The sequence below is a fragment of the Sphingomonas profundi genome (assembly GCF_009739515.1).
Lineage (GTDB): Bacteria > Pseudomonadota > Alphaproteobacteria > Sphingomonadales > Sphingomonadaceae > Alterirhizorhabdus > Alterirhizorhabdus profundi.
The window spans coordinates 3,083,164-3,305,305 of sequence record NZ_CP046535.1; the positions used below are offsets into that span (position 1 = coordinate 3,083,164).

Below are 222,142 nucleotides of genomic sequence, written 5' to 3' on the forward strand. Positions count from 1 at the left end.
GCATGGAGGACGATATCGCGCTGCTGCCGGTGACGCCCTTCTACCGGCTGAACTGGCCCGACGGCACCAATTTCGACTATTCGAACGACGACGCCGCCCTCACCCGCGAGATCGCGAAGCTGCGGCCCGAGGATGTCGGCGGCTACGCGAAGTTCCTCGACTACTCGGCCGGCGTCTACCGCGAGGGGTATGAGAAGCTCGGCCACGTCGCGTTCCTCGATTTCGCCTCGATGATAAAGGCCGCGCCGGCGCTGGCGCGCTATCAGGCGTGGCGATCGGTCTATTCGATCGTGTCGTCCTACGTGAAGGACGAGCATCTGCGGCAGGCGCTGTCGTTCCACACGCTGCTGGTGGGCGGCAATCCGATGACGACCAGCGCCATCTACGCGCTGATCCACAAGCTGGAGAAGGATGGCGGCGTGTGGTTCGCCGCCGGCGGCACCAACCGGCTGGTCGCGGCGATGGTGACGCAGTTCGAGCGGCTGGGCGGCACCTTGCGCCTGGCCGATCCGGCGGTGGAGATCGAGACGCTGGGCGACCGCGCCACGGGTGTGCGCACGGCGAGCGGCTGGCGTGCCACGTTCGACGCGGTGGCCAGCAACGGCGACATCGTCCACACCTATCGCGACCTGCTCTCCGGCTCCGCGCGCGGGCGGCGGGCGGCGGCCTCGCTCGACAAGAAGAAGTTCTCGCCGTCGCTGTTCGTCGTCCACTTCGGCATCAAGGGCGCGTGGCCCGGCATCCCGCACCACATGATCCTGTTCGGCCCGCGCTATAAGGGCCTGCTGACCGACATCTACGATCATGGCGTGCTGCCGGAGGATTTCTCGCTCTACCTGCACCACCCGACGATCACCGATCCCAGCCTGGCGCCGGAGGGCCATTCCACCTTCTACGCGCTGGCGCCCGTGCCGCACATGGGCAAGCTGCCGGTCGACTGGGCGGAGGTAGGCCCGGTCTACGCCGACCGCATCCTGGCGGAGATCGAGCGGCGGCTGATACCGGATCTGCGCGGCCGCATCGTCACCAGCTTCCATTATACGCCGGCCGACTTCGGGCGGGATCTGAACGCCCATCTGGGATCGGCCTTCAGCCTGGAGCCGGTGCTGACGCAGAGCGCCTGGTTCCGCGTCCACAATCGCGACGATGCAATCCCCAACCTCTATTTCGTCGGCGCCGGCACGCATCCGGGCGCGGGCATCCCGGGCGTCGTCGGATCGGCCAAGGCCACCGCCGCGCTGATGGTACAGGATCTGCGGGCATGAGGCGGCTGGCGGTCTATTGCGGATCGGCGACGCCGGCCGATCCCGCCTATATCGACAATGCGCGGGAGGTGGGCGCCACCTTCGCGGCGCGCGGCATCGGGCTGGTCTATGGCGGCGGGCGGCTGGGGCTGATGGGCGCCGTCGCCGATGCGGTGCTGGCGGCCGGCGGCGAGGCGATCGGGGTGATCCCGCAGGCGCTGGTCGATGCCGAGGTGGCGCATCGCGGGCTGACCGAGCTGCACGTCGTCGGCACGATGCACCAGCGCAAGGCGCTGTTCACCGATCTGGCGGACGGCTTCGTCACCCTGCCCGGCGGCACCGGCACGATGGACGAACTGTGGGAGGCGCTGAGCTGGGCGCAGCTGGGCTATCACGGCAAGCCGGTGGGGCTGCTGAACGTGAACGGCTATTATGACGGGCTGGTCGCCTTCGTCGCGACGATGGCCGAGACGGGCTTCCTGCGCCCGCAGCACCGCGACATCCTGATCGTCGAGGACCGGCTCGATCCGCTGCTCGCGCGGATGGAGGCGCATCTGCCGTCCACGCCGATCATCCACATGCGCCGCGACGAGCTCTGATGACGGAAAGGGCGCGGCTGGTCGCGGCGGCGCGCGACAGCATCGCCAGGGGCTCCAAGAGCTTCGCGATGGCGAGCCGCCTGTTCGACCGGCGCACGCGCGAGCGGGCGTGGCTGCTCTACGCCTGGTGCCGCGCCTGCGACGATCTGGCCGACGGGCAGGAGCATGGCCACGCCCTCGCCGCCGTCGCCGATCCCGCCGCACGGCTCGCCGAGATCCGCGCCAAGACCTCGGCCGCGCTCGACGGGCGGCCCACCGGCGATCCGGCGTTCGACGCGCTCGGCGTGGTGGCGGCCGAGTGCGCGATCCCGCACCATCTGGCGCACGATCTGATCGAGGGTTTCGCGCTGGACGCGGCCGGCTTCAGCCCGCGCGACGAGCAGGCGCTGCTGCGCTACTGCTACCATGTCGCGGGTGCCGTCGGCTGCATGATGGCGATCGTGATGGGCGTGCCGGCGGACGACGAGGCGGTGCTGGACCGGGCCTGCGACCTGGGCCTCGCCTTCCAGCTCGCCAACATCGCGCGCGACCTGTGCGAGGACGATGCCGGCGGCCGCTGCTACCTGCCGGCCGAGTGGCTGGCCGAGATGGACATCCCGCCCGGCGAGGCGATGCGGCCGATGTACCGCGATCGCATAGCGGTGCTGGCCGGGCGCCTGGCGACGCGCGCGGCGGCGTTCGAGGGCTCGGCGCGGCACGGCACGCCGGCGCTGCGGTTCCGCTCGGCCTGGGCGGTGCTGGCGGCGGCGGGCATCTACGGCGACATCGCGCGCGAGGTCGCGCGGCGCGGCAGCCGCGCCTGGGATGCGCGGGTCGTCACCAGCAAGGCGGCGAAGCTCGGCTGGGTGGCGAAGGCGGCGGCGCAGGCCCGCGGTCGCGGCCGCCACTGGCCGGTCGCGACGCCGCGCCCGCTCGCCTGGGTGCGCCCGCGCAGCGGCTGAGCGCGACGCCGCCGCCGGGTGTCGGGGCTGGCGCGCTTACGCGACCTGCGGCATAAGATGCATATGCATCCTGATCTCGCTCCCTGTGCCTGCACCGCTCTGCGCAAGGCGGCGCGCGCCGTGTCGCGCGTCTATGACGCGGCGCTCGGTGGGGCCGGCATGACGACCACGCAATTCGCCGTTCTGCGCACGCTCGATGGCGGCGGGGCGATGCCGCTGAGCCGGCTGGCCGATCTGCTGGTGATGGACCGCACCTCGCTCTATCGCACCATCGCCCCGCTCGCGCGGCAGGGCTGGGTGCGGATCGAGGCCGCGCCGCGCGGCCGCACCCGCATCGCCACGCTCACGACCGATGGCGCTGCGGCGATGACCGCCGCCGTGCCGGCGTGGGAGGGCGCGCAGGGGCGCATCGTCGCGGCGTTCGGCCCGGCGAACTGGGCGGCCCTCGCCGGCTCGCTGCGCGAGATCACCGGCGTGGCCGTGCGGGAGGGCGCCGCATGACGCCGCCGCTCGCCCGCCGCGCCGGCGCCCGCACCGTCTACGCCGTCGTCGCCGTCACCTTCGTCGCGCTGCTCGTGTCGGCGGGCCTGCGCTCGGCGCCCAGCGTGATGATGGTGCCGCTGGAACTGCATTTCGGCTGGGATCGGGCGACGATCTCGTTCGCCGCCGCCGTGGGCATCCTGCTCTACGGCCTGGTCGGCCCGTTCGCCGCGGCGCTGATGATGTCCATCGGCATTCGCCGGACGATGCTGGGCGGCCTGATGCTGATGGCCGCCGCCACCTTCGCCAGCCTGTGGATGCGGGTGCCGTGGCACTATGTGGCCAGCTGGGGGGTCGTCTCCGGCATCGGATCGGGCGCGGTCGCCTCGGTGCTCGGCGCGGCCGTGGTCAACCGCTGGTTCGCCACCCGGCAGGGGCTGGTGATGGGCATGCTGAGCGCCAGCACCGCCACCGGCGCGCTGGTGTTCCTGCCGCTGCTCGCTTGGGCAGCGCAGGGCGGCGCTTGGCGGCCGGTGGCGCTCGCCGTCAGCCTCGCCTGCCTCGCCCTCGTCCCCATTGTCTGGCTGCTGGTGCCGGAACATCCGGGCGACGTCGGCACCCGCCGCTTCGGCGAGACGGAGGGGACCGCCCCGCCCCCGCCGATGAAGCAGGCGGCGAGCCCGGCGCTCGCCTTCACCGCCCTGTTCCGCGCCGCGCGCGTACCGATATTCTGGCTGCTGGCCGGCACCTTCTTCGTCTGCGGGCTCACCACCAACGGGCTGGTCGGCACGCACATGATCGCCTTCTGCGGCGATCACGGCATCGCCCCCGTCGCCGCCGCCGGCCTGCTCTCGACGATGGGTTTCTTCGACCTGATCGGCACCACCGCCTCCGGCTGGCTCACCGACCGCTACGATCCGAGGAAGCTGCTGTTCGTCTATTACGGCCTGCGCGGCCTCTCGCTGCTGGCGCTGCCCTTCCTCGATTTCGGCGCGGCGAGCCTCGGCCTGTTCGCCATTTTCTACGGGCTCGACTGGATCGCCACAGTGCCGCCCACGGTGAAGCTCGCCAACATCAGCTTCGGCGAGCGGGACGCGCCGATCGTGTTCGGGTGGGTGATGGTGGCGCACCAGATGGGTGCCGCCACAGCGGCGTTCGGCGCCGGGCTGATCCGCAGCGAGACCGGCAGCTACGCCCCCGCCTTCCTGATCGCCGGCGCGTTCGGACTGGTCGCCGCTTTGGCGATCATCGGCTGGTGGCGGACGGGCGCACCCGCGCTGGCGACGGCGTAGGCCGTATCGACATTGAGCTTTTTGCATGTCCGCTCATCCTGAGGAGGGGCTGAGCGTAGGCGAAGACCCGTCTCGAAGGACTTCCCATGTCCTTCGAGACGCCATTTCGACAGGCTCAATGGCTCCTCAGGATGAGCGGTGTGGATAAAGGGCGAGTAAAATCGACTTGATCCGCTGAATGTCGATACGCCTTTGCCTCGCTGGCCGGCAGGAGCGTTCCCTGTCAGTCCTTCCAGGCCCAGTAGAGCTGGGCGGGCGGGATGTTGATCAGTTCGTAATCATGGTCGATGCGGGCGAAATGCGGCGCGATGAAATCTCGCACCTTGGGGCTGAACTGGTAGACCAGAAAGGCGCCGCCCTGCCGTAGCGCGCCGTGCGTCTCCGCCGCGATGCGGGGTCCGACGCCGGGCGGCAGGGTGGAGAAGGGCAGGCCGGAGAGGATGTAGTCGGCATGGTCGTGGCCGTGATCGGCCAGGATGCGCCGCACGTCCGCCGCCGATCCCTCCACCGGCACGAAGCGCGGATCGGGCAGGCGGGCGCGCAGATAGTGGATGAAATCGGGGTTGGTATCGATCGCGATCAGCATCGCATCGGGCGCCATGCGATCCAGGATCGGCCCGCAGAAGGTGCCGACCCCCGGACCGTATTCGACGAAGACCTTGGTGTTGGCCCAGTCGACGCGGGAGAGCATCTTCTCGATCAGCTTGCCCGACGAGGGGATGATCGATCCGACCATCACCGGATGCTTGATGAAGCCTTTGAAGAACATGCCCAGCGGGCCGACGCTCGCGGCCGCCCGACGGCGCTTCTGACTACGTGCGAGCGCCGATTCGGCGGGCGTTGCTGACATGGTTGCTCCAACTCGGGCTGACGTCGATCCGTTCCGTTCGCAAAAGCGTCACGCAAAGGCAAGCGCCGCTCTTCCCCGGCGCGGCCAGCCGAGCCTATGGTCGTCCGATCATGCCGCCAGTCCTGCCCCACCGGCCCGTCGACGCATTCGGGCCCGCCATCGCCGATCCGGCCCGCCGCGGCGAGTTCCGCCTGCTGTTCGCCGTCATGCTGGCGATCGCCGCCGGCAACACGGCGCTGCAATCGGTGCTGCCGGCAATCGGCCGATCGCTGGGCCTGGCCGACGCGGTGATCGCGATCACCTTCTCCTTCTCGGCGCTGGTCTGGTCGATCGCGGCGCCGTGGTGGGCGCGCCGATCCGATCGCACCGGCAGCAAGCGCATGGTGGCGATCGGCATCGCCGGCTTCACCGTCTCGCTGCTCGGCTGCGCGATGGCGCTGACGGCCGGGCTGCAGGGCTGGCTCAGCGGCATCGGCGCGCTCGTGGCGTTCGTGCTGGCGCGGCTCGTCTACGGCTTCTTCGGCGCGGCCGCCCCGCCGGCGGCGCAGGCGATGGTGGCCCGCCGCACTAGCCGGGCCGAGCGGACCAACGCGCTGACCCTGCTCGCCTCCGCCTTCGGGCTCGGCACCATCCTCGGCCCGGCGCTGGCGCCCTTCTTCGTGCTGCCGGTGGTGGGCCTCGCCGGGCCGGGCTACGTGTTCGCGATCGGCGGCATCCTGATGACGGCGGGCGTCCTCTACGGCCTGCCGCGCGACCGGCCGGAGGACCGGCCGATGCGCGGCGCCGCCAATGCCGAGCCCTCGATCGGCGGCGAGCCGAGCGGCGCTTCCGTGATCGCCGCTAGCCGCGCGCCCCGCGCCGGCCGGCTGCGCCTGCGCGATCCGCGGATCTGGCCGTGGATGCTCGCCGGCCTCGTCGCCGGCCACGCGCAGGCGATGGTGGGCCAGACGATGGCCTTCCTGACGATGGACCGGCTGCACCTGACGCCCGATCTCGCCCAGCCGATCATCGGCATCGTGCTGATGTCCGGCGCGGGGGCGGCGCTGCTGGTGCAGTGGGGGCTGATCCCGCGCCTGGGCTGGCCGCCACGGCTGATGCTGGTGTGGGGATCGCTGGCGGCGGCGGCGGGCTGCGTGGCGATCGCGCTGGCGGCCTCCATGCATGCGCTGGCGGTGTCGTTCGCCATCGCCTCGCTCGGCTTCGGCTTCGTCCGGCCGGGCTTCACCGCCGGCGCCTCGCTGGCCGTGGGATCGGAGGAGCAGGGGCTCGTCGCCGGCCGGGTCACGTCGGTGAACGGGATCGTGTTCGTCCTCGGCCCGTCGCTGGGCGTGGGGCTCTACGGGGTGGACGCCCACCTGCCCTATCTGGCGGCGGCCGGCGCGCTCGCCATGGTCGCGGTCTATTGCTGGCGGCGGCTGCCCGGCTGAGCCGCACCGGCGAAAAATCCCCAAATCTCCGATCGTTGGGAACGGCGCGTGGCGTGGCGGGTTCTCAAGGCTCGCAGCAGAACGGATGGTGCCATGACCGAGACGACCACCACCGCCGGGTCCGGCGGGCGGGACGATGCGCCACGCTCCGCCGCGCGATCGGCCGAACCCACGGCGGACCAGAAGGCGCGCGGCGAAACCGCGCTCACTGCAATCACCCTCACGATCAACCGGACGCCGGCCGACGTCTACGCCTTCTGGCGGAATTTCGCGAACCTGGCGCCGGCGATGGAGAATGTTGCGAGCATCGCCGTGAAGGACGATCGCACGTCCCACTGGATCGTGAACGCCCCCGGCGGCGGCACCGTGGAGTGGGACGCCATCGTCACCGAGGACGTGCCCGGTGCGCTGATCGCCTGGTCCTCCGCCGAGGGTGCCGACATCTCGAACAGCGGCCGCGTGGAGTTCCGCGACGCGGGCGAACGCGGCACCTTCGTCTCCGCCACGATCGCCTACGATCCGCCGGCCGGCATCATCGGCAAGCTAGTCGCCAAGCTGACCCAGAAGGAGCCGGCGATCCAGCAGCGTCGCGACCTGCGGCGGATCAAGCAGCTGCTGGAAACTGGCGAGATCGCCACTTCCAGCCCGCCCAATCCCGCGCCCAAGGCGTAATCCCGCCCCACCCGAAAGGACCGCCCATGCGTGCGCTCACCTGGCACGGCAAGCACGACGTCCGCGTCGATACCGTTCCCGATCCCGAGATCATCAACCCGCGCGATGCGATCATCCGGATCACCTCCACCGCGATCTGCGGATCCGACCTGCATCTGTACGACGGCTACATTCCGACGATGAAGGCCGGCGACATCCTGGGCCACGAGTTCATGGGCGAGGTGGTGGAGACCGGCGCCAGGAGCACGCTGAAGAAGGGCCAGCGCGTCGTCGTGCCCTTCGTGATCGCGTGCGGCAGCTGCTACTTCTGCGGCAAGCACCAATATTCCGCCTGCGACAATTCGAACCCGGCCGACAATCAGGACATATCCGAGGAATTGTGGGGCCACCCCGCCTCCGGCCTGTTCGGCTACAGCCACATGACCGGCGGCTATCCCGGCGGTCAGGCCGAATATGTCCGCGTGCCATTCTCCGACGTGGGGCCAATCGTGATCCCGGACGGGATCGACGACGAGAAGGTGCTGTTCCTCTCCGACATCCTGCCGACCGGCTGGATGGCCGCCGAGAATGCCGACATCGAGCCAGGCGACACGGTGGCGGTATGGGGCTGCGGCCCGGTGGGCCTGTTCGCCGTGCAGAGCGCCTTCCTGATGGGCGCCGCGCGGGTGATCGCGATCGATCATTTCCCGAACCGGCTGGCGCTGGCCAAGAAGTTCGGCGCCGAGATCCTCAACTATGAGGATTCGAAGGTCTACGATGCGTTGATGGAGATGACCGGCGGCATCGGCCCCGATGCGGTGATCGACGCGGTGGGCCTGGAGAGCCACGGCCTGTTCGCCGACAACGTGCTCGATCAGATCAAGGCCACCGCCTTCCTCGGCACCGAGCGGCCGCACGTGCTGCGTCAGGCGATCATCGCCTGCCGCAAGGGCGGGCGCGTCTCCGTGCCCGGAGTCTATGGCGGGTTCGTCGACAAGTTCCCGATGGGCGCCTTCATGGAGAAGGGGCTGACGATGAAGACCGGACAGACCCATGTGCAGCATTATCTGCCGGGCCTGCTGAACGCGATCGTGGAGGGGAAGATCGACACGACCTTCCTGATCTCCCACCGCATGGCGCTGGAAGACGCGCCGCACGGCTACGACATCTTCAAGAACAAGCAGGACGAGGTGACGAAGGTCGTCCTGAAACCCGGCCTGGCGAAGGCCGCCTGACAGGAGACGCATCATGGCAGACAGCAACGGCAAATTTGCGGTCATCACCGGCGCCTCGACCGGCATCGGCTTCGAGCTCGCCTCGATCGCGGCGGAGAATGGCTACGATATCCTCGTGGTGGCGGACGAGCCGCTGATCGAGGCCGCCGCCGCCGACTTCCGCACCCATGGCGGCAAGGTCGAGTCGGTCGAGGCGGACCTCTCCACCACCGAGGGCGTCGACAGCCTGCTCGCCGCGACGAACGGGCGGCGGATCGACCTGCTCTGCGCCAATGCCGGCCGCGGCCTCGGCCGCGACTTCTTGGGGCAGGATGTCGCGGACTGGCGGAAGGTGGTGGACACCAACATCACCGGCACGCTCTATCTGCTCCAGCACGTGCTAAAGGACATGGTCGCCCGCGACGACGGCAAGGTGCTCGTCACCGGATCCATCGCCGGCTTCATCCCCGGATCCTTCCAGGCCGTCTACAACGGCACCAAGGCGTTCGTGGACAGCTTCACCGACGCGATCCGCGACGAGATCAAGGAATCGAAGGGCGTTCAGCTCACCACGCTGATGCCGGGGCCGGTGGAGACCGAGTTCTTCGATCGCGCCGACATGATGGACACCAGCGTCGGCGCGTCCAAGAGCAAGAGCGACCCGGCCGACGTCGCGCGCGACGGCTGGGATGCGCTGATGGACGGCAAGGCCAGCGTCGTTTCCGGCTGGAAGAACAAGTTGCAGGTGGCGCTGGCGCATGTAACGCCGGCGGCGGTGCTGTCCGGCATGCACCGCAACATGGCGGAGCCCGGCACCGCCGACGAGTAAGCGAAGGAACGGGCGGCGGACGGCTGGGGCAATCTTCTCGCCGGCATCAGGCGCGATGCGGAGGAGGAGGAGTTTCGTACCCTCCTCGGTCGGCCGGGCCTGCGGATCGAGCGGATCGTCTCGACCGGGCAGGTCTCCCCCGACTGGTACGATCAGCCGCAGGATGAATGGGTGCTGCTGGTGGGAGGCGGCGCTCACCTGCTGATCGAGGGCGCGGGGGAGATGGTGCTCGGGCCGGGCGATCATCTGCTGATCCCGGCGCATGTGCGTCATCGCGTGACATGGACCGATCCCGCGCGGCCGACGATATGGCTCGCCATCCACTTCCCCGCAGGTGCGGAATCCGGCCCGGACGGCTGAACGGGCGCTGACAGGCGCATTCAGGGTCAGGTCAAGCCCGCGAATCGATAAGCGTCCCTGTCATTCCGGCATCCGCTTGATGCCGCAGCCAGGGAGATCCACGATGTTCAAGTCGCTCGTCACCGCCGCCGCCATCGCCCTTGCCGGCACCGCCACCGTCGCGCCGCTGCCGGCCGCCGCCCAGTCCTATGGATGGGACGATCGCGGCCAGGATGCCGGCTTCCAGAACGTCGGCTGGCGCGATGATCGCCGCTACCGCAACGATCGTCGCTATCGCGGCGGCAACTACCGCTATCGCAACCAGCGCTGCTACGACAAGGGCAATGGCGGCCTCGCCATCGGCGGCATCGCTGGCGGTCTGGCCGGCAACGCCATCGCCGGTCGCGGCGATCGCACGCTCGGCACGATCCTGGGCGCCGGCGTCGGCGCGCTCGCCGGCCGCGCGATCGACCGTTCGGACGGCCGCCGCTGCTGAGGCGTTCGACCTGTCCCCCTTGTGCCGAGCGTAGTCGAGACACCCGTTCGGACGTAGCCAGGCCTTCCGGCTACGTCCTTGGGCGTCCCTCGACTGCGCTCGGGACAAGCCTGCCGGGTGGTGCGCCGTCGATCGCCGCTATCGCACCCCAAGCCCCGCCTTCACCGCCGGCGTGATGCCGCGCACGATCACCGCCACGCCGGGGGCAGTCGGGTGCAGGCCGTCCGGCAGGGTCATGCCGCGGCGGGCGGCCACTCCGTTCAGGAAGAACGGATAGAGGCCGGCGCCATAGGCTTTCGCCAGCGCCGGATACATGCCCTCGAACGCCGTCACATAAGCGCGGCCCATGTTGGGGGCGGAGCGCATGCCGGCGATCAGCACCTTCAGCCGCCGCCGCCGCAACTCGCTGAGGATCGCCTCCAGATTGGCGCGGGCCTGCGCCACCGGCAGGCCGCGCAGCATGTCGTTGGCGCCCAGCTCCACGATCACGAGATCGGGCTTCGCCTTCAGCGCGTTCAGCACCCAGGCGAGCCGCGCCTTGCCCGCGGCCGTCGTGTCGCCGGAGACGCCGGCATTGTGGACGCGGGCGGCGATGCCCTGCCGCCTGAGCGATGCCTCCAGCTGCACCGGAAAGCTCTCGTTCGGCTTCAGCCCGTAGCCTGCCGTCAGGCTGTCACCGAAGGCCACTATCAGCCGCTCGGCCGCCGATGCCGGGGCGGCGCCCGCCAGTGCCAGCCATCCGGCGAGATGGACAATCCACCGCCGCCACCCATATGAGCCTGCCTGCCTGCGCAACGGAAGATCCTTTTCTGCCTCAGCCTGATCCCGATATCGTGATCGCCGCGCGCGATGTCACCCTCGCGCTCGGCCAGGGTTTGGCGCGCGTGCAGATCCTGCGCGGGATCGATCTGACGGTGCGCGCCGGCGAGACGGTGGCGCTGCTCGGCCCGTCAGGCTCGGGCAAGTCCTCGCTGATGGCGGTCCTGTCCGGGCTGGAGCAGGCGAGCGGCGGATCGATCCACGTCGCCGGCGCGGACTTCGGCGCGATGGGCGAGGATCAGCTGGCGCTCGCCCGGCGCGGGCGCATCGGCATCGTGCTGCAGGCCTTCCACCTGCTGCCGACGATGACGGCGCTGGAGAATGTCGCCGTGCCGCTGGAACTGGCTGGCGAGGGCGACGCGTTCGCGCGGGCGGAGGCGGAGCTCGCCTCCGTCGGCCTCGGCCACCGTACCGGCCATTATCCGGCGCAGCTCTCGGGCGGGGAGCAGCAGCGGACGGCCATCGCCCGCGCCACCGTCGCCCGGCCCGCTTTGCTGTTCGCCGACGAGCCGACCGGCAATCTGGACGCGGCGACCGGTGAGGCGATCATGGACCTGCTGTTCGCCCGCCAGCGGGAGACCGGCGCGACCCTGGTGATGATCACCCACGATCCGGCGCTCGGCCGGCGCTGCGGGCGCACGGTGGAACTGCGCGACGGCCGCATCGTCGCGGATACCGCTCCGGCCGGCGGCGGCGCCTGATGGCGACGCGCGGCGTGGCGCTGCGGCTGGCGCTGCGGGAGCTGCGCGGCGGCCTCTCCGGCCTGCGACTGCTGGCGCTCTGCCTGTTCCTGGGCGTCGCGGCGATCGCCGGCGTCGGTAGCCTCTCCGCCTCGATCCTGGGCGCGCTGGAGGAGCAGGGGCGCGTGCTGCTGGGCGGCGATCTGCAATTCCAGGTGGTGCAGCGCTTCGCCACACCGGCCGAGCGCGCCGCCTTCGACGCGGCCGGCCGCACGTCGGAGACGGTGCGGATGCGGGCGATGGCCTCCCGCCTGGACGGCGCGGAGAGCGTGCTGGCCGAACTGAAGGGCGTCGATGCCGCCTATCCGCTCTACGGCAAGCTCGCCCTTGCGCCCGGCGCGCTGGCGGCGCGGCCGCGCGGCACCGATGTGGCGATCGGACCGGCGCTGGCCGAGCGGCTGCGTGTGCGGGTGGGCGATCGCATCCGCATCGGCGAGGCGAGCCTGCGCGTGATCGGCCTGATCGCCAACGAGCCGGACCGGCTGAGCGAGGGGTTCACCCTCGGCCCGGTGGCGCTGGTCGACATAAGCGGCATCGCGGCGACCGGGCTGGTGCAGCCCGGCAGCCTGTTCAACGCGCGCTACCGCGTGCAGCTGCCGCCCGCGCGGGATTTCGGCCCGGTCGCCGATGCGGTACTCGCCCGCTTCCCGAACGGCGGCTGGCAGGTGCAGAACCGCACCAACGGCGCGCCGACCACCCGCCGCTACGTCGAGCGGCTGGGCCAGTTTCTCGGCCTCGTCGGGCTGACGGCGCTGGCGGTGGCGGGGATCGGCGTGGGCAACGGCGTCGCCTCCTACCTCGATGCGCGGCGCGCCGGCATCGCCACGCTAAAGGTGCTCGGCGCCTCGTCGGGCATGATCGCCACGCTCTACCTGATCCAGATCGGCATCGTCGCCATTGCCGGCATCGTGGCGGGCGGCGCGCTGGGCGCGGCGGTGCCGGCGATCGTCACGGCCGTGGCGGGCGACGCGCTGCCGGTGCCGCCGCGCCTGGACGTCTACCCGGCGCCGCTGCTGGTGGGCGCCGCCTACGGCGTGCTCGTCGCCGCGCTGTTCGCCGTCGCGCCGCTGGCGCGGGCGCGCGCCGTGGCGGCGGCCTCGCTGTTCCGCGGCGGCGTGGAGGCGGCGGCGCGGCCGCCGGCGGCGGTGCTGGCCGGCATGGCGGTGCTGCTCGGCGCGATCGTGGCGCTCGCCATCCTGACAGCACCCTATCCCGGCTTCGCGGCGATGTTCGTGGGCGCGGTGGCGGCGCTGCTGGCGCTGCTGGCGGCGGTGGGCCGGGGCGTGCGGCGGCTGGCGGCGCGGATGCCGCATGCCCGCCGGCCGCTGCTGCGGCTCGCCATCGCCAACCTGCACCGGCCCGGCGCGCAGACCGATCGGCTGGTGGTCGCGCTCGGCCTCGGCCTCACCCTGTTCGCCACCCTGGCGGTGATCCAGACGAACCTCTCCGGCCAGATCGCCCGCACCCTGCCGGCACGGGCGCCGAGCTTCTTCGTGCTGGACATCCCCAATGGCGAGATCGATCGCTTCCGCACGGTGGTGGCCGGCGTCTCGCCCGGCGCCGATGTCCGCACCGTGCCGTCGCTGCGCGGGCCGATCGTCTCCTACGCCGGCCGGCGCGTGGCGGATCTGAAGCGGATCCCGGACGAGGCGTGGATCCTGCGCGGCGACCGCGGCCTCACCTACGCCGCCGCCCTGCCAGAGGGCAGCCAGGTGACGGCCGGGCGCTGGTGGCCAGCCGATTATGCCGGCCCGCCGCTCGTCTCGATCGACGAGCGCGCGGCCGAGGTGCTGGGCCTGCGGATCGGCGATCCGTTGACCGTATCCGTGCTCGGCGTGGAGGTGACGGCGACGATCGCCTCGTTCCGCAAGATCGACTGGGACACGATGGGCTTCAACTTCGTGCTGGTCTACTCGCCCGGCGTGCTGGAGGGTGCGCCGCACAGCTACATGGCGACGGTGGCGATGCCGGTCGCGCGGGAGACGGCGCTCAACCGCGCGCTCGCCGCCGCCTTTCCGTCTGTCTCGCTGATCCGGGTGAAGGAGGTGCTGGGCCAGGTGAGCGACCTGCTCGGCCAGCTCGGCGTGGCGGTGCGGGCGGCCTCCTCGGTGGCGATGGCGGCGGGCATCGCGGTGCTGATCGGCGCGATCGCCGCGTCGCGCCAGGCACGGCTGCGCGATGCGGTGCTGCTGAAGCTGCTCGGCGGCACGCGCCGGCAGATCCTGTGGGCGCAGGCGATCGAATATGCGCTGCTCGCCGCGATCGTCTCGCTGCTGGCGCTGGGCTTCGGGGCGGCGGCGGGCTGGTACGTGATCGTCGAGCTGTTCGGCCTCGGCTGGGGGCCGGACTGGCCGACGGTGATCGCCACCCTGCTCGGCGGCGCGGCGCTGACCTTGGCGGTGGGCCTGCTCGGCGCGCTGCCGGCGCTGCGGGCGCGGCCGGCAAGGGCGCTGCGGGAACTGTAGGGCCTTCCCGCTCCGGGAATGGCGGATCTACCGCGTCGCCGATCCCTGCACGCAGGCGCGCAGCCAGCGGCCGACCGCGGCGATGCGGGCGAGGCGGCGGACGTCGCTCTGCGTGACGAGCCAGAAGCTGCGCCTGAGCGTCACCGCATCGTCCAGCAGCGGCCCCAGCGCCGGGTCGCGATCGCCGATGAAGGCCGGCAGCACGCCGATGCCGGCGCCGCTGGCGATCAGGCGGTGCTGCACGTTGATGCTGGTGCTGCGCAGGTTCGGCTCCAGCCCGGCGCCGATCTCGCCGAGATAATCCAGCTCCGGCGCGTAGATGAACTCCGGCACGTAGCCGATCAGGCTGTGGCGGCCGAGATCCTCCAGCCGCGCGGGCGCCGCCACCCCCGCCAGATAGGCGCGCGCGGCATAGAGCCGCAGGCGATAGTCGCCGAGCTTGGCCGCCATCAGCCGGCCCTTGCGCGGCCGGGCGAGCATCACCGCCATGTCCGCTTCCCGGCGGGAAGGGTTGAGGAAGCCGGATGCGGTGACGAGATCGAGCCGGATATCGGGGTGCCGGGCATGAAAGTCGGGCAGCGCGGGCGCCAGCACCCAGGTGGCGAAGCCCTCCGCCACGCTGAGCCGGACGTGGCCCGACAGGCTCGCCGGATCGCCGCCGGCCTGGCCCAGCGCCGCGAACGCCGCCGTCTCCATCGATTCGGCGTGGGCGAACAGCGCCTCGCCGCGCCCGGTCAGGCGGCGCTCGCCGCCGATCGTCTCGAACAGGGGTGCGCCCAGCGCCGCCTCCAGCCGGCCCAGCCGCCGGCCGATGGTGGTCGCGTCCAGCGCCAGGGTGCGGGCGGCGGGCGCCAGCCGGCGGGCGCGGGCCACGCCCAGGAAGATGCGCAGGTCGTCCCAGTCGAACATCGGCCCAGCCTACTGCAAAAGCGCAGCACATACCTGCGATTTTGCCCACTTGCGTGCATTTCCACGAAAGCCCAGATGCAGCCGATCAGCGCGCACCCCGATGCGCGAAAATCCCACGCGCGGCCGGCCGCGCGGCCGATGCAGGAGCAGGATGATGGCAGTGCAGGCCCGTACCTTCGCCAACGACCAGGAAAAAGCCGATCATGACGAGATCGCCGCGCTGGTCGCGCGCTCGCGCAAGGCCCAGCAGGCGATCGAGGGTTACACGCAGGAGCAGGTAGACGCGCTGATCCGCGCGATGGTGTGGTCCGTCGCGCGCGAGGACGTGGCGAAGAAGATCGCCCAGTTCACCGTCGAGGAGACTCAGCTCGGCAATTACGACGGCAAATATCTGAAGATCTTCCGCAAGACCCGCGCCACCCTGATGGACATCATCGACGATCGCTCGGTGGGCGTGCTGGAGGAGGATCATGAGCGCAACCTGATCAAGATCGCCAAGCCCGTCGGCGTGATCGGCGCGCTCTCGCCCTCGACCAATCCGGAGGCGACGCCGGTGATCAAGGCGATCTCGGCGGTGAAGGGCCGCAACTCGATCATCGTCGCGCCGCATCCGCGCGCGAAGCTGACGAACAAGATGATCTGCGACTATATGCGCGCGGCGCTGAAGGATCTGGGCGCGCCCGAGGATCTGGTCATCAGCATCGACATCCCGTCGGTCAACAAGACCAACGAGCTGATGAAGCAGTGCGATCGCGTGCTCGCCACGGGCGGCACGCCGATGGTGCAGGCGGCCTATTCCAGCGGCACGCCGGCGCTGGGCGTGGGTGTCGGCAACGCCGTGATCACGGTGGACGAGACCGCCGATCTGGACGACGCGGCCGAGAAGATCCGCATCTCCAAGACGCTCGATCTCGCCGCCTCCTGCTCGTCGGACAATTCGATCCTGCTGGTCGAGTCGATCTACGAGCCGATGCTGGAGAAGCTGAAGGCCAAGGGCGGCTACGTGCTGGGCGAGGCGGATAAGGCCAAGCTGCAGGCGGTGCTGTGGATCGACGGCGCGCTGAACGCCAAGGTGGTGGCGCAGCCGGCGGCGACGATCGCCGGCATGGCAGGGTTCGACATTCCGGAAGGCACGCAGTTCTTCCTGGTGCCGGAGACCGGCTACGGCGCCGACTATCCCTTCTCGGGCGAGAAGCTGACGGTGACGGCCACGCTCTACAAGGTGAAGGACATCGACGAGGCGATCGCGATGACCAACAACATCCAGGGCTATCAGGGCCAGGGCCACAGCTGCGGCATCTACTCGCAAAGCGACGAGAACATCCTGAAGCTGGCCGGCGCCACCAAGACCTCGCGCGTGATGGTCAACCAGCCGCAGTCCGCCTCCAATTCGGGCAATCTGTGGAACGGCATGCGCCAGACCTTCTCGCTGGGCTGCGGTTCGTGGGGCGGCAACGGCACCAACAACAACATCACCTGGCGCGACCTGATCAACGAGACGTGGGTCTCCAAGCCGCTCGCCCAGACCAAGGTGATCCCGTCCGATCGCGAGCTGTTCGGCGACGTGATGGACAAGGTGCACTGAGCGGTTCGGTAACTTTCCGCGCGGGCGGAGGAATGGTCGCGCGGAGACGCGGAGACGCAGGGGGATCGGGCGCGCCGCGGCCGATCCTTCTCTCCCTCCCGTGAATGACGGCTTGAGGGCGCGGGCGGTGGGCCGGACGATCGCCGTGTCGCCGCTCCTTTGCGCGCATCGTCGCTCGCCGATGCTTGCGTTCCTCGCCCGTCGCCGCCAGAGCCGAACCGAGAGACAGGAGCCGGGATGCAGTTCGACCTGACCGAGGACCAGCGCGCCATCCAGGAGATGGCGCAGCGGTTCACCGCCGACGCCATCACCCCGCACGCGGCCGAGTGGGACGAGAGCCACCATTTCCCGCGCGACGTGGTGAAGGCGGCGGCGGAGCTCGGCTTCGGCGCGATCTACGTGTCGGAGGAGAGCGGCGGGATCGGCCTCGGCCGCATGGAATCGGCCCTCATCATGGAGGCGATGGCCTATGGTTGCCCCTCCACCAGCGCGTTCATCTCGATCCACAACATGGCGGCGTGGATGATCGACGCCTATGGCGGCACGGACGTGAAGGCGCGATATCTGCCGTCGCTGGTCGCCTGCGACACGCTCGCCAGCTACTGCCTGACGGAGCCGGGCGCCGGCTCCGATGCCGCCAGCCTCAAGACGAAGGCCGTCCGCGACGGCGACGATTATGTCGTCACCGGCTCCAAGGCGTTCATATCGGGCGGCGGCGAGAACGACGTCTACGTCACGATGGTGCGCACCTCCGACGACGGCGCCAAGGGCATCACGTGCCTGGTGATCGAGAAGGACATGCCCGGCGTCAGCTTCGGCGCGCAGGAGAAGAAGCTCGGCTGGCACTCCCAGCCGACCTGCCAGGTGAATTTCGATGGCGTGCGCGTGCCCGCCGCCAACCGCGTCGGCGGTGAGGGCCAGGGCTTTCGCATCGCCATGTCCGGCCTGGACGGCGGGCGGCTGAACATCGGCGCGTGCAGCCTGGGCGGCGCGCAGCGCGCGCTGGACGAGGCGATCGGCTACACGAAGGATCGCCGGCAGTTCGGCCAGCCGATCGCGGACTTCCAGGCCACCCAGTTCACCCTGGCGGACATGGAGACGGAGCTGCAGGCCGCCCGCATGCTGCTCTACGCCGCCGCCGCCAAGGTGAGCGAGGGCGCGCCGGACAAGACCCGCTTCGCCGCGATGGCCAAGCGCCTGGCCACGGACACCGGCTGGTCGGTCGTCGATCGCGCGCTGCAGCTGCACGGCGGCTACGGCTTCCTCCAGGACTATCCGATCGAGCGGTTCCTGCGCGACCTGCGCGTCCACCGCATCCTGGAAGGCACCAACGAGATCATGCGCGTCATCGTCGCGCGCGAGATGCTGCGGCAGTGAGGGGTACGGCGTCTTGAGCGATATCGAGGACGAGCTGCTCGTCACCACCGAGGGCGGCGTCGGGCGGCTGACGCTGAACCGGCCGAAGGCGATCCACGCGCTCACCCGCGGCATGTGCCTGGCGATGACCGATGCGCTGCAGGCGTGGCGGGCCGATCCGGCGGTACATCTCGTCATGATCGATCATGGCGAAGGCCGCGGCTTCTGCGCCGGCGGCGACATCCGCGCGATCTGGGAGAGCGCCCGCGCCGACGGCGCCTACGCGCGCGGCTTCTTCCGCGACGAATATCAGACCAACCACCTGCTGTTCACCTATGCCAAGCCGATCGTCGCCTTCATGGACGGCATCACGATGGGCGGCGGCGTCGGCATCTCGCAGCCGGCGCGCTACCGCGTGGCGACGGAGCGGACGATGTTCGCCATGCCCGAGACCGGCATCGGCCTGTTCCCGGATGTGGGTGGCGGCTGGTATCTCTCCCGCCTGCCGGGCCGCATGGGCGAGTATCTGGCGCTGACCGGCGGCCGGCTCGACGGAGCGGACTGCCACCATCTGGGCCTGGCCACCCACTATATCCCGTCCGATGCGCTGGCAGACGTGAAGGCGAGGCTCATCGCCGCGCCGCAGGATGTCGCGGCCATCCTCGATGCCGCCGCCGTCGCGCCACCGCCGGCCAAGATCGCTGAGCAGCAGGCCGATATCGACCGGCTGTTCGCCGCCGACCGCTACGAGGACGTGCTCGCCGCGCTGGCGGCGGACGGTGGCGAGTGGGCGGCCAAGCAGCGCGCCATCCTCGCCACCAAGTCGCCGCAGGCGTGCAAGGTGTCGCTCCGCCTGGTCGTGCAGGGCCGCGACCATGTCGACTTCGCCGACGAGATGCGGGTGGAATATCGCGTCGGATCGCACGTGGTGCAGCGCAACGACTTCATCGAGGGCGTGCGCGCGCTGATCGTCGACAAGGACAATGCGCCGCGCTGGGATCCGGCGACGCCGGAGACGGTGAGCGACCACGTGATCGACACCATCTTCGGCCCCGTGGCCGAGGATGAGGAATGGCAGCCCCTTTCCGCCTGATACCCGCCGCTACGAGGACAGACGATGGCCGATTACGAGAATTTGCTGGTCGAGACGCACGACGCCGTCACGCTCGTCCGCCTGAACCGTCCGCAGGCGCTGAACGCGCTCGATACGGCGACCTTGCGGGATCTGATCGCCGCCTTCGCCGCTTACGATGCCGATGCCGGCCAGCGCTGCCTTGTTCTCACCGGCAGCGAGAAGGCGTTCGCGGCCGGCGCCGACATCAAGGAGATGGCCGATCAGGGCTTCGCCGCGATGTACGACAGCAACTTCTTCGGCGGCTACGAGCAGGTGACGGCCACGCGCAAGCCGTGGATCGCCGCCGTTTCCGGCTACGCGCTGGGCGGCGGCTGCGAGCTGGCGATGATGGCGGACTTCATCATCGCCGCCGACAGCGCGAAGTTCGGCCAGCCCGAGATCAAGCTGGGCGTGACCCCCGGCATGGGCGGATCGCAGCGCCTGGCGCGGCTGATCGGCCGCGCCAAGGCGATGGAGATGTGCCTGACCGGCCGGATGATGGACGCCGCCGAGGCCGAGCGTTCCGGGCTGGCCGCCCGCGTGGTGCCGGCCGCCGATCTGGTGGCGGAGGCGCTGAAGACGGCGGCGACGATCGCCGGCATGGGTCCGCTCGCGGCGATGGCGACCAAGGAGATGGTTCACGCCGCCGACGAGATGGGGCTGGCGCAGGGCATACGCTTCGAACGGCGCCTGTTCCACGGTCTGTTCGGCAGCGAGGACCAGAAGGAAGGCATGGCCGCCTTCGTCGCCAAGCGCCCGGCGAACTGGACGGGGCGGTAAAGGCAAGCGCGCCTCCGCTCATCCGAAGAAGGGCTGAGCGAAGGCGAAACCCGTCTCGAAGGATCGTTCGAGACGCCATTTCTATTTCGCGCAATGGCTCCTCAGGATGAGCGGGCAGGCGGGACAAGGACAAGCAACATGGCACGCATCGGTTTCATCGGGCTCGGCAACATGGGCGGCGGCATGGCCGCGAACCTGGCCAAGGCGGGGCATCAGGTGCGCGCCTTCGATCTCGCCGAACCCGCGCTCGCCCGCGCCGAGGAGGCGGGCTGCACCCGCGCCGCCACGGCGGCGGCGGCGGCGACCGACGCCGAGTTCGTGGTGACGATGCTGCCGGCCGGGCGCCACGTGCTCTCCGTCTATCAGGATCAGGTGTTCGGCGCGGTGCCGGCCGATGCGCTGCTGCTCGATTGCTCGACGATCGACGTCGCCTCCGCCAAGGCGGTGGGCGCGGCCGCCACCGCCAAGGGGCTGGCCATGGTCGACGCCCCCGTCTCCGGCGGCATCGCGGCGGCGAACGGCGGCACTCTCACCTTCATGGTCGGCGGCGAGGACGAGAATTTCGCGCGCGCCGAGCCGATCCTGAACGCGATGGGAAAGGCGGTGATCCACGCCGGCAAGCTCGGCTCCGGCCAGGCGGCCAAGATCTGCAATAACATGATCCTGGGCGCCACGATGGTCGCCACCTGCGAGGCGTTCGCCCTGGCCGAGAAGCTGGGCGTGGACGCGCAGACCTTCTTCGACATCTCCTCCAAGGCGAGCGGCCAGAGCTGGTCGATGACGAGCTACTGCCCGGTGCCGGGCGTCGGCCCGAAGACGCCGGCCGACAACGGCTATCAGGGCGGCTTCGCCGCGGCGCTGATGCTGAAGGATCTGAAGCTGGCGGTGGAGGCGGCGAACGTGGCCGGCGCCAGCGTGCCGATGGGGGCGGCGGCGGGCGCGCTCTACCAGGCCTTCGTCAACGGCGACGACCGGAACCTCGATTTCTCCGCGATCATCAAGATGCTGGACGGCACGCTGCACCGGGGGTGATCCCTCCCTCTTGGGTCGGGCGCAGTCTCGACACGAGATGCATGCGGCCGCCGGCGACCTCGGCTTCGCTCGATCGAGCCCCTCGACTTCGCTCGGGGGAAGGGATGCGGGCGCCGCACCTACTTCTTCTTCCGGTCGGATCGAGCCTGCTTCTCACGGGGATCAGGATCAGCTGTCATTGGCAGCGCCGTCCGCTATCTTGAAACGCGTGATATTCTGGCTCGCCGTCACGATCGTCCTGCTGATCTGGAACGCGCTCTACTGCGTGACCAAGATCGTCGCTGGCTTTGGTGGTACTCAAGCCGGCGAACGGCGTGTGGGGTCTGTTCGCGCTCGCAGGAGCGTTATCGACCATCGTCATCCTGCTGCTCGGACTTGGGGTCGCTGCCTCCGGCGTATAGCGGCCTACCGCCCCTCGCCTTCGAACAGCCCCGCCAGTTGCTCCACCATCGTGCCGCCCAGCTGTTCGGCGTCCATGATCGTCACCGCGCGGGCATAATAGCGGGTCACGTCGTGGCCGATGCCGATGGCGATCAGCTCGACCGGACTCTTGCCCTCGATCCAGCCGATCACCTGGCGCAGGTGCTTTTCCAGATAGCTGCCGCTGTTCACCGACAGCGTCGAATCGTCCACGGGCGCGCCGTCCGAGATCACCATCAGGATCTTTCGCTCCTCCGAGCGGCCGATCATGCGGTTGTGCGCCCACATCAGCGCCTCGCCGTCGATATTCTCCTTCAGCAGCCCCTCGCGCATCATCAGGCCCAGGTTGCGGCGGGCGCGGCGCCACGGCTCGTCGGCGCGCTTGTAGACGATGTGGCGCAGGTCGTTCAGGCGGCCCGGTGCCGGCAGGCGGCCGGCGGCCAGCCAGTTCTCGCGCGACTGGCCGCCCTTCCACGCGCGCGTGGTGAAGCCGAGGATCTCGGTCTTCACGCCGCACCGCTCCAGCGTGCGCGCCATGATGTCGGCGCTGATCGCGGCGATGGAGATCGGCCGGCCCCGCATCGATCCCGAATTGTCGATCAGCAGGGTCACGCAGGTGTCGCGAAAGTCCGTCTCGCGCTCGATCTTGTAGCTTAGCGAGTGGCCGGGGCTGACGACGACGCGGGCCAGCCGCGCGGCATCGAGCATGCCCTCCTCCTGATCGAAATCCCAGCTGCGATTCTGCTGCGCCATCAGCCGCCGCTGCAACCGGTTGGCCAGCTTCGTCACGGCGCCCTGCAGGTGGATCAGCTGCTGGTCGAGATAGGCGCGCAGGCGGGTCAGCTCCTCCTCGTCGCACAGCTCGGTCGCCTCGATCACCTCGTCATAGGCGCTGGTGAACGCCGTGTAGTCGAACGACGGGCCGAGATCGGCGAACGGGCGGTTCGGGCGCACGGGCATCATGCCCTCCTCGCCGTCGTCGCCCATGTCGGCGTCGCTCTCGGTGGTGCGATCCTCGTCCATCTGGCGGGTCTCGCCGTCGTCGCCGGTCTCGTCGTCGTCGGCCGCCTCCGCCCGCGCCTCCGACTCGGTTGCGGCGCCGCCGCTCTCGTCCTCGCCCTCCTCGCCTTCGTCGGACTGGTCCTGCTCCTCGCCCTCGCCTTCCTCGCCGGCGTCCTGCTCGTCGTCGGGCGACATTTCGCCCTCGACGAGCTGGAGGTCTTCCAGCAGCCGGGTGGTGAGCCTGGCGAACGCGCGCTGATCGTCTAGCACCAGCGGCAGGGCGTCGAGATCGGCGGCGGCCTTCTCCTCGATCCAGTCGCGCACCAACGCCAGCGCGGTCGCGGCGGAGGCGGGCGGCGCGTCGCCGGTCAGCCGCTCACGCACGATCAGGCCGAGCGCGGTCGAAAGCGGCACCTCGTCGCGCGAGCGGGCGCGGGTGAGCGGATCGGACTTCATCCGCAGATCAAGCGCGTGCGACAGGTTGGCGCGGACGCCCGCCATCGCCCGCGCGCCGATCGCCTCCACCCGCGCCTGCTCGACCGCGTCGAACACCGCGCGTGCCACCGCATCGGCCGGGGCGCCGCGATTGTGCAGGCCGGTGTCGTGATGGCGCAGCTTCAGCGCATAGCCGTCGGCGAAGCCGCGCGCCTCGGCCACCTGATCGGCGGGGAGACTGCGCGTGGGCATCGGCACGCGGATCGCCTTGCCCAGCAGCGACGGCGCCTCGGCGGTGTAGCTGAGCTCCACCTCCGGCTCCCGCGCCATCGCCCGGGCGGCGCCGCCGAGCACGGCCTTCAATGCATCGAGGGGGGTCTGCTCAGTCATTACCAGATCACCTCGCAGCCAAACCGCGCGATGGCCGTGTCGCGGGTGATTATCGTCAGTCCCTCGGTAAGGGCCTGCGCCGCCAGCAGACGGTCGAACGGATCACGATGTTCCCCCGCCATCAGACCGGCTCTGCGCGCGTGGTCGTAGCGAATGTCCAGAGTGCGGAAACCATCGGCGGCAAGCCCTTCTCCAAACGCGGCCAGCGGCTCGCTCATCCCCGCCAGCTTGCCGGAGCGAACCTTGATGGCGATCTCGACAGCGGTCACAGGGCTGACGAATATCCGGTTCGCGCGATCGACCATCAGGTCGCGGGCCGCGATCGACAAGGCGGGATCGCCGAGCCACCACCATATCAGCGCATGCGTATCCAGCAGGTAGGACATGGTCCCGATCTACAGGATATGCGAATATTTGCCGTCCCAAGCATCCAGATCATCGTCCGACATCGGTTCGAACAGGACGGCATTGTCGATCGTTCCGAGCAGATGCCGGAACCGACCGGGCTTGCGAGGCTCCTGCGTCGCCGCCTCCAAAGGCACCAGCCGGGCATATGGCTTGCCGGCCTTGGCCACGATGATCTCCTCCCCGCCATGCGCGCGTTCGAGCAGCTTCGACAGGTTGGTCTTGGCCTCGTGGACGTTGACGGTGGCTGACATAAGGGGTTCCTGCTAGGTTAGCTCACTTAGTCCGCTTGCCGGCCGACCTCAACCCTTCTTACCCGCCACGCTCTCCGGCAGGTCCTTGCCGAACACGCGCTGATAATATTCGGCCACCAGCGCGCGCTCCGCCTCGTCGCACTTGTTGAGGAAGCTGAGGCGGAAGGCGAAGCCGACATCGTTGAAGATCAGCGCATTCTGCGCCCACGAGATCACCGTGCGCGGGCTCATCACGGTGGAGATATCGCCGGCGATGAAGCCCTGGCGGGTCAGGTCCGCCACCTTCACCATGTTGTCGACCACCTTCTTGCCGTCCGGCTTGTCATACTCGCCGGACTTGGCGAGCACGATCTGTGCCTCCACCGCCGCCGGCAGGTAGTTGAGCGTGACGACGATGTTCCAGCGATCCATCTGGCCCTGATTGATCTGCTGGGTGCCGTGATAGAGGCCGGTCGTGTCGCCCAGCCCCACCGTGTTCGACGTGGCGAACAGACGGAACCAGGGCGAGGGGCGGATCACCCGGTTCTGGTCCAGCAGGGTCAGCTTGCCCTCCGTCTCCAGCACGCGCTGGATCACGAACATCACGTCCGGCCGGCCGGCGTCATATTCGTCGAACACCAGGGCGGTCGGCGTCTGCAGCGCCCAGGGCAGCAGCCCCTCGCGAAACTCCGTTACCTGCTGGCCGTCGCGCAGCACGATCGCGTCGCGGCCGACCAGATCGATGCGGCTGATATGGGCATCCAGGTTGATGCGGATGCACGGCCAGTTGAGCCGCGCCGCCACCTGCTCGACATGGGTGGACTTGCCGGTGCCGTGATAGCCCTGCACCATCACCCGGCGGTTGTGGGCGAAGCCGGCGGCGATCGCCAGGGTGGTGTCCGGATCGAACACATAGGCGGGATCGAGATCGGGCACCCGCTCGTCCGCCTCGGAGAAGGCCGGCACCTCCATGTCGCTGTCGATGCCGAACACCTCGCGCACCTTCACCATCCGGTCTGGGGCGGCGAGCACCGTCTCGGCGCGGCTGTCTGGCTGGACGTTCGAGAGGTCGGTCATGTCGGTCTTTCGATCAGGCGAAGGCTGGCGAGGATTTGAGAGCGGTATAGGCCGCGATCACGTCCCGCAATGCCTTCTCGTGGGCGCGATCGCCGCCGTTGCGATCGGGGTGGTAGCGGCGCAGCAGATCGGCATAACGCTGGCGCAAGGCCCTGCGATCCGCGTCCGGCGCAAGGCCGAGCACCTTCAGCGCGCGGCGCTCCGCCTCGCCGAACAGGTGGCCGTTGGCCGCCGCCGGCCGTTCGCGGGCGAACTTGGCGCCGATCGCGTCCAGCGGGTCGACGAAATCGGCCCAGCGCGGCGTGGCGCCGGCATTGGCGGCGAAGGCGCGCGTCTCCCGCTCCCAGCCCGCGAAGGGGCGCTGCTCGCGCTCGATCTCCTCCATGCTCATGCCTTCGAAGAAATTGTAGCCGCCGTTGAACTCGCGGACGTGATCCAGGCAGAACCAGCGCCACGCGCCCGGCCCGTCGCCGGGGCGGCGCCCCTCGCGCGGGGGCGCGCGGAACTCGCCCGCCTCGCCGCATGCGTCCCACTCGCATCGCCGGTCGCCGCCACCCACCCGGCCGTGGAAGCGGGGCGATCGCCGTGCCTGACCCTGTCCTTCGTCCGCCAAGACTGCCTCTTCGCTGCAAACCCGCTATATAGGCGGCATGAACGCACATCCTACCGGGCCAGTGGCCCAGGCGATCGAACAGCGGCTGCGCGCCGCCTTGTCCCCCACCCGCCTCGTCGTGACCGACGACAGCGAATCGCATCGCGGCCATGCCGGGCACGACGGCAGCGGCGAGAGCCACTTCACGGTGGAGATCGTGGCGCCCGCGTTCGAGGGGCAGGGCCGCGTCGCCCGGCAGCGGGCCGTGAACGCGGCGTTGGCCGATCTGCTGGCGGAGCGCGTTCATGCGCTGGCGATCAAGGCCAGGGCGCCTTCGGAGGCGCAGGGATCGGCGGAGGTGTGAGCATGGCATATGATCTGTGGTACTGGCCGACCATTCCGGGCCGCGGCGAGTTCGTGCGGCTGGCGCTGGAGGCGGGCGGCATCGCCTATCGCGACCTGGCGCGCGGCGAGGGCGGCATGCAGGCGTTGTCGGACGATCTGCAGGTGCCGCGCGAGGAGCCGCCGTTCGCCCCGCCCTATCTGATCGCCGACGGCATGACGATCGCGCAGGTGGCGACCATCCTGCTGTTCCTGGGCGACGCGCACGGGCTGGCGCCGGCCGATGCGAAGGGCAGGCTATGGGTGAACCAGCTGCAGCTGACGATCGCCGATGCCGTGGCCGAGGCGCACGACGTGCACCATCCGGTGGGCATCATGCTCTACTACGAGGACCAGAAGGCCGAGGCGCTACGCCGCGCGACCGAGTTCCGCGAGGAGCGGATCCCCAAATATCTGCGCTATTTCGAGCGGGCGCTGCTGCACCACGGCCCGTGGTTGGCGGGCGATCGCTGGAGCTACGCCGATCTCTCGCTGTTCCAGCTGGTGGAGGGGCTGAACTTCGCCTTCCCGCAGCGGATGGAGCGGTGCCTGCGCGACTGCCCGAAGCTGATCGATCTCCACGCGGCGGTGCGCGATCTGCCCGAGCTGGCCGGCTATCTGGCCAGCGACCGCCGCCTGCCGTTCGGCGATGGCATCTTCCGCCATTATCCGGAGCTGGACGAGGCATGAGGGCCAGGCGCCCCGCCGCCCGCATCCTGCTGGTGGACGGGCGCGGCCGCGTGCTGCTGTTCCGCTTCTCGCCCGCCGATCGCCCGCCTTTCTGGGTGACGCCCGGCGGCGCGCTGGAGCCCGGCGAGGACCATGCCGCCGCCGCCCGCCGCGAACTGCGCGAGGAGGTGGGCCTCGATCTCGATTGCGGGCCGGAGGTCGCCCGCCGCGAGGTGGAGTTCCTGACGATAGAGGGCGTGGAGGTGCGCGCCGACGAACGCTATTTCCGCGTGGACGTGGACGCCTGCGAGGTCGATCCGGCCGGCCATACCGAGCTGGAGCGGCAGGTGATGCAGACGTGGCGCTGGTTCGATCGCGCCGCGCTGGCCGGCCATGCCGAACCGATCTTCCCGGTCGATCTCGCCGATCTGCTCGCCGCCACGGAGCCTGCCGATGTCCGCCACGCCTGACGATCCTTTTCTCCAGACGATCCTGCCGACGACGCACGATCTCGGCGGGTTCAAGGTGCATCGCACCTTGCCGTCGCGCCCGCGCACGATGGTGGGGCCGTTCGTGTTCTTCGATCAGATGGGGCCGGCGCACCTGCCGCCCGGCGGCGGCATCGATGTGCGGCCGCACCCGCACATCAACCTGTCGACCGTGACCTACCTGTTCGATGGCGCGATCGATCATCGCGATTCGCTCGGCACCTTCGCCACGATCCGGCCGGGCGCGGTGAACCTGATGACGGCCGGCACCGGCATCGTCCATTCGGAGCGGAGCCCGGCCGGCGAGCGCCCGGGCGGCCCCGCCCTCTCCGGCATCCAGACTTGGCTGGCGCTGCCCGACGGCCGCGAGGAGATCGACCCCGCCTTCGAGCATGTGCCGGCCGAGGCCATGCCGGTGATCGCCGCCGGCGGGGCCACCGCGCGCGTGGTGATGGGTACGCTCTGGGGCGAAACCTCGCCGGTGACGGCGCATGCGCCGACGATCTACGCCGATATCGCGCTGGCGCCCGGCGGCGCCATTCCGATCGATGCCGAGGCGGACGAGCGCGCGCTCTACGTGGCGACCGGCGAGGCGAGCGTGGACGGGCTGCGGCTGGAGCCGGCCACGCTCTACGTGCTGCGCCCCGGCACGCGCGCCACGCTGCGCTCCACCACCGGCGGCCGGGTAATGCTGGCGGGCGGCGGCGCCTTCGCTACGCCGCGCCACGTCTGGTGGAACTTCGTCTCCTCCTCGCGCGGGCGGATCGACCAGGCCAAGGCCGACTGGAAGGCCGGCCGATTCCCGATCGTGCCCGGCGACGAGGGCGAATCCATCCCCCTCCCCGAGGTGCCGCTGACGGTGAGCTACCCGTAAGGTCCTCCCGCCACGGGGAGGAGGACCGCCCGTAGAGCGGTGGAGGGGGCGTGCGGCACCTGCAGCGCCTGCCTCAGACCATGCCCTCTCCGGATCCGGGCAGGAACCCGCCTTTTCTTGCGGTGGGGCGGCATACCCCCTAAGTCCCGCGCCACCATGGCCGCGCCGATCATCCTCGCAATCCCCAAGGGCCGCATCCTGAAGGAAGTGCTGCCGCTGCTCGCGGCCGTCGGTATCGAGCCGGAGCCCGCTTTCTCCGACGAGGGCAGCCGCGCGCTGCGCTTCGCCACCAACCGGCCCGGCATCGGCCTGATCCGCGTGCGCGCCTTCGACGTGGCGACGTTCGTGGCGCACGGCGCCGCGCAGCTTGGCATCGTCGGATCGGACGTGCTCGACGAGTTCGACTATTCCGAGCTCTACGCGCCGGTGGACCTCAACATCGGCCACTGCCGCCTTTCCGTGGCCGAGCCGGCCGAGATGGCCGCCGGCGACGATCCGCGCGAGTGGAGCCATGTGCGCGTCGCCACCAAATATCCGAACCTCACCGCCCGCCACTTCGCCGCGCGCGGCGTGCAGGCGGAGTGCGTCAAGCTGAACGGGGCGATGGAGATCGCGCCGGTGCTGGGGCTTTCCAGCCGCATCGTCGACCTGGTCTCGTCCGGCGGCACGCTGAAGGCCAACGGCCTCGTCGAGGTGGAGGTGATCGCCGAGGTGTCCGCCCGGCTGATCGTCAACCGCGCCGCCTTCAAGATGCGCGCCGGGGAGATCGTGCCGCTGGTCGACGCGTTCCGCCGCGCCGTCGCCGGCGCGCGCGCGGCATGAGCGGCCCGCTGCGCCTCGACAGCCGCGATCCGGCCTTCGCCCGTGATTTCGCCATGCTGGTGGACGCCCGGCGCGAGGCGGACGAGGATGTCTCGCGCGATGTCGCCGCGATCGTGGCGGCGGTGAAGCGGGACGGCGACGTGGCGCTGGCCGACTACACCCGCCGCTTCGATCGCCACGACCTCGACGCCACCGGCTGGCAGGTGCCGCCGGCCGAGCGGCGCGCGGCGCTGGCCGGGATCGACCGCGATCTGCGCGCGGCGCTGGAGCTCGCCGCCGATCGCATCCGCACCTATCATGCCGCGCAGACGCCCGCCGACAGCGACACGGTGGACGCGGCCGGCGTGCGGCTTGGCGCGCGCTGGCGCGCTGTGGACGCGGCCGGCCTCTACGTGCCGGGCGGACGGGCGGCCTATCCCTCCTCCGTGCTGATGAACGCGATCCCGGCGAAGGTGGCGGGCGCCGGGCGGCTGACGATGACGACGCCGACGCCGGGCGGAGAGATCAACCCCCTCGTCCTCGCCGCCGCCGAGATCGCCGGGGTGGACGAGGTCTGGCGCATCGGCGGCGCGCAGGCGATCGCGGCGCTGGCCTACGGCACCGGCCGCATCCGGACGGTGGACGTGGTGGTCGGTCCCGGCAACGCCTGGGTGGCGGAGGCCAAGCGACAGCTCTACGGTGTCGTCGGCATCGACATGGTGGCGGGGCCGTCCGAGATCGTGGTGGTGGCCGACGGCGACAACGACCCCGCCTGGATCGCCGCCGACCTGCTGAGCCAAGCCGAGCACGACCCGACCAGCCAGTCGATCCTGCTCACCGACGATGCCGCCTTCGCCGATGCCGTGGCCGGCGCGGTGCAAGCGCAGCTGGCGACGCTCGCCACCGCCACCACGGCCACCGCCAGCTGGCAGGCGAACGGCGCGATCATCGTTCTCGCCTCGCTGGACGAGGCGCCGGCGCTCACCGACCGGCTCGCGCCCGAGCATCTGGAGCTGGCCGTGGCCGATCCCGAAGCCCTGTTCGCGCGGGTGCGCCATGCCGGCTCCGTCTTCCTGGGCCGGCATACGCCGGAGGCGGTCGGCGATTATGTCGCCGGGCCGAACCACGTGCTGCCGACCGGCCGGCGCGCGCGCTTCGCCTCCGGCCTGTCGGTGCTCGATTTTATGAAGCGCACCAGCTTCCTCTCCTGCGACGAGGCGGCGATCGCCCGGATCGGCCCGGCGGCGGTGGCGCTGGCCCGCGCGGAGGGGTTGCCGGCGCACGGCCGATCGGTGGCGCTGCGGCTCGGGACACAGGCATGACCCAGAAATCCACGAAGAAGACCAACGAGCGTTCGCGCAGCCGATCGGCCGCGCGGCTGGCCGCCGTACAGGCGCTCTACCAGCAGGAGATGGAGGCGACGCCGCTGCCGAAACTGCTCGACGAGTTCCATCGTCACCGGCTGGGCGCCACGATCGAGGACGTGACCTATGCCGAGGCCGAGGTCGACTTCTTCGACGATCTGGTGCGCGGCGTGGATGCGCGTCGCGCCGAGATCGACGCGGCGATCGCCGCCAGGCTGGCGACGGGCTGGACGATGGACCGGCTCGACAAGCCGATGCGCCAGATATTGCGCGCCGGCACCTACGAGCTGATGGCCCGCATCGACGTGCCGACCGGCAGCGTTATCAGCGAATATGTCGACGTGGCCGACGCCTTCTACGCCAAGCGCGAGAAGGGGTTCGTCAACGGCCTGCTCGACGCGGTGGCGAAGGCCGTGCGGACATGAGGCGACGGCGGCCGGCTTGAGCCGCGAGGCCGATTTCATCGCCGCCCTGCGCGGCTTCGCGACCGACCCCGCCGCGCGTGGACTGCTAGACGATGCCGCGATCCTAACCGTCGCCGCGGGCGAGCTGGTGCTGACCCACGACATGCTGGTGGAGGGCGTGCACTTCCTTCCCCACGATCCGCCGGAGAGCGTGGCGTGGAAGCTGGTGGCGGTGAACCTCTCCGATCTCGCCGCCAAGGGCGCCGCGCCGCTGGGCGTGCTGGCCGGTTGCGGGCTCGGCGACGATGCCGCCTGGGACGCGGCCTTCGCCGCCGGGCTGGGCGCGGCGCTGGCTACGTTCGGCGTGCCCCTGCTCGGCGGCGATACCGTGCGCATGCCGGCCGGCGCGCCGCGCGCGCTGGGGCTGACGGCGATCGGCGCCGCCGCGCCGGGCGGGGCGCCGGCGCGAGGAGGCGCGCGCGCGGGCGATATGCTTTGGACCAGCGGCACGATCGGCGATGCCGGCGCCGGGTTGCGCATCGCGCGCGGCGCGGCCGGCCCTGCGGCGCTGCTCGATCGCTACCGCCGGCCGGCGCCGCGTCTGGCCGCCGGCCGCAGCCTCGCGCCGCACGTGCACGCCATGGCGGACATTTCGGACGGGCTGCTGATCGACGCGGGCCGCATGGCGGCGGCGAGCGGCCTGGCCGTGACGATCGACCTCGCGGCGGTGCCGCTCTCCGCCGCGCTGGTGGCGTTCGACGGAGACGATCGCGCCGCGCGGCTCGCGGCGGCCACCGCCGGCGACGATTACGAGCTGCTGTTCGCCGCGCCGCCCGCTGCCCGCCAGACGATCGCAACCCTTTCTCAACCACTCGGGCTCAGGCTCACGGCGATCGGGCGGTTCGCCGCCGGTGAGGGCCTGACCCTCCACGATCGCGACGGCGCGGTGCCGTTGCCGGCACGACTGGGGTATGAGCATGGCGCATGAGCGGAAGGGACGCGGGATCGGGCGGCGCGAGGCGATCGCCCTCGCCGGCCTCCTCGCCGGGATGCTCAGCGCCGCGCTGCTGACGGAGGCGGTGCGGCCGCCGGAGGCGCACCGGGCGATCTGACGCCGCTCAGCCGAGGCGGACGATGCGGGCGGCCAGGCGCTCCACCTCCGCCGCGTCGTGGGTGACGTAGAGGATCGGCAGGCGCAGCTCGTCGCGGATGCGCTCGATCACCCGCATGATCTCCTCGCGACGGTCGGCATCCAGCGAGGCGAGCGGCTCGTCCATCAGCAGGAAGCGCGGGCCGGAGAGCAGCGCCCGGCCGATCGCCACCCGCTTCGCCTCCCCCCCGGAGAGCGTGCGGGGCCAGCGATCGAGCAGCGGACCGATGCCGAGAAAGGCGACCGCCTCGTCCAAGGTCATCCACCGATCGGCGGGATCGGCGAGACGATGGCCGTAGAGCAGGTTGGCGCGCACCCGCTGATGCGGAAACAGTCGCGCCTCCTGAAAGATATAGCCGGCGCGGCGGCGATGCACCGGCACGTCGGTGCGGGCGGCCGCATCGAACAGCGTCTCGCCGCCCACCCGCACATGGCCGCGATCCGGCCGGATCAGGCCAGCGATCATGTTCAGCACGCTCGTCTTGCCGGCGCCGGACGGGCCGAACAGCGCCGTCAGCCCCGCGCCCGCCACGAACGCCACGGCGACCTCCGCCCCACCGAGCCGCCGGCGGACGTCCACGTCGAACGACGCGTCAGAGGACATGGCCGCCCCGCCCCGCGCCCGCCCGCCGCGCCAGCCACTCTGACGCGACGAGCGCCGCCAGCGACAGCAGCACCGCGATCAGCGAGAGGCGGGCCACCGCCACGTCGCCGCCGGGCTGCTGCAACGCCGCATAGATGGCGATCGGCAGGGTCCGCGTCTCGCCGGGAATGTTCGAGACGAAGGTGATCGTCGCGCCGAACTCACCGATCGACCGGGCGAAGCCCAGCACCAGCGCGGCCAGCACGCCGGGCAGGCACAAGGGCAGGGTGACGGTGGCGAAGCTGCGCCACGGGCCAGCCCCCAGCGTGCGCGCCGCCCCTTCCAGCCGCCGGTCCACCGCCTCGATCGAGAGGCGGATGGCGCGCACCATCAGCGGCAGCGCCATCACCGCCGCGGCCAGCGCCGCGCCCGTCCAGCGGAACATCACCGTCACACCGAACCAGTCGGCCAGCCAGCGACCCACCGGCCCGTTGGCGCCGAACGCCAGCAGCAGCAGCCAGCCCGTCACCACCGGCGGCAGCACCAGCGGCAGATGGACGATCGCATCGACCAGCAGCTTGCCCGGAAAGCGCCAGCGCGCCAGCACCCACGCCAGCGCGAACGCCGCCGGCAGCACCACCGCGACGCCGGCGACGCTCACCTTCAGCGAGAGGCGGACGACCTCCCACTCGTCGGGCGAGAGCAGGATCAGCGCGGCAGGAAGCCGAAGCGGGCGAAGATCGCCTTGCCGGCCTTGCTCACCAGAAAGCGCCGGAACGGCTCCGCATCGCCGCTGGTCGCCGCCGTCAGCCGCGCGATCGGGTAGGTGATCGGCGGATGGCTGGCGGCCGGGAACGTACCGACGATCCGCACCGCCGCCGAGGCGCGCGCGTCCGTCGCGTAGACGATGCCGAGCGGCGTCTCGCCGCGCTCGACCAGCAGCAGCGCCGCCCGGACATTCTCGGCCCGCGCCACGCGCGGCGCGACGGCGGACCACACGCCCAGCTTCGTCAGCGCCGCCTTGCCGTAGAGACCGGCGGGCACGGCATCCGGATCGGCCATCGCCAGCCGCCCGCCGCCGAGCGCGGCGGCGATCGGGAAGGCGGGCCGGATCGCCAGCCGGACCGTGCTGGCCTTCGGCGCGATCAGCACCAGCCGGTTGGCGAGGAAGTCGGCGCGGGTGGCGGGCACGATCAGCCCCTTGCGCGCCACATCGTCCATCCACTCTTCGTCCGCCGAGATGAACAGGTCGGCCGGCGCACCGGACGCGATCTGCCGCGCCAGCGCCGAGGAGCCGGCGAAGGAGAGGCGCGGCTTCGGATGGCCGCGCGCGCTCCACGCATCCGCGGCGGCGGTCAGCGATTCCTGGAGGCTGGCCGCCGCCAGCACCAGCGGCCCGGCAGGTTGCGCCGGCGATGCCGTCGCCGCGACCAGCAGCGCGAGCGCCGCCATCCATCGCCCGAAGGCGCGCACCGGCCACCGCATCATCGCATCGTCCTTCCCGATATCCGCGCGGATATATCGGGCTGACGCGTGCCCGGTCAATGGCGCGCGGGCGGCACCGGCGCGGCGCGGACCGCGGCCATCAGCGATGCCTCGTCCGCCGAGTCGGTGAGGCGGCCGACGAGCGCGGCATAGTCGGCGCGCACCTGCTCGCCCAGCGCCGTCACGCGCGCGCCGCCGCCCTTGCTGCCGCCGGTGGCGGTGGCGACCAGCGGCTCCGCCCAGCAGCGGTTCATCGCATCGACCAGCAGCCAGGTGCGGCGATAGCTCATGCCCAGCCGCCGGCCGGCGGCCGAGATCGATCCCGTCTCCGCGATCGCATCCAGCAGGGCCGCCTTGCCCGGCCCCATCGCGATCTCGTCGCCGCACATGATCTGCGCCTTGAGCTTCAGCCGAGCATCCATCACCATCTCCACGCACGCCCTACCACGACGCGCGCAAGGCGGACCAGCGCGGGAACGCCGACGCGTCTGCCGCCGGCCGCCAGACGCCGATGGAGGTGGCGCGGAAGGCGCGCCCGCCCGGCGCCGCTCGTCCCAAGAGGCGCTAGCATCGTCTTTACCGCTTGCCGTTATGCCTGGCTCCATGGAAGCGGCCGGCTGGTGGCGTTATGACGAGCGGGGACGACGGGTGGCGGAGATGATGACGTGATCGATGCTGCCCACGCCGCCGCCTGCCGCGTCGCGGTGATCCTGCCCTGCTACAATGAGGAGGCCGCGATCGCCGCCACCGTGGCGGGGTTCCGCGCCGCGCTGCCGCGCGCGGAGATCTACGTCTACGACAATAACAGCCGCGATCGCACGGCCGAGGTGGCGCGCGCCGCCGGCGCGATCGTGCGGACGGAGCGGATGCAGGGCAAGGGCCACGTCGTCCGCCGCATGTTCGCCGACGTCGAGGCGGACGTCTACGTGATGGCGGACGGCGATGCGACCTACGACGCCGCCGCCGCGCCCATGCTGGTGGCGCAGCTGCTCGACGAACAGCTCGACATGGTCGTCGGGGCGCGCCGCTCTGAGGTGGAGGAGGCGTATCGTCGCGGCCACCGCTTCGGCAATGCCATGCTCACCGGCATCCTCGCGCGCATCTTCGGCCGCAGCTTCAACGATATCCTCTCGGGCTATCGCGTCTTCTCGCGCCGCTTCGTCAAGAGCTTCCCGGTGCTGTCCGCCGGGTTCGAGATCGAGACCGAGATCAGCGTGCACGCGCTGGAGCTGCGCATGCCCGTCGCCGAGGTCGTCACCGCCTATGGCGCACGCCCGGAAGGGTCCGTCTCCAAGCTATCGACCTATCGCGACGGCTGGCGGATCCTCAACACGATCATGATGCTGTTCCGCATCGAGCGGCCGGTGCTGTTCTTCGGCGTGGTCGCCGGGCTGCTGGCGCTGCTGGCGCTGATTCTCGCCTTTCCGCTCGCCATCACCTACTCGCAGACCGGGCTGGTGCCGCGCCTGCCCACCGCGATCCTGGCGGTGGGGCTGGTGATCGTCGCGGTGCTCAACCTGTTCTGCGGGCTGATCCTGGATACCGTGGTGCGCGGACGGCGCGAGGTGCGGCGGCTCGCCTATCTGGGCCTGCCGGCACCGGGCCTGCCGCGGACGCCCGTCAGCCTCGTCTCACCGGGCGGCAAGGCCCAAGGTTCATCGCCGGCTTGACGTCCGCCCGCTCGCCTGGAGCCAGAGGCGGTACGCGGCGTAGCTCCAGTTGATGCCGACGCAGTAGGCGGCGACGCGGAGCCGTGTCGGCAGGGCGGTGTCCGCCATGCCGAGCGCGGCGCGGATGCGGGTGCGGGGCGGCACCGCATGCCGCGCGGCGAAGCGCAGCGCGTGGCCCCAGCCGGGCCGCCGGTCGCGTTCGCCGCCGACGGTGCGGCGCAGCTTGGTGAAGATCTCGCTCTGGCTGGCGCGGGCAGGATGATCGAGCACCGCGTCCGCCGCATAGACCTGCGCGTAGCCGGCGCGGTGCACGCGCTGGCCCCAGTCCGCGTCGCCGCCCGAGCGCAGCCGCGCGTCGAACGGGCCGACCTTGTCCATCACCGCGCGCCGGGTGAACATGTTGGCGGTGGCGGCATAATGGCCGTCGCGGATGTAGCGTTCCTGCGGGAAGGCGACGGCGACCTCGAACAGTTCCGCCATGTTGGGCCGCCCGCCCGACATTGCCTGGATGCGCACCCGCCCGCCGACCATGCCGATCTCCGGCGCGGCGACCAGCGCCGCGACCCCGGCGGAGAGCCAGCCGGGATGCGGCACGCAATCCGAATCGGTGAAGGCCAGCACTTCGCCGGTCGCCTCCGCCAGCGCGTGGTTGCGCGCGGCGTAGGAGCCGGGCGTCGCTTCCTGCAGCAGCCGCGCGCGGCCGGTGACGGCAGGCAGCACCTTCGATCCATTGTCGACGACGAGGATCTCGAAGGGACCGGGATAGTCCTGCGCCTCCAGCGCGGACAGGCACAGCGCCAGCCGATCGGCATCGTTGAAGACGGGAATGATGATCGAGACGGCGGGATGCGCGTTCACCGCGCCGTCTCCAGCTCGGTGGCGACCGCGCTCCACATGCTCTCCACCTGTGCGGCGAGCGCGGCGGCGCGGGCCGAGAGCGCGGCGGCGCGCGCCTCGCGCTCGGCGGCGATGCGGCGGACGAGTGCGATCACGGTCGCGGGATCGGCGTCGTTGGCGACCAGCGCCTCGGGACAGCCGAAATCGCCGAGCAACTCGGCATATTTGTGCGACCAGCCGAACGCCACCACCGGCGTGCCGTGCGACAGTGCGCCGACGAGCGCGTGGAAGCGGGAACCGATCACCAGCGAGGCATGGCCGAGGATCGCCTTCATCACCTGCGGCCGCAGCTCGCCCAGCCGCTCCACCCGGCCCAGCCGCTCGGCCAGCGCGTCGGCGATCGCGGCGTCCTGCACCGGATCGTGGAGCGCGAGGAACGGATCGCCGAAGCCCTGCGCGCCCGCCTCGCGCGCGCCGGCGGCGAGCAGGTCGACATAGCGGTCGCGCTCGGCCGGCGTGGCGTCGCGCACGACCATGTGGTTGGGCACCAGCGCCGGGCGGCCGGCATAGGCGGCGTAGCGCGGATCGGCGAGGCCGCTCAGCCCGATCGTGAAGTCGGGGCAGCGGCGAATGTTCGGCCGCTCGCCATAGGTCTCGGCCAGATAGCCGGCGGAGACCTCGTCGCGGACGAAGATCAGGCTCGCCTCATCCACCACGCGGCCGAACGCCTGGCGCAGGTCTGGCTTGGTGAACGGGCCGAGCGCCTGCGGCAGCAGGATCACCGGCGATCTGCTACGCCGGCGGCGGTCGAGCGCGGCGAACAGCCGCTCGCGCACCTTGGCGGCGCCCCACTGGTCGCCGTAGGCGAAGCCCGAGGCATCGAGCACGCCGCCGATCTCGCGCTCCGCGACGAGGCCGATGCGCTGGCGGATGCGGGCGGGCGTGGCGCGCACGAACGGGGCGAGGTTGAGCGGGCCGGCGCGACGCAGGATCTGCTTCATCCCGAACGGCGCGCGCAGGGCATAGTCGCCCTGCGCCGGCACCGCGAGATCGAACCGGGAGCCCAGCCGCTGCTGCACGGCGAGCAGCATCATGCCGGCGCCCTGATTGCTGAAGTTGATGCCCTTGACCTCGATCGTCATGCGGAGGCCCTTCGGTTCAGGTGCGCCGCGCGCGCTGGCGCGCCACGGCGAGGAGGAAAGCGGCGTTGCCGATCAGGTAGCGGCGGGCGAGCCGGCGCGGCTCCACCGCCAGCCGGTAGAGCCACTCGATCCGCGCCCTCCGTGCCCAGCCGGGCGCGCGGGGCACGCGACCCGCCGAGAAATCGAGAAAGGCGCCGATGCACATGATGGTCGCGCCGAGCGGAGCCACGTTCCGCGCCGCCCACAGCTCCTGATACGGATGGCCCATGCCGACGAGCACCAGCCGCGCGCCCGATGCCTGGATGCGCGCCAGCACGGCCGGCTCATCGTCAGGCGCGAGGAAACCGTGGTCGGCCCCGACGAAGCGACATTGCGGGAAGCGCGCGGCCAGGGCGGCCTGCGCCTCGGCCGCAACGCCAGGCGGGCTGCCGAGCAGATAGACCGGCGTGCCGGGCGGCAGCGCGGCGAGCACGGCGGGCGTCAGATCGGTGCCGTTGAGATTGTCGGGGAACGGCGCGCCGTAGAGCCAGCGGCTGGCGAGATCGACGCCGATGCCGTCGTTGAACAGCGTGGCGCGGGCGGCGGCGTTGGCGAAGGCCGGGTCGGCCGCCGCCATGTTCACGGTGTGCGCGTTGCAGAAGCCGAAGATCCGCGCCTCGCCGGCGCCGACGGACGCGACGATCTGCGCCACCGCCTCGCCCGCAGTCGCGACGCGAACGTCGAGCAGGCCGATGCGGCGGCTCGCCGCCGGCCGCGCCTGCGGGCGTTGGCGCGCCGTCGGGTCGTTGCCGGCCTGCGCCGTGCTACTCGACAAGGACGACGCCCAGCACGATCGTGCCGAAGCGACGCAGCCGCTCCACCGAGGCCTGAAGCTGGCGTGACTCCGATACGTCGCGGCGCACGACCATCACCGCCGCATCCAGCCCGAACGAGGCGGCGAAGGCGATCTCGTCGCCGCGCGCCGCGTCGATCAGCAGCAGGTCGTAGTCGTCGAGCACCTGGTCGACGCCGTGGGCCAGCTTCTGCCGGTCCAGCAGTTCGGACACGTTGGGCACGGCCGGCCCGGCGGTGACGACCGACAGGCCGCGGATGGCGGTGTCCTGCGCGGCGTGGCTGCTCGTCTCGCCGGTGGAAAGCATCGTCGAGAGGCCGACGCGGTTCGGCAGGCCGAACAGCTGGTGCTGCTGCGGGTTGGCGAAGTTGGCGTCGATCAGCAGCGTGCGATAGCCGGCCTGGGCGCAGGCGACCGCAAGGTTCGCGGCCAGCAGGTTGGTGTCGCCGGTCGCCTCCAGCCCGAGCAGCGCGATGCTCTGCACGTTGCCGCCATCGGCCCGCCGCGCGCCGCTGACGACGGCCCGCAGATCGCGCGCCGAGCGGGCGAGCGGATCGTCCGGATCGAAGGCGGCGACGACCAGCGGGTCGATCCGCGAATCGCCGGGGGTCAGCACCGAGAAGCCCTGCTGTTCCTCCACCGCGCGCTGCACCTCGCCGTTGGTCGCGACACCCATCTCGACCGCCGTCTCACCGAACAGGTGGCCGGTCTGCGCCTGCCGGCGCTGCACCTCGTCCGCCACGTCGGGCATCAGGTTCAGCCATTCGCCGATGCGCGTGCGGCTGCCCTGCGGCAGGCGCCGGTCGGCGGCGGTATCGGGCTCGCGGCCGGATCCGCTCGACCGCAGCCTCACAGGCCCGGCCTCGACTGGAGGAGGCCGGCGACACGGGACTGCTGGAAGTCGATCCGCGCGACCACGGGCACGCCGCCCAGCGCCTGGATGCCGGCGGCGGTGCGGACGCGCGGGCGCAGCAGCTCCAGCAACACCGCGGTGCCGATCGCCAGCAGCAGGCCGAGCACGGTGCCGAGCAGGAAGCGCAGCGGCATGTTGGGCGTGGCCGGGAACAGCGGCGGCGTGGCGGTATCGAGCTGACGCACGTTGGTGGTGGGCGCGGCGCTCTGCAGACGCATCGTGCCGAGCTTCTGCGTCACCGCGTCATAGGCGGCACGGGCCGAGTCGACGTCGCGCTGGAGCACGTCGAGCTGCGCCCGCTCCTGCGCCATGCCGAGCATCCGGCCGCGCTGCGCTTCCACCCGGCCGCGCAGATCCGATTCCTTGGCGGCCGCCGCGCCGCTGGCGACGCCGACCGAGTTGGCGGCGGCGCCCGTCTCCGACGCGAGCTTGCCGCGCAGCGCCGCAAGCTCCGCCTCGGCCGCCTGCCTGGCCGGATGGTTGGGACCGAACTCGGTGCTGAGCTGGCTGACCTGCGCCGTCTTGGCGGCGATCTGAGAGCGGAGGCCCTGCACCACGCCCGACGAGAGCACCTCCGGCGACTGCGCGGCGGAGCGGCCGGCGCGCGCGCCGATATCGGCGGCGGCGGCCTCCGCGCTCGTCAGCTGGCCGGCCAGCTCGGCTAGGCGCGCGCTGTCGGTATTGGCCGGACCGACATCGACGATGCCGGTCTTGCGCTGAAAGGCGGTGAGTCGCCCCTGCGCCTGCTCCAGCGCGAGGCGCACCTCGCGGGTACGATCCTCGAACCAGCGCGAATAGGTACGCGCCGGGTCCGTCTCCAGCCGCAACCGCGCATCGAGGTAGGACGAGGCGAAGGTGTTGGCGATGGCGGCGGCGCTGTTCGGATCGGCCGACTTGTAGCGGATCGTCAGCACGCGCGAACTGCGTTCCGGCACCACGTCCAGCGAGGGGAGAAGCTGGCGTCCCATCCACGCGTTGATGTCGCCCACGCCGCCGGTGCTGCGCCGCCAGCTCTCCGTCGCCTCCGGCGAGGCCGCCAGGTTGAGCGAGCGGGCGACGCCGGTGGCGATCGCCTCGCTCTGCAGCACGTCGGCCTGCGTGGCCAGAAGCGCCGTGATATTCTCCTGCGCGGCGGCGACATCCTCCACCGGATCGCGCCGATCCTCGAACAGCAGCGAGGCGCTGGCGACGTAGCTGCGGGGGGAAAGCGCGATCCAGACGAGGACCAGCAGCATCACCGCGGCGAGGATCGCCACTTCAAGGCGCCAGCGCACCCTGATCGCGGCAAGCAGATCGACTGGTAAGAGCATGCAAGCCTCTCGTTAAGCGGCGGCGGAGGCGCGTTCCGGCTCCGCGCCTTGGCTGAGGATGATGAGCGCGATCAGATATTGCGGAGCGAGGCTGTCGCGGAAGGCGAGCAAGTCGTCCCCGTCGCCGATCGGCACCAGCGCGCTCTCGACCGGGGCGAGCGCCGTGCGCGACCCGGCATCCACCGCGTCCTTGCGCGCGGCGGCGCCGGCGGCGCGCTCGATCGCGTCGGGCGAGCGGGAGGAGCGGAGGGCGGCAGCGAAGGTGGCGGCGTCGTCCTCGTTCATGCGGGCCCAGCCGTCGAACGCGGCCTGCAGGCCGGCCCGCACGTCGGCCGCGTCGATCGGGCCGCCGTGGCGCAGCGCCGCCAGCGCCGCGTGGTGGCAGAAGGTGCGCACATGATAGGGCGAGCCGCAGGCAGCGCGCGCGATCAGCGCCCGGGCGTCCGGAGAGAAAGCGAGGCCGGCGCTGCGCTCGCCCTGATCGATCAGTTCCTCGACGGCGGCATCGAGGATGCGGCCGATCGAGACCACGCGCATGTGCCGGCGCAGCGACGGGTGGCTGTCCACCACCTCGCCCACGTTGCGGGCTATGCCCACCAGCATGAACAGCACGTCGGCCAGCGCATCGGAGAGCAGCTTCATCGCCGCCGCGATGTCCGACTTGACGCCCGCGTCGGTGATCCGATCGAACTCGTCGAAGATCAGCACGACAGGCGAGCCGACGGACTCGGCGACCAGCTCGACGAAGGTGCGCGGGCCGAAATCGGCCGGCAGCGCATCCAGCCGGCGCCTGAACTGATCCTTCTGCCCGGGCAGGAAGGCCGCCGGCGGGATCGATTGCAGATAAGGGAGCAGCAGCTCGGCAAAGGAATTTTCCGGCTCGCACGCCATGTAGATGACGACCACGCCGCTCTGATCGGCGTGATCGCCGAACACGCGCACGAGCGAGGTCTTGCCCGAACCGCGCGCGCCGTGGATCACGGTGTGCTGGCGGAAATCGAGCGTCGCGGTGAGGAGATAGCCGAGCTCCTGATCGCGCCCGTGCAGCTCCGCGCGGGTCCGCACCGGGTGGGCGGCATCGAACACCCGGGCGAGCGTGCGGCGATCGATTGCCGCCCCCTCCTCGGCGGAGATGTGCGGCAGCACCGTGATCTCTTCCGAGGCGGCGAGCTCGAGCGGTTCGGTCAGCATCGTCGCGTGATCGATGCGGCGCGCCTTCGAACGCCCATCCAGCCAGCGTACCAGCGAGGCGAGCTTCATCTTTCCAGGGCTTTGCAAGCTACCATCCACCTCATCGGATTACGCGATCACGACGCACTGCACAACGCGCTTGGACGGTGAATAAGGCGAAGCGGTTCGCACCGGCACAAGCGACATGGTTGACGGCGCGGAAACCACTCAGCGGCCGCCGGCGGCGAGATGGCGGGCGAGCACGGCCATCTGCGGCTTCGCAGCACCGCCGGTCGGTTGCACGCTCATCGCGTAGGGGCCCCACATCGCGCCCCCGGCCCAGTAGGTCCAGCCGAGCCACACGTCCGGCGCGCGGTCCATAGCGGTCAGCAGCGCGTCGAGCGCCGCGAGACACGGCGGCGTCGGCCCGACGCCGAACTCGCCCAGGAAACCGCGCGCGCGGTTGCGCCGCAGCCACTCGGTCGCGTCGCCGAGGCGAGCGGCGGCCGCTTCGGGCGCTACGCAATCCTCATGCGTGCCGGACGAGTCGCTATCGAGATACTGGTGCATCTCGAACGCCATGTTGTTCGCCGGATCCCGCAGGCCGGCCAGCGCGTCCGCATTGGAGGGCGTGCCGTTCGTCCAGGAATGCGCGCCCGACCAGCGGGTGCCGGGCACCAGCACGAGGTTCTTCGCGCCGGTCGCCCGGACCGCCTTCAGCGCCTCGGCGGCGACCCCGGCCCATACCGCCGCGTCGATGCCGTTCGGCTCGTTCATCAGCCCGAAGGCGATACGGGGATCGGAGCGGTAGCGCGTCGCCAGCTTCGTCCACAGATCCGCCAGGATGGCGCCCGACGTCGCGGGCTGATCCAGCTTCTGGCCCGCGAACTTGCCGTAATCGTGGACGTCGAGGATCACCAGGCGGAACCCGCGCAGGCCCTGCAGTGCCGCATCCAGACGCTGCATCTCGACGGGGTCGAGCGGCGCGAACGGCGCGGGCTGAAGGCGCCGCCACTTCACCGGCACGCGCACCGCCGTCATCCCCGCGGCGAGGAACGGACGGGCCACGGCGGGGGTCGGGTAGACATAGTCGAAGCCGTAGCGGCCGGGAATGCGCTTGCCGCCGAACTCGCCCGAGGCGAGGTTCACGCCGGTGAAGCGCTGCGGCAGGGGCCGCCCCGGCTTCGCGACAGGAGGCGCCGGCGCGGCCAGCAGCAGCGCGCCCGCCAGCGCGGCGGCACCCAGCGCGCCGCAGAGCGCCAGCGCGCGCCGCTTTCCCATTGGCCGGCGGATCATCGCACCGCCTCCACCGGCATGGTGCCCGCCCGCTCTTCCCAGACGACGCGATGCATCCAGCCGGCGAAGAACCAGACGAGCGCGGCCGTCTTGATCGAGAAGATCGAGCTGCCGCTGACCAGCAGCGAGGCGAACAGGTAGATCGGCAGGGCCAGCGCGACCCGCCGCCCGCGCCGGCCGACGCCGGGAACCCGGGTGAGCGTATAGGCGATCAGCATGATGGCGCCGAACATTGTGGTGGAATTGATGAGGAAGGCGTAGCCGCTGTCATAATAGCGCCACGCCAAGCCCACGTCGGTGCCGAAATACTGGCCGATCGTCATGTCGAAGATGTTCTTGAGCGCCCAGTGCACGCGAAAGACGAGATCGTCGGTACGCTCGTCGGCGAAGGGGTAGATCGCTAGGCCGGCCGCGAGGATCGTCGGCAGCACGAGCAGGTTCGTCCAGCGCGGGAGCAACGGGAAGACGAAGAAGCCGACCAGGAAGATCGCACAGAGCGACGAGGAGGCACGCCCGTTGTTCGAGATTGCGATCAGCACGGGCAGCGCGATCAGCAGGATGCGCTGCCACCGCCGGAACAGGTCCGCGCCGCCCATCAGCACCAGCGCCACCACCGACGCGAAGGTGGACAGGCTGACCTGCTCGATGAAGATCGACGAGGTGCGCGGCACGTTGAGGAGGCCGAAGCTGAATCGCCCCTCGAAACCGAGCGCATTGTTGAACAGGCCCGATTCGTTGAACTCGGAATTGCGGAAGCCGCGCGTGGACTCGAGATAGTCGGCCGGACGGAACACCGTGACATAGCTGTCGAGCGACACGATCTCCAGCAGCAGCACGACGAAGACGATCGCGCAGAGAATGGTGATAGTGGTGGTCGCTGTGCGGTTGGTGGCTCGCGTACCCAGCAGGGTGAACACGCCCACGATGGCCATGTTGCGGATACCATCGGGGTAGAACGCGCCGTTGACGAGCGAGATGATGACGCCGAGCGTCAGGCTGACATAGAGGAAGCCGAGCGGCACCAGATCGGCCATCGACAAGCGCGGCAGGATGACGAGCATGGCGGAGGCGAGGATCAGAACCTCCGCCAGCACAGCCGCCGATCCGCTGAGATGGAAGGCGTGCGCGTTGACGATGGCAAGCAGGCCGTTGTAGCCGCAGCCGAGGATGACCAGGGCGGACAGCGCGACCTGTTCCCACATGCCTGCGCCGGCACGAGACGCAGGATCGGCGCGCGGCGACAATGTGCTGGAATAGGGTGCGACGCTTGCCATTTCGGCTCATTCGATGGCGGGCGACCCGCTTGACACGCACTGATACGCACAGTCGCCGGTGATCGGCAAGCCGGCAGGGAGCCCGCCGTACCGTAATGATGCTTAACGCCGCAGTGCAGCACTAGCCACGTCCGGACGATTCGGATACGTCCGGACCGGATCATAACCGGCAGGGTGGTTTGAATGGCGACGGCGTCTGGCGAGTTCCCCTACGCTAAGGTTCTGGTGACGGGGGGCGCCGGGTTCATCGGCTCCCGCGTCGTTCCCAGGCTGGAGGCATTGGGCGTCCGGCAGGTGGTCGTCGACAATCTCTACGTCAACCTGCCCCTGCCCGACGCCCGCGACGGCGTGGTGCCGATCGAGGCCGACATCCGCGACGGTGCGGCCATGCGCGCGATCATCGCCGAGCATAAGCCAGAGGCGATCCTGCATCTTGCTGCGGTGCACCATATTCCCACCTGCGAGCGCGAGCCGCACCTCGCCTTCGACGTCAACGTCATGGGCACGCAGACGCTGCTCGACGCGGCGAGCGAGGGTGGGATCAGGGATATCGTGTTCACCTCCTCGGGCGCCGTCTACCAGTGGAAGGATGGCCCGCTGACGGAGGCCGCCACGCCGATCGGGGCGACCGACGTCTATTCGATCACCAAGCTTTCGGGCGAGTATCAGGTGGCGGGCTGGGCCGGGCGGACGGGCGGGCGGGCGCATATCGGCCGGCTGTTCAACACGATCGGCACCGGCGACCCGAACGGGCATCTGATCCCCGACCTGCTCTCGCAGCTGACCGCCGGCGAGGGGCCGGTGACGGTGAAGCTTGGCAACACCAAGCCGAAGCGCGACTATATCCACACCGACGACGTGGCCGACGCCTTCGTGGCGCTGCTGGCCGGGCTGAAGCGCGGGCCCGACGTGGACTATTTCAACATCTGCACCGGCAAGGAGCTGTCGGTGGCCGAGCTGGTGCAGCTGATGGGCGATCTGCTGCGCGTGGACGTGACGATCGAGAGCGATCCGACCCGCTTCCGCAAGATCGACCGGCTGCAGCAGCTGGGCGCGCCGGAGAAGATCCTGGCGGAGCGCGGCTGGCAGGCGCAGATCCCGGTGCGGCAGGCGCTTGCCCGCATCATCCGCGATCTCGGGCATACGGTGCATGAGGATGATGTGCTGAAGGCGGCCTGAGCCCGATGCGCATCCTCCACCTCCACAAGGATTTCGAGCCGCTGCGCGGCGGCGGCGGCACGGCCCGGCACATCCATGGCCTGGCCAAGGCGCTGGTGGCGGACGGGCACGCGGTGCGCGTGATCGCGCCCGATGCCGAGGCGACCGGCGCATCCTACGAGTCCGTGGTGGCGACCGCGACCGGCTTCGCCCCGCATGTCGCCTGGGCGGACGTGGTGCACGTCCACGGCGCGCGATCGAAATATGCGGTGGCGGGGGCGATCCGCGCGAAGCTGGCGGGCAAGCCGTTCTTCTACACGCCGCACGCCTTCTACGAGCCGCACGGCCCCGCCAACGCCGCGTTCAAGGCGGTGTGGGACCGCACCGCCGAGAAATTCCTGCTGGAGAAGGGCGCGCAGACCATCCTGCTGACCGACTATTGGCGCGGGTGGCTGAAGGCGCGCGGCATCTCGGACGCGCGCACCACCATCATCCCCAACTGCATCATGGAAGCCGACCTGATCGTGCCGCCGCGCGGGGCCGACGTGCAGCGGCTGGCGGGGCGACCGGCGCTGCTAACCGTCGGCCGGCTCGATCCGGTCAAGCGCGTGGGCGACATCATCAAGGCACTGGCGCGGCCGGGGCTGGCGCAGGCGCAGCTCCACGTCGTGGGCAAGGGGCCGCAGCGCGAGGAGCTGGAGGCGCTGGCCGGATCGCTCGGCGTCACCGATCGCGTGACCTTCCACGGCTTCGTCGACGATGCCGGCGTCGCGGCGATGGTGGCGGGCGCCGACGCCTTCGTCCTCGCCTCCGAGCAGGAGGGGCTGCCGACCGTGCTGCTGGAGGCGCTGATCGCCCACCTGCCGGTGGTCTGCACCCGGATCCCCGGCAATCTCGCGATCACCAGTGTCGGCGGCGTGGAGACGACCTACCCGGTCGGCGACATCGACGCGCTTGCCGCCCTGCTCGCGCGGGTGGCGGACGAGCGGATCGGAGACGAGCAGGTGGCGGCGTTGAAGCGCCACTTCACCTGGGAGCATCGCGCGCGCGACATCGCGGCGCTCTACACGGCGGCGCTCGGAACGCCGAAACGATGAGCGCGACCAAGGGCCGGGTCGTCTTCCTCTCGGCCTATCACGACTATCGGACGCCCAAGAAGGCGAGCATCCAGCAGGTGGCCGACGGGCTGGTGCGGGCAGGCTACGACGTGTCGTTCGTCTCAACCCGCTTCAGCCACCTGTCGAAGCTGACCGGCGATTCGCGGCTGTTCCTGTGGGACAGGGCCAATCGCGTGGAGATGGTGGACGGGGTGCGCTGCTATCTCTGGCGCACGCTGGCGCACCCGTTCGCCTCCCGCAGCGGGCTGCTCAACCGCGTGATGGACGCGATCTATCCGCTCTACGCGCGCCTCTCCGACCGGACGGTGGACGGGCTGTTCAGGGCGGCCGACTTCATCATTATCGAATCGAGCGTGGCGGCCATATCGCTGCGCCGGATCAAGGCGCTCAACCCGCAGGCCAAGGTGATCTACTACGCAACCGACCGGCTCGACACGGTGGGCGCGCATCCGTTCATCCGCCGGCGGCTGGTGGAGGATGCGGCGCTGGTCGATCACGTATGCCTGCGCTCTCCGAAGATGGTCGAGGATTTCCTCTGGGCGGGCGACCGGCTGTTTCGCGCAGAGTTCGGCATCAATGCCGATGATTTCGCGAATGTCGGCCCGAGCCCCTACCCCGCCGGCCTCAGCGCGATCGCGGTCGGCTCGATGCTGTTCGATGCCGACTTCTTCCGGCTGGTGGCACCGCGCGTGCCCGAGGTGCAGTTCCACGTCATCGGCTGCGGGACGAGCTTCGACGCGCCCCCGAACGTGACGGTGCACGCCGAGATGAAGTTTCGCGACACGCTGCCCTACGTCAAGCATGCGACGATCGGCATCGCGCCTTACCGGCCCGCCCCGGGGGTGGAGTATCTCGCCGAATCGAGCCTGAAGCTGGCGCAGTACGAGCTGCTGGCACTGCCGGCGGTGTGCCCGGATTTCGCGGTGGGCGACAACCCCACCCGCTCCGGCTATACGCCGGGCGACGCGGCATTGATGGAGGCGGCGGTGCGGCGGGCGCTGGCGATGGCCGGCGCGGTGGCGCCGCGCCGCTTCCTCAGCTGGGACGAGGTGGCCGAGCGGGTGCTGCGGCCCCAGGATCATCCGGAGGCCAGGCTCTCGGCCTGACGGCGCTTTCCGTCGTATTATCCGACGGTAGAGCCCGCACCGCGTGGCGCCTGTGGCGTCGCGGTTAAACCTTCTGCGCGCTCGACAACCGGAACTTTCGACGGCGCCGTGTCAATCCCGCTGATGCATCCTCGCAACGTCTTCGGCCAATCGCGCAACGTGAGGCGACGGAAGCCAAGCGGCACGCTGGCGTAACCAGATAGGTTATTTCCATTTTCCTACCTTACCTGAAACGTGAGACGAGGCGGCTGCAACACGGCTGTTCGAGGAGATATTCTATGCCCGACATCGACGCGCAGGTTCTGGCTCCGGGCGGCTTCGTTCCGAGCGTCGCTGTGGCGTTCGGCGCGAAGGGCGCCGTCGCCACGCCGGTGGATGGCGATCATCCGCTGCCCGTGGCGTTCGGATCGCTGGCGGTGGACGTGCGCTCGGCACCGCCGGCCGCTGTCGCGACCGCCACGATCGCGGCCGGCACGTCGCTGTCGCCGGTGGTCGATCTCGCCGGCGAGCGGCTGCACCGCATCGTGGTGCCGGCCGGCTGGACCGCGGCGGCGATCAGCTTCCAGAGCTCGTCCAGCGGCACGACCTTCGCCGACCTGTTCGACGTCAGCGGCGAGGTGACGCTCTCCACCTCGATCGTGGCAGGCGGCCGGGCGATCGTGGTGGATCCGGCGGTGTTCCTCGGCGTGCGCTACCTGCGGCTACGCTCCGGCACGTCGGCCGGCGCGGTGAACCAGGCGGCCGACCGCGCGCTGACCCTCGTGACGGTGCCGCGCTGATGCTGCGCGGTCAACGCCGCCGCGCGGTGCTGGGCCGGCGCAAGCTGCCGCCGGCGCCCGCCCCCGCCCGCTTGCTGTTCGCCACGCACAACCAGCAGATCGGGCCGAAGCAATCGAGCAGCGTGCCGGCGGGCAAGACCCGCTTCGTCGGGCGTTCGGCGCATGTCGTGTCCCCGCTGTCGGCGATGAAGCGGCTGCGGATCGGCTTCAACCTGTGGTCGCTCGACGACAGCGCCCCCTATGAGGTGACGATCGCCGGCGGCTACACGCTGAGCGACGTGTTCCTGGAATATGGCGGCGCATCCGTGCGGCTCGGCTTCTCGGGCGCGAACGGGCGCACGATCGACGGCGCCGCCTACATGTACTTCACCGACGACATCCTGCCGTCCGCGTTCGGCGCCGCCGAGTTCGCCGCCGGCGCGACGATCTGGGTGCGCTATCAGGGAGACACGACGGCCGGGCAGGTGCTGCCCTCGGGCGCGCTGGTGGGCTCTGCCAGCGGGATCACCGTGCCGTCGGGCGCGAGCTTCCGCCTCTACGATCCGGCCAACCATATCGAGCAGGTCTCCGCCACCGGCGCGATGGCGACGCCGACCGGGGCGAGCACGCATCCGGCCGGCGCCTTCGGCCTGGTCAACGCGGTTATCGGCGAGTTCGCGAGCCCCAACACTCCGGCGACGATGCTGCACGGCGACAGCATCTTCTCGTTCGGCCAGGGCCCGCGCACGCTGGGCTGGGACGCGGCGGCGGCGAACCTCTCCACCCAGAGCTATCCCGGCCTGCTGTGCGCCAAGATCGGCGCGGGGCTGAAGGGCTATGCGGCCGCGCACGCCTATCGCGATCAGCTGTTCGCCCACGCGAATTGCGCGATCGTGGAGGACGGGACCAACGACATCAGCGCCTACAACCAGACCTTCGCACAGATCACGACGAACATGCAGGCGATGTTCGGCGCGATGCGCACGGCGGGCGTCAGGCAGATCCTGCGGCCGAGGCTGCTGACCAACGTGTTTCCCGGCATCGGCATTTCGGCACTGTCCTATGACGGCGGCACGGGCAAGGTGACGGCGACGGTCGACAGCACGGCGGGCCTGGTCAACGGCGCCAGCTACCGCGTCTCGGTGGTGGGCGGCAGCAACTGGGGCAGCGCCGGCGGTGCGGCGGGCACGCCGATCACCGTGCTGAGCGGCACGCAGGTGACCTATACGCCGGTGGGTACGCCCAGCGGCACACCCACCGTCAACAGCGCGCAGGTGACGTACCTGCACGACGACTTTCGCTCGAAGGCGGCGATGCGGCCGAAATCCGGCTGGGGCGCGGGCGAGTTGCGCGACCAGCTGCACACGCAGTTCGCCGCGTGGGCCGGCGACGGCACGGTAAGCGGCGTGCCCGATTCGCTGACCCCGGTGGCCGATGCCGGCGACAATCACTACTGGAAGACGGACGGCACCGGCGGCACCGCATCGGGCACGAGCAACCTGATGGTCTCAGACGGCGTCCACCCGAGCAGCAACGGCCTGAACCTTAGCGCGGCGCCAACTAAGGCGGCACTCGCCGCGCTGGTGACCGGGGGGGTCTCGTTCGTCTAAGACGGATCGACGATGGTCTGTATGAGGCCGGACCGAGAACGCGCCATACGGGCAGTCCTGCTCCGGTCTACAAAGAAGTATGGCAATCGAGTCGCGTTAGCCCTTGACGCCCGCGACTCGGTCGCCAGCGCCTCGCGGCGCAAGCCAATCGCCGATGCGCTCAAACAGCCAGATCAGCCACTTGCGCGTCGCTACTCGTGCGGGCTCCTCCAGCAAGCGGAACGACAGAGCACAGGCGCATAGGATCGTTCCCAGCAAAACCAACAATTTCAGCGGCAGCACTAGAGCGTCGAAAGCTGTACCTTTAACGAGCAGGTAGATTATCGGGACGTGAAGAAGATATATCGAGAAGCTATATTTTCCGATTATCTTCATAACGCGATTGGAGAAAATGACATTTGCGAGTTGGCTTTCAAACGTGAACGCAAAAACCACCCAGCCAAGCAGAAATAGTTTACCAAAATCCTGATAGTATTCGTTGTGCTTAAGATCAAATTTGGACGTTGGATAGATGATCGATCCGGCTATTTCTTGTGGAAGCAGCAGAAACATAAGAATTAATAGTGCACTCAGCTGCATCGCTATCAGTGGACCTCGTGCGATCTCGCCTTTGATGTGACGCCGCAGAGATGCCAAGCCGATCCCGACCAAGAATATGTGGAGCTTGCTGAGCACAAAAATGCCGGGCCACATCGATCGGAAAGTGACTGCTAGGATCGTAGTAAAGGCAGCAGACACAATCCAAGGCTCCGCGCGGGCGCGCGGTATGCTGACGATCCACCACAATAGCGGAAATAAGAAGTAGAATTGGAACTCCGGACCGATCGACCAGAAAACGGAGACGCTTCCACCGAATGTCAGATGCTTTGCCAATTGCGTTCCGTTCATCGCAAACGGGAATGCAGGATCAGCAAGGCGGCCTATGAGAAAACCCGCCATCACGGTTGCATAGTAGAGCGGAACGATCCGCGAGACACGGGCTGCAAAATATACGCGCACCCGACCGGCGTTGATCGGCTTTGCCATATACAAGTGGCCCATCAAAAAGCCGCTGAGCACGAAGAATAGGAAAACGCCGTAATTGCCCAGCGGTCCGGTGACAAACGTATTGATTCCAAACTCGTGCAGGTGCCCGATGACCACCATCAGCGCCGCCCAGCCCCGAAGCCCGTCCAGCGGCCCGATGTGGCTCTGCAGGGCATGTGGCAGCCCGCCCTGCCCCTCGCCGTCGGCCGGTGCCGTGTCGCGCGCGATGACCTCGCCCGTTTCCACCACCTGCATCTGCACCTCCGGTAATGTATGACCGATTCGCGGGTGACATGTCGCTCGAAGGCGGCATAAGCCTTCGCCTGCGATATTGCACCGCCGCATTGCGTCATGCGCCAGCGATCGTTTACAATTTGACGCGACATGTCAGGTACGCGAGAAAAGCACGAGAAGGGGCGACGTTCTTGCGGTACTTAGACGGACATCCGGCCACGGAGCGTGGGCAGGCGTGGCGACTCGGTCGGCCCGCGCGCCGCGAGGCGTGTGGCATAATCACCTTCGCCCTCGCCACGCTGGCATGCACTGCGCCGGCGGCGGCACAGACGCGATCGGCGCGATCGCCGCTCGTCACCGCGATCGCCGGCAATACCGAACGCTTCGTCCTGGCGCCCGACATCTCCGCGACCTACGACACCAACGTGTTGCGGGCGAGCGACGCGCGCCTCGCCGGATCCAAGGACAATATCCGCGTCGATCCCGGCGTGGCGGTGCGGCTGAACCGCATCTTCGGGCGCACGCGGGTGTCGCTTGCCGGGCGTGCGGGCTATGATTTCAACAGCCGTTTCAAGCAGTTGAACAACGCCCGGATCGATCTTGGCACCGGGATAGATACCGGCGTTGGTTCTCTCTGCCATATCGGCGGAGACGCGCGGGTGCAGATCCAGCAGTTCGAGCTCGACGAGCTCGACGTCAACCAGGGCGGCTCGCTCCACATCCAGACCTATGGGGTCGATGCCGGCTGCGATCGGCCGGCGGGCATATCGCCGCTCGGCAGCGTCGCCTATCGCAAGCTGAGCAGCGACCGGCGCGCGCTGTTCAACTACGACGTGCTGACCTACACGGCCGGCTTGGCCTATGCGCGGCCGAGCCTGGGCGAACTGACGCTGACGGGCAGCCGATCGAAGATCGACCGCTACAACATCGCGCAGGTGCTCGGCTTCGAGGACAATACGGTGACGGACCGGATCGAGCTGGCGCTCTCCCGATCGGTGTCGCCGCGGCTGCGCGGGCGGCTCGGCGGCGGCTACCTGCACGCCAACCCCCGCCGGCCGGGCGTGCCCTCGTTCGGCGGATTCTCGTTCGACGGCGAGATCACCTACCTGCCGATCCCGCGCTTCGCCGTGCTCGCATCCGCCTCGCGCGATGCGCAGAGCCAGGCCGGGTTCAACGCATCCTATACGATCGTCGACAGCTATCTGGCGCGGGTGAGCTACACGATCACGCAGCGCAGCGCGGTGGATGCGACGTTCACGCAGACCCGCCGTCGCTTCCGCGGCGAGGATCCGCGCCTCAGCATCGCGCGTGGCGGCGATCTTACGCGCAACATCTCCGCCGGCTACACGCTCGACATCCGCCAGACGCTGCGCGCCGGCGTGCGCGTGGGCCATCGCTGGCGGGACAGCCAGAATTCCCTGTTCGACTATGATTCGACGAGTGTCACCGTGTCACTCGGCGCGCGCTTCTGATCTGGGTGGACAAGATGATGCACTTCAATGTTCGCGTCGCGGTTTCGGCACTCATGCTGTGCGCCGGCACCGGCCAGGTGGCCGCCCAGGTCGCCTCCGCCCCGGCCATGCCCGCCCCGCCCGCCGCGATGCGACCCGGCGACGGCTACGTGCTGGGCGTGAACGACGAGGTGGAGGTGACGGTGTTCACCTCGCCGCAGAACCAGGTGGTGCGCACCCGCATCAAGGAGGACGGCACGATCAGCCTACCCTTCATCGGCACAATCACCGCGCGGGACCGTACCGCGCGGCAGCTCTCCGCCGATATCGCCACTGCGCTGCGGACCGGCGGCTTCTTCACCAAGCCTGTCGTCAGCGTCGATGTGACGCAATATGTCAGCAACTCCATCACCGTGTTCGGCGAGGTGAATGCGTCGGGCGTCTATCCGCTGGACCGGCCGATGTCGATCGGGATGATGATCGCCCGCGCAGGCGGCGTGCGCAACGGCGGAGCCGACTACGCGATCGTGCGGCGCGCGAACGACCCTGTCGAACATCGCGTGCAGCTTGCCGCGCTGAGCGGCGAGTGGAGCGGCAGCACGTCGCTTCTCGCCGGCGACGTCGTCTACGTGCCGGTCGCCCCGACGATCTACGTCTACGGGCAGGTGAACAGCCCCGGCTCGTTCCCGATTCTCACCGGCATGACGATCCGGCAGGCGCTGGCCCGCGCCGGCGGCCCGACCCTCGCCGGATCGGAGCGCAAGATCTCGATCTACCGCGCCGGCAAGACGATCAAGCAGAATCGATCTCGAGAGTGCGGTGCAGCCTGGCGACACGCTGTTCGTCCACGAACGGCTGTTTTAATAAGCGATCTTGTTACATTGGCGGTTTTCCGCGGTTTTTGATCTTGGCTAGCGCTGGCGTGTTTTGTGGTGGGACAGTTTTGTCAACAAAAATTGCCTCCATCCCGGTTGCGCTGCGGCACGAAAATGGATAGTTAGGTGTTTGTAAACGATGTGAACGCGCCCGGCACGCGGGAATGCGAGATCGTCAATGTTGGGGGTGCGTACGTATGTGGATCAAGGCAATCGGCATTAGCTTGGCAGCTTTCGTGGCGGCGGCGCAGCCTGCGTCCGCAGCGGTTCGTCTCGTTTCCGCGGCCGTAACGGGCGCCAGCGGCACGGTCTGGAATACCAACAACACCGACACGTTCTATACCCTGTTCCTGCAGAGCCCGGTCGGCACCTCGCTCAACCCGAACGACGATTATTCGCCGTTCAGCCTGAGCACGGGTTCCAACAACTTCCTGAGCGTCGGCGACGGCTTCCCGACCGGAGCGGCGACGAACCCGGCGATCAACTCCGATCTCGTCTACACGATGACGCTGAACCTCGACAACGGTATGGGCGGCGCCATCAAGACGCTGACCGGCGACTACAACACGGTCACCAACACCTTTACCTCGACCAGTGGGCCGGCTCGCTTCTTCGGTCGCGACTATACGCTCGATGGCTTCAACTATAACCGCGGCCGCTCCAACCTCGTCGGCGCCTACTCGGTCGCGTCGCGTGTGAACCCGGTGGGTCCGGGCTCGACGCAGGATTATCTCGGCGACTTCAACGTTGCGTCCGTGGCCGTCGTGCCGGAATCGAGCACGTGGGCGATGATGATCGGCGGCTTCGGCTTCATCGGTGGCGCGCTGCGTCGTCGTCGCGGCCTGGCCTCGCTCGCGACCGCCTGAACGATTGGTACAGGCGGACGCTTGGTCTGCCTGTCTTTCCGGGTGTGAAAGCAGCCCTCCGCGCGAGCGGGGGGCTGTTTTCTTTGTCGCCTCGGCGATGGCCGACATGTCCCCGGTGGCACCTAACCGCTTTACATTCGGCGAGCGGCCGAAGATGTTCACTCGATGAAGTCTTCGATATCGACTGGATCCGGGGCCGATGCTCCGGCGGATCGACGCAAGCGCGCCCGCCTCATAGTCCTGCTGGCCTGCGGCTGGGCCGCCTTCGTGGCGCTGCTGTTCCTGTGGCAGGCCGTCAGCTATCGCGGGCTGATCGTCTTTCTGGCCGAACAGCAGTTCAACCTGTTCGGGCGCTATTACCCTCTCCTCAGCTATCTGATCCTCACCCTGCTGTTCGGCTCGCCGATCTTCTTCTTCGTGCGCGGTCGGCTGTGGGAGCCGGAGGCGGTCGCCAGTCACGCCACCGCCGCCGTCAATCTGCTGATGGGCTTGCGTCGCTTCATGCGCGCCATGTTCATCGCCGCCGCCTTGTGCGTCCTGGGCGCGGCGGTCGCCGCCCTGTCGATGCTCACACTGCCGGACATGAGCGGACCGGTTCAGACCGTGGATGTCGCCGCGCAGCCGCTGGAGGTTCACGAGGGGGCGACGCTGCTGCGCGGCAACATCGTCTACATGCGGACGGCTGCCCTGACGGAGGATCTGTGGACCGCCCGGCGGGAGACGCGCTTCGCTCCGGTCGTCGCCGACGCGAGCGGACGCACGATCCGCTACTTCGTGGAACTGCGGCAGGACGAAATGGTCGTGGCCGGGCGCCCGCTGGAAACGCGGCGCGGCATACTCCGCCGCGACGGTCTGCCGGGCGAGCTGCGGCAATTGTTCCGCTATGCCGGCTACATAGTGCCGGAGCCGCACTATGTGCTCTATGCGAGCGAGGGGTCGCTGCGCTGGGGGCGTACGGTCGTGGCGTCCAATCTCGCGATCGCCGCATTATTCTTCGTGCTGCTCGGTCTCTGGCAGCTTTTCGTGCTGCATCGCACCACCCGCAGACTGGACGGCGACGCGCCGGCATCGGCGTAAGCGGAACGAACCGTCCCGATCCGCAGTGGGCGAGAACATTCGTTCGTCAAGGCCGGATTAAGCCTGCCTGCAAGGATGGCCTTCAGGCGGATCCGGCATAGCGGGGGCATGGCAAAGCTTCCCGTCCTCACATCCGCCTGCCTCGTCACGGCGTTCCTGTTCTCGGGCGATCCCGGCCTGGCGGATCTGCTGCCCGGCCAGCGCCGGGCGGTCGACACGACCGTCGCCGGCGAAATCCAGGCCGCCCCGCCCCGCCCCATCGCGGAGGTGAACCGCAGCGGGGACGGGCTGTTCTACGTCAACGCGCTCGTCAACGGCACGCCGGTGCGCTTCCTGATCGATACGGGCGCGAGCGTCACCATCCTCCGCCGGGCGGACGCCAGGCGCGCCGGCGTGGCGCTGCACGGCCCGCGCGGGCGCATCGGCACCGCGGCCGGCGCCACCGCCATGCGGTGGTCGCACGCGAGGAGCCTGCGGATCGGCCGACACGAGGTGCGGGATCTGGACACGCTGGTCGTCGATCGTGGATTGCCGGTCTCGTTGCTCGGCCAGAACATGCTCACGAAGCTCGGCTCCGTGACGATCAACGGCAACCAGCTCCACCTCAGCTAAGGGTGCAGGGTCTCTCGAGGGCTGCGCGTGGGCCTGCCCCGTCGACCGCGCCGCAGCGCGATCGCGAGCATGGCGAAGCCGCCGATCAGCATCGCCCAGGTTCCCGGCTCCGGCACGGGTGGAACCACCGTTCCGCCGCCGCCCGGATTGTTGCCGCCGCCGCCGGGAAGCGTACCGCCACCCCCCGGAAGCGTCCCGCCACCGCCCGGCCCCGCAGGCGCGTTCGGCGTGACGAGGCTGCCGCCGTTATTTCCCGCGACGAGGGGACCATTCGGCCCGCCGAACCCGCCCGGAAGCGGACCAACGGCGCCGATGGGATCGGCGAACGCCAGCAGCGGCCCGTCCGCGCCCGGCCCACCAACTCCCGGCACACCACCCACCGGACCACCCACGGGGCCCGGACCGCCAACACCACGGCCACCGCCCACGCCACCGCCACGTCCGCCGCGACCGGGGAAGCTGACGACGGACGGAAGCACCTGCGCCACGAACGCACCCGGCAGCGCACCCGGCCCTTGCGTCAGGAACAAAGCCCGCTCGTTCCGCGCTTCCAGCCCTACCCCAAGCGTGGCTGCCACCAGCAGGGCGACACCGGCCACCCGCCGGTTGCGCAGTACGGCCTGCAGGTCTGACGGAGTGGCACTCATGCAAGATAACCTTCATGAATTGCGGGCCAAGATCAAGCGCGTTATGCGATACACATGAGACACCGCTTCGGTTGCAAACCGCCTTTTTCCCGCGATTTTGCATGGCGTTGAACGTTAACGATCCGCGCCGGATCGTCGTCGCGGCGGGGCTGGCCGCCTTTGCCGCCGGATGCTCCTCCGCCCCGGCGCCGCTAGACGACTCGGACAAAATCGTGCGCGCGACGATCCGGCTGCTGGCATCGGAGGCAAATACCGTCTGCGTGGACCGGACGACGAGCGGCAAGCCGCTGGAGATCTTCGCCAACATGGCGAGCGGCCCGCCCGAGGTGCGGCACCTCGTTGGATGGAGCCCGCCGCGCCCGCTCGGCGCGCCGGTGCAGCAGGTGTCCCGCGGCGATGCGCTCACGCCGATGTCCACCCGCCTCGCGGAGCCCGGTGGCGACGGCGCGCGCCTGCCGCCGCTGGAACAGTTCCGCCTGAACGGCGCGGCGCGCGCGCTGATGCGCCAGCGCGTGCTGGATGCGGTCACGGTCCGTCCCGAATGGGCGCCGCGCGTCGTGGCCCGCCCGTGGCTGGTCAACCGTTTCGATCCCGGCTGCGCGCCGCGCTACGTGGTGTCGCCGCCGGTGCGCGCGCGCGAGTTCGCCTTCGTCACCGTGAAGGCGGATCATTGGGGCGTCACCTACGCGCTCTCGCCGGTGGCGGGGGACTGGCGCCCGGTGGCGGAATGGAGCCGCTGGCTCTACTAGCGACGGCATCGCCCGCATCCCGCACTGTTGGTTCGTTAACCCGCCCATGCTACAAAATGCCCGGGCGCTTCCGCCCTTGTTCGGGCGGCATGGCATGGCATCAGGTGCGCGAGATACCACGGTGGCGGGGCTGCCGCCTCCACCGCGAAGCGGCATGGTTCCCGGTGGTCTGCGTGAGACGCTGGCCGCCAACTGGCTGTTCGCGCTGGGCCTCGCCGCGCTCGTGCTGCCGACCTTCTACCGGCTAGCGAACTGGAGCTGGTCCGGCGACGCCGGCGGCCACGGCCCGATCGTGCTGGCGACGGGCATATGGCTGATCTGGCGCGAGCGCGCGGTGCTGAGCCGGGGGGTGGCGCAGCGCTTCCTGCCCGTCGGCCTCGCGCTCTTCGCCGCGCTGGCCGTCTACATGGCCGGGCGCATCACGAGCGTGCTCGCGCTGGAATGCGGTGCGCTCTACGTGATCCTGCTGACCCTGGCCTATCTGCGTTACGGGCCGGCGGTGTGCCGCCATTTCTGGTTCCCATGCATCTACTTCCTGTTCCTCATCACCCCGCCGGAAAATTGGCTGGTGGTGGGCACGCAGCCGCTGAAGCTGGCGATCTCCGATCTCGCGGTAAGCACGCTCTCCGCCCTGGGGCTGCCCGTCGGCAGCACCGGCGTGAACATCCAGGTGGACAATTACCAGCTCCTCGTCGCCACCGCCTGCTCGGGGGTCAATTCGCTGATCGGCATCAGCGCGCTCAGCCTGTTCTACGTCTACGTCCGCCACGGCAGCGCACCGCGCTACGCCCTGCTGCTGACGGCGCTGATCCTGCCGATCGCGATGGTGGCGAACTTCCTGCGGATCGTGCTGCTGATCCTCATCACCCTGCAGTTCGGCGAGGCGGCGGGGCAGGGCGTCACGCACGATGCCGCCGGTATCTTCGTGTTCATGCTGTCCATGGTGCTGCTGATCGGGCTGGATGCGGTTCTGCACCCGCTCGTCTCCCGCTGGGGGTTCCGGCGATGAGCGGCGATCTCACCGCCACGGGCCAGCCGATGCCGCCGGCGGCTTTGCACCGGCGCGGCATGCTGCTGGGCGGGCTGTTCCTGGCGACAGCGGCGGCCACGTTCGCACGGCTGCCACGGACGCGGATCGAGGCCGTGCCCGAAGGCACGTTCGACGCGGTGGTGCCCGGCCATGTCGGCGCGTGGCGGGTCGGTGCCGGCGACACGTTCGTGCTGCCGCCGGAAGACACGCGCGACACCAGCAAGATCTACCAGAACCAGCTCACCCGCACCTATGGCGACGGCGTGAACGCGCCGGTGATGCTGGTGATCGCCTATGATCGGGCGCAGAGCGGGATGCTGATGATCCACCGCCCCGAATCATGTTATCCGGGTTCCGGCTTCACGATCACCGCGACGCGCGATGTCGCGCTCACCCTTCGTCCCGGGCTGCAGGCCAACGCCAAGTTCCTCTCCACCGAGCGCGGCGATCGGGTGGAGCAGGTGCTCTACTGGACGCGCATCGGCAACAGCTTCCCCCGCGACTGGGACGAGCAGAGATGGACGCTGGCCATGCAGAATGTCGCGGGGCTGGTGCCGGATGGCGCGCTCGTCCGCATGTCGATGATCGAGGCCAACGCCCAGCTGGCGCTCGCCACATTGACGCGCTTCGCCCAGACGCTGTTCGCCGTCTCCGGCGGCGAGGGCCGCGCCCTGCTCGGCGGGCCGCTCAGCGCGGCGGGCTGAACGGGCGGAGGACGAAGTGAATATAGGCTAACGTACCGACGAGCGCGATGACGGCTGGAATGTGATAGCCGTGATTGCCCAGCCAGTTGCCGCCGGCGCATCCCAGTGCCGGCGGCAGATAGTGCCACATCGAATCAACCAGCGTATCGGCGGTCGACCGCTGGAGGAGCAGGACCACCAGACCGGCGAAAACCGCCAGCGACAGCCAGTCATATATGGTTTCCATTCCAGTCTCCGATACGCATGGCGTGACAATGGCCGCGCGACCCGCTTACCGCAGTTCATTCAGAAAGGTCTTGCCCATGTTGGTCCCCCTCCATACCCGCGCCCCGCTCCGCTGCGCGCTGATCCTGGCGCTGCTCGCCACCGCCGCCTGTGGCGAGCGGAAGCCCTCCGGCCAGACCGTGGCGACGGTCAACGGTGAGGACGTGACGCTGAGCGAGCTGAACCTGGAGGCCAAGGGCGCTGCGACCAAGGAGGGCCGCGCCGCCGCGCTGCAGGCCATCATCGATCGCAAGCTGTTCGCGGAGGATGCCCGCAAGCAGGGGCTGGAGAAGGAACCCGCCTACATCCTCGAACAGCGCCGCGCGGCCGAGCTGCTGCTGGCGCAGCGGAACGTTGCCGTGCTCGTGCGCAACGCGCAGCGGACGCCCAGCGAGAGCGACGTCAACGCCTATCTCGCGCGGTACGGCGGCGCCACCGGCGGCCAGCGGATCCTCATGGTGGATCAGCTGCGTTTCCCGGCGCCGAAGACGGAAGCCGAATATGACGCGCTCAAGCCCGTGAAGACGAATGACGCGCTGGCCGAGATGCTGCGCGGCCGTGGCGCGGCGGTGAACCGCGGCACGATCGACGTGGACAGCGCCACCCTGACCGACGACGTGCTGAAGGCGCTGCTCACGTCCGGCGAGCCGATCATCACGGTGCAGGGCGGCATGGCGATCTCCAGCCAGCTCGTCGGATCGCGGCCCAGCGAGCGGAGCGGCACGGACGTGGCCGAGATCGCGCGCAAGCGGCTGGTGCTGGAACGCGTCGACGCCGCGATCAAGCAGCGCGCCAAGGCGCTGCGGGACGAGGGGCAGATCACCTACGCGAACGACTACAAGCCGAACACCGCGGGCGGCCAGGCCCGCTAGGGGCTTCTCCCCGGCACCAAGCCATTATCTGCAATCCTGCGCGGCGGGGACGCTGCGCAGGATCGCAGCACCGGGAGCACGCCGCTTGTTAGGGCGCCCCGAAGCCACATCGATGGGCGTGCAGGCGGCCGCCGAATGTAAACGGCATGCGACATATATTAACCACTTCGAATTAATGCCCGGATCGCCCGCGCCGTGTGCGGGCCTTCGCGCGCGAGGTGGAACGTGGTTTTCGGCACAGGCAGGGCTTCTCCCCTGAAAGAGGCGCTGACGCAGTATCGCGCCACGTTCGGCACCGTCATCCTGCTCAGCGCGGTGCTCAACGTCCTGCTGCTCGGCGGCTCCATCTACATGATGCTCGTCTATGATTCGGTGCTGCCCAGCCACAGCCTGCCCACATTGTTCAGCCTGCTGGGCCTCGTCGCGCTGGTCTACGCCTTCCAGGCGCTGTTCGATACGATGCGGTCGCGGATCATGAACGACGTCGGCGGCGCGCTGAGCCGCAGCCTGGCGCTCCGCGTGCAGGATCTGATGAGCGAGGTGGCCCTGCGCGGCTCCCGCCTGGGCGGGGACGGGCTCACCCCGATGCGCGACCTCGATCTCGTTCGCGGGTTCCTCTCCGGCCCGGGGCCGGCGACGCTGATCGATCTGCCCTGGATGCTGCTGTTCCTCGCCATCCTCTCGCTGCTGCACATCTGGCTCGGCGTGGCCGCGACGGCGGGCGCGCTGGTGATGATCGCCCTGACAGTGGTGACGGATCGCGCGGTTCGCGCCCCGACGCAGGACATGGCCGTCATCACCGGCAGGCGGAACGCGCTGGCGGAAAGCAACCTGCGGCATGTCGAGATCCTCTCCGCGCTCGGCATGCGCAACCGGATGCGCGGCCGGTGGAACGAGGTGGATCACGCCCATCTCGAAGCGCAGAGCCGGCTGGCGCGCGCCGTCGGGCTGTATGGCGGGGCCAGCAAGGTCTTCCGCATGTTCCTCCAGTCCGCCATCCTCACCGTGGGTGCGCTGCTGGTGATCGACGGCAAGGCGAGCGGCGGGGTGATCTTCGCGTCGTCGCTCCTCTCCGGCCGGGCGCTCGCGCCGATCGACACCGCCATCGCCAACTGGCGCAGCTTTGCGGCCGCACGCGCGGCCTGGCGGCGGCTGGACGAGTTGCTGTCGCGCGCGCCCCGGCCCGCCGACCTGGCGGTGGAGCTGCCGGCACCGTCGCGCGACGTCACGGTGAGCCAGCTTGCCGTGGCACCGCCCGGCACGCAGCGCCTGACCGTGCGGAACGTGCAGTTCCAGCTTGCCGCAGGCGACGCGCTGGGCATCATCGGGCCAAGCGGCGCGGGCAAGACCAGCCTGGTGCGCGCCCTGCTGGGCGTGTGGCCGGCCGCGCGCGGCGCGATTCGGCTCGACGGCGCCACGCTGGACCAGCGCGATCCGGAGCGTCTGGGCGCGGCGACGGGCTACCTGCCGCAGATGGTCGAGCTGCTCGACGGCACCGTCGCCCAGAACATCGCCCGCTTCGATGCGGCAGCGGCGTCGGAAGACGTGATCGCCGCCGCCCGCGCGGCGGCGGTGCACGACCTCATCGTCGCGCTGCCGCAGGGCTATGACACGCCCGTCGGCAATGACGGCGCGGAACTGTCCGCCGGCCAGCGCCAGCGCATCGGCCTCGCGCGGGCGCTGTTCCGCGATCCGTTCCTGGTGGTTCTGGACGAGCCCAACTCGAACCTGGATGCGGTCGGCGAGGCGGCGCTCGAGAGCGCGGTCGCGGCGGTGCGGTCGCGCGGCGGCATCGTCGTCCTCGTCGCGCACCGGCAGTCCACGCTGTCCCATGTCAGCCATCTGCTCTTCATGCGCGACGGCGAGCAGGAGGCGTTCGGCACGCGTGACGAGGTGCTCGGCAAGGTTCTGGCCAAGCCCGCCGCGCGCAATCCCGCAGCAACGCCGCAGCGCGCGGCCGGAGGTGCCCGATGAGCGACAATCCTTCCCTCGCGATCGTCGGCCGTCAGCGGAGCGGTGGCTACGATCCCGAACTCGCCTTGCAGGGGCGTCGCCGCGCCGCGCTGATCGCCGTCGGCGCGCTGGTGCTCTCGTTCGTGCTGCTCGCCGTCCTCATCCCGATCGGCGGCGCGGTGGTCGGCAGCGGACAGGTCGGGGTCGAATCGCGGGTGAAGCGCGTCGCCCATCCGAACGGCGGCACGATCGCCGCGATCTACGTGCACGATGGCGACCATGTGAAGAAGGGCGACATCCTCATCCGCCTCGACGATGACGTCACCGGCGCCCAGTCGACGCTGTCGAGCCTGACGGTCGGGCAGCTGATGGCGCAGCGCGCCCGGCTGGAGGCCGAACGCCTCGGCACCGGATCGATCGTCTTTCCGGACGATCTGCGCACGCGGCAGGATGCGGGCGCACGGCAGGCGATGGCCGACGAGGAGAAGCTGTTCCGCATCCGCCGCGCCGAGCAGGCGGGCATGCGCGCGCAGCTGGCCGCGCGGATGGCGCAGTATCGCAAGCAGATCGGCGGCTACCAGGCGCAGATCGCCGCGCTGCGCAAGCAGACCACGCTGATCGAGCCCGAGCGCCGCGGCGTGAAGGAGCTGTGGGACCAGGGGCTCGTCACGATCAGCCGGCTGAACCAGCTCGAACGGACCAGCGCCGACATGGAAGGAAACATCGCCTCGCTGCAGGCCGAAATCGCGCAGACGCAGGCCCGCATCACCGAGGCGCAGGAGCAGTTGATCCAGCTGGGCGAGACACGGCGGGCCGATGCCGGCACCCAGCTCACCGCGATCAACGGCAACCTCAATCAGGAGCGCATCCGCAGCGTCAACGCGGCCGACGTGCAGGAGCGCAGCGTGATCCGCGCACCCTATTCCGGCACGGTCGACAAGCTGCAATTCGCGACGATCGGCGATGTCGTGCGACCGGCCGAGACCATCCTGGAGGTGGTGCCCGATCGTGACCGGCTGCTGGTGGAAGCCTCGATCAGTCCCGCCGACGTCGATCAGGTGAGCAAGGGCCAGCACGCCCGCATCCGCTTCACCGCGTTCAACTCCACCGCGACGCCCGAGATCACCGGCTCGGTCACGCTCGTGGCGCCGGACCGCACCACCGATCCGAACTCGCATCAGAGCTACTATGCGGTGCGGGTGGCTGTGGACCAGCGCGATCTTGCCCGCTGGCCCGAGCTGAAGCTGCTGCCCGGCATGCCGGCGGAGATCTTCATCGAGACGGGCAGCCGCTCCATGCTGAGCTATCTCACCAAGCCGCTGCGCGACCAGTTCGCCCGCGCCTTCCGCGACAATTGACGAGGGGCAACCGACGAAACACGCCGGCCTGCGCCCTCAGCCGGATCGACATTCGGCTTTCTGCACGTCCGCTCATCCTGAGGAGGGGCTGAGCGGAGGCGAAGACCCGTCTCGAAGGACTTCCCATGTCTTTCGAGACGCCATTTCGACAGGCTCAATGGCTCCTCAGGATGAGCGGTTTGGATAGATGCGAGTAAACCGACTTGATCCGCTGAATGTCGATCCGCCCTAGCCGCGCGCTATGCCCACCGCCTTGTGCCGCACGAACTCCTCGATGCCGGCCTTGCCGCCCTCCCGGCCGAAACCGCTGATCCCGGTGCCGCCGAACGGCATCGCCGGATCGAGCGTCTTGGCGGTGTTGACGAACACGTTGCCCGTCCGCATCGCCGCCGCCACCTGGTGCGCGCGCCTCAGGTCGTTGGTGTGGAGGTATCCGCCAAGCCCGTAGCGGGTGGCGTTGGCGATGGCGATCGCCTCCGCCTCGTCGCGGAAGCGATGGATCGTCAGCACCGGCCCGAAGATCTCGTTCTGCGCCAGCGGATCGGCCGGATCGACGTCGGCGAACAGGGTGGGCGCCACATAGGCGCCGCCCGCCAGCACGCCGCCCACCCGGCCGCCGCCGGTCAGCAGCCGCATCGCCCCGCCGGCCTTCGCCGTCTCGATCAGCCCCGTCACCCGCACCGCCGCCGCCTCGTTGATCAGCGGGCCGATGGCGGTGTCGCGCTCGAACGGGTCGCCCACCTTCATCGCCTCGGCCAGGGCCACCATCCGTTCGATCAGCGCGTCGTAGATGCCGTTCTGCACCACCACCCGCGTCGGGATGGCGCAACCCTGTCCGCTCAGCACGCCCAGGCTGTGATAGACGGCCTGCGCCGCCGCCGCGTCCGGATCGACATCGTCGAAGATGATGTTCGCCGCCTTGCCGCCCAGCTCCATCACCGTCGGCTTCAGCAGGTCGGCGCAGGCGTGCAGGATGCGCCGGGCCGTCGCCGGCCCGCCGGTGAAGCTGATCTTCTCCACCAGCGGATGCTCGATCAGCCGCGCGCCCGCCTCCGGCCCGCCCGGCACCACGTTCACCACCCCGTCGGGGAAGCCCGCCAGCTTCGCCAGCCGGCCGAACAGCGCCGGCACGAACGGCGCCATCTCCGAAGGCTTGATGACGACGCTGTTGCCCGCCGCCAGCGCCGCCGGCACCTTCATGCCCAGGGACACCAGCGGCCCGTTCCAGGTGATGATCAGGCCGATCACGCCATAGGGTTCCGGCGCCACATAGGCGAAGTCCTCCGCCGGGAAGGTGGAGAGCAGCTGCCCCTCCAGCTTGTCCGCCCAGCCGGCATAATAGCGGATCCAGTCCGCGCAGGCGCCCGGCGCATAGCCCTCGCCCACCGCCACCGGAATGCCGCACTCGATCGCCGCCAGGCGGCCGAACTCGGCGGCATGCTGCTCGATCAGGTCGGCCAGCTTCAGCAGGCAGCGCCGCCGCTCCGCCCCCGGCGTGGCCCGCCAGCCGGCAAAGGCGCGGTGCGCCGCGTCCACCGCCGCGTCGATCTCGGCCACGCCGGCCAGCGGGATCTCGGCCTGCGCCTCGCCCGTCATCGGGCTGATATGGGCGTGGTGCCCGCCGCTCGTCCGCGTCACCGCCTCGCCATCGATGATGAGCGCCAGCGCGGGGGGTCGCCGGTCGATCGGCTCCGCGTTCGTCGTCGTCTCCATCGTCCCGCTCCCGCCTGATTTATGATCCACCAGTCATCACCACGGGCTTGACTGTCAAGCGCCCCCGGCCGACCCTGCGCGCGAGAGAGGAACGCGATGCACGAGACGCGCCACGTCCACCTGATCGTCGCCGGCCGCTATCACGACATGGATTATGCCCGGCTGGAACTGTTGAAACTGCTGGCCGAGACGCCGTCGGTCCGCACCGTCGTGGATGGCGACTTCCACCGCGTCGGCCGCCTGCCGGCCTGCGACCTGCTCGTCACCTACACCTGCGACATCGCGCCGGCGGCGGCGGAGGTGCAGGCGCTGCACGGATTCCTCCAGGCCGGCGGCCGCTGGCTGGCGCTGCACGGCACGAACGCGATCCTGCGCTTCCTGGACGACGGCCGCATCGCCGCCAGCGACGCGCATGACGACTATATGGACGTGATCGGCACCAAGTTCCTCGGCCATCCGCCGATCGGCCCGTTCCGGGTGGAGAATGCCGCGCCGGATCACCCGCTGGTGGCCGGCATCGCGCCGTTCGACATCGTCGACGAACTCTATCTGTTCGAGCGGCGGGGTGCGTTGACCCCGCTCCTCACCGCCACCTTCAGCGGCAGCATCGCGCCCTTCGCCGCGGCCGACTGGCAGGACGAGGCCTCACCGATCTTCTACCATCGCGAGGTGGGCGCAGGCGGGATACTCTACCTCGCGCTCGGCCACTGCCGCAGCCACTACGATCCCTCGCCCAACGGCGCCTTCATCCCGCACCCGGTGCGCTGCGGCTGGGATTATCCGGTGTTCCACGAACTCCTCCGCCGCAGCCTGCGATGGGGCATGGGCCTGTAGTTAGTTCCTCCCCGGAACGGGGAGGGGGACCAGCCGCCGGCTGGTGGAGGGGGCGGGCGGCACAGGCCAGGGTAGAATGTCGCACGTCCCTTCCGCCACCAACCTGCGCCGGCCCCCGGCCGCGCCGGAAGGATCTACAACGCCACCGTCACCGCCTTGGTCTGGAGGTAGTTCTCCACGCCCTCGAAGCCGCTCTCGCGGCCCCAGCCGGATTGCTTGTAGCCGCCGAACGGCATCGCCATGTCGCTGGCGCCCCAGCAGTTCACCCACACGATGCCGGCCTGCACCCGCGCCGCCAGCCGGTGCGCCTTCGATACGTCGCGCGTCCAGATCGAGGCGGCGAGGCCGTATGTCGTGTCGTTGGCCTTGCGCGCGATCTCCTCGATATCGTCCACCGGCTGCGCCACCAGCACCGGGCCGAAGATCTCCTCGCGATAGATCCGCATGTGATCGGCGGCGTCGACGAGGATCGTCGGCTGGTGGAAATAGCCGCTCTCGCCGTGTCTTTGGCCGCCCGCCGCAAGGCTCGCTCCTTCGGCCAGGCCGGAGGCGACGTAGTTCGAGACGGTGTCGAAGTGCCGCTGGCTGACGAGCGGCCCCATCTCGGTCGCCGTGTCGGTGCCCGGCCCCACCTTCATCCCGCCGGCTATGGCGGCCACGCCCTCCACCACGCGATCGAAGATGCTGCGTGGCGCCAGCAGCCGCGTGCCGGAAACGCACACCTGCCCGGCATTGGCGAAGATGCCGGCCGCCGCCCCCGCGATCGCCTTGTCCAGATCGGCGTCGTCCAGGATGATCGTCGGCGCCTTGCCGCCCAGCTCCAACGTCACCTTCTTCAGGTTGCCGCCGGCCGCCGCCAATATCTGCTTGCCCACGCGGGTGGAGCCGGTGAAGGCGATCTTGTCGATGCCCTCATGCGCCGCCAGCGCCGCGCCGGCGATCGACCCCTCGCCGGGCAGGATGTTCACCACGCCGCGCGGGAAGCCCGCCTCGACGATCAGCTCGCCCAGCCGCAGCGCCGTCAGCGGCGTCTGCTCGGATGGTTTCAGCACGCAGGTGCAGCCCGCCGCCAGCGCCGGCGCCAGCTTCCACGCCGCCATCAGCAGCGGAAAGTTCCACGGCACGATCAGGCCGGCGACGCCCGCCGGCTCGCGCCGCGTATAGGCGTGATACTCGCCAGGCATCGATATGGTGGTCGTCTTGCCCTCGATCTTCGTCACCCAGCCGGCATAGTAGCGGAAGGCGTCGGCGGCGGCCGGCACGTCATAATAGTGCGCGTGGGTCACGGGCTTGCCGTTGTCCAGGCTCTCCAGCCGCGCCAGCTCCTCCACATTGTCCTCGATGAGGTCGGCGAGCTTCCACAGCAGCTTCGCCCGCGCGTTAGGGGCGAGCGCGCGCCACTCGGCGCCCTCGAAGGCGCGCCGCGCCGCCGCCACCGCCCTGTCCAGATCCGCCGTGCCGGCCGAGGCGAAGGTGCCCAGCCGCCCGCCGGTGGCCGGATCGATCGTGTCGAGCGTGGCGCCGTCGGCCGCCGCCACCCAGTCGCCGTCGATCAGCAGCGGCCGGGTCTCGCCCAGCCATGCGGTCACGGTCTCGGCTGCGCTCATCTTCGCTCTCCTTCTGCTCTCGGCTGTCCCGGCGATGGCCGGCGCGGCGGCTAATCGTTCGCGCGCAGGAAGTCGGCAATGCGCGCGTTCACCGCGTCGGCCGCCTCCATGTGCGCCATGTGGCCCACCCCGGCGATCACCGCCTCGTCCGGCGCGGCGGGGGTCGGGAACACCTGGTCCTCGGCGCCGAACAGCGCCAGCACCGGCACGCCCACATCCGCGTGCAGCGCGGCGAGGCTCTCTTCGGAGAGGGCCGCATCGGCGATCGTCCGCAGCGCCTCCGGCACGCCGTCCAGCCGCTTGTACGCGACGAGATCGTCCAGCATCTCGCGCGTGACGAGGCCCGGATCGGCGAACAGCAGTTCCACCACCGGCTTCATGTCCTTGCGCTTCTGCGCGGCGATGAAGCCCTCGATATAGTCGCGGTTCAGGGTGCCGCCGAAGCCAGCGCCGCACACCGCCGACACGGAGAGCACGCGCCCCGGCGCCAGCTGCGCCACCGTCAGCGCCACGCCCGCGCCCATCGAGTGACCGACCAGGTGCACGCGGGCGAGATCCTTGGCATCCAGGAAGGCGATCGCCCGCCGCGCCAGCGTGGCGAGGCTGCCGTCGCCGACCGCCTTTGACGAGCTGCCGTGGCCGGGCAGTTCCAGCGCATAGGCCGGCCGGTCCGCCGCCCACGCCGTCTGGTTGAACATCCAGTTGTGCAGGTCTCCGCCGAAACCGTGCAGCAGCAGCGCCGGCGCCGCCCCCGCGCCGCCGGTATCGTCCAGCAGCAGGAAGCGGCTGGTCTCCCCGTCGATCGCGATCGTCTCCGGCGTGGGTGCCGATGGGCCGGTCGCCTCCTCGACGGCGAAGCGCGATTCGAAGTCGGCGACGAATGCGTCGATCGCCGCGTCGTCCTCGTCGCCGTCGGTGATGACGCCGATCAGCGCGCCCACCTTCTTCACCGCGCCCTCGTCCGCCACGATGCGGCGCAGCGTGCCGGCCTCGGCCGCCTCCACCACGTTGGCGATCTTGCTCGTCTCGATCTCGACCAGCTCGGCGCCGCGCGCGATCGTGTCGCCCGGCCGCGCCTGCCAGCCGGTGATCGTGCCCTCCTCCATCGTCAGCCCCCAGCGGGGCACGGCGACCGCGTGGATCGTCATGCCGCGCGCGCCTTGCCCTTGGCGAGCTTGCGCACCGCCGCCGCGATGCGATCGATCGAGGGCATGTAGAGATCCTCCAGGGTCGGCGAGAAGGGGGAGGGCGTGTGCGGGCACGTGACCGTGCGGATCGGCGCGGTCAGGAAATCGAAGCCCTCGTCGGCCACCTGCGCCGCCACGTCCGCCGCCAGAGAGCAGCGCGGCGGGCTCTCGTCCACGATAACCAGCCGCCCGGTCTTCTCCACGCTCTCCAGGATGGTGTCGAGGTCGAGAGGGCTGGTGGTGCGCGGATCGATCACCTCCACGGAAAGGCCCTCCTTCGCCAGCAGGTCCGCCACCTCGTTGCAGCGCGTCGCCATCAGCGAGAAGCCGACGAGCGTCACGTCCGTGCCGTCGCGGGTGATCGCCGCCTCGCCGAACGGGATGGCATAGGCCTCGTCCGGCACCTCCCCGGAGCTGTCGTACAGCATCTTGTGCTCGAGGAAGATCACCGGGTCATTGTCGCGGATGGCCTGGATCAGCAGGCCCTTGGCGTCGTACGGCGTGCTCGGCATCACCACCTTCAGGCCGGGCACCATCGTGAACATCGGGTGCAGCGTCTGGCTGTGCTGGCCGCCGGCGCGGAAGCCGCCGCCGATCATCGCCCGCATCACCATCGGCGTCCTGATCTTGCCGCCGAACATGTAGCGGAACTTGGCCGCCTGGTTGAAGATCTGGTCGAAGCACACGCCCAGGAAGTCGACGAACATCAGGTCGGCGATGGGCCTGAGCCCGGCCAGCGCGGCGCCGGCGGCGGCGCCCATGATCGCGCTCTCGCTGATCGGCGTGTCGATCACGCGGGCGCGGCCGAACTCCCCGACCAGGCCCTTGGTGACGCCGAGCACGCCGCCATAGGCGTCGTCCTCGCCCTCGCAGCCGGCGCCGCCGGCCACGTCCTCGCCGAGCAGGATCACCGTGTCGTCGCGCCGCATCTCGTGGCGGATCGCCTCGTTCAGGGCCTGTCGGTAGCTTTTCTGGGGCATTGTGCTTCTCCGCTCAGTACGCGCCGGCGTAGACGTCGGTCTCCAGGTCGCGCGCCGTGGGGAAGTCCGCCGCCCCGGCCGATCGCGCCGCCTCGTCCACCTCGGCCAGCACGGCCGCGTCCACCGCATCCAGCTGATCGCCGTCCAGCAGGCCGGCCTCCGTCACCCTGCGGCGGAAGATCGTCAGCGGATCCTTGTTCAGCCTGGTATGCTCGCGCTCCTCGGCCGTGCGGTACAGCATCGGATCGCCGCAGAAATGGCCGCCGAAACGCCGGTTGACGGTCTCGATCGCCGATGGCCCGCCGCCGGCCCGCGCGCGTGTCACGGCCTCGCGCGTCGCCTCGTACACGGCGAAGAAGTCGGTGCCGTCCACCCGCGTCGCCGGCATGCCGAAGCCCTCGGCGCGTTTGGCGATATCCCGCGATCCCACCGCATAATCGTGGCCGGTGCCTTCGCCGAAGCCGTTATTCTCGAACACGAACAGCACCGGCAGCTGCAGCACCACGGCCAGGTTCATCGCCTCGAACACGGTGCCCTGGTTTGATCCGCCATCGCCGGTGAAGGATACCGCCACGCTGTCCTCGCCCTTCGTCTTGGCGGCCAGCGCCGCGCCCACAGCCAGCGGCGGCGCGCCGCCGACGATGGCGTTGGCGCCGATCATGCCCTTGTCGAAATCGGCGATGTGCATCGATCCGCCCTTGCCGCCGCACACCCCGTCCCGCCGGCCGTAGATCTCGTGCATCATGCCGCGCACCTCCACGCCCTTGGCGATGCAGTGGCCGTGGCCGCGATGGGTGCTGCCGATCTTGTCGGCGTCGGTCAGGGACATGCATACGCCCACCGCCGACGCCTCCTGCCCGGAATAGAGATGGACGAAGCCGGGGATGTTGCCGCTCTCGAACTCCACGAACACGCGCTCCTCGAAGGCGCGGATCGTGCGCATCAGCCGGTAGGCCTTCACCAGATCGTCTCGGCTCAGCTGCATCGCACCCGTCTCCCGATCGCGCCCGACGCGGCGCGCGTCCACTATTATGACCCATCAGTCACTACAAGCCCGGCCCACCGCGCGTCAATCGGCCGCCGTTCGCGCCCATCATGACAGGGCGGACGCTCCCGTCATCCTCTCCTTTTTGGGCGGCGGTCGACATCTCGGGCCCGGCGGCGGCGCACAGGGCGGCGCGGTCTTCGCGCTTGAAATCGCATCGGCGCGCGGGGATGACGGCTGCGATCCAGAAGGAAGCGCCAGTGCCCGAACCCGAAGCCGCGCCAGAAGCGCACGCCGCCGATATCGCGCCCGCTGAGGCGCCCGCGCCGCGCAAGCGCCGACGCTCCGCCACGCAGGTACAGCGCAACGAGGCGACGCGGCTGCAGCTGCTGGAGGCCGCCGGCAAGGTGATCGGCAAGCACGGCTATGCCGGCTGCACGATCGCCCGCGTGACGACCAGGACGAAGATCGCCCACGGCACCTTCTACCTGCACTTCGCCTCGCAGCAGGATCTGTTCGACGCCGTGCTGCCCACCCTGGGCGGCCGCATGCTCGCCTCAATCGGCCGGGCGATCCACGCTGCCACGGACGCGATGGAGCTGGAGCGCAGGGGATTCGAGGCGAACTTCGCCTATCTCTCGCGCCACCCCTACATGTACCGCGTGCTGTCGGAGGCGGAGCTGTTCGCCCCGGCCGCCTTCCACGGCTACATGGATCGCATGACGCGCGGCTACGTCCGCTCGCTCCAGCGCAGCAAGGCCGCCACGCAACTGGCCGACTACAGCGCCGACGAGCTGGAATCGATCGCCACGATGCTGATCGGCGCGCGCACCTACCTGCTGATGCGCTACGGGATCGAGAGCAATGCCGTGAAGCCGCTGCCGGCCGCGAAGCTGGATACCTATCTCAAGTTCGTGGCGCACGGCATCCTCGGCGATCGCGCCCTTCACGCCGGCTGAGCTTATCGTGATTGACTGGTCATTTTAGCCGGCCTAGTCCGGCTGCTCGGCCAACGGGACGGAACGACCGCATGGATCTGGGACTGAACGGCAAGCGCGCCATCGTCACGGGCTCCAGCCGGGGCATCGGCCGCGCCATCGCCGAGCATCTGCTGGCGGAAGGCGCCGCCGTGGCGATCTGCGCGCGCCGGCAGGACGAGGTGGACGAGGCGGTCGCCACCCTCTCCGCCACTGGCGGCCGGGTGATCGGCCGCGCCGTGGACGTGGGCGACGAGGCGGCCAACACGGCGTGGATCGAGGATGCGGCGGCCGAACTCGGCGGGCTCGACATCTTCGTGCCTAACGTCAGCGTCGGCGGCGGGCCGGAGAAGTGGCGCGAGGTGTTCGAGGTGGACGTGATGGCCACCGTGCGCGGCTGCGAGGCGGCGGTGCCGCACATCGCGGCGGCCGGCGGCGGCGCGATCGTGCTGATCTCCACCACCGCCGCGTTCGAGGTGTGGCGCGCGCCCCAGGCTTATGGCGTGATGAAGGCCGGCATGATCAATTATGCCAAGAACCTCAGCGACACCGTCGCGAAGGACAATGTCCGGGTGAACACGGTCGCCCCCGGCCCGGTCTACTTCGCCGGCGGCGCATGGCCGAACATCGAGACGCAACATCCCGATTTCTTCCGCGAGGTCAGCCGCTCGATCCCGCTCGGCCGCATGGGCGCGCCCGCGGACGTCGCCCGCGCCGTCACCTTCCTGGTCAGCGATGCGGCGGCCTACATCACCGGCGTCACCTTGACGGTGGATGGCGGCCGCACCCGCGGCGTCGATTTCTGATGGCAGCGGCCCCGCCCCGCGTCCCGCCGATCGAGCCCGGGGACTGGACGGACGAGACGCGCGCGGCGCTGGAGAAATGGCAGCCGCCGCTCAACTTCCACAAGACGATGGCGCACAATCCGCGCACGCTGGCGAACTGGATCGGCTTCGGCCAGGCGATCCTGTGGGACAATCTGCTCAGCCGGCGCGAGCGGGAACTCGCCATCCTGCGCGTCGCGGCCCAGATACGCTGCGACTATGAGTGGGGCGCCCACAAGCGCTTCACCCTCGCCGAGGGGCTCGCGAGCGAGGCGGAGGTGGCGCGTCTCGCCTCGCCGATCGATCCGGCGGAATGGTCGCCGTTCGAGGCCGCGCTGATCGCCGCCACCGACGATCTCTTGCGCGACGGCGGCATCGGCGACACGGCGTGGGCGGGTCTCGCCGAACGGTTCACGCCGGCCCACTATATCGACCTGATCTACCTCGTCGGCGAGTTCGTGATGGTCGGCATGATGATGAAGTCGTTCCGCATCGAACTGGACGAGGGGTTCGAGCGGCTGCCCGGCTGAGGAGAGGGTGCATGGAGCATGTTCCGCTGGGCGAGGCGCGCGCGCCCGTCGACCAGGTGCAGGATTATCTGGATCGCGAGACCCGGCCCGTGCCGGCCTATCTGCGCGACGACAGCTACGTCTATCTCGGATCGGCGGATCTGCCCGTCTCGCGCTGGCTGAGCCGCGACTTCTTCGAGCGGGAAATGCGGCACGTCTGGCCGCATGTCTGGCAACTGGCCTGCGTGGCGGATGACGTCGCCACCGTCGGCGACTATGTCACCTACGACATCGGCGATCACAGCTTCATCGTCGTGCGCGAGGCGGCGGACAGCATCCGCGCTTACTATAACAGCTGCCTCCACCGGGCGACCAAGCTCGCGACCGGCCAGGGCCATGCGCGGGCGTTCAAATGCCCGTTCCACGGCTGGGTCTACGGCCTCAACGGCCGCATCACGGGCCTGCCCTGCGCGTGGGACTTCGAGCATCTGACCGACCGCACCCTGCCGGAAATCCGCGTGGCGACGTGGCAGGGCCTCGTCTTCGTCTGCATGGATCCGGCCGCCCCGTCGCTCGCCGACTATATCGGCCCGATCGACGCCGCGTTCGAGCGGTATCCGCTCACCGCCAAGCACAAGTCCGCCCATGTCGAGAAGGTCGTGCCGGGCAACTGGAAGATCGGCCTGGAGCAGTTCATCGAGAGCTACCATGTCTTCGGCACCCATCCGGAGGCGCTGCCCTATATCGGCGATGCCAATACCGAATATTGCATCTGGCCGGACAACGATCATGTCAGCCGCATGCACGCGCTGCACAGCGTCTCCAGCCCGCATGTCGGCGATCGCTATAGCCAGCAGGACATGATGGACCTCATCACCGCCATCTCCGACAAGGCGGGCGCCGATGCCGAGCGGATCGTCGTGCCGGACGGCGTCACGACGCGGCAGATCCTCGGCGAGAAGCGGCGCCGGCTGCTCGCCGACCTCGGGCTGGACGTGTCGCACCTGACCGATGCCGAGATGATCGACACGATCCACTATTTCATCTTCCCGAACATCGTCGTGTGGACGGCCTACGGCTCGCCGATGATCTACCGCTTCCGGCCGAACGGCATGGATCATGAGAGCCACGTCATGGAGGTGATCTTCCTGACCCCCTATGACGCGCGCGCGCCGAAGCCGGCGCCCGCACCCGTCACGAAGCTCGGCTACGAGCAGAGCTGGACGGAGGCGCCGGAGCTGGGCAAGCTCGGCTGGGTGTTCGATCAGGACGTGGGCAACGCCCATCTCGTCCTCGCCGGGCTCAAGGCCAGCGGCAAGAAGACGGTGACGCTGGCGAACTATCAGGAAGTCCGCATCCGCCACTATCACCGCACGATCGACAAATATATCGAGCGGGGCGAAGCCGAATAGCTCCTCCCCGGTACGGGGAGAGGGACCATCCGCAGGATGGTGAAGGGGGAGTGCGGCGTAGCACGCGCGCCCCCACCCCAAACCGCCGCGCGGCGCCGTCCGCGCCGGCGAGGATTACTCCCCCGTCCAGTCCTTCGTGCCCGCCACCAGCGTGCTGAGGCCGCCCGCCTTCAGCACCGTCTGCGGCAGGCCGCGCGGATCGAGCACGCCGCCGAACTCCACCCGGTTGTGTGCGTGGCACAGCTGGTGGAACAGGAAGGCCTTGTCGATCGCATCCGTCTGCCCCTGCGAATCGATCGAGGCGTTGACCGATTCCTTCGCCATCTTCAGCGCGAAGCCCGGCTTCAGGGCGATCCGCTTGGCCAGATCCAGCGTGAAGCCTTCCAGCGCCTCCAGCGTCACGACATGGTTCACCATGCCCCATTCGTGCGCCTGCGCGGCCGTCCAGCTGTCGGCGGTGAACAGATGCTCCTTGGCCTTGCGTGCGCCCATCTCATAGGCGTGGGCGAAGAACTCCACGCCGTTGGCGCCGATGTTGATGACGGGGTCGGCGAACACCGCGTCGTCCGCCGCGATGATGATGTCGCTGATCCAGGCCAGCATCAGCCCGCCGCCCATGCAGGCGCCGCGCACCTCGGCGATCACCGGCTTGGGGATCGCCCGCCAGCGCCGGCAGCTGTCGAGATACACCTCGCGCTCCCACGCATAATAGCCGGCGACCGTGGCGGTATCGATGTCGCCATACACGCTGATGCGCGGATGCGCCCGCACCTCGCTGTCATGGCCATGATCCTTCAGGTCGTGCCCTACCGAGAAGTGCCGCCCCGCGCCGCCCAGGATGATCACCCTGATCGCATCGTCCAGCGCCGCGCGCATCAGCGCGTCGTTCAGCTCGTAGGTCATCCGCGTGTCCTGCGCGTTGCCCTGTTTCGGCCGATCGAGCACGATGCGGGCGATGCCCTCGGCCGGCTCGGTGTAGAGCACGCTGCCCGCCGCCGCTGCTTCGCTCATCGCCTTCATCCTCCCGTCAGAGTCCGCTGCACAGATGGCCGCCGTCCACCGCCAGCACCGATCCGGTCATGTAGGCCGAGGCGTCGGAAGCGAGCAGCAGCAGCGGCCCGTCCAGATCGTGCAGGCGGCCCAGCCGCCGCTGCGGGATGCGCTTCACCAGCGCCTCGCCCGCCGGCGTGGCGAAGAAATCGGCGTTGAGGTCCGTCGCGACATAGCCCGGCGCGATCGCGTTGACGCGGATGTCGAAGCGCGCCAGCTCCAGCGCCAGCTGCTTGGTCAGCTGGATCACGCCGGCCTTGGAGACGGCATAGGGCGTCACCGCGCCGCCCTGCCGCAGCCCCAGGATCGAGGCGATGTTGACGATCGATCCGCCCTTGCCCGCCGCCCGCAGCGCCCGCGCCGCCTCCGTCGCGACGAGGAAGGCGCCCTTCAGGTTGGTGTCGACCACATGGTCCCACTCGCTCTCGCCCTGCTCCAGCACGGGCATGGAGACGGTGACGCCGGAATTGTTGACCACCACGTCGGGCGCGCCCGCCGCTTCGAACGCGGCGCGCACCGATCCGGCGTCGCTCACGTCCAGCTGCACGGTCCGCGCCTGCCCGCCGGCGGCGACGATCTCGCCGGCCGCCTGCTCCAGCGCGTCCATGCGGCGGGCGGCCAGCACCACCGTGGCGCCCGCCGCCGCCAGCACGCCGGCGAAGTGACGGCCGAGACCGCCGGACGCGCCGGTCACGAATATCGTCTTGTCGGCCAGCACCATGCGCATCCCCTCCGCGCGGGTTTTCGTGACTGCTAAGTCACGCTTAGGGTCGTCGGCACGACCGCGTCAATCGTGGGCGAGGCGGCGCTGGGCCGGCTGACCCGCCCGCCCGCCGTTCGCCTTGCCCCGCAGGCATCGCGCGTGCGATCGGCCGCCATCCCGGCAGGATAGCGCGACTGCCCCACCTGACCGAACCGGGCCGCCCGCTCAGTCCAGCCGGCGCACCCAGCCGTGGGGATCGGGCGCGGTGCCGCGCTGGATCGCCGTCAGCGCCTCGCGCAGCCGCATCGTCTCCAGGCCCGGCCCGCCATTGCCGATCGTGAAATCATGCGCGACGCCCTTCACCTCGACGATCGGGGTGATCACGGCGGCGGTGCCGCAGGCGAAGGCCTCGCGCAGGCGGCCGCTGCGCGCGTCATCGCGCCACTGGTCCATCGCATAGGGCTCCTCGCGCACCGTCAGCCCCTCGTCGCGCGCCAGCCGGATCAGCGAATCGCGCGTGATGCCGGGCAGGATGGTGCCACCGATCGGCGGCGTCACCAGCGATCCGTCGTCCATCACGAAGAAGGTGTTCATGCCGCCGAGCTCCTCCACCCAGCGCCGCTCCGCCGCGTCGAGGAACACCACCTGGTCGCAGCCGTGGCCGATCGCCTCCTTCTGCGCGATCAGGCTGGCCGCATAATTGCCGCCGCACTTGGCCGCGCCCGTGCCGCCGGGCGCCGCCCGCGTGTAATTCTCCGAAACCCACACGGTGATGCCGGGCTTGCCCCCCTTGAAATAGGCGCCGACCGACGAAGCGATGACGATGAACAGATATTCGGCCGATGGCTTCACGCCGAGGAAATTCTCGCTGCCGAACATGAAGGGGCGCAGATAGAGGCTGCCGTCGCCCTCCGGTATCCAGTCCCGGTCGATGCGGATAAGCTCCTCCAGCGCGCGCAGGAAGGTGGCCTCGGGCAGCGCCGGCATCGCCATGCGCGCCGCGGAGTCGTTGAAGCGGCGGGCGTTGGCGTCCGGCCGGAACATCACGATGCCGCCGTCGGCCGCGCGGTACGCCTTCAGCCCCTCGAAGATCTCCTGCGCATAATGCAGCACCGAGCAGGCCGGATCGATCGAGAGCGGCGCCCGCGCTTCCACCCGCGCCTCGTGCCAGCCGCGATCCTCGGTCCACTTTACCACCACCATGTGATCGGTGAACACGCGGCCGAACCCCGGATCCTTCAGCATCGTGCCGCGCAGATCGGCGGCAACGGGCGCGGCGTTCGGGCGGATCGCAAAGTCGGGCATGTCTCGTCTCTCTAAGGGTCGATCGAATTGTCTCCGGTTGCCCGCCTTGAACATTCGGCGGCGGCGATGCCAGCGAAAAAGGGCGCGGCCGGCTCAGGCGACCGGCGGTGGCGCGGTCAGCGCGCTGATCCCTTCCGGCAGCGGATCGCAGCGGTCGGGCGCGCGCGCGGCGCTGCCCCGGCCGCCGGAAATCAGCCGGTTCAGGTCGAACAGTCCGCGCGCCAGGGCGATGTCGCCGCTGGCGGCGATGTAGCGCGGCGTCCAGTCCGGCTGGAACTTCTGCTTGTAGAAGCGCAGGCCCTCGAACCCGTACAGCCCCGCGCCGCGACGGTAGACGAGGTTGCCCGCCTGCGCCCACAGCGGCGCCAGCCGCCGCGCGTCCAGGCCGGAGAGCGGCGCCAGCCCCAGCGAGAAGCGCGCATAGCCGGCCGCCTTGCCCCACGCCATCAGCCGGGCGAACAGCAGGTCCATCGCCGAATAGCCGAGATCGTCGACATGGCGCATCAGGTCCACCGACAGCTCGGCCCGGTTCGGCATCGCCCAGATGTTGGCGAAGGCGGTGATCCGCTCGCCCTCCCGCACCACCGCGCAGTCGAACCGGGCGAGATAGTCGGGATCGAACCGGCCCAGGCTGAACGCCTTCTCCGCCCGCCCCTTCGCCGCCAGCCAGGCGTCGGATACGGCGCGCAGCTGCGGCAGCAGCGCCGGCACCCGCGCCGCCGGCACGATCTCGAACCGGGCGCCAGCCTTGTCCGCCCGCCGCTCGGCGTGGCGCAGCGCCTTGGCGGCAGGGCCCTCCATGGAGAAGCGATCGAGCGCCACGCGCGCCTCCTCGCCATATTTCACCAGCACCAGCCCCATGTCGATCGCCACGGGCAGCGCCTCCGCGCCGATCTGGTAGAAGATCAGCCGCCCCTGCGCCGCATCGGCCATCGCCCGCAGGCGCCACATCAGGTCGCCCCAGGCCGCGCGCGGGCCGATGGGATCGCCCATCGCGATCCAGCTGTGCCCCTGCACCTGATAGCAGAGGAAGGCGTCGCCCGCCTCCGCCACCAGGAAGCGCTTGTCGCCGGTGAAGGCCAGCATCGCGTCGCTGTGCCCGGCCGCCGCCAGCGCGGCGCCGGCCGTCGCCACCGTCAGCGTCGCCGACGGGCGCGACGCGGCCGGCGCCCCCAGCCGGCGCAGCAGCACCACCACGGCCGCCACCGCCGCCGCCAGGCTGGCGCGCAGGAAGCGGGAGGCGTCGCCCGACCACGCGAACTCCCACCACAGGCTGCTGCGATACTCGACATGCTTGAAGGCGAAGAAGCCGATCCACGTCGCGATCAGGATGGCGGTGCCCGATGCCGCGATCCAGCCGGGCGAGAGCAGATCGGCGGTGAAGGCGGTGCGGCGGTAGAAGGCCGGCCGCGCCCATTGCAGCAGCGCCAGCAGGCCCAGCAGGATCGCCGCCTCCTCATAGTCGATGCCCTTCACCAGCGAGAATATCGCCCCGGCCGCCAGCAGCGCGCGCGTGGCGATGAACGCCCCGTCCAGCCGCCGGTAGAGGCCGGGCGCCAGGAACAGCAGCAGCGTGCCGACCAGGCTGGCGGCGATGTGCGACGCCTCGATGAACGGCAGCGGCACCACCGTGGCGAGATCGCGCAGCCGCCCGGGGATCGCCGGCAGCGCGCCGGACACGAGCAGCATCGCCCCGCCGGTGAACACCAGCGCGCCGATCAGCGGCGGCGCCACCGCCTGCCCCACCGCCCGCGCGTCGGCGGCGAGGCGGTCGATCGGCGCGCGCAGCCGCCGCCCTCCCGCCAGGCCATGATCGTCGCCGCCAGCAGCAGCGGCAGCAGATAGTAGCACAGGCGGTAAAGCAGCAGCGCCGCCGCCAGCGCCGCCCGGTCAACCTGCGGCAGGGCGAGCAGGATCACCGCCTCGAACACGCCGATGCCGCCCGGCGCGTGGCTCAGCGCGGCGATCACGATCGCCAGGGCATAGCCGGTGAAGAAGGCGGGAAAGCCGCTCCACTCCAGCCCCGGCACCAGCACGAACAGGGCCGCGCTCGCCAGCCCGACGTCGCACATGGAGACCAGGATCATCGCCAGCGCCGTGCGCCGCCCCGGCAGCGGCAGCGTCCAGCCGAGCAGCGACAGGCGCCGCCACCGCCCCGCCGCCAGCACCACGCCGGCGATGGCCAGCAGCAGCGCGACGCCCAGCGCGCGCTGCGGCCCCGCGCCGATCGTCAGCCAGCCCAGCGTCAGCGGCATCGGCATCGCGACCATGCCGATGCCGGCCAGGGTCGCGATGCCGAACCAGAAGGTCAGCGTGGCATTGGCGATGATCCGCCCGACGTCGCCGCCGCTCAGGCCCGCCGCGGTGTAGACGCGATAGCGCGCCGATCCCCCGGTCAGCAGCGACAGCCCCAGATTGTGGCTGAGCGTGTAGCTGGTGAACGAGGCGAGCGCCGCCACCCGGTAGGGCAGCCGCCGGCCGATCACGCGCAGCGCCAGCACGTCGTAGCAGGTCAAAGCGGCGTAGCTGCCGGCGGTCAGCATCAGCGCGCCCGCGATCCGGCCGCGCGGAAAGCCGGCGAGCGCCACGCGGACATGGTGGAGCCCCACCTCCGCCAGCAGCCGGTGCACCGCCTCCAGCGCCAGCGCCGTCACGATCAGCAACGCCGCCGCCGTCAGCACCGCGCGGTGGCGGGCGGCGAAGCGGGTCAGCCGCTGGATCGGGGTCGGCGCCTCCATGTCAGCGGCGATGATGCCGGATCGCGTCGTAGGAAGCGGCGAACAGCGCGGCGCCGTCCCGGTTCAGCGTGTGGCCGCCGGGCAGCACCACCTGCCGCACGTTCGGGTTGCGCAGCAGCGGGCAGAGGCTCGTTCGCTCCGCCGCGCCGCGGATGCACGTCACCGGCACCCAGTCCAGCCGGCTGGCGGACGCGAGCGCGACCACGTCCGGCGGGCCGAGCTCGAAATATTCGCGGAAGCCGGCCGTCAGATACACCTTGTCGGTCGGCACCTCCAGGATCACCGCCGCCACCCGCGCGCGATCGGCCGGCGCCAGGCCGACCAGGCCGACATGCAGCAGGTCCGCGCCGAACGAGTGGCCGATCAGCACCACGCGGCGCACGCCGGGTGTGGCCAGCAGGCGGTGGATCGTCGTCGACAGCAGTGCACTTATCTCGTCCGGCGACCGCCCGTCGGCGGCGAACACCAGCGCGTTGATGGCGGCCACCGGATAGCCGGCCGCCACCAGCCGCTGCTTCATCTGGCCCGACAGCCCAGCGGTGAAGCCCATGTCGCCGGACAGCAGCACGACGCCCAGCCCGTCGCGCGGCGGCGTCTGCGGCCGCAGCAGCGTCATCACCGGCCCGCCGAAGAAGACGAAGCGATCGAGATGGTCGAACATCGCCGCCGCGACCGCCAACAGACCCAGCAGCGCGAATGCGATCGCCGGCAGTCGCGATCGCCGGGATGGTCGGGGGGCGGAAGACATGGCTGCGTGGCTCGATCCGCTGGCACGCCGCGCGTCACAGGCGGAGCGCCTCGCACGGGGCGCTCCGCTTAGACGCGGGGCAGACGGCGTGACAGTTAAACAGCGTCCATCTTGCTGTCATCCGCCAACGGCACGCAGACCTGCCGATCCGGGCGTTGTAGGCGGGATCGACATTCAGCGGATCAAGCCAGTTTGACTTGCATCGATTCAAACCGCGCATCCTGAGGAGCCATCGAGCCTGTCGAACTGGCGTCTCGAAGGATCCTTCGAGACGGGCCTTTGCCTCCGCTCAGCCCCTCCTCAGGATGAGCGGACATGCAAAAAGCCGAATGTCGATCCGGCCTAGACGCCGGCCGACGAAGCTCCGGGCGGAGCGGCTGCGCCGCTCACACCTTAACGGCTGCCGTGGCTCGATGCGTCTGCGCCGGTGTCGGGCTTGGCGGGATCGGCCGAGAAGCTCGGCATGTCGCCGCTGCCGCTCTGCGGATCGTCGTCCGGTTCCGCCGGCGCGTCGGCCGGGGCGATGCCGGCGAGCGCCGCGTCGGCCGGGCTGTTCGGGCGGATCGGCTCGGGCGCGGGGTCCGGCGTCCAGATCTTGGCCGGGTCGGCGGTGGCGACCCCGGCGCTGGTCGGCGCCTCGCCATATTCGCCGCGCTTCGGCTCATGCTCGGCCATCGTCATTCTCCATTGGTGGCGAAGCCCGGATCGGGCGCACCGTCCTTCGGCCGCGCACCGGCTTCGGCGTCGTCCGGCTTGCGGTCCCGGTCAAGCGTGTCGCCCGGTCGCTTGGCGTCGCCGGGCGGCTGGTGCTCGGTGGACAGATTGTAGTCGGGTGCGCCCATGCCGCATCTCCTTCAGGCTGGCCGGGAGAACGGACGAGCGGGCGGGCGGTTGCGTCACGCGGCGGGCGGCGGCGATCCCGTCGCGATCGTCCAGCGCGCGTCCGCCTCCAGCCCCAGGGCGGTCAGCACGCCGGTGCGATAGGCGCCGGTATCGATGCCGATGCGGTTGGCGCGGAACTGCGGGGCCTCGCTGATCGTGTGGCCGTGGACGACTGTGAAGCCGTGCGACCGCCGGTGATCGAGGAAGTCGTCGCGGATCCAGCGCATGTCGCGCGGCGACTGCGCCGCCAGCGGCACGCCGGGGCGGATGCCGGCATGGACGAACACATAGTCGCCGATCGCCACATGATCCTCGAACCCGCGCAGGAACTGCAGGTGGGCGCGGGGCACATAATGGTGCAGCGCCGCCACCAGCGCCGGGCCGGGCAGCGCGAGCAGCCGCTCCGGCATGCCGTAGCTGAGCAGGGTCTCCGTACCGCCGAAGCCCAGCCAGCCGGTCAGGTGCGGATCGCCGCCGTCATCGTCGAGCGAGGCGAGCATCGCCTCCTCGTGATTGCCCATGACGAAGCGGAAGCGGGCGAAGGCGGGGCGGAAGGCGCGCAGATATTCGACGAGCCCGGCCGATTGCGCGCCGCGATCGACGATGTCGCCCAGCAGCACCACCTGGGTGTCGGCGGCGGTGCGGCGGGCATCGTCCGCCTCGATCCGGCCGAGCAGGTCGCAGAGCAGGTCCAGCCGGCCGTGCACGTCGCCGATCGCGTAGGCGCGCACGCCCTCCGGCAGCCGCGCCGGCGGCTCCGCCTCCCTGCCCGTCAGGCGCTGCAGCATGCGGATCATCGCCCGGTAATCCCGCCTCTTTCCCGCCCCTTGGCCACCGCCACGCCGGCCGCTGCGGCCGGCCCGCCAGCCGCGATAAGGCATTTTCTTAAGCTGTGCCGGTTAATTGGCGATGAGCGAGAACGGAGACGGAATGTTCCAGGCACTGGGCGGCGCGCTGCGGCGGCATCTGCCGATGCAGTATGTGCTGCCGATCATCCTCCTGCTGGGCAGCAGCTTCGGGTGTCTGCTGGCGCTGCTGATCCACACCACGATCGTGCAGGACCGCATGGAGCGGGTGCGCGAGCTGGATCTCGTGCGCAACGCCTTCGCCGGCTCGGCGGAACTGATGATGCACGATCTGCAGGATTACGCCCGCTGGGACGATGCCGTCCGCCACCTCGTCCAGCGGCTGGACGCCGGCTGGGCGGACGACAATATCAGCATCTATCTCGGCACCGTGCAGGGCTATTCGCACGTGCTGGTGCTCGACGAGTCCGGCCGGGTGATCTACGCCTTCGAAGGCAGCAGGCGCGGCCGTCCCGGCTTCGATGCGACGCGCCTGCTGGGCGGCGGCTTCGTCGCGGCGGTGCAGCGGCTGCGCGCGATCGGCCCGTCGCGCGATCCGATCGTCAGCGGCTACACCCGCTCCGGCAGGACCATCTACGCCTTCTCCGCCGCCTCGATCATCCCGCTGACCGACAAGGTGACGCTGCCGGCCGGGCCGACGCGCACGCTGGTGGTCGCCCGCCGGCTCGATCAGGCCATGCTCGACACGCTGGCGCAGGGCGATCATTCGCCGCGGCTCAGCCTGGTGGAGCGGCCGGGCGCGGGCGTTTCCCTGGCCCTCGCCGGCTTCGACGGCAGCCATCTCGGCTGGATCACCTGGCAGGCGGTGGCGCCGGGTACGGAGCTGCGGCACAACGTGCTGCCCGGCTTCGCCGTCGTCGCGCTGATCGCCCTCGCCGCGGCCGCCGTTATCCTGCTGCGTGCGCGTCGCGGGCTGGAGGCGCTGCGCCAGAGCGAGGCGAACGCGCTGCGCGCCGCCATCCACGATCCCCTCACGGCGCTGGGCAACCGCCGCGCGATGGTCGAGCGGCTGGAGGCGATCACCGGCCCGGCGGTGCTGCTCTACATGGATCTGGACGGCTTCAAGGAGACCAACGACGTCTACGGCCACGCCGCCGGCGATGCGCTGCTGGTGGAGGCCGCGCGGCGGATCGCCGCCGCCGCGCCGGAGGCCGATCTGGTCGCCCGATCCGGCGGCGACGAGTTCGCCGTGGTGCTCGCCACGCCGGGGCCTGACGGCCTGACCGACGTCACCGAGGCGATCCGCGCCGCCTTCAGCACGCCGTTCGCCATCGGCGGCTACAGCGTGTCGGCCGGCATCAGCGTCGGCTCGGCCGAGACGGACGGCGGGTGCGCCGCCGCCGAGCTGATCCGCCGCGCCGATGTCGCGATGTACGCGGCCAAGGCCAGCGGCAAGAATTGCTGGTGCGCCTACGATCCGGCGATGGACGAGGAGCATCACGAGCGTCGCCGGCTGGAGAGCGATCTGCGCGTCGCCATCGAGCGCGGCCAGATCGGCGTCGAGTTCCAGCCGATCGTCGACGCGGCGGGCGACGTCGTCTGCGTCGAGGCGCTGGCGCGCTGGTCGCACCCGCGCCACGGCGCGATCTCGCCGGACATCTTCGTGCGCGTGGCGGAGCGGAGCGGCCTGATCAACGGTCTCGGCCGCAGCGTGCTGACCACCGCCTGCCGCGCGGCGCTGCACTGGGGCGTCGATCTGGCGGTCAACCTCTCGCCGGCGCAATTCTGGGATCGCACCCTCGTCGCCCGCATCGCCGCCGTCCTCGCCGAAACCGGCTATCCGGCCGGCCGGCTGGAGCTGGAGATCACCGAGAGCTATCTGCTGCGCCGGCCCGACGCGGCCGAGCTGATCCTGCGCCAGCTGCGCGATCTCGGCATCGGCATCGCGCTCGACGATTTCGGCACCGGCTTCGCCAGCATCGGCTATCTGCGGCGGCTGAGCTTCGATCGGATCAAGATCGACCGCTCCTTCGTCACCCACGTCGCCGAGGATGCGCGATCGGCCGACATGGCCCGCGCGATCGTCGCCCTGGCCGAGGCGCTCGATCTCTCCGTCACGGCCGAGGGCATCGAGACGGAGGCGCAGGCGGCGATCATGCGGGTGATCGGCTGCACCCGCCTGCAGGGCTGGCTGTTCGGCCGGCCGATGCCCGCGCGGACGATGGCCGACTGGCTCGAGGAGGCGCGGCAGGTCGGCATCCGAGGCTGATTTCGCGGCTCCCTTCCCCCGGTCGCGCCCCCTTGCTATGGCCCGGCGGAGTCTCGCATCCATCAAGGGGGAAGCCGCCATGACCGCCGTCGGACAGGACAGCCTTAACGTACGCACCAGCCTGGATGTGGGCGGCAAGACGGTGCATTACTACTCCATCCCCAAGGCGGCGGAAGCGCTCGGCGACGTCTCCCGCCTGCCCTTCTCGATGAAGGTGCTGCTGGAGAATCTGCTCCGCTTCGAGGACGGCTCGACCGTAACGCGGGAGGATATCCAGGCGATCGTCGACTGGCAGGTGGATCGCCGGTCGGAGCGGGAGATACAGTACCGCCCCGCCCGCGTGCTGATGCAGGATTTCACCGGCGTGCCCTGCGTGGTCGATCTGGCGGCGATGCGCGATGCGATCACCAGGCTGGGCGGCGATGCGCAGAAGATCAACCCGCTGGTGCCCTGCCACCTGGTGATCGATCACTCGGTGATGGTCGACGAGTTCGGCAGCCCCAAGGCGTTCCAGGACAATGTCGACCTGGAGTATGAGCGCAACATGGAGCGGTACGAGTTCCTCAAGTGGGGATCGAAGGCGCTCGACAATTTCAAGGTGGTGCCGCCGGGCACCGGCATCTGCCACCAGGTGAACCTGGAGAATATCGCCCAGGCGATCTGGACCTCGACCGACACGGCCGGCGCGACCGTCGCCTATCCCGATACGCTGGTCGGCACGGACAGCCACACCACGATGGTGAACGGCCTCGGCGTGCTCGGCTGGGGCGTGGGCGGCATCGAGGCGGAGGCGGCGATGCTCGGCCAGCCGGTGTCGATGCTGATCCCGGAGGTCGTCGGCTTCAAGCTCACCGGCACCCTGCCGGAAGGCATCACCGCCACCGATCTCGTCCTCACCGTCACCCAGATGCTGCGCGCCAAGGGCGTGGTCGGCCGCTTCGTCGAGTTCTACGGCCCGGGCCTCGACGCGCTCTCGCTGGCCGATCGCGCGACGATCGCCAACATGGCGCCCGAATATGGCGCTACCTGCGGCTTCTTCCCGGTGGACAACGCCACGCTCAACTATCTGCGCCTCACCGGCCGCGACGAGTGGGCGATCGACCTGGTCGAGGCCTATGCCAAGGCGCAGGGCTTCTGGCGCGACGTCACGCTGCCCGATCCGGTGTTCACCGATACGCTGGCGCTCGACATGGGCACGGTGCAGCCCTCGCTCGCCGGCCCCAAGCGCCCGCAGGATCGGGTGCTGCTGAGCAACGTGGACGACAATTTCAACAACGAGCTGGCTACCGGCTACAAGAAGTCCGGCGCCAGCGACAGCCGCGTGGCCGTCGACGGGCGGGATCATGATATCGGCCATGGCGACGTGGTGATCGCGGCGATCACCAGCTGCACCAACACCTCCAACCCCTCGGTGCTGATCGCCGCCGGCCTCGTCGCGCGCAAGGCGCACGCGCTCGGCCTCACCTCCAAGCCGTGGGTCAAGACGTCGCTCGCCCCCGGATCGCAGGTGGTGACGGACTATCTGAACAAGTCCAAGCTGACCGACGATCTCGACGCGCTCGGCTTCAACCTCGTCGGCTACGGCTGCACCACCTGCATCGGCAATTCCGGCCCGCTCGCCGCGCCGATCAGCAAGGCGATCAACGAGAATGATCTCGTCGCCGCCTCCGTCCTCTCCGGCAACCGCAATTTCGAGGGCCGCGTCTCGCCCGACGTACGGGCGAACTTCCTCGCCTCGCCGCCGCTCGTCGTCGCCTATGCGATCAAGGGCACCGTGCGGGAGGACATCACCAAGGAGCCGATCGGCGTCTCCACCGACGGCAAGAACGTCTACCTCAAGGATATCTGGCCGACCAACATCGAGGTGCAGGACGTGATGACGTCCTTCATCGATCGCGAGATGTTCGCCACCCGCTACGCCAACGTGTTCGAGGGCGATCGCAAGTGGCGCGGCATCGCGATCGAGGGCGGCGACACCTATACCTGGAACCCGAGCAGCACCTACGTCGCCAACCCGCCCTATTTCGAGGGCATGACGATGACGCCCGAGCCGGTGGGCGACATCCGCGACGCGCGCCCGCTCGCCATCTTCGCCGATTCGATCACCACCGATCACATCAGCCCGGCCGGATCGATCAAGGCGGACAGCCCCGCCGGCATCTACCTGCAGGAACGGCAGGTCTCGAAGGCGGACTTCAACAGCTACGGCGCGCGCCGCGGCAACCATGAAGTGATGATGCGCGGCACCTTCGCCAACATCCGCATCAAGAACGAGATGATCCCCGGCATCGAAGGCGGCATGACGAAGTACATCCCCACCGGCGAGGTGATGGCGATCTACGATGCGGCCATGCGCTACAAGGCGGACGGCGTGCCGCTGGTGGTGATCGCGGGCAAGGAATATGGCACCGGCTCCTCGCGCGACTGGGCGGCAAAGGGCACCAACCTGCTCGGCGTGCGCGCCGTGATCGCCGAGAGCTTCGAGCGGATCCACCGCTCCAACCTCGTCGGCATGGGCATCGTGCCGCTGCAGTTCGCCGAGGGCGTCGATCGCAAGACGCTGAAGCTGGACGGCACCGAGACGTTCACGATCGAGAATGTCGCGGGCCTGCGGCCGCGCCAGGAAGTGACCGTCCACCTGCGCCGCGCCGACGGCACGACCGAGACGTTCGCGACGCGCTGCCGCATCGATACCGTCAACGAGCTGGAATATTTCCTCAACGGCGGCATCCTGCACTACGTGCTGCGCAAGCTGGCGGCCTGATCCCGGCGCGGCGCGTGGCGGGCTCGGCCGAGGCGATCATCGCCAGGCTGGGTCTGGCGCCGCACCCGGAAGGCGGCTGGTATCGCGAGACATGGCGGGCGCCGCCGCGCGCCGGATCGGATGCCGCACCGGGCGGCCGATCCGCCGGCACCGCCATCCTGTTCCTGCTGGAGGCGGGTGGCCGATCGCACTGGCACCGGGTGGATGCGGACGAGCATTGGCTGTGGCACGCCGGCGCGCCGCTGGCGGTGCGGATCGCCGCCGCCGACGGCGGTCCGTCGCGAACGGTGCGTCTCGGCGGCGACGTGCTGGCCGGCGAGACGCCGCAGGCGCTGGTGCCGGCGGGCGCCTGGCAGGCGGCCGAGGCGGATGGCGGCTGGGCGCTGGTCAGCTGCGTGGTGGTGCCCGGCTTCGACTTCGCCGGGTTCGAGCTGGCGCCGCCCGGCGCGGATTTCGCCTGACGACCGGGCCGGCGCCTATCCCTTCTGCGCCGCCGTCCGCTCCGCCACCAGCCGCTCCAGCACCGTCAGCGGCATCGCCCCGCTCGCCAGCACCTCGTGGAAACGCTTGATGTCGAACCTTGCGCCCAGCGCCGTCTCCGCGTCCGCCCGTGCCCTGGTCCACGCCATGTGGCCCACCTTGTACGAACAGGCCTGGCCCGGCTGGGTGCAGTATCGCTCCACCTCGCGCTGCGCCCGCGCGCGCGGGAAGCCGGCCGTCTCGACCAGATAGTCGGTCGCCTGCTCGCGCGTCCACCGCTTGGCGTGGATGCCGGTATCCACCACCAGCCGCGCCGCGCGGAACAGGAAGGATTGCAGGTAGCCGGCCCGCTCCAGCGGCGTCGCATAGCCGCGCAGCTCGTCGGCCAGCTGCTCGGCATAGAGCGCCCAGCCTTCCGTATAGGCACCGAAGAAGCCGATCTTGCGCACCAGCGGAATGTCCCTGGATTCCTGCGCCAGGCTGATCTGCAGATGATGCCCCGGCAGCCCTTCGTGGAAGGTGAGCGCCGGCAGGCTGTATTTCGGCCAGTCCGCCACCTCCTTCAGGTTGATGAAGTAGATGGCCGGGCGCGATCCATCCAGCGCGGCCCGCTTATAGTAGCCGTTGGATGCGCCGTCCTGGATCTCGGCCGGCACCGCGCGGATCTCCAGCGGCGCGGTCGGCACGTGGGAGAAGGCGGCCGGCAGCTTCGTCACGATGTCCCGCACGCCGGCGTTCAGCGATGCGATCAGCGCCGCCTTGCCCTCCGCCGTATCGGGGTAGAGCTGCGCCGGATCCTTGTTGAGCGCGCCGAGCCGCTGACCGATCGACCCTTTCGCCATCCCCTCGGCCTTCAGGATGCGATCGAGTTCGGCGGAGATTTCGGCCACCTGCGCCAGCCCCATCCGGTGCACCTCGTCCGGCGTCAGGATGGTCGTGGTCGCCTGGCCGAGTGCCGCCGTGTAGAGCGCCTCGCCCTGCGGCAGCCGCCACACGCCGGCGCCGGCCTTCGTCTGCCCGCGCAACTGCCGCAGCAGGGCGATCTGCCGCTCGATCGCCGGATAGACCCCGGTCTGCACGATGCGCGCGGCGGGCGTGGCATAGTCGCCCGCAATCCCCCGGGCCTGCGCCCGCCTCACCAGCGATTGCACGAGGTTGCTCTGCGCCGCCGGCGTCGCGATCAGCCGCTGCATCTGCGCCAGGGTCAGGTCGATCGCGAAATCGGGCGCGATGATGCCGCGCGTCGCCTGGGCCTGCTGCACCGCCAGATCCTGGTCCAGCACCGTCGCGAACGCCCGCAACCGCGCGAGATAGGCGTCGGCATCCGCCTTGGTGGCGATCACGTGCGTGTCGTTGAGGAAATCCGGCACGCTGAAATAGGCGCCTCCCTGCTGGAAGATGCGATAGGGCCGGATCACCGAGTCGAGCCTGAACGTATCGGGCGGCACGATCTGCTGGTTGAGCGAGTAGAGCACGATCTCCCGGTTCAGCGCCGCCGGGGCGGAGAGCGTGGCCGCCGGCACCCGCTCCAGCTCCGCCAGCCAGCCCTTATTCTGTGCCAGCTCGCGCGCGGTCTGCGCTTCGGACGCGTCGTCCAGCCGACTCTTGACGCCGGCCCGCGCACCCTTGTCGAGGCCGAGCTGGGTGGCCATTTCCGGTGATCGATCGACCATGCCGTTGAAGATGCGGTCGAACAGCGCGTTCAGCGCGGCATCGCCCGATCCGGCGGCGGCCCTTGGCGGCGCGGCGCGCAGCGGCGCGGGCAGGGTGGCGACCGCGGCGGCCGCGCTCGTGGCCGTGATGAAGGCGCGACGATCCATCATTCTTCTCCCTGATCGGATCGCCCGTTTCTGGCGCAGAGCGCCGCGCGATGCCAGCGCCGTTCGTCAGACCCCACCCGCCCTAAGCCGCTGCCCGGCGGGAGCGGTTCGGCGGGTGCGGACCAAACCCAGAGCGTCTCGACATCCAGCTTTTGCATGTCCGCTCATTTTGAGGAGGGGCTGAGCGGCGGCGGAGACCCGTCTCGACAATCTCGATGGCTCCTCGGGATAAGCGCTTTGCCTAAGGCAAGTGCAACTGGCTTGATCCGCTCAATGTCGATCCGGCCTAGCCGATCCGGAAGTCCGCCGGCAGCATCGCGCCGTCGCCGTCCAGCGGCTCGTCGGCCGCGTCGCTCAGCAGCGCCAGGCCGCCGCCCAGCGGGCACCACTCGCCCTCGGCGCAGTCGATCCGGCGGATCACGCCGGCCTGCTCGGCGCGCACCTCGATCAGCGCCTTGTGGGTCTCCAGCTCGACGATCATCGCGCCCGGCGCCACCGCCGTGCCCGCCGCGCCGTGCCATTCCAGCACGCGCACCGATGTCACGTCCTCCAGCGTATCGGGCACGGCGAGGCGGTAGATCATCGCCCTCCTCTCGCGCCGGCCGCCTTCGCGCGCAAGCGGCGATCGACGATGCCGGCGATCGCGTGGAGGTCGCCATGCCGCGCCAGCGCCCGCTCCTGCCGGTCGGCCGGCACCATCGCGTCCAGCCCGCCGGCGAGCAGGGCCGAGACGATCACGTGCGCCGCCACCTCGTCCGCCGCCGGCCCGCCGAGCCGATAGTCGGTCTGCAAGCGCGCCGCGCCGAACAGCGAGAGCACGCGATCCACGTCGATCACCGCCAGCCCCAGCGCGTGCGAGAGCTCGACGGCGCGCAGGTTCAGCGCGCGGATACGCGGCATCAGCGCCGGCCGCGCGGCGCGATCGGCGACGACGCGCAGCAGCGTGCAGAGCAGCACGGCCGCCCCGGCCTCCGTTAGTCGCGCCAGCCCGGCGGCCAGCGCCGCCGCATCCTCGCCGCCGTCCAGCGCCGCCCGCATCGTCGCGATCACGATCGAGGGTGGGGGCGTCGGCGGCGCCTCGTCGCCCACCGCCCGCAGCGTCACGGGCCAGGGCGGCTCGCCGGGGTCGGCCAGCGCCTCGCCCAGCTGCTCGGCCGCGGCGATCAGCAGCGGCCGGTCGGCGGCCGCGATGCGGATGCCCAGCAGCAGCGGCGTCACGCGCGGTCCGCCAGATCGGCCAGCGATGCGGGGCCGGTGCCGTCCGCCAGCCCGCGCCAGAACGCCATGAGCGGCGCCAGCGGGGCCGCCGGGTGGCGCCGGCGGAACGCCGCCTCCCAGCCACGCTCCACCAGCGGATCGCGCCAGCCGCTGCGATGCGTCATGTGGTAGGTCCGCGCGCCCTCCGCCGGCAGCAGGCGCAGGCCGCGCTGCATCAGCCGCAGCGCCAGCTCGCGATGCTCGTTGATGTCCAGCGCGGGATCGAAGCCGCCCGCCGCGAGGAAGTCGCCGCGGGGCACGGAGAAGTTGCTGCCGCTCGCCGCCGCCCACAGCAGCGGGCAGTCCGGCGTGTGGCGCAGCGCCGCCAGCTCCGCCTCGTGCAGCCGGCGCGGCGCGGCGCCGGGATAGATGCCGGGCGCCGCGCGCCGCGCGATCGCGGCGAAATCATGCCGCACCTGCGCCTCCGTCACCCCCATCCGCGCCACCTCCTCGGCCGGCATGGCGGCGATGCGGCCGACCTGATCGGGCCACGGCACCAGCCGTTCGGGATCGGCCAGGAAGCGCGTGCAGCGCAGGTGCCACGTCTCGCCGCGCGCCATCGCCGCCGGCCGGCCGGCGTGCGCCGCCCGATGCGCCCCGGCCAGGCCCGGCCCCGCCAGCGTATCGCCATCCAGGAACAGCAGCACGTCGCCGCGCGCCGCCGCCGCCCCCGCATTCGCCGCCGCCGACCGGCCCAGCGCCGCCGCGTGGCGCACCGATCGCACGCCCGCCGCCGCGATCACCGCGGCCGTCGCGTCGACGGACCCGTCGTCCACCACCACCACCTCGTCCGCCTGCCCCGCCAGCGAGGCGAGCGTCAGCCGCAGCCGCGGCGCCTCGTCGCGCGAGCGGACGACGACGCTCAGCCGCAAGCCGCATCCCCCAGGCAGCCGAGATCGTCCAGCACGCGCACCACCTCCTCGGCCACCAGCCGGCAGCCCTCCGCTGTCAGGTGCAGCGGATCGAGCGTCATCCGCCCCGCGCCCTCCCGCGCCACGATCGCATCGACGTCCACGATCGATAGGCCGGTGTCGCGCGAAAGATCGATCAGGCCAAGGTTGAACCGGCGGATGCGCGTCGCCAGGGTCTCGGCCAAGCCGGAATGATCGTGGATCCACTCGCCCGCCACCGCCGCCGGCACGGTGTAGACCAAGATGGGCGCCGCCGACATGCGCCGCAGCCGCGCCACCACCGCCGCCAGATGCCACATCGCCTGCTCGGCCGACAGCGGATCCTCGGCGATGAAATGCTCCGCCAGCCAGCGCCGCCGCTCCGCCGGCCAACGCTCGTAGCCGTCGGGATAAAAGAGGTAGCCATCGGCGCGGTGCCGCGCGAGGACCGTCATCAGATCGGGCTGGAGCGACAGGATCACGGCATCGTGCGCGGCATCGAACAAAGCGGCGGAGAACTGGCTGGACAGCGGATAGGCGGATGGCGGCAGGTCCACCGCCGCCAGCGCCGCCGGCACCGCGCCGTCCGCTGCCCGCAGCGCGTCCGATCGCGTCGCCGTCTCGTGCCGCACATGGGCGCTGATGCCGCGTGGGCGCAGCAGCTGGTTGATCCCGTTCCAGCGCAGCACGCCATCCTCGCGGCAGGCCACCAGCGTGTCGCGCAGGTCCAGATTGCCCTTGGCGAACAGCCTCAGCCGGCGCATCGGCAGCACCTCCCCCGGATCGCCCGATGAGCCAGCCGACCGTCACCTGCCTCACCGTCACCCGCGCCACGGCGGAGCGGCTGCCGCGCCTGCGCGCCAGCATCGCCGCGTTCGACCGGCAGAGCTGGCCGCTGCGCCGGCTGGTGATCGTGGTGGATGGCGCCGCAGGCGGCGATGCGGCGGCGGTGCGGGCGATGATCGCCGGGCGCGCCGACGCCACCCTGCTGCTGCCGCCGGCCGGACTGCCGCTGGGCGCGCTGCGCAACCTCGCCTGGGACGCGGCGACCGGCGACCACGTCTGCCAGTGGGACGATGACGACCTGCACCACCCCGGTCGCATCGCCGCGCAGCTGGTCGCGCTCGGCGATGCCGACGCCGTCGCCCTGGCGGAGGTGCTGCACCTGTTCGAGGACGAGGCGAGCCTCTACTGGACGCAGTGGGCGGCGACGCCGGTCGGCGCCCATCCCGGCACCCTGCTGTGCCGCCGCACCGCCGCTGTGCGCTATCCCGAGAGCGGCGCGGCGTCGCATATCGGCGAGGACACCGCCGTCGCGCTGGTGCTGCGCGCGCGCGGGGCGCTCGCCACGCTCGCCGGCGCGCCGCATCTCTATGTCTATGTCGCGCACGGCGCGAATGTCAGCGCGATGGCCCATCACCGGATGCTCGCCCAGACGCTCGGCCTTTCGCAAGGGCTGATGCGCCGGCGCGAGCGGGCGATCCGCGCGATGCTGGCGGATACGGATCTCGGCCCCGGACCGATCGTGGCGCGCGGGCCGAACGGCGCGGCCTTCACGCTGGCGCCCGATCCGGCGCGGTGACGCTGATGCGGTCGCGATAGATCGAATCGCCGTCGAGCCCGCAATGATCGATCTCCACGCCGCCGTCCGCCACCGCCCGCGCGATGCGGTGATGCGCGGCCGGCAGGGCGAGGCTCATCGGCCCGGTGAAGATGTCCGGCAGCACCTCCGTCCGCAGCCGGTGGTCGACGGTGCCGGCGAAGATGTCGCGCCAGCCGGCATCGCTGCCGCCGGCGGAGAGATCCCACGCCAGCAGGTCGAACGGCCGCCACCCGTCCAGCCAGACCTCGCACCACATATGCCGGCTTGGGCGCGACCAGAGCAGATAGCCGCCCACCAGCCGCGCCGGCACGCCCCGCGCGCGGCACAGGGCGACGAGCAGGGCCGCGCCGAGCTGGCAATCGTACCAGCCGCAGGCGAGGACATGGTCGGTCGCGGGGCCGGCGATCGCTTCATAGGCCAGGATGCCGCAGGCGAAGCGATCGATCAGATGCGCGCGGAACGCCGCGACCGCCGCACGATCGTCGGCGATCGTGCCGGCCAGCGCCGCCGCCAGCGCTCGGACCGGCGGCGTCACCTGCACCAGCCCCTCAACGGGGGCGAGCCAGCGGGCGCGATCCTGCGCGGAGAGCGGGGTGGCGTCGATCGCCGCCGGATCGCTGGCTATATCCGCCGTCCAGCCGGCCTCCAGCCAAGGTGGCGCACCGCCCGCCGGGCGCAGCTCGATCCGCCCCGGCGCCTGCGTCACCGTGCAGCCCGGCGCCGATAGGGCGAGGATCATGTCCGCCGCGATCGGGCGGGGCAGGCGCAGCCGCACGCCGGCGCGGCCGGCCAGCGGCGACAGCGCGAACCGGCGCGTGAAGCGTATGCGGAACCGCCGGGGCGTGGATGCGGGCCAGCCGGCCAGCGCCCGGCCGGTCGCGACGAAGCGGTCGCGCCACGCCGGCTCCCGCCCAGCCAGCCCCTCGGCAATCACCCGGTTGACCGTCTCGGCCGGATCGAACCGGGGCCCGTCCGCCGCCTGCGCGAAGGGCAGGCCGCGAGAAGCCAGCCGATCCAGCAGCGCCGCCGGCGCGCCGCCGCCAAGGTCCGCCTTCAGCCCCCAGCCGTACAGCGCCAGCATCTCCGCCACGCGGGCGGCCGGGATCGTGCGGCGGCGGGGATCGCCGGGTGGTGGTGGCGCCCTGCTCAGCGGCCGCCCTTCGGCATCGGCGGGGCCCGGCGGCTCAGAAACCGTAGACCAGGGTGGCGCGGGTGATCGTGTCGGTGCTCTGGTTCGATGCCAGCGCACCCCGCTCGTAGGTGACATTATAGGAGAGCCGCGCCTTCAGCGTGCCGATCAGCTTGGTGTCGATCGCGCTGGTGGCGGTGGCGTTGTGATTGCCCTCCTCCACATAGGCGGCGGCATCCTGGGTGAAGTTCAGGGTCGGCAGGATCGCCCAGCGCACGCCGAGAGAGGCGCGCCCAGCCAGCCGCGTCACCGCACCCTGCTCGACGAAGTCGGTGTGGCGCACCGCCGGTCCACCCTCGAAATCCACCTTCAGGGTCGGGGTGGAGATCACGCGGTAGCCGATGCCGCCGCCGCCGGTGTAGCGATCGGTGTAGCCGAGGAAGCGGTCATGCTCGTACTGGACGAGGCCGTAGGCGTAGAGCCGATCGTCCACCTTGTAGTTCGGCTGCCAGGCGGCGATGCCCCGCTCCGTCACCGTCTCCCCGTTGGTGCGCTGATAGTCCGCCCGCGCGGTAAGGGTGTTGCGCCAGCGCAGCCCCTCGCGGGAGAGCTTCAGCGATCCGTAGAGGCCGAAGCCGGTGGTGTTGCCGGTCAGCCGCGATCCGCCGGCTTCCACCTCGCCCTTCCACAGATCGAGGAAGGCGGCGTTGGCCAGCGCATCCGCCCGCTGGCGCGCGGCGATCGCCTTCTTCTCGGCCACCTTGGCGGCGAACTCGGCGTCCAGCGCGTCGATCTGCCCCACCGTCTCCGGATTGGTCTGGCGGGCAAAGCGCATGATCGTGGCGACGGCCGCCTCGTCGCCGCTCTCGGTGGCGGCGTCGATCAGCGCACGCACCGAATCGGGCAGCCTGGCCGGCGGTGGCGGCGGCGCGGGCGGCGCCTCGATCAGCGGCACCACGTCGGGCGCGGGCGCGATGACGATGATCTGCTGCGTCGGGGCGGACGGCGCCGGCGGCGTCACCGCGGCATTGGCGATCAGCGCGAGCGCGGGCAGCATCGGGGCCAGCGTCAGTCTCCTGCGAAAAGACGGTGAGGATGGACCGTCCGTCGCTCCGGCGCCACCGCGCGTCGCCGGACTGCACCCGAATCGCGGTCAGAACCGCGCACTCTCAGCCCTCGGGCGGGGCGAGCAGCAGCTTGGCGCCCTTGCGCGAGACGGCGTCGGCGATCGTGCCCGAGAAGAAGGAGAGCATCGGCGGCAGCCGCAGGGTCACGCGGATGGCCGCATCCTGCACGTCCAGCATGGCGGAGACGGACTGGCCGAGCGCCTTCACGTCCACCGCCATGCGGTCCTCCGCCGGCCACGCCGCCTGCACCTCGGCGACGCCGCCCGGTATGTGGCCGGGCAGCTCGCCGATCCGCGCGCCGATGCGCCGCTTCGCCTCCTCCCGGCCCAGGCTGTGGGGAATGTCGATGATCGTCGGGTTGGCCATGAGGGTCTCCGTAGCAAGCGGCGCTCAGGCCGCCAGCGGAAAGCGCAGCATCCGGTCCGCCACGGGCACCAGCGCCTGCGCCGGCCGCCCGGCCGCGCGCACGATCGCCGGGTGGGCCGCGTCGAGCCCGCCGGTCAGCGCGCCGAACGCCGGCAGGATCAGCTTGGTCGCGCTCGTCACGAAGCAGCGCCGGGCGATCCGCCGCCCGCGCAGGGTGACATGCAGCTTCGGGTGGAAGTGGCCGGAGAGTTCGGGCCGCGCATCGCCGGGATCGGCCTCGTGCCGCAGCACCAGCCCGTCCACCGTCGCCTCCTCCACGATCTCGCCGCCGCAATGATCGGCGAGCCGCGTCTCGGGCGCGGTGAGGCCGGCATCGTGGTTGCCGGTGATCCACGTCCAGCGCGTGCCCGCGGTCAGGTCGCACAGCAGCGCCTGCGCGCGCGCAGGCAACCGCTCGCACCCGTCGCGATCGTGGAAGCTGTCGCCCAGGCACCAGACCTCGCGCGCGCCGCACGCGGCGACCAGCGCCGTCAAATCGCTAAGCGTCGCGATGGAATCATAGGGGGGCAGCATCTGGCCGAAGCGGGCGTACCAACTCGCTTTTTCGAAATGCAGGTCTGCCACCAGCAGGGCACGGCGCGATGGCCAGAACAACGCGCCCTGGCCAATCGCCATCAGCTCGACACCACAGAACGAAAAGCGAACCATCCCCGCGCTATGCCGCGCCGGCGCCCGCTTATCAATGCCGCGATATCGTCGGCCGGTTCAGTCCTGCTGCTGGGTGCCGTGCAGCCCGGCGACGCGCGACGGGCCGCGACGCAGACGCTGGCGGTTCTCGAAGCTGGCGATCATCTCGGCGCGATTGTCGCGATCGAATTGGTCAAACTTCTGGTTCGCCACGGCCGGGGAAGCACCGGCGACGCCCTGCCCGATCATCGAGGCGACCGCCATGCGGCGATAGGTCGCCGTCTCCTCCTGGCACACGCGCTGCGCGCCGTCGGCGAAGCTGGCACTATCCACCTGACGGGTGACGGCTACCTCCACCTCGGTCGAGAGGCAGCGCATATATTCGGTTTGCGCACGGTCCGCGCCGCTGCCGAGCGACGCTGCAGCGAAGACGATCGTAAGAAGCGGGCCGGCCATGTCGCGATCCTTTCGCTGCGTGCCGTGATTAGCTGAAGACTCCCTACCAAGGGCTAAAGTTCCGCAGGATGAACGGTTGCCGCCCTGTCAATCCTCTTTCATCGCTTCCGCCGCCAGGGCTTCCGCCTCGATCAGCAGCGCATCCTCGGCCCCGCCATGCGTCACCCGCTCGCGCCCGATCAGCACCAGCACCGGCACCGCCAGCGGCGATACGCGCGGCAGATCGACGTGGATCATCGTGCCCGCCGCGCGATCCAGCAGGCCCGCGAGGCGACCGACATCCGTCATCCTGGCGCGCGCATCGTCCCACGCGGCGCGCAGCAGCAGATGGTCGGGCTCGTAGCGGCGCAGCACGTCGTAGATCAGGTCGGTCGAGAACGTCACCTGCTTGCCCGTCTTGCGCTTGCCGGGATGCTGCCGCTCGACGAGGCCGCCGATCACCGCCACCTCGCGGAAGGCGCGCTTCAGCAGGTTCGATCCCTGCACCCACTCGACGAACTCGTCCTCCAATATGTCGTTCGAGAACAAGGAGGCCGGATCGGTGACGGGCTTCAGCGAGAAGGTGGCGACGGCATAGTCGCTGGCGACGAAGCCGATCGGCTGCAGCCCCTGCGTCTCCATCCGCCGCGTGACGAGCATGCCGAGCGACTGCTGCGCGTTCCACCCCTCGAAGCTGTACGCGACCATATAATGCCGCCCTTCGCGCGGGAACGTCTCCACGAGCAGCTGGCCGGGCTTCGGCAGCACCGACCGGCGATCCTGCATCTCCAGCCACTCGCGCACGTCGTCCGGAAAGCGCGGCCACTGCGCGCGATCGTGCAGGAACATCCGCACCCGATCGGCCAGGCTGGTGGAAAGCGGCATGCGCGATCCGCCATAGGTGGGGATGCGCGCCGGCTTGGTGGAGGCGCGGACGATCAGGTCTTCCGTGTCGATCTTCTCCACCTCGCAGGTGATGCCGGCGAAGAAGAAGGTGTCGCCGGTGGAGAGCGAGGCGGCGAACCCCTCCTCCACCTTGCCCAGGGTGCGGCCGTTGCGGAAGCGCACGTTCAGCATCGTCGCCTCCACGATGATGCCGGCGTTCAGCCGGTGCTGCGCCACGAAGCGCGGGTGGCTGACCCGCCACAGCCCGTCCGGCCCGTGCGTCAGCCGCTTGAAGCGATCATAGGCCTTCAGCGCGTAGCCGCCCGATTCGATGAACCCCAGCACCGATCCGAATATCTCGTCGGACAGCGCCGCATAGGGTGCGCTCGTGCGGATCTCGGCCAGCAGATCCTCGGCGCGGAACGGCCCGGCGCAGGCCACCGCCATGATGTGCTGGGCCAGCACGTCCAGCGCGCCGGGGCGGAAGATGTCGGGGTCCAGCTCGCCCGCCTCCACCGCGTCCAGCGCGGCCCGCGCCTCCAGATATTCGAAGCGGTTGCCGGGCACCAGCAGCGCCCGGCTCGCCTCGTCCAGCCGGTGGTTGGCCCGCCCGATGCGCTGAAGCAGCCGCGACGATCCCTTCGGCGCGCCCATCTGGATGACAAGATCGACATCGCCCCAGTCCACCCCCAGGTCCAGGCTGGCGGTGGCGACCACCGCGCGCAGCCGCCCGCCCGCCATCGCCTCCTCCACCTTGCGCCGCGCCTCGCGGCTCAGCGATCCGTGGTGGATGCCGATCGGCAGCTGGGCGTCATTCTCCCGCCACAGATCCTGGAAGATCAGCTCGGCCAGGCTGCGCGTGTTGCAGAAGACGAGCGTGGTGCGATGGCCCTCGATCTCGCGCATCACCTGCGGCGCGGCGTAGCGGCCGGAATGGCCGGACCATGGCACCCGTCCCTGCGGCAGCACGATCGCGATCTCGGCCGTGGCCCCCGCCTCCCCCTCCACCAGCGCCACCGCGTCGATGTCGCCATCGCCGGAGAGCCAGCCGCGATAGCCGTCCACGTCCGCCACCGTGGCCGAGAGGGCGACGCGGCGCATGTGCGGCGCCAGGGTGGCGAGCCTGGCGAGGCACAGGCTCAGCAGGTCGCCGCGCTTGCCGGTGGCGAAGGCGTGCACCTCGTCCACCACGATCGTGCGCAGCCCGGCGAACAATGTGGCGGCATCCGGATAGGAGAGCAGCAGGCTCAGCGATTCCGGCGTGGTGAGCAGCACGTGCGGCGGCTTCAAACGCTGCCGCGCCTTGCGGTCGGACGGCGTGTCGCCGGTGCGGGTCTCCACCCGGATATCCAGCCCCATCTCGGCGATCGGGGTCAGCAGGTTGCGCTGCACGTCGATCGCCAACGCCTTCAGCGGCGATACGTAGAGCGTATGCAGCCCCTCGCCGGGCCGCTCGATCAGGTCGACGAGGGTGGGAAGGAAGCCGGCGAGCGTCTTGCCGGCCCCGGTGGGCGCCACGAGTAGCGCGTCGCGCCCGCTCCGCCCGGCCGCCAGCATCTCCAGCTGGTGGCGGCGCGGGGCCCAGCCCTTTGCCGCGAACCAGCCGGCGAGCGCCGGCGGCAGCGCGCCGTCAGTGGCGCTGGCCGGAATCGGGTCCGTCCGGCGCCTCATATTGCCGGCGGGTGGCCTCTTCCGTCCGCTCCACCTGCGCGCGCGTGCGCCTGCGGTTCGTCACCAGCGCATAGATCAGCACCGCCGCCAGCAGGATCGGTCCGACGATAGTGATGAGGCTCCACAAACCTTCCATAATCCGGCTCCTCGCTGCTTGCCATGGCGGCTGAACGCAAGGCGGGCGCCAAGCGATCCGCCGGGTGGAACTTAGCGGCCACGCCGACCATATCATCGCCATGCAGCGCCTCGGCTCCTGGATCGAACCCCATCCCGAGGGCATCTACGTGCCCGCCGCCGACGCCTGGATCGATCCGTCCAGCCCCAAGGCCCGCGCGCTCGTCACCCACGGCCATGCCGATCATGCGCGCGGCGGCCACGGCAGCGTGCTGGCGACGCCCGGCACGCTGGCGATCATGGAGACGCGCTACGGCCCGCAGAACGGCCAGGCGATCGGCTATGGCGAGACGCTCGCGCTCGGCGACGTCTCGGTGCGCTTCGTGCCGGCCGGCCATGTGCTCGGCTCGGCCCAGATCGTGCTGGAGCGGGGGGCGGAACGGATCGTCGTCTCCGGCGACTATAAGCGCCGCCCCGATCCCACCTGCGATCCGTTCGAGCCGGTGCCGTGCGACATCTTCGTCACCGAGGCGACGTTCGGCCTGCCCGTGTTCCGCCACCCGGATACCGGCGCCGAGATCGACCGGCTGCTGGCCGCGCTCCACGCCAATCCCGATCGCTGCGTGCTGGTCGGCGCCTATGCGCTCGGCAAGGCGCAGCGCGTGATCGCGGAGCTGCGCGGGCGCGGCCACCACGATCCGATCCACATTCACGGCGCGATGGAGCGGCTGTGCGACCTCTATGTCGATCACGGCGTCGAGCTGGGCGAGCTGCGCCCGGCCACCGGGCTGAAGGCGGCGGAGCTGCGCGGCCGCATCGTGGTGGCGCCGCCCTCCGCGCTGAACGATCGCTGGTCCCGCCGGCTGCCCGATCCGATCACGGCGATGGCCTCCGGCTGGATGCGGGTGCGCCAGCGCGCGCGGCAGAAGAATGTCGAGCTGCCCCTCGTCATCTCCGACCACGCCGACTGGGACGAGCTGACCGACACCCTCACCGAACTGGCACCCAGCGAGGTGTGGGTGACGCACGGCCGCGAAGAGGCGCTGGTCCACTGGTGCATGACCCGCCAGATGCGCGCACGGGCGCTGGACCTGGGGGGACGGGAGGACGAGGATGATTGATCGACGGTCGCGCACGCTCGGACTATCATCGTTTGACGCTGGCCGGAGAGCGATCCAATGGAAAGATGGGAGACGCGTATGACTGACAAATTGAACGACCTGATCAAAAAGGCCGCGAAAATCCGTATGTCGGATGACGATAAGGAAGCACAGCGTCAGAGTTTTGCGTATGGCAACGCTCATATTGAGAATGACCGGGTCACCCGTGACATGATCGAAGCTGCGGCGAAGCGTATCTCGCGCGGATGAGCGAGGAACAACGCCACAGCGAAGCTGAGGAGCCGGCGCTTGTCGCGGATGAGGACGAACGCGCTCGCCTCGAAGCGGAGAACGCAGTCCGTCAGTTTGACCGCGTCTTGGACCTTATAGATGAGGTAGAACGTGACGGGCGGCCATTCCGCCTTAAAGTCTCAACGATCCAAGGCTTGCATCGGCTCGCTCTCGACGGCCTATCGCGATACGCAGGCAATTGGCGACCTGGCGGAGTGACGATCGGTCTAAGTAAGCATCTGCCGCCCGCTCAGCATCTTGTGCCCGGTTTGATGGAGGAACTCTGCGACTGGATCAACGATCGCTGGGAACTTGAAAACGCCCTGACGCTATGCGCGTATTCCATGTGGCGGCTCAATTGGATTCATCCCTTCGACGACGGAAACGGCAGAACTTCTCGAGCAGTGGCGTACTTAGTTCTATGCGCTAAGATGAAGTCCCGTTTGCCAGGAAGGCTAACTATCCCAGAGATCATATCGAACAGTAAGGCCCCATACTACAGCGCACTTGAAAGTATAGATGAGAGCTGCAAGGGTTCGCTTGATCTTTCCCCGCTTTCTGATTTACTTAGCGATTGTTTGGCCAAGCAACTCTCCGATGCATGGGAGGCTGCGACGCACAAAACGACGGAGTCGGATAACTCTCGCAAGTTTCACTAATTAGCGGACAGCTAAGGCTGCGTTTTTACCTGTAGTCTCAGTGCCCCGCCGCCAGCACCGGCGCCACCCCGCTCAGCGCCAGCTGATCGTTGATCGCCGCCATCAGCCGGTCGAGCCCCGCCTGGTCCTTCGCCTCGGCGCGCGCGACCAGCACGTCCTGCGTGTTCGAGGCGCGGAGCAGCCACCAGCCGTCCGGCGTCGTCACCCGTGCGCCGTCGGTGCGGTTCACCTCCGTGCCATCGGCCTCCAAGCGGGCGAGCACCTCGTCCACCACCGCGAATTTGCGGTCCTCGCTCGACTGGAAGCGCAGCTCCGGCGTGTTGACCATCGCGGGCATCGCATCCTTCAGCGCCGTCAGCGATCCGCCGAGCACGCGCACCGCGCGGATCAGGCGGACGGCGGCATATTGGGCGTCGTCGAAGCCGTAATAATCGTGCGCGAAGAAGATGTGGCCGCTCATCTCACCGGCCAGCGGCGCATTCGTCTCCTTCATCTTGGTCTTGATGAGGGAGTGGCCGGTCTTCCACATCAGCGGCGTGCCGCCCAGCTCGGCGATGCGATCGAACAGCGCCTGGCTCGCCTTCACGTCGGCGATGATCGTGGCGCCCGGCTCCGCGCGCAGCACCGGCTCGGCCAGGATGGCCAGCAGCTGGTCGCCCCACACCACCCGCCCCTGCCCGTCCACGGCGCCCAGCCGATCGCCGTCGCCATCGAAGGCAAGGCCGAAATCGAGCCCCTTCTCCACCACCAGCCGCTTCAGGTCGGCGAGGTTCCTCTCCTCGGTCGGGTCGGGATGGTGGTTCGGGAAGGTGCCGTCGATCTCGGTGTAGAGCGTGTGGTGCTCGCCCGGCAGCAGCTTGACGAGCTTCTCGATCACCTCGCCGGCGGCGCCGTTGCCGGCATCCCAGCCGATGCGGAACGCGCCGCCGGCATAGCCCTGCATCAGCCGGTCGACATAGAGGTCGATCACCTCGGCGGACGAGACGGCGCCCTCGCCGTCCTCCCAGTCGCCTTCCTCCGCCATGCGGGCGAGCGACTGGATGTCGGCGCCGAAGAACGGCCGATGCTGGAGGACCATCTTGAAGCCATTATACTCGGCCGGATTGTGGCTGCCGGTGATCTGGATGCCGCCATCCACCTCCAGCGTCGCCTCGGCATGGTAGAGCATCGGCGTGGGGCCGAGGCCGATGCGCACCACGTCCACCCCGCTCCGCGTCAGCCCCTCGATCAGCGCCGCTTCCAGCACCGGCGAGGAGACGCGGCCATCATAGCCCACCGCCACCCGCGTGCCGCCGGCCCGCCGCACATGGGTGGCGAAGCCGCGCCCGATCGCATGCGCATCCGCCGGCCCCAGGCTTTTGCCGACGATGCCGCGAACGTCATATTCGCGCAGCGAGGTCGGATCGAAGCGATGGGACATGTGGGGGGACGCGTCGATGGACATGCGGGCTCCTGTGTGGCTGGTGCCGAAACGAACTCGGCGCTCAAGACGCGCGGGGGCGGCTTCGGTTCAACTCGGCGAGCAGCACGTCGCGCGCGCCGTTCACCCGCCGGGCGAGCTCGGCCGAGCCGCCGGCATCGGGGTGGACGCGCTGGATCAGGCGGCGGTGGGCGGCGCGGATCATCGCGGCATCCGCCGCCGCCGGCAGCCCCAGCAGGCCGCGCGCCTCCTCGATCGGCATCGCCGCGGCGAAGGCGGGCCGGCGGCGCAGCCACTCGCGGCGGCCGAACCACAGCCAGCCGGCCGACCAGCCGGCGCCGACCAGCGCCGGCAGCCACTCGCCGCGCGTCATCAGCCTGATCGCGAGCAGGCCGGCGACGATCGCGGCGATATCGCCCCAGCCGAAGCGGCGCCAACGCCCCGTCCGCCAGGCCCAGATGCCGATCGACGCCGCGGCCAGCAGCAGCAGGCTCATCGGCGCGCCCCCGTCACCGGCCCGGCTTCATCCGGCGGCGGCGATCCGCTTGGCCGGCCAGTCGGGCAGCGCGAAGCTGGAGATCATCTCGCGCAACTCCTGCCGCGCGGCGACATGGGCGATGCCCGGCTCGCCGATGGCGGCGAGATCCAGCAGGGTCAGCCCCTTCGGGAACAGCTCGCGGAAGATCACGCGCTCGGACAGGCCCGGCACCACGCGGAAGCCGACGCGCTTGGAAAGCTCGCCCATCGCCTGCGCCACGCGCTTCATGTTGCGCGCCTCGATATGCTGCAGGCGGTTGCGCAGCACCACCCAGTCCACCGTGGCGCCGTCGCGCTTGCCGCGCTGCTTGCGCGCTTCCCACACGAGCTCGGCGTAGAAGCTCGGGCGGCGCACCTTGTACGTCTCGGCATCCACCTGGCCGATCAGGTCCAGGTCGATGAAGCTGTCGTTGATCGGGGTGACGAGCGTGTCGGCGCGGATGATCGCGGCACGCGCGTCGACATCGTCGCGGCCCGGCGTATCGACCACCACGATCTCCGCATCGGCCGCCATCGCGTCCAGCCGCACGTCGATCGGGATGCCCTTGGCGGGATCGAACGTGTCGAAGGCGGGCATCGGCAGATCGATGCCCAGGCGGCGCACCGTGGCCTGCCGGTTCTCCAGATAGCGGGCCAGCGTACGCTGCCGCGTGTCCATGTCCAGCGCCGCCACCCGGCGCCCGGCGGCGGCCAGCGCCACGGCGGTGTGAACGGCGCTCGTCGACTTGCCCGACCCGCCTTTTTCGTTGGCGAAAACAATGAAGTGCGGTGTTCCGGCGGTCATCTGGCCCTGCGCTTCGCCCCGTGGATCGAACGGTGATTCCGGCCTTGATTCCGGCCTCCGCGCCCCTCAAAGAACGCCTCCAGCGTCTATCGGAGGTGCCGCTCTCGTGCAAATCATTCGTGACCGGGCGGCCTTGCGCGCGGCCGTCCGGGGCTTGCGCGGGGACGGCGGAACCATCGCCCTGGTGCCCACGATGGGGGCGCTGCACGCCGGCCACATGGCCCTGATCGCGGAGGCGCGGCGGCGCACGCGGCACGTGGTCGCCTCGATCTTCGTCAATCCGATCCAGTTCGGCCCGAACGAGGATCTCGCCGCCTATCCGCGCCGCGAGGCGAGCGACGCGAAGATGCTGGACGAGGCCGGCTGCGACATGGTGTGGGCGCCCGACGTGGCCGAGATGTATCCGCCGGGCTTCGCCACCGCCATAACGGTGCGCGGCGTGAGCGACGGGCTGGACGGCGCCGCCCGCCCCGGCCATTTCGACGGGGTCGCGACCGTCGTCGGCAAGCTCCTCAACCAGGTCGCGCCCGATGTCGCGCTGTTCGGTGAGAAGGACTATCAGCAGCTCGCCGTCATCCGCCGGATGGTCGCCGATCTCGACATAGCGGTGGAGATCGTCGGCGTGCCGACGGAGCGCGACGACGATGGCCTCGCCCTCTCCTCGCGCAACGCCTATTTCGACCCGGCCCAGCGAATCGCCGCCCGCGCCATGCCCCGCGCGCTCGGCGAAGCGGCCGAATCGATCGCGCGCGGCGACTCGGTTTCCGCTGCTCTCGCGCTTGCCCGCAGGCGGCTGACGGAGGCCGGCTTCGCGCCCATCGACTATGTAACGGTGTGCGACGCCAAGACTTTAGTCGAAGTCGACGAGGTACGCGACGAGGCGAGACTTTTGGTGGCCGCACGGCTTGGCCCGGTTAGACTAATAGATAATCTGCGTCTGCTTCCGCGTTAACCACTTATAACCTGTTTCCCCGCGAAAATCGGGTCCGACACAACAGTCGAACACCGAAGTCGAATATCGATGCAACATGTGGGGCAAGCAGATGGCACACAGCCTTGAAGCCGCGGCATATCTGATCGAGAGCCGCCTCGCCGATGCGGTGCGCGGCGATATCGATGCCTATTACGATCTGGGCATCGCCTATTCGTCGGGCAGCGAGGGGATCGACGTCGATCTCGTCGAGGCGCACAAATGGTTCAATCTCGCGGCGGTCGGCGGCAACGTCGCCGGGCAGGCCTGCCGGGCCGAGATCGCGAGCGAGATGAGCGCGCGCGAGATCGCCCTTGCGCAACGTCAGGCGCGGGCGTGGCTCAGCATGGGCGTGCGCGGCGAAGCCTGATCTTCGCCGGCGATACCCGCGAACGCCGGCTCAGTCGCGCTTGAACGGGGCCATCTCGGCCAGCGCCTCGATGTCGCGCTCGATCGCGCGGCGCTCGGCGGCGAGATAGTCGGCCACCGCCTGGCGGAAGCCCGGATCCGGGATGAAGTGCGCCGACCATGTCGGCACCGGCACATAGCCGCGCGCCAGCTTGTGATCGCCCTGCGCGCCCGCCTCCACCCGGCCCAGCCCGCGCGCGATCGCCGCATCGATCGCCTGATAGTAGCAGAGCTCGAAGTGGAGGAACGGCACCTCCTCCGTCGCGCCCCAGTAGCGGCCGTAGAGCGTGTCCGCGCCGATCAGGTTCAGCGCGCCCGCGATCGGCCTGCCGCCGCGCAGCGCCAGCATCAGCAGCACCTTGTCCGCCATCCGCTCGCCCAGCAGCGAGAAGAAGGGGCGCGTCAGATAGGGCCGGCCCCATTTGCGCGCGCCGGTATCCTGATAGAAGGCCCAGAAGGCGTCCCAGTGCGCCTCGGTCAGGTCGCCGCCGGTCAGGTGGACGATCTCCAGCCCCTGCACCGCCGCCGCCCGCTCCTTGCGGATGGCCTTGCGCTTGCGCGAGGCGAGCGCGCCGAGAAAGTCATCGAACGTCGCATAGCCGTCATTCGCCCAGTGGAACTGGCGATCCTCGCGGATCAGCCAGCCCGCCGCCTCGAACAGCGGCACCTGCGCCGGCGCGACGAAGGTCGCGTGGGCGGAGGAGAGGTTGTGCTGCCGCACCACCGCCTCCGCGGCGCCGATCAGCGCCGGCGCCACCGCCGGATCGCGCGCCAGCAGGCGCGGACCGGGCACGGGGCTGAACGGCACCGCGATCTGCAGCTTCGGATAATATTGTCCGCCGGCCCGCGTCCACGCGTCCGCCCAGCCGTGATCGAACACATATTCGCCCTGGCTGTGGCTCTTGGCGTAGGCCGGCACCACGCCGGCCAGCTGGCCGCAGGCATCGTCGATCGCGATCGGCACCGGCTGCCAGCCGCGCCGCGCGGTGGCGCTGCCGGACTCCTCCAGCGCGGAGAGGAAGGCGTGGCTGACGAACGGATTGTCGCTGCCGGCGCACGCATCCCACTCGGCCGCATCGAACGACGCGATCCCGTCCACCATGCGGGCGACGATCCCGCTCACGTCCGCTCGTAGATCATCGCGTCGGCATGAGCGGCGGCGGTCGCCTCGGCGGCGGCGCCGCGCACCGTCCACGTCAGCACCGGCAGGCCGCGCCGCCGCGCCGTGGCGGCGAAGCGGCAGGGCAGATCGCGCACGTCATAGGCAAGGAAGTCCGGCCGCGCCCGCCAGAGCGCCAGCCGCCGCTCGATCCGCCCGCGCAGGCGCGGCTTGCCCTGCCCGCTCACCACCAGGCCGCGCGTTACGTGCGGGCCGTGGCGGGCGAACCAGCGCCCCACCTCCGGGTTGAACGACATCACCGCCACCGCCCCGCGATACCCCTCCAGCGACCGCCGCACGCTCATGCACAGCGGATGGGCCGCGCGGTGGCGGGCCTTAATCTCGATCAGGAGGGGAACGCGCCCGGCGACCAGCGTGAGCATCTCGCTGAGACGCGGCAGCGTCTCGCCGGTTCCCTCAAGCATGATCCGGTCCAGCGCCGCCGCCGTCCGGTCGGCCACGGCGCCGCTCTCGCCGGTGAGCCGATCGAGCCCGTCGTCGTGGAAGACGAAGGCCTCGCCGCCGCGCGCCGCCTGCACGTCGCACTCGATGCCGTGGCCCAGCGCGATCGCCGCGCGGAAGGCGGCGCGGCTGTTCTCGACGATCCCCGGCCCGTGCAGCCCGCGATGGGCGAAGGGCTGGCGGGAGAGGAAGGCGATCCGCCTGGGCGCGGGCGCCGGCGCGATCAGCCCGTCAAGCAGGGCGGACGGCGACGATCGCATCGACCTCGACCGCGGCGCCCAGCGGCAGCACCGGCACGCCGACGGCGCTGCGCGCGTGCCGCCCGGCATCGCCGAACACCGCGACCATCAGCTCCGACGCGCCGTTCGCCACCTTGGGCTGATCGGTGAAATGCGGATCGGAGGCGACGAACGCGCCCAGCTTCACGATGCGCTCGACCCGGTCGAGGCTGCCGCCCAGCGCCGCCCTGATCTGCGCGATCAGCATCACGCCGCACCGCTCCGCCGCCTGCCGGCCATGCTCCACATCGAAGTCCGCGCCGAGCCGCCCGGCGATCAGCGATCCGTCCTCGCGGAACGGCAGCTGGCCGGAGATATGCAGCATCCCGTTCACCTCCACCGCCGGCACGTAGGCGGCGACGGGCGCGGCGGGCGCGGGCAGCGTGATGCCGAGTTCGGCGAGGCGGGTTTCAGGCGCGTCGGTCATGCGCTCCTCTTCGGTCGGTAGAGGTGGGGCGTCAACCCGCCGCGTCCGTAGTGGCAGCGCCGGGCCGTCCTACCGCCCGTCGCGCCGCCCCAGCAACCGGAGGCGCAGGGCGTTCAGCTTGATGAAGCCCTCCGCGTCGCGCTGGTCGTAGGCGCCGGCATCGTCCTCGAAGGTGACGACCTTCTCCGAATAGAGGCTGTGCGGGCTTCGCCGGCCGATGATGTGGGCCGCGCCCTTGTACAGCTTCAGCCGCACCGTGCCCGTCACCTTGGCCTGGCTGTGGTCGATCGCCGCCTGCAGCATCTCGCGCTCGGGCGAGAACCAGAAGCCGTTGTAGATCAGCTCGGCATAGCGCGGCGCCAGCTCGTCCTTCAGGTGGGCGGCGCCGCGATCGAGCGTGATCTGCTCGATGCCGCGATGGGCGAGGTGCAGGATCGTGCCGCCCGGCGTCTCGTACATCCCGCGCGACTTCATGCCGACATAGCGGTTCTCGACGAGGTCGAGCCGGCCGATGCCGTGGGTGCGGCCGAGATCGTTGAGCCGTGCCAGCAGCGCCGCCGGCCCCAGCCCCTCGCCGTTCACCGCCACCGCGTCGCCGCGCTCGAAATCCACGGTGATGATCTCGGGCGTGTCCGGCGCATCCTCCGGGTTCAGCGTGCGCGAGTAGACATAGTCCGGCACCTCCTCCCACGGATCCTCCAGCACCTTGCCCTCGGACGAGGTGTGGAGGAGGTTCGCGTCGGTGGAGAAGGGCGATTCGCCGCGCTTGTCCTTGGGCACCGGGATCTGGTGCTTCTCGGCATATTCGATCAGCTTGGTGCGGCTGGCGAGATCCCACTCACGCCACGGCGCGATCACCTTGATGTCGGGCGCCAGCGCGTAATAGCCGAGCTCGAAGCGCACCTGGTCGTTTCCCTTGCCGGTCGCGCCGTGGCTCACCGCGTCGGCGCCCACCGCCCGCGCGATCTCGATCTGGCGCTTGGCGATCAGCGGCCGGGCGATCGACGTGCCGAGCAGGTACAGCCCCTCGTACAGCGCGTTCGCGCGCATCATCGGGAACACATAGTCGCGGACGAACTCGTCGCGCAGGTCGTCGATGAAGATATGCTCCGGCCTGATCCCCATCATCAGCGCCTTGGCGCGCGCCGGCTCCAGCTCCTCGCCCTGGCCCAGGTCGGCGGTGAAGGTCACGACCTCGCAGGCATAGGTCTCCTTCAGCCACTTCAGGATCACGCTGGTATCGAGCCCGCCCGAATAAGCGAGGACGACGCGATTGATCGATGGCGACGCGGTCTTCGGTTGCGACACGGGGCTGCTCCGGGCTGGGAAAGGCGGGGCGGCGATAGCGGCGGCGGCCCCGGCGGGCAAGCACGCCCCGCGCGACGGACGCCGCCCGATACATTTCAGCGGCGAAATCCCGCCGAAGCATCCGCCCGCCACATGCGGCGTCAAGCCCGGGATGCGGGCGTGTATCAGCAGGAGTGATCTTATGAGGACGTTCATCGTCGCCGCCGGCCTTGCCGCCACCCTCGCCGCGGCGCTGCCGGCGCTGGCCCAGCCCACCGCCGCGCCCGCCCCGCCCTCCGCCGGCGCGGACCATCGCGCCCGGCCGATGACGCGCGCGGACGTGCAGGCCAGGGTGCAGCAGCGCTTCGCCATGGTCGACGCCAACCGCGACGGCGTCGTCACCAGGGCGGAGTTCGACGCCGCCCGCACGAAGATGCAGGCAGAGCGCGAGGCCAAGCGCGGCCAGCGCCGGGCCGAGACGTTCGCCCGGCTCGACGCCAACAAGGACGGCCAGCTCTCCCAGACCGAGTTCGCCACGCGGCCCGATCGCGACGGGATGCGCGGGCAGCGCGGTCATGGCGGCGGCATGGGCATGCATCGCGGCGGCGGCCGGGGCGGCATGGGCGGTTGGGGCGGCTTCGGCGGCCCGAACGGAGACAGGCGCGCGGAAGGCTTCTTCGCCGCGATGGACGCGAACCGCGACGGCAAGGTGACTCTCGCCGAGGCGACCGCCAAGCCGCTCGCGATGTTCGACAAGGCCGACGCCAATCACGACGGCACCGTCACGCCGGAAGAGCGCCGCGCCGCATGGCAGGCGATGCGCGCAGAGTGGAAGGGCAAGCGCGGCTGACCCGGTCCTCGCCGGAGCGGAGGAACGGACGGCGAGCGATGGGCCATTCCGGCCTGCCCCAGCCCCATCCTGCGGATGGTTGAGGCGGGCGGCCCATTCCTCCCCGGCACGGGGAGGGGGACCATCCGCAGGATGGTGGAGGGGCGGGCGGCACGCGATCCCGTTTCGCCCGGCCGCCCATCCCTCCGCCACCCCTTCGCGGCGGTCCCCTCCCGATGCCGGGCAGGATTATCCTCTCGCGTGGAGCGCCCGTTCCGCGTCGGCCAGATAGTCCCGCGTGATCGGCAGGGTGCGGCGATCGCGGATATATTGGATCTGGTAGTTGCACATGCCGCCGTGCAGGAAGGCCGCGCGCGCGCCCGCCAGGTAGAAGGTCCACATGCGGTAGAAACGCTCGTCGTACAGCGCGACGATCGCCGCCCGCGCCGCCACCGTGCGATCATACCAGTGTTTCAGCGTGTAGGCGTAGTGCAGCCGCAGCGTCTCGATGTCGGCGGCGATCAGCTTCACGCTCTCGCTGGCGGCGACGATCTCGGACAGAGCGGGATTGTAGCCGCCGGGGAAGATATATTTGCTGGTGAAGGCGTCGGTCGTGCCCGGCCCGCCCATGCGGCCGATCGTGTGCAGCAGCATCACCCCGTCGTCCGCCAGCAGCGATCGGCATTTCAGGAAGAAGCGGCGATAATGCGGCGGGCCGACATGCTCGAACATGCCGACGGAGACGATCCGGTCGAACACGCCGGTCACGTCGCGATAGTCGATCAGCTCGAACCGGACGCGGTCGGAGACCCCGGCCTCCTCCGCCCGCCGCCGGGCCGTGCGCAGCTGCTCCTCGGACAGGGTGATGCCGAGCACGTCGACGTCCGCCACGCGGTTCAGGTACAGCGCCATGCCGCCCCAGCCGCAGCCGATATCCAGCACGCGCTGGCCGGGCTTCAGGGCCAGCTTGGCGGCGATGTGCGCCTTCTTGTCGGCCTGCGCCTGCTCCAGCGTGTTGGCCGGATCGGTGAAGTAGGCGCAGCTATACTGCCGGTCGGCATCGAGGAAGAGATCGTAGAGCCGGTCGCCGATATCATAGTGGTGGGCCACGTTGCGGCGGGATTTCGCGCCCCAGTTGAAGCGATCGAGCCGCGCCCGCGCATTGCCCCAGTGGCGCCGCAGCGGGTTGGGCGCGGCCAGGCTCGGCCCCGGCTTCTCCCACGCGCCGTTCGCCCGGATCAGATCGATCAGCCCGGCGATGTCGCCTTCCTCGATGATCAGTCGGCCGTCGATGAACGCCTCGGCCGCGCCCAGCCGGGGATGGCGGACGATGTCCAGCCCCACTCGCCGGTCCGCCAGCCGGATCGTCACCCGCGGTCGGCCCGGATCTGGCGTGCCGACATCATGCAACCTGCCCGCAGCGTCGATCACGCGCAGCTCGCCGCGCCGCACCAGCCTGCCCAGCATCCGGTCAATCGTCGCCATCACCCCCTCATCCGATCCTCTCGTCCCTCCGGTTCATAGCGCCTCGCGCGCCTACGAATAGGCCCGCGCGAAGAACATGGTCGTCGTGACCACGCTCACCGCCAGCGTGCCGAGCCGCACCGCTGGCGCCGGCAGCCGCTTGCCGACTATCGCGCCCAGCCAGCCGCCGATCAGCGCGCCCGCCAGCATCGGCAGGCAGGCCGCCCAGTCGACCAGCCCGCTCGCGACGAACAGGCCGGTCGCCGCGAGGTTCGCCACCGCCAGCATCAGCGTGCGCGGCGCCATCATCGCCTGCGGGCCGATGCCGGCGAGCAGCCCGTAGGCGGCCGTCATCATCAGCCCGACACCGCCGCCGAAATAGCCGCCATAGATGCCGAGCGCGACCTGCACGACGACCAGCGTGCGCGGGCCGATCGTCGCCCGCGCGTGCAGCCAGCGCGCCGCGCGCGGGCCGAAGGCGAGCAGCACGGTGGCGTAGAGCAGCAGCCACGGGATGACGACGTCGAAGGTGCGCGTGGGCGTCAGGATCAGCAGCAGGCTGCCGATCAGCCCGCCGGCGAAGGTGATCGCCGCCAGCCGCGCCACGGAGATCCCGCCGAGCGGCGCCAGCCCGGCGCGATAGGACCATGCGCTGGCGCCCGCCCCCGGCAGCAGCGCCACGTTGGAGGTCGCGTTGGCGGCGGTGCCCGGCAGGCCGATCGCGATCAGCGCCGGCAGGGTGGCGAAGGTGCCGCCGCCGGCCAGCGCGTTCATCGCCCCGCCGAGCAACCCCGCGCCGGCCGCCAGCGCCAGCGCGACGGCATCAGCCAAGCGCCGCCTGCTTCGCCTCGGCGCGCCGGTCCAGCTCCGCCCGGCTGACCTTTTCGGCGGCGGACTTCAGCTGGCCGCACGCCGCCATGATGTCCCGCCCGCGCGGGGTGCGCACCGGCGCCGAGATGCCGGCCTTGAAGATGATGTCGGAGAAGCGGGCGATCCGCTCCGGCGTCGAACATTCGTAGGCCACGCCGGGCCACGGGTTGAACGGGATCAGGTTCACCTTGGCCGGCAGATCGTACCTGCGGATCAGGCGCACCAGCTCGCGCGCATCCTCGTCGCTGTCGTTCTTGTCGCGCAGCATGACATATTCGAAGGTGATGCGCCGCGCATTGTTGGCGCCCGGATAGTCGGCGCACGCCTGCAGCAGCTCCTCAATGCCGTATTTGCGGTTGATCGGCACGATCTCGTCGCGGATCTCCTTGGTCACGGCGTGGAGCGACACGGCGAGGTTCACGCCGATCTCCGCCCCCGCCCGCGCCATCATCGGCACCACGCCGGAGGTGGAGAGCGTGATGCGCCGCTTGGAGAGGGCGAGGCCGTCGCCATCCATCACCAGCTTCAATGCATCGCGCACATTGTCGAAATTATAGAGCGGCTCGCCCATGCCCATCATCACGATGTTGGTGAGCATCCGCCCCTCGGGCGTGGACGGCCACTCGCCCAGCGCGTCGCGCGCCAGCATCACCTGGCCCACGATCTCGCCGGCCGTCAGGTTGCGCACCAGCTTCATCGTGCCGGTGTGGCAGAAGCGGCAGTTCAGCGTGCAGCCCACCTGGCTGGAGACGCAGAGCGTGCCCCGGTCCGCATCGGGGATGAACACCATCTCGTAATCCTGCCCCCCCTGCCCGTCATTGGCGTCGGAGCGGAGCAGCCACTTGCGCGTGCCGTCGGTGGAGACCTGCGCTTCCACCACTTCCGGCCGCCCGACGACGAAGCGTTCGGCCAGCCACGGGTGCATGGCCTTGGCGATGTCGGTCATCAGCGCGAAGTCGGTCGTGCCGCGATTGTAGATCCAGTGCCACAGCTGCTTGGCGCGCAGCTTGGCCTGCTTCGCCTCCAGCCCCGCCGCCGCCAGCGCCTCGCGCAGCTGATCCCTGGTCAGGCCGAGCAGGTCGACGCGGCCGTCGGCGCGCGGCGGCAGGGCGCGCGGCACGGGTACGGGATCGATCCCGCCGGGTATCTGCATGGGGGCCTGGATGGGCGTGGGCGCGTTCATCGCGCGCACATAGTGGCAAACGCCCGATTCCGCTATCCCGCCCGTAGGCAGCCCAGCGCCGCCGCGTCGATCGCGCTCGCCGCGCCGCGCAGGCGGTAGGTGTCGGCGAAGGGGCGGCCGGCCAGGTCGATCGCCTCCAGGCTCATGCTGGACGCGCCGCGCATCGCCGCCACGATCGCGGCATCGCCGGGCGCGTCCGGCGCCCAGGCCTCCGCCTTGCCGGAGGCGAGCAGGAAGCGCCGCTCGCCGATGGTGAGATATACGGGCGTGCCGGCACGCTTGGCGGCGCTCAGCCGCACGTGCAGCTGCCCGCGCACCCGCAGCGTCGGCCAGGCGGAGACGGCGGCGAACGGCCGCCAGTCGCCCCGGCGGCCGCGACGCGCCGGCTCGGCGATGGCGAAGCAGCGCAGCGGCCGCGCATCGCGGAACGCCCCCCACCCCTCGAACACGCCGAGCGGATCGCGCGCCGCCGCCACCGCCGGCAGCGTGCAGAGCATGGCGGCGAGCAGCACCGGCGGCAGGATGCGGACAGGGCGGCGCATCCGCGCTCCATCGCGGCATCGCGGCGCGGATGCAACGGCCGCAAGCCAGCATTAACGTCTGGCACCACGCCCGCGCCGCGCTATAACGCCTGACCGCGCCCACGCGGGGGAAGCCGGGGACGACATGAAGGCGACGATCGAACGCGCGACACTCCTGAAAAGCCTCAGCCACGTGCAGTCCGTGGTCGAGCGGCGCAACACGATCCCGATCCTGTCCAACGTGCTGATCGAGGCATCGGCCGACGGCGCGCTGAAGCTGATGGCGACGGACCTCGACCTGCAGGTCGTCGATACCGTGGCGGCCGCGGTCGATCAGGCCGGCGCCACCACCGTCTCGGCCCACACCCTGTTCGATATCGCCCGCAAGCTGCCGGAAGGCAGCCAGGTGCAGATCAGCGCCGCAGACGGCAAGATGCAGATCGTCGCCGGCCGCGCGCGCTTCAATCTCTCCACTTTGCCGCGCGACGACTTCCCCGTGATCGCCGAGGGCGAGCTGCCGACCCGGTTCGAGCTGCCGGCCACCACCCTGAAGCAGATCATCGACAAGACCCGCTTCGCCATCTCCACGGAGGAGACGCGCTACTATCTGAACGGCATCTTCCTCCACGTCTCGGACGATGCGACGCCGGTGCTGAAGGCGGCCGCCACCGACGGCCACCGCCTCGCCCGCGTTACCGTGGCGCGGCCCGATGGCGCCGAGGGTATGCCGGACGTGATTGTGCCGCGCAAATGCGTGGGCGAGCTGCGCAAGCTGCTGGACGAGGTGGACGGCACGATCGAGGTGTCGCTCTCCTCCACCAAGATCCGCTTCGGCATGGGTGCGGCGATCCTCACCTCCAAGCTGATCGACGGCACCTTTCCCGATTATTCGCGCGTCATCCCCACGGGCAACGACAAGCTGCTGACGCTGGATCCGCGCAGCTTCATGCAGGGCGTCGACCGCGTCGCGACGATCGCCAGCGAGAAGACGCGCGCGGTGAAGATGGCGCTGGAGCGGGATCGCATCACCCTCTCCGTCACCAGCCCGGAGAACGGCACGGCTGCCGAGGAGGTGCCCGGCGCCTACACCGCCCAGCAGTTCGAAATCGGCTTCAACGCCCGCTACCTGATGGACATATTGGGCCAGATCGAGGGCGATCAGGTCGAGGTCCACCTTGCCGACGCGGCCGCGCCCACCCTGATCCGCGAGAATGACAAGGCGGCGGCACTCTACGTGCTGATGCCGATGCGGGTCTGAGGAGGAGAGACCATGGCCGCGCTGACCTACGCCACCGTCGGATCGAACCGGCTCGATGAGGCGAAGACCTTCTACGATGCGCTGCTCGGCCCGATCGGCATGACGGCGCTGTTCGAGCATCCGTCCGGCGGGCGGGTCTATGCGCAGGGCGGCACAATCGCCTTCGCGGTACTCGGCCCCTATGACGGCCAGCCCGCCACCGTGGGCAATGGTGGCATGGCCGGCTTCAGCTTCGACACGCCGGCCGAGGTGGACGCCTTCCACGCCCGCGCGCTCGAACTCGGCGGCACTGACGAGGGCGCGCCCGGCGAGCGCGGGCCCGGCTATTATTTCTCCTATTTCCGCGATCTGGACGGCAACAAGCTCTGCGCGTTCAAACTGGGGCGCTGAGGTCCATGGTGAGCAAATGCGCGTGCAATTGCTTACCGTTTTTGAGGGCGCTTTCCGCTTTTGCCTGATTGAGGCTCCGGTTCCAGTTCCGGCTCTCCTGCGTCGATTTGCTTAGCTTTGGTGAAGGCGTAAACCAAACCAACCAACGTCGCCGTTCCCAACACGGTGGCAGACTTGGTATCTCCGAGATAGGCAATGAAGCCGACCGCACACAGCAGACATATGACCGCCGTTATTGCAAGCCACTGACCACGGCCGCGAAAGACGAACTCTCTATCGATTATCGCCTTCTCACACTCGTGCCTGTGTGCCTGCTCCTTTTCCGCCATCGTGAAACATCTGTCAGCAGAGCCCGGGTGGACCCGTTCAAGATGCTCCATCTCCTCAGCCGATGGGATTGGCCCCGAATGAACTTTGCTCATCGTCCGGGTTAAAACCAAACGTGCATCACCCAATTTATCGGGCTTTAGCAGAGGTTTAAGTTTTTCGAGCGCAGCCTCCGTCGCTGCCGCTTCTGCTACAGCTACTTCGCGCCGTCCATTTAGATGATCAGGAGGTCTCGAGCTCATGCTTCATATCTCGAACTGACCGACGCACGTCGCCAGCCACTGCCCGCCAATCTGCAGCGATTGATCCACCACTACATTTCCGACGCGACAATGTCATCCGTTGTCCAATGTTTATACTGGCCGCGCCCTCCGCATAGAGGCGCAACTCAGAACGAGAGGTCCTGCCCATCTTGCGCATTATGCTCATTTGAATACCCTCAAGATAACGTGATGTGTGCCTTTGGCGAATGCCTGTGTCAACGAGCCGCCAGTACCAACGGTTGCTCCGGTTGTCCCAACCCTAGCGCAGTCCGCTCGTCAGATCATACAAACCTCTCGTGAAGCTGGGATTAAAGTTCAGCTTACGGTACGAGCAACGAGTAGGACAACCTCACCGGCCCGCCCCCGGCACCAGCGCCCGCATCTTCGTCGCCAGCGTCTCATAGGTGCTCGGCGCGTCCGGCAGGGTCACGCGGGCGGGCGGGATCGCCGCCGTCTCCACCGATCGCAGGGTGAAGCTGCCCTCGGACGAGAGCGGCGTGCCCAGGGCGAAGATCACCCGCGTCTCGGCGATCAGTTCGGCCGCGCCCGATCCCAGCAGCGGCGCGCCGGGGATCAGCGCCGCGTTCATGAACGCCTCCAGCGCGCGGCCGACCGGGCGGAGTGCCGGATCGTCGCTCGCCACCACCTCGATCGCGGCGTCGGGCTTCTCGTGGTCCAGCCCCGTCACGGCGTAGACGGTGCCCTGGCGGCCGGCGATCGCCCGGCTGCCGGTCGCCCGCGTCACGATCTTCGCCCTGGGCGCGCCCGGGCCGCCGCGGCCGAACGCGTCGCCGAAGATCGGGCCGCTCTGGGTCGCCCCCAGGGTCGTGTCGATGGCGCGGGCGAGATCCTCGGTGCGTGCCACCGTCTCCTCGCCGGGCCGGCCGCCGACCATGTAGAATTGCCCGCCTACCAGCAGGCCGTAATCCTCGGCCCCCGCCTCGCCGATGCGGGCGTCGCCGTTGTCGGCCACCTCCACCACCAACGGCGCCTCCTGCGCCCTGGCCACATAGGTGGCGCGCACGCCGGCCTGCGCCGGCACGGCGGCGATCGTGGCGAGGAGGATGGGCAGAATGCGGCGCATGGTCGTCTCCGGCAGGTCGCCGCCATCCTTAGGCGGCCCCGCGCCGGCGGCAAGTGTCGGCCGGGGCCGTCGCCGGGGCTGGCGCATCGCACCGGCGGCGCTAGACGCGGGGGATGGCCGTCACCCGCCTCGCCCTCACCGATTTCCGCTCCTACCCCACGGCCACGATCGAAGCCGCGCCCGGCCTGGTGGTGCTCACCGGCGAGAATGGCGCGGGCAAGACGAACGTGCTGGAGGCGCTCTCGCTGCTCGCGCCCGGCCGCGGCCTGCGCCAGGCGACCCTCGGCGAGATGGCGCGGGGCGGCGGGCCGGGCGGCTTCGCCGTCGCCGCCCGGCTCGCCTTGCCGGCCGGCGCGGTGGAGATCGGCACCGGCACGCTCGCCACCGCGCCCGAGCGGCGGCAGGTGCGGATCAACGGCGCGGCCAGCAGCGGCGGCGCGCTTGGCGAGTGGCTCTCGCTGCTGTGGCTCACGCCCGCGATGGACCGGCTGTTCGGCGAGGGAGCCAGCGGCCGGCGGCGCTTCCTCGACCGGCTCGTGCTGGCGCTGGAGCCGGGCCACGGCGTCCACGCCGCCCGCTACGAGGCGGCGATGCGCGCGCGCAACAAGCTGCTGGCCGAGCCGGAGGGGGCGGACGCCGCCTGGCTGGCGGCCTTGGAGGCGGGCATGGCCGAGCATGGCGCGGCGCTGGCCGGCGCGCGCGGCCGCACCGTCACGGCGCTCGCAACGCGATCGGCGGCGCAGCCGGCCGGGCCGTTCGCGCGCGCCGGCCTGTCGCTGGACGGCTGGCAGCCGGCGGCGGAGGCCGCGCCCGCCCTCGCGGCGGAGCTGCGCGGCGGCCGCGGGCGCGATGCCGCCGCCGGGCGCGCGCTCGCCGGGCCGCATCGCACGGACCTGCGCGTCACGCATCTGGACAAGGCGCAGCCGGCCGATCGCTGCTCCACCGGCGAGCAGAAGGCGCTGCTGCTGGGCCTGGTGCTCGCCCATGCCGATCTGGTGGCGGAGGGCGTCGGCCGGCGGCCGGTGCTGCTGCTGGACGAGGTCGCCGCCCATCTCGATCCGCACCGCCGCGCCGCGCTGTTCGATCGGCTGGCGGCGGCGGGCGGGCAGGTGTGGATGACGGGCACCGAGCCCGGCCTGTTCGCCGGCATCGGCGCGGGCGCCACCCGGCTTGCCGTGCGGAACGGCGTGGTCTCGGCCGCCTGACGCGCAGGCGGCCGAGCGGGGTCGTCAGGCGAAGGCGGGCGCCCGGCGGCTGCGGCGACGGATCACGCCGCCGATCATGCCCATGCCGCCGATCATCATCGCCCAGGTCGTCGGTTCCGGCACCACCGAGGTCAGGCTCACGCCGTCCAGCGCCGGGCCGTAGCCGGTGGCGTCGCTGGTGGCGAAGGTCAGCGTGGTGCTGCCCGTCCGGTCCGCGACGAAATTGTAGCTGCGCATCGACCAGCCCATCGCGGCGGTGGATGTCGTGCTGACGTCGAACGTCTCCGTCTTGGCGGTGTTGCCGCTGGCGCTCACGCTCAGCGTCTTCACCGCCGGGCTGCCGACGGGATTGCCGGCCAGCAGGTAGCTGACCGTATAGGCCTTGCCCGGCGTCGTATCGAACGTCTGGGAGAGGCTGCCGACCGAGCTGCCCGAGAGATCGATGCTGTAGCTGCCCGATCCGGGCTGCCAGTACCTGTGGATATAGTCCACGGTGCCGCCCACCGTCCAACCCGCGATGGCCGTCGATCCGCTGCCGAGCTCGGTGAACTGATCGGTCGTCGGCCCCACCTCGAAGTCGCCATTGCTGAACGTGGCGGCTTCGGCCATGCCGGGCACCGCCAGCAGCGCGACCGCGATCAATATCTTGCGCATCATTCTCTCCCCCACAAGGCCGTCGCGGCCGTCTGTCGACCGGCACGACTTATCCCGCCCGGGCCGCACGCGTAAAGGTGAAGCTGCGGTTAACACTATCCCGCTGAGGGACATTCGCGCGCCGCGGCCATTTCGCTTCCGTACCGCGGCCCCAATCCCTATATCCTCGCCATGGCAGAGACACCCCAGACGAACGATTACGGCGCGGACTCCATCAAGGTGCTGAAGGGGCTGGACGCGGTCCGCAAGCGCCCCGGAATGTATATCGGCGATACCGACGACGGCTCCGGCCTGCACCACATGGTGTTCGAGGTTTCGGACAATGCGATCGACGAGGCGCTCGCCGGCCACTGCGACCGGATCGAGATCACGCTGAACCCGGACGGCTCCGTCTCGGTCGAGGATAATGGCCGCGGCATCCCCACCGGCATCCACTCGGAGGAGGGCGTGTCCGCCGCCGAGGTCATCATGACCCAGCTGCACGCCGGCGGGAAGTTCGACAACACCAACGATTCCAACGCCTACAAGGTATCGGGCGGCCTGCACGGCGTCGGCGTATCGGTGGTCAACGCCCTGTCCGACACGCTCGATCTCACCATCTGGCGCGATGGCGAGGAGCATTACATGCAGTTCCGCCGCGGCGATGCGGTGGCGCCGCTGAAGGTGGTGGGCGCCGCTGGCGGCAAGAAGGGCACGCGCGTCACCTTCCTGCCCAGCGCCGAGACGTTCAAGATCACCGAGTTCGATTTCGACAAGCTGGAGCATCGCTACCGCGAGCTAGCCTTCCTCAACTCCGGCGTGCGCCTGTTCCTGATCGATGCGCGCCATGCCGAGCGCAGGCAGGTGGAGCTGTTCTACGAAGGGGGTATCGCCGCCTTCGTGAAATATCTCGATCGCGCCAAGACGCCGCTGATGCCGGAGCCGGTGGCCATCCACGGCCAGCGCGACGATGTCGGCATCGATGTCGCGCTGGAGTGGAACGACAGCTATTACGAGCAGGTCCTCGCCTTCACCAACAACATCCCGCAGCGGGATGGCGGCACCCACCTCGCCGCCTTCCGCGCGGCGCTCACCCGCACGATCAACAATTATGCGGAGAAGTCCGGCCTCCTGAAGAAGGAGAAGGTGACGCTGACCGGCGACGACATGCGCGAGGGGCTGACCGCGATCGTCTCGGTGAAGCTGCCCGATCCGAAGTTCAGCAGCCAGACGAAGGACAAGCTCGTCTCGTCCGAGGTTCGCCAGCCCTTGGAATCGCTGATGGCGGACAAGCTGGCCGAGTGGCTGGAGGAGAATCCGGCGCACGGCCGCTCGATCGTCCAGAAGGTGATCGACGCCGCCGCCGCGCGCGAGGCGGCAAAGAAGGCGCGGGAGCTCACCCGCCGCAAGGGGGTGATGGACATCGCCTCGCTGCCCGGCAAGCTGGCCGACTGCCAGGAGCGCGATCCCGCCAAGAGCGAGCTGTTCCTGGTCGAAGGCGATTCGGCCGGCGGCTCGGCCAAGCAGGGGCGCGATCGGCAGTATCAGGCCATCCTGCCGCTGAAGGGCAAGATCCTGAACGTGGAGCGCGCCCGCTTCGATCGCATGCTGTCCTCCAAGGAGGTCGGCACGCTGATCCAGGCGATGGGCACCGGCATCGGCCGCGACGATTTCAACATCGAGAAGCTGCGCTATCACAAGATCGTCATCATGACGGACGCCGACGTGGACGGCGCCCACATCCGCACCCTGCTGCTGACCTTCTTCTACCGCCAGATGCCGGAGATCATCACCGGCGGACACCTCTACATCGCCCAGCCGCCGCTCTACAAAGTCGCCAAGGGCCGTTCGGAGGTGTACCTCAAGGACAATGAGGCGCTCGAACGCTATCTCGTCGATGCCGGCGTCGGCCTGATGGTGCTGGAGGGCGCGGAGGGCACCCGCTCCGGCGCGGACCTGAAGTCGCTCGTCGATCATGCCCGGCGGATGCGCACGCTGATGGCCTATGTGCCGCGCCGCTACGATCCGGCGCTGGTGGAGGCGCTGGCGCTCACCGGCGCGCTCGATCCGGCGCTGGCCGATCGCGCGGGCGCGGCGCAAGCGGTGGCGGAATGGGCCGGCCGCGCCGATACGGAGGCCAGCTGGTCGGGCGACGCGACCGAGGACGGCGGCTATCATTTCCGCCGCATGTGGCGCGGCGTCGCCGATCACCACGTCATCGACGGCGCCTTCGTCGCCTCGGCGGAAGCGCGCAAGCTCCACAGCCTCGCCGCCGAGCAGGCGGAAAGCTATGCCCGGATCGCGCGGCTGGTGTCGCTGAAGGGCGCCGAGAAGCAGGCCGAGGGCGAGGACGAGCCCGTGCTCGACACGCGCGGCAAGCCGGTGACGCGCCCGTCCGAACTGCTCGACGCGATCCTCGCCGCCGGGCGCAAGGGCCTCGCCGTCTCGCGCTACAAGGGCCTCGGCGAGATGAACGCGGAGCAATTGTGGGAGACCACACTCGATCCCGCCAACCGCGCCATGCTGCAGGTCCATGTCGCCGACGCCAATATCGCGCACGAGACATTCGAGCGCCTGATGGGCGACGTGGTGGAGCCGCGGCGCGAGTTCATCCAGGAAAACGCCCTCTCGGTCGCCAATCTGGACGTGTAGCGCGCCGCGCCGATGATACGATCGTCATGCCGGACGGGTCCGGCATGACGATCGCGGGTCGGCCCCACCGCCGTGCAGTCAGGGCCACTACATCAGTGTGGTGACGTCAGTGTCCCAGGGCGGCGATGACGGCCCGCTGCTGCGGCGCGTCCAGCCGCGTCGCCAGCGCGCGGATCGCGCCGATGGCGCCCTTCTCGATCGCTGCGGGGGAGAGTTCGGGGGCGGGATCGCCGCCGTGGATGGCGATCCACAGCTGGATGATCCACGCGGGATCGTTGGCGTGGATGGCGGTGATCGGCTTCGGTCGGGTGGCCATGACGGGTCTCCGGTAGGTGCGCGACGCGCTCTCCGGATGGCCCGATTCGGGGCTGCGCGCTGTGCCCCCGATCACTCGCCCGCCAGGCGACGGCGTCAGGCGATCGCGTTCCAGGCGGTCGCGATCTCGCCCACCAGCTTGCGCGCCGCGTCGGACGCATCCTGGGCGTCCTCGCGCGCGGCGCGGATCAGCAGGCGCTTCACCTCGGCGTAGATCGTCACCAGCATGCGGGCGATGTCGCCGCCCTTCTCGAAATCGAGGCCAGCCTCCAGCCCGCCCACGATCGCCAGCGCCTTCGACTGGCTCTCGCCCCGCCGCACGATGTCGCCCACGCGGATCGCCTGTCCCATCGTCGCGATCGCGCCGAGCAGTTCCTCGTACAGGATCGCCACCAGCCGGTGCGGCGAGGCGCCTTCCACGCGCGTGGTGACGTCGATCTGGCGATACTGCGCACCGGCGCGGCCGTAGGTTCCGAATGGCTTGTACATGCGACCCCCTTCATGGCCGCGCCTGTCCGCGCCGCCATGATGTTTTCTGACTGATTGCTGTCTGCTACACCGATGATTACGGCGCGGCGGCCGCGCCCTTTAGTCGGCGTTGGTCCAGATCGCGATCTGCTGCTCGAGATAGCTCTGGGTCGCCTTGTAGGCGGCGACGCGCGTGTCCATCGTCCCGAAGGCGCTGGTCAGGCGCGTGCTGTAGGCCGTCACCCGCTCTTCCATCTTCACGCGATCGTCGGCGATCTGGCCGGTCTCCTTCTTCACCGCCGCCTGCGCGGTGGCGAGCGGGCCGTCGCTGCCGCGCAGCGCGTCGCGGATCGCCTTCAGCGCGCCGCCGATGCCGGCATCCACCGTGATCGTGGCGGCGGAGACGCTGCCGTCCACCCGCAGCACCAGCCCCGCCGCCGGCGACTTGGCCGATGCGATCAGGCTGTTGCCGGAGACGAGCGCCGGGAAGCCGGCGATCGTCGCGCCCAGCGGCGATGTCGTGATGTCCGTGACGGCATAGGTGCCGGGCGCCGTCTTGCCCGACAGGCTGGTGATGGCCACCAGCGGGCTGCTGCTCTTCTGCGCCGGGTTGAACAGCGCCTCGACGCCATCCGGATCGCGCGCCAGCATCGTTTCCAGCTTGGTCGTATCCAGGCTCAGCGTGCCGTCGCGATTGGTGCTGACGCCGATCTCGGCCAGCGTCTTCGGCCCGCCGTCGATCCCGCCCAGCGTGGTGGAGGTGAGCTTGGAGAGCTGGCGCTGCATCTCGCGGATGCTGAAATTGCCGCGCAGCGGGCCGCCGCCGGTGCCGTCCGCCGCCTTGGCCGCCGTCGCCTCGTCCAGGATCGACTTCAGCGAATTATAGGCGGTGACGAAATCGGTCACGGCGCCGGTGATGGCCGTGCCCGGCCGGCTCGCGCCCAGGGTCACGGTGGTGCCCTCGGCCGCCTTCTTCAGGTCCAGCTTCACGCCGGGCACCAGATCGGACACGCTGTTGGTGGGCCGCGTCACGGATACGCCGTCATAGACGATGATCGCGTCCTGCGGCGCCTGCGCCTGCGTCATCGCGTTCGTCGTCGCGTCCGCATCATAGGCGAAGCGACCGAGGCCGTCGGCCGGCGCAGTGGTCGTCATGCTGAACGCCTTGGCGGCGCCGGTCGCGCTCTTCACCACCAGCCGGCCGCCATTGCTGTCCTTCACCACGCTGGCGGCAAGGCCGGCGCCCGCCTCGTTGATCGCCTTGACCAGCCCGTCGAGCGAATCGTTACCGCTGCCGATGACGACGTCGAACGTGCCGCTCGCGGTGGTCAGCGTCAGCGTGCCCTGCCCGATCGCGCCGGCGGTGTCGGCGATGTTGGCGGAGACCAGCGTCTGCGCCTGCGCCAGCTGCCTGATCTCCAGCGTGGCGGAGAGCGCGCCCAGCCGCGCGCCGGGGATCGCGCTCGCCGCGACGATGCCCTCGTCGGACGAGCTCGGCTGGGTGAACAGGCTGCCGCCCGCCACGAGCGTGGCCAGCGAGGAGGAGAAGGCGTCTATGCCGCTCACCGCGTTGGCCAGCGCCGAGATCTTGGCGGTGTTGACCGTCTCGCGCTTGGCGATCGCCGCTTCCTTGGGATCCTTGACGGCGGCCGTCAGCTTCTCGACCAGAGCGGCCGTGTCCAGTCCCGAGCCGACGCCCAGCGATGATGCGATCGAGGTCATATATCCACCCTATCTTTCCAGGGTTAACGACCCGTCGCCGCAGGCCTTTAGCGCACCCTCATTCCACCTTGTGCCCGTCCTCGTCGAAGCGGGCGCCCTGCGGCACCTCCACGTCGGGCCGCTGCGGCATCGGCGCGCCCTCGGCCATGGCGTTGTCCAGGTTGAACACGAAGGCGATCACCGTCGCCACCGCCAGGTACAGGTCGTCGCGGATCACCTGGCCGGTGCGCGTCGTGAAGTAGAGCGCGCGGGCGAGCTGTGGGTAGCCGAGCATCGGCACGGCATGCTCGTCCGCCAGTTCGCGGATGGCGTCGGCCGTGGCGCCGCGGCCGCGCGCCACCACGATCGGCGCGGCATCGATGCCCACGCGGTAGCGCAGCGCCACGGCGAAGTGGGTCGGGTTGGTCAGCACTACCGTCGCCTCGGCCACGGCGCCGCGGGTGGAGTTCTTCAGCACCTCATGCTGGCGGCGGCGGATCTGCGCCTTCAGCTCGGGGCTGCCCTCGCTCTGCTTGTGCTCGTCCTTCACCTCCTGCTTCGTCATCCTCAGGCGGCTGCTGCGACGCATGATCTGCGCGGGGATGTCCACGCCGGCGATCAGCGCCAGCGCCAGCGCCATCACCAGCACCGCCAGCACGAAGGTCTGGCCCAGCTCGCCCAGCGCGGCGACCAGATCCTGCTGGCCCAAGGTCACCAGCCTGCCCGCCTCGTTCGACAGCAGCCACCAGCCGACGAGGCCGAGCAGCGCCACCTTCGCCAGCGACTTGCCCAACTCCAGCACGCCGTTGATGCCGAACATGCGGCCGAAGCCGGCGAGGGGGTTCAGCTTGGACGGCTTCGGCGCGATCGCCCCCCAGCGGAACCCCAGCGAGCCGAGGATCGCCGGCGTGCCGACCGCCGCCACCAGCGTGATCGCGAACAGCGAGGCGAGCGGGAAGGCGACGGCGGCGGCCAGCCGGTAGAACGCCTCCGCCGGATCGAACGCGCGTAGCGATGCCGCGTCGAAGCGCAGCCCGTCCGCCAGCATATTGCGCAGCGCGCCCAGCATCCACGGGCCGGCGAGCGCGATCCACGCCGCCCCGCCGAGCACCACCATCGCCGTGCCGAGCTCCTTGGACTGGAGGATGTCGCCCTTCTCGATGGCATCCCTGCGACGCTTCGGGGTCGCCTCCTCCGTCTTCTCGCCGCCCTCCCCCTCAGCCATGAGCGGGATCCCTCCCGGTCCCGAGCGCAGTCGAGGGACCGACAGCCCATGTCCCGAGCGAAGTCGAGGGACCAATCACCCATGTCCCGAGCGAAGTCGAGGGGCCGGCCGAGCGAAGCCGAGGCCCGCCGCGCCCACCCGTTCCCGGAGCGCGCCCGACAAGGCTCCTCGACTGCGCTCGGGGAAAGGAGGATAGGCAGGAGCCCATCACCCGCCGCCCGCGATCGTCTGCGCGTAGTCGAGCCCGCGCTGCAGCGCCGCGGTGATCGCGTCGGCCATCGTCGGCGCGCCGATCGCCAGCAGCACGATGCCGGCCAGGATCGTCGCCGGCAGGCCAACCGCGAACAGGTTCAGCGCCGGGGCGGAGCGCGCCAGCATCCCCATCACGATCTGGACGAGGATCATCGCGAAGCCCACCGGCAGGGCGATGGCGAGGCCGGCGGCGAACACCGTGCCGCCGAACATCGCCAGCCCGCGGATGCTCTCCGCCCCCAGCCAGCCCTGCCCCGGCGGCAGCGCCCGGTAGCTGTCGAAGATGATCGCGGCGAGCATCAGGTGCCCGCCCATCGCGAGGAACAGGAAGGTGCCGAGGATCGACAGCAACTGCCCCAGCGCCGGGCTGGAGGCGCCGCTCGCCGGATCGATCATGCCGGCGAAGCCCAAACCCATGGCGTTGCCGATCGTCTCGCCCGCCAGCAGCGCCGCGGAGAAGCCGATCTGCACGGCGAAACCGATGGCCAGGCCCGCCAGCACCTCCCCCGTCACCATCATCGCGCCGGCGATCGTCATCAGGCCGCCGTCCGGCATGGCGAACGGCACGGCGGCGGCGGCGGGGATGCCGACGGCCAGCGACACGATCAGGCGCAGCTGCACCGGCACGTAGGGCGCGCCGAACACGGGTGCTGCGAGGAAGGCCGCGCCCGGCCGCACCATCGCCAGCAGCCAGAGCCACAATTGCGCCTCGATCCCGACGAAGCCGTTGGGGAACATCGCGCCCAATCACCCCTCCCCGTCAGGGGAGGGGAAGGGCGAGGAACCGCTCACTGCATCAGATCCGGTATCCGCGCGAACATCTCGCGGGTGAAGTCGCCGATCAGCATCAGGATCGCGCCGCCGAAGATCGCCAGCGAGATGCCGACGATGATCAGCTTCGGCACGAAGCTCAGCGTCTGCTCGTTCACCGATGTCGCCGCCTGGATCATGCCGAGGATCACGCCGGCGGCGAGCGCGGGGATCAGGATCGGCGCGGAGGCCAGCGCCAGGATCCACAGCGCCTGCTGCGCCACGCCGACGAAGTAATCGCCGCCCATCAGGTCACGAAGCTGCCGGCGAGGGAGCCCATCGTCAACGCCCAGCCATCCACCAGCACGAACAGCAGCAGCTTGAACGGCATCGAGATGATCGCCGGTGACAGCATCACCATGCCCAGCGCCATCAGCGTGGAGGCCACCACCAGATCGATGATGAGGAACGGCAGGAAGATCAGGAACCCGATCTGGAACGCCGTCTTCAGCTCGCTCGTCACGAAGGAGGGCAGCAGGATGGAGAAGGGAATGTCAGCCGCCCGCGCGAACGGCGGCGCTTTCGCGAGATCGGAGAAGAGCTTCAGGTCCGTCTGCCGCGTCTGCTTGACCATGAAGGTGTGCAGCACCGCACCCGATCGCTGGATCGCCTCCTCGATGCCGATCGTGCCGGCGCCGTAGGGGGTGAAGGCGGTGGCGTTGATCTGGTCCACCGCCGGCCGCATGACGAACAGCGAGAGGAACAGCGCCAGGCCCACCAGCACCTGGTTCGGCGGCGTCTGCTGCAGGCCCAGCGCCTGCCGCAGGATCGAGAGGACGATGATGATGCGCGTGAAGCTCGTCATCATCAGCACCAGCGACGGCAGCACCGTCAGCAGGCTCATCAGCACGAGGATCTGGAGCGACAGCGACAGCGGCCGCCCGTCGCCGGAGATCGTGTTCAGCGCCTTGTCCAGCGCGCCGGTTGTCTGGGCGAGCGCCGGCTCGGCGAAGAGGAAAGCGAGAACGAGGGCGGTCACAAGAACCGCAATCCGCTTCCCCTGTGTCGAGCGCAGTCGAGACACAATCTCACCTTGTGTCGAGCCCGGTCGAGACACGTCCCGCAGCGCGCACGAGAGGCCGTCAGCCAGCTCGGCTACGCCCGGCCCGATCCCTCGACTGCGCTCGGGACGAGGGGGGCGCCTCTCACCCATCGATCACGTCGAGATCGTCGCTGACGAGCATGTCCACCTCGGACAGTTTCTCGATCCGCCCGCGTGACACGGCCAGCAGCAGCCTTTTGCCCTCGAACTCCACCACCGCCAATCGGCCGGTCGCGCCCATCGGGATCGCGTCGATCAGCCGCACCGCGCGCTCCCGCTGGCCGAGCGCCAGGCCCGGCTGCACCCGGCGCCACAGCCACAGGGCGCCGAAGGCCAGCCCCGCCACCAGCGGCAGCAGGATCACCAGCCGCAGGATGTAGGCGGTCATCATGCCGGCCGCCCCATCCGCCAAGCGCCCGCGGCCGGTGCACGCAGGCCCCGCGCGCTCATACCCCTCATGCCGATCGCCTCATGCCGGCTTGCTCATGCCCGGCGCTCCAGCCCGGCCAGCCGCGCGTCGGCTGCCACCACGTCCACCACGCGGATGCCGAAGCGGCCGTTGATCGTCACCACCTCGCCCTTCGCCACCAGCGTGCCGTTGACCAGGATGTCCAGCAGCTCGCTCGCCTGCCGGTCCAGCTCCACCACGCTCCCCTCCGACAGATCGAGCAGCTCGGACAGGCGGAGCGAGGTGCTGCCGACCTCCACCGACAGCCGCAGCGGAATATCCGCCAGCAGCTTGTAGTTGCGCGCAGCCGGCATCTCCGGCGTGTCGCCGTCGGCATCGATCATCATAGTACCCGTTCAACATGGTCGATCATCAGCGCCGCGCGCCCGTCCTGCTCGCCGATCGTGCCCGTCGCGATGCGGCGGTTGGCCACGATCAGCGGCACCTTGGGGTTCAGCGTGATGGGGATGACGTCGCCCGGCTTCAGCGCGACCAGCTGGGAGAGCGACAGCTCCGGCCGCGCCAGCACGGAACGGACCGGCAGGCGCACGGTCTCAAGCGCCTCGGCCAGCCGCATGCGCCACTCATGATCGCCGGCGGCGCCGCCCTCGTCATGCACCTTGGCGGCCAGCAGCGCCTCATAGGGGCGCAGCGCGCCGAGCGGGTAGAGGATCGTCAGCGTGGTGGCGTGGCCCTGCGCCGGGGTGACGGTGAAGCGTTGCAGCACCACCGCCTCGTCCGCCCGCACCAGGCTGGCATAGGCCGGGTTCGTCTCACGCGAGGCGAGCGTCGGCGTCAGCACCGTCACCTCGCTCCACACCTCCACCAGCGCCTCGACCACGCCGTCCGCCAGCCGGCCGAGCAGCCGCTCCTCGCTGGGCGTGAACTCGCGCCCCTTCGTCTTCGGCGGCGCCGCGCCGCCGCCGTAGAAGGCGTCGACCAGCCAGCCGACGAAGGCCGGCTCGATCACCAGCAGCACGCCCGATTTCAGCGGCCGCAGGCGGTAGAGGCTGAGGCTGGTGAACGGCGGCAGCGCGGCGCGCCACTCTTCGAAGCGCAGGGTCTCCAGCGGCTCGGCCGCCACCTGCGTGCGCGTGCGGGCGAACGGCTCCACCACGGCGCGCACGCGCTGCGCCATGCGCTCGCCCATCCGCTCCAGCCCGGCCAGCCGCGCCGTGGGGCGGAAGGCCTCGTTGCCCAGCGCGAAGGCGCGCGGCGTGCGATCGCCGACGGCGCCGGCGGTGCCCTCCAGCCCGGCCATCAGCGCCGATCGCTCCTCGTCCGATAGCGGTCCCTCGCCCGTCACGCGCCGCCCGTCACGATATGATGAAACTGGTGAAATACACGTCGTCGATCCCGCCGAACCCGGTCTTCTGCTTCAGCACATCGTTAATAGCGAGCTTAAGGTTTTTCTGGAGCATTTTCTTGCCCTCGGGCGTGGAAAGCGTGTCGGCCTGCTGGTCGGCGAGCGTCATCAGGATGGCCGAGCGGACCGGCATCTCATTGTCCTTCAGATTGTCGAGCACCTTCTGGTCGTAATAGGTCGATACGCCCAGGCCGATCTGGGCGAAGCCGTTGGTGTCCGTCAGGTTGGAGGTGAAGGTCTGCTCCAGCGGATAATAGGTCGCCTTGTAGATCTCGGCATCCACCGGCCCGTCGCCGTCGCCGCCATGCCCGCCCTTCACCGATGTCGGGCCATGCTCGCCCTCCTTCAGCACCAGCTTCGGCGCGTCCGGATCCTCCTTGGCCTCGTGGCCGCCCGATGCGCCCAGCTTGCCGCCGGCATACATGCCGGCCGCGCCGCCACCGCCCAGCAGCAGCAGGGCGCCGCCGCCGATCATCAGCAGCTTCTTCATCTTGCCGCCCTTCTTGGGCGGCGCGGGCGTCTTCGCGTCGTCGCTCATCGTTCACGTCCTCATGCGTAGCGCTCGGCACGGGCGGCGGAGCGATCCGCGATCCCGGCCGCAGCCGATCGTGGCGCGGCCGCTGCCGGCCGCTCGAAGAAGGAGGGCCGCTGGCCGCCGGATTGCTGCTGCTGCGCGAACGCGCCCGCGCCGCCGCCCTGGCCGAAGCTGCCCTGGCCGAAACCGCCCTGGCCGAAACCGTTCTGCCCCGCGCCGTTCTGGCCCGCCCCATTCTGGCCCGCCCCGTTCTGGCCGGAACCCGCCTGCGTCGGCTGGGCGGAAAGGTCCACGCGCGCGTCGGCGATGGTCATGCCCTGCGCCTTCGCCTCGGCGATCAGTGCCGGGCGGGCATCCGCGATCAGCGCGCGCGCCGCCTCCGTCTCGGCGGTGAAGCGCACGGTGGCCGTGTCGCCGCTGCGACCGATCTCCACCTGCAGCGCGCCGAGCCTCTCCGGATTGAGCTGGAACTTCATGCCGTGATCGCGATCGGCCGAGCGGACGATGTCGCGCGTCAGCCGATCGAGCCACGCGCCGTCATGCGCGACATCCAGGTGCCGCTGCACCGAGGCATCGGCCGCCGCCGCGCCCGTCAGGTCGCTCGCCGCCGCGCCCGGCACGCCGCCTTGGCCGTCGCGCGGGCCGTCCGCCACGGCGGCGGCGGCGATGGGCGGCATCGCGGCGGCCGGCTGGGCGACGGCGTCGGCCGGGCGGTCGCCGTCCGTCGCCTGTCGCCGCCTGCGCCGTCCCGGCCGGCAGGTCCGTCGTCGCCGCCGGCACGGTCTGCGGCGGCGGCGCGGGCTGGGGAACCTGCGGGCGGACGAACGCCACCGTCAGCGGCGCATCGCCGCGCAGCGGAAAGATCGCGTCGAGATCGATCCCGATCGCGGCCGAGACATCCGCCGCGGCGTCCGCCTCGCGCGGAACCGGCGCCGGGCGGGCGGCACGCCCCGCATCGGCGGCCGGGGCGGCAACCCGCGTGGTCGACGCGATCGTCGGCGCGCGATCGGCCGCGCCGGTGCCACCTGTGCGTGACGGCGCAGGTTCCACCGCGTCGGCCGGAGCGTCCGGGCGGGCATCGGAGACGATCTCCACGACCGGCGGCGGGTCAGCCGGAACCGGCGTCATCGGCGGCCGCGCGTCCATGCGAGGCACCGCCGAGACCATCGCCGCCGGCGATACCGGGGTCGGAGCCGCCTCCATCGACGCCGCCGGTCGCGCCGGCGTTAGCGACGCCGACACCGCGCCGATCGCGGACGGCGGCACGGATGCGACCGGAGCCGCCGTCTCGCCGGCGATCGGCAGCGGCGCGGCACTCTCAGGGGCGGCGAAGGCAAGCGGCGGAACGGCGCGGCCGGCGTTTGCCGGCACGGAGAGGCCCGTGACGGGGATGCCGGCTGGCGCGAAGGGGGTCAGCGCCGTCGCGGCGGCCAGGTCGGCGCGCGCGGTCGTCACGTCGGCCGCAGCCGGACGGCCGGAGGCGATGTCGCCGGGCCGCACAGGCGCCGGCGCGCGCGCGCGATCGGCGGGCGTCCGCGGCGATGGCGAACCCACCGACGGATCGGACGCGGCGACCTGCTCCGCCGGCAGCCGACCGGCGGGTGCGACGAAGCGCGTCGGCGCGGCGCGGTCCGTCCGCATCTCGACAGCGGCCGGCGCGGCGCCCGTACCTTCCGCACTGGAGCGATCCGGCAGGATTGGCGCAAGGATCGCCGGCGGCACGATCGCTACGGAAGGCGGTGGCGCGGCCGCATCATCGGCGTCGTCCGGCACGTCCCCATCGCCTTGCGGTGCGTCCTCGGAGGCGTCGGACGGGGCGGCATCCTCCGTGTCGGCAGGCGCTTCCGGCGGAAGCGGCACGGCGATCGCCACGGGTGCGGCGGCGGGCGCAATCGTCACAGGCGCGGGGGCGGCGGGCTCGGGCGGGGCCAGCGAGGCGAGCAGCGCGTCGAACGGCGCCGCGCCGGCGGGCAGCACCACCGCCGCCGGCACGTCCAAACCGCCCGGCGCCGGCGCCAGCAACGGGGAGAGCGCGGCGATCATGCGGGCGTTCCTCCCGCCTTGCGCCGGTGCGGCGTCGCCGTGCGCCGCTCGCGCCACTCGGCATAGGCCGCCTCGGCCCTCTCGCCCAGCTTCTCGGCGCTCTCCTGCCGCACCCGCGCCTCCAGCCGCATCGCGCCCAGCCGGTCGGCCGAGGCGCGGGCGTTGGCGATCGCGTCGGTCATGCCGTGCCGCGCCGCCTCCAGCCGCATCGAAAGCTCGCCCGCGTTGGAGAGGGCGGCGGCGAACACCGCGCCCGTCTCGGGCGTCAGGCTGCCGCGTAGCGCCACCAGGCGGGCGGCGCTCGTCTCCAAGGTGGCGACGCGCGTCTCCGCCTGCGCCGCCGCGGCGGACGCCTGCAGATGCTGCACGTTGCGGACGCGGACCAGCCGCTCGCGGCGCTTGAGCAATTGTTTCATTGCGCGAAACCTTGCGCCAGCATGGTTGAAGAATCGGTGAAATCGATGCGATCCTTCTGGCCCTGGCGGATGAAGTCGAGCACCTCGCCGCGCCGGCGGATCGCCTCGTCGATCACCGCATCGCTGCCCTCGCGATAGGCGCCCATCAGGATCAGGTCGCGATTCTCCTCGTAGACCGACCAGAGCCGGCGCAGCCTGGCCGCCGCGCGGGCATGCTCCGGCGTCACGATGTCCGCCATCACCCGGCTCAGCGACTTGCCCACGTCGATCGCCGGGAACACGCCCTGCTCCGCCAGCGATCGGGCGAGGATGATGTGGCCGTCCACGATCGCGCGGGCGGTGTCGACGATCGGATCGTCGGTGTCGTCGCCGTCCGCCAGCACGGTGTAGAGCGCGGTGATCGATCCGCCGGTGCGCTGGTCGGCGCCCGCCCGCTCGCACAGGCGCGGGATCAGGCCCAGCGCCGAGGGCGGATAGCCCTTCATCGTCGGCGGCTCGCCCAGCGAGAGGCCGATCTCGCGCTGGGCGTGCGCCACCCGCGTCAGGCTGTCGATCAGCAGCAGCACCTTCAGCCCCGCCTCGCGGAAATATTCGGCGATCGCCGTCGCCCGCATGGCGGCGCGCAGGCGCAGCAGCGGCGGGTGATCGGCCGGCACCGCCACCACCACGCTCTTCTGCCGCACCGGACCGGACAGCTTGGTGGCGAGGAAATCCGTCACCTCGCGGCTGCGCTCGCCGACGAGGCCGACGACGATCACGTCGGCCTCCGCGCCGGCGATCATCTGCCCCATCAGCACCGACTTGCCGACGCCCGAGCCGGCGCAGATCGCGATGCGCTGGCCGACGCCCGCCGTCAGCAGCGCGTTCACCGCGCGCACGCCCATGTCGAACGGCTCGGTCACGCGGCCGCGATCCAGCGGATTGCTCATACGGCCGGCCAGCGGCCAGCGGTGGCCGGCCGCGATCGGCCCCAGCCCGTCCAGCGGATTGCCCAGCGCGTCCATCACCCGGCCGAGCAGCTCCGGGCCGACCGTCACCGATCCGCCCGCCCCGTCCGGCTCCACGCGGGAGCCGGCGGCGTGCGGCGCGTCGTGATCCAGCGCCATCAGCAGGGTGCGCGGCCCGCGAAAGCCGACCACCTCGGCGCGCGCGCCGTGGCCGTTCGCGTCGATCACGCGGGCGGCGCTGCCGATCGGCTCGTTGAAGCCGGTCGCTTCCAGCATCAGACCGTCGAAGGCGACGAGCCTGCCGATGCGGCGCGGCCCCTGCGCGGCGACGTCGACGCCCTTCAGCATCGCCGCCGCCTTCGCGGCCAGCCGGCTCATCGCGGCACGCCCATGCGGTCGAGCGCCTGGCGCAATTTCTCCAGCCCCACGTCGGGGCCGTCCTCGATCCAGCCCTCGCCGCTCTCCAGCAGCACGGTGCCCTGCGCCAGACCCGCATCGGCCACCATCTCCACCGGGATGGCGGCGTTGCCCAGCCGGCGATGATCGTCCGGATGCAGCCGCATCCGGCTGGGCGCCGTATCCTCGGCGATCAGCGCCGCGGCGGCGTGGGCGCGATCCGCCAGCAGCGCGCCGTCGATCGAGACCTCGCCGACGATCTGGCGCACCAGCCGGTCCACCGTCTCGGCCAGCAGCTCGCCCAGCGCCATCGGCTCCTCCGGCTGCAGCACGCCCAGCGCCTCCACCAGCCGCAGCATCTCGGCCCGCTCGCCGGCGAGTTCCAGCTCTACCGTGCGGCGGCCTTCCTCGAACCCCTGGGCGAACGCCTCGGCCTCGATCAGCGACGGATCGATGACCGCTGCCTGATCCTCCTCGACCACCAGCGGCAGGTCGTCGTTCGTCGCCGGCGCGATCGACCACGGCGTGAACGGCTGGATCTCCGACCGATGGCTGAACGCGCAGATGCGCGCGGCGGCGGCGGCGCTGGCGTGGTTCCAGAGGTCAGACATAGTCGTCGCCCTTGCCGCCCAGCATGATCGTGCCTGCATCCGCCAGGCGGCGGGCCACGGCCAGCATCTCCTTCTGCGCATCCTGCACCTCGGCCAGGCGCATCGGCCCGCGCGCGGCGATATCGTCCTGGATCGACTGGGCGGCGCGGCTGGACATGCAGCCCAGCATCCGGTTGCGCAGCTTCTCCTCCGCCCCCTTCAGCGCGACGACGAGGATGTCGTTGTCCACGGTCCGCAGCAGCATGCCGAGGCCCTTCTCGTCGAGGTCGTTGAGGTTGTCGAAGACGAACATCTCGTCCTCGATCGTGCGGGCCAGCGTCTTGTCGATCTTGTTCAGCGACTTGATGATCCGCAGCTCCGCCGTCTGGCGCGTGCTGTTGACGATCTTGGCCGCCTCGCTGGCGCCGCCACGGCTGCTGGTGGAGCCGGAAGAGGCGCGCGTCACCTGCCGCAGCAGCACGCGCTCCAGATCCTCCAGCGCCTCGGACGTGACCGGACCGAGCGTCGCGACGCGGTAGATGATGTCGGCCTGCGCCTCCTCGTCCAGCAGCTGCAGCACATCGGCGGCGATCGGCGGATCGAGGTGGGCGAGCACCAGCGCCGCGATCTGCGGATGCTCGTGCTCGATCAGGGTGGCGATCGTGCGCGGGTCCATCCACTTCAGCGCGTCCAGCGCGGCGGTGCGCGTCGGCGGGGTGATGCGGGCGAGCACATTGTCCGCCCGGTCGGGGCCGAGCGCGCGGCTCATCATGCCGCGGATATGCTTGTCGGCGCCGAAGCCGATCGTCGTGCGCGCCCTGGCGCGATCGACGAACAGGTCCAGCACGCCGTTCACCTGCCGCTCGCTCACGTCGGCCACGCCGAACATCGCGCCGCCCAGCTGCTGCACCTCCTCGGGGTCAAGGCGGCTCAGCACGTCGGCGGCCTCCTCCTCCGACAGCAGCATCAGCAGGATCGCCGCCGCCTCGCAGCCACCGGGAACGGTGGCTTCGACGGTCTCGATATCGGCCATGGTCAGGCGTCTCCTTGGCGCGCGTCCGCGCGGATCAGGTCACGCACGACCAGGGCGGCGCGGGCCGGATCCTGTCGCACGAAGTTGCGGATCAGCTCGGCGCGGGCGGTGTAGCCGGGCGCCGCCTCGATCATCTCCAGGGTCACGGCGCCGCCCTCGCGGGCCTGATCGGTGATGGCGCTCGCCATGTCCTTGCCGATCGCGGCGCGAGCCTCTGCGGCGGCCTCCACCCGGGCGGTAGCGGCGGCGGCGCGGCGCTTCAGCAGCGGCCGGCCGATGCCGAACACCAGCAGCGCGGCGATCAGCAGGGCGGAGAGGTTGCGCGCCAGCAGGCCGACCCACGGCTTGTCCCACCATTTGCCGGCGTCCTCCGGCGCCACGTCGGCGAACTTGCGGGCGGAGAGCGCCACCACGTCGCCGCGCTGCTGGTCAAAGCCCACGGCGCCCTTGATCAGCGCCTCCAGCTGCGCCAGCTCGGCCGGCGTGCGCTTGCCCTTGGCGGGATCCTTCAGCGCCACCGCCACCGACAGGCGACGCACGGTGCCGACCGGGTTCTTGGTGACGGACACCTCGCGGCCCAGCTCGAAGGTGCGGTTATACTGCTCGGTCGTCTTCGCCGCCTCGCCGGTGGCGGCGGGCGCGCCCGGCGCGGTGGGGGTCGTCGTGCCGTTCGGCGCGGCGGCCACCTGGGCCGCCGGCGGCGCCTGGTTGCTCAGCGCGCCGGGGATGCCACCGACCGCGCCGGGGCCGTCCGGACCGCCGGTCTTGGTCCAGCCGCCGGTCTCGGCGCGCACCGCCGTGGCGTCCTTCGGATAGCTCTCGCGCGTGGCCTGCACCTCGGCGAAATCCAGGTCGGCATGCACTTCTGCGGTGAAGTTGCCCTCGCCCAGCAGCGGCGTCAGCAGCTTGCGCAGGCCCTCCTGGTAGCGCGCCTCCATCTTCGCCTGGATCGCGATCTGGCGCTCGCTGGCGTCGCTCGCCGGATCGCCGCCATCGCGCGACAGCAGCTGCCCGGTCTGGTCGACGATCGAGACGGCGTCGGGCGCCAGGCCAGGCACGGAGGATGCGACGAGGTGCTGCATCGCCGCCACCTGTGCGTCGCTCAGAGATCGGCCGCCCATCAGGGTCAGCATCACCGATGCCGCCGGCTGCGATCGATCGCGCAGGAACACGCTCGGCTGCTCCATCGCCAGGTGGACGCGCGCCTTCTGGACGGCGTCGATCTGCTCGATCGTGCGGGCGAGGTCCATCTCGCGCGCGCCGCGCAGCCGCTCGCCCTCCACCGCGCGCGAGGCGCCGAGCGGCAGGGAGGAGATCATCGCATCGCCGTCCGGCGCGCTCTTGGGCAGGCCGGCCTGGGCCAGCATCATTTTGGCCCGGTAGAAATCGTCGTCGGCCACCGTCAGCGTGCCGGTGGCGCGATCGATCGTGTACTTGATGCCCGCGCCGGTCAGCGATTCCGCCACCGCCGCCTTGTCGGCATCGGCGAGGCCGCGGAACAGATCGCGCTGCGGCGGCTGGCTGAACAGGAACCAGGCGAGCGCGGCCACGCCCAGCAGGGCGATCAGCCCCACCATCGGCAGGCTTTTGGCGACGGCCGGCTGGGCGGTGAACGCCCGCACCCGGCTGAGGATGGCGCCCGCGCCGCCGGAGGCGGGGCTGGGGATCAGCGCGCGGCCGGGGGCGGCGGCGTCGGCGGTGGCGATCAGGTCCGCCATGTCAGACCGGCATGCTCATGATATCCTTGTACGCAGACAAGAGCTTGTTCCTCACCTGAAGCGTCGCCTGGAAGCCGACCGAGGCCTGCTCGCGCGAGAGCATCACGGCGGCGATGTCCGTCGTCTCGCCCTTCTCGTACGCCTCGGACGCGGCGCCCGCCTGCGATTGCAGCGCGTTCACCTCGCTCAAGGCGCCGCGCAGCGCCTGGGTGAAGTCGGCCTTCGGCGCGTCCGCCGGGGTCGGCGCGGCGACGGGAGCGGCGATGGCGGAGCCGGCCGCCTTCTGCAGCGCGCTGTTCTGCTGGAGGATGGCGTTGCGCATCGCCAGCAGGCTGGAAGGATTGATCGTGTTCATGCGGTGCTATCCGGTCAGGCGGCGGCGCGCATGTCGGCCAGGCGGTAGCGCAGGGTGCGCTCGCTGATGCCCAGCCGCTCGGCGGCGCGCAGGCGATGGCCGCCGGTCGCGGCCAGCGCGTCCTCGATCGCGCGCGCCTGCATCGATTTGGCGATGTCGGAGAGGCGGGTCGCCGGCGGCGCGGTATCGTTGGCCACCGGCTGCGCGGCCGCCACCATCGCCATGGCCACCGTCGGCGCGACCGGCTCGGCCGTGTCGATCGTCAGGTCGCCAGCCTCGATACGGTCGCCCTCGCGCAGCAGCAGCGCGCGCTGGAGCACATTCTCCAGCTCGCGCACGTTGCCCGGCCAGCGATGCGCCATCAGCACCTCCAGCGCCTCCGCCGTCGGCCAGGCCACCGCCTCGCCGTTGGCGGTGTGGCGCAGGATCAGGGCGGCGGTGATCGCGCGGATGTCCAGCCGCCGCGCGCCCAGCGGGCGCAAGGTCAGCGGCATCACGTTGAGCCGCCAGTAGAGATCGGCGCGGAAGCGGCCCTCGGCCACCTCCACCGCCAGGTCGCGGTTGCCGGCGGCGATCACGCGCACGTTCACCGGGATCGGCCTGGTCGCGCCCACCGGCAGCACCTCCCGCTCCTGCAGCGCGCGCAGCAGCTTGGCCTGCAGCGCCAGCGGCAGCTCGGCCACCTCGTCGAGCAGCAGGCTGCCGCCCTCGGCGGCGCGGAACAGGCCCTCGCTCGCGCCGGCGGCGCCGGTGAAGCTGCCCTTCTGGTGGCCGAACAGCATCGCCTCCAGCATCGTCTCGGGCAGCGCGGCGCAGTTCACCGCGACGAACGGCTTGTCCCGCCGCGGACTCGTCGCGTGGATGAAGCGGGCGACGCCCTCCTTGCCGGTGCCGGTCTCGCCCAGCACCAGCGCGGTCGCGTCGCTGCCGGCGATCTTGGCGGCGAGCGACAGGAAGCGGGCGCTGTCCGGCTCGCCGCAGGCCGGGCGATCGGCCGGGCGCACCAGCTCCGCGATCAGCGCGTGGCCGAACGCCATGTCGGCGAGGCCGAAGGCGATCCGCGCCGGCTGGCCGTCGGCGGCGCGGGCGATCGTCGGCGCGCCGTCGCGCAGGTCGATCAGCACGTCGCGGTGGGTGGCGCAGGCGATCTCGGAGGCATGCAGCACGCGGACGTCGCCCCGCTCGCGGGCGGCGTCGCCGGCGATCACGGCGCAGCGCAGGCCGATGCCGGCCAGCCACGCGGCGAGCGCCGGATCGCTGGCGGCGGCAATGTGCGAGATCGCGATCGTCGTCATGTGCGTACCCCATTGTCTCGCGGTCCGAAAACCGCTGGTTGGGCGTAAATCCGCAAGGGGCGTGCCAGGAAAAGGCAGTGGCGGATTTCCGCGGGCAAAGCTTATCAAGCAGTTAACGCCGCGCATGCGCTACGCGCGCGCGAGCCCGCGTGGCACCCGTGCGCAACGCGCGCGTCAAGAATCCGACAGGGGATCGTCGGCAAACCGACGCGTCGGAAATGGCCGCGAAAATCCGGTTTAAGCTTCGGCCGCCGTCGCCGTTACCTGGATCGTGGCTGCTGCGGACCGAACCCGCTGGCCCTCATTTTTCCAGCGGGAAGGAAAGACCAGTGACCGTCATCAACACCAACTCCGCCGCTCTCCGCGCGCAGAACGCCTCGCGCAACGCCAGCATGGACATGAGCCAGGCGATGGAGCGCCTGTCGTCGGGCAAGCGCATCAACTCCGCCAAGGACGACGCCGCCGGCCTCGCCGTGGCGACGCGCATGACCTCCGACATCCGCGGCCTGACCGTCGCCATCCGCAACGCGAACGACGGCATCTCGCTGGCGCAGACGGCGGAGAGCGCGATGGGCGACGTGACCAACATCCTGCAGCGGATGCGCGAGCTTGGCGTGCAGTCGGCCAACGGCACCATCTCCGACAGCGACCGCTCGAACCTGCAGATCGAGGTGGCGCAGTTGAAGGACCAGATCGGCAACATCGCGACCCGCAGCACCTTCAACAACATCTCGATCGTCGCCGGCGACTCCACCGCGACCGCCAACACCAACGGCACCACCGCCGCCAAGTCGTTCACGCTGCAGACGGGCGTGAAGGCGAGCGAGACGGTCTCCTTCTCGGTGATCTCGCTGAAGGCCGCCGATCTGGGCGCCGATCCGGCCGCCACCGCGGCGACGGTGAACGCCGGCTCCGCCACCGCGCCGACCCGCGTGAGCGACCTCGATCTCTCGACCGCCGCCAACTCCACCGCCGCGCTCGCCGTGATCGATCGCGCGCTGACGCAGGTGACGGCCGGCCGCGCGAACCTGGGCGCCGTGCAGAACCGCCTCGACGCGACGGTCGACAACCTGACCTCCACCTCGACGAACCTGACCGACGCCCGCTCGCGCATCGAGGATGCCGACTTCTCGGTCGAGACGACCGCGCTCGCCAAGTCGCAGATCCTCAGCCAGGCGGCCACCGCCATGCTGGCCCAGGCCAATCAGAGCCAGCAGGGTGTCCTGAGCTTGCTCCGCTAACCGAACGGGACTGGTCCTCCCATAGCGGGGCATGAGAGCCCCCGGCGCACCACCCCCGCGCCGGGGGCTCGCCTCGTTGCCGATGCGGCGCGCGGCGCGGCGGCGACTGACTCTATAGTACCGGCTCTATATAAGGCGCCGCAGCACGCTCTGCTCGCCGCGCCGCCGGCGCAGCAGCCGCTCCTGCCGCCGCCAGTAGGTGAGCGCCGCCGTGAAGGACGTCGCGCCCACCGCCAGCACGATAAGCGACAGCGGCAGATAGGCGATCGGCCGCAACCACAGCGTCGCCGGCCGCCACTCGCTCACGCTCGCCAGGGTCGGCCAGCGGCGGCGCGCGAGCCACACGATCGCCTCGCCCATCAGCACCAGCGGCGACGACAGGGCGAGGAACCCCGTCGCGATCGTCAGCCAGTTGCCGATCCGGCACCGCGCCTCGATCCGCTCCATGTCCATCCGCCGCCTCGTCCGCCGTCCTGCGGGCATGCCATAGCGTCGATCCGCCCGCGCGCAAATGCGCACGAGCGGGCGTGGGTTCGCGGCTGGCGTGGACGCGCGGTGTTGGCGCTTACCGTGTCTATCCGGTCAGCGACGCGGGGTTGGCGCGGGCCGGAGCCGGCGCTCAGCGCCACTCCTTTAGAGAAAGGCGCAGCTTGTCCAGCGCAGCCTTCTTGATCTGGCAGACGCGCGCCGCGCCGACACCCAGCGTCTGGCCGATCTCCTCCAGGTTCATCTCCTCGACGAAGTAGAGCTGGAGCACCATCTTCTCGCGCTCCGGCAGGTCGCCGATGCGCTCGGCCAGGGCGGCGCTCAGCTCGCCCCGCTCGATGCTCACGTCCACCCGCTCCTCCACGTCGGCGAACCACATCGACTGGTCGGAATAGACCTCGTCGAGCGAATCGTGGTGGACGCTCTCGGTGGTGTCGACCAGCTCGCGATAGGCGGCCGGCTCCAGCCCCATGGCCTTTGCCATCTCGCTCTCGCTCGCGGCGCGGCCCAGGCTGTTCTCCAGCTTGGCGCGGGCGGCGTTCATCGCCTTGCGCTTGCCCATCGCCGATCGGCAGATCGTCGCGTGGCGGCGCAGGTGATCGATCATCGCGCCGCGGATCCGCATCGAGGCGTAGGTGGCGAAGGCGTGGCCGCGATCCTCGTAGCCGCCGGCCGCCTCCACCAGCGCCACCATGCCGATCTGCACCAGATCCTCGATATCGAGGGCGGTGGAGACGCGGCCGTGCACGTGCCACGCGATGCGCCGCACCAGCGGCATGTGGGCGCGGGCGAGATCCGCCGGCGACGTCCTGTCGGGCCGGCGCTTGTAGGTGGCGGGTGCCTCCTGAGCGTCAGTCAACCCCATTGCTATGCTCCAGTCCGAAGAAGCGGGAACCGCCGGGGCACGGCGGCATGTCGATGGTCTCAAACGCGTGGGCCAGCCGCAGCACGGCGGCCGACGCACGGGATTCCGGATAGGCGGCAAGGCAGGGCCGCTTGCGCATGATCGCCATGCGCATATGCTCGTCGCGCGGCAGCGAGCCCAGATAGTCGAGCTCGGACGGCAGGAAGCGCGACGCCACGTCGTGGAAGCGGCCGAACAGGTCGCGTCCGGAAACCTCGCTGTCCACCATGTTGGCGATCACCGATATCCGCGTGCAGCCATGGTCCAGCGCCAGCAGCTTCACCGTCGCATAGGCGTTCATGAAGGCGGTCGGCTCGCCCGTCAGCACCAGCAGGATGCGATCGGACATGGCGAGCAGCCGCATCGTCTGCGGCTGGATGCCGGCCGGCGGATCGACGATCAGATAGTCGAGCACGTCCGCGTGGCGGCGGAAGCCCTCCGCCAGCCGGCGGCGATCGGGCTTGGCGAGATCGGCGGCGGTGGTCGATCCGCTCGCGCCCGGCACCAGCAGCACGCCGTCCTCGGTCGGCGTGATCGCCGCGTCCAGCGGCACGCGCGCGTTCATCACGTCCTCGATCGTCGTCGGCGCGTTCACGCCGAACATGATCGCGGCGTCGGCCAGGCCGAAGTCGCAGTCGACCAGCATCGTCCGCCGGCCGGCGCGCGCCAGCGCCACCGCCAGGTTCACCGCGACGGCCGTCTTGCCGACGCCGCCCTTGCCGCTGGCCGTCACCAGCACGCGCGCCTTGCGCTCCGCCCCGGTCACGAGGTCATCTCCGCCCGGTGCGTCACCTGCGCCGCGCCGGCGCCACCGACGACGGCGACCACCTCGACCGGCTTGCCGTCCGGTATCTCCAGGAAGGAGAGCACCGGCGCTTCCGGCAGATGTGGCCGCAGCAGGCGGGCGAGCGGCCGGCGGGCCAGCGGCGAGGTGACGATGCCGAACGCCTGCGCGGCGCCCACCAGCGGCTCGGCCGCGCTGGTTACGGCGGCGACGATGCGGTTGGCAAGCGCCGGCTCGAACGGATGGGTCGCGTTCGGCCCGGCGCGCACGGCCTGCGCCAGCATCGCCTCCAGCCCCGCATCCAGCGTGATCACGGGCAGCGGCATCTTCACCGGCACCAGGCTCTGCACGATGATCGCGCCGATGCGCACGCGCACCGCCTCCACCAGCTGCACCGGATCGGCGCTCTCGCGCGCGGCCTCCACCATCGCCTCGGCGATGCGGCGGAAGTCCTTCAGCGGCACCCGCTCGGCCAGCAGCGCGCGGCACAGGCCGGCGATGTGCGCCAGGCTCAGCGGCGCGGGCGTGAGGCCGGCGACCAGCTGCGGCGCGCTCTCCTTCAGCGCGTCGAGCAGCTTCTGCGCCTCGTCCATGCCGAACAGGTCGGCGGCGGCGGCGGCGATGATCTGGTTCAGCTGCGTCGCGATCACGGTCGGCGGATCGACGACGGTGTAGCCGGCGATCACCGCCTCGGTGCGCCTGGCCGGATCGATCCACACCGCCTCCAGCCCGAAGCTCGGATCGCGCACGGCGCGGCCCTCCACCGTGCCCTCCAGCGCGCCGCTGTCGAGCGCGAGCAGGCTCTCCGGCCACGCCTCGTCCTCGGCCATCACGACGCCGGACACGGTGATGCGGTAGGTGTTGGCGCCGAGCGCGAGATTGTCGCGCACCCGCACCATCGGCACGACGAAGCCCAGCTCGCGGCTGAGCTGGCGGCGGATGCCGGTGATCCGCGCCATCAGCGGCGCGCCCTTGCGCTCGTCCACCATGCCGATCAGGCCGTAGCCCAGCTCCAGCCCGATCGCGGCGCCGTCGGACACCTCGTCCCAGCCGATCGCGGAGGATGGCGCCGCCGTCTTGTCCTCGACGGCGACCGGCTCGGCCACGACGGCCACGGCGCGCAGCTTCCAGGCGAGCAGGCCGGCGACGCCGGCGGCGGGCAGGATGATGAGGTGCGGCATGCCCGGCAGCAGGCCCAGGAAGCCCAGGATCGCCGCCACCGGCGTCCACGCCCGGGCGGAGGCGAACTGGCTGGTGATCTGGCCCGACAGGTCGAGCGGCGAGGAGACGCGGGTGACGATCGCGGCGGCGGCGATCGAGAGCACCAGCGCGGGCACCTGCGCCACCAGGGCGTCGCCGATCGCCAGCTGGATGTAGGTGGAGGCGGCGTCCGCCATCGACAGACCGTGGCTGACCACGCCGAGGATCAGGCCGCCCAGCACGTTGATGACCAGGATCAGCACGCCGGCGACGGCATCGCCCTTCACGAACTTGGAGGCGCCGTCCATCGATCCGTAGAAATCGGCTTCGGTGGCCACCTCCTGGCGGCGCTGCTTGGCGTCCTCCGGGGTCATCAGGCCGGCGTTCAGATCGGCGTCGATCGCCATCTGCTTGCCGGGCATCGCATCCAGCGTGAAGCGCGCCGACACTTCCGAAACGCGGCCCGCACCCTTGGTGATGACGACGAGGTTTATGACCATGATGATCGCGAACACGAAGATGCCGACCGCATAGTCGCCGCCAATCAGGAAGTGGCCGAACGCCTCGATCACATGGCCGGCGGCCTCCGGCCCCTCATGCCCGTCCACCAGCACGACCCGGGTGGAGGCGACGTTGAGCGACAGGCGCAGCAGCGTGGCGAACAGCAGCACGGTGGGGAAGGCGGAGAAATCGAGCGGCTTGGTGGCGTTCAGCGCCACCATCAGCACGGCCAGCGAGATCATGATGTTCAGGATGAAGCCGATGTCCAGCACCAGCGACGGCACCGGCACGACCATGAGGCCGACGAGCATCAGCGTGGCGAGCGGCAGGATCGCCCCGCGACCCGCGCTCAGCCACAGCTTCCGGTTGATCGCAGGCGTGGCCACCGCTCAGGCTCCCGCCTGGGGGTGGAGACGATCGCCGGCCGTCGGAAACATGACACCTCCCTGTTGGACGGGAGGGTTCAAAGCAATCGGCGTGCCAGTTCCGCTAGCGATCTCGACGCCGCCGTGGCGCCACGTGCCGCCTTTTACCGCGTCCGCGCGATCAGGCGACCATCAGGCCGTTGCGGCCATAGGCGTGGGCGCCGCGGGCATTGCCACCGATGGCGGTCAGCCGCTCGATCTGCCGCCGCGTGCGATCCGCCAGATAGACGGTGCGGATGCGCGCGGCCTCGGCCAGTTGCAGCGCGTGCGTCACGCGGATCACCACGTCGGGCGTGTCGCGCCAGCCGGCGACACCCTTCAGGCCGTCGATGGCGTCGGCGAAGCCGATCAGCGACTGCTCGATCGCGGCGGCCTCGTCGCCGTCCAGCGCGGAGATCAGGGCCTGCTCGCTCGCGATCAGGCGTTCCAGCACGATCACGCTCATCCGCGCGGCAGTATGTCGATGTCGATCATCCGGCTGGCGATCGCCTGGATGTCGAGATTGTAGCTGCCGTTGGCGATCGCCGCGCGCACCTTGGCCACCTTGTCGGTATCCACCGGCGGGCCGGCGCGCGCGATGTCGGCGGCCGGGTTCGGCGCCACCTCGGTCGCTGCCGGGCGCTGCTGCTTCTGCTCGACGGCAGCGGTCTTCTGAACCCCCTGCGGTTGGGTGGAAACCACCTTTCCCGTCCCCGTCGGTCCGATGCTGTTGATCATCTTTCCATCCTTCGCGCTACACGCGTCCCATTCGCTCATAGCCTTTAACGGCAGGATCGAGGATCATTTAAATCCGGGCAGACGAACCGTCGCGGCATCGACGACTTCGGCCATGATCGGCGGTTTTCTGGGGTCTCCGCGCACGCGGATGCGGTCGCCCGGGGCGCCGTCCTGCTCGGCGATCACCTGGCTGCTCACGGAAAATCCGGGCTCTCCGGCGATCAGGTCGACGGGATCGCCGCGCCGGATCACCGGGGCGGCGCGCGCGAGCGACGGCGGCGGCGCGGCGTTGCCGGTTGCCGGCAGGATTTTGCCGCCCGTTCCGCCGCGCACCAGCGGCACGCGGATGCGCCAGCCGATCTCGGCGCAGCGCAGCGCCACCGCGCCCAGCGCCGGCGGATCGATCGCCACGTCGGACGGGCAGGCGGCAAGTTTCAGCCGCCGGTCCAGCGGCACGGTGGGGCCGCCCGGCTGGCCGATGTCGGCGCCCAGCGCGATCACCAGCCTCCGCTCCAGCGCGTCGAGATTCTGGAGGCCGGCCGCCAGCGCGGGGGCCGGCAGCAGCAGCAGCGCGGCGAGCGGCAGGTGTCGGGAAAGCGTCTTCACGGGCGGACCTCTATAGATTCGCGCGTGACCCGCAAGAAGCGCGCCAACCGTGGTCGCTCAGCCGTTCGGCGTCGCGGTGATGCGGAGGGTCTGCCCGGCGGCGTGGCGATCGCCGCCCATCGCGGGGATGGAGATGGTCAGCTGCCGCTCGCTCACGCCGCCGGCGCGCACGGCGCGGCCCACGGCGGCGGCGCGGGCGGCGGCCAGCTCCCAGCCGTCCAGCCGCGCGGTCGCCGGATCGATGCCGTCGCTCACGATGAGCACGGCCGATCGCCGCGCCGCCGCCTCGCGCCCCAGCCGCGCCAGCCAGCCGGCGGCGGCGGGCGTCAGCACCGCCTCGCCCGGCTGGAACAGCGCGGTCGCCTTATAGTCGGTGCGCGCGGCGGCGGCGGCGGTGGCGCCGTCGCCGAACGCGGCGCGCATCCCCTGCGCCACGCGGCGGGGATCGCCCTTCTGCGCGTGCAGGATCACGAAGAAACCGAGCAGCAGCAGGCAGAGATCGGCGAAGCTCAGCGCCCAGCGCGGCGCGCGGGCGGCGCTCATGCCGCATCCTGCAGCACGGGCCGCAGCGGCGGGCGGATGGCGGCCGGCGACGCCAGCTCGGCGCGGGCGAGCCGCTCCAGCCGGTCGAGCGCGCGCGTCTGCCACGCGCGCTCCGCCTCGGCCAGCCGCTCCAGCCGCGCGGCGATCGGCCCGGCGATCGCGCCGGAGAGGATCACGCCGTACAGCGTCGTCAGCATCGCCAGCGCCATCGCCGGGCCGATCGCCGCGGCATCGTCCATCGCGGAGAACATGCCGATCAGGCCCACGATGGTGCCGATCATGCCCATCGCCGGCCCGGCATCGGCCATCGCCCGCCAGAAACCGGCGGCGGCATCGTGGCGGCGGCGGCGGCCCTCCAGCTCGTCCCTGGCCCACAGCGCGAAGGCATCGGCGCTGGCGGCGTCGGAGAGCTGGAAGGCGGCCCGCTTGAGGAATCGGCCGGCCGTCTCGACCCGGTCGGCGCAGGCGATGCCGCGCACCTGGGCCAGCGCCTCGATCGCGTTGACCGCGCGCACGGCGGCCTGGGCGTCGGCATCGGGATCGGCCCGCAGCATGGGGCCGAGCGCGGCGAACGCGCGGGAGACGTCGTCGCGGGTGGATCGCGCGATCGCCGCCAGCAGCGATCCGCCGCCGACGATCGCCAGCGACACGGGATCGATGAAGTGCGCGAGCTGGCCGATGGCGTCCATGCGTAAACCCCCGTTGCCGGCACCCGGCAATTCCTTGCCGCCCCCGGCAAGAGTCTGCCGGCTGGCCCCGGCGACGCCTGCCAGGGCCGCGGAAATCCGCGGATCCCGGCACTTGGCACGGCCTTTGCTGAAAAGGCTGCGGGCGCTGTCATGCAGGATAACGGCAGCGGCGCGACGATCTTTAGCGGACGGGACGAAGACATGAGCGGCGTGGCGGATCAACTCTTCGGGATGCACGGCAACGCGCTGGCCCTGCGCAGCCAGCGTCTCGCCCTCCTCGCCTCCAACATCGCGAACGCGGCGACGCCCGGCTACAAGGCGCGCGACATCGACTTCGCCAAGGCGCTGGACGCCGCCAACCAGGGCTCGACGGTGGACAAGGCCGCCGGCGACGCGCTCGGCTATCGCGTGCCGCTCGAACCCTCGCTCGACGGCAACACGGTGGAGCTCTCCACCGAGCAGACGATCTTCGCGGAGAATGCGGTGCAGTACCGCACCACCCTCTCCTTCCTCGAAGGTCGCATCAACACCGTCATGCAAGCGCTGAAGGGAGAATAAGCGCCATGTCCGGCCCCATGTCGGTGTTCGATATCGCCGGCCGCGCCATGTCGGCGCAGCTCGTGCGGCTGAACACCACCGCCTCCAACCTCGCCAATGCCGGCTCCGTCTCGGGCACCGAAGCGGGCGCCTTCCGCGCGATGAAGCCGGTCTTCGGCGTCGTCACCGATCAGCCGGGCGTCGCCACGGTGAAGGTCGATCGCATCGATACCAGCCAGGTCGCCCCCACCAAGCGCCACGATCCGGCGCATCCGCTGGCCGACAAGGACGGCAACGTCTGGGAGGCCAGCGTCGATAGCGCCGCGGAGATGGTCGAGATGATCGAGACATCGCGCCAGTACCAGAACAACGTCCAGGTTCTGCAGACGGCGAAGACGCTCACCCTGGACACGCTGAGGCTCGGCAAATGACCGTCACGAACAACACCGCCACGCTCGCGCTGCCGGGCACCACCACAGTCGGCACGGCCACCGTCAAGAGCGCCAAGAGCAGCACGCTCGACCAGCAGGCGTTCCTGAAGCTGATGACCACCCAGCTGAAGACGCAGGATCCGTTCGCCCCCGTCGACAGCACCCAGATGGTGGCGCAGATGGCGCAATTCTCGTCCGTCGCCGGCATCTCGGAGATGAACACCAGCCTCAAGGCGATCGCCAGCGACATCGCCGGATCGCGCGTGGGCGATGCCGCCAGCTGGATCGGCCGCTCGGCGCTGGTCGCCTCCGATACCGCGACGCCGCTGAACGACGGCTTCTACGCCGGAGAGGTCAGCCTGCCGTCGGCCGCCGGCAACGTGGGCGTCAGCCTGATCGACGCCAACGGCAACACGGTGAAGGAGATCGCGCTCGGCGCGCAGGCCGCCGGCAGCGTTCCCTTCTCGTGGGACGGCAAGGCGGCGGACGGCAGCGTCGCCGCCACCGGCCCGCTCAAGGTGGTCGTCACCGCCGCCGGCAAGGATGGCCTGGTCCGCGCCACCACCTCCACGTGGGCCGGCATCTCGGCCGTGCAGTCGCCGGCCGGCGGCGCCACCCGGCTCGTCACCCCCCTCGGCCTCATCGCTCCCGCCGACGCCCAGCGCCTCGGCTGACCCCACCCCCAGCGTTCACCCAGGAGTTCGTTGCCATGTCCTTCTACACCTCGCTCTCCGGCCTCAAGGCGGCCCAGACCGATCTGTCCGTCATCTCGAACAACGTCGCCAACGTCAGCTCCACCGGCTTCAAGAAGAGCCGCGCGGACTTCGGCGATCTCGTCTCCTCCTCGGCGCTCCAGTCCTCCAACGTGGCGGGCCAGGGTGCGCGGCTGAAATCGATCAACCAGCAGTTCGGCCAGGGCGGCTTCACCTCGTCGGAGCGCGCGCTCGATCTCGCGATCAGCGGCCAGGGCTTCTTCGTGACCAGCGGCGCGCAGACCGGCGGCGAGATCAGCTACACCCGCAACGGCGCCTTCGGCGTGGATGCGGAACGCTACGTCACCGATTCGCGCGGCAACTATCTCCAGGTGCTGCCGGTGGACAGCAGCGGCGGCGTCACCGCCACCGGCCTCGCCGCCACGCAGAGCCTGCAGGTGCCGCTCACCTCGGGCGACGCCAAGGCGACGACCAAGCTCGACCTGAAGATCCAGCTGCCGACCGCGGCCGACCTGCCGGCCAACCGCGCAGTCTATCAGAGCCCGAACAGCTACTCGTTCGATCGCTACGATCCGAACAGCTACAATTACTCGCAGCAGACGACGGTGTACGACGCCAGCGGCGCCGCCCAGCCCGCCACGATCTACTATACCCGCACGTCCGCGCCCGGCGATACCGGCACCGACAGCACGTGGGAGGCCCGCCTGTTCATCGGCAACACCGAGGCGAGCGCCAGCCAGACCAACGGCGTCGGCACCGTGCCGCCGGAGCCGCTGACCCTCACCTTCGGCGCGGACGGCGTGCTGACCGCGCCGACCGGCCCGGTCAGCTTCGGCGGCGCGCTGCCGTCCGGCGCCAGCGCGCCGATCTCGCTCACGCTGGATTACGGCGCCGAGAGCAAGCAGACCGCCGGCACCTTCAACGTCGCCTCGCTGACGCAGGACGGCCATGAGGCGGGCCAGCTCAGCAACGTGTCGGTCGGCCTCGACGGGCTCGTCTCGGCGACCTACTCGAACGGCACCAGCCAGAAGCTCGGCAAGGTCGTGATCGCCAATTTCGCCAACCCCGCCGGCCTGCGCCAGATGGGCGACGCGAGCTGGGGCGCGAGCGGCGACAGCGGCGACCCGATCGTGGGCGAGGCGTCCACCGGCGGCGCCGGCGTGATCCAGTCGGGCGCGCTGGAGCAGGCGAACGTCGACATAACGGAGGAGCTGGTCGCGCTGATCGCGGCGCAGCGCAACTTCCAGGCGAACGCCAAGGCGATCGAGACCGCCAACACCCTCACCCAGACGATCATCCAGACCAACTGATCGGGCTGACCGGCAAGACACTGGCAGGACATAAGGCATGGACCGGCTGATCCACACCGCCCTCTCCGCCATGCGCGGCGCGATGGCACGGCAGGCGACGACGGCGAACAACCTCGCCAACGCCAACACCGCGGGCTTCCGCGCCGAGATGGCGAACGTGCGGCCGCTGTGGATCACCGGCGAGGGCTTCGGCAGCCGCGCGCCGGCATCCGAGGAAGTCACCGCCGCCGACATGACCGCCGGCAGCGTCACCGCCACCGGCCGCGACCTGGACGTCGCGATCCACGGCGACGGCCTGCTCGGCGTCCAGTCCGACGACGGCGAGGAAGCCTATACCCGGCGCGGCGACCTCTCCGTCTCCGACAGCGGCCTGCTCGTCACCGGCGACGGCCACCCCGTGCTCGGCGACAGCGGGCCGATCACCCTGCCGCCCTATGACAAGATCACGATCGCCGACGATGGCGCCATCTCGATCGTGCCGCAGGGCGCCGATCCCGCCGCCGAGCCCCAGCTCGTCGACCGGCTGAAGATCGCCTCGCCGGCCGGATCGCGCATCGTCAAGGCGCTGGACGGCCTGTTCCGCGTGGAGGGCGGCGGCACCCTGCCGTCCGATCCCTCCGCCAAGGTGACGTCGGGCAGCATCGAGGGCTCGAACGTCAACACCAGCCAGGCGCTGGTCGACATGATCGACGCCAGCCGCTCGTGGGATACGCAGGTGCGCCTGCTGACCACCGCCAAGGATCTCGACAGCGCCTCGGCCGATCTGATGCGCCTGCCGGACTGATTGGCACGCACCTTGCTGCAATAGCCGCATCCAAACCGCGAAAGCTGAAGCCACCATGACGAACGCCGCCCTCCACGTCGCCCGCACCGGCCTCGATGCGCAGAACGAGCGCATGCGCGTGATCGCGAACAACCTCGCGAACGTGAACACCACCGGCTTCAAGCGCGATCGCGCGAGCTTCGAGACGCTCGCCTATCAGGCGATGCAGTCGCCGGGCGCGCCCTCCAGCGGCGACAACAAATATGCCACCGGCCTGTCGCTCGGCTCGGGCGTCCACATCGCCGCCACCGAGCGGATCGACACGCAGGGCACGCTGCAGACGACCGACAACGCGCTCGATCTCGCGATCGAGGGCAACGGCTTCTTCCAGGTGCAGATGCCGGACGGATCGACCGGCTACACCCGCGCCGGCAACTTCACCCTCTCGGCCGAGGGCACCGTCGTCACGTCGGACGGCAAGCCGCTGATCCCGCAGATCCAGGTGCCGGAAGGCGCCACCAAGGTGACGATCGGCGCGGACGGCACCGTCTCGGCGGTCGCCGCCGGCGCGACCGAGGCGACCGAGCTCGGCAAGATCGAGACGGCGCGCTTCGCCAACCCGATCGGGCTGGAGGCGATCGGCAACAACGTGCTGAAGGAGACCGCCGCCAGCGGCGCGCCGCAGGTGGGCGAGGCCGGCCTCGATGGTCGCGGCAGCATCCGCCAGGGCAGCCTCGAAGGCTCCAACGTCAACGTCGTCGAGGAACTCGTCGACATGATCGAGACGCAGCGCGCCTACGAGGTCAACTCGAAGATGATCAAGGCGACCGACGAGATGCTGCAATATGTCAACCAGCAGATGTGAGGCGGCCGGTGCGTAACCCCGATCCCCTGCGCATCCTGGTGGCGATCGCGATGGCCGGCGCCGTGGCCGTCTCGCTCCACGCGCCGCCGGCCGAGGCGCGCCGGCGCGAGCCGAAGCCGGACTTCACGCCGGCCTATGCCGAACCCGCGCAGCCGGTGATCGCCGACGGCGCGATCTTCCACGCGGTCAACGGCTACGCCCCGCTCACCAGCGGCCAGCGCGCCGCCTCGGTCGGCGACGTGCTGACGATCCTGCTGGTCGAGCGCACCCAGGCGAGCAAGAGCAGCACCGCCTCCACCGATCGCAACGGCAATATCGGCATCAAGCCGCCCACCACCGGTCCGCTCTCGCTGTTCGACGCCAGCGACGCGGCCGTCGGCGCCACCAGCACCTTCGCCGGCAAGGGCGCCGCCGCCCAGTCGAACAACCTCTCGGGCGAGATCAGCGTGACGGTGCAGGCGGTCTATCCGAACGGCACGATGCTGGTGCGCGGGCAGAAGCTGCTGACGCTCAACCGCGGCGACGAGAACATCCAGCTCTCCGGCATCGTCCGCGCCGCCGACATCAGCCCGGACAATCGCGTGCTCTCCACCCGCGTCGCCGATGCCCGCATCGCCTATGCCGGCAAGGGCGACGTGGCGCGCGCCTCCAAGCCCGGCTGGCTCAGCCACTTCTTCTCCATCCTCAGCCCGTTCTGAGGGTGACGCCCCGCCGCCGCTCCGCCCGCCCCTTTCCGCCAGGATATTCGATGATCCGCCACGTCGCCCTGCTCGCCTCCGTCCTGCTCGGATCACTGTTCGCAGCACCCGCCTCGGCCGAGCGGATCAAGGATCTCGGCACGTTCCAGGGCGTGCGCTCCAACCAGCTGACCGGCTACGGCCTCGTCATCGGCCTGGCCGGTACGGGCGACGACAGCCTCGATTACGCCACTCTCGGCATGAAGGGCGCCGTCTCCCGCTTCGGGCTGAACCTGCCGGCCGGCGTCAACCCGGCGCTGAAGAACGCCGCCGCCGTGATGGTGACGGCCGATCTGCCGGCCTTCGCCAAGCCCGGCCAGAAGCTGGACATCACCGTGTCGGCGATCGGCAAGGCCAAGTCGCTGCGCGGCGGCACGCTGGTGATGATGCCGCTGAACGGCGCGGACGGGCAGATCTACGCGATGGCGCAGGGCAACCTCGCGGTCGGCGGCCTCGGCATCGACGCGGCCGACGGATCGAAGCTCACCGTCAACATCCCCACCTCCGGCCGCATCCCCGGCGGCGCCACGGTGGAGCGCGCGGTGGACGCGGGCTTCGCCTCCTCCCCCACGCTGCTGTTCAACCTCGCCGAGGCGGATCTGACGACCGTCGGCCGCGTGGCGAACGCGATCAACCTGTCGGTGGGCGCCGGCCGCGCCCATGTCGTCGATGCCGTCTCCGTCGCCATCACGGCGCCTGCCGGTGCCGAGAACCGCACCCTGCTGATGGCGCAGATCGAGAATCTGCCGGTCGATCCGGCCGATGCCCCCGCCCGCGTGATCGTCAACGCCCGCACCGGCACCGTCGTCATCAACGGCGCCGTCCGCATCGCCCCCGCCGCCGTCACCCACGGCAAGCTGACCGTGAAGGTGGACGAGAAGCCGACGATCGTTCAGCCCGCCCCCTTCTCCAACGGCCGCACCGCCGTGGAGCCGAACAGCAACATCGCGGTGGAGGAGGAGCGTCGGCCGATGTTCAACTTCCGCCCGGGCGCCAGCCTGGCCGACATCGTCAAGGCGGTGAACGCCATCGGCGCGTCGCCCGCCGATCTGGTCGCCATCCTGGAGGCGCTGAAGCAGGCCGGCGCGATGAAGGCCGATCTGGTGATCCTGTGACGACCGGCCCGATCCTGCCGCCCGCCGCTACGCGCGCAGCCGCCGCCACGGCCGCCAATCCGGCCGAGCGCGCGCAGATGCAGAAGGTCGCCAAGCAGTTCGAGGCGGTGTTCCTACGCCAGATGATGGGTTCGATGCGCCAGGCCGATCTGGCCGAGGGCGTGTTCGATTCCAGCGCCACCGGCCAGTTCCGCGACATGGCCGACGCCAAGACGGCGGAGAGCATGGCCGAGACCGGCGGCTTCGGCATCGCCGAACTGCTGATGCGGCAGTACGACAAGGCACATGATGACAAGACGCGCGGGGGAAATGCGACGGACGGGAGTAAAGTCGTAACCACGCCTGCCGTAGACTCGGGCACATGACCGACCTTCTCAGCATCGGCGCCTCCGGCATCTCGGCCTATCGATCGGCCCTGTCAGTCGTCGGCGACAATGTCGCCAACGCCGAGACGGACGGCTATTCGCGCCGCACGATCACCCTCACCCAGTCGATCGCGTCGTTCGGCTCCGATCCGCTGTCGATCAACCGCGCGACGGCCGGCGGGATCACGCAGGGGACGGTGGTGCGCGCGTGGGACGATTTCCGCGCCAGCGAATCGCGCGTCTCCCAGGCCGATGCCGGCAGCGCCGAGACGCGCACGCGCTGGCTGAGCAACATCGAGACGGCGCTGGACGACGGCGAGACCGGCGCCGGCGTGGCGCTGACCGCCTTCTACACCAGCGCCGAGAAACTGTCCGCCGATCCCGGCGGCACCTCCCCCCGCGGCGGCTTCATGAGCGCACTCGGCGAGGCGGCGGCGACGATCCGCACCAGCGCCGATGCGCTCTCCCGCGCGGCGCAGGGCATCTCCGCCGAAGCCGGCGAGGCGACGCGCGCGCTCGACACCAGCCTCCAGTCGCTCGCCCGCGTCAACGAGGCGATGAAGCGGGCGGCGCCCGGCTCGGCTGCGGCCACCAACCTGGCGGACACGCGCGACCAGCTGCTCGACGACATCTCGAAGAAGGTCGGCATCGACGTGTCGCTCAGTCCGCGCGGCGCGGCCACGGTGACGCTCGCCGGCAGCAGCGACGTGACGCTCGTCGACGGCAACGCCGCCGCCGAGGTCTCGCTGCGCACCGCCACCGACGGCCGCCTGTCGCTCAGCCTCACGCTGCGCGGCGAGCTGAAGGCCGTGCAGCCGACCGGCGGCACCCTGGCCGGGCTGATCGACGTCGCCGCCACCACCGCCGGCCGGCGCGCCGATCTCGATGCCATCGCGCAGGATTTCGCGAAGTCGGTCAACGATTTCCAGGCGCGCGGCCGCACCCCCGCAGGCACCGCCGGCGCGAACCTGCTGGTGGCGGACGCCGGCGCCGCGGGCCTGCGGCTCCTCACCGACAACGGCTCGGCGATCGCCGCTGCCTCCACCGACGGCGTCGCCAACGGCAATCTCGCCAGCCTGCAGGCCAGCCGCGAGGGCGGCGCCGAGACGCGCCTGGCCGCCATCGTCACCGCCCACGCACTCGTCGTCTCCTCGGCCAAGTCGGAGGCTGCCGCCGCCACCACCCGCCGCGACAACGCCTTCGCCGCGCGCGACGAGGTCGGCGGCGTCGATCTGGATCGCGAGGCGGCGGAGCTGCTGCGCTACCAGCAGGCCTATTCCGGATCGGCCAAGCTGATCCAGATCGCCCGCGAGACGTTGCAAGACGTCCTCAACCTGTTCTGAGGAAGCCTCGATGATCGGCGCCACCCGCTTCCGCCTCACCGCGGAGATCAACCGCCAGAGCAGGCTCGCCAGCGACATCGCGCGGGCGCAGAGCGACATTTCCAGCGAGAAGCGCCTCCGCACCGCCTCCGACGATCCGAGCGCGTCCGCCCGCGTCGCCGACATCCGCCGCAAGCAGGCGAACGAGACGGCCTGGGCATCGAACGTGGACACCGCCGCCGCCGTCGCGACCAACGCCGATACCACGCTGAAGCTGGTTTCCACCGGCCTCGATCGCGCGCGCGAGCTGGTGCTCGCCGGCAGCTCGGCCGGCGCCAGCGCCAACGATCGCGCCTCCTACGCGGCCGAACTGCGCGGCATCGTCGGCGATCTGGCCGGCTATTCGGCGCAGACCGACTCGCGCGGCCTGCCCATCTTCCCGGACGATACGCCGCTCGCGATCCCGATCGGACGCGGCATATCGGTGGCGGCCACCGTCTCCCGCGCGGATGCGTTCGGCAACGTCGCCACCGCCGATGGCACGCGCGACCTCGCCTCGATCCTCACCGCCGCCGCCGATGCCATCGCCGCACCGGACGGCGCCGCCCGCACCGCCGCCCTCGCCACGTCGGTGCGGGACATCGCGGCGGCCACCAGCCACGTCGCCGATATCCATGCCGATCAGGGCCGCCGCGCCGCCCAGCTCGATACCGCGCGCGATCGCCTGGCCGATTCGGCGGTGACGCTGGAGGACGAGCGCGGCGCGCTGGAAGGCACCGACATCACCGCGACTGTCGCCCGCCTCCAAGCCAAGCTGACGACCCTGGAAGCCGCCCAGGCCGCCTTCGCCCGCATCAGCAAGCAGACCCTGTTCGACGTTCTGGGCTGAGGCCGTCGCTTACCCCGCCGAACGGCGGCACGGCCGACGCCGCGCGCCCTTCAGCGATCGCGGCGACCGCACGCGCCCTGGTGCTTAAAGTGGCAGCGGCCCTCACCTTAATTCCCCGGCAAGCATAAACCCCGCCGCCCCGCGCCGTTACCATGTTCGGGGCGCCACCACGGGCCAGTTGGCGATGCCGCCCCGCCTTGGACCTTCATGGGGGTATTGAGATGTTTGCTGCGATCGGTCTCGTCGTGCTGCTCGGCATGGTGTTCGGCGGCTTCGCCATCACCGGCGGCGATCTGGAGCCGGTGCTGCACGCCATCCCGCACGAGATGCTCATCATCGGCGGCGCCGCCATCGGCGCCGTCGTCGCCGGCAACTCGATGAAGGAGATCAAGCAGTTCGCCGGCGGCTTCGCCAAGGTGTTCAAGGGGCCGACCTACAAGAAGAAGGACTTCCTCGACGTCATCTTCCTCGTCAGCTCGCTGATGAAGATGCTGCGCACCGATGGCCCCGTCGCGCTGGAGGCGCATGTCGAGGATCCGAAATCCTCAACCGTGTTCGCCGAATATCCGAAGCTGCTGAAGGACAGCGCGCTCGTCCACCTCATCACCGATACGCTGCGGCTCGTCGTCGTCTCCTCGGGCACGCTCGATCCGATGGCGGTGGAGGACGTGATGGACAATTCGCTGAAGACCCACCACCACGATGCCATCCGCCCGGCGGACATGCTGCAGAACATGGCCGATGCGCTGCCCGCGCTGGGCATCGTCGCGGCCGTGCTCGGCGTGGTGAAGACGATGGGCTCGATCGACCAGCCGCCCGCCATCCTCGGCGCGATGATCGGCTCGGCGCTGGTCGGCACCTTCCTCGGCATCCTGCTCGCCTACGGCATCTTCGGCCCGTTCGCCGGCCGCTGCCGCCAGGTGATCGAGAGCGACGCGGCGATCTACCAGGTCGTCAAGCAGATCATCATCGCCAGTCTCAACGGCCACCCGCTGCCGCTGGTGATCGAGGCCGCCCGCTCCGGCATCAGCCACTCGAACCAGCCGGCCTTCGCCGACGTGTTCGACGGCATGCGCGGCCGCTGATCCGATGGCGAGCAAGGCGGCCGCCCCGGCCAAGCGGGGCAAGAACGAGCCGGAACCCCGGCCCATCATCGTCAAGAAGATCATCGCGGAAGCGCATGGCGGCCACCATGGCGGCGCCTGGAAGGTGGCCTATGCCGATTTCGTGACGGCGATGATGGCCTTCTTCCTGCTGATGTGGATCCTGGGCGCCACCACCGAGAAGCAGCGCAAGGGCATCGCCGACTATTTCGCGCCCACCCTGGTCGAGATGAAGCAGAAGAGCGCCGGCTCGAACGGCCCGTTCGGCGGCGATTCGATCATGGCCAAGGACAATTACCCCCACAAGGCGGCGCAGACCGGCACCAAGACCCTCACCATCCCCAAGGATGCGACGGGCGGCGAGAAGGAGGCGGAAGGCGCCAAGCAGAAGGACCGCGTCCGCTTCGTGGCGGTGAAGGCCAAGATCGTCGAGGCGATGCGGAAGGACAAGGGCCTCGCCCGCTTCCTCAAGAACGTGCGCTTCACCGACACGCGTGAGGGGCTGCGCATCGATCTGGTCGACCAGTCCGATTTCGCGATGTTCGGCGTGGGCGGCACCGGCCTGCTGCCGGATGCGCGCCGGCTGATGGGCGAGGTGGCCAAGGTGATCGCGGCCGTGCCCAACGACGTGATCGTGCGCGGCCACACCGATGCGCTGCCCTATGCGGCGGGCCGATCGACCAACAACTGGTCGCTTTCCAGCGCCCGGGCGGAGGCGACGCGCGCCGGCCTGGCCGATGCCGGCGTGCCCGCCGCCCGCTTCGCCCGGATCGAGGGCGTCGCCGATCGCGAGCCTTACGTGCCCGGCGACATCTACGATCCCCGCAACCGCCGCATGTCGATCACGCTGAAGTGGAGCGGACCCGATGCGGGCGCCAGCGAGGGTGCCGGCGAGGCGGCGACCCCGCATGCGGACGTGCCGCCGTTCGCCAGGGAGGCAAGCGCGGAGCCCCGTCCGGCGCACTGATCCGCCCGGCAGAACGGGATCAGCGCCGCCGGCGGGGCGTTGGGGCGATCGCATGGTTCATCATGAGGTCGCCCCGATGCGTTTCGCTCTTTCCCTCGCCGCCGTCGCGACGCTCGCCGGCAGCGCCGTCGCCGCGCCCCCCGCCCCGAACTGGACGAAGGGCAGGCCGATCGAGATCAGCATCAGCAACGATCGCTTCACGCCATCGACGATCACGCTGCGGCGCGGTGCTCAATACATCCTGCGCATCCACAACCGATCGGATCGCAAGCACAACTTCTCCGCGCCGCACTTCTTCACGGAAGCCCGCGTGTCGCCGCGCGACTCGGGCTGGGTGACGGACGACAAGGTGGATCTGGCGGCCGGCCGGAGCGCCACGCTGCACATCGTCGCCCCGGACACGCCGCATGCGGAATATGCGTTCCGCAGCACCAACCTGCTGGACGCGGCCGCGAATATGAAGGGCCGCATCGTGGTGCGTTAGGCCACCCGCCTACTCCCGCGCCGCGCGCAGCGCCGCGCCGGCGGCGAAGGGGGCGCCGGCCACCAGCAGCAGCGAGGCGGCGGCCAGCAGCTTCAGCGCGCCGGCGCCCTGCCCGCCCAGCGCGCCCGCGCCGAAGATCAGGATCGGCACCGCCAGCGGCAGCATCACCAGCCCCGCCAGCGCCCCCGCCCCGCGCAGGCCCAGGGTCAGCGCACTCGTCGTCAGCGCCAGTGCGGCGAGGCCGGGCGTGCCGATGGCGAGGCCGGCCTCCAGCCGCAGCAGCGTGCCGCCGTCCAGCTTCAGCAGGGCCGCCGCCGGCAGCGCCGCCACCATCAGCGGCGGCCCGAAGCTCAGCCAGTGCGCCGCCAGCTTCGCCGCCGCCACCGATTCCTCGGGCGTGCCGCGCACGGCGAACTGATCGAGCACGCCCGCCTCGGCATCGGGCGCGATCAGCCGGTCGACCGGCAGCAGCGCCGCCAGCAGCGCCGCCATCCACAGCGCGCCGCCGCCGGCCTTCGCCAGCAGCGCGCCATCCGGCCCCACCGCGAACGGAAACAGGGTGGCGACGAGCAGGAAGAAGATCAGCGGCAGCGCGCCGCCGCCGCCCTCGAAGGCGCGGCGCAGGTCGCGCCACAGGATCAGCGCCAGGATCCTCATGCCAGCGCGATCGGCCGCGCGTCGGACAGGCCAAGCGGCTGGTGCGTCGCCGCCACGATGATGCCGCCGGTCGCCCGGTGCGCCGCCATCGCCGCCGCCAGCCGATCGAGCGAGGCGCGATCCAGCCCGTTGCCCGGCTCGTCCAGCAGCCAGATGCGGGCCGCCCCGGCGATCACCCGCGCCAGGGTGGCGCGCCGGGCCTGTCCGGTCGAGAGCATCCGCACCGGCACCTCGGCGATGGCGGCCAGGTCCACCGCCGCCAGCGCCGCGTCCACCGCCGCGATCGGCCGCCCATCGATCGCCGCCCAGTGGCCCAGCGCCGCGCGCAGTGACAGGTTGCGGTCGAGCGCGTGCGTTTCGTTCGCCAGCGCCACGCCGCCCGCCCGCGCGACGCGCCCGGCCGCCGGGGTCAGCAGCCCCGCCGCCAGCCGCAGCAGGCTCGATTTGCCGACGCCGTTCGGCCCCGTCACCAGCGCCGCCTCGCCGGCGGCCAGGGCGAAGCTCACCCCCTCGAACAGCAGCCGCTGCCCGCGCAGGCACGCCACCCGCTCGAACGCCAGCGCCGCCCCGCTCACGCGGCGGCCTCCTCCAGCGCATGCATGTCCGCGTCGGACAGGCCGAAATGGTGGCCCACCTCGTGGATCAGCACATGCGCCACCAGCGCCTCCAGCGCGACGCCGGTCTCCGCCCACTCGTCGATCAGCGGGCGGCGGTAGAGGTGGATCATGTCGGGCATGGCGCCATGATCCATCACCGATTTCTCGCCAACCGGCCGCCCGGTGTAGAGGCCGGTCAGCTCGAAGGCATCCTCGAACCCCATCTCGGCCAGCACGTCCTCGTCGGCGAACTCCTCGACGCGCAGCACGATCTCGCCCAGATGCGCGCGGAAGGCGGCGGGCAGCCGCGCCAGCGTGGCGCGCGCCAGCCGCTCGATCGTCGCGGCGTCGGGGGCGAAGGTTTCGGCCACTCCATTCGTCCTTCCAGAGCGGTCGCAAGGCAGGTGGAATCACCTGCCGCTCCGACAACCGCGGCAAACAACCGACCGGAGCGGTTCCACACAGGTGGAAACCGCTCTAGGGTCCGGCGCCATGCTGTAGGCATAGCGGACCAACGACGCCAGCGACGGACGATGCGATGATCGAAGCCCTGACCGAGGAGGAGCGCGCCGACGCGCTGGATGGCCTGGAGGACTGGGACTATGACGATGCGCGCGACGCGATCGCCCGCCGCTTCGTCTTCGCCGACTTTCCCGAAGCCTTCTCGTTCATGACGCGGGTGGCGCTGCTGGCCGAGAAGATGGACCATCATCCCGAGTGGACCAACGTGTGGAACCGCGTCGACATCGTGCTCACCACCCACGATGCCGGCGGCCTCTCCACCCGCGACATCGTGCTGGCCGAAGCCATCGACGCGCTGGCCGGGTGAGCGGTCCGGCCGTCCGCTTCGAGGGTGTGGCGAAGCATTATGGCGGTGTGGCCGCAGTGGCGGGCGTCTCCGCCGAGGTCGCCGGCGGCAGCTTCGTGGCGCTGGTCGGCGCGTCGGGATCGGGCAAGTCCACCCTGCTGAAGACAGTCAACCGGCTGGTGGAGCCCGATGCCGGCCGCGTGACGATCGACGGCGAGGATGTCGCCGCCGGCGCCGCCCCGGCGCTGAGACGGCGGATCGGCTACGCCTTCCAGCATGTCGGCCTGTTCCCGCACATGAGCGTGGCGGAGAATATCGCGATCGTGCCGCGCCTGGCCGGCGGCCCGCCGGCGGACGTGGCGGCGCTGCTCGATCAGGTCGGCCTCGCCGCCGATCACGCGCGGCGCATGCCGGCGCAGCTCTCCGGCGGGCAGCGGCAGCGCGTCGGCGTGGCACGGGCGCTGGCCGGCGGCGCCACGCTGATGCTGCTGGACGAGCCGTTCGGTGCGCTCGATCCGGTCACGCGCGACCGGCTGTGCGAGACGTACCGCGCATTGCACGACCGGCTCGGCCTCACCACCCTGATGGTGACGCACGACATGGCCGAGGCGCTGCTGATGGCCGATCGCATCCTGGTGATGGCGCGTGGCGCGCTCGTCGCCGATGCGCTGCCAGCGGCCATGCTGGCGGGCACGGCCGGCGCCGAGGCCGCCGCCCTGGTGGACGTGCCCCGCCGCCAGGCCGAGCGGCTGCGGGCTCTGGCCGAGTGAGCCGCCCCGCGATCGCGCGCCGCCCCGCCGGTGGTGTCGTTCCCCCGCCCCGATCCCCCCGTCATCCCGGACTTGATCCGGGATCCATGGACGGCGGTGCGCGGACGACACCCGGCGCTGGCTCACGACACCCGGACCCGACATATCCAGTCGCTCGGACGCTGCCCTGTGCGGATCGAGCTACGGGCCTCCGCCTGTGCCGCAGCGACGGGGAGGTGGCGGATGGTTGCGAGTGTCCGGCCAGCTTCTCGGGTGCGCCTTGTCCGTGGATCCCGGCTTTCGCCGGGACGACCTTAGGGGGTGCGGCGAGTGTGGCCTGCCCCGCCGCGATGCGAGGCCGGCCGTGATCCCCGCCGCCTACGCCGATGCGGTCGGCCAGCTGCCCGCCTTGTTCGCCGCGCACGTGCTGCTCTCGTCGGCGGCGCTGGCCGCGGCGCTGGCAGTCGGGCTGCCGCTCGCGCTCGCCGCCGCGCGGCGGCCGCGGCTGCGGCAGGTCTCGCTCGGCATCGCCAGCCTCGTCCAGACGATCCCCGGCCTCGCCTTGCTGGCCCTGTTCTACCCGCTGCTGCTCGGCCTGTCGGCGCTGGTCGGCGGCGGCATACCGGCGCTCGGCTTCCTGCCATCGCTGCTGGCGCTGGCGCTCTACGCGCTGCTGCCGATCCTGCGGAACACGATCGCCGGCCTGTCCGCCATCGATCCGGCGGTGATCGAGGCGGCCGACGGCGTCGGCATGACGCCGCGGCAGAGGCTGCGGCTGGTCGAGATACCGCTCGCCGCGCCCGTCGCCATGGCCGGCATCCGCACAGCCGCCGTCTGGACGATCGGCGCGGCGACGCTCGCCACCACCGTCGGCCAGCCGAGCCTCGGCAACCTCATCTTCGCCGGCTTGCAGACGGAGACGATCGCGCTCGTCGTCTCCGGCTGCCTCGCCGCCGCCGCACTCGCGCTGCTGGTGGATGCGCTGCTCGGCCTGGCCGAGAACGGCATCGCCACGCGGCGGCGCTGGCGCGTCGTGCTGCCGCTGGCGGTGCTCGGCCTGGGCGTCGGCGCCGCCGCCCTGCCCGCGCTCGCACCCCGTCGGGCCGAGGTGGTGATCGGCGCGAAGAACTTCTCCGAGCAGTATATCCTCGCCCGGCTGATCGGCCACCGGCTGGAAGCGGCCGGCTATGCGGTGCGCTACAAGGAGGGGCTCGGCTCGGTGGTCGCCTACCGCGCGCTCACCGGAGGGGACATCGACGTCTACGTCGATTATTCGGGCACCTTGTGGACGACGCTGATGGCGCGCGCCGACACGCCGCCGCGCGGGCCGATGATCGCCGGCATCGCCGCCTGGATGCGGGCGGGCGCCGGCACCCGTCTGGTCGGCCCGCTCGGCTTCGAGAATGCCTATGCGCTGGCGATGGGCGAGCGCGCGGCGGCCGACGCGGGGGTCCGCTCGATCGCCGATCTCGCCGCCGTCGCGCCGCGGCTGCGGCTTGCCGCCGATCTCGAATTCCTCGACCGGCCGGAGTGGCGGGCGGTGCGCGACGCCTATCGCCTGCGCTTCGCCGAGACGCGCGCCTACAGCCCCACCTTCATGTACCGCGCGCTCGCCTCCGGCCGGGCGGACGTGATCGCCGCCTTCTCGTCCGACGGCCGCATCGCGGCGGACCGGCTGACGGTGCTCGCCGATCCCCGCCACGCCCTGCCCGGCTATGACGCGCTGCTGCTGGCCAGCCCGGCCCGCGCCCGCGACGCCCGTTTCATCGCCGCGCTGCGCCCGCTGATCGGCGCGATCCCGGTGACGGCGATGCGCGAGGCGAACTACATGGTCGATCGCGAGACGGGCAAGTCGACGCCGGACGACGCCGCACGCTGGCTGGATAGCCGGATCGCGCGCCGGGAAGCGACGCCCTGACCCGCGCCGCCGCGACGATCGCGAGATCGCTTCCCGGCGCACCGGCCCCTTCTTCCCATGTGTCGAGCGAAGTCGAGACACGCTCGGCCGTCGCGCGCGAACGAGAACGGCCGCCCCTCGACTTCGCTCGGGGTAAGGAGCCGGACGGGGATGCATGAAAGGGCGCGCCGCCAGGTGGCCCCCCGCCCCGACCTTCGCCGCATGTGCCTGATCCACCCGCCGCAAGCATCCCGGCCAAGCCCTCGACCAACGTCTACCTGCATCGTCGCGTCGCGCCTGCTGCGACAAGCTTTCGTTAACCCGTCGCGCGCATGGTCCGTTTCGAACCATATCGAGGATAGCGGGTGCAGACGTCGCGGATCGGCAACGGCAGGGCAGCGGAGGATCGCGCATCCGTCCGCCTCGCCATCGCCGATGCGGCGCAGCGCACCGGCGCCAGCTTCTCCTACCTGTTCAACCAGGCGCGCAGCGAGAGCGGGCTCAACCCCAACGCCAAGGCGGGCAACTCCTCCGCCACCGGCCTCTACCAGTTCATCGATCAGAGCTGGCTGGGCGTGCTGAAGCAGCATGGCGCCGAGCATGGCTATGGCTGGGCGGCCGACGCCATCAAGGCGCGGCCGGGCGGCGGCTACACCGTCTCCGATCCGGATGCGAAGGCCGCCATCAACGCGCTGCGCCGCGATCCCACCGCCTCCGCCCTGATGGCCGGCGAATATGCGCAGGACAATGCCGCCGGCCTGCAGAGCGCGCTCGGCCGTGAGGCGAACGCGACCGACCTCTATTTCGGTCACTTCCTCGGCCTCGCCGGCGCCAAGAAGTTCCTGCGGGCGGCCGCCGCCAGCCCGGATGCGCCCGCCGCGTCGATCTTCCCGCGCGAGGCGGCGGCGAACCGCGGCCTGTTCTACACCAGGTCCGGCGCACCCCGCAGCTTTGCCGATCTGTACGCGCTGATGGGCCGCAAGATCGAGGGGCCGGTGGATACCGACGCCGTGACCGCGCCGATCCGGATGGCGAGCCTCGCCGCCTCCATCTCCCCCACCAGCACCCCGCTCAGCGACGCGCCGCCCTCCGACGTCAAGCTGGTGGACCTGCCCGCCTCGACATCCCGCCAGGCGCCCTCCGACGTGATGCTGGCGCTGAACCGCCAGAGCGACGGCGCCAGCGTGCTGCGCCCGAGCCCGCGGAACGCGATGCTCGCCTACATGATGGTGTCGGCCCCCACTGACGTGTGACGCCGCGTCATCCCGCCAGCATGACGGCGGCCGCCGCGATGAGGCCGGCGACGCTGGGGTAGAAGGTCAGGCCGAAGCCGAGCGCCCGGCCCGTGGCACCGCGCCGATACCCTGCCCAGAACAGCAGCCGGCCGATGGCGAACAGGCCGGCCATAGTCCAGACGAGCGGCTCGGGCCGGGCGAACGTGGCGGCCACGATCATGTGGGCGCAGACCGCCGGCACCACCTGCTCGAGCGTGTTTTGCAGGATCGCGCCCGCCCGTCGAACCTCGTCCGATCCCGCCTCGCCAGCGCTGCCGGCGATGTCGCGTTCGGACAGGAAGCGCAGCCGCGCGACGTTCGCGATCGTCGCCGCCAGCCAGCCGATCACGAGCAGATCGGCGCGCAAGGCGGACCGGAGGCGCAGGGCGAACGGCACCTGAGCGGCGCCCCGATCGAGCGTCGCGGCGAGGCCGAGCGCGACGATCGTGATGCCCAGCGCGATAGCCATCGCCACCGCCACGCCGCGCTGCTCGCGCCTGAAGCTCCGCATCGCCATGATGCCCCGCCCTTATCCGATCGCGGTCCGATCGCCGGCTACGTCTCGTCCCGCACCCACCGCGCGAAGATCGCCGTCGGCAGCAGCAGCCCGCGCGCTTCCTCGCGCACCGCCATCTCGCCCGCTTCCACCCGGCCGCCAAGCTCGGCGGTCGCCTGCCGCAGCAGCTCCGCGATCGCCAGCGCCGACATGCGCACCGCATACACCGTCAGCACCAGATATTTCGAGTTCGCGTCCAGCAGGTTGCGGCAGTGGGCGATCAGGCCGGGCAGATGCTCCTCCAGCCTCCACACCTCGCCGTCCGGCCCGCGCCCGAACTTCGGCGGATCGAGCAGGATGCCGTCGTAGCGCCGCTGCCGCCGCACCTCGCGCGCGGCGAACTTCACCGCATCGTCCACCATCCAGCGGATCGGGCGATCGGCCATGTCGCTAAGAAACGCATTCTCCTTGCCCGCCTCGACCGACTTCTTGGACGCATCGACATGGGTGATCCGCGCGCCCTTCGCCGCCAACGCCAGGCTGCCGACACCGGTATAGCCGAACAGGTTCAGCACCTCGTCGCCTTCGCCGGTCCGCTCGCGCATCCACTCCCACTGCGGCGCCATGTCGGGAAAGAAAGCGAGGTGGCGGAACGGCGTGTTCTGGGCGAGGAAGCGCGCCTCCTCCCAGCGCAGGTGCCAGCCGCCGCGCGGCACATCGCGCGAGAGGTGCCACTTGCCGCCGCCATCCTCGTCCGATGCGGCGATGAAGTCGCCATCGGCCTGCCAGTCGGCCCGCGCCGGCGGCCACATCGCCTGCGGTTCCGGCCGGATGAAGCTGAAGCGGCCGAACCGCTCCCACTTGCGGCCGTGGCCGCTGTCGATCAGGCCGTAATCGGCCCATGGCTCGGTGACGAGGGTGGTCAGCTGCACGGCCCGCCGCGCCTCAGGCGGCCTTGGCGAGCTTGCCGCCGACGGTCGCCAGCGCCTCGCCGCCGGCCAGCGCCGCCTGCCCCGCCGCCCGCGCCTGGGCGAGCGTGACGGCGTCGATCTGCGCCACGGTCTCGGCCGGCGGCACGATACGGCCGTGGATCTGGATCTGCCGGGCGAGATGGTCGCAGCGCGCGCCCACCCCTTCCAGCCCCATCAGCAGCCCGGCGCGGGCCTGCGCCTTCGCCCGCGTCAGCTCCGCCTCGCTCAGCGTCTCGGCGGTGCGGGCCAGGATGTCGCGGGTCAGCGCCAGCGCCTCGGCCGCCTGCGGGCGGGCGGCCGCGCAGTAGACGCCGAACAACCCGGTCTCGGCATAGCTCTGCGTCCAGGCGTAGATGCTGTAGGCGAGCCCGCGCTCCTCGCGCAGCTGCTGGAACAGCCGGGAGGACATGCCGCCCCCCGCCGCCGCCGCGTAGAGCGAGAGGGCGAACACGTCCGGATGCGCGTGGCCCAGCCCTGGAAACGCCAGCGCCACGTGCAGCTGATCGAACCTGCGCCGGTCGTGATGCCTGCCGCCGCCGAACCGCCCGGCCTGATCGCCCGGCGGCGCCCCCGCCGCCATGTCGCCGAAACGATCCTCGGCCAGCCGCAGCAGCGCATCCTCGTCCACCTTGCCGGCCGCCGCCAGCACCAGCCGGGCCGGGCGGTAGCGCGTCGTCGTCCAGTCGCGCAGCGCCGCCACGTCGATCGCGGCGATCGTCCCCTCCGCGCCGAGCACCGGCCGCCCCAGGCTCTGGCCGGGAAAGGCGGCGGATTGCAGGTGATCGAAGATGATGTCGTCCGGCGTGTCGCGTGCCTCGCCAAGTTCGGCCAGCACCACGCCCTTCTCGCGCTCCAGCTCGTCGGCATCCAGGTGCGGGCGGCGCACCAGATCGGCGATCATCTCCACGCCCAGCGGCAGATCGGGCGCGAGCAGGCGGGCGTGGAACACGGTATGGTCACGCGCCGTCCACGCATTCAGCGATCCGCCGACATCCTCGATATCCTCGGCGATGGCCTTGGCGTCGCGCGGACCGGCGCCCTTGAACAGCATATGCTCGACCATGTGGGCGAGGCCGGAGAGGTCCTGCGGCTCCGATCGCGCGCCCACATCGGCATAGAGGCCCACGGAGAGCGTCTCGACCCCGGCCATCGGCTCCACCGCCACGGTGAGGCCGTTGGCGAGGCGATGCAGCCGCGCCGTCATGCGGGAATGGCCACCCGCTCCGCCGGCACCGCCCGCGCGGCGACATAGTTCTCGATCGCGGCCAGATCGGCTGGCAGCGAGGCGAAACGCTCCTCCCGCTCGAACAGGCCGCCGATCCGCGCCGGCAGCACCGGCCGCTGGCCGGTCGCCCGCTCAACCGCATCGCGGAACTTGGCCGGGTGTGCCGTCGCCAGGGTGACGATCGGGATCACGTCCGGCAATTCGGCGGCCCGCGCGGCGGCCAGGCCGATCGCGGTGTGCGGATCGATCAGCATGCACGCCGTCTGCGAGGCGGAGCGCATCGCCAGCGCCATCGCATCGGGATCGATCCGCGCGCTGGTGAACAGGCCGGCCGCCTCCTCGCGCATCGCCGGCGCGATCGCCAGCGATCGGCTCGCCTCGAACCCCGTCATCGTCGCGGCGAGCGCGGCGCCGTCGCGGCCGTGCAGATCGAACAGCAGCCGCTCGAAATTGCTGCTGACCTGGATGTCCATCGAGGGTGCGGCCGTGGGCGTCACCGTGCCGACCGAATAGTCGCCGGCCGAGAGTGCGCGGTGCAGGATGTCGTTCACGTTGGTCGCCACGATCAGCCGGGCGACCGGCAGGCCCATCCGCTGCGCGACGTAGCCCGCGAACACGTCGCCGAAATTGCCCGTCGGCACCGAGAAGGCGACCGGCCGTTCGGGCGCGCCCAGGCGCACGGCGGCGTAGAAGTAATAGACCACCTGCGCCATCAGCCGTGCCCAGTTGATCGAATTGACGGCGGACAGGGCGAAGCGGCCGGCGAAACCGCGATCGGCGAACATCGCCTTCACCAGCGCCTGCGCATCGTCGAAGCTGCCGTCGATGGCGATGTTGTGCACGTTGGGCGCCAACACCGTCGTCATCTGGCGACGCTGCACGTCGGAGACGCGGCCGGCCGGGTGGAGCATGAAGATGTCCACCTTCGCGCGGCCCGCCAGCGCGTCGATCGCGGCGGAGCCGGTGTCGCCGGATGTCGCGCCGACCACCGTCAAATGCGTGTCGCGGCCGGCCAGGAACCGCTCGAACAGCAGGCCCAGCAGCTGCAGCGCGACGTCCTTGAAGGCCAGGGTCGGGCCGTGGAACAGCTCGAGCAGCCAGTTGCGCCCATCCAGCTGCACCAGCGGGGTGACGGCGGCATGATCGAAGCGGCCATAGGCCTCGGTGCACAGCGCGCGCAGCTCGTCTTGCGTCAGCGCGTCGCCGACGAACGGGGCCATCACCCGCACGGCCGTCTCGACATAGGAGAGGCCGGCCAGATCGGCGATCTCGGCCGCCGTGAAGGACGGCCACCGCTCGGGCACGTAGAGCCCGCCATCGGCGGCGAGGCCGGCGAGGGTGACGTTCTCGAAGTCGAGCGCGGGGGCGTTGCCGCGGGTGCTGATGTAGCGCATGACCGGCGGGCCTTATACGGCGCCGGGGCCAGCGGCAACCGAATCCCGGCGGCGGCTCACTTGGGCGGCCGGCCGATCCATCGCTGGCGCAGCGCCACGGCGTAGACGGCCAGCGCCACGATCGCGAACAGGAACCACTGCACGGCATAGGCGCGATGGTTGTTCGGGATGTTCTCGGGCGAAGGGCGCGCGCTCGGCGCCAGCCCCGGCGCGGGCGTCTCCGCCACCAGCAGCAGGATATGGTCGCGATCGCTGTCGATGACGCCGGAGACGCGGCCGCCGCGCGCGCCGGCCGGCGCCGCGAAATCGCGCGACCAGCCGAAATCGACCAGCATCCCCGGCCCTTCCGCGCCGGTGCGGCACAGCGCCAGGTGCCGCCAGCCGGGCTCGCCGGCGCGGTTGCTGCCGGCGCGCGCGCTCCATGCCGTCGGTTGCAGGCACATGGCGGACGCGCGACGGAACAGCAGGCTGCCGTCCGTCGGCGGCACGGCGGGAAAGGCGATCGGCGGCCGCCCGGCGGCGGTCGCATATTGCGCCAGCAACGCCTCCTTCCAGTGCGCGCGGCGGATCTGCCACACGCCCAGCGCCACCATCAGGGCGACGGCGAGCCCGACGATCAGCGTCGGCCACAGCGGCAGGCGGCGCATCATGCGGGCGGCGGCGTCAGGCGTTGCCGACGCACCAGGGATCGGGCCGGTGATCGACCGGCGGCCCGGCCTGGCCATGCGCGGGGAAGCGCGCCTTGAAGGTGAAGGCCTGCGGCGTCGGGCCGTAGCGATCGAGCCGCCACAGTCGCGCCAGCCCGTCCTCGATCGTGGGGATGGTGCCGGCCGGGATCCACCAGAGCGCCTGATAGGCCCCCTCGAACCGCTCGAACCAGGCGCGGCGCCGCGCCATCCACGGCGTGTGGGCGCTGCGATAGACGAAGTCGAACAGCGCATCGGCGTCGGTCCACACCGACATGTTGATCGCGAACTGCGGATCGGCGGTGGGCCGCAGGGCGATGGCCCCCTCGCCGCTGTCGTCGGCCAGCCGCCAGACGAAGCCCGGCGCGGCATCGGCCAGCGCATTCACCGCCGCCAGCGCGGAAACGAACTCGGCGACCCTTGGATCGTCGGGCGGTGCGACGAGCCGCCCGACATTGACCTGCGCGAGATGCCAGTCCCCCGTGATGGATCGGCCGCGATCCACCGTCAGCCGGCGTGGATCGGCGCGCCCCAGCCGCCCCAGACGTAGATGGAGACGAACAGGAACAGCCACACCACGTCGACGAAGTGCCAGTACCAGGCCGCCGCCTCGAAGCCGAAATGCTGCTTCGGCGTGAAGTCGCCCTTGTAGGTGCGGATCAGGCAGACGATCAGGAAGATCGTGCCAATCAGCACGTGGAAGCCGTGGAACCCGGTCGCCATGAAGAAGGAGGCGCCGTAGTTGATGCCCTTGAAGGCGAACGGCGCGTGGATATACTCATAGGCCTGAATGCACGAGAACAGCAGGCCCAGGCCGATCGTGAGCCACAGGCCGGTCTTCAGCCCCTTGCGATCGCCGTGCAGCAGCGCGTGATGCGCCCAGGTGACGGTGGTGCCCGAGCAGAGCAGGATCATCGTGTTCAGCAGCGGAAAGGCGAACGGATCGATCACCTCGATGCCCTTGGGCGGCCAGGTACCGCCGACCGCCTCCACCGTGGAGGGGAACAGTGAGAAATCGAAGAAGGCCCAGAACCAGCCGACGAAGAACATCACCTCGGATGCGATGAACAGGATCATGCCGTAGCGCAGGTGCAGCGCGACGACGGGCGTGTGATCGCCGTGGTGCGCCTCGCGGATCACGTCGGACCACCAGCCGAACATCGTGCCGAGCACGCCGGCCACGCCCGCGAAGAACACGAATCCGCCGAAATGCACCGAATGCATCCACATGATCGCGCCGGCCGCCATCACCAGCGCCGACATCGAGCCGACGAACGGCCACGGGCTGGGTGGCAGGATGTGATAATCGTGGTTCTTCGCGCCGGCCATATGGTGCCCCTGATATGCCTGTCTTTGTCCCGACCCTTAACCGGCCGTCTTGTCCGAATCCACCGGGAAGAAGGTGTAGCTGAGGGTGATTTCGCTGATGTCGTTCGCGTCCGGATCGTCGATCAGCTTGGGATCGACATAGTAGATCACCGGCATGCGGATCGATTCGCCGGGCTTCAGCGTCTGCTGGGTGAAGCAGAAGCACTGGATCTTGGTGAAATATTTCCCCGCCTGCTCCGGCGTCACGTTGAAGCTGGCATGGCCGGTGATCGGCCGGTCGCTCTCGTTGGTGGCGTTGAAGAAGGCCATCTCGCGCGCGCCCACCGCCACCCGCTCCACCCGCTGCTCGGGCTCGAACGTCCACGGCATCGCGGGCGCTACGTTGGCGTCGAAGCGCACGTTGATGATCTTGCCGACGACGGCGCCCGGCGCGTCCTTGCCTTCCGCGCGCTGGGTGGTGCCGCCGAAGCCGGTCGCCTGGCAGAACATGCGGTAGAGCGGCACGCTGGCATAGCCGAGCCCCACCATCGCCAGCGCTACGGCGAGCATCACGAGGCCGACGCGCTTGTTGCGATCGGCGAGGCTGCGGGCTGCGGGCGCCGCCATCAGCTCATCTTCGCGATGGAGATGGCGTAGAACAGCACCACCAGCGCGCCCAGCACCAGCGCCATCGCGATCGATCGGCTGCGCTGGCGCCGGCGGATCTCGGCGACGTCGTCGAACGGCGGCTTGGTCATGCGATGATCCCGCTGAAGGCCCAATGGTCGGCGACGAGCGCGCCGAACACGAGGAAGAGGTAGAGGATCGAGAAGGCGAACAGCCGCCGCTCCGCCTTCATCGCCGCCTGATCCGTCTCGCGGCTGACGGCCACGCGCACGGCGAGCGCCACGAAGACGAGGCTCAGCGCACCGGCGACGGTGCCGTACAGCGCACCCGCCAGCCCTAAAGCGTAAGGGGCGATCGCCACCGCCGCCATCGGCAGGCTGTAGAGCAGCACCTGCGCCCGGGTGGCGCGCCGCCCGGCGACCACCGGCAGCATCGGCACGCCGGCATTGGCGTAATCAGTGTTCACGAACAGAGCGAGCGACCAGAAATGCGGCGGCGTCCAGAGGAAGACGAGGGCGAACAGCAGCACCGGCAGCACATCCACCCGCCCGGTCGCGGCGGCCCAGCCGATCAGCGCCGGGAAGGCGCCGGCCGCACCGCCGATGACGATGTTCTGCGACGTCCGCCGCTTCAGCCACACGGTGTAGACCAGCACGTAGAACAGGATGGAGGCGAGCAGGATCGCCGCGGCGAGCAGGTTCACCGCCAGCCCCATCAGCAGCACCGAGAAGCTGGCGAGGCCGACGCCGAAGTGCAGGGCGGACTGCCGATCCATCCGCCCCGCCGGCAGCGGCCGGCCGGCGGTGCGCCGCATCATGGCGTCGATATCCGCCTCATACCACTGGTTTAGCGCGCCGGCCGCGCCCGCGCCCAGCGCGATGCACAATATGGCGGTGAAGGCCAGCACCGGGTGGATCGATGCGGGCGCCGCCAGCAGCCCGCACAGGCCGGTGAACACCACCAGCGTCATCACGCGCGGCTTGGTCAGCGCCAGGAAATCGCGCCACTCGGCCGGCAGGCCGGCGGCGGCGCCCGGGCCGCGCATCTCGCTGAGGGTGCCTGTCGTCATCATGGTCCCGATCCGCACACGCCGCTCGCCGAACCCGGCGGCGACCCGAAACGCGGGCGGCCCGGACGCTGCCCGAGGGCGATCGTCCGGACCGGCCGCGATACTCCTGCCCGCCCCGCTTAGTCGATCCGCGGCAGCGTCTCGAACTGGTGGTAGGGCGGCGGGCTGGAGAGCGTCCACTCCAGCGTCGTCGCACCCTCGCCCCACGGGCTGTTGCCCACCCGCTTGCCGGCGAACAGCGAGTAGAAGATGTTGACGAAGAACACCACCATGCTGGCAGCCATGATCATGTAACCGATCGTGGCGAGGTGGTTATACTCGCGGAACGCATCCGGATAATCGGGGATGCGGCGCGGCATGCCGTCCAGACCCAGGAAGTGCATCGGGAAGAACAGCACGTTCACGCCGACGAAGAACATCCAGAAATGGATCTGCCCCAGCAACTCGTTATACTGGCGGCCCCACATCTTGGCGAACCAGTAGTAGAAGCCGGCGAACAGCGAGAACACGGCGCCCAGCGACAGCACGTAGTGGAAGTGCGCCACTACATAATAGGTGTCGTGCATGTAGTTGTCGACGCCGCCATTGGCGAGCACCACGCCCGTCACGCCGCCCACGGTGAACATGAAGATGAAGCCGATCGCCCACAGCATCGGCGTGGGGAAACGCAGCGATCCGCCCCACATCGTCGCGATCCAGGAGAAGATCTTGATGCCGGTGGGCACCGCGATCACCATCGTGGCGGCGGTGAAGTACATCTTCGTGTTCACGTCCAGGCCGGTCGTGAACATGTGGTGCGCCCACACGATGAAGCCCACCACGCCGATCGCCACCATGGCATAGGCCATGCCGAGATAGCCGAAGATCGGCTTGCGGCTGAAGGTGGAGATGATGTGGCTGACCATGCCGAAGCCCGGCAGGATCATAATGTAGACCTCGGGGTGGCCGAAGAACCAGAACAGATGCTGGTAGAGGATCGGATCGCCACCGCCGGCCGGATCGAAGAAGGTCGTGCCGAAGTTGCGGTCCGTCAGAAGCATGGTGATCGCGGCCGCGAGCACGGGCAGCGCCAGCAGCAGCAGGAAGGCGGTGATCAGCACCGACCAGGCGAACAGCGGCATCTTGTGCAGGGTCATGCCCGGCGCGCGCATGTTGAAGATGGTCGTGATGAAGTTGATCGCGCCCAGGATCGACGAAGCGCCCGCCAGGTGCAGCGCCAGGATCGCCATGTCCACCGAGGGCCCAGGCTCGCCATAGGTGGAGAGCGGCGCATAGACCGTCCAGCCGGTGCCGGCGCCGCCGACGAAGGCGGAGCCGAGCAGCAGCGTGAAGGCCGGCACGATCAGCCAGAAGCTGATGTTGTTCATGCGCGGGAAGGCCATGTCCGGCGCGCCGATCATGATCGGCACGAACCAGTTGCCGAAGCCGCCGATCATCGCCGGCATCACCATGAAGAACACCATGATGAGGCCGTGGGCGGTGATCAGCACGTTCCAGAAGTGCAGCGATGCGTCGCCCGACGCGCCGGACCAGGCCTCCAGATACTGGATGCCCGGCTCGGCCAGCTCGGCACGCATCAGGCCGGAGATCGCGCCGCCGATGATGCCCGCGATAATCGCGAAGATCAGGTAGAGCGTGCCGATGTCCTTGTGGTTCGTCGACATGAACCAGCGGGCGAAGAAGGCCGGCTTGTGATCGGCGTCATGATGATGCTCATGCGCGTGATCGGCCTGGAAGTGGCTGGCCGAAGCCGTCGTATCGGTCATGGCTGGGAACCCTGGTTCGCGGTCGCTGCTTGCGAGGTGACGGCGGGCTTGCCGCCCGTCGCGGGAATGGCCGGGGCCGGCGTCGCCAGTCCGGGCGCGGCGGGGGCCGCCGGGCCGGCGGTGGCGGGTGACGCGGGCGAGGTGGCGTCCGGATTGGCGGCCGGGCGCGCGCCCGGCATCGTGCCGCCCTTGGAGGCGACCCACGCGGCGAACTGCTCGCGCGAGACGACGTCGACGGCGATCGGCATGAAGCCGTGGCGCGCGCCGCACAGTTCCGAGCACTGGCCGTAGTAGACGCCGGGGCGATCGGCCTTGAACCACGTCTCGTTCAGGCGGCCGGGCACCGCGTCCATCTTGGTCCAGAAGGCGGGCACCGCGAACGAGTGGATCACGTCGTTGGAGGTGACGATCAGCTTCACCACGGCGCCCACCGGCACCACCATCCGCTCGTCAACCGCCAGCAGGCGGGGGCCGTCCTCCGGCTTGCGGACATCTTCCTTCAGCATGTTCGAGACGAGCTCGAAATCGCCGTTATCGGGATATTGGTAGGTCCAGTACCACTGGTTGCCGATCACCTTCACCGTCAGGTCCGCCTTGGGCGGGGCATATTGCTTGGCGAGCAGCTGGATCGAGGGCACCGCGATCACCAGCAGGATCAGCACCGGCGCCAGGGTCCAGACGATCTCGATCAGCGTGTTGTGCGAGGTCTTGGAGGGGACCGGGTTGGCGGCGGCGCGGTAGCGGAAGACCACCCACACCAGCAGCGCCAGCACGAAGATGCAGATGATGGTGATGATCGGCATCAGCACCACGTTGTGGAACCACTGCGCATCCTCGCCGATGGTCGTCACCTGTGGCTGGATCTTGAAGCCGCCCTCGATCGGCTGGCCCATGTCCGGCGTCGGCGCGATCTTGGGATAGGCGGCCACGGTCGGCGCCTTGGCCGCTTCCTTGGCGTCGGGCGTGGCGGAGGTGGCGCCCGGCGTGGGCGCCGCGGTCGGCGAAACGGGGGTGGTGGCCGCCTCCGGCGTCGTCACCGCCGGCACCGGCGATGGGGCCGGGGCCGCCTGGGCCAGCGCGGCGGCCGGCGCGCCCACCAGCGCCAGAGCCATCATGATCGTTTTCAACGTCTTCATCGTACCCCCGTAAGTGCCTCTCGCGGCACTGTCCCATACCGACCGGGCATCCATATCCGCGGGCTTATAGGCGCGCCCCGGCCATGCCTCAAGCTCCATGCCAGATGAATTTCTGCGCGGTTGAAGCCGTGCCTGCGCCGGCCTATCTGGCGGCATTCGGACAACCGGCGGGGACGAGCATGACGGACGAGGAGGTGCTGGCCGAGTTCCGCGCGGCGGAAGCGCTGCTGGAAGGCCATTTCATCCTCTCCTCGGGCCTGCGCAGTCCGCGCTACCTGCAGTGCGCGCGCGTGCTGATGAACCCCGCCCGCGCCGCCCGGCTGGCCGGCGAACTGGCGCTGCGCATACCGGACAAAGTGAAGATCCGCCTCGGCGCCGTCGTCTCCCCGGCCATGGGCGGGGTGATCGCCGGGCACGAGATGGGCCGCGCGCTGGGTCTCGACGCGATGTTCGTCGAGCGGCCGGCCGGCACGTTCGAGCTGCGCCGCGGCTTCCGCCTGCCCAAGGGGCAGACGGTGCTGCTGATGGAGGATGTCGTCACCACCGGCCTCAGCTCGCGCGAGGCGATCGCGGCGGTGGAGGCGGCGGGCGGCACCGTGATCGCGGCCGCGGCGCTCGTCGATCGCTCCAACGGCAAGGCCGATCTCGGCGTGCCCTTCTACCCGCTGATCCGGCTGGAGGTGCCGAGCTACCCGGCCGATGCGCTGCCGCCCGAGCTGGCGGCCATCCCGGCGATGAAGCCCGGCAGCCGGCTCGCCCAAGCCGGGGCATGATCCGGCGGGCGCTGCTGGGTGCCGCGATCACGGCGGTCGCCGCCGCGCCCGCCCCGGCCGTGCACGCCCAGGCAGCCCCCGTTCATGCCGCGCCCGACGCCGCCCGGCTGGACGGGATCGTCGCCGCCGCCGGCTTCAGCGGCGTCGCCCTCGTCGGCCAGGGGGAGGGGATCGCCTGGCAGCGCAGCGTGGGGGAGGCGAGCCCCGGCGTGCCGCACGCCGCCGAGTCGGTCTGGCGCCTGGCCTCGGTGACGAAGCAGCTCACCGCGCTGATCGTGATGCAGGAGGTCGCCGCCGGCCGACTCGATCTCGACGCGCCGATGGCGACGCTCTGGCCCGGCTGGCCGGCGCCTGATGCCGCCACGATCACGCCGCGCCTGCTGCTGACCCACGACAGCGGCCTCGCCGACCCGGCCGAGAGCAGGCCGGACAAGGACGGCATCCCGGAATTCTACCGCCGCGTCGGCCCCGCCGCCGATCCCGCCCGCTCCGCCGCCGATTTCTGCGCCCGTTCCCCGCGCGCCAGGGCGGGCAGCGGCTATCATTACGACAATTGCGACTTCATCGTGCTCGGCGGCCTGCTCGAACGGCTCACCGGCACGCCCTTCGCGGCCTTGCTGCAGCAGCGGATCGCGCAGCCGCTGGGCCTCGCCAGCCTCGGCCTGTTCCGCTTCGATGCGACGCCCGCGCGGCACGTGCGCGGCACCGTCGGCGGCCGGGCGGAGCCGGCGCTGAACCTCGGCACCTACGGCGCCGCCGGCTCCGCCTACATCTCCCCGCGCGATCTGTGGGCGTTCGATCGCGCGCTGATGGAGAATCGCCTGCTCGATCGCATCCAGACGCGGGCGATGTGGGCGGGCGATCCCGCGCTCGGCTTCGCCGCCTTCGGCGCGTGGAGCTACGCCACCCGCCTGGCCGGCTGCCCTGACACGGTGGACCTGATCGAGCGGCGCGGCATGATCGGCGGCGTGCAGATCCGCAACTTCCTGAACCCCGCCCGCCGTGCCGCCGTGATCCTGTTCACCAACACGGCCGAATTCGATTTCGGCGAGGTGGGCGAAGGCCGCGGCTTCGCCTATGACATGCTCTCCGCCGCCTTCTGCCCGGCGCCATAGGGGATCCCGCCTGCCCATGACCGGCCGCCTCCGCCTCGGCGTCAACATCGATCATGTCGCCACCATCCGCAACGCGCGCGGCGGCCCCCATCCCGATCCGGTGCGCGCGGCGCAGGCGGCGGCCGCGGCGGGCGCGGACGGCATCACCGCCCACCTGCGCGAGGATCGCCGCCACATCACCGACACCGACATCGACCGGCTGACGGCGGAGATCGCCCTGCCGCTGAACCTGGAGATGGCGGCCACGCCGGAGATGCTGGCGATCGCCTGCCGCCACCGCCCGCACGCCGCCTGCATCGTGCCGGAACGGCGCGAGGAGCGCACGACCGAGGGTGGGCTCAACGCCGCCGGGCAGATCGATTCGCTGCGCCCGATCGTGGCGCGGCTGAGCGAGGCCGGCATCCGCGTGAGCCTGTTCATCGAGCCGGCGCCAGAGCAGATCGAGGCGGCGATTAGGCTCGCCGCGCCGGTGGTGGAGTTCCACACCGGCCGCTACGCCCATGCCGACGGTGAGGCGCGCGCCGCCGAGCTGCGCCGCATCGCCGATGCCGCCGCGCTGGCGACGAAGAACGGCATCGAGCCGCACGCCGGCCACGGCCTGACCTACGACAATGTCGCCGCCGTCGCCGCCATCCCGCAGCTGGCGGAGCTCAACATCGGCCACTTCCTGATCGGCGAGGCGATCTTCACCGGGCTCGATGCGAGCGTGCGCCGGATGCGCGAACTGATGGACGAGGCACGGTGAGCGGCCACGTCCCGTTCCTCCCCGGCACGGGGAAGGGGACCATCCGCAGGATGGTGGAGGGGGAGCGCGGCGACGCGACTTCCTTCGATATGGCGCGACGCCACACGCCCCCTCCACCACGCCGGGCGCGGTTCCCCTCCCCGTGCCGGGGCGGATCCGCGTCATGATCGTCGGCATCGGCTCCGATCTCTGCAACATCGCGCGGATCCAGGGTTCGCTCGATCGCTTCGGCGAGCGGTTCGTCGCCCGCGTCTTCACCGCCACGGAACGCGCGAAGGCGGAGCGCCGCACGCTCACCCGCGCCGCCACCTACGCCAAGCGCTTCGCCGCGAAAGAGGCATTCTCCAAGGCCGTCGGCACCGGCTTCCGCGCGGGCGTGTTCATGAAGGACATCGGCGTCGTCAACGCACCCTCCGGCGCCCCCACCCTCGCCCTCTCCGGCGGGGCGAAGGCGCGGCTTGACGCGCTGACGCCGCCGGGCCACGCGGTGGACATCCATCTCACCCTGACAGACGATCATCCCTGGGCGCAGGCGTTCGTCATCCTCTACGCGCGTCCCATCGAGGAGAAGATCGCGTGAGCGATCGCGAACGGATCATGAGCACCGAACCCCCGGCCCCGCCGCCCGCCCCCGCAGATGCCCCGGCCGGCACCCCGCCCGCCGAGAAGAAGGGCACGGACTGGTGGGGCGAGATCAAGGGCGTGTTCTGGCTGGTGCTGGCGGTGCTCGCCTTCCACAGCTTCGTCGCCAAGCCCTTCTACATCCCGTCCGAATCGATGATGCCCACGCTCATCAAGGGCGATCGACTGGTCGTCACCAAATTCCCCTACGGCTGGTCCTACGTCTCGCCCAGCATCACCCGCATCCCCGGCCCGATCGGGCTGGAGCTGGGTCGCATCTTCGGCCAGCCCGATTATCTGTCGATCCCGTTCATCCCCGGCCGCCTGCTGGGCCATACGCCGCAGCGCGGCGACATCGTGATCGTCAAGCCGCGCGACCAATATACCGACTATATCAAGCGCGTGATCGGCCTGCCGGGCGACACGATCTCGCTGAAGGACGGCACCGTCTCGATCAACGGCGTGCCGGTGAAGCGACAGTTCCTCGCCCCCGCGATGATCCCGGTGGACGCCAACGTGCCGTGCGATACCGACATGGTCGCGCCGCTGCGCGTCACCGGGCCGGACGGCAAGCTCTACTGCCAGATGCCGCTGGTGCGGGAGACGCTGCCGAACGGCGTCAGCTACAACACCATCGATCTCGGCGACATTCCGCCGGTGGACGACATGGCGCCGGTGAAGGTGCCGGCCGGCCACCTGTTCCTGATGGGCGACAATCGCGACCAGTCCGCCGACAGCCGCGTGTCGATGGAGAATCACGGGCTCGGCGGCCCGATGCCGATCGAGAATATCGGCGGGCGGGCCGAATTCATCACCTTCTCGCTCGATGGCACTTCCAGCCTGTTCAATCCGTTGAGCTGGTTCACCGCCATGCGCGGCAGCCGCGCCGGCACCAGCCTGCGGCCCGAGCATGTGAAGTAAGCGAGGCATCATGAGCACAGCCGTCGAGCCGAGAGCGCCCGAGGAACCGGGTCCGACGGATTTCAGCAATCCGCTGACCCGTCACGAGCTGCGCCGCGCGGCGGTGTGGATCGGCCTGGCCGTGGCGGTCGTGCTGCTGTGGGCGCTGTCGCAGCCGCTGCTGCTGATCGTCGGCGGCCTCGTGTTCGCCTCGATGCTGGATGGCGGCACCCGCCTGCTCGGCCGCATCCTGCCGATCGGCCGCGGCTTCCGCCTCGCGATCGTCTGCCTCTCGGTCCTCGCCTTCCTCATCTGGACCTTCTACTTCGCCGGCTCGCAGCTCGCCTCCCAAGCCGAGACGCTGCGGGCGGTGGTGATGAGCCAGCTCAACCGCCTGCTCAGCTGGGGGACGAGCATGGGCCTCGTGCCGCCCGGCGGCGTCGGCGGCGGCGGCGCGGAGATCGCCAAGCAGCTGATGGGATCGCTCGGCCAGGTGACGGCGGCGGTGGGCACCGCGCTCGGCGCCGTCTCCAGCCTCGCCATGATCGTCGTGATCGGCGTGTTCATCGCGATAGAGCCGCGCCTCTACGAGCGTGGCATCGCCTGGATGCTGCCGATGGGCAAGCGTTCCGCTTTCTACCAGACCTCGGCGCGGATGGGGCGCACGCTGCGGCTGCTGATGGCCGGCCGCCTACTCGGCATGGCGGTGGAGGGTGTCGGCACCGGCGTGATGCTGGCGATCGCCGGCGTGCCGATGGCGGCGCTGCTCGGCATCCTCACCGGCCTGCTCGCCTTCCTGCCGAACATCGGCGCGATCGTCTCCGGCGTGCTGATCGTGCTGGTCGGCTTCTCGGCCGGCTTCGATACGGGCATCTGGGCGATCGTCATCTACTGCGTCGTGCAGGTGGTGGACGGCTATCTGATCGTGCCGATGGTGGCCAAGCGCTCGGTCGATCTCGCGCCGGCGCTGGTGCTAGGCGCGCAGATCCTGTTCGGCGCGCTGTTCGGCATCCTGGGCCTGGCGCTCGCCGATCCGATGGTGGCGATGATCAAGGTGCTGCTGGAAGAACGATCGGACAATGCGGCGGAGGATGCCGCCAGGTCCTGAACAGGCCGGCGCGGCAGGGACGCTTGCGGCAGGTGCCGTAGAGGATGGCCGCACGATGCGAGGCGGCCGGTACATGCCGGCCGCTGCCCTTCGCACACATACTATGTTGCAGAGGGGACGGCAGGGTCGTGACCAGGTCCGCACGACCGCCGGACATGGTGAGGATACCCAGTCACGCGAAAGGGCCGCCGGTGCATCCACCGGCGGCCCTTTCGCATGACCGGTAGGGGCGCAGACTACTGCCCGGGCATGCCGCCATGCGGCGAACCGCCCATGCCACCCATGCCACCCATTCCCATGCCGCCCATGCCCATCGCGTTGCGCGGCATGATCGCCTGAAGATCGACGTCGAACACCAGCAGGGCGTTCGGCGGGATCACGCCGTCGCCGGCGCCCTGCGGGCCGTAGCCGAGCTCCGGCGGGATCCAGAAGCGGTACTTCGCGCCCTGGTTCATCAGCTGCAGCCCCTCGACCCAGCCGGGGATCAGGCCGCCGACCGGCAGCGTCGCCGGGCCGCCGTGGCGGGCGCTGGCGTCGAACGTCTGGCCGTTCGCCAGCTTGCCGTCATAATCGACCAGCACCACGTCCTGCGCCGTCGCGCGCGGGCCGGATCCCTCGCGGATCACCTGATATTGCAGGCCCGACGGCGTCGTCTTCACGTCCGACCGCTTGGCGTTCCGCGCCAGGAACTCGGCCGGCGGCGTCGCCATCGCCACCTGCGCGGCCGTGGTGTGCCAGGCGAGGCCGACGCCCGCCGCCGCCAGCAGGCCGATGCCCACCCACAGCTTGGTCAGCGATCCCTTGGCGATCGGGCGCAGGGGCACGGCGGTGACGGTCGACATGGAAGGCGGCTCGCTTCAACGGAGTGGCGGTTGCGATGATCCTGCCCGCTGCCGGGCGGTCAGGCAAGCTTACCGGACGCCGTCACGCTCCATCCGCTTGCGCTCCAGCTTGCGGGCGCGGCGGATCGCGGCGGCACGCTCGCGCGCGCGCTTCTCCGAGGGCTTCTCATAGTGACGGCGCAGCTTCATCTCGCGATAGACGCCCTCGCGCTGCAGCTTCTTCTTGAGCGCGCGGAGGGCTTGATCGACATTGTTGTCGCGGACGAGAATCTGCATAGGAAAGTCAATCTCCGGTCACATCCGTGCGCCGAGGCCGCACGCAATAGGATCCGTCGCGGGGCGTAACCCGCGGCGCAAGGCGGTGCCCCTACCAGCGCACCCGCGATTCTTCAACCGGAAAAGGGCGGCGGCGCCGGGTTGGCGCGGCCCAGGAAGCGGCCATAGGCCCAGCCGATGCCGATCAGCGCCAAGCCCAGGCCCAGGAAGGAGAGCGCGCGCAATATGCCCTGCAGCGCGGCCGCATCGACGAGGAACACCTTCAGCGACACCAGAGTGAGCAGGCCGAGGCCGGCGATCCGCATCGTCCGGTCGCCGCCCCGCGCGCCCCAGCCCAGCAGGGCCAGCGCCACCGCCAGCGCCGCCACCGAATAGCCGTAGAACTCCGCGCGGGAGACGGCGCCGTAGGCCGGCACGTCGCCGTGGAACAGCTGCCGCACCAGCAGCAGCGCCCCGCCGAGCGCCACCGCCACCAGCGCCGCGAGCATGCCGTTGCGCGCCGCTCCCTCCTCGCGCCGCCAAGCCAGCGCCAGCCACGCCACGGCCAGGCCGAAGTGCAGCGCCAGCAGGTTGGCGATCGGCCACGCGCCGACGGACTGGGCGACGAACGCCGGGTTCAGCAGCAGCAGATCGAACCACAGGATCCGCGCCAGGCCGAGCAGGACAAGCCCGCGCCCGACGACGGCCGATCGCGCCGCCACGACCGCGCCCGCCGCCAGCAGCGCCTGGGTGAGGATCGCCCGCTCCAGGAAGCCGCGGGCGACGAACGCCGCCTCGCTGCCGATCGCCAGCGGCCGCTTGGCCAGCACGTAGAGGCCGGCGATCGCGCCCGTAGCGGCGGCGGTCGCGATCGCCCGCCGCGCCCGCTCGCCGCCACAGCGCCACGCCGCCGCGGCCAGCACGCTGGCGGGCAGCAGCAGCACGCGCACCGCCACCCCCGGCGCGGGCAGATCGGGCAGCAGCACGTGCGCCCCGCCCAGCGATCGCGCCAGCGCCGCGATCGTGCCCGGCGCCAGCGCGGCCATCGCCAGCCACGCGACGCCGGCCGCCATCGCGGACTGCACCGCCAGCCCGCCGTCGCCGGTGCGCCGGCCCGCCTCCGCCAGCGCCAGCGCAATCGCCGCCAGCGCCAGCGGCACGATCGTTTCGGGCAGGAGATCGGCGGTGGCGGCGGCCGCCAGCAGCGATGCCGTCGCGGTGGCGATCTGCAGCGTGCGATCGAACGGCGCCACGGCCCGCCCCGCCCCGCGCGATCGCCAGGCGAGATGCAGCGGCGCCAGCGCCAGCAGCAGCGCCAGCAGGCCCCAGCCGCCGTCCGCCAGCAGGGCGCCGCGATCCAGCCGCATCAGCGCGAACGGCGCCAGCAGCGCCACGCCGCCGATCGCCGCCCAGCCCCAGCCGTCGCCTGCCCGCCGGCCTAGCGCGTGGCCGGCGCCGCCGAACAGCAGCGCGATGCCGATCGCGCCCGGTATCGCGTGCTGCGGCCCGCCGGCCCCCGTCGCCGAGGCCAGCGCCGCTAGCGACAGGCCCAGCGCCCCCGCCACCAGCCCGGTGAGCCGCGCATCGCGCCACGCCAGCACGATCGCCCCGGCCGAGAGCGCGAGGTAGAGGCCCCACCCCTCGATGCCGAAGCCCGACGCGGGGATCAGCCCGGCCAGCTCGACGAGGCCCAGCGCCACCGGCGCCCCGCGCAGCAGCGCCGCCCGCGCCGGCGACGCCGCCGTGGCCGATGCCGGCAGCGCGAGCGCCGAGGCGGCGGCGAAGGCGAGGACGAACAGCCCGGCGGCAAGGCTGGCGCCGTCCGCGATCAGCGCCAGCAGCCACAGGAAGCTGCCGCCCGAGGTCGCCACCGCCAGCCACATCCAGTTGCGGCGGATCGCCAGCGCGAACAGCCCGGCGGAAAGCAGGCCGAGATAGGCGAGCAGCGGCACCACCGCATCGCCGCCCGTCGCCAGCAGCGGCGCGGCGAAACCGCCGATCAGGCCCATGATCGCGGTCGGCGGCCCGCGCCGCAGCGCCAGCACCAGCGCCGCCGCCGTCACCAGCACCGTCAGCACGAAGGCGGGCACCGCGCCGATCAGGCCGTATATCGCGCTGCCCAGATAGGCGGCGGCGTAGAGGCTGGCGATGCCGGCACCGGCCAGCGCCTGCGCCACCCGCTCGTCCTCCGCCACGATGCGCCAGCGGCCGGCGCCCTCCGACGCGGCGATCAGGCCCACGCCGAACAGCAGCGCCAGCCCCACGCGCACCGGCGGCGCCAGCAGCCCGGCATCGATCGCCAGCGCCACCAGATAGAAGCCGGCGATCGCCAGCGCAGCACCACCCACCCAGATCGGCAGGCGCCCGCCGACGATCTGCTCGAACCCGACGCCGGCGAGGCGCGCGGCCAGCGGCTCGCGCGGCGGCCGCGGCGGAGCGGCCTGCCTGCGCGGCGCCGCGGGCTCCGCCATCTCCGGCACGGGCGCGGTGACGGGCGGCACGTGATGCGCCGGCTCGGCGATGGGCGCAGGCGGCAGGACGCGCTCCGCCGCCACCTGTGTCGCGGGCGGCGACGTCGCCGCCATGATCGCCCGCAGCGATCGCACCTCCGCCGCCAGCGCGTCTATTCGCCGCGCCTGCCGCCGGTGCGCGATCAAGCCGGCCACCGCCAGCGCGATCAGCAGCGCCAGCATCAGCCCGGGCATCCCCGCTCGACAGCGCGCGGCATCGGGTGGATGAAGCGGATCGCCAGGCGGAGCATGGCGCAGAGCATAAAGCAGGAGACGGATATGGCCACGGCTATCGAAACGTCACGATCCGGGCAGGCGATCGGTGCGGAGGAGTGGGCCGCGCGGCAGCAGCTGGCCGCCTGCTACCGCGTGTTCGATCATCTCGGCTGGGTGGAGATGATCTACAACCACATCACCCTGGCCGTGCCGGGCGAGCCGGAGGCGTTCCTCATCAACCCTTTCGGCCTGCACTTCAGCGAGGTGACGGCATCGAACCTCGTGAAGGTCGATCTGGCGGGCAATCTGCTGGCCCCGTCGGAGTGGGGCGTCAACCTCGCCGGCTTCGTCCAGCACGCCGCCTTTCACGCGCACGTGCCGGATGCGCAGTGCGTGATGCACACCCACACCACCGCCGGCATGGCCGTGGCCTGCCTGGAGGACGGGCTGTCGATCACCAATTTCTACGCCGGCCAGCTCGCCGGCAAGGTCGCCTATCATGATTTCGAGGGCATCACCGTGCGCGCGGACGAGGCGCCGCGGCTGATCGCCAGCCTTGGCCGGCGGCGGCTGATGATCCTGCGCAATCACGGCCTGCTGGCGATGGGATCGACCGTGCCGGAGGCGTTCCTGCGGATGTGGGCGTTGCAGCGCGCCTGCGAGATCCAGATGGCGGCGGCGCCGATGGGCGGCCTGCGCGAGATCCCGGCGGAAGTGCTCGCCGTGCACCAGCGCGATGCGGGCAAGCTCGGGAAACCCGGCGGCGCCGGCGAGGCCGACTTCGCGGCGATGGTGCGGCTGGTCGATCGCAAGGATCGCAGCTGGCGCGACTGAGCGCGGCGGCGGACTGCCCGAGACGCAGGAAGGGGCGGACCGGCCGTGCCGATCCGCCCCTTCCCCGGTGCAGGTTCCCCGGTGCAGGTTCCCCCGTCAGGCGTCGACGGGCGCGGTCTCGCCGCGCGGGCGGCGGGTGCGGCGGCGGGGCCGCTCCTCGCCATCGGCCGGTGTTTCAGCGGAGAGGGACGGCGGCAGCCGGTCCATCTCGATCCGCTCGTCGGCGCCGCCTTCCGCGGCGACCGGCTCGAGCGGAGCGGCCACCTTGCGCGGGCGGCCGCGCGGGCGACGCTCGGCCGCCGGCGGCGTGTCGAGCGGCAGTTCGGCAGGCACGTCGGCGGCGGCGAGGGGCGCGGCGGCGGCGGGCGCGGCGATCACCGGCGGCGTCGGCTCGGCGGCGACAGGCCGAGCCTCGACGGCTTCCTCCGTGCCGCGCTGCTGGCCGTCGCGCCGCTCGTTCAGGCCACGGCGGGCGCGCGGCGGGCGCGGCTCTCGGCCGTCGGCTGCCTCACGGGGGGCCTGCTCGCGCGGCGCCTGATCCCGCGAAGCCTGATCGCGAAGGGCATGGTCACGGGCGGCCTGCTCGCGGGGCGCCTGCTCGCGGCTGTCACGCTGCTCGCGGCCGTCGCGCTGCTCGCGATTGCCGTCGCGGGCCTCGCGCGGCTGGCGATATTCGCGGCTCTCGTCGCCGCGCTCCTGCCGGTCGCGATTGCCGCCGCGACCGTTCTCGGCGCGATACTCGTCACCGCGACCGGCCTCGGCGCGATTGCCGTCCGGGCGATTGCCGTCGCTGCGGCTCGCGTCGCCGCGATTGCCGTCGGAACGATTGCCGTCGCGATAGCCCTCGCGACTGTCGGCGCGGTTGCCGTCCCGCTCGCCGCCGCGCTCCTGGCTCCAGTCTTGCCCGCGCTGCGGCTGCTGCCGCTCGGCCGGGCGATCGTCGAAGCGGTCGTCGCCGTTCATCTCGGCGAAGTCGCCGTCATCCTCGTCGCCCTGCCCGTCGGCCTGGCCGTCGAACCGCTCGCGGCGCTGCTGCTGCTCGTCGAAGCGGGAACGCGTCTCGCTCAGCACGCGGAAATAATGATCGGCGAACTGAAGATAATATTCGGTCATCACGCGATCGCCCTGCATCTGGGCATCGCGGGCGAGGGTCTTGTACTTCTCGTGGAGCTGGCTGGCATTGCCGCGCGCCCGATTGTCCAGCCGGCTGCCCCGATCGGGGGCGCCGCCCGCGCCGTTCGGACGCGGGGCCCCGCCGGTCCGACCACGACGTCGACCGTTCTGACGATTGTTGATCAACTTTTCGCTGCCTTCGTCACTGGTGGTTTCTGCTCACCACTGCCTGTCCGGGCCCGTCCCGGACGAATGCTGCCTGTCCGGGCACTTCCCGGACGAATACTGGCCGCCCGGGCACTTACCGGACGAATGCTGGCGCCCGGTCCCGCCCCGGACGGATGCCACATCGCCGAGGTCCGCCCCCGAATATCCTCGCGACCCACCGTCATGGAACGCGATCCTGCGCGGATCCCGCCCCATGCGCATCATCACGCCGGCGCACGATCCGCGATGCGGTCCGGCGCGTCCACCTCTCGCACGCCACCTGCTCGGCAGCGCAGCCATTGGGGATCGGCTAGAAGGCTCGGCAACGCCGCTCTGCTCGCAAGAGCCTTTATCCTGCGCGCCATTTAGGCATGGCTCTGTCAAAATCCAAGCGGTATTTGGCTAAAGCCGTACCGGATACACAATAATACAGCGATCGTGCCCGGCCAGATCGCGGCGCACCCGCGCGGGCAATCCCTCCGCCCGCAGCAACGCCGTTACCGCGACGGCCTGCGCATGACCGATCTCGATCGCGGCGATGCCGCCGGGCGCGATCTGGCCGCCGATCAGCGGCGCGATCCGGCGATAATCGTCGAGGCCGTCGGCGCCGGCGAACAGTGCGGAAGCCGGCTCGAAGTCGCGCACCTCGGGCGGCAGCGTGTCTCCGGTGGCGACGTAGGGCGGGTTGCAGAGGATGAGATCGTGCGCCCCGCCCGTCCCGGTCCATCCGCCGGACAGGATCCGCGCCCGCCCCGTCATGCCGAGGCGTCGCACATTGCCGCGCGCCACCTTGATCGCGGTATCGGAGGCATCGATGCCGATGCCGGTCGCCTCCGGCCACTGATCGAGCGCGGCCAGCAGCAGTGCGCCCGATCCGGTGCCGAGATCCAGGATGGTGCGCGGGCCGGACGTGCCGGCGAAATGCTCCACCGCCGCCTCGATCAGGGTCTCGCTGTCCGCGCGCGGCACCAGCACGCCGGGGCCGACGGCCAGGTCGATCGTCCAGAAGGCGCGCGTGCCGGTGATGTAGGCGATCGGCTCGTGCCGCAGCCGGCGGGCCAGCAGGGTGGCGAACCCCGGCGGAACCGCCCCGTCGTGCCGCCCGAGCAGCAGCGCCTCGCGCGGGATGCCAAGCGCGTGCGCCATCAGCAGTTCGGCATCCAGGCGCGGCGTCTGCGTGACGGGCGAGAGTGCCGCGGCGGCATCGCGCAGCGCGAGCGCGATCGCGTTCATCCGCTGTCCGGCCGCGTCGTCACCCGTCGAGATTGGCCAGCCGTGCCGCCTCGTCCTCGGCGATCAGCGCGGTGACGACCTCGTCCAGGCCCGGCCCCTCCAGTATCTCGGGCAGGCGGTGCAGTGTCAGGTTGATGCGGTGATCGGTGACGCGCCCCTGCGGGAAATTGTAGGTGCGGATCCGTTCCGACCGATCGCCCGAGCCGACCATCGACCGGCGGGCGCCGGCGCGGGCGCTGTCCAGCCGCTCCCGCTCCTGCTCGTACAGCCGGGTGCGCAGCACCTTCAGCGCCTTCGCCTTGTTCTTGTGCTGCGATTTCTCGTCCTGCTGGATCACCACCAGGCCGCTCGGCAGATGGGTGATGCGCACCGCGCTGTCGGTGGTGTTGACGGACTGGCCGCCGGGGCCGGACGAGCGGTAGACGTCGATCCGCAGATCCTTGTCGTCGATCTGGATGTCCACGTCCTCGGCCTCCGGCAGCACCGCCACGGTGGCGGCGGAGGTGTGGATGCGCCCGCCGCTCTCGGTGGCCGGCACGCGCTGCACGCGATGGACGCCGCTCTCGAACTTCAGCCGGGCGAACACGCCCGTGCCCGTCACCGAGGCGATGACCTCCTTGTAGCCGCCCAGATCGGCGGCGCTGGCGGAGATCGGCTCCACCTTCCAGCCGCGATCCTCGGCGTAGCGCTGGTACATGCGGAACAGGTCGCCGGCGAACAGGGCGGCCTCGTCGCCGCCGGTGCCGGCGCGGATCTCCAGCATGGCCGGCTTCGCATCCGCCGCATCGCGCGGCAGCAGCGCCAGGGCAAGGCCGCGCTCGGCCACCGCCAGCGCGGCGCCGTTCTCGTGCAGCTCCTCGGAGGCCATCTGGCGCAGCTCCTCGTCGCCATCCTCCGTCATGTGGCGCAGCGAATCGGCCTCCTGCCGCAGCCGCCGCACCTCGCCCGCCGCCTGGGCCACCGGCTCCAGCTCGGCATATTCCTTCGACAGCGCGACGAAGCGTTCGGCCGCCAGGTCGCCGCGCGCCATCTCGCTCTGCAGTTCGTCGCGCCGCGCCTCGATCTGGCGGATGCGCGCCAGCGGGATGCTCGCCATCAGTGCGCCACCACCGCCGCCGCCAGCGCATCCAGCCGCACCCACTGCTGGCTGCCGTTGGCGAGATCCTTGAGGCCCACCTCGCCGCTCGCCAGCTCGTCGTCGCCGATGATCGCGGCGTAGCGCGCGCCGGTCGCGTCCGCCTTGTGCAGCCGCTTCTTCATGTTGCCCTTGTAGGCCATGTCGGCGGCGATGCCCTGGCGCCGCAGGTCCGCCAGCAGGCGCATTGCCGCCGCCTCGGCCGCCGCCCCCATCGGCACCAGCGCCACCGTCACATGCTCGGGCGCCGGCGGATCGATCAGCATCGCCAGCCGCTCGATCCCGGCCGCCCAGCCCACCGCCGGCGTGTGCGGCCCGCCAAGCGCCTCGATCAGCCCGTCATAGCGCCCGCCGCCCAGCACGGTGCCCTGCGCGCCGAGCCGGTCGGTCACGAACTCGAAGGCGGTGTGGCGGTAGTAATCGAGCCCGCGCACCAGCCGGGCGTCGCGCGTCCAGGCGACGCCCGCCGCCTCCAGCCCGCCCGTCACCCGCTCGAAGAAGGCGCCGGCCTCGGCCGACATGTGCGCGTCGATCGACGGCGCGGCATCCGCCACCGGCCGGTCGCGCGGATCCTTGCTGTCCAGGATGCGTAAGGGGTTGCGCGCGAGCCGGTCGACGCTCTCGGGCGAGAGCGCGTCGCGATGCGCGGTGAAGTGGGCGACCAGCGCCGCCCGCCACGCGTCGCGCGTCGCCGTGTCGCCCAGCGTGTTCAGCGTCAGGGTCACGCCGTCGGCGATGCCCAGCTCGTCCAGCAGGTGCGCTGCGAGCACCAGCAGCTCCACGTCGGCCGCCGGCTCGGCCGCGCCGATCACCTCGGCGTCCAGCTGGTGGAACTGGCGGAAGCGGCCCTTCTGCGGCCGCTCGTAGCGGAACAGCGGCCCGTGCGTCGCCACCTTCAGCGGCGCATGCTGCTGCCAGCCCTCGGTCAGATAGGCGCGGGCGATGCCGGCGGTGAACTCCGGCCGCAGGGTCAGCGAATCGCCGCCGCGATCCTCGAACGTATACATCTCCTTGGAGACGACGTCGGTCGTCTCGCCCAGCGATCGGGCGAACACGGCCGTCGCCTCGAACACCGGCACCTCGACGCGGCCGAAACCGTAGAGGCGGCGCAGGCGATCGAAGCCGCGCACCACGGCATCAAACCGCTCGGCCTGCTCGCCGAGCATGTCCTGCGTGCCGCGGACGGCCTGGGGGGTGGCGGGCTTGCTCATCGCGCAGCCCTCTAGAACAGGTTGGCGCCACAATGAAGCGAATCGTCCCGCCGCCCGGTAACGAAACGCCGGCGGCCACGCTTTCGTCTTGAGATTGCAGCGATCCGCTTATACTGCACTGCCGCATGAACATCGATCTCATCCCGATCGGCGAAAATCCGCCGGAAACCCTCAACGTCATCATCGAGGTGCCGGTCGGCGGCGAGCCGGTGAAATATGAGTTCGACAAGAAATCGGGTGCGCTGTTCGTCGATCGCATCCTGCACACGCCGATGCGCTATCCGGCGAATTACGGCTTCGTGCCGCACACCCTGTCGCCGGACGGCGATCCGCTGGACGCGCTGGTGGTCGCCCGCTCCCCGTTCATCCCGGGCTGCGTGGTGCGCGTGCGGCCGATCGCGGTGCTGAAGCTGGAGGACGAGGCCGGCGGCGACGAGAAGCTGCTGACCGTGCCGGTGGACGGCACCTTCCCTTATTACGAGAAGGTCAACGAGAGCAGCGATCTGCCGCTGATCGTGATGCAGCAGATCGAGCATTTCTTCACCCACTACAAGGATCTGGAAGCCAAGAAGTGGGTCCGCGTCGGCGCGTGGGGCGACGCCACCGAGGCGCGTCGCATCATCGTCGAGGCGATCGAGGCGGCGAAGATCGCCAAGGAGAAGCACGGCACCGACGAGGGCGTCAGCCAGAGCCTCGCCGAGAAGTGATCCGATCGGCGGCGCTCAGTGCGCGCCGCCGGCCAGCTTCAGCCCGGCGATGCAGCCCACCAGCGCCACGATCAGCGCCAGCCGCAGCGCGTTCGCCGGCTCGCCGAACCAGACGATGCCGACGATGACGGTGCCGAGCGCGCCGATGCCGCCCCACACCGCATAGGCGGTGCCCATCGGGATCGTGCGGGACGCGACCTCCAGCAGCGCCATGCTGGTGCCGACCGAGGCGAGGAAGCCCGCCGTCCAGCCGAAATTGCGGAAGCCGTCGACGAAGCGCAGGCAGGTGGTGAAGCCCACCTCGAAGCAGCCGCCCAGGATCAGCCACATCCACGCCATCGCCATACCCCCATCGCCGCCGGGGCGGGGGATGGCGGAGGCGGCCATGTCCGTCAATTCATGTGACGCGATCGGCGGCGGGGCTGTATCGGGTCATGGCGCACCCGGCGCCTCACGTCCGGCGGAGAGATGGATGGCACGATCGACCACCGGCCTTGGCCACCGCATCGCGCCGCCGCGCTTCGTGCTGTTCGCGCTGGCGGCGGTCGCGGGCATCGCCGCCGGCGTCCCGCTGCTCGGCTGGCGGCACGGCGTGATGGCCGGCTTCGATGTCGCCGCCCTCGTCTTCCTCGTCGCCTGCATCCCGCTGCTGGACGATTCGCCCGAGGAGATGCGCCGCTCCGCCGCGCGCAACGACGCCAATCGCGCCGGCCTGCTGGCGATCACCGTGGGCGTCACCGTCGTGATCCTGGTGGCGATCGCCGCCGAGCTGGGCGAGGCGGGCGGGCCGAAGCCGCTGGCCGTCGCGCTGATCGTGGCGACGCTGATGCTCGCCTGGGCGTTCAGCAACGTCGTCTATGCGCTGCACTACGGCCATCTCTTCTATCTCGCGGGCGAGGACGGCAAGGATCGCGGCGGCCTCGACGTACCGGGCACGGACGAGCCGACCTACTGGGATCTGCTCTATTTCTCCTGCACGATGGGCATGACCTTCCAGACGTCCGACATCGATATCGAGAGCGCGCAGATCCGCCGCGTCGCGCTGGCCCACGGGCTGATCGCGTTCGTCTTCAACATCGGCGTGCTCGCCTTCACGATCAACGTGCTCGGCGGCTGATCGCCCGCCCGGGGCGGTTCCACCTGCGTGGAAGCCGCTCTAGGCCGGATCAACATTCAGCTTTTTGCATGTCCGCTCCTCCTGAGGAGGGGCTGAGCGAAGGCGAAGACCCGTCTCGAAGGATCTTCCATGTCCTTCGAGACGCCATTTCGACACGCTCAATGGCTCCTCAGGATGAGCGGTGTGCATAAAATGCGAGCAAATCGACTTGGTTCGCTCAATGTCGATCCGGCCTAGCGGCGGCGGGCATCAAGGGCGATGCCGGCCAGGTTGCGCGATCGCGGCACATGCCGCAGGCGGACGCGGGCGATGCCGGCGACGGCGGCGGCAAAGGCCGCGCGCTGCGCCCGCAACGCCCCGCTGCGGCACGGCCGGCGGCCGCTCGCCTGCTCCACCACCACGGTCGAATCGCCGACGAACTCGACATCGTCCAGGCCGAGCGCGCAGGCGATGTCGGCCGCGTGGCGCAGCGCCAGCCACTCGGCCACATTGTTGTCGCCGCAGCCCAGCCCGTCACGGATGTGGGCCACGCCGCGCACCACCGCCGCCACCTCGATCGGGCCGGGGTTGGGCCGGCAGCCGCCGTCGAAGAAGATCCGCGTCGTCGTCGGCCGCCGGCTCACGCATCCTCGCGCAGCGGCAGCGGATCGACGATGCCGGCCTGCCGATCGAACAGGCGGCGATAGTGGCCGTCGGCGGCCGCCAGCAGCGCGGCATGATCGCCATCCTCGACGATGCGGCCGGCATCGAACACCAGGATGCGGTCCAGCGCGCGCACGGTGGAGAGGCGGTGGGCGATCACGATGGCGGTGCGCCCGGCCATCAGCCGCTCGATCGCCTGCTGGATCAGCGCCTCCGATTCCGAATCGAGGCTGGAGGTCGCCTCGTCCAGGATCAGGATCGGCGCATCGGCCAGGAAGGCGCGCGCCAGCGCCACCCGCTGCCGCTCCCCACCGGACAGCTTCACTCCGCGCTCCCCCACCAGGGTGCGGTAGCCGCGCGGCAGGCGGGCGACGAAGTCGTGCGCGTTCGCCAGGCGCGCCGCCTGCTCGATCTCGGCCTGGGTCGCATCGGGCCGGGCATAAGCGATGTTTTCCGCCAGGGTGCGGTGGAACAGCACCGGCTCCTGCGGCACGATCGCGATCTGCGCGCGCAGCGAGGATTGGGTCGCGTGGCGCACATCCTGCCCGTCGATCGTCACGGCGCCGCCGGTCACGTCGTAGAGCCGCTGGACGAGCTTGACGAACGTCGTCTTGCCGGAGCCGGACCGGCCGACCAGGCCCACGCGCTGCCCGGCCGGGATCGTCACGTCCAGCCGCTCGTACAGCGGCGTCGCGTGACCGCCGTAGCGGAACGTCACGTCGGCGAAGCGGATCGCCCCCGCCTCGATACGGATCGGCGCGGCATCGGCGGCATCGGCGATGGCCATCGGCTCGGCATGCAGCCGCACCAGCTCCTCCATCTCGTTCACCGATCGCTGCAGGTGGTGCACATGCTGGCCGATGTCGCGCAGATAGCCGTGGACGACGAGGTAGCTCGTCAGCACGTAGGCGACGTCGCCGGCGCTCGCTTGGCCGCGCCACCACAGCCACAGGGCGGTGCCGGTCACGCCGGCGCGCACCAGCCAGAGCAGGGCGAGCTGGCCCGTGCCGCTATAGGTGTGGCGCATCCACGTCCGCGCGGTGCGCCGCCGCCACTTGGCGATCACCTGCGCCAGCCGCGCATCCTCGCGCGATTCGGCGCCGAACGCCTTCACCACCGCGTTCGTGCCGATCGCATCCGCCAGCGCGCCGCCGATCCGCGTGTCCCACGCGTTCGACAGGCGCGAGGCGGGCGCGATGTAGCGCGTGGCGAGCGTGACGGTGAGGGCGACATAGGCGGTGGCGCCGATCGCCATCACCAGCCCCAGCACCGGCCAGTGCAGGCCGAGCAGCAGCATGGAGCCGAGCAGCACCACCACCGACGGCAGCAGCGCCAGCAGCACCACGTCGTTCAGCGTATCGAGCGACCACATGCCGCGCGTCACCTTGCGCACCACCGATCCGGCAAAGCTGTTGGCGTGCCAGTCGGTCGAGAGGCGCTGGACGCGGTGGAAGGCATCCTGCGCCACGTCGCGCATCATGCCCAGGGTCAGCGGCACCACGCCCCACCAGGCGAGGTGGCGCAGCACGACCATCGCCAGGCCGAGCGCCAGCATCGCGACGAAGGCGGATAGCGCCGCCGGGCGGCCGGCCGACCCTAGCGACAGGGCATCGATCAGCCGGCCGGCATAGAGCGGCACGAAGATCTCGGTGACGGTCGCCAGCGACATCGTCAGGCCGATGCCGCCGGCCAGCAGCGGCCGGCGGCGCCAGTGGGCGAAGGTGAAGGCGAACACATGGCCCATGGCGGACTTCGTGTCGCGGGCAGGCGGGTGGCTCATCGGGGTGCCGCGCGGCCGGGCCGCGCGCTCCTGTTGCATGCGTCAGTGGGCGGGGGCGGATCGAGCGGGCGCCGGCGGCGTCCGCGGATCAGGAGCGGGCGGCGCCCCATCGGCCCGGGAGCGGCGCGCGCGGACATGTGATCATCTCCACCCTCCCCGCTCCGATATCGCTGCGCCCCGTAGCAGAGGATCGCGCGTGGCGCCAGTCGCACCCTTTGAGGGGCGTTACGTCGCGCGATTGCGGGCCTAGATAGAAGATTGACCATCCGGAGAGTCGCGCCGCATGCCGCCTGCCACCGACCGCTTCCAGCCGCCGCACGCGATCCGCGCCGCCTTCGCCGCCGCGATGTCGCTGATGTACGCGCAGGAGGTGCCGCAGTATCGCGCGCTCACCGATCTCGTCGCGGCGGTGAACCGGCGGGTGCTGGCGGGCGACCCGGCGCTGGCGGAGCGCATGGCCCGATCGGGCGAGACGGCGCGGCTGGCGGGCGAGCGGCACGGCGCCATCCGCGTCGGCACGGCGGACGAGCTCGCCACCATCGCGCGCGCCTTTGCCGTGATGGGGATGGCGCCGGTCGGCTACTACGATCTCGCGCCGGCCGGCGTGCCGGTCCACGCCACGGCGTTCCGCGCGGTGGAGGAGACGGCGCTGACCGTCAGCCCATTCCGCGTGTTCACCTCGCTGCTGCGGCTGGAGCTGATCGCGGACCCGGCGCTGCGGGCGGAGGCGGCGGCGATCCTGGCACGCCGCCGCATCGTCACGCCGGCGGCGCTCGCCCTGATCGCGCGGGCCGAGCGCGAGGGCGGCCTGAGCGAGGTCGACGCGGCGGCGTTCGTGGCGGCGCTGCTGGAGACGTTCCGCTGGCACGCCCACGCCACCGTGCCGCGCGACACCTACCGCCGCCTGCTCGCCGCGCATCGGCTGGTGGCCGACGTGGTGAGCTTCAAGGGGCCGCACATCAACCATCTGACGCCGCGCGTGCTGGATATCGATGCGGTGCAGGCGGAGATGCCGGCGCGCGGCATGGCCGCCAAGCAGACGATCGAGGGGCCGCCCAAGCGCCGCTGCCCGGTGCTGCTGCGCCAGACGAGCTTCACCGCGCTGGAGGAGCGCATCGCCTTCACCGACGACGCGGCGGACGCCGCCGGCAGCCACACCGCCCGCTTCGGCGAGGTGGAGCAGCGCGGCGTGGCGCTGACCGCCGCCGGCCAGGCGCGCTACGATGCGTGGATCGGCAACGGCGGCGCGCTGGACCTGCCGGACGACTGGGCGGCGCTGCGGCGGCAGGGCCTCGCCTTCTTCCGCTACCGCGCGGCCGACGGCGCAGCAGCGGCGGCGGCGGACGCCGGGTTGGAGGATCTGGTCGCGCACGGCCAGATCCTGTGCGATCCGATCGTCTACGAGGATTTCCTGCCGGTGAGCGCGGCCGGCATCTTCCAGTCCAATCTCGGCGCGGACCGGCGCGTCGACTACACCGCCGCCGCCGATCGCGCGGCCTTCGAGCAGGCGCTCGGCCGCGCCGTGGAGGATCCGCTGGCGCTGTGCGCCGCAGCCCAGCGCGCGTCGCTGGACGCGGTCGGGCGCGTTCTCGGCCGCACCCTTTCCGCATGACCGCACGCAAGACGAGGACGCGACGATGACGCACGGTGCCACGGCCAGGACGATGCTCGCGCTGTCTGCGGCGCTCGCCGCCCTGACGGGATGCGGGCGCGAGCCGAAGGCGGCGACGCCCGCCGGCTACATGGTCTATGCCACCAACGAGCGATCGGGCGACGTGACGATCATCGACGGCGCCACGCGCAAGGTGGTCGCCACGGTGCCGGTGGGCAAGCGGCCGCGCGGCATCCGCCTGTCGCCGGACGGGACGACGCTGGTGATCGCGCTCAGCGGCTCGCCCATCGCCGGGCCGAGCGTCGACGAGAGCAGACTGCCGCCGCCGGACAAGAGCGCGGACGGCATCGCCCTGTTCGACGTCGCCAGCCGCAAGGTGGTGCGCGTGGTGCGCGGCGTCTCCGATCCGGAACAGGCGGTGATCTCGGCCGACGGACGCATCTTCGTCGCCAGCGAGGATAGCGGCCGGGCGATCGTGCTCGATGCGAAGACGGGCCGCACGCTCGCCGCGATCGCCGTGGGCGGCGAGCCGGAGGGCGTGGCGATCGGCGCCGACGGCACCCGCGCCTGGTTCACCTCCGAGAGCGACGGCGCGGTCACGGTGGTGGACACCGCCACCCTGAAGCCGCTGGCGACGATCCCGGCCGGGCAGCGGCCGCGCAACGTGGCCTTCTCGCCGGACGGGGCGACGGCCTGGGTCGCCGGCGAGGCGGACGGGCTGCTGAGCGCGATCGACACGCGCACGCTGCGCGTCTCGCGATCGAAGGTGCTGGCGGGGAACGGCGTGAAGCCGATGGGCATCGCACCCTCGCCGGACGGCGCCCGGCTCTACATCTCCACCGGCCGCGGCGGCACGGTGCTGGCGGTTGACAGCGCCACGCTGGCGGTGGCCGGCACGGCGCCGGCGGGCAAGCGGCCGTGGGGCATCGCGGCGAGCCCCGACGGGCGGCTGCTCTACACCGCCAACGGCCCCTCGAACGACGTGAGCGTCATCGACAGCAGGACGATGCGGGCGGCCGCGACGATCCCGGCGGGCGCCGGCCCATGGGGGATCGCGGTGGCGCCGGCGCGATGACGCGGGTGGGGCGGAGAGCCTTCGCTCAGCCGATCAGGCGCTGCACCATGCCGAGCATGCCCGCCCACAGGGCGCCGGAGAGGCCCATGCCGATCAGCAGGCCGCGCAGCCCGTCCACATCCTGACGTCGCGCCGCACTTCTCCGTTCGCAAGCCATCCGCATCCATCCCAGGCGGCCCGTCAAACGCGGGCCTCGCGATACGATGTCCCATTCCGGGGCAAATGGCGATTGCGTGATATGCAAGCTTCCCCGCCACGCCTTTGACCCGCCAAGCTACGAGGGGTTCATCCCGTCTCCACCACGCGCACGTCGTGCCGCGCGCAGGCGTCGCGCAGGGCCGCGTCCTCCAGCCGGTCGGTGACGAAATAGTCGATCGCGTCCAGCCGGGCGATCCGCACCGGCGCCGAGCGGCCCACCTTGGAACCGTCCGCCACCAGGATCACCTGCCGCGCGTTGCGCAGGATCGTCTGGGAGACCTGCACCTCGTCCACCGCGAAATCCAGCAGGCTGCCGTCGCCGTCGATCGCCGAGGCGCCGATCAGCGCGAAATCCACCTTGAAGCTGGCGATGAACTGCATCGCCAGCGCCCCCACCACCGCGCGATCGGCCAGCCGCACCTGCCCGCCGACCACGACCGTCTGGATCGCGGGCGCACCGTTCAGCATATCGATCACGTTGAGGTTGTTCGAGATCACCATCAGGTCGCGGTGACGCAGCAGGTGGCTGGCCACCGCCTCCGTCGTCGTGCCGATGTTGACGAACAGCGATGCGCCATCCGGGATCAGCGCCGCCGCCGCCGCGCCGATCGCGGCCTTGGCGCCGGTCGCCACCGTGCGCCGCATGTCGTAGGCGATATTGTCCACGCCGGAGGTGACGACGGCTCCGCCATGCACGCGCGACAGCATCGACCGGCGCGCGAGCACGTTCAGATCCTTGCGGATCGTCTGCGGCGTCACCGCCAGGCGGGCGGCCAGATCGTCCACCGTGACGCTGCCGGTGCCGCGGGCGAGTTCCAGGATGCGTCGCTGGCGCGCGGCCACCGCCTCCGCCCCGCTCTCCGCCATGTCAGCCACGGGTCAGGAGACGATCGACAAAGCAGGGCGGCCCGTGGCGGCGGGCCGGCCGGCCAGATAGGCGTCCACCGCCGCCGCCGCGCCGGCGGGCACGTGCAGGCCCAGCTTGCTGCGGCGGAACAGGATGTCCTCCGCCGAGGAGGCCCACTCCCGCTCCACCAGATAGTCGATCTCGCGCGCGTACAGGTCGGCGCCGAAGTGGCGGCCGAGATCGTCCACCGTGCGCGCCGTGCCGAGCAGCGCCTCGCTGGCGGTGCCATAGGCGCGGGCGAGGCGCCGCAGCAGCGTCTCCGGCAGGCCCGGATGGCGGCCGGCGAGCCCTGCGAGCCAGGCGTCGAAATCGGCGTCCGGCATGTCGCCGCCCGGCAGCACCGCGCCCGCCGTCCACGCCGGCCCGGCCTGCGGGAAGAAGGGCGCCAGCTGCCGCAGCGCATGTTCGGCCAGCTTGCGATAGGTGGTGATCTTGCCGCCGAAGATGCTGAGCAGCGGCGCGCGATCCTCGCCGCCGTCGAGATCCAGCACATAGTCGCGCGTCACGGCCGAGGCGTTGGCCGCCTGGTCGTCGTAGAGCGGGCGGATGCCGGAATAGGTCCAGACGATGTCGGCCGGCGTGGTCGGCCGGGTGAAGTAGCGCGTCGCCGTCTCGCACAGATAGGCGATCTCGCCCTCGTCGATCGTCGCGCGGCCGGGCGCGCCTTCCCACGGCAGGTCGGTGGTGCCGACGAGGGTGAAGCGGCCCTGATAGGGGATGGCGAACACCACGCGCCTGTCCGGATTCTGCAGCAGGAAGGCGTGATCGCCCTCGTACAGGCGCGGCACGACGATGTGGCTGCCCTTCACCAGCCGCACGCCCCCGTCGCGCGCCGCCCCCTTGTCACGCGGCGCCCCCTTGTCGCGCGCCGCCTCGCTCGCCCGGCCGATCACGTCCGCCACCCACGGCCCGGCGGCGTTGACGATGCCGCGCGCGCTGATCGTGCGGGTGCCGGCGGCATCGGCGATCGTCGCGATCCATCCCTGCCCCTGCCGGCGCGCCTCCACCAGCCGGGTGTGCGTCATCACCGCCGCGCCGCGATCGGCCGCGTCGCGGGCGTTCAGCACCACCAGCCGGCTGTCCTCCACCCAGCAGTCCGAATAGACGAACGCCTTGGCCTTGCCCGGCTTCAGCCCCGCACCCAGCGGGTCGCGATCGAGCGACACGGTGCGGGTGGCCGGCAGCGCCTTCCGTCCGCCGAGATGATCGTAGATGAACAGGCCGAGCCGCACGAGCCAGGCCGGGCGCGGCGCGTTCGTCTGCGGCAGCACGAAGCGCAGCGGCCAGATGATGTGCGGCGCCATGCGCCACAGCCGCTCCCGCTCGATCAGCGCCTCCCGCACCAGGCGGAACTCGCCATATTCCAGGTAGCGCAGGCCGCCGTGGATCAGCTTGGTGGAGGCCGACGAGGTGTGGCTGGCGAGATCGTCCTGCTCGACGAGGGCGACCGAGAGGCCGCGGCCCGCCGCGTCGCGGGCGATGCCGGCGCCGTTGATGCCGCCGCCGACGATCAGCAGGTCGACATCGTGCCGCACGGGCGGGGGGGACTGGCTCATGATGGCATCCTGCTGCGACGCGCAAGCTTGCGCGCCGATTCGGGTTCGAGTGAAGCTGAAACGGCTATGGATGCCGACGAACGAACTTTCAAACGAAAGCGTTGACGTTCGCTCGAAACGGACCCAGGAAGACGGCAGAGGAGAGACGCGCGCATGGCCGAGCCCACCCACATCCTCGCGATCGATCAGGGGACAACCTCCACGCGGGCGATCGTCTTCGATCACGCGGCGAGGCCCGTCGCCGTGGCGCAGGCCGAGTTCGCCCAGCATTATCCCCGCCCCGGCTGGGTGGAACATGATCCGGAGGATATCTGGCGCGACACGCTGGCGACCGCGCGCGAGGCGATCGCGACAAGCGGCGTCGGCGCGGCCGGCATCGCCGGCATCGGCATCACCAACCAGCGCGAGACGGTGGTGGTGTGGGATCGCGCGACCGGCGCCGCGATCCACCCGGCGATCGTCTGGCAGGATCGGCGGACCGCCTCCGTTTGCGCCCGGCTGAAGGCGGACGGGCACGAGGCCATGGTGCGCGAGAAGACCGGCCTGCTCCTCGATCCCTATTTCTCCGCGACGAAGCTCGCCTGGATCCTGGATGCGGTGCCCGGCGCGCGCGACCGCGCCGAACGCGGCGAGCTGGCCTTCGGCACGATCGACAGCTTCCTGCTGTGGCGCCTCACCGGCGGCGCCGTGCACGCGACGGACGTCACCAACGCCAGCCGCACCCTGCTGTTCGACATCCACGCGCAGCAATGGGACGAGGCGCTGTGCCGCCTGTTCGGCATACCCGCCGCGCTGCTGCCGGCGGTGCACGACAACAGCCACCTGTTCGGCACCACGGCGGACGGGCTGTTCGACGCCGCGATACCCGTTGCCGGCATGGTCGGCGATCAGCAGGCGGCGCTGTTCGGCCAGGCGTGCTTCACCGCCGGCATGGCCAAATCGACCTACGGCACCGGCTGCTTCGTGCTGCTGAACACCGGCGAGGCGCCGGTGGCATCGGCCCACCGCCTGCTCACCACGCCGGCCTACCGGCTGAACGGGCGCATGACCTACGCGCTGGAGGGATCGATCTTCGCCGCCGGCGCCGCCGTGAAGTGGCTGCGCGACGGCATCGGCGTGATCACCCACGCGCGCGAGACGAACGACATGGCGACGCAGGTGCCGGACAGCCACGGCGTCTACATGGTGCCCGCCTTCGTCGGGCTGGGCGCGCCGCACTGGGATCCGGATGCGCGCGGCGCCATCTTCGGCCTCACCTTCGGCGCGACACAGGCGCATCTGGCGCGCGCGGCGCTGGAGGCGGTGGGCTATCAGACGCTCGATCTCGCCGATGCGATGATCGCCGACGGGGCGGAGGCGTTCGCCACGATGCGGGTGGATGGCGGCATGGCCGCGAACGACTGGCTGTGCCAGTTCCTCGCCGACCTGCTCGGCGTGGCAGTGGAGCGGCCGGTGCACCTGGAGACGACGGCGCTGGGCGCCGCCTTCCACGCGGGCCTGGCCGTCGGCCTGTGGCCCGATCTGGACGCGCTGGCGAAGACCTGGGCGCGCGGCGACTGCTTCGAGCCGCAGATGGACGCCGCGCGGCGCGACACGCTGATCGCCGGCTGGCAGGACGCCGTCGCGAAGACGCTGACGGGTGCGGCGGCGGGGGCTGCGGCGGAGACTTCGCCGCACCGTTGACACGCGCGCCCGCGTGGGGATGGGATCGCGGGCCGCACCGCCGGAGGGCCGCATGAACATACCGGGCACGCCGACGCTCGATCAGCTGCGCCTGTTCCTGGCGATCGTCGATTGCGGCAGCTTCGCGGCCGCCGGGCGGCGGCTGAACCGCGCCGTCTCCGTCGTCAGCTACGGCATCGCCAATCTGGAAGCGCAGCTCGGCGTGCCGCTGTTCGATCGCGCCGGCACGCGCCGGCCGACCCTGACGGAGGCCGGGCGCGCGGTGCTGGCGGAGGCGCGCGCCGTGGCGCAGGGCGTCGATGGCCTCCGCGCCACGGTGAAGGGGCTGCTGGACGGGCTGGAGGCGGAGGTGAACCTGGCGGTGGACGTGATGCTGCCGGCGCCCCGGCTGGGGCGGGTGCTGCGCGATTTCGCCGCCGCCTTTCCCACCGTCACCTTGCGCCTGCACGTCGAGGCGCTGGGCGCGGTGACGGCGCTGGTGCTGGACGGCAAGGCGGTTATCGGCATCTCCGGCCCGCTGGCGATCGGCACGGCGGAGATCGAGGCGGTGGCGGCCGGGCTGGTGGCGATGGTGCCGGTGGCGGCGCCCGATCATCCGCTCGCCCGCATGGCGCCGATCGCTCCGGGCGCGACGCGCGACCATGTCCAGCTGGTGCTGACCGATCGCTCGCCGCTGACGACGGGCCGCGACTTCTCGGTGATGAGCCCGCGCACCTGGCGGCTGGCCGATCTCGGCGCCAAGCATGCGCTGCTGCGCGAGGGGATCGGCTGGGGCAACATGCCGCTGGGCCTGATCGAGCCGGATCTAGTCGCCGGCACGCTCGTGCGGCTGGAGCTGCCGGAGCAGACGGGCGGCCTCTACCGCTTCTCCGGCATATGGCGGCGGGACGTGCCGCCGGGGCCGGCGGCGGGCTGGCTGCTGCGCCAGTTCATCGAACGCGGCCGGCAGGATGGCGACACGCCCGGCATGGCAGATGTATGAGGCCGCCGGGTCGTAAAACCGTGCCGCTCTACTCTCCGTCCGGGGCGACTATCGCCGAATAGGCGTACCCTGTCGCCGACATGTCGGCTCCGCGACTTCGCCGCCGCGCATGGCCACGCCGAAAAGTCGGTCGTTTTCTCTTTGGTAAGTTGCTGGTGGCATGAGCGATGCGACCCATACGCCATGCCAGCATCCCCGCCCCCCCGCCGGACCGGTTCCACCAGGCTGAATGCGCGGCTTCTCGCGCTGGCGATCGGCGTCGCCTGCGTCCTCAGCATGCTGATGCTGCTCGATCCGATCGAGACCGGCATCCGCGTGCTGCGCGACAAGATCCGCAGCCACCCGGCCAGCGGTTCGGTGGTCGTCGTCGCGCTGGACGATCGCAGCCTGGCCGAGATCGGCGAGGCGCCGTGGCCGCACGCCGCCGTGGCGACGATGCTCACCCGCCTGACCGCGGCGGGCGCCCGGCGGGTGGAGATCGACCTCGATCTCTCGGCCGGCCGGTCCGCCGGCGACGCCAGCCTGCCGGTGGCGATGCGGGCCGCACAAGGCAGGGTGATCCTGCCGGCGCGATTCGCCGTCGATCACGTCACCGGCCAGCCGTCGTACATGCGTCCGCCGGCATCGCTGGCGCGATTCGCCACCATCGCCAACACCAACATCTGGGTGCAGCGCGGCGGCAACGTCTGGTACATGCCCTATGCCGTTTCGAGCCAAGGGGCGGTGCTGCCCTCGCTCGCCGCGCTGCTCGGCGGCGTGGCCGGCCAGCCCGGCGATCTCTACCCGATCGACTATGCGATCGACCTGCGATCGATCCCGGTGATCAGCGCCGCCGACATCGTCGCGGGTCGCTGGCGACCGGCCGATGTTGCCGGCAAGGACGTGCTGATCGGCCAGACCTCGTCGGCCAGCCAGCGTTACTTCGCCCCCGGCTACGGTCTCGCGCCGGGCATCTTCGTGCATGCGGTGGCGATCGAGACGCTGCGCGGCGGCCGGCCGGTTGCGCTCGGCTGGCCGTGGACGATCGCCTTCGCCGCGCTGGTGGCCGGCCTGTTCCTGTTCGCCCGCCACCGGGCCGCCGCGCGCACCGTGCTGGCGGCGGGGGCGCTTATGCTGCTGATCGTGCCGATCGTGCTGGAACGGTTCCACATCTTCACCGCGATCACGCCCGGCCTCTCGCTGCTGGCCATCGTCGCCGGCGCGCGGCTGTGGACGAACTTCCGCCGATCGTACCAGGCGCGCGGCACGACGAACCCGATCTCCGGCCTGCCCAACCTGCAGGCGCTGCGGCAGGCGGCGATCGTCTCCACCAACACGGTCGTCATGGCGCGCATCCTGAACTTCGCCGAGGCGCTGACCGCGCTGCCGCCCGATTCGGAGCGGGACATGGTGAACCAGATCGTCAAGCGGCTGGGCTTCGGCGCGGGTGGAGCCACCATCTACCATTCGGACGACGGCATCTTCCTGTGGCTGGACGACGGTAGCGACACCGAGGGCCTGTCCGATCAGCTCGGCGCGCTGCACGCCCTGTTCCGCAGCCCGGTGATCGTCGCCGACCGGCTCGTCGATCTCTCGATCAGCTTCGGCCTGGACAATGATCGCTCCCGCACGGTGATGCAGCGCGTCTCCTCCGCGCTGGTCGCGGCGGACCGGGCGGCGAGCGAGGGGCAGCGCTGGATGACCTACGATCCGGCGGCGCTGGAGGATGCCGAGTGGCGCATGTCGCTGCTCGCCCGGCTGGATCAGGCGATCGACAATGGCGAGATCTGGCTCGCCTACCAGCCGAAGATCGCGCTCGATACCGGGCGCATCGTCGGCGTCGAGGCGCTGGCGCGGTGGACCCATCCGGACAAGGGCGACATCCCGCCGATCCAGTTCATCGCCGCGGCCGAGCGCAGCGGCCGTATCGACAGGCTGACGGCGCACGTGCTGGATACGGCCGTGGCCACGGCGGCGATGATAAACCGCACCTACCGGGGCTTCAGCGTCGCCGTGAACCTCTCGCCGCGCCTGCTCGACCGGCCGGATCTGGCCGCGATGGTGGAAGAGGTGCTCGCCCGCCACCGGCTGCCCGGCCATCTGCTGTGTCTGGAAGTCACCGAGACGATGGCGATGGTCGATCAGGAGAAGGCGCTGCTCAACCTGAAGTCGCTGAGCGCGCTGGGCGTGCAGCTTTCGATCGACGATTACGGCACCGGCTTCTCGACGCTCGAATATCTGCGCATGATCCCGGCCGGTGAAATCAAGATCGATCGCAGTTTCATCAGCATGCTGGAGAAATCGCAGAGCGACCGGATCATGGTCCATTCCACGATCCAGCTCGCCCACTCGCTCGGCCGCAAGGTGGTGGCGGAGGGTGTCGAGACGGCGGCCACGCTGAACGAATTGAAGCTGATGCAGTGCGATTACGTGCAGGGCTACTTCACCGGCCGGCCCAACCCGCTGCCGGTACTGGTAGATCTGCTGCGGAACCGCCGGATGGAGCAGGCGGCATGAAAATCTTCACCTTGCGTTAACCATCTATTGTTAACCTTAGTCAACTGCGTTAATGACGCTCCTGTCGGCTGGTCGCGGCCGACCGAACAGGAGGGTCGCAATGAACACCATCAGGCAGGTTCGTCGTCACACACCCGTCATCAACGGTCAGGCTATCCGGTTCAACTTCTGGGATTGGCTGTTCGGCGGTGCCGACTGGGGCTGATCGCCCCTCTTGATCTTCGCGCGAAAAGCCCCGCCTCGCCGGGGCTTTTCTTTGCCCGCCATGTGCCGCCCGCATCGCTTGCGCGGCTATCGGCCAGCTGATAGCGCACGCCCGCTTTGCCAGCCCATTCCCGCATCACGCGCCTGGCGCCGGGCTCATGGCGTTCCGCCCTGGCCGGCGCGATCCTGCTGCTGTGCGGCCTCGCCTTGCTGCTGGCGGCGATCGGCACCCTCCGCCCGACCGGTCGAGCCGAGCGCCGGCCGCCGCCGGTTAGCGCGAATGCCCCCGCCCCGGCCGGGCCGCTGCCCGCCGTCGAGCCGCTGATCGTGCGCGAGATGACGCCGGATGCCGCGCGACGGATCAACGCCGCCGTGCCGTTCGTCGCCGGCCCGGTGCCGCCCGCGCCCCCGTTCCGCTTCACGGGCGACCCGGCCGAGCGCGAGCGCGCGCTCGCCTGCCTCGCCAGCGCCCTGTGGTACGAGGCCGGCAACGATCCGGTCGGCCAGCAGGCGGTGGCGCAGGTGGTGCTGAACCGGCTGCGCCACCCGGCCTATCCCAAATCGATCTGCGGCGTGGTGTTCCAGGGGGCGGAGCGGCGCACCGGCTGCCAGTTCACCTTCACCTGCGATGGCGCGCTCGCCCGCCGGCCGGCGCCACCGGCGTGGCAGGCGGCGCGCGGCGTGGCGGCCAAGGCGCTGGACGGCTTCGTCTACAAGCCGGTGGGCACGGCGACGCACTACCATACCGACTGGGTGGTGCCGTACTGGAGCGCGACGCTGGACAAGATCGCGCAGGTCCACACCCACCTGTTCTTCCGCTGGCGCGGCGGGTGGGGCCGGCCCGCCGCCCTCGTCCGCGCCTATCAGGGTCCGGAACCGCTCGATCCGCGCATCGCCTGGGCGGCCGATCCGGCACTGGCGCCGCCCGGCGCGCCGGCGGCACCCGGCGCGCTCGCCGCCTTCGCCGCGCTGCCGCCGGAGCGCGAGACCCTGTTCATCCCCGGTTTGCCGACGGCGGCGCTGAAGGGCGCGATCGTGCGGCTGATGGACGCCGAGCGGGCTGAATACGGCCTCCAGCTCGATCCCGCCGCCTTTCCCGGCAGCTATGCGATCGTGGCGCTGGCGATCTGCCGGGACAAGCCGGCCTGCACGGTAACGGGCTGGACGCGGCCCGATCGCATCCCGCACGCGCTGCCGGTGCCGATGCCGGCGATGCGCGCCGCCGCCTTCCTCTACCGGAAGACGGCGAGCGGGCGCGAGGACGCCTATTGGAACTGCCGCCAGTTCACCCGCGATAACCGGGAGCAGTGCCTGCCCGGCACGGAGCCGGAGACCACCGCGCCGACATCCACCCCGGCCACCCCGCCAGTCGGCTGAGTCGGCGCGCGCCTATCCGTGGTTCCGGATGGCGGCGAGGAAGGCGTCGCCATAGGCGTCCAGCTTGCGCGCGCCGACGCCGCTGATCTGGCCGAGCGCGTGCAGCGAGCCCGGGCGGAACGCCGCCATCTCGCGCAGCGTGGCATCGTGGAACACGACGTAGGGCGGCACGCCCTGCTCCTTCGCGATCTCCCGGCGGGTCGCGCGCAGCGCCTCGAACAGCGGGTCGGCCGGCCCGTCGTCGGTGCCGCCGCGTCGCTTGGCGGTGCTGCGCGCCGGCGGCTTGACGATCGCCACCGGCACCTCGCCCTTCAGGATGGCGCGCGCCGCCGGCCCGAAGGAGAGGCCGCCAAACTCGTCCGCGCGCAGCGCATCGCGCGCCAGCAGCGCCCGCGCGACCGGCTTGACCAGGCGCAGCTCCGTCTCGTCGGCGATGCCGAACACGGAGAGCTTGTCGTGGCCGAACTGGCGCACCCTCTCGGTATCCCGGCCCGCCAGCACGTCGGCCAGATGGGTGATGCCGAAGCGCATCTCGGTGCGGAAGGCGGCGGAGAGCAGCTTGCGCGCCGCCTCCGTGGCATCCAGCGAGGCGGGCGGGCTCAGGCAATTGTCGCAATTGCCGCACCGCTCCGGCGGATCCTCGCCGAAGTGGCGCAGCAGGATCGCGCGGCGGCACGTCGCCGCCTCCACCAGCGCGCCCAGCGCGTTCAGCCGCTGCCGCTCACCCTCCTGCCGGTCCGCGCCCACCTCCTCGGAGATCCGGCGGCGGGCGCGGCTGAAATCGTCCGCCCCCCAGAACAGGTGGGCCACAGCCGGGTCGCCGTCGCGGCCGGCGCGGCCGGTCTCCTGATAATAGGCCTCGATCGATTTGGGCAGGCCGGCATGGGCGACGAAGCGCACGTCCGGCTTGTCGATGCCCATGCCGAAGGCGATCGTGGCGCACATCACCATATCCTCCGACGCGACGAAATCGCGCTGGTTGCGCGCCCGCACGGCGGCATCGAGCCCGGCATGATAGGCGCGCGCCGGCCGCCCCGCCTCGGCCAAGGTGGCGGCCAGCCGCTCGGTGGCGTCGCGGCTGGGCGCGTAGACGATGCCGGGGCCGGGATGCTCGCGCACCAGCGCCTTCAACTGCTGCGGCAGGCCGTCTCGTGGGGAGATGGCGTAGCGGATGTTCGGCCGGTCGAACCCGGCGAGCACCAGCCCCTCCTCCGGTATGCCCAGCTGCGCCAATATGTCCGCCCGCGTGTGGCGATCGGCGGTGGCGGTGAGGGCCAGGCGCGGGATCTCCGGATGCGCCTCCACCAGCCCGCGCAGCAGGCGATAGTCGGGGCGGAAATCATGCCCCCACTCGGAAACGCAATGCGCCTCGTCGATGGCGATCAGGGCGAGCGGCACGCGATCGATCAGCCGGCGGAAACCGTCGGTCGAGGCGCGCTCCGGCGCTGCGTAGAGCAGGTCCAGCTCGCCCGCGCGGAAGCGGGCGAGCGTCTCGTCGCGATTGTCGTCGGCGGAGGTGAGGGCGGCGGCGCGGATGCCCACCGCCTCGGCGGATCGCACCTGATCGTGCATCAGCGCGATCAGCGGCGAGATGACGAGGCCGGTGCCGGGGCGGCACAGCGCCGGGATCTGGTAGGTCAGCGACTTGCCGGCGCCCGTCGGCATCACGGCCAAGGTGTGCGCGCCGACCATCACGCGATCGATCACGTCGCGCTGGCGGCCGCGGAAGTCGGTATAGCCGAATGTGGTGTGAAGAGCTTCGTGGGGCGTGGGCATCGCGCTGCGTTAACCGCTGGCGCGGCTCAGGACCACCCGCCCGCCCGCATCATCGCGGGCGGGTGCCCCTAGAGCGAGAGGTCGACCGGCGCCACGCCGTAATAGTTCGCGACCCGATCGGCATAGGCCTGGTTGAACTCCGGCGCGTTGCTCGCCCAGCTTGGCCCACCCTCCAGCAGGCGCTTGTCGATCGTCACGACATAGCCGTCGGCGACATGATCGTAGGCCAGGCTCTCGAACGGCAGCGGATAGAAGCTCTTGCCCATCCCCAGGAAGCCACCGAGGCTGAGCACGGCGTAGGTCGCCTGCCCCGTCCGCTTGTTGATCATGAAGCTGTGGACGCTGCCCAGCGACGCACCGTCGCGCGTCACCACCTTGGTTCCGTCCACCTTGTTGGAGGCGAGCAGCAGGTTGGTGGGCTCGATGGCGGAGTCTGGCTTATCGGACATGCGGCTTCTCCTGTTCGGGGAAGCAAACCGTCCGTCGCGCCGGTCGTTCCCCCGTCACGCGTCCGCCATCTCCTCGGCGACGCCCGCCTCGCGCTCGGCCTGCTGGCGGGTCCACATCTCGGCGTAGAGGCCGCGCGCCTCCAGCAGCGCCGCGTGGGTGCCGCGCTCCGCCACGCGGCCCGCCTCCAGCACGACGATCTCGTCGGCATGGACCACGGTGGAGAGGCGGTGAGCGATGACGATCGTGGTCCGCCGCTCCGATATGCGCTCCAGCGTGTCCTGGATCGCCGCCTCGGTGCGGCTGTCCAGCGCGGACGTCGCCTCGTCGAGGATCAGGATCGGCGGATTCTTGAGCAGGGTGCGGGCGATCGCCACGCGCTGCTTCTCCCCGCCGGACAGCTTCAGCCCGCGCTCGCCGACGCGCGTCTCATAGCCCTGCGGCAGCGAGAGGATGAAGTCGTGGATCGCGGCCCCCCGCGCCGCCGCCTCGATCTCCGCCTGGCTCGCGCCTTCCCGGCCATAGCCGATATTGTAGCCGATCGTGTCGTTGAACAGCACGGTATCCTGCGGCACGATGCCGATCCGCGCGCGCAGGGAGGCCTGCGTCACGCCGCGAATGTCCTGCCCGTCGATCGTGATGCGCCCGCCCGATACCTCGTAGAAGCGGTAGAGCAGCCGCGCGAGGGTGGACTTGCCCGCGCCGGACGGGCCGACCACCGCCAGCGTCCGCCCGGCCGGGATCGCCAGATCCACGTCGCGCAGGATCGATCGCTCGGGATCGTAGGCGAAGTCCACGCCCTCGAACCGCACCGCGCCGCCGCTCACCGCCAGGGGCGCGGCGTCGGCCGCGTCGGACACCTCGGTCGGCGTGTCGATCAGGCCGAACATCGCCTCCATGTCGATCAGCCCCTGGCGGATCTCGCGATAGACCATGCCCAGCATGTCGAGCGGCCGGAAGAGCTGGGCCAGCAGCGTGTTCACCAGCACCACGTCGCCCGTGGTGAAGATCCCGCGGCTCCACCCCCACACGGTATAGCCCATCGCGCCCGCCATCATCAGGTTGGTGATGAGCGACTGGCCGATGTTGAGCGCGCCGAGCGACGCCTGATTCTTCACCGCCGCATCGGTGTAGCTGCGCACCGCCGCGTCGTAGCGGCGCGCCTCGCGCTCCTCCGCGCTGAAATATTTGACCGTCTCGTAGTTCAGGAGCGAATCGACCGCGCGCGCGACGGCGTGGGTATCGTGCTCCACCATCTCGCGGCGCATCCGCGTCCGCCAGTCCGTCACCACGCGGGTGAAGGCGACATAGGCGCAGACCATCACCAGCGTGGCCGCCACCAGCCCCCAGCCGAACTTCACGAGGAAGATCACGCAGACGGCGGTCAGCTCGATGATCGTCGGCGCGATGTTGAACAGCAGGAAGTAGAGCATCGTGTCGATGCTCTTGGTGCCGCGCTCCACCACCTTGGTCACGGCGCCGGTCCGCCGGTTGAGGTGGAAGCGCAGCGAGAGCGCGTGCAGGTGGCGGAACACGTCCTCGCTCAGCCGGCGGGCGGCATCCTGCCCCACCCGCTCGAAGATGGTGTTGCGCAGATTGTCGAACAGCACGCCGCCGAAGCGCGCGCCGGCATAGGCCGCCACCAGCGCCACGGCCAGCATCACCGCCGGTTCGGCCCCCGGCGTCATGCGATCGATCGCGGCCTTGTAGGCGAACGGCATCACCAGCACCGTGGCCTTCGCCACCAGCACCAGCAGCAGCGATACCGCCACCCGCGCCTTCAGCGCCGGCGCATCGGCCGGCCACAGATAGGGGACGAAGCGGCGGAGGATGGCGAAGCCCTGCTCGGGCATGGCGGTGGCGGTCGGGCGATCGGGCGGCATATCCCCCTGTAGATAGGAGGATTGCGCGGAAACGCCATGCTGTGCGCTGCGTCACCCGGAACCGGATCGCCGTTCGCTAGGTTGATCCTGCAAGAGCGGGAGGGCGACGATGGGTCCGTTATTCTATGTCATGGCGATCCTCGGCTGCGGCGACGCCGGCGGCGCCTGTCAGCCGGTGCGCGTGATGGACACCCATTATGCCAGCGCGGACGCCTGTACCGCCGCCGTCGGCCAGGCGCTGATGGACGCGACCGACCTCTCCTTTCCGGAAGTGACGGCCGAGTGCCGGCCCGCCCCGACGCTCCGCACCGTGGCGCAGGAGAAGCCGCCGCGCGGCTGAGCGCGCCGCCTTCCTCCACGTAGAGCATCAGACAGAGTTCTTTCTTGCCATACCGATCCATCGTCCGCCGTCTCGTTCGCATCCTGGCCCCGATCCTCCTGACCGTCGCAATCCTTGTCGGCGGCTGGCAACTCTACCTCAGCACGCCCGAACCCGTGCTCGACGTGAGCGCCGGCGCGCGCGGGCCGACGATCGGGGCGGTCTATTTCGGCGGGCCGGACCAGCCGGTCGGCCGGCTGCGGCAGGTGCTGCTCGATCGCATTCGCGCCACCCCGCCGGGCGAGGCGATCACGTGGGCGACCTATTATTTCCTCGATCCGGAACTGGCCCGCGCGCTGATCGCCGCCAGCGATCGCGGCGTGAAGGTGATTCTGGTGGTGGAAGGCGATCCCCGCCTGGAGACCGCCAACAATCAGGTGCTGGCGATGCTGCGGCGGCACAGCCTGCACGGCGGCCTCGTAGTCCGCCGGCCGCCCGGCTTCCCGTTCGAGGAGGTCAGCGGCAAGCTGCACATCAAGATCTACGCCTTCTCCTATCCAAGGCCCTCGGCGCTCGTCGGATCGTTCAACCCGTCCGGCGGCGGCGGGGGCGATGCCGCCACGATCCGCGAGATCGGCGATCAGGATCGCGGCCACAATCTGCTGGTGGAGATCGCCAGCCGGCCGCTGATCGACCGGCTCGTCGCCCACGTCCATCTGCTGGCGGAGAATGGCGGGTCGGTCGACCGCTTCTCGATCGAGAACAACCGCATCGTGCGCGATCGTGACACGGCGCTCTACTTCTACCCCCGGCTGCGCGCCGACATCGTCGAGCAGGCGATCGACCGGCTGGGCCCGGGCGATCATCTGTGGGCCGCCGTCTCCCACCTGAAGAACGAGACGGTGGGCAATCTGATCGACGCGGCAGAACGCGGCGCGACGCTGGACCTGATCGTCCACGATACGGAGCGGCGCGTGCCGCAGCGGGCGATCGACCGGCTGACACGGGCCGGCGTCCTCGTCCGCCGCTTCCGCACGGCGGACGGGCTGCCGATGCACGCGAAATTCTTCGTGCTGGAGCAGGCCGGCCGCCGCACCGCCTATTTCGGCAGCCTGAACTTCAATCGCAACTCGCGCCTGCTGAACGACGAGCTGCTCGTCGCCTCCACCGACGCCGGGCTCAGCGCCCGCCTGCTGCGCCGCTTCGTCGTGATGGACCGAGAGGTGGATCGCCAGCCCGTCGCCGGCAGCCGCACCGGGCGATAGCCGGCTTGGCCGGCGCGGCCCGCACCCGGCCGGAAGCCCGATCCACGGCGGCGAGCGGCCGCGTCAGGCCAGCGTGCGGCCGTACCACAGCACCCGGCCGAGGATGTCGATGCGGGCGGGGTCGACATCCTGCCAGCTCGGAAAGGCGGGATTGTCGCTGCCGATCGTGATGCGCCGGCCCTGCGGCTGGCGCGCCAGCCGCTTGATCATCAGGCTGTCGTCCAGGCGGAGCACGTAGATGCCGTCGCGCAGCCGCTCGGCCCCGTCGCGGCGGTCGACCAGCACCTCGTCGCCGTCGGCCAGCGCCGGCGCCATCGATTCGCCGCTGACCCGGATGATCGAGAGACCGTCCGTGGCGCCCTTCGTCAGCCGGCGCAGCCAGGCGGGATCGAAGGCGACCGCGCCCAGCCGCTCCTCGCCGACCACGTTCGCGCCGTGGCCGGCGGAGGCGTGCACCGCCAGCACCGGCACGGGCACCAGATCGGCGCCGGCGATCCGATCGGAGCCGCCGAGCAGCGTCTCGCTCACGCCGAAATAGCGCGCCAGCGTCGCGCGATCCTGCTCGTGCAGGCGCCGGGGAGTGCCGCGCTTGATGAACTGCTGGATATAGGCGGCGTTGCGCCCCAGCATCCGCGACAGGGCCGCATAATCCTCGCGCCGTTCCTCAATCAGGCGCTGCAGCGCGGCCCGTGGCGTTTCCGGCGTGGCGAGCATCGGCGGCAGACTTTCCCCTGGTCTCCGCCTATTTTCGAACAAACAGGGAACATTGTAAAGAGCGGCGAGAGCATCGGCCGCGCACGCGACGCCGCCCGGGCCGCGATGCTCGCATCGCGCGGCCCGGGCGGCGTCTCGCGGGGATCAGGCCCGGCGGGTGCCCGTCATCGGGAAGCTGCCGAAAGCGCCGGCCGTCACGGTGCCGTCCAGGCTGTCGCCGGCGATCGTCGCCTTGCAGTCCAGCCGCATCGGGAACGGCATCTTCACCTCCATGGCCCAGCCGATCGTGTCGCCGTCCACGGTGCCGTCCGTCACCGGCAGGGTGCCCAGGGCGCCCGAAATCTCGCCGGTGAAGGTGGTGCCGGCGCTGTTCACGGTCAGCGCCGTCTTCTGCTCGCCCATCGGCGAGGCGGTCACGCAATCCCAGGTGCCGTCGACGTCGGCCATGTGTCGGTCCTCTGCTTTACGCGAGCGTCAATCGCTCGGCTTGACCACTTCGACCGGAAGGCCGACGCCGTCAAGCTGCGGCCGCACCTTGGCGGCATCGCCCACCACCACCCAGATCAGCCGCTTGGGATCGATCGCCGCCCGCGCCGCCGTATCCAGCGCCGCCGGCGTCAGCGCGCGATAGCGATCCGCCAGGCGCGTATAATAATCGTCCGGCCGGCCGTAGAGCGCGTTGCGCATAATCGCGCCGAGCAGATCGCCCGACGTCTCGAAGCTGCCGGGCAGCGACCGCACCGAATTGTTGACCATCCGGTCCCGCTCGTCGGGATCGATGCCCTTGGTGGAGAGGAAGGCGCTCATGTCGGCCAGCATCGCCTTGATCGAATCGCCGGTGCGATCGGTCTGCACCGGCGCGTAGACGATCAGCGGCGCATTCTCCTTCACCATCCGCACCTGCGTGCCGACGCCGTAGGCCCAGCCCTTGTCCTCGCGCAGATCCATGTTGAGGCGCGAGGTGAAGCTGCCGCCTAGCACCTCGTTGGCGGTGATCAGCGCGATCGGATCGTCGGTGCCCTTCACCGGCAGCACCTCGCCCGCCAGGATCAGCGACTGCGGGCTCTGCGGCCGGTCGATCAGCACGATCCGGCTGGGCCGCGCCATCCGGTCCTGGCGGAACAGCTTGGTGCCCTTGGGCACCGCCGGCGCCTTCCACGTGCCGAAGCGCGCCTCCAGCAGCGGCGTCAGTTCCGCCAGCGTGATGTCGCCCGCGACGAAGATCTTCGCATTGTCCGGCCGCAGCCACGCCTGCTGGAAGGCGACGAGGTCGGCGCGCGTCGCCGCCTTCATGCCCGCTTCCGTTCCCGATCCGGTGAACGGGATGCCGTAGGGGTGGGCCGGGCCGTAGAGCAGCGGCGGCAGTTCGCGCAGCGCGATGCTGTTCGGCTGCGTCTTCTCGGCGGCGATGCGGGCGAGCAGCTGGCCGCGCAGGCGCTCCACCTCCTCCGGCTTGAACGACGGGTTCTGGATCACGTCGGCGAGCAGATCGAGCGAGGGGGCGAGGTTGGGCTTCAGCGCGAACAGGCTGACGGAGGTGCTGTCCATGCCCGCGGCCGAGGAGATGGTGGCGCCCAGCCGCTCCTGCTCCTCGGCGATGCGGATCGAATCGCGGGTGGTGGTGCCCTCGTCCAACAGCGCCACGGTCAGCGCCTCGGTGCCGAGCTTCGCCTTCGGATCGGCGGCGTTGCCCGCGTCGAACGCCACGGAGACGCGCACCGTGGGCACCGTGGTGCGCCGCGCCAGCACCACCTCGATCCCGTTCGAAAGTGTCGCGCGCTCGATCGCGGGGAACACCAGGTCGCCGATCGGCTGCACCGGCGGCGCCGTGCGGGACGGGCCGGGCGCCTGTTTCGGCGCCGGTGGCGGCGCCGGTTTCGCGACAGGGGCGGCCATCGACGCGGCGGGTGCGGCGGCGCCGCCCTGCTTCGGATCGCGATAGTAAAACGGCCCACGCGCCATGCCGCCGCCGGCGGCGGCCATGTCGGCGGCGCTGCGCTCGCCGGGCTCCACCGTCAGCCGGTAGACCGGCCGGCCGAGCCACTTGCGCGCCGCCGCCAGCACCGTCTGCGGCGTGGCGGCGGCATATTCGGCCAGATCCTTGGCATATTTGTCCGGATCGTTCGAATAGACCGCGCCTTCGGCCAGAGTGACGGCCTTGCCGCCGAACCCGCCGACCGACTCCAGGCCGGAGATGCGCCCGGCCACCTCGCGCGTCGCCGCCCGCTTCACCTCGTCGGCAGTGGGGCCGTCCTTCAGGAAGGCGGCGATCTGCGCGTCCAGCTTCGTCGCCACCCCCGCCGCGTCGACGCCCGGCTTCACGTTCGCGGTGATCTCGATCAGCGAGATCTTCTCGAACTCCTGCAGCCCGGCGGAGGTGCTGACGGCCACCTTGTCCTTGCGCACTAGGCTGTTGTCGAGCCGGGAGGAGGAGAGGCCGCCGATGATCGTCAGCGCGATGTCCAGCGGCACTGCGTCCGGATCGTTGAGGCCGGGCGCCACCCAGTTGCGGTAGATCCGCGTCGTCGCCACGCGGTCCTTCATCACCTGATCGACGGGCTTCGGCAGCGTCGGCACCGTCACCTCCGGCCGCGCCGTCTCGGGTCCGCGCGGGATGGCGCCGAACCACTGCTTCACCTTGGCCTCGGCCGTCTTCCGGTCGATGTCGCCGGCCAGCACCAGCACGGCGTTGTTCGGCCCGTAATGGGCGCGGAACCAGTTCTTCACATCCTCCAGGCTGGCCGCGTCCAGATCCGCCATCGAACCGATGGTCGAGTGGTGGTACGGATGCCCTTCCGGGAACAGCGTGTTCAGCTGGGCATATTCGACGAGGCCATAGGGTTCGTTGTCGCCCTGCCGCTTCTCGTTCTGCACCACCGCGCGCTGGTTATCGAGCTTGGTCTTGTCGATCGCGCCCAGCAGATGGCCCATGCGATCCGATTCGAGGAACAGCGCCAGATCGAGCGCGCCGGTCGGCACCGTCTCGAAATAGTTGGTGCGGTCGAACCAGGTCGTGCCGTTATAGTCGGTCGCGCCGACCGTCTCCAGCGGCTTGAAGAAGTCGTCGTTGGCGTTCTCGGACCCGTTGAACATCAGATGCTCGAACAGGTGGGCGAAGCCGGTCTTGCCCTTCGGCTCGTCCTTGGAGCCGATATGATACCATACCGACACGGCGACGACGGGCGCCTTGCGATCCTCGCTCACGATCACGCGCAGGCCGTTCGGCAGGGTAAACTGGCTGTACGGAATCTTCACCGCCTGCACCAGCGAGGCGACGGGCGCCGGCTCCGCCATCTTCGCGGGCGCGGCCAGCGCGGAGGTGGCGAGGAGGGTGGCGGCAAGCGATACGATGAAGGGACGGACCATGCGGGACTTTCCGGAGACAGCGGCGGCAGTGCCTGATGCGGCATAGTAGCCTTAACGCGCGATCGGGCAATATCGCCGGCGGGCCGATCATGGAGGATATATGAGCCGCAAACGGGACGTGAGCACGCTGGCAAAGCATTATCTGGGCCGCGCGCCGGACTCGCTGGATCGGGAGGAGACGCGCGTCCTGCACAGCTTCGCCGAGAACCAGCCCATCAGCCGCGACGTGGGCGAGCAGGCCGAGACCGTCTCGACCTTCTGGGACCGGCTCGCCGATCGGGTGGCGGCGATCGGCGGTTCCTGGGCGTTCATCTTCACCTTCATGGCGGTGCTGATCGGGTGGATGCTGCTGAACACCGACGTGCTGGCCCACTGGCACATGCAGTTCGATCCCTATCCCTATATCTTCCTCAACCTCATGCTCTCGATGATCGCCGCGCTGCAGGCGCCCGTCATCATGATGAGCCAGAACCGCCAGGCCGCGCAGGACCGGCTGGCCGCGAGCCACGACTATGAGGTGAACCTCCGCGCCGAGCTGGAGATCATGCGCCTGCACGAGAAGATCGACGCGATCCGGATCGAGCATCTGGAGGCGCTGACGCAGCAGCAGCATGCGATGATGGAGCTTCTCGCGAAGCGGAGCTGACCCCTTGTGTTGCAAATAGGCAACACCATATCGCGGCGGTGTTGAAGGGGAGTGCCATGAACCTCGATAAATTCACCGATCGCGCCAAGGGCTTCCTCCAGTCCGCCCAGACCGTCGCGATCCGCATGAGCCACCAGCGCATCGCGCCGGAACATCTGCTGAAGGCGCTGCTGGAGGACGAGCAGGGCATGGCGAGCGGGCTGATCCGCGCCGCCGGCGGCGCGCCCGAGACGGCGCTGCGCGAGACGGACGCGGCGCTGGCGAAGATCCCGGCCGTGTCCGGCAGCGGCGCGCAGGCGTCGCCCGGCATCGACAACGATCTGGTCCGCATCCTCGATTCGGCCGAGCAGATCGCCCAGAAGGCCGGCGACAGCTTCGTCACGGTCGAGCGGCTGCTGCTGGCCCTCACCCTCGCCACCACGTCCGCCGCCGGCCGGGCGCTGGCCGCCGCCGGCGTGCGCGCCGAGGGGCTGAACGCCGCGATCAACCAGCTGCGCCAGGGCCGCACCGCCGACACCGCCGGCGCCGAGGATCGCTACGACGCGCTGAAGAAGTTCGCCCGCGACCTCACCGAGGCGGGCCGCGCCGGCAAGCTCGATCCGGTGATCGGCCGCGACGAGGAGATCCGCCGCACAATCCAGGTGCTCGCCCGCCGCACCAAGAACAACCCCGTGCTGATCGGCGAGCCCGGGGTCGGCAAGACGGCGATCGCCGAGGGCCTCGCCCTGCGCATCGTCAACGGCGACGTGCCGGACGGGATCAAGGATCGCCGGGTGATGGCGCTCGACATGGGCAGCCTGATCGCCGGCGCCAAATATCGCGGCGAGTTCGAGGAGCGGCTGAAGGGCGTGCTCGACGAGGTGAAGCAGGCCGCCGGCGAGATCATCCTGTTCATCGACGAGATGCACACGCTGATCGGCGCCGGCAAGTCGGAAGGCGCGATGGACGCCTCGAACCTGCTCAAGCCCGCCCTCGCGCGCGGCGAGCTGCACTGCGTCGGCGCGACCACCCTGGACGAGTATCGCAAGTATATCGAGAAGGATCCCGCGCTCCAGCGGCGCTTCCAGCCGGTGTTCGTGGCGGAGCCCACCGTCGAGGATACGGTGAGCATCCTGCGCGGGCTGAAAGAGAAGTACGAGCTGCACCACGGCGTGCGCATCACCGATGGCGCGCTGGTGGCGGCCGCCACGCTCAGCAACCGCTACATCACCGATCGCTTCCTGCCGGACAAGGCGATCGACCTGATGGACGAGGCCGCCAGCCGCCTGCGCATGGAGGTGGAGAGCAAGCCCGAGGAGATCGAGACGCTCGACCGCCGCATCATCCAGCTGAAGATCGAGCGCGAGGCGCTGAAGAAGGAAAGCGACGCCGCTTCGAAGGATCGGCTGGCCAACCTGGAAGCCGATCTCGCCGGGCTGGAGGAGGAGTCGGCCGGGCTCACCACCCGCTGGACGGCCGAGAAGGAGAAGATTAACGCCGAGGCGAAGCTGAAGGAGCAGCTGGACGCCGCGCGGCTGGAGGTGGAGCAGGCGCAGCGCGGCGGCGATCTCGCCCGCGCGTCGGAGCTCAGCTACGGCGTGATCCCGGGCCTGGAGCGCCAGCTCGCCGAGGCGCAGACCGCCGCCGCCGGCGCGATGCTGCGCGAGGAGGTGACGGCGCAGGACATCGCCGGCGTCGTCAGCCGCTGGACCGGCATCCCGGTCGATCGCATGCTGGAGGGCGAGCGCGACAAGCTGCTGGCGATGGAAACCACCATCGGCAAGCGCGTGATCGGCCAGCGGGCGGCGGTGGCGGCCGTCGCGCGCGCGGTCCGCCGCGCGCGCGCCGGGTTGCAGGATCCGAACCGCCCGCTCGGCAGCTTCCTGTTCCTCGGGCCGACCGGCGTCGGCAAGACGGAGCTGACCAAGGCGCTCGCCGGCTTCCTGTTCGACGACGACGCCGCGATGGTGCGCATCGACATGAGCGAGTTCATGGAGAAGCATTCGGTCGCGCGGCTGATCGGCGCCCCGCCCGGTTATGTCGGCTACGAGGAGGGCGGCGTGCTGACCGAGGCCGTGCGCCGCCGCCCCTATCAGGTGATCCTGTTCGACGAGGTGGAGAAAGCGCATGGCGACGTGTTCAACGTGCTGCTCCAGGTGCTCGACGACGGGCGCCTGACCGACGGGCAGGGCCGCACGGTGGATTTCTCGAACACGCTCATCATCCTGACCAGCAATCTCGGCAGCCAGTATCTGGCGAACGTGGCCGATGGCGAGGACGTGTCCTCGGTGGAGCCGCAGGTGATGGACGTCGTGCGCGCCCATTTCCGCCCGGAATTCCTGAACCGGCTGGACGAGATCATCCTGTTCCACCGGCTGGGGCAGGAGACGATGGGGCCGATCGTGGACATCCAGGTCGGCCGCGTCGGCCGGCTGCTGCGCGATCGCAAGATCACGCTGTCGCTGACGGATGCGGCGCGGGCGTGGCTGGGCCGGGTGGGCTACGATCCGGTGTACGGCGCGCGGCCGTTGAAGCGGGCGGTGCAGAAATATCTGCAGGATCCGCTGGCCGACGCCATCCTGCGCGGCGACATCCACGACGGCGCGCTGGTGACGGTGGACGAGGGCGACGGCGCCCTGGCGCTGGGGATCACCGCCGGCGGCGGCTAGGCCGCGCGCTAGCCGCCGAGCTTGCCGAACTTCGCCTCGAAGCCGGCCCTGTCGCCGCTGGCGAGGTGTCGGGCCTGCTCGACCCACTGGTCCTTCAGGATGCGGCCGCGGAACGCGCCCATGCCGGCGTCCACGGCCGAGACCTGCGCGTCGTCCAGCGCGGCGAGCTGATCGAAGCGGGTGATGCCGAGCGCGCCGAGCTGCGTCTGCGCCTTGGGGCCGAGCCCCTTGATCTGGGTCAGCGGATCGGCCGGGCCGGTCGCCTCGGGCAGAGCGGGGTGGGAATCGACGCCGAGGAACTGGTCGACCACGTCCTCCACCGCCGCCGCGGCACCGTCGCTGACGCCGTGGCCCTCGACCGGGGTGGCGGTTGCCGCCGGCGTCTCGATCCGGTCCGTCGCCCGCCGGCGCCACAGGAACAGGAAGGCCGCCGCCACCACGAGGGTGATGAACACGATCAGCAGGATTTCGGTCTGGCTCACATCTGCCTCTTCTTTGGCCGCTCGGGCGTCTCTAGATCGGGGGGCGCACGACGCAAGAGCGAAGGTCGCTCAAGGTCGCTCGGGGATTGTCGCGGTGTCGTTGCGGTCAGCCCTCGCGGGCGATCTCGCGCCAGCCGATGTCGCGGCGGCAGAAGCCGGTGGGAAAGTCGATGCGGTCCACCGCGCGATAGGCCGCCGCCTGCGCCGCCGCCACGGTGGCGCCGGTGGCGGTGACGTTCAGCACGCGACCGCCGCTGGCGACGAGGGCGCCGTGCCGCATCGCCGTGCCCGCCTGGAAGATGCGCGCGCCGGTCGCCTCCGCCGCGGCGATGCCGCCGATCGCGCCGCCTTTCTCGGGCGTGCCGGGATAGCCGCGCGCGGCCATCACCACCGTCAGCGCCGTATGCGCCGCGAAGGCGGGCGACGGCAGCGACGCCAGCCGCCGTTCGGCCACGGCGAGCAGCAGGTCGAGCAGGTCGCCTTCCAGCCGCATCATCAGCACCTGCGCCTCGGGATCGCCGAAGCGGGCGTTATACTCGATCAGCTCGGGGCCGTCGGCGGTCAGCATCAGCCCGGCGTAGAGGATGCCGGCATAGGGCGTGCCGGCCGCCGCCATCGCGCGCACGGTGGGCACGACGATCTCCGCCATCGCGCGGGCCTGCAACGCGGCCGTCAGCACGGGTGCGGGGCTGTAGGCGCCCATGCCGCCGGTGTTCGGGCCGGTATCGCCATCCCCCACCCGCTTGTGATCCTGCGCGGAGCCGAACGGCACCACCGTCTCGCCGTCGGTCAGCGCGAACAGGCTCGCCTCCTCGCCCTGCAGGAAGGCCTCGATCACCACCTCTGCGCCGGCGCCGCCATGGGCGCCGGCGAACATGCCGGCGATCGCCGCCTCGGCCTGCGCGGGCGTTTCCGCGATCACCACGCCCTTGCCGGCGGCCAGGCCGTCCGCCTTGATGACGACGGGCAGGCCGAAGCCGGGCAGCGCCGCCCGCGCCGCGCCCGCATCGGCGAAGCGGCCATAGGCGGCGGTGGGGATGCCCTCGCGCGCGCACAGATCCTTGGTGAAGCCCTTGGATCCTTCCA

228 protein-coding genes (2 of these 228 running past the window's edge) are annotated in these 222,142 nt (G+C 70.5%); 101 read left to right on the forward strand and 127 right to left on the reverse strand.

Going from position 1 to position 222,142, the window contains the following annotated elements; all coding sequences use genetic code 11:
- The 5 genes in view from GNT64_RS14765 to GNT64_RS14785 are tightly spaced (at most 57 nt apart) and all read left to right on the forward strand, a layout consistent with a single transcriptional unit that may run on beyond the window.
- A protein-coding gene (locus GNT64_RS14765) for a phytoene desaturase (protein WP_156680216.1) crosses the window boundary here: on the forward strand, positions 1-1,265 show its 3' portion. 217 nt of this gene lie to the left of the window's left edge; 1,265 of the gene's 1,482 nt are visible here — the last part of the coding sequence; its start codon lies beyond the left edge, outside the window; the stop codon is at positions 1,263-1,265.
- A complete protein-coding gene (locus GNT64_RS14770; protein ID WP_156680217.1) occupies positions 1,262-1,843 on the forward strand; it encodes an LOG family protein in 582 nt (193 codons plus the stop codon). The genes GNT64_RS14765 and GNT64_RS14770 overlap by 4 nt, the downstream gene beginning before the upstream one ends.
- Positions 1,843-2,784 carry a phytoene/squalene synthase family protein gene (locus GNT64_RS14775; RefSeq protein ID WP_156680218.1) on the forward strand — a complete coding sequence of 314 codons (942 nt, stop codon included), beginning with the start codon at positions 1,843-1,845 and terminating at the stop codon, positions 2,782-2,784. Before GNT64_RS14770 ends, GNT64_RS14775 begins: the two co-directional genes overlap by 1 nt.
- A 57-nt stretch (positions 2,785-2,841) precedes the next feature.
- Positions 2,842-3,285: a MarR family winged helix-turn-helix transcriptional regulator gene (locus GNT64_RS14780; RefSeq protein WP_156680219.1), complete on the forward strand. Its 444-nt coding sequence runs from the start codon at positions 2,842-2,844 to the stop codon at positions 3,283-3,285.
- Entirely contained in the window at positions 3,282-4,556 is a 1,275-nt protein-coding gene (locus GNT64_RS14785) for an MFS transporter (protein WP_156680220.1), read from the forward strand. Before GNT64_RS14780 ends, GNT64_RS14785 begins: the two co-directional genes overlap by 4 nt.
- 223 nt (positions 4,557-4,779) lie before the next feature.
- Here the strand turns inward: GNT64_RS14785 and GNT64_RS14790 are convergent, their stop codons facing one another.
- Complete coding sequence (locus tag GNT64_RS14790; RefSeq protein ID WP_156680221.1) at positions 4,780-5,406, reverse strand: class I SAM-dependent methyltransferase; 627 nt, start codon at positions 5,404-5,406, stop codon at positions 4,780-4,782.
- Positions 5,407-5,516: 110 nt separating this feature from the next.
- Between GNT64_RS14790 and GNT64_RS14795 the strand changes: the two genes are divergently transcribed.
- The 6 genes from GNT64_RS14795 (at position 5,517) to GNT64_RS14820 (ending at position 10,362) form a co-directional block, all read left to right on the forward strand.
- The gene (locus GNT64_RS14795) at positions 5,517-6,833 is read left to right on the forward strand and encodes an MFS transporter (RefSeq protein WP_156680222.1); all 1,317 of its coding nucleotides are present in this window, start codon (positions 5,517-5,519) and stop codon (positions 6,831-6,833) included.
- Between the two features lie 93 nt (positions 6,834-6,926).
- Positions 6,927-7,505 (forward strand): SRPBCC family protein, encoded by a 579-nt coding sequence (locus tag GNT64_RS14800; RefSeq protein WP_156680223.1) that lies wholly within the window; start codon positions 6,927-6,929, stop codon positions 7,503-7,505.
- Positions 7,506-7,531: 26 nt separating this feature from the next.
- On the forward strand, positions 7,532-8,719 hold the full coding sequence (locus GNT64_RS14805) for a zinc-dependent alcohol dehydrogenase (protein ID WP_156680224.1): 1,188 nt from the start codon (positions 7,532-7,534) through the stop codon (positions 8,717-8,719).
- A gap of 13 nt (positions 8,720-8,732) precedes the next feature.
- Positions 8,733-9,527, forward strand: a complete 795-nt coding sequence (locus GNT64_RS14810; RefSeq protein WP_156680225.1) for an SDR family NAD(P)-dependent oxidoreductase — start codon at positions 8,733-8,735, stop codon at positions 9,525-9,527.
- A gap of 114 nt (positions 9,528-9,641) precedes the next feature.
- Positions 9,642-9,887, forward strand: coding sequence for a cupin domain-containing protein (locus tag GNT64_RS21980; protein WP_277873277.1), 246 nt, complete (start codon positions 9,642-9,644; stop codon positions 9,885-9,887).
- A 103-nt stretch (positions 9,888-9,990) separates the two neighbouring features.
- Positions 9,991-10,362 carry a glycine zipper 2TM domain-containing protein gene (locus tag GNT64_RS14820; RefSeq protein WP_156680227.1) on the forward strand — a complete coding sequence of 124 codons (372 nt, stop codon included), beginning with the start codon at positions 9,991-9,993 and terminating at the stop codon, positions 10,360-10,362.
- 138 nt (positions 10,363-10,500) lie between these two features.
- Here the strand turns inward: GNT64_RS14820 and GNT64_RS14825 are convergent, their stop codons facing one another.
- Positions 10,501-11,049: an arylesterase gene (locus GNT64_RS14825; RefSeq protein ID WP_231639029.1), complete on the reverse strand. Its 549-nt coding sequence runs from the start codon at positions 11,047-11,049 to the stop codon at positions 10,501-10,503.
- A gap of 86 nt (positions 11,050-11,135) precedes the next feature.
- Between GNT64_RS14825 and GNT64_RS14830 the strand changes: the two genes are divergently transcribed.
- Together GNT64_RS14830 and GNT64_RS14835 are read left to right on the forward strand one after the other, a co-directional pair.
- Positions 11,136-11,882, forward strand: coding sequence for an ABC transporter ATP-binding protein (locus GNT64_RS14830; protein WP_156680228.1), 747 nt, complete (start codon positions 11,136-11,138; stop codon positions 11,880-11,882).
- Positions 11,882-14,386, forward strand: a complete 2,505-nt coding sequence (locus GNT64_RS14835) for an ABC transporter permease (RefSeq protein WP_156680229.1) — start codon at positions 11,882-11,884, stop codon at positions 14,384-14,386. Before GNT64_RS14830 ends, GNT64_RS14835 begins: the two co-directional genes overlap by 1 nt.
- Positions 14,387-14,413: 27 nt before the next feature.
- Here the strand turns inward: GNT64_RS14835 and GNT64_RS14840 are convergent, their stop codons facing one another.
- On the reverse strand, positions 14,414-15,295 hold the full coding sequence (locus tag GNT64_RS14840) for a LysR family transcriptional regulator (RefSeq protein WP_156680230.1): 882 nt from the start codon (positions 15,293-15,295) through the stop codon (positions 14,414-14,416).
- Positions 15,296-15,449: 154 nt separating this feature from the next.
- Here GNT64_RS14840 and GNT64_RS14845 point away from each other — a divergent pair, with 154 nt between their 5' ends.
- From GNT64_RS14845 to mmsB, 5 genes are all read left to right on the forward strand, one after another.
- On the forward strand, positions 15,450-16,880 hold the full coding sequence (locus tag GNT64_RS14845; protein WP_156680231.1) for an aldehyde dehydrogenase family protein: 1,431 nt from the start codon (positions 15,450-15,452) through the stop codon (positions 16,878-16,880).
- A 237-nt stretch (positions 16,881-17,117) separates the two neighbouring features.
- Positions 17,118-18,257: an acyl-CoA dehydrogenase family protein gene (locus GNT64_RS14850; protein WP_156680232.1), complete on the forward strand. Its 1,140-nt coding sequence runs from the start codon at positions 17,118-17,120 to the stop codon at positions 18,255-18,257.
- Positions 18,258-18,279: 22 nt separating this feature from the next.
- Positions 18,280-19,329 (forward strand): enoyl-CoA hydratase/isomerase family protein, encoded by a 1,050-nt coding sequence (locus GNT64_RS14855; RefSeq protein WP_156681666.1) that lies wholly within the window; start codon positions 18,280-18,282, stop codon positions 19,327-19,329.
- Between the two features lie 24 nt (positions 19,330-19,353).
- The gene (locus GNT64_RS14860) at positions 19,354-20,130 is read left to right on the forward strand and encodes an enoyl-CoA hydratase-related protein (RefSeq protein ID WP_156680233.1); all 777 of its coding nucleotides are present in this window, start codon (positions 19,354-19,356) and stop codon (positions 20,128-20,130) included.
- A 138-nt stretch (positions 20,131-20,268) separates the two neighbouring features.
- The gene (gene mmsB, locus GNT64_RS14865; RefSeq protein WP_156680234.1) at positions 20,269-21,162 is read left to right on the forward strand and encodes a 3-hydroxyisobutyrate dehydrogenase; all 894 of its coding nucleotides are present in this window, start codon (positions 20,269-20,271) and stop codon (positions 21,160-21,162) included.
- Positions 21,163-21,567: 405 nt separating this feature from the next.
- Here mmsB and cobT read toward each other — a convergent pair whose 3' ends face one another.
- The 5 genes from cobT to GNT64_RS14890 are packed head-to-tail and all read right to left on the reverse strand — an operon-like array spanning position 21,568 to position 25,737.
- Entirely contained in the window at positions 21,568-23,409 is a 1,842-nt protein-coding gene (gene cobT, locus GNT64_RS14870) for a cobaltochelatase subunit CobT (RefSeq protein ID WP_156680235.1), read from the reverse strand.
- Entirely contained in the window at positions 23,409-23,795 is a 387-nt protein-coding gene (locus tag GNT64_RS14875) for a type II toxin-antitoxin system VapC family toxin (RefSeq protein ID WP_156680236.1), read from the reverse strand. The genes cobT and GNT64_RS14875 overlap by 1 nt, the downstream gene beginning before the upstream one ends.
- Positions 23,796-23,804: 9 nt before the next feature.
- On the reverse strand, positions 23,805-24,068 hold the full coding sequence (locus GNT64_RS14880; protein WP_156680237.1) for a type II toxin-antitoxin system Phd/YefM family antitoxin: 264 nt from the start codon (positions 24,066-24,068) through the stop codon (positions 23,805-23,807).
- A 48-nt stretch (positions 24,069-24,116) separates the two neighbouring features.
- Complete coding sequence (cobS, locus tag GNT64_RS14885) at positions 24,117-25,124, reverse strand: cobaltochelatase subunit CobS (protein WP_156680238.1); 1,008 nt, start codon at positions 25,122-25,124, stop codon at positions 24,117-24,119.
- A 13-nt stretch (positions 25,125-25,137) separates the two neighbouring features.
- Positions 25,138-25,737 carry a J domain-containing protein gene (locus GNT64_RS14890; protein WP_156680239.1) on the reverse strand — a complete coding sequence of 200 codons (600 nt, stop codon included), beginning with the start codon at positions 25,735-25,737 and terminating at the stop codon, positions 25,138-25,140.
- Positions 25,738-25,774: 37 nt separating this feature from the next.
- On the opposite strand from GNT64_RS14890, the gene GNT64_RS14895 reads away from it, so the two are divergent.
- The 9 genes from GNT64_RS14895 (at position 25,775) to GNT64_RS22195 (ending at position 31,809) form a co-directional block, all read left to right on the forward strand.
- Positions 25,775-26,080, forward strand: a complete 306-nt coding sequence (locus GNT64_RS14895) for a BolA family protein (RefSeq protein WP_156680240.1) — start codon at positions 25,775-25,777, stop codon at positions 26,078-26,080.
- Positions 26,081-26,082: 2 nt separating this feature from the next.
- The gene (locus GNT64_RS14900) at positions 26,083-26,787 is read left to right on the forward strand and encodes a glutathione S-transferase (RefSeq protein WP_156680241.1); all 705 of its coding nucleotides are present in this window, start codon (positions 26,083-26,085) and stop codon (positions 26,785-26,787) included.
- Complete coding sequence (locus GNT64_RS14905; RefSeq protein ID WP_156680242.1) at positions 26,784-27,236, forward strand: NUDIX hydrolase; 453 nt, start codon at positions 26,784-26,786, stop codon at positions 27,234-27,236. The genes GNT64_RS14900 and GNT64_RS14905 overlap by 4 nt, the downstream gene beginning before the upstream one ends.
- A complete protein-coding gene (locus GNT64_RS14910) occupies positions 27,220-28,128 on the forward strand; it encodes a pirin family protein (protein WP_156680243.1) in 909 nt (302 codons plus the stop codon). The genes GNT64_RS14905 and GNT64_RS14910 overlap by 17 nt, the downstream gene beginning before the upstream one ends.
- Positions 28,129-28,284: 156 nt before the next feature.
- Complete coding sequence (hisG, locus tag GNT64_RS14915; RefSeq protein ID WP_156680244.1) at positions 28,285-28,950, forward strand: ATP phosphoribosyltransferase; 666 nt, start codon at positions 28,285-28,287, stop codon at positions 28,948-28,950.
- The gene (gene hisD, locus GNT64_RS14920) at positions 28,947-30,251 is read left to right on the forward strand and encodes a histidinol dehydrogenase (RefSeq protein ID WP_156680245.1); all 1,305 of its coding nucleotides are present in this window, start codon (positions 28,947-28,949) and stop codon (positions 30,249-30,251) included. The genes hisG and hisD overlap by 4 nt, the downstream gene beginning before the upstream one ends.
- Entirely contained in the window at positions 30,248-30,718 is a 471-nt protein-coding gene (gene nusB / locus GNT64_RS14925) for a transcription antitermination factor NusB (RefSeq protein ID WP_156680246.1), read from the forward strand. Before hisD ends, nusB begins: the two co-directional genes overlap by 4 nt.
- Positions 30,719-30,734: 16 nt before the next feature.
- Positions 30,735-31,685: a thiamine-phosphate kinase gene (thiL, locus tag GNT64_RS14930; RefSeq protein WP_156680247.1), complete on the forward strand. Its 951-nt coding sequence runs from the start codon at positions 30,735-30,737 to the stop codon at positions 31,683-31,685.
- The gene (locus tag GNT64_RS22195; protein ID WP_277873234.1) at positions 31,675-31,809 is read left to right on the forward strand and encodes a hypothetical protein; all 135 of its coding nucleotides are present in this window, start codon (positions 31,675-31,677) and stop codon (positions 31,807-31,809) included. The genes thiL and GNT64_RS22195 overlap by 11 nt, the downstream gene beginning before the upstream one ends.
- A gap of 6 nt (positions 31,810-31,815) precedes the next feature.
- On the opposite strand, the gene GNT64_RS14935 is transcribed toward GNT64_RS22195, so the two are convergent.
- From GNT64_RS14935 to GNT64_RS14950, 4 genes are read right to left on the reverse strand one after another with little or no spacing between them, the layout of a single operon-like run.
- Positions 31,816-32,451: a molybdenum ABC transporter ATP-binding protein gene (locus tag GNT64_RS14935; protein WP_156680248.1), complete on the reverse strand. Its 636-nt coding sequence runs from the start codon at positions 32,449-32,451 to the stop codon at positions 31,816-31,818.
- Positions 32,441-33,139: a molybdate ABC transporter permease subunit gene (modB, locus tag GNT64_RS14940; protein WP_156681667.1), complete on the reverse strand. Its 699-nt coding sequence runs from the start codon at positions 33,137-33,139 to the stop codon at positions 32,441-32,443. The genes GNT64_RS14935 and modB overlap by 11 nt, the downstream gene beginning before the upstream one ends.
- On the reverse strand, positions 33,139-33,918 hold the full coding sequence (modA, locus tag GNT64_RS14945; RefSeq protein WP_422396595.1) for a molybdate ABC transporter substrate-binding protein: 780 nt from the start codon (positions 33,916-33,918) through the stop codon (positions 33,139-33,141). Before modA ends, modB begins: the two co-directional genes overlap by 1 nt.
- 53 nt (positions 33,919-33,971) lie before the next feature.
- Positions 33,972-34,343 (reverse strand): winged helix-turn-helix domain-containing protein, encoded by a 372-nt coding sequence (locus GNT64_RS14950; protein WP_197277415.1) that lies wholly within the window; start codon positions 34,341-34,343, stop codon positions 33,972-33,974.
- 237 nt (positions 34,344-34,580) lie between these two features.
- Here GNT64_RS14950 and GNT64_RS14955 point away from each other — a divergent pair, with 237 nt between their 5' ends.
- Positions 34,581-35,585 carry a glycosyltransferase family 2 protein gene (locus GNT64_RS14955; protein ID WP_231639030.1) on the forward strand — a complete coding sequence of 335 codons (1,005 nt, stop codon included), beginning with the start codon at positions 34,581-34,583 and terminating at the stop codon, positions 35,583-35,585.
- On the opposite strand, the gene GNT64_RS14960 is transcribed toward GNT64_RS14955, so the two are convergent.
- The 8 genes from GNT64_RS14960 to GNT64_RS14995 form a co-directional block, all read right to left on the reverse strand.
- Entirely contained in the window at positions 35,571-36,443 is an 873-nt protein-coding gene (locus tag GNT64_RS14960; RefSeq protein WP_197277003.1) for a glycosyltransferase family 2 protein, read from the reverse strand. The two genes, GNT64_RS14955 and GNT64_RS14960, sit on opposite strands and share 15 nt — an antisense overlap.
- Positions 36,440-37,564, reverse strand: coding sequence for a polysaccharide pyruvyl transferase family protein (locus tag GNT64_RS14965; RefSeq protein WP_156680251.1), 1,125 nt, complete (start codon positions 37,562-37,564; stop codon positions 36,440-36,442). The genes GNT64_RS14960 and GNT64_RS14965 overlap by 4 nt, the downstream gene beginning before the upstream one ends.
- A 16-nt stretch (positions 37,565-37,580) precedes the next feature.
- Positions 37,581-38,378 (reverse strand): WecB/TagA/CpsF family glycosyltransferase, encoded by a 798-nt coding sequence (locus GNT64_RS14970; protein WP_156680252.1) that lies wholly within the window; start codon positions 38,376-38,378, stop codon positions 37,581-37,583.
- Entirely contained in the window at positions 38,368-39,249 is an 882-nt protein-coding gene (locus tag GNT64_RS14975; RefSeq protein WP_156680253.1) for a P-loop NTPase family protein, read from the reverse strand. Before GNT64_RS14975 ends, GNT64_RS14970 begins: the two co-directional genes overlap by 11 nt.
- Positions 39,246-40,619, reverse strand: coding sequence for a GNVR domain-containing protein (locus GNT64_RS14980; RefSeq protein WP_156680254.1), 1,374 nt, complete (start codon positions 40,617-40,619; stop codon positions 39,246-39,248). The genes GNT64_RS14975 and GNT64_RS14980 overlap by 4 nt, the downstream gene beginning before the upstream one ends.
- A 12-nt stretch (positions 40,620-40,631) precedes the next feature.
- Complete coding sequence (locus GNT64_RS14985; RefSeq protein ID WP_156680255.1) at positions 40,632-41,879, reverse strand: ATP-binding protein; 1,248 nt, start codon at positions 41,877-41,879, stop codon at positions 40,632-40,634.
- A 138-nt stretch (positions 41,880-42,017) separates the two neighbouring features.
- On the reverse strand, positions 42,018-43,085 hold the full coding sequence (locus GNT64_RS14990) for a glycoside hydrolase family 5 protein (protein WP_231639031.1): 1,068 nt from the start codon (positions 43,083-43,085) through the stop codon (positions 42,018-42,020).
- Positions 43,082-44,359 (reverse strand): hypothetical protein, encoded by a 1,278-nt coding sequence (locus GNT64_RS14995; RefSeq protein WP_156680256.1) that lies wholly within the window; start codon positions 44,357-44,359, stop codon positions 43,082-43,084. Before GNT64_RS14995 ends, GNT64_RS14990 begins: the two co-directional genes overlap by 4 nt.
- A gap of 183 nt (positions 44,360-44,542) precedes the next feature.
- Between GNT64_RS14995 and GNT64_RS15000 the strand changes: the two genes are divergently transcribed.
- The 5 genes from GNT64_RS15000 to GNT64_RS15020 all read left to right on the forward strand — a co-directional run bounded on the left by GNT64_RS15000 (position 44,543) and on the right by GNT64_RS15020 (position 50,109).
- Complete coding sequence (locus GNT64_RS15000; RefSeq protein WP_156680257.1) at positions 44,543-45,538, forward strand: NAD-dependent epimerase/dehydratase family protein; 996 nt, start codon at positions 44,543-44,545, stop codon at positions 45,536-45,538.
- 5 nt (positions 45,539-45,543) lie between these two features.
- On the forward strand, positions 45,544-46,614 hold the full coding sequence (locus tag GNT64_RS15005) for a glycosyltransferase family 4 protein (protein ID WP_156680258.1): 1,071 nt from the start codon (positions 45,544-45,546) through the stop codon (positions 46,612-46,614).
- Entirely contained in the window at positions 46,611-47,741 is a 1,131-nt protein-coding gene (locus GNT64_RS15010; protein ID WP_156680259.1) for a GumK N-terminal domain-containing glycosyltransferase, read from the forward strand. Before GNT64_RS15005 ends, GNT64_RS15010 begins: the two co-directional genes overlap by 4 nt.
- 278 nt (positions 47,742-48,019) lie before the next feature.
- Positions 48,020-48,520, forward strand: coding sequence for a hypothetical protein (locus GNT64_RS15015; protein WP_156680260.1), 501 nt, complete (start codon positions 48,020-48,022; stop codon positions 48,518-48,520).
- Positions 48,520-50,109: a hypothetical protein gene (locus GNT64_RS15020; RefSeq protein ID WP_156680261.1), complete on the forward strand. Its 1,590-nt coding sequence runs from the start codon at positions 48,520-48,522 to the stop codon at positions 50,107-50,109. Before GNT64_RS15015 ends, GNT64_RS15020 begins: the two co-directional genes overlap by 1 nt.
- Before the next feature lie 96 nt (positions 50,110-50,205).
- Here the strand turns inward: GNT64_RS15020 and GNT64_RS15025 are convergent, their stop codons facing one another.
- The gene (locus GNT64_RS15025; RefSeq protein WP_197277004.1) at positions 50,206-51,390 is read right to left on the reverse strand and encodes an acyltransferase family protein; all 1,185 of its coding nucleotides are present in this window, start codon (positions 51,388-51,390) and stop codon (positions 50,206-50,208) included.
- Positions 51,391-51,560: 170 nt separating this feature from the next.
- On the opposite strand from GNT64_RS15025, the gene GNT64_RS15030 reads away from it, so the two are divergent.
- The 5 genes from GNT64_RS15030 (at position 51,561) to GNT64_RS15050 (ending at position 56,250) form a co-directional block, all read left to right on the forward strand.
- The gene (locus GNT64_RS15030; RefSeq protein ID WP_197277005.1) at positions 51,561-52,841 is read left to right on the forward strand and encodes an outer membrane beta-barrel protein; all 1,281 of its coding nucleotides are present in this window, start codon (positions 51,561-51,563) and stop codon (positions 52,839-52,841) included.
- A gap of 14 nt (positions 52,842-52,855) precedes the next feature.
- The gene (locus GNT64_RS15035) at positions 52,856-53,725 is read left to right on the forward strand and encodes an SLBB domain-containing protein (protein ID WP_156680264.1); all 870 of its coding nucleotides are present in this window, start codon (positions 52,856-52,858) and stop codon (positions 53,723-53,725) included.
- A 167-nt stretch (positions 53,726-53,892) separates the two neighbouring features.
- Positions 53,893-54,561 carry a PEPxxWA-CTERM sorting domain-containing protein gene (locus GNT64_RS21985; protein WP_231639032.1) on the forward strand — a complete coding sequence of 223 codons (669 nt, stop codon included), beginning with the start codon at positions 53,893-53,895 and terminating at the stop codon, positions 54,559-54,561.
- 165 nt (positions 54,562-54,726) lie between these two features.
- Positions 54,727-55,638 (forward strand): hypothetical protein, encoded by a 912-nt coding sequence (locus GNT64_RS15045; RefSeq protein WP_156680266.1) that lies wholly within the window; start codon positions 54,727-54,729, stop codon positions 55,636-55,638.
- 108 nt (positions 55,639-55,746) lie between these two features.
- Positions 55,747-56,250, forward strand: a complete 504-nt coding sequence (locus GNT64_RS15050; protein ID WP_197277006.1) for a retropepsin-like aspartic protease family protein — start codon at positions 55,747-55,749, stop codon at positions 56,248-56,250.
- Here the strand turns inward: GNT64_RS15050 and GNT64_RS15055 are convergent.
- Entirely contained in the window at positions 56,247-56,897 is a 651-nt protein-coding gene (locus tag GNT64_RS15055) for a PEPxxWA-CTERM sorting domain-containing protein (protein ID WP_156680268.1), read from the reverse strand. The genes GNT64_RS15050 and GNT64_RS15055 overlap by 4 nt on opposite strands.
- 101 nt (positions 56,898-56,998) lie before the next feature.
- Here GNT64_RS15055 and GNT64_RS15060 point away from each other — a divergent pair, with 101 nt between their 5' ends.
- From GNT64_RS15060 to epsI, 3 genes are all read left to right on the forward strand, one after another.
- On the forward strand, positions 56,999-57,646 hold the full coding sequence (locus GNT64_RS15060; protein ID WP_156680269.1) for a hypothetical protein: 648 nt from the start codon (positions 56,999-57,001) through the stop codon (positions 57,644-57,646).
- A 154-nt stretch (positions 57,647-57,800) separates the two neighbouring features.
- The gene (xrt, locus tag GNT64_RS15065) at positions 57,801-58,655 is read left to right on the forward strand and encodes an exosortase (protein ID WP_197277007.1); all 855 of its coding nucleotides are present in this window, start codon (positions 57,801-57,803) and stop codon (positions 58,653-58,655) included.
- Positions 58,652-59,380: an exosortase-associated protein EpsI, V-type gene (gene epsI, locus GNT64_RS15070; protein ID WP_156680271.1), complete on the forward strand. Its 729-nt coding sequence runs from the start codon at positions 58,652-58,654 to the stop codon at positions 59,378-59,380. The genes xrt and epsI overlap by 4 nt, the downstream gene beginning before the upstream one ends.
- On the opposite strand, the gene GNT64_RS15075 is transcribed toward epsI, so the two are convergent.
- The gene (locus GNT64_RS15075) at positions 59,364-59,606 is read right to left on the reverse strand and encodes an XrtV sorting system accessory protein (protein WP_156680272.1); all 243 of its coding nucleotides are present in this window, start codon (positions 59,604-59,606) and stop codon (positions 59,364-59,366) included. The genes epsI and GNT64_RS15075 overlap by 17 nt on opposite strands.
- 76 nt (positions 59,607-59,682) lie before the next feature.
- Here GNT64_RS15075 and GNT64_RS15080 point away from each other — a divergent pair, with 76 nt between their 5' ends.
- From GNT64_RS15080 to GNT64_RS15090, 3 genes are all read left to right on the forward strand, one after another.
- Positions 59,683-60,516 (forward strand): SurA N-terminal domain-containing protein, encoded by an 834-nt coding sequence (locus GNT64_RS15080; RefSeq protein ID WP_156680273.1) that lies wholly within the window; start codon positions 59,683-59,685, stop codon positions 60,514-60,516.
- Between the two features lie 225 nt (positions 60,517-60,741).
- Positions 60,742-62,490 carry a type I secretion system permease/ATPase gene (locus GNT64_RS15085; protein WP_197277008.1) on the forward strand — a complete coding sequence of 583 codons (1,749 nt, stop codon included), beginning with the start codon at positions 60,742-60,744 and terminating at the stop codon, positions 62,488-62,490.
- The gene (locus GNT64_RS15090) at positions 62,487-63,827 is read left to right on the forward strand and encodes an HlyD family type I secretion periplasmic adaptor subunit (protein ID WP_156680275.1); all 1,341 of its coding nucleotides are present in this window, start codon (positions 62,487-62,489) and stop codon (positions 63,825-63,827) included. The genes GNT64_RS15085 and GNT64_RS15090 overlap by 4 nt, the downstream gene beginning before the upstream one ends.
- A gap of 228 nt (positions 63,828-64,055) precedes the next feature.
- Here the strand turns inward: GNT64_RS15090 and GNT64_RS15095 are convergent, their stop codons facing one another.
- The gene (locus tag GNT64_RS15095; RefSeq protein WP_156680276.1) at positions 64,056-65,540 is read right to left on the reverse strand and encodes an aldehyde dehydrogenase family protein; all 1,485 of its coding nucleotides are present in this window, start codon (positions 65,538-65,540) and stop codon (positions 64,056-64,058) included.
- Positions 65,541-65,636: 96 nt separating this feature from the next.
- Here GNT64_RS15095 and GNT64_RS15100 point away from each other — a divergent pair, with 96 nt between their 5' ends.
- Positions 65,637-66,374 (forward strand): ThuA domain-containing protein, encoded by a 738-nt coding sequence (locus GNT64_RS15100; RefSeq protein WP_156680277.1) that lies wholly within the window; start codon positions 65,637-65,639, stop codon positions 66,372-66,374.
- Positions 66,375-66,508: 134 nt separating this feature from the next.
- Here the strand turns inward: GNT64_RS15100 and GNT64_RS15105 are convergent, their stop codons facing one another.
- From GNT64_RS15105 to GNT64_RS15120, 4 genes are read right to left on the reverse strand one after another with little or no spacing between them, the layout of a single operon-like run.
- The gene (locus GNT64_RS15105; protein WP_156680278.1) at positions 66,509-67,981 is read right to left on the reverse strand and encodes an aldehyde dehydrogenase family protein; all 1,473 of its coding nucleotides are present in this window, start codon (positions 67,979-67,981) and stop codon (positions 66,509-66,511) included.
- A 50-nt stretch (positions 67,982-68,031) separates the two neighbouring features.
- A complete protein-coding gene (locus GNT64_RS15110; RefSeq protein ID WP_156680279.1) occupies positions 68,032-69,129 on the reverse strand; it encodes an acetoin dehydrogenase dihydrolipoyllysine-residue acetyltransferase subunit in 1,098 nt (365 codons plus the stop codon).
- Positions 69,126-70,148: an alpha-ketoacid dehydrogenase subunit beta gene (locus GNT64_RS15115; protein ID WP_156680280.1), complete on the reverse strand. Its 1,023-nt coding sequence runs from the start codon at positions 70,146-70,148 to the stop codon at positions 69,126-69,128. The genes GNT64_RS15110 and GNT64_RS15115 overlap by 4 nt, the downstream gene beginning before the upstream one ends.
- 13 nt (positions 70,149-70,161) lie before the next feature.
- Positions 70,162-71,133 (reverse strand): thiamine pyrophosphate-dependent dehydrogenase E1 component subunit alpha, encoded by a 972-nt coding sequence (locus GNT64_RS15120; RefSeq protein WP_156680281.1) that lies wholly within the window; start codon positions 71,131-71,133, stop codon positions 70,162-70,164.
- A gap of 260 nt (positions 71,134-71,393) precedes the next feature.
- Between GNT64_RS15120 and GNT64_RS15125 the strand changes: the two genes are divergently transcribed.
- From GNT64_RS15125 to GNT64_RS15140, 4 genes are all read left to right on the forward strand, one after another.
- A complete protein-coding gene (locus tag GNT64_RS15125) occupies positions 71,394-72,092 on the forward strand; it encodes a TetR/AcrR family transcriptional regulator (RefSeq protein ID WP_197277009.1) in 699 nt (232 codons plus the stop codon).
- Between the two features lie 71 nt (positions 72,093-72,163).
- Positions 72,164-72,916, forward strand: coding sequence for an SDR family NAD(P)-dependent oxidoreductase (locus GNT64_RS15130; RefSeq protein WP_156680283.1), 753 nt, complete (start codon positions 72,164-72,166; stop codon positions 72,914-72,916).
- On the forward strand, positions 72,916-73,464 hold the full coding sequence (locus GNT64_RS15135) for a carboxymuconolactone decarboxylase family protein (protein ID WP_156680284.1): 549 nt from the start codon (positions 72,916-72,918) through the stop codon (positions 73,462-73,464). The genes GNT64_RS15130 and GNT64_RS15135 overlap by 1 nt, the downstream gene beginning before the upstream one ends.
- Before the next feature lie 11 nt (positions 73,465-73,475).
- The gene (locus GNT64_RS15140) at positions 73,476-74,855 is read left to right on the forward strand and encodes an aromatic ring-hydroxylating oxygenase subunit alpha (protein ID WP_197277010.1); all 1,380 of its coding nucleotides are present in this window, start codon (positions 73,476-73,478) and stop codon (positions 74,853-74,855) included.
- 114 nt (positions 74,856-74,969) lie between these two features.
- On the opposite strand, the gene GNT64_RS15145 is transcribed toward GNT64_RS15140, so the two are convergent.
- The 9 genes from GNT64_RS15145 to GNT64_RS15180 all read right to left on the reverse strand — a co-directional run bounded on the left by GNT64_RS15145 (position 74,970) and on the right by GNT64_RS15180 (position 83,078).
- Positions 74,970-75,866: an enoyl-CoA hydratase gene (locus GNT64_RS15145; protein WP_156680286.1), complete on the reverse strand. Its 897-nt coding sequence runs from the start codon at positions 75,864-75,866 to the stop codon at positions 74,970-74,972.
- Between the two features lie 16 nt (positions 75,867-75,882).
- Entirely contained in the window at positions 75,883-76,626 is a 744-nt protein-coding gene (locus GNT64_RS15150) for an SDR family NAD(P)-dependent oxidoreductase (RefSeq protein ID WP_197277011.1), read from the reverse strand.
- Positions 76,627-76,833: 207 nt separating this feature from the next.
- Entirely contained in the window at positions 76,834-77,913 is a 1,080-nt protein-coding gene (locus GNT64_RS15155) for a branched-chain amino acid aminotransferase (RefSeq protein WP_156680288.1), read from the reverse strand.
- 93 nt (positions 77,914-78,006) lie between these two features.
- The gene (gene mprF / locus GNT64_RS21990; RefSeq protein WP_231639560.1) at positions 78,007-79,659 is read right to left on the reverse strand and encodes a bifunctional lysylphosphatidylglycerol flippase/synthetase MprF; all 1,653 of its coding nucleotides are present in this window, start codon (positions 79,657-79,659) and stop codon (positions 78,007-78,009) included.
- Positions 79,632-80,651, reverse strand: coding sequence for a putative bifunctional lysylphosphatidylglycerol flippase/synthetase (locus GNT64_RS21995; protein WP_231639033.1), 1,020 nt, complete (start codon positions 80,649-80,651; stop codon positions 79,632-79,634). Before GNT64_RS21995 ends, mprF begins: the two co-directional genes overlap by 28 nt.
- A 1-nt stretch (position 80,652) precedes the next feature.
- Positions 80,653-81,312, reverse strand: a complete 660-nt coding sequence (locus GNT64_RS15165) for an AcvB/VirJ family lysyl-phosphatidylglycerol hydrolase (RefSeq protein WP_197277012.1) — start codon at positions 81,310-81,312, stop codon at positions 80,653-80,655.
- A gap of 480 nt (positions 81,313-81,792) precedes the next feature.
- On the reverse strand, positions 81,793-82,074 hold the full coding sequence (locus GNT64_RS15170) for a hypothetical protein (protein WP_156680290.1): 282 nt from the start codon (positions 82,072-82,074) through the stop codon (positions 81,793-81,795).
- A 2-nt stretch (positions 82,075-82,076) separates the two neighbouring features.
- Positions 82,077-82,241, reverse strand: coding sequence for a hypothetical protein (locus GNT64_RS15175; RefSeq protein WP_156680291.1), 165 nt, complete (start codon positions 82,239-82,241; stop codon positions 82,077-82,079).
- Positions 82,242-82,295: 54 nt separating this feature from the next.
- Positions 82,296-83,078, reverse strand: a complete 783-nt coding sequence (locus GNT64_RS15180; protein ID WP_231639034.1) for a metallophosphoesterase family protein — start codon at positions 83,076-83,078, stop codon at positions 82,296-82,298.
- A gap of 133 nt (positions 83,079-83,211) precedes the next feature.
- Between GNT64_RS15180 and GNT64_RS15185 the strand changes: the two genes are divergently transcribed.
- From GNT64_RS15185 to GNT64_RS15195, 3 genes are all read left to right on the forward strand, one after another.
- Positions 83,212-85,356: a putative bifunctional diguanylate cyclase/phosphodiesterase gene (locus GNT64_RS15185; protein ID WP_156680292.1), complete on the forward strand. Its 2,145-nt coding sequence runs from the start codon at positions 83,212-83,214 to the stop codon at positions 85,354-85,356.
- Positions 85,357-85,435: 79 nt separating this feature from the next.
- On the forward strand, positions 85,436-88,120 hold the full coding sequence (gene acnA, locus GNT64_RS15190) for an aconitate hydratase AcnA (RefSeq protein ID WP_156680293.1): 2,685 nt from the start codon (positions 85,436-85,438) through the stop codon (positions 88,118-88,120).
- A 14-nt stretch (positions 88,121-88,134) separates the two neighbouring features.
- A complete protein-coding gene (locus tag GNT64_RS15195) occupies positions 88,135-88,581 on the forward strand; it encodes a cupin domain-containing protein (RefSeq protein WP_156680294.1) in 447 nt (148 codons plus the stop codon).
- A gap of 15 nt (positions 88,582-88,596) precedes the next feature.
- Here the strand turns inward: GNT64_RS15195 and GNT64_RS15200 are convergent, their stop codons facing one another.
- The 5 genes from GNT64_RS15200 to GNT64_RS15220 form a co-directional block, all read right to left on the reverse strand.
- The gene (locus GNT64_RS15200; RefSeq protein ID WP_156681672.1) at positions 88,597-90,420 is read right to left on the reverse strand and encodes a DUF885 domain-containing protein; all 1,824 of its coding nucleotides are present in this window, start codon (positions 90,418-90,420) and stop codon (positions 88,597-88,599) included.
- Positions 90,421-90,706: 286 nt separating this feature from the next.
- Positions 90,707-91,003: a lipoyl domain-containing protein gene (locus GNT64_RS15205; protein ID WP_156680295.1), complete on the reverse strand. Its 297-nt coding sequence runs from the start codon at positions 91,001-91,003 to the stop codon at positions 90,707-90,709.
- Entirely contained in the window at positions 91,000-91,638 is a 639-nt protein-coding gene (locus tag GNT64_RS15210; protein WP_156680296.1) for a hypothetical protein, read from the reverse strand. The genes GNT64_RS15205 and GNT64_RS15210 overlap by 4 nt, the downstream gene beginning before the upstream one ends.
- A complete protein-coding gene (locus GNT64_RS15215; RefSeq protein WP_197277013.1) occupies positions 91,635-92,549 on the reverse strand; it encodes a glycosyltransferase family 2 protein in 915 nt (304 codons plus the stop codon). Before GNT64_RS15215 ends, GNT64_RS15210 begins: the two co-directional genes overlap by 4 nt.
- Complete coding sequence (locus GNT64_RS15220; protein WP_156680298.1) at positions 92,540-93,331, reverse strand: SGNH/GDSL hydrolase family protein; 792 nt, start codon at positions 93,329-93,331, stop codon at positions 92,540-92,542. Before GNT64_RS15220 ends, GNT64_RS15215 begins: the two co-directional genes overlap by 10 nt.
- Positions 93,332-93,357: 26 nt before the next feature.
- Here GNT64_RS15220 and GNT64_RS15225 point away from each other — a divergent pair, with 26 nt between their 5' ends.
- Entirely contained in the window at positions 93,358-94,149 is a 792-nt protein-coding gene (locus GNT64_RS15225; RefSeq protein ID WP_156680299.1) for a glycosyltransferase, read from the forward strand.
- Here the strand turns inward: GNT64_RS15225 and GNT64_RS15230 are convergent.
- The 7 genes from GNT64_RS15230 to GNT64_RS15260 all read right to left on the reverse strand — a co-directional run bounded on the left by GNT64_RS15230 (position 94,121) and on the right by GNT64_RS15260 (position 100,606).
- Complete coding sequence (locus GNT64_RS15230; protein WP_231639561.1) at positions 94,121-95,251, reverse strand: transglutaminase-like domain-containing protein; 1,131 nt, start codon at positions 95,249-95,251, stop codon at positions 94,121-94,123. The two genes, GNT64_RS15225 and GNT64_RS15230, sit on opposite strands and share 29 nt — an antisense overlap.
- 103 nt (positions 95,252-95,354) lie before the next feature.
- Entirely contained in the window at positions 95,355-96,356 is a 1,002-nt protein-coding gene (locus GNT64_RS15235; protein WP_156680301.1) for a DUF481 domain-containing protein, read from the reverse strand.
- A gap of 112 nt (positions 96,357-96,468) precedes the next feature.
- The gene (locus GNT64_RS15240) at positions 96,469-96,792 is read right to left on the reverse strand and encodes a polyhydroxyalkanoic acid system family protein (protein WP_156680302.1); all 324 of its coding nucleotides are present in this window, start codon (positions 96,790-96,792) and stop codon (positions 96,469-96,471) included.
- Between the two features lie 24 nt (positions 96,793-96,816).
- Positions 96,817-97,500, reverse strand: a complete 684-nt coding sequence (pdeM, locus tag GNT64_RS15245; RefSeq protein WP_156680303.1) for a ligase-associated DNA damage response endonuclease PdeM — start codon at positions 97,498-97,500, stop codon at positions 96,817-96,819.
- Positions 97,501-97,557: 57 nt separating this feature from the next.
- Positions 97,558-97,935, reverse strand: coding sequence for a hypothetical protein (locus tag GNT64_RS15250; RefSeq protein ID WP_156680304.1), 378 nt, complete (start codon positions 97,933-97,935; stop codon positions 97,558-97,560).
- Between the two features lie 87 nt (positions 97,936-98,022).
- Positions 98,023-100,470 (reverse strand): ligase-associated DNA damage response DEXH box helicase, encoded by a 2,448-nt coding sequence (locus tag GNT64_RS15255; RefSeq protein WP_156680305.1) that lies wholly within the window; start codon positions 100,468-100,470, stop codon positions 98,023-98,025.
- The gene (locus GNT64_RS15260) at positions 100,430-100,606 is read right to left on the reverse strand and encodes a hypothetical protein (RefSeq protein ID WP_156680306.1); all 177 of its coding nucleotides are present in this window, start codon (positions 100,604-100,606) and stop codon (positions 100,430-100,432) included. The genes GNT64_RS15255 and GNT64_RS15260 overlap by 41 nt, the downstream gene beginning before the upstream one ends.
- Positions 100,607-100,706: 100 nt before the next feature.
- Here GNT64_RS15260 and GNT64_RS15265 point away from each other — a divergent pair, with 100 nt between their 5' ends.
- The 3 genes from GNT64_RS15265 (at position 100,707) to GNT64_RS15270 (ending at position 102,634) form a co-directional block, all read left to right on the forward strand.
- Entirely contained in the window at positions 100,707-101,705 is a 999-nt protein-coding gene (locus GNT64_RS15265; protein ID WP_156680307.1) for a ligase-associated DNA damage response exonuclease, read from the forward strand.
- Between the two features lie 78 nt (positions 101,706-101,783).
- Positions 101,784-101,954: a hypothetical protein gene (locus tag GNT64_RS21565; protein WP_197277015.1), complete on the forward strand. Its 171-nt coding sequence runs from the start codon at positions 101,784-101,786 to the stop codon at positions 101,952-101,954.
- The gene (locus GNT64_RS15270) at positions 101,951-102,634 is read left to right on the forward strand and encodes a Fic family protein (RefSeq protein WP_156680308.1); all 684 of its coding nucleotides are present in this window, start codon (positions 101,951-101,953) and stop codon (positions 102,632-102,634) included. The genes GNT64_RS21565 and GNT64_RS15270 overlap by 4 nt, the downstream gene beginning before the upstream one ends.
- 37 nt (positions 102,635-102,671) lie before the next feature.
- On the opposite strand, the gene pgmG is transcribed toward GNT64_RS15270, so the two are convergent.
- From pgmG to GNT64_RS15285, 3 genes are all read right to left on the reverse strand, one after another.
- Positions 102,672-104,054, reverse strand: coding sequence for a phosphoglucomutase/phosphomannomutase PgmG (gene pgmG / locus GNT64_RS15275; protein ID WP_156681673.1), 1,383 nt, complete (start codon positions 104,052-104,054; stop codon positions 102,672-102,674).
- Positions 104,055-104,118: 64 nt separating this feature from the next.
- Entirely contained in the window at positions 104,119-104,550 is a 432-nt protein-coding gene (locus GNT64_RS15280) for a J domain-containing protein (protein ID WP_156680309.1), read from the reverse strand.
- A gap of 27 nt (positions 104,551-104,577) precedes the next feature.
- Positions 104,578-105,375: a division plane positioning ATPase MipZ gene (locus GNT64_RS15285; RefSeq protein WP_156680310.1), complete on the reverse strand. Its 798-nt coding sequence runs from the start codon at positions 105,373-105,375 to the stop codon at positions 104,578-104,580.
- Between the two features lie 106 nt (positions 105,376-105,481).
- Between GNT64_RS15285 and panC the strand changes: the two genes are divergently transcribed.
- Both panC and GNT64_RS15295 read left to right on the forward strand, forming a co-directional pair.
- Positions 105,482-106,327 (forward strand): pantoate--beta-alanine ligase, encoded by an 846-nt coding sequence (gene panC, locus GNT64_RS15290; protein WP_156680311.1) that lies wholly within the window; start codon positions 105,482-105,484, stop codon positions 106,325-106,327.
- A gap of 91 nt (positions 106,328-106,418) precedes the next feature.
- Positions 106,419-106,715, forward strand: coding sequence for an SEL1-like repeat protein (locus tag GNT64_RS15295; protein WP_156680312.1), 297 nt, complete (start codon positions 106,419-106,421; stop codon positions 106,713-106,715).
- 30 nt (positions 106,716-106,745) lie between these two features.
- On the opposite strand, the gene GNT64_RS15300 is transcribed toward GNT64_RS15295, so the two are convergent.
- The 4 genes from GNT64_RS15300 to GNT64_RS15315 form a co-directional block, all read right to left on the reverse strand.
- On the reverse strand, positions 106,746-107,855 hold the full coding sequence (locus tag GNT64_RS15300) for a GNAT family N-acetyltransferase (protein ID WP_156681674.1): 1,110 nt from the start codon (positions 107,853-107,855) through the stop codon (positions 106,746-106,748).
- Positions 107,856-107,872: 17 nt separating this feature from the next.
- Entirely contained in the window at positions 107,873-108,634 is a 762-nt protein-coding gene (locus GNT64_RS15305) for a glycerophosphodiester phosphodiesterase family protein (protein ID WP_156680313.1), read from the reverse strand.
- Positions 108,606-109,079: a RidA family protein gene (locus tag GNT64_RS15310; protein ID WP_156680314.1), complete on the reverse strand. Its 474-nt coding sequence runs from the start codon at positions 109,077-109,079 to the stop codon at positions 108,606-108,608. Before GNT64_RS15310 ends, GNT64_RS15305 begins: the two co-directional genes overlap by 29 nt.
- A gap of 69 nt (positions 109,080-109,148) precedes the next feature.
- Positions 109,149-110,387, reverse strand: a complete 1,239-nt coding sequence (locus GNT64_RS15315; protein ID WP_422396596.1) for an argininosuccinate synthase — start codon at positions 110,385-110,387, stop codon at positions 109,149-109,151.
- A 181-nt stretch (positions 110,388-110,568) separates the two neighbouring features.
- Between GNT64_RS15315 and GNT64_RS15320 the strand changes: the two genes are divergently transcribed.
- On the forward strand, positions 110,569-111,216 hold the full coding sequence (locus tag GNT64_RS15320) for an EF-hand domain-containing protein (protein WP_156680315.1): 648 nt from the start codon (positions 110,569-110,571) through the stop codon (positions 111,214-111,216).
- A 228-nt stretch (positions 111,217-111,444) separates the two neighbouring features.
- Here the strand turns inward: GNT64_RS15320 and GNT64_RS15325 are convergent, their stop codons facing one another.
- The 4 genes from GNT64_RS15325 to GNT64_RS15340 are packed head-to-tail and all read right to left on the reverse strand — an operon-like array spanning position 111,445 to position 115,254.
- Positions 111,445-112,680 (reverse strand): SAM-dependent methyltransferase, encoded by a 1,236-nt coding sequence (locus tag GNT64_RS15325; protein ID WP_156680316.1) that lies wholly within the window; start codon positions 112,678-112,680, stop codon positions 111,445-111,447.
- 51 nt (positions 112,681-112,731) lie between these two features.
- Positions 112,732-113,490, reverse strand: a complete 759-nt coding sequence (locus tag GNT64_RS15330; protein WP_277873236.1) for a sulfite exporter TauE/SafE family protein — start codon at positions 113,488-113,490, stop codon at positions 112,732-112,734.
- Entirely contained in the window at positions 113,483-114,712 is a 1,230-nt protein-coding gene (rlmN, locus tag GNT64_RS15335; RefSeq protein WP_156680317.1) for a dual-specificity RNA methyltransferase RlmN, read from the reverse strand. The genes GNT64_RS15330 and rlmN overlap by 8 nt, the downstream gene beginning before the upstream one ends.
- A 32-nt stretch (positions 114,713-114,744) precedes the next feature.
- A complete protein-coding gene (locus tag GNT64_RS15340; RefSeq protein WP_231639035.1) occupies positions 114,745-115,254 on the reverse strand; it encodes a hypothetical protein in 510 nt (169 codons plus the stop codon).
- 124 nt (positions 115,255-115,378) lie between these two features.
- Here GNT64_RS15340 and dnaN point away from each other — a divergent pair, with 124 nt between their 5' ends.
- Both dnaN and GNT64_RS15350 read left to right on the forward strand, forming a co-directional pair.
- Positions 115,379-116,491, forward strand: coding sequence for a DNA polymerase III subunit beta (dnaN, locus tag GNT64_RS15345; RefSeq protein ID WP_156680318.1), 1,113 nt, complete (start codon positions 115,379-115,381; stop codon positions 116,489-116,491).
- A gap of 12 nt (positions 116,492-116,503) precedes the next feature.
- Positions 116,504-116,881 carry a VOC family protein gene (locus GNT64_RS15350; protein ID WP_156680319.1) on the forward strand — a complete coding sequence of 126 codons (378 nt, stop codon included), beginning with the start codon at positions 116,504-116,506 and terminating at the stop codon, positions 116,879-116,881.
- Positions 116,882-116,913: 32 nt separating this feature from the next.
- Here the strand turns inward: GNT64_RS15350 and GNT64_RS15355 are convergent, their stop codons facing one another.
- Entirely contained in the window at positions 116,914-117,450 is a 537-nt protein-coding gene (locus GNT64_RS15355; RefSeq protein WP_156680320.1) for a DUF2335 domain-containing protein, read from the reverse strand.
- Positions 117,451-117,820: 370 nt separating this feature from the next.
- On the reverse strand, positions 117,821-118,642 hold the full coding sequence (locus GNT64_RS15360; protein WP_231639036.1) for a hypothetical protein: 822 nt from the start codon (positions 118,640-118,642) through the stop codon (positions 117,821-117,823).
- 26 nt (positions 118,643-118,668) lie between these two features.
- Between GNT64_RS15360 and recF the strand changes: the two genes are divergently transcribed.
- Complete coding sequence (gene recF, locus GNT64_RS15365; protein WP_156680322.1) at positions 118,669-119,760, forward strand: DNA replication/repair protein RecF; 1,092 nt, start codon at positions 118,669-118,671, stop codon at positions 119,758-119,760.
- A 24-nt stretch (positions 119,761-119,784) separates the two neighbouring features.
- Here recF and GNT64_RS15370 read toward each other — a convergent pair whose 3' ends face one another.
- On the reverse strand, positions 119,785-120,414 hold the full coding sequence (locus GNT64_RS15370; protein ID WP_197277016.1) for a choice-of-anchor C family PEP-CTERM protein: 630 nt from the start codon (positions 120,412-120,414) through the stop codon (positions 119,785-119,787).
- Positions 120,415-120,585: 171 nt separating this feature from the next.
- Between GNT64_RS15370 and gyrB the strand changes: the two genes are divergently transcribed.
- Positions 120,586-123,045, forward strand: coding sequence for a DNA topoisomerase (ATP-hydrolyzing) subunit B (gene gyrB, locus GNT64_RS15375; RefSeq protein WP_156680323.1), 2,460 nt, complete (start codon positions 120,586-120,588; stop codon positions 123,043-123,045).
- Positions 123,046-123,151: 106 nt separating this feature from the next.
- Here gyrB and GNT64_RS15380 read toward each other — a convergent pair whose 3' ends face one another.
- The 20 genes from GNT64_RS15380 to GNT64_RS15470 all read right to left on the reverse strand — a co-directional run bounded on the left by GNT64_RS15380 (position 123,152) and on the right by GNT64_RS15470 (position 140,000).
- Positions 123,152-123,361 (reverse strand): hypothetical protein, encoded by a 210-nt coding sequence (locus GNT64_RS15380; protein ID WP_156680324.1) that lies wholly within the window; start codon positions 123,359-123,361, stop codon positions 123,152-123,154.
- Between the two features lie 95 nt (positions 123,362-123,456).
- Positions 123,457-123,849, reverse strand: a complete 393-nt coding sequence (fliS, locus tag GNT64_RS15385; protein WP_156680325.1) for a flagellar export chaperone FliS — start codon at positions 123,847-123,849, stop codon at positions 123,457-123,459.
- 99 nt (positions 123,850-123,948) lie between these two features.
- Entirely contained in the window at positions 123,949-125,550 is a 1,602-nt protein-coding gene (gene fliD / locus GNT64_RS15390; protein ID WP_156680326.1) for a flagellar filament capping protein FliD, read from the reverse strand.
- Positions 125,551-125,608: 58 nt separating this feature from the next.
- Entirely contained in the window at positions 125,609-126,754 is a 1,146-nt protein-coding gene (gene flhB, locus GNT64_RS15395; RefSeq protein WP_156680327.1) for a flagellar type III secretion system protein FlhB, read from the reverse strand.
- Between the two features lie 207 nt (positions 126,755-126,961).
- On the reverse strand, positions 126,962-127,744 hold the full coding sequence (gene fliR, locus GNT64_RS15400; RefSeq protein WP_156681679.1) for a flagellar biosynthetic protein FliR: 783 nt from the start codon (positions 127,742-127,744) through the stop codon (positions 126,962-126,964).
- Between the two features lie 50 nt (positions 127,745-127,794).
- Entirely contained in the window at positions 127,795-128,064 is a 270-nt protein-coding gene (locus GNT64_RS15405) for a flagellar biosynthetic protein FliQ (RefSeq protein WP_422396597.1), read from the reverse strand.
- A complete protein-coding gene (gene fliP, locus GNT64_RS15410; RefSeq protein ID WP_197277417.1) occupies positions 128,064-128,807 on the reverse strand; it encodes a flagellar type III secretion system pore protein FliP in 744 nt (247 codons plus the stop codon). The genes GNT64_RS15405 and fliP overlap by 1 nt, the downstream gene beginning before the upstream one ends.
- A 154-nt stretch (positions 128,808-128,961) precedes the next feature.
- A complete protein-coding gene (locus GNT64_RS15415) occupies positions 128,962-129,249 on the reverse strand; it encodes a FliO/MopB family protein (RefSeq protein ID WP_156680329.1) in 288 nt (95 codons plus the stop codon).
- Between the two features lie 92 nt (positions 129,250-129,341).
- The gene (gene fliN / locus GNT64_RS15420) at positions 129,342-129,650 is read right to left on the reverse strand and encodes a flagellar motor switch protein FliN (protein WP_231639038.1); all 309 of its coding nucleotides are present in this window, start codon (positions 129,648-129,650) and stop codon (positions 129,342-129,344) included.
- On the reverse strand, positions 129,650-130,612 hold the full coding sequence (locus GNT64_RS15425) for a flagellar motor switch protein FliM (RefSeq protein ID WP_231639039.1): 963 nt from the start codon (positions 130,610-130,612) through the stop codon (positions 129,650-129,652). Before GNT64_RS15425 ends, fliN begins: the two co-directional genes overlap by 1 nt.
- A gap of 10 nt (positions 130,613-130,622) precedes the next feature.
- Positions 130,623-131,210, reverse strand: a complete 588-nt coding sequence (locus tag GNT64_RS15430; protein ID WP_156680331.1) for a flagellar basal body-associated FliL family protein — start codon at positions 131,208-131,210, stop codon at positions 130,623-130,625.
- Positions 131,211-131,221: 11 nt separating this feature from the next.
- Complete coding sequence (locus tag GNT64_RS15435; RefSeq protein ID WP_197277017.1) at positions 131,222-131,827, reverse strand: flagellar hook-length control protein FliK; 606 nt, start codon at positions 131,825-131,827, stop codon at positions 131,222-131,224.
- Positions 131,745-133,250 carry a hypothetical protein gene (locus tag GNT64_RS21570; protein WP_197277018.1) on the reverse strand — a complete coding sequence of 502 codons (1,506 nt, stop codon included), beginning with the start codon at positions 133,248-133,250 and terminating at the stop codon, positions 131,745-131,747. Before GNT64_RS21570 ends, GNT64_RS15435 begins: the two co-directional genes overlap by 83 nt.
- Positions 133,247-133,666: a hypothetical protein gene (locus tag GNT64_RS15440; protein WP_156680333.1), complete on the reverse strand. Its 420-nt coding sequence runs from the start codon at positions 133,664-133,666 to the stop codon at positions 133,247-133,249. Before GNT64_RS15440 ends, GNT64_RS21570 begins: the two co-directional genes overlap by 4 nt.
- A complete protein-coding gene (locus GNT64_RS15445; protein WP_422396640.1) occupies positions 133,663-134,961 on the reverse strand; it encodes a FliI/YscN family ATPase in 1,299 nt (432 codons plus the stop codon). The genes GNT64_RS15440 and GNT64_RS15445 overlap by 4 nt, the downstream gene beginning before the upstream one ends.
- Positions 134,962-134,987: 26 nt before the next feature.
- Positions 134,988-135,620, reverse strand: coding sequence for a FliH/SctL family protein (locus tag GNT64_RS15450; RefSeq protein WP_156680335.1), 633 nt, complete (start codon positions 135,618-135,620; stop codon positions 134,988-134,990).
- Positions 135,613-136,632: a flagellar motor switch protein FliG gene (fliG, locus tag GNT64_RS15455; protein WP_156680336.1), complete on the reverse strand. Its 1,020-nt coding sequence runs from the start codon at positions 136,630-136,632 to the stop codon at positions 135,613-135,615. Before fliG ends, GNT64_RS15450 begins: the two co-directional genes overlap by 8 nt.
- A 2-nt stretch (positions 136,633-136,634) precedes the next feature.
- Positions 136,635-138,350: a flagellar basal-body MS-ring/collar protein FliF gene (gene fliF, locus GNT64_RS15460; protein WP_156680337.1), complete on the reverse strand. Its 1,716-nt coding sequence runs from the start codon at positions 138,348-138,350 to the stop codon at positions 136,635-136,637.
- A 1-nt stretch (position 138,351) separates the two neighbouring features.
- The gene (gene fliE / locus GNT64_RS15465; protein ID WP_156680338.1) at positions 138,352-138,705 is read right to left on the reverse strand and encodes a flagellar hook-basal body complex protein FliE; all 354 of its coding nucleotides are present in this window, start codon (positions 138,703-138,705) and stop codon (positions 138,352-138,354) included.
- 14 nt (positions 138,706-138,719) lie between these two features.
- On the reverse strand, positions 138,720-140,000 hold the full coding sequence (locus GNT64_RS15470; protein ID WP_156680339.1) for a sigma-54 interaction domain-containing protein: 1,281 nt from the start codon (positions 139,998-140,000) through the stop codon (positions 138,720-138,722).
- Between the two features lie 329 nt (positions 140,001-140,329).
- On the opposite strand from GNT64_RS15470, the gene GNT64_RS15475 reads away from it, so the two are divergent.
- A complete protein-coding gene (locus tag GNT64_RS15475; RefSeq protein WP_156680340.1) occupies positions 140,330-141,241 on the forward strand; it encodes a flagellin N-terminal helical domain-containing protein in 912 nt (303 codons plus the stop codon).
- A 126-nt stretch (positions 141,242-141,367) separates the two neighbouring features.
- Here the strand turns inward: GNT64_RS15475 and GNT64_RS15480 are convergent, their stop codons facing one another.
- The 9 genes from GNT64_RS15480 to GNT64_RS15515 all read right to left on the reverse strand — a co-directional run bounded on the left by GNT64_RS15480 (position 141,368) and on the right by GNT64_RS15515 (position 148,096).
- Positions 141,368-141,694, reverse strand: coding sequence for a hypothetical protein (locus GNT64_RS15480; RefSeq protein WP_156680341.1), 327 nt, complete (start codon positions 141,692-141,694; stop codon positions 141,368-141,370).
- 166 nt (positions 141,695-141,860) lie between these two features.
- Entirely contained in the window at positions 141,861-142,592 is a 732-nt protein-coding gene (locus GNT64_RS15485) for a sigma-70 family RNA polymerase sigma factor (RefSeq protein ID WP_156680342.1), read from the reverse strand.
- Positions 142,579-143,397: a P-loop NTPase gene (locus tag GNT64_RS21575; protein ID WP_197277020.1), complete on the reverse strand. Its 819-nt coding sequence runs from the start codon at positions 143,395-143,397 to the stop codon at positions 142,579-142,581. The genes GNT64_RS15485 and GNT64_RS21575 overlap by 14 nt, the downstream gene beginning before the upstream one ends.
- The gene (gene flhA, locus GNT64_RS21580; RefSeq protein ID WP_422396641.1) at positions 143,394-145,427 is read right to left on the reverse strand and encodes a flagellar biosynthesis protein FlhA; all 2,034 of its coding nucleotides are present in this window, start codon (positions 145,425-145,427) and stop codon (positions 143,394-143,396) included. Before flhA ends, GNT64_RS21575 begins: the two co-directional genes overlap by 4 nt.
- Before the next feature lie 235 nt (positions 145,428-145,662).
- Complete coding sequence (locus GNT64_RS15495; protein ID WP_156680344.1) at positions 145,663-145,986, reverse strand: hypothetical protein; 324 nt, start codon at positions 145,984-145,986, stop codon at positions 145,663-145,665.
- Positions 145,983-146,258, reverse strand: coding sequence for a flagellar biosynthesis anti-sigma factor FlgM (gene flgM / locus GNT64_RS15500; RefSeq protein WP_156680345.1), 276 nt, complete (start codon positions 146,256-146,258; stop codon positions 145,983-145,985). The genes GNT64_RS15495 and flgM overlap by 4 nt, the downstream gene beginning before the upstream one ends.
- 63 nt (positions 146,259-146,321) lie before the next feature.
- Complete coding sequence (locus tag GNT64_RS15505; RefSeq protein ID WP_231639040.1) at positions 146,322-146,864, reverse strand: flagella basal body P-ring formation protein FlgA; 543 nt, start codon at positions 146,862-146,864, stop codon at positions 146,322-146,324.
- A 57-nt stretch (positions 146,865-146,921) separates the two neighbouring features.
- Positions 146,922-147,407 carry a flagellar motor protein MotB gene (locus tag GNT64_RS15510; RefSeq protein WP_156680346.1) on the reverse strand — a complete coding sequence of 162 codons (486 nt, stop codon included), beginning with the start codon at positions 147,405-147,407 and terminating at the stop codon, positions 146,922-146,924.
- The gene (locus GNT64_RS15515; RefSeq protein ID WP_156680347.1) at positions 147,404-148,096 is read right to left on the reverse strand and encodes a motility protein A; all 693 of its coding nucleotides are present in this window, start codon (positions 148,094-148,096) and stop codon (positions 147,404-147,406) included. Before GNT64_RS15515 ends, GNT64_RS15510 begins: the two co-directional genes overlap by 4 nt.
- Positions 148,097-148,297: 201 nt before the next feature.
- On the opposite strand from GNT64_RS15515, the gene flgB reads away from it, so the two are divergent.
- From flgB to GNT64_RS15585, 14 genes are all read left to right on the forward strand, one after another.
- Complete coding sequence (gene flgB, locus GNT64_RS15520) at positions 148,298-148,654, forward strand: flagellar basal body rod protein FlgB (protein WP_156680348.1); 357 nt, start codon at positions 148,298-148,300, stop codon at positions 148,652-148,654.
- Between the two features lie 5 nt (positions 148,655-148,659).
- Entirely contained in the window at positions 148,660-149,064 is a 405-nt protein-coding gene (gene flgC, locus GNT64_RS15525; protein ID WP_231639041.1) for a flagellar basal body rod protein FlgC, read from the forward strand.
- Positions 149,061-149,738 (forward strand): flagellar hook assembly protein FlgD, encoded by a 678-nt coding sequence (locus GNT64_RS15530; RefSeq protein ID WP_156680349.1) that lies wholly within the window; start codon positions 149,061-149,063, stop codon positions 149,736-149,738. The genes flgC and GNT64_RS15530 overlap by 4 nt, the downstream gene beginning before the upstream one ends.
- Before the next feature lie 35 nt (positions 149,739-149,773).
- Positions 149,774-151,087, forward strand: a complete 1,314-nt coding sequence (locus GNT64_RS15535) for a flagellar hook protein FlgE (protein ID WP_156680350.1) — start codon at positions 149,774-149,776, stop codon at positions 151,085-151,087.
- A 37-nt stretch (positions 151,088-151,124) separates the two neighbouring features.
- Positions 151,125-151,871, forward strand: a complete 747-nt coding sequence (gene flgF / locus GNT64_RS15540; protein WP_156680351.1) for a flagellar basal-body rod protein FlgF — start codon at positions 151,125-151,127, stop codon at positions 151,869-151,871.
- Between the two features lie 55 nt (positions 151,872-151,926).
- Entirely contained in the window at positions 151,927-152,715 is a 789-nt protein-coding gene (flgG, locus tag GNT64_RS15545) for a flagellar basal-body rod protein FlgG (protein WP_156680352.1), read from the forward strand.
- A gap of 50 nt (positions 152,716-152,765) precedes the next feature.
- Positions 152,766-153,413: a flagellar basal body L-ring protein FlgH gene (locus GNT64_RS15550; protein WP_156681684.1), complete on the forward strand. Its 648-nt coding sequence runs from the start codon at positions 152,766-152,768 to the stop codon at positions 153,411-153,413.
- Positions 153,414-153,463: 50 nt separating this feature from the next.
- Positions 153,464-154,567, forward strand: coding sequence for a flagellar basal body P-ring protein FlgI (locus GNT64_RS15555; protein WP_156680353.1), 1,104 nt, complete (start codon positions 153,464-153,466; stop codon positions 154,565-154,567).
- A 77-nt stretch (positions 154,568-154,644) separates the two neighbouring features.
- The gene (locus GNT64_RS15560; RefSeq protein ID WP_156681685.1) at positions 154,645-154,932 is read left to right on the forward strand and encodes a rod-binding protein; all 288 of its coding nucleotides are present in this window, start codon (positions 154,645-154,647) and stop codon (positions 154,930-154,932) included.
- Positions 154,929-156,275 carry a flagellar hook-associated protein FlgK gene (gene flgK, locus GNT64_RS15565; protein WP_156680354.1) on the forward strand — a complete coding sequence of 449 codons (1,347 nt, stop codon included), beginning with the start codon at positions 154,929-154,931 and terminating at the stop codon, positions 156,273-156,275. The genes GNT64_RS15560 and flgK overlap by 4 nt, the downstream gene beginning before the upstream one ends.
- A 10-nt stretch (positions 156,276-156,285) precedes the next feature.
- On the forward strand, positions 156,286-157,143 hold the full coding sequence (locus GNT64_RS15570; protein WP_156680355.1) for a flagellin: 858 nt from the start codon (positions 156,286-156,288) through the stop codon (positions 157,141-157,143).
- Between the two features lie 221 nt (positions 157,144-157,364).
- Positions 157,365-158,228 (forward strand): flagellar motor stator protein MotA, encoded by an 864-nt coding sequence (motA, locus tag GNT64_RS15575; RefSeq protein ID WP_156680356.1) that lies wholly within the window; start codon positions 157,365-157,367, stop codon positions 158,226-158,228.
- Positions 158,229-158,232: 4 nt separating this feature from the next.
- Positions 158,233-159,213: a flagellar motor protein MotB gene (locus GNT64_RS15580; RefSeq protein ID WP_156680357.1), complete on the forward strand. Its 981-nt coding sequence runs from the start codon at positions 158,233-158,235 to the stop codon at positions 159,211-159,213.
- A gap of 76 nt (positions 159,214-159,289) precedes the next feature.
- Positions 159,290-159,697 carry a cupredoxin domain-containing protein gene (locus GNT64_RS15585; RefSeq protein ID WP_197277022.1) on the forward strand — a complete coding sequence of 136 codons (408 nt, stop codon included), beginning with the start codon at positions 159,290-159,292 and terminating at the stop codon, positions 159,695-159,697.
- 9 nt (positions 159,698-159,706) lie between these two features.
- On the opposite strand, the gene GNT64_RS15590 is transcribed toward GNT64_RS15585, so the two are convergent.
- From GNT64_RS15590 to GNT64_RS15600, 3 genes are read right to left on the reverse strand one after another with little or no spacing between them, the layout of a single operon-like run.
- Complete coding sequence (locus GNT64_RS15590; RefSeq protein WP_156680359.1) at positions 159,707-160,354, reverse strand: heme exporter protein CcmB; 648 nt, start codon at positions 160,352-160,354, stop codon at positions 159,707-159,709.
- A complete protein-coding gene (ccmA, locus tag GNT64_RS15595) occupies positions 160,351-160,929 on the reverse strand; it encodes a heme ABC exporter ATP-binding protein CcmA (protein WP_156680360.1) in 579 nt (192 codons plus the stop codon). Before ccmA ends, GNT64_RS15590 begins: the two co-directional genes overlap by 4 nt.
- Positions 160,926-161,321 carry a metallopeptidase family protein gene (locus tag GNT64_RS15600; RefSeq protein ID WP_197277023.1) on the reverse strand — a complete coding sequence of 132 codons (396 nt, stop codon included), beginning with the start codon at positions 161,319-161,321 and terminating at the stop codon, positions 160,926-160,928. Before GNT64_RS15600 ends, ccmA begins: the two co-directional genes overlap by 4 nt.
- A 167-nt stretch (positions 161,322-161,488) precedes the next feature.
- Between GNT64_RS15600 and GNT64_RS15605 the strand changes: the two genes are divergently transcribed.
- From GNT64_RS15605 to GNT64_RS15620, 4 genes are all read left to right on the forward strand, one after another.
- On the forward strand, positions 161,489-161,779 hold the full coding sequence (locus GNT64_RS15605; RefSeq protein WP_156680361.1) for a 4a-hydroxytetrahydrobiopterin dehydratase: 291 nt from the start codon (positions 161,489-161,491) through the stop codon (positions 161,777-161,779).
- Positions 161,776-162,528, forward strand: a complete 753-nt coding sequence (locus GNT64_RS15610; RefSeq protein ID WP_156680362.1) for an ATP-binding cassette domain-containing protein — start codon at positions 161,776-161,778, stop codon at positions 162,526-162,528. Before GNT64_RS15605 ends, GNT64_RS15610 begins: the two co-directional genes overlap by 4 nt.
- 346 nt (positions 162,529-162,874) lie before the next feature.
- Positions 162,875-164,425, forward strand: a complete 1,551-nt coding sequence (locus GNT64_RS15615) for an ABC transporter permease/substrate-binding protein (protein ID WP_156681687.1) — start codon at positions 162,875-162,877, stop codon at positions 164,423-164,425.
- A gap of 344 nt (positions 164,426-164,769) precedes the next feature.
- Positions 164,770-165,657, forward strand: coding sequence for a hypothetical protein (locus GNT64_RS15620; protein WP_231639042.1), 888 nt, complete (start codon positions 164,770-164,772; stop codon positions 165,655-165,657).
- A 7-nt stretch (positions 165,658-165,664) separates the two neighbouring features.
- Here GNT64_RS15620 and GNT64_RS15625 read toward each other — a convergent pair whose 3' ends face one another.
- The 12 genes from GNT64_RS15625 to coxB form a co-directional block, all read right to left on the reverse strand.
- Positions 165,665-166,195, reverse strand: coding sequence for an MAPEG family protein (locus tag GNT64_RS15625; protein WP_156680363.1), 531 nt, complete (start codon positions 166,193-166,195; stop codon positions 165,665-165,667).
- Between the two features lie 38 nt (positions 166,196-166,233).
- Positions 166,234-167,106 carry a class I SAM-dependent methyltransferase gene (locus GNT64_RS15630; RefSeq protein ID WP_156680364.1) on the reverse strand — a complete coding sequence of 291 codons (873 nt, stop codon included), beginning with the start codon at positions 167,104-167,106 and terminating at the stop codon, positions 166,234-166,236.
- Between the two features lie 13 nt (positions 167,107-167,119).
- Positions 167,120-168,349, reverse strand: coding sequence for a M16 family metallopeptidase (locus GNT64_RS15635; protein ID WP_156680365.1), 1,230 nt, complete (start codon positions 168,347-168,349; stop codon positions 167,120-167,122).
- Positions 168,346-169,764, reverse strand: a complete 1,419-nt coding sequence (gene thrC, locus GNT64_RS15640) for a threonine synthase (protein WP_156680366.1) — start codon at positions 169,762-169,764, stop codon at positions 168,346-168,348. Before thrC ends, GNT64_RS15635 begins: the two co-directional genes overlap by 4 nt.
- Positions 169,765-169,820: 56 nt before the next feature.
- On the reverse strand, positions 169,821-170,414 hold the full coding sequence (locus GNT64_RS15645) for an SURF1 family protein (RefSeq protein ID WP_338420389.1): 594 nt from the start codon (positions 170,412-170,414) through the stop codon (positions 169,821-169,823).
- A 13-nt stretch (positions 170,415-170,427) separates the two neighbouring features.
- Positions 170,428-170,955 (reverse strand): DUF3291 domain-containing protein, encoded by a 528-nt coding sequence (locus GNT64_RS15650; protein WP_231639043.1) that lies wholly within the window; start codon positions 170,953-170,955, stop codon positions 170,428-170,430.
- 2 nt (positions 170,956-170,957) lie between these two features.
- On the reverse strand, positions 170,958-171,779 hold the full coding sequence (locus GNT64_RS15655; protein WP_156680367.1) for a cytochrome c oxidase subunit 3: 822 nt from the start codon (positions 171,777-171,779) through the stop codon (positions 170,958-170,960).
- Between the two features lie 36 nt (positions 171,780-171,815).
- Entirely contained in the window at positions 171,816-172,385 is a 570-nt protein-coding gene (locus tag GNT64_RS15660) for a cytochrome c oxidase assembly protein (protein ID WP_156680368.1), read from the reverse strand.
- The gene (locus tag GNT64_RS22200; protein WP_277873237.1) at positions 172,385-172,516 is read right to left on the reverse strand and encodes a hypothetical protein; all 132 of its coding nucleotides are present in this window, start codon (positions 172,514-172,516) and stop codon (positions 172,385-172,387) included. Before GNT64_RS22200 ends, GNT64_RS15660 begins: the two co-directional genes overlap by 1 nt.
- A complete protein-coding gene (locus tag GNT64_RS15665) occupies positions 172,513-173,457 on the reverse strand; it encodes a heme o synthase (protein ID WP_197277024.1) in 945 nt (314 codons plus the stop codon). Before GNT64_RS15665 ends, GNT64_RS22200 begins: the two co-directional genes overlap by 4 nt.
- Before the next feature lie 116 nt (positions 173,458-173,573).
- Positions 173,574-175,220 (reverse strand): cytochrome c oxidase subunit I, encoded by a 1,647-nt coding sequence (ctaD, locus tag GNT64_RS15670; RefSeq protein WP_156680369.1) that lies wholly within the window; start codon positions 175,218-175,220, stop codon positions 173,574-173,576.
- A complete protein-coding gene (coxB, locus tag GNT64_RS15675; RefSeq protein WP_156680370.1) occupies positions 175,217-176,356 on the reverse strand; it encodes a cytochrome c oxidase subunit II in 1,140 nt (379 codons plus the stop codon). Before coxB ends, ctaD begins: the two co-directional genes overlap by 4 nt.
- Positions 176,357-176,535: 179 nt before the next feature.
- Here coxB and pyrE point away from each other — a divergent pair, with 179 nt between their 5' ends.
- The 6 genes from pyrE (at position 176,536) to GNT64_RS15705 (ending at position 181,618) form a co-directional block, all read left to right on the forward strand.
- The gene (gene pyrE, locus GNT64_RS15680) at positions 176,536-177,129 is read left to right on the forward strand and encodes an orotate phosphoribosyltransferase (RefSeq protein WP_156680371.1); all 594 of its coding nucleotides are present in this window, start codon (positions 176,536-176,538) and stop codon (positions 177,127-177,129) included.
- Positions 177,126-178,244 (forward strand): serine hydrolase domain-containing protein, encoded by a 1,119-nt coding sequence (locus GNT64_RS15685; protein WP_156680372.1) that lies wholly within the window; start codon positions 177,126-177,128, stop codon positions 178,242-178,244. The genes pyrE and GNT64_RS15685 overlap by 4 nt, the downstream gene beginning before the upstream one ends.
- Positions 178,245-178,260: 16 nt before the next feature.
- Positions 178,261-178,989 (forward strand): pyridoxine 5'-phosphate synthase, encoded by a 729-nt coding sequence (locus tag GNT64_RS15690; RefSeq protein WP_156680373.1) that lies wholly within the window; start codon positions 178,261-178,263, stop codon positions 178,987-178,989.
- Positions 178,990-179,152: 163 nt separating this feature from the next.
- The gene (acpS, locus tag GNT64_RS15695; protein ID WP_156680374.1) at positions 179,153-179,569 is read left to right on the forward strand and encodes a holo-ACP synthase; all 417 of its coding nucleotides are present in this window, start codon (positions 179,153-179,155) and stop codon (positions 179,567-179,569) included.
- A gap of 17 nt (positions 179,570-179,586) precedes the next feature.
- Positions 179,587-180,531, forward strand: a complete 945-nt coding sequence (gene lepB / locus GNT64_RS15700) for a signal peptidase I (RefSeq protein WP_156680375.1) — start codon at positions 179,587-179,589, stop codon at positions 180,529-180,531.
- A 10-nt stretch (positions 180,532-180,541) separates the two neighbouring features.
- Positions 180,542-181,618, forward strand: coding sequence for an AI-2E family transporter (locus tag GNT64_RS15705; RefSeq protein ID WP_156680376.1), 1,077 nt, complete (start codon positions 180,542-180,544; stop codon positions 181,616-181,618).
- A 236-nt stretch (positions 181,619-181,854) separates the two neighbouring features.
- Here the strand turns inward: GNT64_RS15705 and GNT64_RS15710 are convergent, their stop codons facing one another.
- The 3 genes from GNT64_RS15710 to GNT64_RS15720 form a co-directional block, all read right to left on the reverse strand.
- Positions 181,855-182,460: an FKBP-type peptidyl-prolyl cis-trans isomerase gene (locus GNT64_RS15710; RefSeq protein ID WP_156680377.1), complete on the reverse strand. Its 606-nt coding sequence runs from the start codon at positions 182,458-182,460 to the stop codon at positions 181,855-181,857.
- Between the two features lie 69 nt (positions 182,461-182,529).
- Positions 182,530-182,736, reverse strand: coding sequence for a 30S ribosomal protein S21 (rpsU, locus tag GNT64_RS15715; protein WP_156680378.1), 207 nt, complete (start codon positions 182,734-182,736; stop codon positions 182,530-182,532).
- A gap of 113 nt (positions 182,737-182,849) precedes the next feature.
- Positions 182,850-185,420 (reverse strand): DUF2339 domain-containing protein, encoded by a 2,571-nt coding sequence (locus GNT64_RS15720; protein ID WP_156680379.1) that lies wholly within the window; start codon positions 185,418-185,420, stop codon positions 182,850-182,852.
- 84 nt (positions 185,421-185,504) lie between these two features.
- On the opposite strand from GNT64_RS15720, the gene GNT64_RS15725 reads away from it, so the two are divergent.
- Complete coding sequence (locus tag GNT64_RS15725) at positions 185,505-186,275, forward strand: class II aldolase/adducin family protein (RefSeq protein ID WP_156680380.1); 771 nt, start codon at positions 185,505-185,507, stop codon at positions 186,273-186,275.
- Between the two features lie 96 nt (positions 186,276-186,371).
- On the opposite strand, the gene GNT64_RS22000 is transcribed toward GNT64_RS15725, so the two are convergent.
- The 4 genes from GNT64_RS22000 to hisS all read right to left on the reverse strand — a co-directional run bounded on the left by GNT64_RS22000 (position 186,372) and on the right by hisS (position 191,174).
- Positions 186,372-187,574: a DUF4167 domain-containing protein gene (locus GNT64_RS22000; RefSeq protein ID WP_156680381.1), complete on the reverse strand. Its 1,203-nt coding sequence runs from the start codon at positions 187,572-187,574 to the stop codon at positions 186,372-186,374.
- 423 nt (positions 187,575-187,997) lie between these two features.
- On the reverse strand, positions 187,998-188,828 hold the full coding sequence (gene prmC / locus GNT64_RS15735) for a peptide chain release factor N(5)-glutamine methyltransferase (protein ID WP_156680382.1): 831 nt from the start codon (positions 188,826-188,828) through the stop codon (positions 187,998-188,000).
- A gap of 19 nt (positions 188,829-188,847) precedes the next feature.
- Complete coding sequence (gene prfA / locus GNT64_RS15740) at positions 188,848-189,924, reverse strand: peptide chain release factor 1 (protein ID WP_156680383.1); 1,077 nt, start codon at positions 189,922-189,924, stop codon at positions 188,848-188,850.
- Positions 189,924-191,174: a histidine--tRNA ligase gene (hisS, locus tag GNT64_RS15745; protein WP_156680384.1), complete on the reverse strand. Its 1,251-nt coding sequence runs from the start codon at positions 191,172-191,174 to the stop codon at positions 189,924-189,926. The genes prfA and hisS overlap by 1 nt, the downstream gene beginning before the upstream one ends.
- Before the next feature lie 125 nt (positions 191,175-191,299).
- Here hisS and ppa point away from each other — a divergent pair, with 125 nt between their 5' ends.
- Positions 191,300-191,881: an inorganic diphosphatase gene (gene ppa / locus GNT64_RS15750; protein WP_156680385.1), complete on the forward strand. Its 582-nt coding sequence runs from the start codon at positions 191,300-191,302 to the stop codon at positions 191,879-191,881.
- A 15-nt stretch (positions 191,882-191,896) separates the two neighbouring features.
- Here the strand turns inward: ppa and GNT64_RS15755 are convergent, their stop codons facing one another.
- On the reverse strand, positions 191,897-192,268 hold the full coding sequence (locus GNT64_RS15755; RefSeq protein WP_231639562.1) for a DMT family transporter: 372 nt from the start codon (positions 192,266-192,268) through the stop codon (positions 191,897-191,899).
- A gap of 85 nt (positions 192,269-192,353) precedes the next feature.
- On the opposite strand from GNT64_RS15755, the gene GNT64_RS15760 reads away from it, so the two are divergent.
- The gene (locus tag GNT64_RS15760) at positions 192,354-192,998 is read left to right on the forward strand and encodes a DUF1345 domain-containing protein (protein ID WP_156680386.1); all 645 of its coding nucleotides are present in this window, start codon (positions 192,354-192,356) and stop codon (positions 192,996-192,998) included.
- A gap of 233 nt (positions 192,999-193,231) precedes the next feature.
- On the opposite strand, the gene GNT64_RS15765 is transcribed toward GNT64_RS15760, so the two are convergent.
- Both GNT64_RS15765 and GNT64_RS15770 read right to left on the reverse strand, forming a co-directional pair.
- Entirely contained in the window at positions 193,232-193,621 is a 390-nt protein-coding gene (locus tag GNT64_RS15765) for a reverse transcriptase-like protein (RefSeq protein ID WP_156680387.1), read from the reverse strand.
- The gene (locus GNT64_RS15770; RefSeq protein WP_197277025.1) at positions 193,618-195,420 is read right to left on the reverse strand and encodes an ABC transporter ATP-binding protein; all 1,803 of its coding nucleotides are present in this window, start codon (positions 195,418-195,420) and stop codon (positions 193,618-193,620) included. The genes GNT64_RS15765 and GNT64_RS15770 overlap by 4 nt, the downstream gene beginning before the upstream one ends.
- A gap of 283 nt (positions 195,421-195,703) precedes the next feature.
- On the opposite strand from GNT64_RS15770, the gene GNT64_RS15775 reads away from it, so the two are divergent.
- Both GNT64_RS15775 and GNT64_RS15780 read left to right on the forward strand, forming a co-directional pair.
- Positions 195,704-197,032, forward strand: a complete 1,329-nt coding sequence (locus GNT64_RS15775) for a VOC family protein (protein ID WP_156680388.1) — start codon at positions 195,704-195,706, stop codon at positions 197,030-197,032.
- A gap of 25 nt (positions 197,033-197,057) precedes the next feature.
- Complete coding sequence (locus GNT64_RS15780; RefSeq protein WP_156680389.1) at positions 197,058-198,107, forward strand: beta-propeller fold lactonase family protein; 1,050 nt, start codon at positions 197,058-197,060, stop codon at positions 198,105-198,107.
- Positions 198,108-198,392: 285 nt separating this feature from the next.
- Here the strand turns inward: GNT64_RS15780 and GNT64_RS15785 are convergent, their stop codons facing one another.
- Positions 198,393-199,172 carry a DeoR/GlpR family DNA-binding transcription regulator gene (locus GNT64_RS15785; RefSeq protein ID WP_156681694.1) on the reverse strand — a complete coding sequence of 260 codons (780 nt, stop codon included), beginning with the start codon at positions 199,170-199,172 and terminating at the stop codon, positions 198,393-198,395.
- 12 nt (positions 199,173-199,184) lie between these two features.
- The gene (locus GNT64_RS15790; protein ID WP_156680390.1) at positions 199,185-200,768 is read right to left on the reverse strand and encodes a glycerol-3-phosphate dehydrogenase; all 1,584 of its coding nucleotides are present in this window, start codon (positions 200,766-200,768) and stop codon (positions 199,185-199,187) included.
- A gap of 153 nt (positions 200,769-200,921) precedes the next feature.
- On the opposite strand from GNT64_RS15790, the gene glpK reads away from it, so the two are divergent.
- The 4 genes from glpK to GNT64_RS15810 all read left to right on the forward strand — a co-directional run bounded on the left by glpK (position 200,922) and on the right by GNT64_RS15810 (position 207,510).
- Positions 200,922-202,451: a glycerol kinase GlpK gene (glpK, locus tag GNT64_RS15795; protein ID WP_156680391.1), complete on the forward strand. Its 1,530-nt coding sequence runs from the start codon at positions 200,922-200,924 to the stop codon at positions 202,449-202,451.
- Between the two features lie 52 nt (positions 202,452-202,503).
- The gene (locus GNT64_RS15800; protein ID WP_156680392.1) at positions 202,504-203,433 is read left to right on the forward strand and encodes a LysR family transcriptional regulator; all 930 of its coding nucleotides are present in this window, start codon (positions 202,504-202,506) and stop codon (positions 203,431-203,433) included.
- Positions 203,434-203,616: 183 nt separating this feature from the next.
- Positions 203,617-205,929 carry an EAL domain-containing protein gene (locus GNT64_RS15805; RefSeq protein WP_156680393.1) on the forward strand — a complete coding sequence of 771 codons (2,313 nt, stop codon included), beginning with the start codon at positions 203,617-203,619 and terminating at the stop codon, positions 205,927-205,929.
- Positions 205,930-206,250: 321 nt separating this feature from the next.
- Positions 206,251-207,510 carry a cell wall hydrolase gene (locus tag GNT64_RS15810; protein ID WP_156680394.1) on the forward strand — a complete coding sequence of 420 codons (1,260 nt, stop codon included), beginning with the start codon at positions 206,251-206,253 and terminating at the stop codon, positions 207,508-207,510.
- A 12-nt stretch (positions 207,511-207,522) separates the two neighbouring features.
- Here the strand turns inward: GNT64_RS15810 and recQ are convergent, their stop codons facing one another.
- The 3 genes from recQ to GNT64_RS15825 form a co-directional block, all read right to left on the reverse strand.
- Positions 207,523-209,286, reverse strand: coding sequence for a DNA helicase RecQ (gene recQ, locus GNT64_RS15815; protein ID WP_156680395.1), 1,764 nt, complete (start codon positions 209,284-209,286; stop codon positions 207,523-207,525).
- Positions 209,287-209,354: 68 nt separating this feature from the next.
- Positions 209,355-209,735 carry a PRC-barrel domain-containing protein gene (locus GNT64_RS15820; protein ID WP_156680396.1) on the reverse strand — a complete coding sequence of 127 codons (381 nt, stop codon included), beginning with the start codon at positions 209,733-209,735 and terminating at the stop codon, positions 209,355-209,357.
- A gap of 54 nt (positions 209,736-209,789) precedes the next feature.
- A complete protein-coding gene (locus GNT64_RS15825; RefSeq protein ID WP_156680397.1) occupies positions 209,790-211,616 on the reverse strand; it encodes an ABCB family ABC transporter ATP-binding protein/permease in 1,827 nt (608 codons plus the stop codon).
- Positions 211,617-211,725: 109 nt separating this feature from the next.
- On the opposite strand from GNT64_RS15825, the gene GNT64_RS15830 reads away from it, so the two are divergent.
- Positions 211,726-211,956: a hypothetical protein gene (locus tag GNT64_RS15830; protein WP_156680398.1), complete on the forward strand. Its 231-nt coding sequence runs from the start codon at positions 211,726-211,728 to the stop codon at positions 211,954-211,956.
- A gap of 44 nt (positions 211,957-212,000) precedes the next feature.
- Positions 212,001-213,200, forward strand: a complete 1,200-nt coding sequence (locus GNT64_RS15835; protein ID WP_156680399.1) for a phospholipase D-like domain-containing protein — start codon at positions 212,001-212,003, stop codon at positions 213,198-213,200.
- Positions 213,201-213,263: 63 nt separating this feature from the next.
- On the opposite strand, the gene GNT64_RS15840 is transcribed toward GNT64_RS15835, so the two are convergent.
- The 3 genes from GNT64_RS15840 to GNT64_RS15850 form a co-directional block, all read right to left on the reverse strand.
- Positions 213,264-213,914 carry a S24 family peptidase gene (locus GNT64_RS15840; protein WP_156680400.1) on the reverse strand — a complete coding sequence of 217 codons (651 nt, stop codon included), beginning with the start codon at positions 213,912-213,914 and terminating at the stop codon, positions 213,264-213,266.
- A 144-nt stretch (positions 213,915-214,058) separates the two neighbouring features.
- Complete coding sequence (locus GNT64_RS15845; RefSeq protein ID WP_156680401.1) at positions 214,059-214,361, reverse strand: hypothetical protein; 303 nt, start codon at positions 214,359-214,361, stop codon at positions 214,059-214,061.
- A gap of 27 nt (positions 214,362-214,388) precedes the next feature.
- Entirely contained in the window at positions 214,389-217,280 is a 2,892-nt protein-coding gene (locus GNT64_RS15850) for a M16 family metallopeptidase (RefSeq protein WP_156680402.1), read from the reverse strand.
- Between the two features lie 100 nt (positions 217,281-217,380).
- Here GNT64_RS15850 and GNT64_RS15855 point away from each other — a divergent pair, with 100 nt between their 5' ends.
- Both GNT64_RS15855 and clpB read left to right on the forward strand, forming a co-directional pair.
- The gene (locus GNT64_RS15855; RefSeq protein WP_156680403.1) at positions 217,381-217,926 is read left to right on the forward strand and encodes a DUF1003 domain-containing protein; all 546 of its coding nucleotides are present in this window, start codon (positions 217,381-217,383) and stop codon (positions 217,924-217,926) included.
- Between the two features lie 56 nt (positions 217,927-217,982).
- On the forward strand, positions 217,983-220,574 hold the full coding sequence (clpB, locus tag GNT64_RS15860; protein WP_156680404.1) for an ATP-dependent chaperone ClpB: 2,592 nt from the start codon (positions 217,983-217,985) through the stop codon (positions 220,572-220,574).
- 8 nt (positions 220,575-220,582) lie between these two features.
- Here the strand turns inward: clpB and GNT64_RS15865 are convergent, their stop codons facing one another.
- Both GNT64_RS15865 and purD read right to left on the reverse strand, forming a co-directional pair.
- Positions 220,583-221,056 carry a hypothetical protein gene (locus GNT64_RS15865; protein ID WP_156680405.1) on the reverse strand — a complete coding sequence of 158 codons (474 nt, stop codon included), beginning with the start codon at positions 221,054-221,056 and terminating at the stop codon, positions 220,583-220,585.
- A 106-nt stretch (positions 221,057-221,162) separates the two neighbouring features.
- Positions 221,163-222,142: the 3' portion of a phosphoribosylamine--glycine ligase gene (gene purD, locus GNT64_RS15870; RefSeq protein WP_156680406.1), read on the reverse strand. 295 nt of this gene lie beyond the right edge of the window; only the last 980 of its 1,275 coding nucleotides appear in the window; its start codon lies beyond the right edge, outside the window; it ends in the stop codon at positions 221,163-221,165.

Bases quoted from the DNA above. Each gene is read 5' to 3' on its own strand.
- GNT64_RS14770 (WP_156680217.1), top strand. From the start codon at position 1,262: ATGAGGCGGCTGGCGGTCTATTGCGGATCGGCGACGCCGGCCGATCCC.
- GNT64_RS14775 (WP_156680218.1), top strand. From the start codon at position 1,843: ATGACGGAAAGGGCGCGGCTGGTCGCGGCGGCGCGCGACAGCATCGCC.
- GNT64_RS14780 (WP_156680219.1), top strand. From the start codon at position 2,842: ATGCATATGCATCCTGATCTCGCTCCCTGTGCCTGCACCGCTCTGCGC.
- GNT64_RS14785 (WP_156680220.1), top strand. From the start codon at position 3,282: ATGACGCCGCCGCTCGCCCGCCGCGCCGGCGCCCGCACCGTCTACGCC.
- GNT64_RS14790 (WP_156680221.1), bottom strand. From the start codon at position 5,406: ATGTCAGCAACGCCCGCCGAATCGGCGCTCGCACGTAGTCAGAAGCGC.
- GNT64_RS14795 (WP_156680222.1), top strand. From the start codon at position 5,517: ATGCCGCCAGTCCTGCCCCACCGGCCCGTCGACGCATTCGGGCCCGCC.
- GNT64_RS14800 (WP_156680223.1), top strand. From the start codon at position 6,927: ATGACCGAGACGACCACCACCGCCGGGTCCGGCGGGCGGGACGATGCG.
- GNT64_RS14805 (WP_156680224.1), top strand. From the start codon at position 7,532: ATGCGTGCGCTCACCTGGCACGGCAAGCACGACGTCCGCGTCGATACC.
- GNT64_RS14810 (WP_156680225.1), top strand. From the start codon at position 8,733: ATGGCAGACAGCAACGGCAAATTTGCGGTCATCACCGGCGCCTCGACC.
- GNT64_RS14820 (WP_156680227.1), top strand. From the start codon at position 9,991: ATGTTCAAGTCGCTCGTCACCGCCGCCGCCATCGCCCTTGCCGGCACC.
- GNT64_RS14830 (WP_156680228.1), top strand. From the start codon at position 11,136: ATGAGCCTGCCTGCCTGCGCAACGGAAGATCCTTTTCTGCCTCAGCCT.
- GNT64_RS14835 (WP_156680229.1), top strand. From the start codon at position 11,882: ATGGCGACGCGCGGCGTGGCGCTGCGGCTGGCGCTGCGGGAGCTGCGC.
- GNT64_RS14840 (WP_156680230.1), bottom strand. From the start codon at position 15,295: ATGTTCGACTGGGACGACCTGCGCATCTTCCTGGGCGTGGCCCGCGCC.
- GNT64_RS14845 (WP_156680231.1), top strand. From the start codon at position 15,450: ATGGCAGTGCAGGCCCGTACCTTCGCCAACGACCAGGAAAAAGCCGAT.
- GNT64_RS14850 (WP_156680232.1), top strand. From the start codon at position 17,118: ATGCAGTTCGACCTGACCGAGGACCAGCGCGCCATCCAGGAGATGGCG.
- GNT64_RS14860 (WP_156680233.1), top strand. From the start codon at position 19,354: ATGGCCGATTACGAGAATTTGCTGGTCGAGACGCACGACGCCGTCACG.
- mmsB (WP_156680234.1), top strand. From the start codon at position 20,269: ATGGCACGCATCGGTTTCATCGGGCTCGGCAACATGGGCGGCGGCATG.
- cobT (WP_156680235.1), bottom strand. From the start codon at position 23,409: ATGACTGAGCAGACCCCCCTCGATGCATTGAAGGCCGTGCTCGGCGGC.
- GNT64_RS14875 (WP_156680236.1), bottom strand. From the start codon at position 23,795: ATGTCCTACCTGCTGGATACGCATGCGCTGATATGGTGGTGGCTCGGC.
- GNT64_RS14880 (WP_156680237.1), bottom strand. From the start codon at position 24,068: ATGTCAGCCACCGTCAACGTCCACGAGGCCAAGACCAACCTGTCGAAG.
- cobS (WP_156680238.1), bottom strand. From the start codon at position 25,124: ATGACCGACCTCTCGAACGTCCAGCCAGACAGCCGCGCCGAGACGGTG.
- GNT64_RS14895 (WP_156680240.1), top strand. From the start codon at position 25,775: ATGAACGCACATCCTACCGGGCCAGTGGCCCAGGCGATCGAACAGCGG.
- GNT64_RS14900 (WP_156680241.1), top strand. From the start codon at position 26,083: ATGGCATATGATCTGTGGTACTGGCCGACCATTCCGGGCCGCGGCGAG.
- GNT64_RS14905 (WP_156680242.1), top strand. From the start codon at position 26,784: ATGAGGGCCAGGCGCCCCGCCGCCCGCATCCTGCTGGTGGACGGGCGC.
- GNT64_RS14910 (WP_156680243.1), top strand. From the start codon at position 27,220: ATGTCCGCCACGCCTGACGATCCTTTTCTCCAGACGATCCTGCCGACG.
- hisG (WP_156680244.1), top strand. From the start codon at position 28,285: ATGGCCGCGCCGATCATCCTCGCAATCCCCAAGGGCCGCATCCTGAAG.
- hisD (WP_156680245.1), top strand. From the start codon at position 28,947: ATGAGCGGCCCGCTGCGCCTCGACAGCCGCGATCCGGCCTTCGCCCGT.
- nusB (WP_156680246.1), top strand. From the start codon at position 30,248: ATGACCCAGAAATCCACGAAGAAGACCAACGAGCGTTCGCGCAGCCGA.
- GNT64_RS22195 (WP_277873234.1), top strand. From the start codon at position 31,675: ATGGCGCATGAGCGGAAGGGACGCGGGATCGGGCGGCGCGAGGCGATC.
- GNT64_RS14935 (WP_156680248.1), bottom strand. From the start codon at position 32,451: ATGTCCTCTGACGCGTCGTTCGACGTGGACGTCCGCCGGCGGCTCGGT.
- modA (WP_422396595.1), bottom strand. From the start codon at position 33,918: ATGATGCGGTGGCCGGTGCGCGCCTTCGGGCGATGGATGGCGGCGCTC.
- GNT64_RS14950 (WP_197277415.1), bottom strand. From the start codon at position 34,343: ATGGTGATGGATGCTCGGCTGAAGCTCAAGGCGCAGATCATGTGCGGC.
- GNT64_RS14965 (WP_156680251.1), bottom strand. From the start codon at position 37,564: ATGACGATCGAGGTCAAGGGCATCAACTTCAGCAATCAGGGCGCCGGC.
- GNT64_RS14980 (WP_156680254.1), bottom strand. From the start codon at position 40,619: ATGCTCTTACCAGTCGATCTGCTTGCCGCGATCAGGGTGCGCTGGCGC.
- GNT64_RS14985 (WP_156680255.1), bottom strand. From the start codon at position 41,879: ATGAAGCTCGCCTCGCTGGTACGCTGGCTGGATGGGCGTTCGAAGGCG.
- GNT64_RS14990 (WP_231639031.1), bottom strand. From the start codon at position 43,085: ATGATCCGCCGGCCAATGGGAAAGCGGCGCGCGCTGGCGCTCTGCGGC.
- GNT64_RS14995 (WP_156680256.1), bottom strand. From the start codon at position 44,359: ATGGCAAGCGTCGCACCCTATTCCAGCACATTGTCGCCGCGCGCCGAT.
- GNT64_RS15000 (WP_156680257.1), top strand. From the start codon at position 44,543: ATGGCGACGGCGTCTGGCGAGTTCCCCTACGCTAAGGTTCTGGTGACG.
- GNT64_RS15005 (WP_156680258.1), top strand. From the start codon at position 45,544: ATGCGCATCCTCCACCTCCACAAGGATTTCGAGCCGCTGCGCGGCGGC.
- GNT64_RS15010 (WP_156680259.1), top strand. From the start codon at position 46,611: ATGAGCGCGACCAAGGGCCGGGTCGTCTTCCTCTCGGCCTATCACGAC.
- GNT64_RS15015 (WP_156680260.1), top strand. From the start codon at position 48,020: ATGCCCGACATCGACGCGCAGGTTCTGGCTCCGGGCGGCTTCGTTCCG.
- GNT64_RS15020 (WP_156680261.1), top strand. From the start codon at position 48,520: ATGCTGCGCGGTCAACGCCGCCGCGCGGTGCTGGGCCGGCGCAAGCTG.
- GNT64_RS15025 (WP_197277004.1), bottom strand. From the start codon at position 51,390: ATGCAGGTGGTGGAAACGGGCGAGGTCATCGCGCGCGACACGGCACCG.
- GNT64_RS15035 (WP_156680264.1), top strand. From the start codon at position 52,856: ATGATGCACTTCAATGTTCGCGTCGCGGTTTCGGCACTCATGCTGTGC.
- GNT64_RS21985 (WP_231639032.1), top strand. From the start codon at position 53,893: ATGTGGATCAAGGCAATCGGCATTAGCTTGGCAGCTTTCGTGGCGGCG.
- GNT64_RS15045 (WP_156680266.1), top strand. From the start codon at position 54,727: ATGAAGTCTTCGATATCGACTGGATCCGGGGCCGATGCTCCGGCGGAT.
- GNT64_RS15050 (WP_197277006.1), top strand. From the start codon at position 55,747: ATGGCAAAGCTTCCCGTCCTCACATCCGCCTGCCTCGTCACGGCGTTC.
- GNT64_RS15055 (WP_156680268.1), bottom strand. From the start codon at position 56,897: ATGAGTGCCACTCCGTCAGACCTGCAGGCCGTACTGCGCAACCGGCGG.
- GNT64_RS15060 (WP_156680269.1), top strand. From the start codon at position 56,999: ATGGCGTTGAACGTTAACGATCCGCGCCGGATCGTCGTCGCGGCGGGG.
- xrt (WP_197277007.1), top strand. From the start codon at position 57,801: ATGGTTCCCGGTGGTCTGCGTGAGACGCTGGCCGCCAACTGGCTGTTC.
- epsI (WP_156680271.1), top strand. From the start codon at position 58,652: ATGAGCGGCGATCTCACCGCCACGGGCCAGCCGATGCCGCCGGCGGCT.
- GNT64_RS15075 (WP_156680272.1), bottom strand. From the start codon at position 59,606: ATGGAAACCATATATGACTGGCTGTCGCTGGCGGTTTTCGCCGGTCTG.
- GNT64_RS15080 (WP_156680273.1), top strand. From the start codon at position 59,683: ATGTTGGTCCCCCTCCATACCCGCGCCCCGCTCCGCTGCGCGCTGATC.
- GNT64_RS15090 (WP_156680275.1), top strand. From the start codon at position 62,487: ATGAGCGACAATCCTTCCCTCGCGATCGTCGGCCGTCAGCGGAGCGGT.
- GNT64_RS15095 (WP_156680276.1), bottom strand. From the start codon at position 65,540: ATGGAGACGACGACGAACGCGGAGCCGATCGACCGGCGACCCCCCGCG.
- GNT64_RS15100 (WP_156680277.1), top strand. From the start codon at position 65,637: ATGCACGAGACGCGCCACGTCCACCTGATCGTCGCCGGCCGCTATCAC.
- GNT64_RS15105 (WP_156680278.1), bottom strand. From the start codon at position 67,981: ATGAGCGCAGCCGAGACCGTGACCGCATGGCTGGGCGAGACCCGGCCG.
- GNT64_RS15110 (WP_156680279.1), bottom strand. From the start codon at position 69,129: ATGACGATCCACGCGGTCGCCGTGCCCCGCTGGGGGCTGACGATGGAG.
- GNT64_RS15115 (WP_156680280.1), bottom strand. From the start codon at position 70,148: ATGCCCCAGAAAAGCTACCGACAGGCCCTGAACGAGGCGATCCGCCAC.
- GNT64_RS15120 (WP_156680281.1), bottom strand. From the start codon at position 71,133: ATGCAGCTGAGCCGAGACGATCTGGTGAAGGCCTACCGGCTGATGCGC.
- GNT64_RS15130 (WP_156680283.1), top strand. From the start codon at position 72,164: ATGGATCTGGGACTGAACGGCAAGCGCGCCATCGTCACGGGCTCCAGC.
- GNT64_RS15135 (WP_156680284.1), top strand. From the start codon at position 72,916: ATGGCAGCGGCCCCGCCCCGCGTCCCGCCGATCGAGCCCGGGGACTGG.
- GNT64_RS15140 (WP_197277010.1), top strand. From the start codon at position 73,476: ATGGAGCATGTTCCGCTGGGCGAGGCGCGCGCGCCCGTCGACCAGGTG.
- GNT64_RS15145 (WP_156680286.1), bottom strand. From the start codon at position 75,866: ATGAGCGAAGCAGCGGCGGCGGGCAGCGTGCTCTACACCGAGCCGGCC.
- GNT64_RS15150 (WP_197277011.1), bottom strand. From the start codon at position 76,626: ATGGTGCTGGCCGACAAGACGATATTCGTGACCGGCGCGTCCGGCGGT.
- GNT64_RS15155 (WP_156680288.1), bottom strand. From the start codon at position 77,913: ATGCCCGACTTTGCGATCCGCCCGAACGCCGCGCCCGTTGCCGCCGAT.
- GNT64_RS21995 (WP_231639033.1), bottom strand. From the start codon at position 80,651: ATGGAGGCGCCGACCCCGATCCAGCGGCTGACCCGCTTCGCCGCCCGC.
- GNT64_RS15165 (WP_197277012.1), bottom strand. From the start codon at position 81,312: ATGTTCGACCATCTCGATCGCTTCGTCTTCTTCGGCGGGCCGGTGATG.
- GNT64_RS15170 (WP_156680290.1), bottom strand. From the start codon at position 82,074: ATGGCCGAGCATGAGCCGAAGCGCGGCGAATATGGCGAGGCGCCGACC.
- GNT64_RS15175 (WP_156680291.1), bottom strand. From the start codon at position 82,241: ATGGGCGCACCCGACTACAATCTGTCCACCGAGCACCAGCCGCCCGGC.
- GNT64_RS15180 (WP_231639034.1), bottom strand. From the start codon at position 83,078: ATGATCCGCATGCTGCAGCGCCTGACGGGCAGGGAGGCGGAGCCGCCG.
- GNT64_RS15185 (WP_156680292.1), top strand. From the start codon at position 83,212: ATGTTCCAGGCACTGGGCGGCGCGCTGCGGCGGCATCTGCCGATGCAG.
- acnA (WP_156680293.1), top strand. From the start codon at position 85,436: ATGACCGCCGTCGGACAGGACAGCCTTAACGTACGCACCAGCCTGGAT.
- GNT64_RS15200 (WP_156681672.1), bottom strand. From the start codon at position 90,420: ATGGATCGTCGCGCCTTCATCACGGCCACGAGCGCGGCCGCCGCGGTC.
- GNT64_RS15205 (WP_156680295.1), bottom strand. From the start codon at position 91,003: ATGATCTACCGCCTCGCCGTGCCCGATACGCTGGAGGACGTGACATCG.
- GNT64_RS15220 (WP_156680298.1), bottom strand. From the start codon at position 93,331: ATGCGCCGGCTGAGGCTGTTCGCCAAGGGCAATCTGGACCTGCGCGAC.
- GNT64_RS15225 (WP_156680299.1), top strand. From the start codon at position 93,358: ATGAGCCAGCCGACCGTCACCTGCCTCACCGTCACCCGCGCCACGGCG.
- GNT64_RS15230 (WP_231639561.1), bottom strand. From the start codon at position 95,251: ATGCTGGCGCTGTACGGCTGGGGGCTGAAGGCGGACCTTGGCGGCGGC.
- GNT64_RS15235 (WP_156680301.1), bottom strand. From the start codon at position 96,356: ATGCTGCCCGCGCTCGCGCTGATCGCCAATGCCGCGGTGACGCCGCCG.
- GNT64_RS15240 (WP_156680302.1), bottom strand. From the start codon at position 96,792: ATGGCCAACCCGACGATCATCGACATTCCCCACAGCCTGGGCCGGGAG.
- pdeM (WP_156680303.1), bottom strand. From the start codon at position 97,500: ATGGTTCGCTTTTCGTTCTGTGGTGTCGAGCTGATGGCGATTGGCCAG.
- GNT64_RS15250 (WP_156680304.1), bottom strand. From the start codon at position 97,935: ATGGCCGGCCCGCTTCTTACGATCGTCTTCGCTGCAGCGTCGCTCGGC.
- GNT64_RS15255 (WP_156680305.1), bottom strand. From the start codon at position 100,470: ATGAGGCGCCGGACGGACCCGATTCCGGCCAGCGCCACTGACGGCGCG.
- GNT64_RS15260 (WP_156680306.1), bottom strand. From the start codon at position 100,606: ATGGAAGGTTTGTGGAGCCTCATCACTATCGTCGGACCGATCCTGCTG.
- GNT64_RS15265 (WP_156680307.1), top strand. From the start codon at position 100,707: ATGCAGCGCCTCGGCTCCTGGATCGAACCCCATCCCGAGGGCATCTAC.
- GNT64_RS21565 (WP_197277015.1), top strand. From the start codon at position 101,784: ATGACTGACAAATTGAACGACCTGATCAAAAAGGCCGCGAAAATCCGT.
- GNT64_RS15270 (WP_156680308.1), top strand. From the start codon at position 101,951: ATGAGCGAGGAACAACGCCACAGCGAAGCTGAGGAGCCGGCGCTTGTC.
- pgmG (WP_156681673.1), bottom strand. From the start codon at position 104,054: ATGTCCCATCGCTTCGATCCGACCTCGCTGCGCGAATATGACGTTCGC.
- GNT64_RS15280 (WP_156680309.1), bottom strand. From the start codon at position 104,550: ATGAGCCTGCTGCTGCTGGCCGCGGCGTCGATCGGCATCTGGGCCTGG.
- GNT64_RS15285 (WP_156680310.1), bottom strand. From the start codon at position 105,375: ATGACCGCCGGAACACCGCACTTCATTGTTTTCGCCAACGAAAAAGGC.
- GNT64_RS15295 (WP_156680312.1), top strand. From the start codon at position 106,419: ATGGCACACAGCCTTGAAGCCGCGGCATATCTGATCGAGAGCCGCCTC.
- GNT64_RS15300 (WP_156681674.1), bottom strand. From the start codon at position 107,855: ATGGTGGACGGGATCGCGTCGTTCGATGCGGCCGAGTGGGATGCGTGC.
- GNT64_RS15305 (WP_156680313.1), bottom strand. From the start codon at position 108,634: ATGCGATCGTCGCCGTCCGCCCTGCTTGACGGGCTGATCGCGCCGGCG.
- GNT64_RS15310 (WP_156680314.1), bottom strand. From the start codon at position 109,079: ATGACCGACGCGCCTGAAACCCGCCTCGCCGAACTCGGCATCACGCTG.
- GNT64_RS15320 (WP_156680315.1), top strand. From the start codon at position 110,569: ATGAGGACGTTCATCGTCGCCGCCGGCCTTGCCGCCACCCTCGCCGCG.
- GNT64_RS15325 (WP_156680316.1), bottom strand. From the start codon at position 112,680: ATGGCGACGATTGACCGGATGCTGGGCAGGCTGGTGCGGCGCGGCGAG.
- rlmN (WP_156680317.1), bottom strand. From the start codon at position 114,712: ATGAACGCGCCCACGCCCATCCAGGCCCCCATGCAGATACCCGGCGGG.
- GNT64_RS15340 (WP_231639035.1), bottom strand. From the start codon at position 115,254: ATGCGCCGCCCTGTCCGCATCCTGCCGCCGGTGCTGCTCGCCGCCATG.
- dnaN (WP_156680318.1), top strand. From the start codon at position 115,379: ATGAAGGCGACGATCGAACGCGCGACACTCCTGAAAAGCCTCAGCCAC.
- GNT64_RS15350 (WP_156680319.1), top strand. From the start codon at position 116,504: ATGGCCGCGCTGACCTACGCCACCGTCGGATCGAACCGGCTCGATGAG.
- GNT64_RS15355 (WP_156680320.1), bottom strand. From the start codon at position 117,450: ATGAGCTCGAGACCTCCTGATCATCTAAATGGACGGCGCGAAGTAGCT.
- GNT64_RS15360 (WP_231639036.1), bottom strand. From the start codon at position 118,642: ATGCGCCAGCCCCGGCGACGGCCCCGGCCGACACTTGCCGCCGGCGCG.
- recF (WP_156680322.1), top strand. From the start codon at position 118,669: ATGGCCGTCACCCGCCTCGCCCTCACCGATTTCCGCTCCTACCCCACG.
- GNT64_RS15370 (WP_197277016.1), bottom strand. From the start codon at position 120,414: ATGCGCAAGATATTGATCGCGGTCGCGCTGCTGGCGGTGCCCGGCATG.
- gyrB (WP_156680323.1), top strand. From the start codon at position 120,586: ATGGCAGAGACACCCCAGACGAACGATTACGGCGCGGACTCCATCAAG.
- GNT64_RS15380 (WP_156680324.1), bottom strand. From the start codon at position 123,361: ATGGCCACCCGACCGAAGCCGATCACCGCCATCCACGCCAACGATCCC.
- fliS (WP_156680325.1), bottom strand. From the start codon at position 123,849: ATGTACAAGCCATTCGGAACCTACGGCCGCGCCGGTGCGCAGTATCGC.
- fliD (WP_156680326.1), bottom strand. From the start codon at position 125,550: ATGACCTCGATCGCATCATCGCTGGGCGTCGGCTCGGGACTGGACACG.
- flhB (WP_156680327.1), bottom strand. From the start codon at position 126,754: ATGGCTGAGGGGGAGGGCGGCGAGAAGACGGAGGAGGCGACCCCGAAG.
- fliR (WP_156681679.1), bottom strand. From the start codon at position 127,744: ATGTTCCCCAACGGCTTCGTCGGGATCGAGGCGCAATTGTGGCTCTGG.
- GNT64_RS15405 (WP_422396597.1), bottom strand. From the start codon at position 128,064: ATGGGCGGCGATTACTTCGTCGGCGTGGCGCAGCAGGCGCTGTGGATC.
- GNT64_RS15415 (WP_156680329.1), bottom strand. From the start codon at position 129,249: ATGATGACCGCCTACATCCTGCGGCTGGTGATCCTGCTGCCGCTGGTG.
- fliN (WP_231639038.1), bottom strand. From the start codon at position 129,650: ATGATCGATGCCGACGGCGACACGCCGGAGATGCCGGCTGCGCGCAAC.
- GNT64_RS15430 (WP_156680331.1), bottom strand. From the start codon at position 131,210: ATGAGCGACGACGCGAAGACGCCCGCGCCGCCCAAGAAGGGCGGCAAG.
- GNT64_RS21570 (WP_197277018.1), bottom strand. From the start codon at position 133,250: ATGATCGCCGCGCTCTCCCCGTTGCTGGCGCCGGCGCCGGGCGGTTTG.
- GNT64_RS15440 (WP_156680333.1), bottom strand. From the start codon at position 133,666: ATGAAACAATTGCTCAAGCGCCGCGAGCGGCTGGTCCGCGTCCGCAAC.
- GNT64_RS15445 (WP_422396640.1), bottom strand. From the start codon at position 134,961: ATGCTGAAGGGCGTCGACGTCGCCGCGCAGGGGCCGCGCCGCATCGGC.
- GNT64_RS15450 (WP_156680335.1), bottom strand. From the start codon at position 135,620: ATGTCTGACCTCTGGAACCACGCCAGCGCCGCCGCCGCCGCGCGCATC.
- fliG (WP_156680336.1), bottom strand. From the start codon at position 136,632: ATGGCCGATATCGAGACCGTCGAAGCCACCGTTCCCGGTGGCTGCGAG.
- fliF (WP_156680337.1), bottom strand. From the start codon at position 138,350: ATGGCGGACCTGATCGCCACCGCCGACGCCGCCGCCCCCGGCCGCGCG.
- fliE (WP_156680338.1), bottom strand. From the start codon at position 138,705: ATGAACACGATCAATCCTTCCAGCCTGCTGGCGATGCGCAACGCCATC.
- GNT64_RS15470 (WP_156680339.1), bottom strand. From the start codon at position 140,000: ATGACGACGATCGCGATCTCGCACATTGCCGCCGCCAGCGATCCGGCG.
- GNT64_RS15480 (WP_156680341.1), bottom strand. From the start codon at position 141,694: ATGGACATGGAGCGGATCGAGGCGCGGTGCCGGATCGGCAACTGGCTG.
- GNT64_RS15485 (WP_156680342.1), bottom strand. From the start codon at position 142,592: ATGGGGTTGACTGACGCTCAGGAGGCACCCGCCACCTACAAGCGCCGG.
- flhA (WP_422396641.1), bottom strand. From the start codon at position 145,427: ATGCTCGTCGGCCTCATGGTCGTGCCGGTGCCGTCGCTGGTGCTGGAC.
- GNT64_RS15495 (WP_156680344.1), bottom strand. From the start codon at position 145,986: ATGAGCGTGATCGTGCTGGAACGCCTGATCGCGAGCGAGCAGGCCCTG.
- flgM (WP_156680345.1), bottom strand. From the start codon at position 146,258: ATGATCAACAGCATCGGACCGACGGGGACGGGAAAGGTGGTTTCCACC.
- GNT64_RS15510 (WP_156680346.1), bottom strand. From the start codon at position 147,407: ATGAGCGCCGCCCGCGCGCCGCGCTGGGCGCTGAGCTTCGCCGATCTC.
- GNT64_RS15515 (WP_156680347.1), bottom strand. From the start codon at position 148,096: ATGGACGCCATCGGCCAGCTCGCGCACTTCATCGATCCCGTGTCGCTG.
- flgB (WP_156680348.1), top strand. From the start codon at position 148,298: ATGAGCGGCGTGGCGGATCAACTCTTCGGGATGCACGGCAACGCGCTG.
- flgC (WP_231639041.1), top strand. From the start codon at position 148,660: ATGTCCGGCCCCATGTCGGTGTTCGATATCGCCGGCCGCGCCATGTCG.
- GNT64_RS15530 (WP_156680349.1), top strand. From the start codon at position 149,061: ATGACCGTCACGAACAACACCGCCACGCTCGCGCTGCCGGGCACCACC.
- GNT64_RS15535 (WP_156680350.1), top strand. From the start codon at position 149,774: ATGTCCTTCTACACCTCGCTCTCCGGCCTCAAGGCGGCCCAGACCGAT.
- flgF (WP_156680351.1), top strand. From the start codon at position 151,125: ATGGACCGGCTGATCCACACCGCCCTCTCCGCCATGCGCGGCGCGATG.
- flgG (WP_156680352.1), top strand. From the start codon at position 151,927: ATGACGAACGCCGCCCTCCACGTCGCCCGCACCGGCCTCGATGCGCAG.
- GNT64_RS15550 (WP_156681684.1), top strand. From the start codon at position 152,766: ATGGCCGGCGCCGTGGCCGTCTCGCTCCACGCGCCGCCGGCCGAGGCG.
- GNT64_RS15555 (WP_156680353.1), top strand. From the start codon at position 153,464: ATGATCCGCCACGTCGCCCTGCTCGCCTCCGTCCTGCTCGGATCACTG.
- GNT64_RS15560 (WP_156681685.1), top strand. From the start codon at position 154,645: ATGCAGAAGGTCGCCAAGCAGTTCGAGGCGGTGTTCCTACGCCAGATG.
- flgK (WP_156680354.1), top strand. From the start codon at position 154,929: ATGACCGACCTTCTCAGCATCGGCGCCTCCGGCATCTCGGCCTATCGA.
- GNT64_RS15570 (WP_156680355.1), top strand. From the start codon at position 156,286: ATGATCGGCGCCACCCGCTTCCGCCTCACCGCGGAGATCAACCGCCAG.
- motA (WP_156680356.1), top strand. From the start codon at position 157,365: ATGTTTGCTGCGATCGGTCTCGTCGTGCTGCTCGGCATGGTGTTCGGC.
- GNT64_RS15580 (WP_156680357.1), top strand. From the start codon at position 158,233: ATGGCGAGCAAGGCGGCCGCCCCGGCCAAGCGGGGCAAGAACGAGCCG.
- GNT64_RS15585 (WP_197277022.1), top strand. From the start codon at position 159,290: ATGCGTTTCGCTCTTTCCCTCGCCGCCGTCGCGACGCTCGCCGGCAGC.
- GNT64_RS15590 (WP_156680359.1), bottom strand. From the start codon at position 160,354: ATGAGGATCCTGGCGCTGATCCTGTGGCGCGACCTGCGCCGCGCCTTC.
- GNT64_RS15605 (WP_156680361.1), top strand. From the start codon at position 161,489: ATGATCGAAGCCCTGACCGAGGAGGAGCGCGCCGACGCGCTGGATGGC.
- GNT64_RS15625 (WP_156680363.1), bottom strand. From the start codon at position 166,195: ATGGCGATGCGGAGCTTCAGGCGCGAGCAGCGCGGCGTGGCGGTGGCG.
- GNT64_RS15635 (WP_156680365.1), bottom strand. From the start codon at position 168,349: ATGACGGCGCGGCTGCATCGCCTCGCCAACGGCCTCACCGTGGCGGTG.
- thrC (WP_156680366.1), bottom strand. From the start codon at position 169,764: ATGCGCTACATCAGCACCCGCGGCAACGCCCCCGCGCTCGACTTCGAG.
- GNT64_RS15645 (WP_338420389.1), bottom strand. From the start codon at position 170,414: ATGATGCGCCGCCTGCCGCTGTGGCCGACGCTGATCGTCGGGCTCGCC.
- GNT64_RS15655 (WP_156680367.1), bottom strand. From the start codon at position 171,779: ATGGCCGGCGCGAAGAACCACGATTATCACATCCTGCCACCCAGCCCG.
- GNT64_RS15660 (WP_156680368.1), bottom strand. From the start codon at position 172,385: ATGGCGGCGCCCGCAGCCCGCAGCCTCGCCGATCGCAACAAGCGCGTC.
- GNT64_RS22200 (WP_277873237.1), bottom strand. From the start codon at position 172,516: ATGACCAAGCCGCCGTTCGACGACGTCGCCGAGATCCGCCGGCGCCAG.
- GNT64_RS15665 (WP_197277024.1), bottom strand. From the start codon at position 173,457: ATGATGACGACAGGCACCCTCAGCGAGATGCGCGGCCCGGGCGCCGCC.
- ctaD (WP_156680369.1), bottom strand. From the start codon at position 175,220: ATGACCGATACGACGGCTTCGGCCAGCCACTTCCAGGCCGATCACGCG.
- coxB (WP_156680370.1), bottom strand. From the start codon at position 176,356: ATGAAGACGTTGAAAACGATCATGATGGCTCTGGCGCTGGTGGGCGCG.
- pyrE (WP_156680371.1), top strand. From the start codon at position 176,536: ATGACGGACGAGGAGGTGCTGGCCGAGTTCCGCGCGGCGGAAGCGCTG.
- GNT64_RS15685 (WP_156680372.1), top strand. From the start codon at position 177,126: ATGATCCGGCGGGCGCTGCTGGGTGCCGCGATCACGGCGGTCGCCGCC.
- GNT64_RS15690 (WP_156680373.1), top strand. From the start codon at position 178,261: ATGACCGGCCGCCTCCGCCTCGGCGTCAACATCGATCATGTCGCCACC.
- acpS (WP_156680374.1), top strand. From the start codon at position 179,153: ATGATCGTCGGCATCGGCTCCGATCTCTGCAACATCGCGCGGATCCAG.
- lepB (WP_156680375.1), top strand. From the start codon at position 179,587: ATGAGCACCGAACCCCCGGCCCCGCCGCCCGCCCCCGCAGATGCCCCG.
- GNT64_RS15705 (WP_156680376.1), top strand. From the start codon at position 180,542: ATGAGCACAGCCGTCGAGCCGAGAGCGCCCGAGGAACCGGGTCCGACG.
- GNT64_RS15710 (WP_156680377.1), bottom strand. From the start codon at position 182,460: ATGTCGACCGTCACCGCCGTGCCCCTGCGCCCGATCGCCAAGGGATCG.
- rpsU (WP_156680378.1), bottom strand. From the start codon at position 182,736: ATGCAGATTCTCGTCCGCGACAACAATGTCGATCAAGCCCTCCGCGCG.
- GNT64_RS15720 (WP_156680379.1), bottom strand. From the start codon at position 185,420: ATGCCCGGGCTGATGCTGGCGCTGCTGATCGCGCTGGCGGTGGCCGGC.
- GNT64_RS15725 (WP_156680380.1), top strand. From the start codon at position 185,505: ATGGCCACGGCTATCGAAACGTCACGATCCGGGCAGGCGATCGGTGCG.
- prmC (WP_156680382.1), bottom strand. From the start codon at position 188,828: ATGAACGCGATCGCGCTCGCGCTGCGCGATGCCGCCGCGGCACTCTCG.
- prfA (WP_156680383.1), bottom strand. From the start codon at position 189,924: ATGGCGAGCATCCCGCTGGCGCGCATCCGCCAGATCGAGGCGCGGCGC.
- hisS (WP_156680384.1), bottom strand. From the start codon at position 191,174: ATGAGCAAGCCCGCCACCCCCCAGGCCGTCCGCGGCACGCAGGACATG.
- ppa (WP_156680385.1), top strand. From the start codon at position 191,300: ATGAACATCGATCTCATCCCGATCGGCGAAAATCCGCCGGAAACCCTC.
- GNT64_RS15755 (WP_231639562.1), bottom strand. From the start codon at position 192,268: ATGGCCGCCTCCGCCATCCCCCGCCCCGGCGGCGATGGGGGTATGGCG.
- GNT64_RS15760 (WP_156680386.1), top strand. From the start codon at position 192,354: ATGGCACGATCGACCACCGGCCTTGGCCACCGCATCGCGCCGCCGCGC.
- GNT64_RS15770 (WP_197277025.1), bottom strand. From the start codon at position 195,420: ATGAGCCACCCGCCTGCCCGCGACACGAAGTCCGCCATGGGCCATGTG.
- GNT64_RS15775 (WP_156680388.1), top strand. From the start codon at position 195,704: ATGCCGCCTGCCACCGACCGCTTCCAGCCGCCGCACGCGATCCGCGCC.
- GNT64_RS15780 (WP_156680389.1), top strand. From the start codon at position 197,058: ATGACGCACGGTGCCACGGCCAGGACGATGCTCGCGCTGTCTGCGGCG.
- GNT64_RS15785 (WP_156681694.1), bottom strand. From the start codon at position 199,172: ATGGCGGAGAGCGGGGCGGAGGCGGTGGCCGCGCGCCAGCGACGCATC.
- GNT64_RS15790 (WP_156680390.1), bottom strand. From the start codon at position 200,768: ATGAGCCAGTCCCCCCCGCCCGTGCGGCACGATGTCGACCTGCTGATC.
- glpK (WP_156680391.1), top strand. From the start codon at position 200,922: ATGGCCGAGCCCACCCACATCCTCGCGATCGATCAGGGGACAACCTCC.
- GNT64_RS15800 (WP_156680392.1), top strand. From the start codon at position 202,504: ATGAACATACCGGGCACGCCGACGCTCGATCAGCTGCGCCTGTTCCTG.
- GNT64_RS15805 (WP_156680393.1), top strand. From the start codon at position 203,617: ATGCCAGCATCCCCGCCCCCCCGCCGGACCGGTTCCACCAGGCTGAAT.
- recQ (WP_156680395.1), bottom strand. From the start codon at position 209,286: ATGCCCACGCCCCACGAAGCTCTTCACACCACATTCGGCTATACCGAC.
- GNT64_RS15820 (WP_156680396.1), bottom strand. From the start codon at position 209,735: ATGTCCGATAAGCCAGACTCCGCCATCGAGCCCACCAACCTGCTGCTC.
- GNT64_RS15825 (WP_156680397.1), bottom strand. From the start codon at position 211,616: ATGCCGCCCGATCGCCCGACCGCCACCGCCATGCCCGAGCAGGGCTTC.
- GNT64_RS15830 (WP_156680398.1), top strand. From the start codon at position 211,726: ATGGGTCCGTTATTCTATGTCATGGCGATCCTCGGCTGCGGCGACGCC.
- GNT64_RS15840 (WP_156680400.1), bottom strand. From the start codon at position 213,914: ATGCTCGCCACGCCGGAAACGCCACGGGCCGCGCTGCAGCGCCTGATT.
- GNT64_RS15845 (WP_156680401.1), bottom strand. From the start codon at position 214,361: ATGGCCGACGTCGACGGCACCTGGGATTGCGTGACCGCCTCGCCGATG.
- GNT64_RS15850 (WP_156680402.1), bottom strand. From the start codon at position 217,280: ATGGTCCGTCCCTTCATCGTATCGCTTGCCGCCACCCTCCTCGCCACC.
- GNT64_RS15855 (WP_156680403.1), top strand. From the start codon at position 217,381: ATGAGCCGCAAACGGGACGTGAGCACGCTGGCAAAGCATTATCTGGGC.
- clpB (WP_156680404.1), top strand. From the start codon at position 217,983: ATGAACCTCGATAAATTCACCGATCGCGCCAAGGGCTTCCTCCAGTCC.